The sequence below is a fragment of the Achromobacter sp. NPDC008082 genome (assembly GCF_042957345.1).
GTDB lineage: Bacteria > Pseudomonadota > Gammaproteobacteria > Burkholderiales > Burkholderiaceae_B > Achromobacter > Achromobacter kerstersii_A.
This window is the reverse complement of sequence record NZ_JBIBIB010000001.1, coordinates 1,306,344-1,530,748: the sequence shown is the minus strand read 5'-3', so window position 1 is coordinate 1,530,748 and position 224,405 is coordinate 1,306,344. Positions and strand designations below refer to the sequence as shown.

Genomic DNA, 224,405 nt, shown 5'->3' with positions numbered 1-224,405 from the left:
CTCGTCAGTGGACCTGCCTGTGGTGGCCAAGGTGTCTGTCGCCAGCCCCACCCTGCCGTACCTGGGCCTGCGGCTGGACCTGAACCCCGAAGAAATCGCTGAACTGATCAGCGACGAAAACCTGCCGCCGCTGGTGCCGGCCGAGGCGTCGCGGGCGCTGTGCGTGAATCCGCTGGGCGGCTGCCTGCTGGATGTGGTGCTGCGTCTGCTGCGCTTGCTGGACACGCCGCGCGACATCCCCATCCTGGCGCCCATGGTGAAGCGCGAGCTGCTGTACCGCCTGCTGATGAACGGCCAGGGCGTGGTGCTGCGCCAGTCGGTGCTGCAAGACAGCCAGTTGAACCGCGTGGCCAAGGCCATTCGCATCCTCCGCGACAACTACGCGCAGCCCTTGCGCGTGGAAGAGATTGCGCGTGACGTGCACATGAGCGTGTCGTCGCTGCATCACCATTTCAAGCAGGCTACCGCCATGAGCCCGCTGCAATACCAGAAGCATCTGCGGCTTCAGGAAGCGCGCCGGCTGATGCTGAGCGATGACGCGGGCGTGGCGCTGGCCGCGCACGCGGTGGGCTACGAGAGTTCGTCGCAATTCAGCCGCGAATACAGCCGCTTGTTCGGCACCCCGCCGCTACGCGACAAGCAGCGCTGGAAAGAAGAATCGGCCGGCGTGGCGGCCTAGGCCCGTTCGGCCCCACTCCCGTTCGGCCTCCGCTCCCGTTCGGCCCCGCTCCCGTTCGCTCCCCACTCCCCCCCTCGCCTTCCGCCCGAAGACTCGGGGGCGTTATATGCTCCCCGCTACGTCTTAATTCGGAAAACGCGGGAAGCCCATGCACGACTTGAATGATCTCTACTACTTTGTCCAGGTCGTGAAACATGGGGGGTTCGCCCCCGCCGGCCGCGCGCTGGATATTCCGAAATCCCGACTCAGCCGCCGCATCGCCTTGCTGGAAGAACGCCTGGGCGTGCGCCTGATTCAGCGCAGCACCCGCACCTTTGCCGTGACCGAGTTGGGGCAGGACTACTTCGACCAGTGCCTGTCGATGCTGGCAGGCGCCGAAGCCGCGCAGGATGTCATCGACCGCACGCACGCCGAACCCCAAGGCACCATCCGCATGAGCGCCCCGCCCGCGCTGATCTATTACTTTCTGGGTGACGTGGTGGCGCGCTTCATGGAAAAGTGCCCGAAGGTGCACGTGTATCTGAAGAGTTTTTCGCGCTCGGTCGATGTGCTGCGCGAAGGGTTCGACCTGGCCGTGCGCGTGCGTTTTGGGCCCATCGAAAGCAGCGATCTGGTGATGAAGCATCTGGGCATGAGCTGCCAGAGCCTGGTCGCCAGCCCGGCTCTGGCGCGCACCTTGCCCCCCAACGCCGACCCCGTGCAGATCAGCCAATTGCCAACGCTGGCGCTCGGCACCGAGCAGCGCGAATGCCAGTGGCGGCTGGATGGCCCGGACGGCCAGCGGCAGAACGTGCCGTTCACGCCCCGGCTTGTCACCGACGACATGCTGGCGCTGAAGCAGGCCACGCTGCGGGGCGTGGGGGCGGCGGCCTTGCCCTTGATGATGATCCATGAAGAACTGGACGCCGGCACGCTCGTGCCCGTGGGCGCGCCCTGGCACCCCGAACCTGGCGCCGTCCATGCCGTGTTCCCGTCGCGGCGGGGTTTGCTGCCTGCGGTGCGCGAACTGCTGGACTTCATGAGCACGGAGTATCGTGAAACGGCCCGGCGCGAAATGCAGACGCAACAGCGCCACGGCATATCAGCCCCCAAGGGAGTGGCCCCATCGTCCGATTTATAGAACGCTGAGACGCAAATTTCCCGTCTACCGGGGTCATTGGCTTGTATTTAGAATTCTGTTCATGCACTCACCGCGCAACACCGCGCACCAAAACCTGAAGACATAACGGAGCAAACCATGACCAAGCCCTACGTGAAACTGGACAAGAACGAAGCCGCCGTCCTGCTGGTTGACCACCAAGCCGGCCTGCTTTCCCTGGTGCGTGATTTCCAACCGGACCAATTCAAGAACAACGTGCTGGCGCTGGCCGATCTGGCCGAATACTTCAAGCTGCCCACCATCCTGACCACCAGCTTCGAAAACGGCCCCAACGGCCCGCTGGTTCAAGAACTGAAAGACAAATTTCCTGACGCCCCCTACATCGCCCGCCCCGGCAACATCAATGCCTGGGACAACGAAGACTTCGTGAAGGCCGTCAAGGCCACCGGCAAGAAGCAGCTGATCATTGCCGGCGTGGTCACCGAAGTGTGCGTCGCCTTCCCCGCCCTGTCGGCCCTGGAAGAAGGCTTTGACGTGTTCGTCGTGACGGATGCCTCGGGCACGTTCAACGAAGTCACCCGCAACGCCGCCTGGAGCCGCATGGAACAAGCCGGCGCCCAGCTGATGTCGTGGTTCGGCGTGGCGTGCGAACTGCATCGCGACTGGCGCAACGACGTGGAAGGCCTGGGCACGCTGTTCGCCAACCACATCCCCGACTACCGCAACCTGATGGCGTCGTACTCGGCCAAGGCTGCGAAGTAAGCGGTCTCCCCCTCCCCCTGCAGGCCGGATGCAAAAATATTTGCATCCGGCCTGCATCCGTTTCGGCCTCCCGCGTGTAGTACCTGTACCGGCGCGCATCGTGCGCGTCGTCTACAGACCTTTCACGTCGCTGGAGACCGCTCATGAAGACCCAACGTTCGAATCGCCTTCCCACCGTTGCCGGCCTGTTCGCCGTGTCGCTCCTGGCCGCTTGCGGCACGATGAGCTCGAAGTCCATGGCCTATTCGCAGGCCAGCCTGCCCGCCAGCGTCCAGGTGCCTGCCGGCAACAAGGTCGCCTGGGAAACCGTCGGCGTGGGCGAGATCACCTACGAATGCCGCGCCAAGGCCGACATGAAGAGCCAGACGGAATGGGTCTTTGCCGGCCCCAAGGCCGTGCTGAATGACCGCCAGGGCAAGCAAGTGGGCACGTACTACGGCCCGCCCGCCACGTGGGAGGCCATGGACGGCTCCAAGCTGACCGGCACGCAAGTGGCCGTGGCCCCGGCCGGCGACGGCAACCTGCCCTATCAATTGGTGAAGGCCAACCCCGCCATGGGCGCGGGCGCGCTGACGGGCGTGACCTACATCCAGCGCGTGGCGCTCAAGGGCGGCGTGGCGCCGAAAACGCCCTGCACGCCGGCGACTGTCGGCCAGAAAAGCCAGGTGCAGTACCAGGCCGACTACATTTTCTGGAAGGCGAACTAAGGCGGGGCTGCGCACGCAGATGTCTCAAGCCACCGGCCAGCCGATCACATCGGAGGGCCGGTGGCGGGAAAGAGTCCGGTAAGATGGCGCGATTCCTTGCCGTGCGTGCATTATGCGCGCGGCCGCCTCCTACTGACCTTTCTCTTGCTATCGCATGCCGAATCGCCAGACCCAGGATTTTGATTACGACGCGGCTATCAAGGCATGCGCGGCCGGCCATCGGCCCGCACTGGAAACCTTGTACCGGCAAGAAGGCCCGCGCCTATTGGGCGTGGCCCAACGACTGCTGCGCGATCGCGCTTGGGCAGAGGACATCGTGCATGACGCCTTCGTCAAGATCTGGAACCAGGCAGGCAGCTTCGACGCCGCGCGCGGCTCGGGGCGCGGCTGGCTCTACAGCATCACCCGCAACCTGGCGCTGAACGCGCTGCGCGACACCGCGCGTGAAACCGATGTCGACGACGACACCGCCGCGGCGCTAGACGCCCGCCACGCCATCGACGCCTGGCAAGACACCCGCGACGCCTTCGACTGGCGCGCCAGCGCCGGCCAGATCGGCCCGTGCCTGGAACAACTGGAACCCGTGCGCCGCAATTGCGTGCTGCACGCGTACGTAGAGGGGCTGTCGCATAGCGAAATCGCGCAGCGCCTGGGCGCGCCGCTAGGCACCGTCAAGGCCTGGATCAAGCGCAGTCTGCAAGCGCTCAAGGAGTGTCTGGCATGAGCGCCCCGCAAGATTTTCAAGACGACCGCGACGAACTCGCGGGTGAGTACGTGCTGGGCACCTTGTCCGCCGCGCAGCGCCGCGACGTGCAAGCCCGTCTGATGCACGACGCCGCGTTGCGCGAGGCCGTCGCCCGTTGGGAAGACAGGCTGCTGCCCTTGACCAACTTGTCCGAATCCGTTGAGCCTTCCCGCAGCTTATGGCCGCGCATCGTTCGTACCCTGGACGCGTCCCAAGCCGCAGCGCGCCCTGCCGCGCCCCGCGCGGCGGGGCTATGGAACAGCCTGAACTTTTGGCGCAGCCTGGCGGCCGGGGGACTTGCCGCCGTCTTGGTTCTGGGCAGCAGCTTGGCCTTGCGCCCCGCCGCCACGCCCGGCGCCCCGCAATATGTGGTGGTGCTGGTTGCGCCGCAATCGCAAGCGCCCGGTTGGGTGGTGCAAGCGCAAGCTGGCCAGAGCGCCGTGCAGCTGGTGCCGATCGCGGCAACCGAGGTGCCGCCTGATCGTGCGCTGGAATTCTGGACCAAGGCAGACGGCTGGGCCGGCCCCGTGTCGCTTGGCCTGATCAAGCCGGGTGAACCGGTCATCATCCCGCTGGATAAGCTGCCGCCGCTGGAACCCAACCAGCTTTTCGAGCTGACGCTTGAGCCCAAGACCGGTTCGCCCATCGGCAAGCCGACGGGTCCGATTCAGTTCATCGGACGCGCGGTGAAGATGTTGTAAGGGCTTAGGGGGCGCTACTTCCTGCGCGCGAACGGATACGCCTGTTGCGCCAGGAACGTGCCCGGCATGTCGTTATCCAGAATGCCGTAGTTCTCGGGCAAGCGCTTGCCCACACCACGCACGGCGGTGCCGAAGGCGTAGTCGATGAACGAGAAATGCGCGGCGTAGTTCTTGTCGATGGCTTCAGTGTCCGACGAGTGATGCCAGTGATGGAAGTCCGGCGTCACGATGATGTAGCGCAGCCAGCCCCACGGCAGTTTCACGTTCGAGTGAATCAGCACCGCCTGGAAGCCGACGATGATGATGTAGGCGTCCAGCACCGCTTTCGAAAAGCCCAGCACGAACAGCACGCCCAGCACGGCCACGCGCGTGATCAGCAATTCAACGATATGCAGGCGCGAACCCGCCAGCCAGTCCAGCGTGCGCGTGCTGTGATGCACGGCATGAAAGCGCCACATGAACGGCACCTCGTGATAAATCCGATGCGCCGCGTACTGCGCCAGGTCCGCCACCAGCACGGCGACGAACAGTTCCAACAAGTACGGCATCGACTGAATCGCGGCTTGCAGCGGTTCGTAAGCCGCCCACGAAAACAGCCGGTGAATGAAGAAGTTGATGCACAGCAGCACCGCCCCCACCGACAGGTGGTTGAACAGGAAGTGCTTCATGTCTACTTGCCACTCGCCCCGGAACACCGGTTGCCCCGGATACAGCGGCGTCAGCTTTTCAAAGATGATGAAGACCGTGCTGGACGCCAGCAAGTCCAGGATGAACCAGTCCAGGCCCAGGTAAGGATGGTTGCCCGTATTCGACGTGGTCACCACCACCTGGCTGCCGCCCGCCGCAACCGCGCAGCAGACCAGCAAGAAGGCCGTAATGTTCAGCCAGCGCTGGCGGCCCAGAATGGTATTGGCCAGCGCGATGGAACCAGACACCAGCAGCGCGGAAAACAGCAGTGTGCGCATCGCCTCGACGGAATAGAAGCTGCGCAATTCCGGCGTGGTCAGGTAGGCCGGGAAGTGAAACGCCAATACGCCCAGCACGGAAAGAATCGCCAGAAACAGCGCAATCACGCCGCTCATCATGCCGGTGCCAGCGTGAATACGCCCGTCTTGCCTGAAAAGTTCAAAGACCTGCCGATGAATAGGCGCGCGCTGTTTCATGTCACTTCTATGGCTAACCACGGGGAAGCGAGTGTATCGCCAGGAAAATTTGGCCTTGTAATGAAACGTGAGAATAAGAGACAGAGTTGCCGACGACGCGCGCGCCCTTGCGCGGCGTCAATTTCTGTCACGTGACGCGCCCGGCGCTTGGTTGACAACGCGCAGTCGTTGGCGTGTCATGGAATTGACGCTGACGCGTGCGCTACCCGACGCGCCGTCGGTCCCGTCAATCAGTTCACTTAAGAGAGGCCCCAATGTTCCCTGAATATCGCCAACTCATTACTCAACTGAAATCCGAGAACGCGCATTTTTCCGCGCTGTTCCAACGGCATAACGATCTGGACCAGGAAATTCAAAATATGGAAGACGGCACCGTGCCGACTTCGGGTGTGAACATTGAAGTGCTGAAGAAAGAAAAGCTGCACTTGAAAGACAAGCTATATGGCTTGCTGAAAGCGGCGGACCAGAACGGAGGCTGACCCGCCCCGCGCGGTTTACATCAGCTCCAGCCCCGCGCCTTTGACGACCGCCGCGTACTTCGCCATTTCGGAACGGAAGTACGCCACTGTCTGATCCGGTGGCATCAGCAGAATCTTGTTGTTCTGCGTGGCCATCGCCTGCTTGACCTCTGGCGTGTTGAAAGCCCGCCCCAGTGCATCGTAGATGCGGCGCACTTCGGCGGGCGGCAACTTCGCCGGCCCGGCCGCCGCAAACCATCCCCCAATCTCGTAGTCCGCCAACCCCTGCTCACGCACCGTGGGCAGATCCGGCAGCGCCGCCATGCGCTCGCCGCCACAGGCGCCCAGCGCCTTGAGCGCGCCGCTTTTCAATTGCGGCAATACCGACGGCAGCGACAGCACCCCAAAATCCACCTGCCCGCCGATCAGGTCCGCCATCATCGGACCCACGCCCTTGTAAGGAATATGCCGCGCCTTCACGCCTGCCTGCTGCACATACATTTCAGCGGCCAGATGCAGAATCGTGCCATTGCCTGACGATGCGTAGTTGTAGCGGCCCGGCTGCGCGGCCAGCAACGCGGTCAACGCGTTGATGTCGTCGGCGGGAATGTTCTTCGGGTTCGCCACCAGCAGGAACGGCGTCATGCCCACCATGCTGATCGGCGTGATGTCATTTAACGGATCGAACGGCAACGACTTGTACACGCTGGGAAAGATCACGTGATTGTTCGACAGCATGCTAAGCGTGTAGCCGTCTGGCGGGGAACGCACCAGCGCCGAGGTGCCGACGATGCCGCCCGCCCCGGGCTGATTTTCAACCACGACCGTATGCCCCAGCGCGCTAGACAATGCCGGCCCCGCCGCGCGGGTAATCGTGTCCACGCCCGACCCGACGCCCACGGGCAGAATGAATTTCACCGGGCGTTCGCCCTGCGCCCGCGTCATGGCGGGCGCGGCCAGCATCGCCGCGCCTAGCGCTCCCAACATCTGACGGCGGCTCCAGCCCGCGCGTTGATCGTTCATGTTTGTCTCCTATCGGTTTTTGTATCGGCCGACTGGCGCGGCCGTTTCAATACAGCAACTTCAATCTTGCATCGCGCGCACGACGGCAACCCCGCGCATCGGGCTACCTGCCTTATGCCGCGGCGCCCTGCTCGCGCATCGCCGCAATCTGGCCAGCGTCATAGCCCAAGCCCGACAAGACGGCATCGGTATCGGCGCCCAGCGTGGGCGGGTGCTGTCTGACGCCCAGGCGCTCGCCGTCCATCATCAGCGGAAACAGCGCCGCGCCCGCCATCTGGCCCGCGCGCTCGCCGTCCGGCAAACGGATGTCGGCTAGGCCACCCGTCGCGCGCAGATGGGGATCGTCATACAGGTCTTCGGGTTTGACGATGGGCGCAAACGGCAGCCCGATGCATTCGAACACCTGCGCCAATTCCGCCGCCCGATAAGCGCCCAGGCGCTGGCGCAGATCCGCCAGCAAGGTGTGGCGCACACGCACGCGATCGTTGTTGGTGGCCAAGGCGGGATCGCGCTTTAAGTCATCAAAGCCGAAGGCGTCGCAGAACGTGATCCACTGCGCATCGCTGACCGCCGCCAGGAAAATCTGCTCGCCGTCTTTCACGGTAAACACGTCGTACAGCGCCCAGGCGGAGACGCGGTCGGGCATCGGCGCAGACGGCTGGCCGGTGATGGCGTACTGCAACATGTGCTGGCCCACCAGGAACACATTGTTCTCGAACAAGGCCGACTGCACCTCTTGGCCGCGCCCGGTGATACCGCGCTGGATCAGCGCCGCCATCGCACCGATGGCGCCGAACATGCCGCCCATGATGTCGTTCACGCTGGTGCCCGCGCGCACCGGGTCACCCGGGCGGCCCGTCATGTAGGCCAGCCCGCCCATCATCTGCACCACCTCGTCCAGCGCGGTGCGCATGGCGTAAGGCCCGGGCAGAAAGCCCTTGTGGCTGACGTAGATGAGGCGCGGGTTCTCCTTTGCCAGCGACGCGTAGTCCAGCCCGTACTTCGCCATGGTTCCAGGCCGGAAGTTCTCGGCCACCACGTCGGCGCTGGCCGCCAGCTTGCGCGCCGCCGCCGCACCCGCCGTGCTCTGGATGTCCAATGCGATGCTCTTCTTGTTGCGGTTGAACATGGGGAAAAAGCCCGCCCCCACGCCCAGCAGATGGCGCGTGCGATCGCCTTGCACAGGTTCGACCTTGATGACCTCGGCGCCCAGGTCCGCCAGCACCATGCCGCACGTTGGCCCCATCACCATGTGCGTGAATTCCACGACGCGCAAACCAGCCAGCGGCAACGCGCGAGCGGGAGGGGAAACGGGGGTGTTTTCAATGGCGTTTGACATGAAGCAACTCAAAGTGGCGGGGCGCGTTCAAGCCGCACCCGCGTAGGAAGGAAATGTCTTGGGCAGGCCGGCGCGCCATAGCGCGCCATGCAGCGGCTGATCCGGCAACCAGCGGCTGGCGGCCTCGCGCAGGGCGAGTAAACGGCCGATGTCCACGCCGGTTGCGATGCCCATGCTTTCCAGCATGAACACCAGGTCTTCCGTGCTGACGTTACCGCTGGCGCCCGGCGCATGCGGGCAACCGCCAATACCCGCCAGACAGGCATCGAAACGCGACACGCCGGTCTCAAGCGCGGCCAGCACATTGGCCAGCCCCAGCCCGCGCGTGTCATGAAAATGCGCGCAACACAGGCGGTCGCCGGCAATACGGCGCGCCTGTTCGAACAGGCGCCGCACCGACGCCGGGTCCGCATAGCCGACGGTATCGGCCAGGCTGACGCGATCCGCGCCCGCATCCAGCAGCGCCTGCATCAGCCGCAAGACCTCGTCCGCCCGGACTTCGCCCTGCAACGTGCAACCAAACGCCGTGCCTACGCCGCCTTCAATCAGCATCGCCGACCCCGCGGCATCGCGCGCCGCGCGGATTTCGCCGACCATGGCCACCACGTCTTCGGGCGTCTTGCGTAAGTTGGCCAGGCTGTGCGCATGGCTGGCCGACAGCGGCACCAGCATCAGGTCGGCCCCGCTGGCGATCGCGCGCTCCGCGCCTTTCAAGTTAGGCACCAGCACCGAGACGAACAGGTCCGGCTGCTGCTTGGCATAGGACACCAGCGCATCGGTATCCGCCAACTGAGGCAATAGCTTGGCCGGCACGAACGAGCCCACCTCGATTTCACGCTGACCGGCGGCATACGCGGCGTCGATCCATTCGAATTTGGTCTGCGTGGGCAGCACCACCGGCAGGCTTTGCAGCCCATCGCGCAGGCCCACTTCACGCACGGTTGCGGCGGCCGGAAGACGGGAGGACGGGGTAAGGGTCGTCATCGCAACGGGAATCAGGTCTAGGAGCTGTCAGTTTAGATATTCTGGTTTCGCTCACCAGCGCTATTTAGGAACGTCTAATATTCCATATCGGAACTTCATCAAGCAGAGCGCGATGCGTGACCTGGACATCACCACCTTGAGGCTCTTCATCTCGGTCTGCGAGACGGGCAACATCGCGCGCGCCGGCCAGCACGCCAACATCGTGGGCTCGGCCATCAGCAAACGGCTGGCGCAATTGGAAGACACCGTCGGCGCCAAGCTGTTGACGCGCAAGCGGCGGGGCGTTGAACCCACCGAAGCGGGCGAGACGCTGCTGGAACACGCGCGCGCCATTCTGGCGAGCTCGGAGCGCATCGAACGCGATATGTCGGCCTATGCCAGCGGCGTCAAAGGCCAGGTCCGCATTCTGGCCACGGCGTCGGTGCTGGCCGAGTCGCTTGCCGAAGACATCGCCGCCTTTCTTCAGGCCGCCCCCCATCGCAACATTCGCGTCGACATGGAAGAGCGCGTCAGCCAGGACGTCGTGCGCGACGTCAAAGGCGGCATCGCCAGCCTGGGCATCTGTTGGGACGCCGCCGATTTCCACGGCTTGGCCACCCGCCCTTACCGCGGCGACCGGCTGGCCGTCGTCACCGCGCCCGGCCACCCGCTGGCGCAGCGAGACACCGTCTGGTTTGAAGAAGCGTTGGCGTACGAACACGTCAACATGCCTGCGGCCGGCGCCGTATTGCGCATGCTGCAAACTGCCGCCAGCCATAGTGGCAAGGTCTTGCGGCACCGGGTGACGGTCAGCAACTTCGACTCGGCCTTTCGGGTCGTGCTGGCCGGCCTGGCGATCAGCGTGGCGCCCATTGAAGTGGCCACGCCTTACGCCATGGCCCATGGCCTGCGGGTGCTGCCGCTGAACGACGCCTGGAGCCATCGCCGCTTCGCCATCTGCATGCGCGACGAAAACGCCTTGTCCGCCGCAGCCAGTTTGTTGCTGGATCATCTGGTGCAGGCCGGGCGACAAGGGGGCTGAAATGCGGGGCGGACGCTCATGCTGACGCGCTCGCCCGTTGCTTACATTTTGCTGAACAACTAGAATCGCCACCGCCCGGAACCTTGTCCGGATGAACACCATAGGCGTCAACATGTTGGACAGAGATTTCAAGGAAGGCGAACCGGTGTTACCGGTCACGGGATGGGCGATGATGCCCATCGCGGAATACGATTCCTTGCTGGTTCGGCTGGATTTCATTACCGAGGCCACGCAAACGCCCGACGAAGCCAGGCGCGGCCGCGTCTACGCGCTGACGTCAGAGCAAATCCAGATGCTGCTGCAATCGCTGCAACAGCAGCTGCAAAACCTGAGCGCCACGCCGCCAGCCAAGCAACAGCATTGAACGCCGCACATTCGGCAAATTCCCTTTATTTAGGAAAACTAAACAAGCTTTAGGCTATTTAGTTTTTCTAACGACGAAACAACGGCTAGTCTGTCGCCCTTTCCATTCAGGGTTCGCCATGACGACCGCCTTCATTCCCGGCTTTCTGCTCAGCCTTGGCCTGATCCTGGCAATCGGCGCGCAAAACGCATTTGTCTTGCGCCAGGGCCTGCGCCAGGAATACGTGTTCGCCGTCTGCCTGACATGTGCGCTGTCCGACGCCATTCTGATCGCCGCAGGCGTGGCCGGCTTCGGATTCGCCGCCGACACCCTCCCCTGGCTGGAACCCGCCATGCGATATGGCGGCGCGCTGTTCCTGTTCCTCTACGCCGCGCGCAGCCTGCGTTCGGCCCTGCGCACCCAACACGACAGCCTGGCGCCGTCGGCCAAACAAACCGCCGGCCTTACCGCGACGCTCGCGGCCTGCCTGGCGTTCACGTGGCTCAACCCGCACGTGTATCTGGACACCGTCGTGTTGCTGGGGTCGATCTCCAGCCAGTACGAAGGGCAAAAGGTGGCCTTTGCGCTGGGTGCAATGACGGCGTCATTCGTGTTTTTCTTCACGTTGGGATTTGGCGCGCGGCTATTGCGCCCCTGGTTCGCCAGCCCCAAGGCGTGGCGCGTGCTTGACGCGTGCGTGGCCGTTGCAATGTTCGCCATCGGGCTGAAGCTGGTGCTGTAACGCGGGCCGCTGCCCGCCGCTTGCGGGTGCCCGCAGTCATCTACAATCCGATGGCATCGGCCACCCGCCCCCCTACCCGGCGCCGGCCCGCAACACACAGGCAGCATGACGCGCGCGAAGAAATCAGCACCCACCAAGAGACGCCCCGCCAGCCGGGCCAACACAAAAACCGCAAGCCGCGGCTTGCGCTTTCTTAGAGCGCTACTGCTGTCGTCGCTCGCCAGCTTTGGCGCCGCCACCTACGTCCTCCAGCCCAAGTGGCCCGTGCAGTTTTCCCCCGACGCCATCCTGGCGCGGTTGGGATGGCCGGCCCAAGAAACGTACGCGCCGGCCGCCGTTCCCAACGGATCGCAGACCCACACGCGCTTCGCGGAATGCCCGCAGTTCTTCCCCAAGGGCAACATGCCCGTCGTGCCGGCCAAGCAGGCGCTGCGCGAGCTATGTTTCACGGGCTTCGCCATCTTGCACAACGGCCAGACGAAGACGCCCGTGTTCGTGGCGGAACGGTTGAACCGAAAGCTGCTGACCCAGGCCCAAGGCTTGCAGCGCACCGACAAGTTCTATGCCGAAGCGCGCCTGCCCAGCGGTGAACGCGCCGCGCTGGATGACTACAAGGGCTCGGGATACTCGCGCGGCCACATGGCGCCCGCTGGCGACATGTATTCCAAAGAGACGATGGCGCAAAGCTTCTCGCTGGCCAACATGGTGCCGCAGGACCAGACGCATAACGCAGGCCCCTGGAGCCGCATCGAACAAGACACCCGCAAATACGTGATGCGCGCGGCAGGCGATGTGTACGTATACACGGGGCCTTATTACGACGACAAACCCAGGTCCATCGGCTTCGGCGTCGCCGTGCCCAGCCACATATTCAAAGTGGTCTACGACGCCACAACCGGACGCTCTTGGGTGCACTGGCAGGCCAACAGCGCCAGCACGAAAGAAAGCGCGCCGATCAGCTATGACGAGTTCGTGAGAAGGACGGGGATGCAGTTGCTGCCGGCGGGCGTTGGTTGATCCGCTACGTTAATCAGGGAGCCGCGTCGGCCTTGAACATCAGCGTCTGACGGTCCAGGCTTTCCTTCCATTGCTCCCCCGGCTGAAACGCAAGCACCGCCGCGTCGCGCCCCGACGCGGCCAGGAAGGCCGGGTCTTGCAGCGTGTCTTGAAGCGCCTGCTCCAGCTTTTTGCGGATTGGGTCGGGCAGATTCGCCGGCCCGCCCATGCCGCGCTCTGACGAGTATCGCAACGCAATGCCGGCCTCGGCCGCGGTGGGGATGGTTGCGTTGTGGCGCTTGTCACTGGTGATGGCGATGGCCGCGAAGGGGCCGTTCGGCTCGTTCAGCTCCGGCACCTCGCTGACCGTGATCAGGCCGTAGTCGATGTGATTGCCCAGCACGCCCAAGCGGATGTCGCCGCCGCCCTTGAACGGCACGCTGTTGCCTCGCACGCCCTGACTGCGCTCCAGGTCCATCAGCGCCAGGTGCCCCGTCGTGCCGTCGCCGCTGTGCCCGAAGGACAGCGATTCGGGCGATTGCTTCAGCTTTTGCACCAAGCCCGGCAGATCGTCTGGCGCACCTGAACCGCGCCGCTTGATGAACAGCAGCGGATCGTCGACCAGGCGGGCGATGAGGCGGATATCTTCGGGCTTGTACTTCGCACCCTTGCGCAGGGGCAGGTACACGAAGCCCGGCGCGTTGATCATGCCGAGCGTGTAGCCGTCCGGCTTTGCCGCCGCTACGTAGCGCACCGCGATCTCCCCGCCTGCGCCGGGCTTGTTGATGACGATGATCCGCGCGTTGGGGCTCAGGCGCTTCTCCAAGTGCTGCGCCACCAGCCGGGCCATGACGTCCGTGCCCCCGCCCGGCGCAAACCCTACCACCAGCTCGATCGGGCGATCATCCGGCCAGGCGGCGCAGGCGGCGTTGGCAACCAACGCCAGCGCACCGGCCGCGAAAAACCGCTTCAAGGTATGTGGCTTCAAGGTATGTGCTTTCATGCTGTCTCCCCGAACGGCTGCTGTGAGCCATTGCTCTGCCGCAATTGCGCACCCATCGCGATCAACCGTTGCGCATAGTCGGGATCGGACATCACGGCGTTCAGCGCGCCGCTTAGCTTGTCCACGATCGGGGCGGGCGTGCCTGCGGGCGCCGCCAAGCCGAACCACGTCGTCTGCTGCATGCTTGTCTCCTTGTTGGACCCTCCCTCTTGCTCAGTGGCGTATCGGGGAGGTGTAGGCAAGAGCCGCGGTCAATCTGTGCGAGCGTTGGCGGGCTCCTGTCGGGAGGCCCCAGATTAATCTGTTATGAAAATGCTGAATAAATAGAATTTCGTGATGGATATGATCACGCCGGCAGATGGCGCAGCGGCTGGCTATTTGGCGAGCCATCGCGCGGAAGGCCAGCGATCCTGCCGGACCGCATCGCGCGCGCACTGGATCAGTTCGTTCATGACGCAGTGCACAGAATTCGCCACTGCGCGCGTGGCGGGCTGCGCCAGCACGATGCGACGTACCAGAAGCGGGTCGACGACCGGAGCCGCCGCCAGGATTCCCCGATCCACATCGTCCGCCACCGCAATCGAAGGCAGGATGGTGTAGCCGTGGCCATCCAGCACCAGACGCTTCTGCACGCTCATCGCGTTAGTTTCCGCCACGATATGCAGATCCGTTTCCTGTGCGCGCGCGGCCTGCTCGACCAGCGAGCGCAGACCATGCGGCGCGCTGGGCAGCACCAGCGCACGCCCGATGATGTCGGCCATGCGCACGGGGTTGCGCTTGTCCAGCCCGCTTGCCGGGGGGCCCACGAACCACAGGCTTTCTTCCAGCAATGGCCGGAACTTCAAGGCAGGGTTCGGCTTGGAGTCGTACAGCAGCGCAAAGTCCGCGTCGCCAGTTTCCAGCCAGGATTGCAGGTGCCCGGCATAGCCCGCCGTCAGCCGCAGACGAATGCCCGGGTAGTGGGCCGTCACCGCGCTGAGCAACGCACTGGACAGCATGTCCGCAGTGCTGGGAAGCAGGCCGACGGTAACGATGCCGCCCACGGTCCCGCTGGACGGCCGGATCTCGGCCCGCGCCCGATCCAGCTCGTTCAAGGCGCGGCGGGCGTAGTCCTCGAGCGTCTTGCCGGCATCCGTCAGCTCCATCCCAAGCCGGCCGCGAGTAAAAAGCGGCGCGCCGATGTCGTCTTCCAGCAGCTTCAACTGGCGCGAGACCGCCGGCTGCACGATGTTCAGCAGACGCGCGGCGCTGGTCACGCTGCCGGTCTCCGCCACCGTCACGAACGCCTTCAATTGCTTCAGATCCATCGATGCCTCCGGGGTATGCAGATGGGTGATGACACCCATCAAATAATTCTATTTAGTTGGCAATTCTATAGCGATATAAGATGGATCGAACGACTCAGCCACTGGGAATAGAACCATGACTTCGACCACTACCGAGGCGCCGGCTTGGCAGCAAGCCGTGTTTGACGCCTTGAAATCCGGCGGCATCCGCCAGATCGCTTATGTGCCGGACGCCGGCCATGCCTACGCCATCCGGCAGGCTCAGCTGGACCCGGACATCAACGATGTCGTTCTGACGACGGAAGAAGAAGGCGTGGCGGTGGTCAGCGGCGCGTGGCTGGGCGGCCAGCGCGCCGCGTTGCTGATGCAAAGCAGCGGCGTCGGCAATTGCGTGAACATGTTTTCGTTGCTGCGCAGCTGCAACTTTCCCTTCTTGACGCTGGTGACCATGCGCGGTGAGTACGCCGAGTTCAATCCGTGGCAGGGCCCAATGGGCAAGACGACCCAGCAGGCGCTGGAATTGATGGGCATCACCGTGCTCAGGGCTTCGAATCCCGAAGAGGTCGGCGAGATCGTCAGCGCCGCGCTCGATTCCGCCTTCCTGGCGGGAGAACAGGTGGCCGTACTGCTGTCGCAGACCTTGATCGGACGCAAGAAATGGGAGCGCAACTGATGCCGACCAACGTGAACTTATCCGGCGCCGTCGAGCGCCGCGCCTTCGTGTCGCAACTGATCGCCGCGGCTCCTGATGCGTTGGTCATTTCCGGCCTGGGGTCGCCGTCCTATGACGTCTTTGCCGCTGGCGACCGGGACCACAACTTCTATCTCTGGGGCGCCATGGGCGGCGCCGCGGCAATGGGACTAGGGCTGGCGCTGGCGCAGCCCGAGCGCTCGGTCGTCGTGATAACGGGGGATGGCGAACAATTGATGGGTATCGGCACCCTGGGCACCATCGGCGCCAAACAACCAAAGAACCTGACGATCGTCGTCCTGGACAACGGCCACTTCGGCGAAACCGGCATGCAGCGCAGCCACACCAGCCTGGGCACCGACCTGGTGGCGGTGGCGCGGGGATTCGGTATCGAAGACGCTTTCAGCATCCGCGAAACGAATCGGGCAAGCGAGGTCGCAGAACGGGTGAAGGCCCGGCGCGGCGTAGCGTTCGCGCAGGTGTTCATCCGGCCCGACGAGCCCCCGCGCGCGCTTCCTCCGCGCGATGGCGTCCACGTCAAGAACCGGTTGCGGGCCGCCCTGGACTTGCCGACATTCTGAGCCACGACGGCATGGCGAAGGTATCTATAGCGGTACCCATGGCGGCGCAGAAATGAACAAGGGCTTACGCGGTCGCCTTCGCCAGCGCCGGCGCCGACTTGCAGAATGAAATCAAGCAGGCGCGCGAATTCAGCCTGGCCGACCGCGCAATCGAGCCGCAGAACTCAGTACGAGCGGATCTCGCCGTCAAAGCACGTCACGCACTGGCCGCCAACCGAGACTTCTCCCGTCGGGTCAATCGATATCATGACTTTTCCCGAGCGTCGGCGATGCCCCCGTTCCCACTGCCGCAAACCGGATCTTCGTCCACACCAAGCAGGGGGAAGAATGCGCGAGCCTCAATCGCGGCATCGCCGCCGCTCGGGTAGGCTCCGGCACGCGTCATTTCAGCTCCTGAAAATACTGGGCATTGGGTCGATCAATTCAAACGGGCACTGTTGCATCAGTCAGGACCTTGGATGCGGCACAACACACTACCGAGCGATCCATAATCCACCGCCACGACATCGCCCGCGCTGATGTCCATCGGCGCAAGGCACGTCCCCGTTGTCACCACCTGATCCGCGCCTAGCGTCACGCCAAGCCGTGACAGTTCGTTCGCCAGCCAGGTCAGTGCAATGCGCGGGTCTCCCAGCACGTTCTCGCCAATACCTTCTCGCGTGAAACGATTGCCCACGCGCCCTAAAACGCGATGGCGCGACAGGTCAAGCTTGCGCCACATCGTTGGCGCCTCGGGGCCAAGCACGAAGCGGTGCGCGCAGGCATTGTCGGCAATCAGTTGCGGGCCGCCGATGCTGGCAAAGTCCTCGTAGCGGGAATCAGGGATCTCGATAGCCAGATGCAGCGCCGATACTGCGTCCATCACTTCCGGCATATCGTAGGGGCGCGCTCGTGGCTCAAGACTGCGCCCCATGCGAAACGCGAACTCGGCTTCCGCAACGCGCATGCGATTGGCGCCGATAGGCACGGCATCTCCATCGCCGTAGACCATCTCGCTGAGCAAACGCCCCGCTATCGGGCCGTCAATGCCAATGTGGCGTTGCCCCGCCACGCTTGTGCCCGCAATTTTCCAACCAAACAAGGGCTTCGCGCTGATGGCTTCAATTTGCACCTGAATCAGATAGCCGCCTTCGGCGGACGTCGGCCGCAGCGACGTTGGCAGGCAATCCAATACCGTGCCCGCTTGCCAGTGCTGCACAAGCATCGCGGAAGCGGCTTTGGCGATATCAATGTCCATGACAACGTCCTGTCAAAAGCCCGCGAGCGTTATCTTCCCGACCGTGTGGCCCTCTTCAAGCGCCGCGTGCGCCCTGCGCAGGTTTGCGGCGTTGATCGTCCCGTAGGACGTGACATGCGGCGCAACCAAAGTATTGTTGTCGATCAAGTCCGCCACGGTGTTCAGGATGTCGTGCTGCCGCTGCATGTCGGCCGTGGCATGCATGGGTCGTGTGAACATCGCCTCCCAATGCATCGACACGCTCTTGAACTTCATCAGGCGCAGGTCCAATGGCTCGGGGTCGTCGATTAGCCCGAGGCGGCCCTGCGGCGCGATGACCTGTGCCATCTCGGCCCAATTCTTCGGCGTAGTGTGGGTAGAGAAGATCCGGGTAACCGGAGCAAGGGCTTCGATAGCCTCAAGCTGCGCGGGCAAGGGGTGAAAGTGGTTGATGACTTGGTGGGCACCCATCGTGCGCACCCAGGCTTCGCTCTCGGGCCGGGACGCCGTGGCAATAACCGTGACGTGCGTGAGCTGGCGCGCGATCTGAATGGCCATCGTCGGCACGCCGCCCGCTCCGCCAATCACGAGAAGGCTTTCGCCGGCGCCGCCGCCGGGAGGCAAGGACAGGCGGTCGAACAACATTTCCCAGGCGGTCAGCGAGGTCAGGGGAAGCGCGGCGGCGGTAGCGTGTTCAAGTGTGGTGGGTTTTCTGCCGACTATCCGCTCATCCACCCATTGCAGTTCAGCATTGGCGCCTTGGCGATTCAGGACGCCCGCGTAATAGACCTCGTCGCCCGGCTTGAAGAGGCTTGCCTCTGGCCCAACGGCCTCAACGACGCCCGAGGCGTCGTAGCCCAGCACCACCGGAGCGCCGTTTGACGGGTCCATGCTCATGCGGCTTTTGACGTCGCGCGGATTGACGCTCACAGCATGCACCCGTACCAGCAGATCGCGGCCTTTCGGATGCGCAGGGTCGGCCAATTGCAAATCTTCAAGCGAGCGCTCATCGCAGCTTGGCAAGCCTTTCGTCCAAAAACCCACTGCTTTCATCTGCATTCCTTTTTGTACGCCACGCGGGCGCTACGTTAATTTGATGGCCGCAATGCCATTCAAGGCTGCGCCATCAGCCGGGCATTGCCAGAAACGCGGATGCCTTCGCCGCTTGCCGCACCGATGTCGGCACGGATACGGCAGGGCACACCCATGTCGTCGCCTTGATCAATACGGATGTTTGCCCCATGAGGCCAGCCGATATCACGCAAATAGCCACCCAGCGCGGCGGCGGCGGCGCCGGTGGCGGGGTCTTCGAACACGCCGCCCAGCGGGAACGGATTGCGCACATGAAAATGTTGATCTTGTTCGGCGTAGACCAGGCAAAACGTAGTCAGGTTTTCACCGCTGGCTAAGGCTTGGCCTTGCGCGATGTCGTAGTTCATACGCCTTAGCGCGTCGCGTGACCCCAAAGCCAGAACAAGATGGTTGGCTCCGGCATGGGCCAGCGCGGGCGGTATCCGTGGATCAAGGTCGGTTTGATGCAGATTGAAGAGCGTCAGAGCCTCTTGAAGCAACGCCTGCGGGACGCCACCGCTTCGCGTGGAAGGCGACCGAAACGATGCGCTCCACTCCGTCTGCGAGTGGTGTCCGTCAACGGTAATTTCCGCCTGGTTGAGTTGAAGCGCGAAGGTGCCAGAACCCTGTCGTTTCGCCAACGCGGCGCCCAGCGCAATGGTGGCGTGACCACAAAAATCCACCTCGACCAGCGGCGAGAAGTAGCGCACCCGCCACCCGTCTTTCAGCGGCGCCGCAAAGACGGTTTCCGAATAGCCGACCTGCTGGGCGACGCGCTGCATTTCATCCGCTGGGGGCAGTGTTTCGCAAATAACAACCCCAGCGGGATTGCCGCCGGACGACGCGTCCGAGAATGCCGCAATGTGCTCAACGTCCATGTGTTTCCTTTGTGTCATCGCTTCCTTTATCGAGATGCGGTGAATAAAGGAATTTTCACGCGAATGGCCTGCCCGACGCCATAGCTCCTGGTTGCAGGTCATTGCTGCACGGGATGCAGCAATAACGCCACGCGACGCTAGGTTTGCGCATTGCCGGACCAGGGAACGTGACGAAACACCTCTGCAATCCATTCGGCAAACGCCTCCGTCCTTGCCGGCGCATAGCGCCGCGTGGGGCGGACCAGATAAATGCCCCCTTCCCGGTCGAACGTCCACGCCGGAAGCACCCGCACCAAGGTGCCGGCCGCCAGGTCGCGGGCGACCAACCACTCTCCGGCACCGATCACTCCGACGCCCGCCCGCGCGGCTTCAAGCAGCGCGACGGGGTCGTTGGTGCGCAGCGTGCCGTTTGCACGGATGGTTTCCACTCGCCGCCCATCTGAAAGCCGCCACATCGGAAACGAGTTCAGGCTGGGGTTACCCAGGCAGTTTTGCTTTTGCAGGTCGGAAGGTTTCCTGGGCATACCATGGCGCTCAATGAATTCAGGCGAGGCGGCAAGAATGCGTTCATGGCTTGCCAGCTTTCGGGCGACGAGCTGGCTGTCGGGCAGATGCCCGATCCGGATAGCCGCATCGAATCCGCCCTCGATTAAATCGATGACGGCGTCGCTGTATTGCGCGTCCAGCACCAGCTTCGGGTGCAAGTTCATGAAGGATGGCAGGCGCGGCGCAAGCCACTGGCGTCCCATCGTCGCCGGCAACGCGATTCTTAGCGTGCCGTGCAATTCACGAGCCTGCTCGGCCGCTTCCAACTGCGCCTCGTCCAGTAGGTCCATGGCAACCTTGAGTTTGTCGGCCAGCCTTTTCCCGGCCTCGGTCAGTTGCACTTGCCGGGTCGTTCGTTCCACCAACCTGACGCCAAGGCGAACTTCCAGCGACGCGATTCGTTTGGAGATGATGGTTGGATGGCGGCCAAGCGACCGGCCCGCCGAGGCAAAGGACCGCTCGGCGGCCACCGCCAGCAAGGCCGCGATTTCGTCGATGTGGCGACTTTCGATGTCAGTCATGCTGAAAGCTTTAAATGGGGAAAAATCAGGAATGTGCGATAGCTTATTGTCCGTCGTTAAGCAGCCCGTCGGAAGTAACGCGGGTGCGGACATCTATTGCATGGGGGGCGGCCGATTCGACTGGCGTGGCCTGAGTCGCCTCGCCCAATGATGCCTGCCCGGGGGGCAAGACGGCGTCCAGCTGCATTCCTGGGGCCCGCCTCGAAGGAGGGCCAAAGAAAAAGGGTTAGCTCAATGTCATTGAGCTAACCCTTTGATTTTTTTGGTCGGGGCGGTGGGATTCGAACTCACGACCCTCTGCTCCCAAAGCAGATGCGCTACCAGGCTGCGCTACGCCCCGAAGGGTGCAGACTATACCAGAATCCCACCCGCTGCGGGAACGGTGCTGGCGGCGATGCGGCGCGCTTTTTGCATTAATGCAGGCAAATCAGCCGAAACGGCCCGTGATGTAGTCTTCCGTTTCCTTGCGCGACGGCTTCACGAAAATCTGGTCGGTTTGACCGAATTCCATGAGTTCGCCCAGGTACATGTAGGCGGTGTAGTCCGAGCAGCGCGCGGCTTGCTGCATGTTGTGCGTCACGATCACGACCGTGTAGTCGTTCTTCAGTTCGGCGATCAGCTCTTCGATCTTGGCGGTGGAAATCGGGTCCAGCGCCGAGCAGGGTTCGTCCAGCAGCAGCACTTCCGGCTTGATGGCCACGCCTCGTGCAATGCACAGACGCTGTTGCTGGCCGCCCGACAGGCTGTTGCCGCTTTGGTGCAGCTTGTCTTTCACTTCGTTCCACAGCGCGGCCTTGCTCAGGGCCCATTCCACGCGCTCGTCCATCTCGCCTTTGGACAGGCGTTCGAACAGGCGCACGCCAAACGCGATGTTGTCGTAGATGCTCATCGGGAACGGCGTCGGCTTCTGGAACACCATGCCGACTTTCGCGCGGATCAGCGAAATATCGGTCTTGGCCGTCAGCAGGTTCTCACCGTCCAGGATGATTTCGCCTTCGGCGCGCTGGCCCGGATACAGCTCAAACATGCGGTTGAACGTGCGCAACAAGGTCGACTTGCCGCAGCCCGAGGGGCCGATGAAGGCGGTGACCTTCTTCTCCTGGATCGACATGTTCACATTGCGGATCGCATGGAACTTGCCGTAGTAGAAGTTCAGGTTCTTGACCTCGATCTTGTTCTTGACGGCGGTAGCGGTGTTTTCCATTTCTTTTCCCTTGGCTCCGGCGCGCCATGCGCGCCGGCAAAGCGATCTTTACTTGCGGAACATGTTGCGGGCAATGATGTTGATGCCCAGCACCAGCAACGTAATCAGCGTGGCCCCGGCCCAGGCCAGGTCGTTCCAGTCCTTGAAGGGGCTGGCGGCGTATTGGTAGATAACCACCGGCAGGTTGGCCATCGGCGCATTCATGTTGAATGACATGAACTGGTTGGACAGTGCGGTGAACAGCAGCGGCGCGGTCTCGCCCGAGATCCGGGCAATGGCCAGCAGCACGCCGGTGATGATGCCGGTCTTGGCGGCGCGATAGCACACCAGCGTGATCATGCGCCACTTGGGGCAACCCAGCGCAGCAGCCGCTTCACGCAAGCTGTTGGGCACCAGCAGCAGCATGTTGTCGGTTGTGCGCACCACCACCGGAATCACCAGAATGGACAGCGCCAGTGCGCCCGCCCAGCCAGAGTAATGGCCCACCTGCGCCACGTACACGGCGTAGATGAACAGGCCGATGATGATGGACGGTGCGGACAGCAGCACATCGTTCAAAAAGCGCGTGGCCGGCGCCAGCCAGCCGCGCTGGCCATATTCGGCCAGGTAGGTGCCAGCCAGAATACCGACCGGCGTGCCGATCAGCGTGCCCACGCCCGCCATCACCACGCTGCCGAAAATTGCATTGATCAGGCCGCCGGTTTGACCCGGGGGCGGCGTGATCTCGGTGAACAGCGTGTAGGACAGCGCGGGGGCGCCCTTGGTCAGCAGGGTCAGGATGATCCAGAACAGCCAGAACAAACCGAACACCAGCGTGCCAAGCGACACCGTCAGCATGATGCGGTTAAGGATGCGGCGGCGGCGGTAAACGCCATTCTGCATATTGAGTACGGAGACAGCCATGATCTTTTCCTTGTGCTCGCGCCGCGTCAGGTCTTCTTGCCTTCGCCAGCAGACAGGCGAACCAGCAGCACTTTGGCAAGCGCCAGCACGATCGTCGTGATCAGGAACAGGATCAGGCCCAGCTCCAGCAATGCCGACTTCTGAATGCCGCCCGCTTCATTGAATTCGTTGGCCAGCGCCGAGGCGATCGAGTTGCCCGGCGAGAACAGCGAGCCGGACCACTTGAACGCGTTGCCGATCACGAAGGTGACCGCCATCGTCTCGCCCAAAGCGCGCCCCAGGCCCAGCATGATGCCGCCGATGACGCCCGACTTGGTAAACGGCAGCACCACGCGCCACATCACTTCCCAGGTCGTGCTGCCCAGGCCGTAGGCCGATTCCTTCAGCATCGCCGGCACCAGTTCGAACACGTCGCGCATCACCGCGGCGATGAACGGAATGATCATGATCGAGAGGATCAGGCCGGCGGTGAAGATGCCGATGCCAAACGGCGGGCCGGCAAACATGCCGCCAATAACAGGCACGTTGCCCAAGGTGGCGATCAGGAACGGCTGCACATATTGTTGGAACACCGGCACGAAGACGAACAAGCCCCACATGCCGTAGATGATGGACGGAATGGCGGCCAGCATTTCAACGGCCGTGCCTAACGGGCGGCGCAGCCAGGTTGGCGACAATTCAGTCAGGAAGATCGCGATGCCGAACGAGACCGGCACCGCGATGATGAGGGCGATGGCGGACGTCAGCAGAGTGCCGATAATGGGCACCACCGCGCCGTAGTTCTGATTGACCGGGTCCCAGTCGTTCAGCCACAAAAACGACAGGCCGTATTTGGCCAGCGACTCGCGGCTGCCGTAGATCAGGGATACCAGAATCGCCGCCAGCAAAATGAACACCAGGAAGGCGAACAGGCGGGTCAGATTCTTGAATAGCGCATCCATCAGCGCGTTTTTATTTTGCTTCATAGGCGAAGGCGTGCCGGTAGTCACGGAGTCCGCCACGCTGGGCGAAAGCGGCACACTATTATCCATTACCGCGCTCATGGATGGACTTTCCTTAGAGAACCTGGGGGAAAACATCGAAGGTGTTGCTGCAAGCCGCCCTTGCCCTTCCATTCAGGAATTCAAGGAGCGGCTGCTTGATGCGTTGCGCGCGGGAAGGACTGCGTTCTTGCCAGCCTCCCCGCGCGCTACATCCATTTACTTCCAGACAGCCTTGCCGTCGGCAGCCTTCACTTCGCCCCAAGCAGCGCGAATTTCCTTGGTGACGGCTTCCGGCAGCGGCACGTAGTCCATCGTTTCAGCCGACTTGGCGCCGTTCTTGAACGCCCAGTCGAAGAATTCCAGCACGGCCTTGCCCTGAGCCGGCTTGTCTTGCGACTTGTGGATCAGGATGAAGGTGGCGGCGGTGACGGGCCACGAATCGGCGCCCGGCTCGTCGGTCAGAACCACGCCCATGCCCGGCGCGCTCTTCCAGTCGGCGTTGGCGGCGGCGGCAGCGAAGGCCTTTTGTTCCGGCTGAACAAACTTGCCTTCCTTGTTCTGCAGCTGCGTCCAAGCCAGTTTGTTCTGCTTGGCGTAGGCGTATTCCACGTAGCCGATCGAGTTCTTCAGCTGGCCGACGTAGGCGGCGACGCCTTCGTTGCCCTTGCCGCCTTGACCCACGGGCCACTTGACGGCCTTGCCTTCACCGACTTGCGACTTCCAGTCAGCCGACACCTTGGACAGGTAGTTGGTCCAGCCGAAGGTGGTGCCCGAGCCATCCGAACGGTGCACGACGATGATGTCGGCGGACGGCAGCTTGACGTCGGGGTTCAGCGCCTTGATGGCGTTGTCGTCCCACTTCTTGATCTTGCCCAGGAAGATGTCGGCCAGCACGGCGCCCGACAGCTTCAGCTTGCCGGGTTCGACGCCGTCGATGTTCACGACGGCAACGGTGCCACCGATAACAGCCGGGAATTGCAGCAGACCGTTCTTTTCCAGGTCAGCGGCCTTCATGGGATCGTCCGAGGCGCCGAAATCGACGGTCTTGGCGATGATTTGTTGCTGGCCGCCGCCCGAACCGATCGACTGGTAGTTGACCGCGTTGTTGGTGGCTGCCTTGTAGTCCGACGCCCACTTGGCGTAGATCGGGTACGGGAACGATGCGCCGGCGCCGGTCACATCGGCGGCCTGGACAGCAAACACGGCGGCGCTCAGCGCGACGCCCAGGGAAACTTGTTTGAAGACACGTTTGAACATCAGGGTTCCTTCTGTGCTCGTTGGAGGAGTCTAGTCAGGCTTTTTCTAGTGCCTGTCTTTCAGCGACCCTCGCATCTTAGAAGCCCAACGTGACAAGATAGTGACAGTCACATACGCTTCATACGACACCGTTTCCGCCCTGCGCTCCCCCTGAAAACACCGCGGCCGCCCTGGAAAACCCGGGCGGCCGCGAAATTCAGGGACGCGTCGTTCTGTGACAGTCCACGTGTCCCCCCTGCCGTTACACGCCCAGCTTCTCCATCAGGTACTGATGCACGTTGAACGGCTCGCGGCGGCTCTTGACCCGGGCGTAGTCGCCATCGGGCTGTTGCTGCCATGCCAGTTGGTTATCACGCAGGGCGTAGGTGAACGCCTCGTCGATGACACGCTTTTTCAACGTCTTGTCGTAGATGGGGAAGGCGATTTCCACGCGGCGGAAGAAGTTGCGGTCCATCCAGTCAGCCGACGACAAGTACACCGTTTCCTCGCCCTCGGCGAAGAAATAGAAGACGCGCGAATGCTCCAGGAAGCGGCCCACGATGGAGCGCACCCGGATGTTTTCGGACAGACCCGGCACGCCCGCGCGCAATGCGCACACGCCGCGCACGATCAGGTCGATCTTCACGCCCGCCTGGCTGGCTTTGTAGAGCTCTTCGATGATCTGCTCTTCCAGCAGCGAATTCATCTTGGCCATGATGCGCGAGCGCTTGCCCGCCTTGGCCGCGCGCGCTTCGGCGCGGATCAGCGCCACCATGCCGTCATGCATGGTAAAAGGCGACTGCATCAACGCCTTCAGCGAGCGGCGCGCGCCCAGCCCGGTCAGCTGCGCGAACACCTTGTCCATGTCTTCACACAGTTTCGGATCAGCCGTGAGCAGGCCGAAGTCGGTGTACAGCCGCGCGGTACGCGGGTGGTAGTTGCCCGTGCCCAAGTGGGCATAGCGGCGCAGACGGCCCTTTTCCCGGCGCAGCACCACCGCCATCTTGGCGTGCGTCTTGTGCGCCACGACGCCGTACACCACATGCGCGCCCACCTCTTCCAGCTTGGATGCCCAGTTGATGTTGGTCTGCTCGTCAAAGCGCGCCATCAGCTCCACCACCACCGTCACTTCCTTGCCGGCGCGCGCTGCGGCCAGCAGAATCTTCATCAGCTCGGAATCTTCGCCGGTGCGGTAGATGGTCTGCTTGATGGCCATTACGTCGGGGTCGAGCGCGGCCGCGGTCAGGAAATCGATGACGGGCTGAAACGACTGGTACGGATGGTGCAGCAAACGGTCTTGCTGGGCGACGGCCTCGAACAATTCATGCGGCTTGTCGCCGATGCGGTCAAACGGCGCCGGCACGGGCGCGCGATAGTCGGGGAACAGCAGGTCGGGCCGCAAATCGGAATTGCACAGCTGCATCAGGCGCGACAGGTTCACCGGCCCCGGCACGCGGTAGGTGTCCTCGGCCTTCAGCGAAAACTCGCGCTGCAAGAAGGTTTCCAGTTCGACGGGCGTGAGCTTGTCGATCTCCAGCCGCACCGCCGCGCCGAAATTGCGTTGCGACAACTCGCCTTGCAGCGCGTGGCGCAGATTGGTGACTTCTTCCTCGTCCACGAACAGATCGCTGTTGCGCGTGACCCGCCACTGGTAGCACCCCAGCATCTCCAGCCCCGGGAACAGCTCGCCCACAAAGGCGCGCAAGAGCGAGGTCAGCAAGATGAAGCCTTCGGGATGGCCGGACAGTTCCGGCGGCATCTTGATCAGGCGCGGCAAGGCGCGCGGCGCCTGCACCACGGCAATCGATGCCTGCCGGCCAAAGGCGTCGGCCCCAGCCAGCGACACGATGAAATTCAGGCTCTTGTTGTAGACCCGGGGAAACGGGTGCGCCGGGTCCAGCCCGATGGGCGTCAACAGCGGCATCACGTCGCGGTTGAAGACTTCACGCGCCCACTCTTGCTGCTCGGCGTTCCATTCGGACGCGTGATGCAGGGTGATGCCCTCGGTCTGCATGGCGGGCAGAATTTCGTCATTCAGCAGGTTGTACTGGCGGGCAACCAGCGCGTGGACGGCCTGCTGGACGTTGTCGAACGCCTGGTCCGGCGTCATGCCGTCGGGGCCGACCAGGTTGGGCGACTGGCGCTGCTGCTCTTTCAGGCTGGAGATCCGGATCTCAAAGAACTCATCCAGGTTCGAGCTCACGATGCACACGTAACGCAGCCGCTCCAGCAGGGGCGTCTTCGGATTTTCCGCCATCGCCAGCACACGATCGTTGAACTTAAGCAGCGACAACTCGCGATTCATGAGCAAGGGCTCGCCAGGCGGGCGTGTGGGCATACCGGATTCCATACGTAAGGAGGGAGCGTGGAGTTTTACTGCAAAAGAGTGACGGTTCTATGACACCGCGGCAAAACCATAGCGTACGCCTAAATCGGGACATATGGCGCACCCGCGATATGCCGCCAAGCCCCTGTTCCATAAGCGAAAACCCGTAGCGCAGGGCACTGTCATATGGGGTCTCTATAATCAGGCCACCTCTAAGCCAATATTACGAGCCGCATGGATCAACTTCTGGCCGCGGTGGACCTCGGGTCCAACAGCTTCCGCCTCTCCATCGGACGCATCGTTCAACAGGACGGTACGCCCCAGATTTATCAGATTGATCGTCTCAAGGAAACCGTCCGGCTTGCCGCCGGCCTGGACGCCGAGAAACGTCTTGGCGACGACGCCATCGAGCGCGCCATCGCCGTCCTGGAGCGCTTTGGCGACCGCCTGCGCAGCTTCCATCCCAACCGGGTTCGCGCGGTCGCCACCAACACGTTCCGGGTCGCCCGCAACACCAAAGACTTTCTGCCCCGCGCCGAAGCCGCGCTGGGCTTTCCCATTGAAGTCATCGCAGGCCGCGAAGAAGCCCGCCTGATCTTCTCGGGCGTGGTCCATACCCTGCCCCCGTCGCCCAACAAGCGGCTGGTCATCGACATCGGCGGCGGGTCCACCGAAGTCATCATCGGCAAGGGACACGAGCCCGGGCTGATGTCGTCGCTGTACATGGGTTGCGTCAGCTACAGCCGCCAGTTCTTCGCTGATGGCGTGGTCGATGCGCACCAGATGAAGCAGGCCGAACTGGCCGCGCGCCGCGAAATCGAAGTCATCGCCAAGCAGTACCGCAAGATGGGCTGGAAGGAAGCCTACGGCTCGTCTGGCACCGCCAAGGCGCTGTTTGCGATCCTGACCGAAAGCCGTTTCTCGGACCGCGGCATCACGCGCGCCGGCCTGGCCAAGCTGAAAGACCGCATCGTGCGTTCAGGCCGCGTCATTCCGTCCGAGCTGCCCGGCATCAAGATCGAACGCTCCGATGTGCTGCCCGGCGGGCTGGCCATCATGAGCGCGTTGTTCGATGAGTTGGGCATTGAAGTCATGCACACCGGCGACGGCGCATTGCGTCTGGGCGTGCTGTACGACCTGCTGGGCCGCGACGACGAGCACGACAAGCGCGACGAATCGGTACGCCAGTTCATGAAGCGCTATCACGTCGACCTGAACCAGGCCCGCCGCGTGCGCCACGCCGCGCTGACGCTGTTTGACGCCATGTTCCCCGAAGGCCCCGAACGCGCCGAACTCCGCCCCGCGCTGGGCTGGGCTGCCGACCTGCACGAAGTGGGCCTGTCGATTGCGCACAATGCGTATCACAAGCACACCGCCTACGTGCTGGAAAACGCCGACATGCCGGGCTTCTCGCGGGCCGACCAGCAACTGCTGGCGCTGTTGGCGCTGGGCCACCAGGGCAAGCTGACCAAGCTGGAACCGCTGATCCGCACGCGTCCGCAATGGAAGGCCATCCTTAGCCTGCGCCTGGCGGTGCTGCTGTTCCGCCGCCGCGGTGAAATCGAGCCGCTGCCGTTGACGGCATCCGTGCGCGATAACTCCATCGTCGTGCGCGTCAACCGCGAATGGCTGGCGCAACATCCGCTTAGCGACTTCACGCTGCGCGCGGAAGAAGCGGAATGGAACAAGGTGGGTTTCTCGTTCGAACTGCTTGAATTCTGACGCTTGCGCGCGCATGCCGCGCGCGGACGAAAAAACGGGCGATGGCGGCAATGCCATCGCCCGTTTTACTGTGCAAGCAGAATCAACTTAGAACGGCGACAAATCTGTCTGGCGATGGAGCTGCTTGAGCTCCATGCGCAAGGGCCGCGTGGCCCGCCGTATCAATCTGATTTTCATACGGCGGATCAGGCGGCGCATGATGATCAGCGCTGGCCGTTGATGGCCGTGGGTTGGGCCAGCGGTTGGGCCATCGTTTGGGCCGCCGGCTGGTCCAGGCCGAAGTGGCGGCGGTAGCGTTCGTCCATGCGCTCCATCTTCAACAGCACCGGGAAGTCGGCGGCGTTGAAATCCGGGTCCCAGGCGGGTTCGCCACACACCTTGGCGCCCAGCTTCAGGTAACCCTTGATCAGCGGCGGCACGCGAGCCGGCAGCGTGCTGTTCAGCTTTTCCACCGGATAGCGATGCAGCGGTTTGACTTGCGGCTCGCCGTCTTGCGGCAGCTGCTTGGAGATCGTGCGCCAGACTTCCGCGGCAGTGACGCCGTCGTCGCGCAGGCTCACGCTGGCGCAGCCCAGCACGTATTCGTAGCCGCCGCGGCGCAGGTATTCCGCCAGGCCGGACCACAGCAACATGATGACGGCGCCGTTGCGGTAGTCGCTGTGCGTACAAGAGCGGCCGACTTCGACGAGCTCATCGCGAATCGAACCCAGACCGGAAAGATCGAATTCAGATTGCGAGTAATAGCCGCCGGCTTCGCGCGCCTTTTCGGGGGTCAGGATGCGGTAGGTGCCGACGATGCGGCCGGTATCCACTTCGCGAACCATCAGATGTTCGCAGAAGGGATCGAAGCGATCGTGTTCGATTCCATCTTGGGCGTCGGGAAAGACCACGCCCATATCTTCAGTGAAGACGTCGTAGCGCAGACGTTGAATCTGCTCGATTTCTTCCGCCGTGCGCGCCAGGCCGACCGCCAGCACCTTCGGGGCGGCGCCCGGCCATGGTTCAGCGGGATTACGACTGGGATTAATGCGTGCTAGTTCCAGCATTGCGCGAAGCTCCTAGAGAGTCCAGTCAGTGTGGACGCCCTGTATGTCAAAGACTTGACCGATATGTTACGTGACTATGAAGTTTAGTTCGGCGGAGATAGATCAACTTTAGGCAAATCTCGACAAAACTTTACAATTCAATACTGCATCCCAATGCAGAAAAGCCACCCACCGCAACGCGGTGAGTGGCTTTCAATTCAAAGGGCCTGGGGTGCTTACGCCAAGCTGGCGGCAAGCTTCTCGGCGCTGGAAACGGCAAGGGCTTCATCTTCCGCTTCGACCATCAGGCGCAGCTTCGGTTCCGTGCCCGAGGCGCGGATCAGAATGCGGCCACGGCCGTTAAGCTCGGCTTCAACGGCCTTGCGCGCGGCGGTCAAACCGGCGTGGGTTTTCCAGTCCTGACCCGGGGTCAGCGGCACGTTGATCATCTTCTGCGGGTACATGCGCAGGTCGCTGACCCACTCCGCCATCGTCGTGCCGTTGCGGCGCAGGGCCGTCAGCACCTGGAGGGCGGCGATGATGCCGTCGCCCGTGGAGTGACAATCCAGGCACAGCAGGTGGCCGGAGCTTTCGCCGCCATACTGCCAGCCGCGCGATTGCATTTGCTCGAGCACGTAGCGGTCGCCCACGTTGGCGCGCTCAAAGCCGACGCCCAAGCGGGTCATTTCGCGTTCGAAACCGAAGTTGGTCATCAGCGTGCCGACCACCCCGTCCACCGTGCCGCGCTGCATGCGCTCGCGCACGATGGCGTAGAGCAGTTCGTCGCCGTTGTAGATACGGCCGTCGCCATCCACCACTTGCAAGCGGTCGGCGTCGCCGTCCAATGCGATGCCCAACTGCGCGCCGCGCGCCTTCACTTCCTTGGCCAACATCTCGGGGTGCAACGCGCCCACACCCTTGTTGATGTTGAAGCCGTCGGGGTGCACGCCGATGGCATGCACTTCGGCGCCCAGCTCACGGAACACATGCGGGGCGATGTTGTAGGCCGCGCCGTGCGCCGCATCCACCACGATCGTCATCCCGTTCAGGTCCAGATCGTTGGGGAACGTGCTCTTGCAGAATTCGATGTAGCGGCCTTGCGAGTCCGACATGCGGCGCGCGCGACCCAGGCCTTCAGAGCTGACGCAGCCCAGCGGCTCGTCCAGCGCGGCCTCGATGTCGGCTTCGATCTCGTCAGGCAGCTTCATGCCCTGCGCCGAGAAGAACTTGATGCCGTTGTCCTGATAAGGATTGTGCGAGGCGCTGATGACGATGCCCGCCACCAGACGCAATGCGCGCGTCAGATAGGCGACGGCCGGCGTCGGGATGGGGCCGGCCAGCAACACATCAATACCCGCCGCCGACAAGCCGGCTTCCAAGGCGGATTCCAGCATATAGCCCGAGATGCGGGTGTCTTTGCCGATGACGACTTGAGGGCGGCTGCCACCGCGCGCGGCGTGCTCACGCGCCAGGACGCGGCCCGCCGCATAGCCCAGGCGCAAGGCGAATTCGGCGTTGATCACCGGACCGCCCACTTCGCCACGTACGCCATCGGTACCAAAATACTTGCGTCGAATCATGAACTGATTGCTCCTTGTTCAGCCGCATGCCATACCTTAAGCGCATCCACGGTGGCGGCAACATCGTGCACACGCACGATGGAAGCCCCACGAGACACACAGGCAAGCGCCGCGGCAATGCTGCCGGGCAGCCTGTCGCCAACCGGCCGGCCGGTGGCCTGGCCAATCATGTTCTTGCGCGACAGGCCGATCAGCAATGGATAACCTGTGCTGCGCAGGCTGGACAGCCGGCGCAGTAATTGAAAGTTCTGGTCCGCCGTCTTGCCAAAGCCGAAGCCCGGGTCCAGCACGATACGGCGGGGGTCGACCCAGGCGGCGCGCAACTTCTGCGCACGCGAGCCCAGGAAGAGTCCGATTTCACCGAGCAGGTCGGTGTATTCGGGCGGGGCGGCCTGCATGGTGCGAGGCTCGCCCTTCATGTGCATCACGCACAGCCCGCAACGCGACTGCGCCACTGCCTCAATAGCGCCGGGCTGACGGAAGCCATAAATGTCGTTGATCATGTCCGCGCCCGCATCAAGCGTAGCGCGCATCACTTCGGGTTTGAAGGTATCAATGGACAGCGGCACGCCGCAATCGCGCAGCGCTTCGATCACGGGCAACAGCCGGTCGAGCTCATCGGCCACCGACACCGGATCAGCACCGGGGCGCGTGGACTCGCCGCCCAGATCCAGGATCTGAGCGCCTTCTTCGATCAACTGGCGCGCATGCGCCACCGCGGAATCCGTATCGTCGTGCTGGCCGCCGTCGGAAAAAGAATCCGGCGTGACATTGACGATACCCATGACAAGCGGGCGCTCGAGATCAAACTCGAAGCGCCCGCAAAGAAAGTTATTTGCCATAACTCAGGACAAAGAACCTCAGACTGCTGCAGCCGTGCTGCCGCCAGCCGCCAGACCCGTGCTGGGCGGCGTGTCCGTCGAATCCGACGGACCTTGTGGCGTTTTCGGGGGACGCGGAGGACGGCCCTCGATGATGTCGTTGATCTGGTCTGCGTCGATGGTTTCCCATTCCAGCAGCGCCGAGGTCATCACTTCGACCTTGTCACGGTTGTCTTCCAGGATCTTGCGCGCGACGCTGTACTGCTCGTCGATGATGCGGCGGATCTCGGTGTCCACCTTCTGCATGGTGGCTTCCGACATGTGAGTCGTCTTGGTGACGCTGCGGCCCAGGAACACTTCGCCTTCGTTCTCGGCGTAGACCATCGGACCCAGCTCGTCGGTCATGCCGTAGCGCGTGACGATGTCGCGGGCGATGGCGGTGGCGCGTTCGAAGTCATTCGAGGCGCCCGTCGTCATCTGGTCCATGAACAGTTCTTCGGCGATACGGCCACCGAACAGCACGGCGATGGTGGACAGCAAGCGGCCCTTGTCCATGCTGTAGCGATCGGTTTCAGGCAACTGCATCGTCACGCCCAGCGCACGGCCGCGCGGGATGATGGTGACCTTGTGAACCGGGTCGGTCTTGGGCAGCATGCGGGCAACGATGGCGTGGCCGGACTCGTGGTACGCGGTGTTCTTGCGTTCCTCTTCGGGCATGACGATCGAGCGGCGCTCGGCGCCCATGATGATCTTGTCCTTGGCCTTTTCGAAGTCGGACATATCCACCGTGCGGCCATTACGGCGAGCGGCGAACAGTGCGGCCTCGTTGACGAGGTTGGCCAGGTCGGCGCCGGAGAAGCCCGGGCAACCGCGCGCCAGGATGGTCGCGTCGACGTTAGGCGACAACGGAACCTTGCGCATATGGACCTTCAGGATCTGCTCGCGGCCACGGATATCGGGCAGCGGCACAACCACTTGGCGGTCGAAACGGCCGGGACGCAGCAGCGCCGGGTCCAGCACGTCGGGGCGGTTGGTTGCGGCGATGACGATAACGCCCTGGCCGGATTCGAAACCGTCCATCTCAACCAGCATCTGGTTCAGCGTTTGTTCGCGTTCGTCGTTGCCGCCACCCAGGCCGGCGCCACGCTGACGGCCCACCGCATCGATTTCGTCGATGAAGATGATGCAGGGAGCGTGCTTTTTGGCGTTTTCGAACATGTCGCGAACGCGGGCCGCGCCCACGCCGACGAACATTTCAACGAAGTCCGAACCGGAAATGCTGAAGAAGGGAACCTTGGCTTCGCCTGCGATCGCCTTGGCCAGCAGCGTTTTACCGGTACCGGGCGAGCCCACCATCAGCACGCCACGGGGAATGCGGCCGCCGAGCTTCTGGAACTTGCTGGGGTCGCGCAGGAAATCGACCAGTTCCTGGACGTCTTCCTTGGCTTCATCGCAGCCGGCAACGTCAGCGAACGTGATCTGATTGGTGTTTTCGTCGAGCATGCGGGCGCGAGATTTGCCGAAGCTGAACGCCCCGCCTCTGCCACCGCCCTGCATCTGTCGCATGAAGAATACCCAGACGCCGATCAACAGCAGCATGGGGAACCACGACACGAAGATGCTCATCAGCAGCGATTGCTCTTCGCGCGGCTTGCCCGACACCTGGACGCCGTACTTCAGCAGATCGGAGACCATCCAGAGGTCGCCAGGCGAAGTCAGCGTGTAGGCGCGGCCCGCGTCCGGGGTGACGTAAAGCACATCGCCCTGAACGTCGACCTTGCGGATACGTCCCGCCTTGGCGTCGTCCATGAACTGCGTGTAGGTCACGCCGTCCTGGGTCTGAGCGCGTCCGTCGAACTGTTTGAAGACGGTGAACAGCACTAGGGCTATCACCATCCAGACAGCGACTTTCGAAAATGAATTATTCAAGGTCGATCTCCTGCTTTCGATTCCGACCGGCAACCGCGCACCCGCATATGGCACAGTCACAAGTATGTCAATAGCCCATTCTACCCTGTTGGACCCGATTGCGTCCTGGGGCCCCTGGGGTCCGTGGTGTTACGTCTGATTCTTCGTTGTGGTGGTCGTTGTCTCGGCAAGCAGGTAAGTTCTTCGGGATTCCGGAGCCACATGCCCCGGCCCGGGGTTACTTGAGATCGCGGGCAACCAGAAAGGTTTCAGAGGACTTGGCCCTTGATGCCTTCGGCTTGCGCTCGACCACCCGCTTGAAGTGCTGCTTGAAGCTTTGCACGATCTGCGAAAAACCGCTGCCGTGAAAAGCCTTGACGATCAGCACGCCGTCGGGCTTGAGGTGAGCGCGGGAAAATTCCATCGCCAGGTCACACACATGCTGGATGCGCGCGGCGTCGGCAATACCCACGCCTGACAAGTTGGGGGCCATGTCTGAAATAACAAGGTCCACGGCATGCGATCCAACCATGTCTTCCAATTGTTTCAGAACTTCGTCTTCGCGGAAATCGCCCTGGATGAATTCCACGCCCGCAATGGGTTCCATGGGAAGCATGTCCAACGCAATAATACGTCCGTCCACGATGCCGCCCGGCCCCGTCAGGCGCTCTCGCACCACTTGGGACCAACTGCCGGGCGACGAACCCAGATCGACGACCAGGTCTCCCCGGCGGAGCAACTTTTCGTTGTCCAGAAGCTCGATCAGCTTGAAAGCGCCCCGGGCCCGATAGCCCTTCTGTTGCGCCAGCTTCACATAGGGATCGTTGATGTGCTGGTGAATCCAGTCTTTAGAGAATTTATTCTTGGCCATTACCGTACAATTCCACGCATGCCTATATTAGAACTTACCTCTCGTGAGCGCAGCGACCTTCGCTCCGCCGCTCACCCTCTGCGCCCCGTCGTCCTGATTGGCGACAATGGCCTGACCGAAGCCGTGCTTAAGGAAATTGACCTGGCACTGACTTCGCACGGCCTGATCAAGGTACGCGCCGGCGGCGATGACCGCGAGGCCCGCGAGACCATGTTGTCGACGATTTGCGACACTTTGTCCTGCGCCGCGGTGCATCACCTGGGCAAGACCCTGATTCTTTTCCGCCCGCTGGCCGGCAACGTCAAGCCCGCCGCACTGGCCGCCATGGAGCCCGAAGCGCCTGCAAAGCGCCGCGCCTCCGAGCCGTACACGCCCAAGAAGCTGGCCGCCGAAGGCAAGACTTTGGGCAAGCGTCCGCGCCGCAGCGAAACCGAAGAGCCCAAAGCCGCCAAAACGCGCTTCGTGCCCCAGGACCAGCTGAACAAGAACGGCAAGCCCATGCGCCCCAGCAACAAACGCGCTACCGTCAGCGGCCACGGCATTCCGCGCCGCGCGGGCAGTGCGCTGAGCTTGCGCGCCGGTGCTCGCAGCGGCACCAGCCGCAAGACGACGAAAAGGTAAGGCCGGGCACAAAAACGGGCGCTCTGCGCGCCCGGTCCACCATAGCGATCCGCGAATGTACCGCGGAAATCAAACGAACGCAGGGTTCGGGCTATGGCGTTTTGACAATTTACCGCTTGGGCGGATGCGTCAGATGTAACGCACGCCCAGAACTTCATACTCGCGAACGCCTGCCGGGGCCTTGACCTCGACAACATCGCCTTCGCTCTTGCCGATCAGTGCGCGCGCCACAGGGCTGGACACCGAGATCAGGTTGGACTTGATGTCGGCTTCAACGTCGCCAACGATCTGGTAAGTCACGCGGTCGCCGGAATCCAGGTCTTCGATGTCGACGGTGGCGCCAAACACGGCGCGACCTTCGGCGTCGAGCGACGTCGGGTCGATCAGGTGAGCATTGGAAAGCGTGCCTTCAAGTTCGGCAATCCGGCCTTCGATAAAGCCTTGGCGCTCGCGAGCGGCGTCATATTCGGCGTTTTCCGACAGATCACCCTGCGCACGCGCCTCAGCAATGGCGTTAATCACGGCAGGACGTTCCACGGTTTTCAGCCGTTGGAGCTCTTCTTGCAAGCGCTCGGCCCCGCGCACGGTCAAAGGAATGGCAGACATGTCGTTTCCCAAACAAAAGTAGAAAAACGCCCCGACGGAGCGTTCTCGGTGAAGGTCGTTACCCTGGCGCGCGCATGGCGTCTGGGGCTTTTTTGAAGCAAGACGAGCGGCGCGGACGACCAAAACAAAACCCCGGCTCGGGTCGGAACCGGGGCAATCAAAGTCATATTGTGGGCAAAGTCCACCGGAATTGCAAGCCGCTGGAAAAAACGCGGTTTTCGGCGCAATTCACCGCTGTAACCCGCTAAAACCGGGCATTTCCTCAACAATCCTTAAATTGGCGGGCGATGGCGACCCAACCGCCCCAGCGCGCGTTGCACAAAAGATACTTAAGGATAGTTTTTCGCCGTTGATGGCGAAATTTAAAAAGTTTGGGCGCAGGAAAATCAACAAAAACGGTATAACCGAAAACAAGCAGGATTAATAACAATTAGATACCAGCCTGTAGTCACCGGCGTATCTCCAGATTTCAAGTGCGGGCATCGCGGCAGAAGCCGCCGCGATATCGATTGTGCGTGATGTGCATGTTCAGACGAACGCATCGCTGCCATCCGGTCCGACGTTCGTCGCTGCGCGCCGCGTGGCGGGGCCGCCCCTGTCACCGCGTGCAGAGCCGCGTTCTAGACTGAGGAGCTCTCATGCTGGAAAAAATGAAAGTCCGTACAGGCATGCTGCTGGTGCTGGCCTGCTTCGTCGTCGCGCTGGGGCTGGCTTGCGGGTTGAGCTGGCTGAATGCGGAGCACAGCGTGCGCGAAATCGAAGATCTGAACACGGTGGCCGTCCACCAGGTCGACCCGCTATATGAGGCCAATGGCGCCCTGCTGCGTACCCGGCTGGCGCTGGACGACGCGCTGGCGGGCATGCTGGCCGGAAACGCCGAACAGACCCGCACGGCCGAGCAGGAAGCCGCCGCCGAACTGGCGCAGGCGCGTGAACGATTCGCCCGCTACATGGAGGTGCCCAAAAGCGAACGCGGCCAGGCGCTGGCGCTGACGCTGCAAGGCCGCTTCACGGAATACGCCACCCTGCTGGACACGCTAAGCGCCGCCATCAAGGAACGCTCCGCCGCGAAGTATCAGCAGGATGTCGGACGCACGCGCCAGGCGGATGTGAACTTCGTGCGGGACATGAAAACGTTCCTGGCCCGGGTGCAGGAACGCAGCGACGGGGTGCTGGCCAGCTCGCAAGCCACGTATTCGAATGCGCGGATTTCTTCCGCCGCCCTGCTGACCGCCGCCCTGCTATTGACCGCCCTGTGCTGGACCTTCATCCGCCGTGGCGTGCTGCTGCCTTTGCAAGAGGCTGGCCGCCACTTTGATCGTATCGCCGCAGGCGACCTGACCCAACGGGTCGACAGCCGCTCCAACAATGAGATCGGCGCGCTGTTTGCTTCACTTAAGCGGATGCAGGAAGGCCTGACCCGCACGGTGACCACCGTGCGCCAGGGGGTAGAAGAGATCAACGTGGGCGCGGCTGAAATTGCCGCAGGCAACGCCAACCTGTCCACCCGCACCGAGCAGCAGGCCGCCGCCCTGGAAGAAACCGCCGCCACGATGGAGGAGCTTGCCGCCACGGTCAAGCAGAACGCCGAAAATGCCGCACAAGCGAATCAGATGGCCGCCATCAGCATGGACGTCGCGCAGCGCGGCGGGCATAACGTGGGCCAGGTCGTGTCGACCATGCAAGGCATTTCGGACAGCTCCCGCAAGATCGCCGACATTGTCTCGGTGATTGATGGCATTGCCTTTCAGACCAATATCCTGGCGTTGAACGCCGCCGTGGAAGCGGCCCGCGCGGGGGAACAGGGCAAGGGATTCGCGGTGGTTGCGGGTGAAGTGCGCAACCTGGCGCAGCGCGCCGCGCAGGCCGCCAAAGAGATCAAGACCCTGATTGAAGCGTCGGTGGATACGGTGCAGGCCGGGTCGGCCCAGGTGGCGGCCGCCGGGCAGACCATGCAGGAAATTGTGGCGTCCGTGCAGCGGGTGACGGACATCATGGGCGAGATCTCGGCCGCTTCGGCCCAACAGGCCAGCGGCATCGATCAGGTCAGCCTGGCGGTCTCGCAAATGGATGAGGTAACGCAGCAGAACGCGGCGTTGGTGGAAGAGGCGTCAGCCGCCGCTTCCGCCATGGAGGAGCAGGCGCGCCGCTTGTCCGAGACGACTGCCGTCTTCAAGACGCAGTCGGGGCAAGTGATTGACGCCACGCCAGTGGTGGCCTCCCCGCTTGCCCACGCCAAGTCGTCGGCGCGTTTGTCGCGGTCTTGATCGGGCGCCAGCCTACGCGGGCCGCAAGACCCTGCGCAGGCTAACCCGATCAGACGACAGCCGGCGCGCGGCGGCGCAGCAAAGCGTACAGAATGATGGCGCCGAAAGTGGCGGTGCCGATGCCGCCCAGCATGAAATCGCCCAGCTTGATCGTGAAGTCGCCCGCGCCCAGCACCAGGGTCACGGCGGCCACGATCAGGTTGCGGTTGTCGCTGAAGTCCACCTGGTTGACCACCCAGATGCGGGCGCCGGCGATCGCGATCAGGCCGAACACCACGACTGACATCCCGCCCAGAACCGGGCCGGGAATCGTCTGGATCAGCGCGCCGAACTTGGGCGAGAAGCCCAGCACGATGGCGATCAGCGCGGCCACCACGAAGACCAGCGTGGAATAAATGCGGGTAACCGCCATCACGCCGATGTTCTCGGCGTAGGTCGTGACGCCGGTGCCGCCCACCGCGCCCGAGACCATCGTCGCCACGCCGTCGCCGACGAAAGCACGGCCGAGGTAACGGTCCAGATCCTGCCCGGTCATGGCGCTGACCGCCTTCACGTGGCCCAGGTTTTCGGCGACCAGGATGATCGCAACCGGCACGATCAGGCCCATGGCTTCGGCCTTGAAGACGGGCGCCGCAAAATGCGGCAGCCCGATCCAGGCGGCCGCCGCCACGCCGGAGAAGTCGATCGGCTTGCCCAGCCCCATGCCATTGGCCAGCACGGCGTAGATCACGCAGGCCAGAATCAGGCCGACCAGGATCAGCAGCCGCTGAACCATGCCCTTCGTATAGACGGCGATGCCGCCCACGCAGACGATGGTGACCAGCGCCATGAAGGTATCGAAGCCCGACGCGCCCATCGCGCCCTTGGCCGCAATCGGCGCCAGATTCAGGCCGATCACCGCGACAACCGCGCCCGTCACCACGGGCGGCATCAGCGTGTCGATCCAGTTGGCCCCGCCGCCCGAGCGCGCATTCACGATCCAGACGATGACGCCGATCAGCGTGTAGGCCAGGCCGCAGGCGATGATGGCGCCCAGCGCCACCCCGATGTTCGCGTTGGCCCCGCCCCCAGCGTACCCGGTCACGGCAATGACGCCGCCGATGAAGGCAAAGCTGGAACCCAGATAGCTGGGCACGCGGCCGCCCACGAACAGGAAGAAGATCAGCGTGCCGATCCCCGACATCAGGATGGCGACGTTGGGGTCAAAGCCCATCAGCAGGGGCGCCAGCACGGTCGAGCCGAACATCGCCACCACGTGTTGCGCGCCCATGGCGACGTTCTTGGGCCAGGACAGCCGTTCATCGGGCGCAATGATGACGCCGGGCTCGGCGTCGTCCGCCAGGCGCCAACGCGGGAAATAGGAATTGGACATGGGAATCCCAAAGAAGGTGTTGGGGTGAGCGGGCGCCAGTGTAAAGGGGGCCGCGAAAACGGGGCAATGCTTAAGTTCGCAGCAAAAATGCCGTAGCTAGGGAAAGCCCCAAGATCAATAACCAAACGGAGCCTTCATGGCGACCAATCCCATCAGCGGCGTCTCCCGAATCAACTCGTTGGCCGACCTGTGGGCCGAACGTATCCAGGCCAATAAAGAAGCCAAGTCGGCTGCCGGCGGCGAAGCCGTGTCGGTCAGCGACGAAGGCAAGATCCGCGTCAACGCGCCGGGCGCCTCGAAAGTGAATGCCGCCAAGGCCAGCGAGGAAACCGACAACGACGACGTATACACCCGTCAGATCAAGGCCTTGCAAAAGCAGCTCAAGCTGATCATGGAGCAGATCGCCAGGATCAAGGCCAGCGGCATGTCGGACGAAATGAAGGCGCAGCAGCTGGTGGCGCTGAACGCCCAAGCCGTGCAGATCCAGAACCAGATTTCCCAGGTGCTGGCGCAGCAGGCGCGCGACGCGCAACGCAACGGCGTCTCGGCAACGGCCTAAGGCCCCCGTGATGTCGCGGGCGCCCGGCAGCGGGCGCCCCCGATGATGATGCGCATCAAAATTTCTGATTGGACGCGTAGCAGACCAGACATTACTGTCTCCGAACAAATTAAAACTACGGAGACAAACCATGCATGCAATGCGCACAGCACTTGCAGGAGCGCTGCTGGCCGTCTGCTCGGCCCCTGCCCTGGCCGGCACCGTCACGGTGATCACGTCGTTCCCCAAAGACCTGACCCAGGCCTACAAAAGCGCCTTCGAGAAGGCTAACCCTGGCATCACGCTGGAAATCCTGAACAAGAACACGGTGTCGGGCATCGCCTACGTGCGCGAAACGCCCGCGGGCCAGCGCCCCGAAGTGTTCTGGGCAAGCGCCCCTGACGCCTTCGAAGTGCTGGGCCGCGACAAGCTGCTGGCCAAGTCGTCCGACGTGGCGAACAAAGATGTGCCAGACAAGATCGGCCACTACCCCATCAATGACCCCTCGGGCATGTACCTGGGGCAGGCGCTGGCCGGCTACGGCATTGTCTACAACACGCGCTATATCGCAGCGCACAAGATTCCCGCACCCGTCGAATGGAAAGACCTGCTGTCGCCGAAATGGTTTGGCCACGTGGGCATCACGTCTCCGTCGCGCTCAGGCACGATGCACCTGACCGTGGAAACCATTCTGCAAGGCGAAGGCTGGGATGACGGCTGGAACACGTTGCTGCGCATGTCGGGCAACAGCAGCGCCGTGACCGAGCGTTCGTTCGGCGTACCCGACGGCGTGAACAACGGCCAGTTCGGCGCAGGCCCCGTCATCGACTTCTTCGGCCTGTCCAGCAAGTACTCCAAGTTCCCGGTGGAATTCGTCTACCCGTCCGAAACCGCCATCGTGCCGGCCAACATTGCGTTGATCAACGGCGCGAAGAACACCGAAGAAGGCAAGAAGTTCATCGCCTTCACGCTGAGCCAGGCGGGCCAGGAATTGCTGCTGGAACCGAAGATCTCGCGTCTGCCGGTGCTGCCCTACACGGCGCTGGCCGGCAAGATTCCGCCGGGCTACCCCGACCCGGCTGACATCGCCAAACGCAGCAAGGTTCAATTCGATGCCGACCTGTCGCAGACGCGTTACTACGTCGTGCAATCGCTGTACGACCAGACGGTCACCTTCCGCCTGAAGGAATTGCAGGCCGCCACCAAGGCCATCTACGACGCCGAAGCCAAGCTGGGCGACAAGGCCAAGAGCGGCAAAGCTGCCGAGCTGCTGGCCCAGGCGCGCAAGCTCGCGTGGGCGCCGCTGGTCGATGGCAAGAAGGCGGCTGACCCCGCGTTCCTGGCGATCTTCGCCGGCAACAAGAAGGACGCCGCCGTCAACCAGCAGATCACGCAGCTGGAAGGCGAATGGAATGGCAAGTCCAAGGCGAACTACGAAGAAGCCGTGAAGCTGGCCAAGCAGGCCGCGGCGCTCTAAGCCGCTACACCGCGACCGGCGCGACGGCGGACGGGCACTTCAGCCCGCCCGCCGCCGCCCTCCCCTGGCAACGATTTCGGGAATCTCGATGAATTCTTCGGGCCACTCACGCCTGCCCGCCGGCCCCGTCATGGTGGCGCTGCTGGTGTTCGGCTTTCTGCTGCTTTTCCTGGCTGTGCCTGTGGGCACGGTCTTCTACAGCGCCTTCGTGAACGCCGACGGCAGTTTCACGATGGGCCACTTCGGCGCGTTCTTCAACCAGCCGCTGATGCAGGAAGCGTTTTTCAACAGCCTGTATGTGGCGGGCTGGTCGGCGCTACTGGCGTCTTTGATCGCCGTGCCGCTGGCGTATTTCACCGTGCGCTTTGACTTTCGCGGCGCGCTGATCATCCAGACGCTGGGCGTGCTGCCGCTGATCATGCCGCCATTCGTGGGCGCGGTGGCGATGCAGCTGATCTTCGGCCGGTCGGGCAGCGTCAACCTGCTGCTGAACGACTGGTTCGGCTTCACGATTCCCTTCATGGAAGGCCTGAACGGCGTCATCTTTGTGGAAGCGCTGCACTACTTCCCGTTCATCCTGATGAACCTGGTCGTGGCGCTGCGCAACATCGACGGGGCCATGGAAGAGGCCGCGTTCAACCTGGGTTCGCGCGGGTTCCGGCTGTTTCGCCGCGTGATCTTTCCGCTGGCGCTGCCGGGCTATGTGGCGGGCGCATCGCTGGTGTTCGTCAAGGTGTTTGACGACCTGGGCACGCCCCTGGTGCTGGGCACCACCAACATGCTGGCGCCGCAAGCGTACCTGCGCATCACGCAGGTGGGCCTGGAAGATCCGCTGGGTTATGTGATCAGCGTGATCATGATTGCGTTCTCGATTCTGGCGCTGTGGCTGTCGGCGCGCGTGCTCAAGGGCCGCGACTATTCCACGTTGCAAAAGGGCGGCAATTCCATCCAGAAGCGCAAGCTGGGGCCGATGGAAAGCGTGCTGGCCTATGGCTGGATCATCCTGGTGCTGCTGCTGGTGCTGTCGCCGCACATGGGCGTGCTGCTGCTGTCCCTGGCCAGCGTCTGGAGCTTTGCGCCATTGCCTGACGGCTACACGCTGGCGCACTACTCGGCGGTGTTCTCCGAATCGCAGGGCATGATTGCCAACACGCTGCTCTATTGCGGCCTGGCCGCGGGTGTGGACGTGATCATCGGCACGGCGATTGCCTATCTGATGCTGCGCACCCGGCTGCCGGCGCGCCAGTGGCTGGACTTCATGGCGTCGGCCGCGCTGGCGATTCCGGGCATCGTGCTGGCGATCGGCTTTCTGCGCACGTTCCGGGGAATCGAGCTTCCCGGCACCGGCACGCTGCTGACGTCGTCGTGGATCATCATCATGATTGCGTATTCCGTCAGGCGGCTGCCGTACGCGCTGCGGTCATGCGTGGCGTCGTTGCAGCAGATCAACGTTTCGCTGGAAGAAGCCGCGCAATCGCTTGGCGCCACGCGCATGAGCACGATACGCCGCGTGGTGGTGCCCTTGATGGCGGGCGGCATGCTGGCCGGCTTTGTGACCAGCTTCGTGACGGCGGCGGTAGAGCTGTCGGCCACCATCATGCTGGTCACGAAAGACAGCCAGGCGCCCATGAGCTACGGCATCTATCTGTATATGCAAAGCGCGGCGGGCCGGGGGCCTGGCGCCGCGCTGGGTGTGCTGGCGGTGGCCGCGGTGGCTATCGGCACGTATGTATCGCACTTGCTGGTGGAGCGCGCGCAGTCGCGCCAGCGTCCGGCACGCACTGAAGGGGAATCCGCATGAAGAAAGTCAGCGTCGAGTGCCGCAACATCCGCTTGTCTTACGGCAAGACGGAAGTGCTGAAGGACGTCAACATCCATATTGAACCGGGTGAGTTCTTTGCGCTGCTGGGGCCATCGGGCTCCGGCAAGTCCACGCTGCTGCGGCTGATTGCGGGCTTTAACCGCCACAGCGCGGGGCAGTTGCTGGTGGACGGCAAAGACATCACCGGCACCCCGCCCTGGGATCGCAACATCGGCATGGTGTTCCAGAATTACGCGCTGTGGCCGCACATGACGGTGTGGGACAACGTGGCGTTTGGCCTGGTCGAACGCAAGCTGCCCAAAGCGGAAATCCGCGCCAAGGTGGAAGCCGCGCTGGAACTGGTGGGGCTGTCGCAATACGGCAAGCGACGCCCGAATCAGTTGTCGGGCGGGCAGCAGCAGCGCGTGGCGCTGGCCCGCACCATCGTCATCGAACCGCAGGTGCTGTTGCTGGATGAGCCTTTGTCGAACCTGGACAAGAAGCTGCGCGTGCAGATGCGCCAAGACTTGCTCAGCCTGCAACGGCGGCTGGGCATCACCACCATCTTCGTCACGCACGACCAGGAAGAAGCCATGACCACGGCCGACCGCATGGCCGTGCTGGACCACGGCGTGGTGCAGCAGATTGGCGCGCCCAGCACCTTGTTCGACTATCCGGTCAACCGCTTCGTCGCCAACTTCGTGGGCACGATGAACGTGCTGGAAGGCAATGTGCGCGAACGCACCAGCGGCAGCGTCGTGCTGGCGGTGGAAGGCGTGGGCGACTTGCATTTGCCGCTGACGGCCGAGGCGCCGGCCGCCACGCGGCTGGCGGCCAGCTTCCGGCCGCACACGGTGCAAATCGAAATGGCCGATGGCCTGGGCGATGCGCGCTATGTGTGGCTGCCGGGCATTGTGGAAAGCAGCGAGTTCCTGGGCGAGTTCACGCGCTATCAGGTATTGATTGGCGAGCAGCGGCTGACGGCGGATCAGTCGCACCTGGCGGGCCTGTCGCCCTTCCCGCCCGGCGCGCCCGTGTCCATCGGACTGGAACCCACCCAAGTACGGCTGCTCGCGGCCTAAACTTGCGGCCATGGAAATCTATCAGATCCGCGCTTTCGTCACGGTCGCCCGGCTGGGCAACCTGACGAAGGCGGCCGAAGCGCTGTCGCTGACGCAGCCCGCTGTCACCGCGCAGATCAAGGCGCTGGAACAGAGCCTGGGCGTCGCGTTGTTCGACCGCAGTGGCGGCCGCCTGGCGCTGGCCAAGGCGGGGGAAGTGCTGTTGCCCACGGCCGAATCGTTGCTGGTGCTGGGCGCGCAACTGAAGTCCGAAGCGCAGCAGTTGCAGGGCAGCCTGCATGGCGTGGTGGAACTTGGCGTGCCGAGCGAAAAGCCAGACTTCCTGCGCCTGGGCGAATTGGCATCGGCCGTCACGCAGCGCCTGCCGCTGGTGGAATTGAAGACGCAGACGCTGCCCACGGCCACGCTGGCCGAACAGGTCAGCACCGGCCGCCTCCCCGCGGCGCTGACCATCGCGGCCAATCCGCCGCGCGGCGTGCTGTGGCTGCCCTTGCGCAGCGTGCGTTACCGCATCGCCATGCCCCGCGAACACGCCGCCGTGCTCAAGCGCGGCGGCTGGCGGGAAGTGGCGCAACTGCCTTGGCTTGACGGCCCGTCGGGCAGCCACACGCATCTGCTGCTGCGCGACATGTTCGAACGCCACGGTTTGTCGCCGCGCATCGTGATGCAGAACGACGACCAGGCGAACCTGGATGCGCTGGTGCGCGCGGGGGCCGGTTGCGCCTTGCTGCGCGAAGAGACCGCGCTGGCGGGTGCCGCATCGAACGATTTCATCGTGTGGGGCCAGGCACGCGTTGACGCCATGCTAGGCTTCATCCTGCCCTATGAGCGCGCTAGCGAGCCCGCGCTGGTCGCGTTAAGCTCGATCATTCAAACCATCTGGAAGCCGCGCGCGGCCATCACGCCGGCCCAGCTTCAAGCCTACCCCGCATCAAGCCTCTAATGACTGAAATCTGGTTCATCCGCCATGGCGAAACCGACTGGAACCGCCAGCGCCGCCTGCAAGGCTGGAAAGACATTCCCCTGAACGAATTTGGCGTCAACCAAGCCAGCCTGCTGGCCGCGCGCCTGCGCGAAGAGGCCCGCCACACGCCGATTCACGCCATCTACAGCAGCGATCTGCAACGCGCTCACGCCACCGCCGTGCCGGTATCCGAACAACTGGGCCTGCGCGTACGTGTAGAACCCGGCATCCGCGAACGCGGCTTTGGTGTGCTGGAAGGGCTGGATCACGAACGTATCGACGTGCTGGCGCCGGAAGCGGCAGCCGCCTGGAAAAGCCGCGACCCGCTGCGCCCGCTGGACGGCGGCGAAACGCTGGGCCAGTTCCAGTCGCGCGTGGTGTCTACCGTGGACGACATCGCCAGCCGCCACGACGGCGAACGCATCCTGCTGTTTACGCACGGCGGTGTGCTGGACATCATCTGGCGCCATGCGTCGGGCGTGCCGCTGAATGCGCCGCGTGATGCGGCGCTGCTGAACGTCAGCATCAACCGTGTCAGCATCGAAGGCCGCAAATGGGAAGTGCTGGACTGGGGCGATGTGGGCCACGTGGCCGATGAGGTCGGCGACGACGTCGTGCCGTAAGACGCTAGCGCTGCCACGCGCGGCAGGTTGAGTCTGCCGCGTGTTCGCGCATCATCCGCTTTTACGTGGCTTGCGCGGCGCGTCGCGCGCCAGCTTGTCGTACACCGCGTTGGGCAGCAGGCGCATCAGCTTGGCCACCACACCCATCTGCCACGGAATCACCGTGTACGACGTGCCGCGAGTAATCGCCGCAAGGGCGCGCTGTGCAAAGGCGTCCGCCTCCATCAGAAACGGCATCGAGTACGGGTTCTTCGCCGTCATGGCGGTCTTGATGTAGCCCGGCGCAATCGTCACCACCCTGATACCGTCAGCCGCCAGCTCCAGCCGCAGGCTTTCGCAATAGGTCACCACGGCGGATTTCGACGCGCTGTACGCGCCCGCGCCGGGCAAGCCGCGCACGCCCGCCACGCTGGCGATGCCCACCAGCCTGCCCGAGCCCGCGGCGCGCATGGCGCCGACAAAGGGTTCGAAGGTGGCCACGGTGGCCAGCAAGTTGGTGTCGACGATGGCTTTGAAGACGTCGTAGTCCTCACCGTGTTCGGTCAAGGTGCCGGCGCTGATGCCCGCGCTGGCGATGACCACATCCACCCTGCCCTGGCAAAACGCAATGAAGTCCGCCGCGGCTGCATGCAGCGCGGCGCGGTCGCGCACGTCGACCGCGTAGCAGCGATGCTGGCCGGGCAAGCTGTCGGCCAGTTCGCGCAGCGCGTCTTCGCGCCGGCCCAAGAGGCCCAGCGTGGCGCCCGATGCGGCGTACTGCTGCGCGAGCGCGCGGCCCAAACCACTGCTGGCGCCGGTAATGAAGACTCTGTTCATGGATGGCCGTAGGCGTAGAGGAATCGCAAGAATGTAAAAAGGGCGGCCCCTTTTCAAGGGCCGCCCCGGCATCCTACCTCAAGCCCGTAGGCTTGGCGCGATGGCGTTAGCCTTGAGCGCTGAGCGATGCGTGCAGATCCTGCAACGGGTAGACCTGAAGGCCCAGACCCTGGCGCAGATACTGCATGCCCTCGACCGCGGCGCGGGCGCCAGCGATGGTGGTGAAGAACGTGACGCGAGCGGCCAGCGACTGCGTGCGGATGGTGCGCGAGTCAACGATGGCGTTGCGACGTTCTTCGACGGTGTTGATGACCAGCGCGATTTCGCCGTTCTTCACCATGTCGACGATGTGCGGACGGCCTTCCGTGACCTTGTTCACCACTTGCACGGGGATGCCGGCAGCTTCGATCTCGGCGGCGGTGCCGCGCGTGGCGACCAGCTTGAAGCCCAGGGCATGCAGGCCGCGCGCCACTTCCACGGCGCGGGGCTTGTCCTGGTTCTTCACGCTGATGAACACCGTGCCGGAATCCGGCAGGCGCACGCCAGCCGCCAGCTGCGACTTCACGAAGGCTTCGCCAAAGCTCATGCCCACGCCCATCACTTCGCCGGTCGACTTCATTTCCGGGCCCAGGATGGTGTCTACGCCCGGGAACTTCACGAACGGGAACACGGCTTCCTTGACCGAGAAGTACGGCGGCACGACTTCCTTCGTGATGCCTTGGGCCGCCAGCGTCTGGCCGGCCATGGCGCGCGCGGCGATCTTGGCCAATTGCAGGCCGGTGGCCTTCGACACGTAAGGCACCGTACGCGAGGCGCGCGGGTTTACTTCCAGCACGTAGACGTCGCCGCCCTGGATGGCGAACTGCACGTTCATCAGGCCGCTGACGTTCAAGGCCTTGGCCATCATCGTGGTCTGGCGCTTGATCTCGGCGATGACGTCCGCCGACAGCGAGTACGGGGGCAGGCTGCACGCCGAGTCGCCCGAGTGCACGCCGGCCTGTTCGATGTGTTCCATGACGCCGCCGATGAAGACGGTTTCGCCATCGGCCAGGCAGTCCACGTCGACTTCGGTGGCGTTGTTCAGGAAGCGGTCCAGCAGCACGGGCGAGTCATTGCTGACCTTCACGGCCTCGCGCATGTAGCGCTCGAGGTCTTGCTGCTCGTGCACGATTTCCATGGCGCGGCCGCCCAGCACGTAGCTGGGGCGAACCACCAGCGGGTAGCCGATTTCGGTGGCGTGGGCCAAAGCCTCGCCTTCGGTGCGCGCGGTGCGGTTGGGCGGCTGACGCAGACCCAGCTTGTTCAGCAGCTTCTGGAAGCGTTCGCGGTCTTCGGCGACGTCAATGGATTCCGGGCTGGTGCCGATGATCGGCACGCCGTTGGCTTCCAGCGCGCGCGCCAGCTTCAACGGGGTCTGGCCGCCGTACTGGACGATCATGCCGACCGGGTTTTCCTTGTGGACGATTTCCAGCACGTCTTCCAAGGTCAGCGGTTCGAAGTACAGGCGATCCGACGTGTCGTAGTCGGTGGACACGGTTTCCGGGTTGCAGTTGACCATGATGGTCTCGTACCCGTCTTCGCGCAGCGCCAGCGCGGCGTGCACGCAGCAGTAGTCAAACTCGATGCCCTGGCCGATACGGTTCGGGCCACCGCCCAGCACCACGATCTTCTTGCGATCGGTGGGGGCGGCTTCGCACTCTTCCTCGTACGTGGAGTACATGTAGGCGGTGCGGGTGGCGAATTCGGCGGCGCAGGTGTCCACGCGCTTGTAGACCGGGCGCACGTTCAGCTGGTGACGCAGCTTGCGGACTTCGGATTCCGCCGAGTCCAGCAGGAACGCCAGGCGGCGGTCAGAGAAACCGCGGCGCTTCAGTTCCCACAGCGTGGCGTAGTCCAGATCGGCCAGCGTCTTTTGTTCCAGCGCCAGTTCGATGTCGACGATTTCCTTGATCTGCGACAGGAACCACGGGTCGATGTGCGTGATGTTGTGCACTTCGTCCAGCGTGAAGCCTTGCGCAAAGGCATCGCCCACGTACCAGATGCGTTCCGGACCGGGCTCGCCCAGTTCGACTTGCAGCTTTTCGCGGTCGGTGGTTTTCTGGTTCAGGCCGTCGACGCCCACTTCCAGACCCCGCAGCGCCTTCTGGAACGATTCCTGGAAGGTACGGCCGATGGCCATGACTTCACCCACGGACTTCATCTGGGTGGTCAGGCGCGCGTCGGCGGTGGGGAATTTTTCGAATGCGAAACGCGGCACCTTGGTGACGACGTAGTCGATCGACGGTTCGAACGAGGCGGGCGTGGCGCCGCCAGTGATTTCGTTCTTGAGCTCGTCCAGCGTGTAGCCCACGGCCAGGCGCGCGGCGACCTTGGCGATGGGGAAGCCGGTGGCCTTGGATGCCAACGCCGACGAACGCGACACGCGCGGGTTCATCTCGATGACGATCATGCGGCCGTTCTTCGGATTGACGGCGAACTGCACGTTCGAACCGCCCGTATCCACACCGATCTCGCGCAACACCGCGATCGATGCGTTACGCATGATCTGGTATTCCTTGTCGGTCAGCGTCTGGGCCGGCGCCACGGTGATCGAGTCACCGGTGTGCACGCCCATGGGGTCAAGGTTTTCGATCGAGCAGACGATGATGCAGTTGTCCGCCTTGTCGCGGACCACTTCCATCTCGAATTCCTTCCAGCCCAACAGCGACTCTTCGATCAGCAGCTCGTTGGTCGGCGAGGCTTCCAGGCCGCGGCGGCAGATGGTTTCGAATTCTTCGGCGTTGTAGGCGATACCACCGCCCGAGCCGCCCATCGTGAAGCTGGGGCGGATGACGGCCGGGAAACCCGAGGTGCCGACTTCCACCGCGATGCGGCGCTGCACTTCCCAGGCTTCTTCCATGCTGTGGGCAACGCCCGACTTCGCCGATTCCAGGCCGATGTCGGTCATGGCCTGCTTGAACTTCTGGCGGTCTTCCGCTTTTTCGATGGCGTGCTCGTTGGCGCCGATCAGTTCCACGTTGTGCTTTTTCAGCACGCCGTGGTGGGCCAGGTCCAGTGCGCAGTTCAGCGCGGTCTGGCCGCCCATGGTGGGCAGCAGCGCATCGGGCTTTTCGCGCTCGATGATCTTTTCAACGGCTTGCCAGGTGATGGGCTCGATGTAGGTGACGTCGGCCGTTTCCGGGTCCGTCATGATCGTGGCCGGGTTGCTGTTCACCAGAATGGTGCGGTAACCCTCGGCCTTGAGCGCCTTGCACGCCTGTGCGCCGGAATAGTCGAATTCGCAAGCCTGCCCGATGATGATGGGGCCGGCGCCGATGATGAGAATACTTTTTAGGTCTGTACGCTTGGGCATGATGCAATCTTTACTTTTGGCCGGACATCAGGGCGATGAACTTGTCGAACAGTTCAAGGATGTCGTGCGGACCCGGGCTGGCTTCGGGGTGACCCTGGAAGCAGAAGGCCGGGCGGTCGGTGAGCTCGAAGCCCTGCAAGGTGCCATCGAACAGCGACACGTGCGTCACGCGCGCATTGGCCGGCAGGCTGGCCGCGTCAACCGCGAAGCCGTGGTTCTGGCTCGTGATGAACACGCGCTTGGACTGAAGGTCCTGCACGGGGTGGTTCGCGCCATGGTGGCCGGTCTTCATCTTGAGCGTCTTGCCGCCCACGGCCAGGCCCATGATCTGGTGGCCCAGGCAGATGCCGAATACCGGCAGCTTCTTGTCCAGGAACACGCGCGTGGCGTCGATGGCGTAGTCGCAGGGCTCGGGGTCGCCGGGGCCGTTGGACAGGAATACGCCGTCGGGATTGAGCTTGAGCACGTCTTCAGCGCTGGTTTGCGCCGGCACCAAAGTCAGGCGGCAACCGCGGTCAGCCAACAAGCGCAGGATGTTGGTCTTGATGCCGAAGTCGTAAGCGACGACGTGGAACTTGGACTGGTCGGGCTTGGAAAAGCCTTCGCCCAGCTGCCAGGTGCCTTCGGTCCATTCAGAGCTGCTCTTGACCGAGACAACCTTGGCCAGATCCTGGCCGGCCATGCCGGCAAAACCTTGAGCCAGTTCAACGGCACGTTCGGCGTCGGTGCCAACGAAGATGCAGGCGCCTTGAGCGCCTTTTTCACGCAGGATGCGCGTGAGCTTGCGGGTGTCGATGCCAGAAATGGCGACGATGCCCTGCGCGGCCAGATAGTCGGGCAGGGATTGCGTGGAACGGAAGTTCGACACGCGGGCGGGACAGTCGCGGACCACAAGTCCGGCGGCATAGACGCGATTGGCTTCCACGTCTTCGGCGTTGACGCCGGTGTTGCCAATATGCGGATACGTCAGCGTGACGATCTGTCCGCTATAGCTGGGATCGGTGAGAATTTCCTGGTACCCGGTCATCGCGGTGTTGAACACCACTTCGGCAACGGTATGGCCAGGCGCACCGATCGACACGCCTCGAAAAATGGTACCGTCCGCCAGAGCCAGAATTGCAGGAGGGAAGCGGTTGATCCCCTCGGGAAAAAGTTGCGGCAGCACAGTAAACCCCGGTTTTAGAATCGATAATCAAACCTTCGGATTATACCTCGACCGGCCGAATTTCCCGGCGAACCGCGCCAAATAAGGCCCGGACGGGCGATTCCCCCCTTTTCGGCGCATGCACGCGGCCTCCTGCTTGTGGGCGGCGGCGGGCAAGCAGCGGCAGTGATACGCTTACAGCACCTTCAACCCTTGCCGTTGTGAGCCGTAACTGCCCATGTCCAGCCAACTTGACGCCCTGCGCAATCACACCACCGTTGTCGCCGACACGGGGGATTTTGAAGCGATGAAGGCGCTGCGTCCCACCGACGCCACGACCAACCCGTCCCTGATTCTGAAAGCCGTGCAGCAGGATGCGTACCGCCCGCTGCTGGAAAAAGTCGCGCGCGATCACGGCGGCGCGTCCACGCCCGAACTGGTTGACCGGCTGCTGGTGTCGTTTGGCCGCGCCATTTTGAACATTGTGCCGGGCCGCGTATCGACGGAAGTCGACGCCCGCCTGTCCTTTGACACCCGCGCCACCATCGAACGCGCACGCGGCCTGATCGCGCTGTATGAAGCCGCCGGCGTGCCGCGCGAGCGCGTGCTGATCAAAATCGCGTCCACATGGGAAGGCATCCAGGCCGCCCGGGTGCTGCAAGCCGAAGGCGTGCGCTGCAACCTGACGCTGCTGTTCTCGCTGCCGCAGGCCGTGGCCTGCGCCGATGCCCGCGTGCAGCTGATTTCGCCTTTTGTTGGCCGCATCTATGACTGGTACAAGAAATCCGCTGGCGCCGCCTGGGTCGAAGCCGACAATGCGGGCGCGCGCGATCCGGGGGTGCTGTCCGTGACGCGTATTTACCGTTATTACAAACAGAATGGAATTCCTACCGAAATCATGGGCGCCAGCTTCCGCAACGCCGGCCAGATTCTGGCGCTTTCGGGCTGCGACCTGCTGACGATCAGCCCTGATCTGCTCAAGCAGCTGTCCAGCACCGAAGGTGACGCCCCGGCGCAATTGCGTGCAGACGACACCGGTGAAGCCATTGCCCCTATCGGCGCCGACGAAATCACGTTCCGCACCCTGCTCAATGACGACGCCATGGCCTCCGAAAAGCTGTCGGAAGGCATCCGCCTGTTCGTGGCGGACGCGGTCAAGCTGGATGCGCTGATCGAGGCGCAGCGCGGATAAACGCGCCACACCGGCCCTTCTATCCGCGCTCGCCGAGTTTTGGGCACGGCGCTTGCTGATAGAGGGCCGGCAGGTTTACCGGTGATCGTGCGAATGCACCTGCAACGCTTCCAGGAAGCGCGACACCATGTTGTACGCCGCCACCGTCGCAGTCAGTTCAACGATTAATTTTTCCGAACCCATTGCGGCGCGCGCGGCTTGAAAGACTGGTTCCGGCACTTGAACGTGGCGCGTCATGGCGTCGGTATAGGCCAGCACCGCTTTTTCGCGTTCACTGAATAAGCTTGAGCTTTCCCAGGTATCCAATGCATCCAGTTGCGCCTGCGTGACGCCTTCTTTCAGGGCGATCGGCGCGTGCTGGTCGGCTTCGTAAGGCGCGCCGTTAATGGCCGCCACTCGCATGATGACCAGTTCGCGCAGGTCACCCGGCAAGGAGCTGAGCTGCCGGATAGCAGTCAGATAGTTCAGCCAGCCGCCCGCCACGGCGGGGCTATGCAGCAGCATTTGGTACAGGTGCAAGACACTGCCGCGTTCCGCGACGATGCGCTCCACAAGGGGCCGTGCTTCGGGATGAGTCAGATCGGCGTAGGGTAGACGGGCCATGGATTCTCCATATAGACGACAGGGCTGCAACTGCAAACATTCGTACAAAATCTTTGACATAATGACAGCATATTGCGCGCCCTAGGACCCCCCCGCCCAGAATGAATGCGCCTCCCCAATCCCATCCGCCAGTCACGCTCGCCAACTGCGATAGCGAACCGATCCATGTACCGGGCGCCATCCAGCCGCTGGGCGTGCTGCTTGCGTTTGATGCCGACGGAATGCTGCAATTCGCCAGCGAAAATGCGCCCGACGTGCTGGGCGCGCCGCTCACGCTGGGACAAGTCTGCACAGCAGGCACGCTGCCGCCTAGCCTGGCGCATTATCTGTCGGTCTGGCTGGGTAGCGCAGACCCCATCTTCGACCCGCTGACCATCACGCTCAACGATGCCACGTTCGACGTGATCGGGCATCGGAACGTGGACGGCCTGACCATCATCGAATTAGAGCGCCGCCCCGAGGATGTCGGCATCGCCGACCCTGCGCATATTTATCGCAGCATCGAACGCGTGCGCCGCCAGCCGGACGTGGCCGGACTGCTCGACAGCGCGGTGCGCGAAGTACATCGCGCGACCGGTTTCGATCGCGTCATGGCCTACCGCTTCCACCCCGACGACAGTGGCGAAATCGTCACCGAACGCCACCACGAATCGTTGGATGACTGGGTGGGCAGGCGCTATCCCGCAGGCGACATCCCGGCCCAGGCGCGGCGCTTGTACACCGTCAACACGCTGCGTCAGATTGCGGATGCGCGCTACACGCCTGTGCGCGTGCTGGGTGCGCCCAGCGCCGGGCTGAAGCCGCTGGATATGAGCTTTTCATCACTACGCAGCGTGTCGCCCATTCACCTGGAGTACATGGCCAACATGGGCGTCGAGGCGTCGATGAGCCTGTCGATTGTGATTGGCGGGCGGCTCTGGGGCATGATCGCCTGCCACCACCATTCGCCGCGCCCCATCCCCTACCCCGCCCGCCTGGCTTGCGAAGCGCTGGCGCAAGTGCTGTCCGCCGCGCTGGCCAACATTGAAGGGGCGGCACGCGCGGCGCAATCACGACGCAGTGCGGCGCTGGTCAGCGAACTGACCGAACGTGCATCCGCCTCGGAAAACCTGCACCTGGCCTTGTCGGGCGGCGCAGAAACCCCGGCCGCGCTGGTTCCGAATGACGCCGCATTGTGTTTGTGGGGCAATAGCGTCACGGTCTTCGGCGGCATCGCGCCGCGCGGCGAACTCGTCGGCATTCTGTGCGCGCTGGACCAAAGCGGCCAGCGCCTGGTGCACACCGACAACATCGCGCGCGACTATCCTGGCCTGCAAACGGACCTTGTGCCGTACGCCGGCCTGCTCGCCTGCAAGTTCGACCCCATGAACAACGGCTGGCTGATCTGGCTGCGCAAAGAGCAGATCGAAACGCTGGTGTGGGGCGGCAAGCCCGAAAAGCAATATGCCGTGGGCAGCCAAGGCCCGCGCCTGACGCCGCGAGGTTCATTCGAAGCCTGGCGCGAAGTGGTGCGTGGCACAAGCACGCCATGGCTGGCGACCGAACTGGAAGCGGCCGACAACCTGCGCGATGAGCTGTCCCATATTGCCACCAGCCGCACCGCGGATGTCGACCGCGCACGCACCGCGCTGCTGGCCATGCTGGGCCACGACTTGCGCGACCCGCTGCAATCCATTTCCATGGCGGCCACGCTGTTGTCGAAAACGGATTCCGGCGCGCGCATGGGCGAGCGCATCCGCTATTCCAGCGGCCGCATGCAACGCCTGATCTCGCAGGTGCTGGACCTGTCGCGGCTGCAAGGCGGCATGGGCCTGGGCATTCAGAAGCGGCTGTGCAACCTGACTGAATTGGTCAATGGGCTGATCGCGGAAAAGCGTCAGGCGTACCCCGGTTTGCTGATCGAACCGGACGTGGCGCCTGATCTTGAGCTGATGGCGGACACCGACCGCATCGCCCAGGTCATCACCAACCTGATGAGCAACGCGCGCCAGCACGGCGCCCCGCGCCAGCCCATCCTGGTTCAGGCGCATCAGGTGGACGACGATATTGAATTGCGCGTCATCAACCATGGCGCGCCCATTGCGCAAGACGTGCTGACGCACTTGTTTTCGCCTTTCAAACCCGAGTCGCTGGGCCATTCGCGCAATCGCAATGGCTTGGGGCTGGGCCTGTACATTGCTGACCAGGTCGTGCGCGATCACGAGGGCGAGATCTCGGTGGCGTGCCGTGACGGCCTGGTCATATTCACGGTGACGTTGCCGCGCGGAGCGTGCGGCGCAAGCACCTCTTGATAAATTTGGAGACCTCTTTTGGATGAAGTACGCGCGGTTCGCGTCCTGCTGGTTGACGACAATGAAATGGGCTCGGAGCTGCTGGCCGAATTCCTGACGCTCTCGGGCCTGGAAGCGCGTTGCGCGGCCACGGGCGAAGCGGCATTGGAAATGGTTGACAGCTTTGTCCCTGAAGCCGTTCTGGTTGACATCCTGCTGCCCGATATGGACGGCTACGAACTGGCCACGCGCCTGCGCGCCCGCAAGACGCCGGCGCGCATTTATGCGCTGAGCGGCCTGGCGCGCCATGAACGCCGCAACGACGCCGACGACATGTTCAATGGCTGGATCGAAAAACCCGCCGACCCGGACGCGCTGCTTGCCGTGCTGCGCCAAGCCGAATGACGCCGCCTGCCGTGCCGATCAGCCCGTCGCTGCTTGCCCTGGTGGCGCATGGCGTGCGCCTGAAGGTGTTGGCGCAGATATTTCCGGTGCTGCGCCACGATGTGGTGGGCCCGTTATCCAACGCGTCGCTGGCGGCGGCAATGCTGCGCCAGACGCCCGAAGGCGCCGACGCCAACGCCTTGCAGCAACGCTGCCAGCGTCTGGCCGGCGACCTGACGGTCATGCTGGACGATGGCGTAACCATCGTCCGGGAACTGGACCAATGGCTGGCCGACAACGGCGCGCGCACGAACACGGCGACGCTGCTGGCCGAATGCCGCAAGCTGATGTTCTCGCAACTGCTGTTGTCGCGGCAAAGCGTGGTCTGGCCCGAAGACGTCGCCGAGGTCGAACTGCCGCAATTCACCTCGCGGTATCTGCTGCTGGCCTGGCTGCTTAGCCTGTTGCAAGGGATGCCCGCAGACGTCGTTTTGACGCTGGACCTGTCGCAGCCCCACGCGTGGCATGCCCATTTCTCCACCCACTTCTCCGCCCCGTTCGACGCCGACCCTGCCGCGTCAACGGAAACGATTGATCCGCAACAGGTGGAGCTGCTTGCGGCCGCCTCGGGCTGGCGTCTGGAGCGGCAAGCGCAAGGCTGGTCGCTGCACCTGCCCGCCCCCACCCCCGACAAGTGAGCGGCCCCCATGATTTCACCCGTCCATCAGGTCCTTAGAGAAGGCACGCGCGAGCGGCACGAAACGCTGGACCAGGGCCTGGCCCTGACCGGCGGCGACATTGATCGCGGTGACTATCTGAACTACCTGCGCGCGCTGCTCGGCTGGCTGGAACCGCTGGAACAACAGCTCTGGCGGCTGGACTGGCCCGGCAGCCTGCAAGCGCCGGTGCGCGCAGGAAAAAGCGATTGGCTGCGCGCCGACCTGGCCGCTGCGGGCGACACCGCCCCCGTGCCGCAATGCGCGGATGCGCCGCAGTTGCACACGGCCGACGCGTACGCGCTGGGCGTGGCCTATGTGGTTGAAGGATCGCAATTGGGTGGCCGCTTTCTGGCCAAGCATCTGGCGGACGTCACTCCCGCATTGCCGCTGCGCTACTTGCGCGGTTACGGCGAACAGGTCGGGCCGATGTGGAAGGCGTTTCTACAATTCCTGGACAGCGAAGCCGGCGCCCAGGGACGCGAAGCGCACGCGCTGCAAGGCGCGCGCGACGCGTTCGACAGCCTGACGATCTGGCTGCGCAGCCAGCGCGCGTTACGGGCCTGAAGGCCCGTAACCCGAAACGCGTAGCGCGTAACGCGGCGGCGTTGCCGTGTCGTGCTCTTGCGTGACGCGCGCTACAGCTTTTCGGTTTCGCCTGACTTGGGCTGCCACTTCATCAGGCGCTTTTCACCAATGCCGACGATGTAGTCCAACACCAGCGCAAACGCCGTCAGCACGACGATGCCCGCGAACACCGTGTTCACGTCGAACGTGCCTTCCGCTTGCAGGATCAGGTAGCCCACCCCGCTTGCCGACCCCAGGTATTCACCCACCACCGCGCCCACGAAGGCCAGGCCCACGGACGTGTGCAGGCTGGAAAACACCCAGCTGGTGGCCGACGGCAAGTACACGTGGCGCAGCAGTTGACGCTTGCGCGCGCCCAGCATGCGGGCGTTGTCCAGCAAGGTCGGGCTGACTTCGCGCACGCCCTGGTAGACGTTGAAGAACACGATGAAGAACACCAGCGTGACCGCCAGCGCCACCTTCGACCAGATCCCCAAGCCGAACCACATGCCGAAAATGGGCGCGAGAATCACGCGCGGCATTGAGTTGGCGGCCTTGATATAGGGGTCGAGAATAGCGCTTGCGCGCGGCGACAAGCCCAGCCACAAGCCGAAGCCCAGGCCGGCGATGGTGCCGATGAAGAACGCCAGCACGGTCTCGGTCAGCGTCACCCACAAGTGCGTGTAGATGTCGGCGTTGGTGACGAACCAGGCCCAGATGCGGCCCCAGACCTTCAGCGGCTCACCGAAGAAGAACGCCACTTTGGAGTCGCGCGATGCGAAATGCCAGACGCCCAGGATGACAACCAAGAGCAGCAGTTGCCAGAAGCGCAGGCTGGCGGAACCGGATTTGAATGACTTCGACATACCTCAGGCTCGCTTCTGTTGGGCATAGCCCTTGAGCACTTCTTCGCGCAGCACGGCCCAGATGGCGGAGTGCAGTTCGACGAAACGCGGATGGGCGCGCACTTCGGCCACGTCGCGCGGACGCGGCAGGTCGATCGTGAATTCGCCGATCGGATGCGTGCCAGGCCCGGCCGACAGCACGATCACGCGGTCGCTCATGGCGATGGCTTCGTCCAGGTCGTGCGTGATGAAGAGCACGGCCTTGCGTTTGGCCATCCACAATTCCAGGACCTCGTTTTCCATCAGCTGGCGCGTCTGGATGTCGAGCGCCGAAAACGGCTCGTCCATCAGGATGATGTCAGGGTCGCGGATCAGCGTCTGCGCCAGCATGGCGCGCTTGCGCATGCCGCCAGACATCTGGTGCGGATAACGTTGCTCGAAGCCGCCCAGGCCAACGCGACGCATCCACTCGCGGCCACGCTCAAGCGCTTCCGGCCGCGCCACGCCTGCGAACTCCAGGCCGGCCACCACGTTGTCCAGCGCGCTGCGCCAGGGCAAGAGCGCCTCGCCCTGGAACATGTAACCCGCGCGGGAATTGATGCCGGACAGCGGTTGCCCGAACACCTTCACCTGGCCCGAAGACGGCGCCAGCAAACCAGCGCCTACGTTAAGCAATGTGGACTTGCCGCAACCGGTCGGGCCCACCACCGACACGAACTCCCCTGGCGCAATGGCCAGGGTCGTGTCGCTGACAGCGGTGTAGCGCTGCGACCGGTCGTCACGCGAAACAAAGGTGCAACTGATATTTTCCAGCGACAGTGCGGCTTCAGCCATTGGCATACTTCTCGTTGGCGCGGCGCGCGAAATCATTGGTCCACACCTTGGACGGGTCAATCTTCGAACCGTCGAAGTCCGCCTGGTAGGCAGCCAGCGCCTTCAGCGCGGTGGCGGCGCCGTCTTCGGGAATCATGCCGTCGGGCGACAGGCCTTCCAGGCTCTTGGCGATGGCGGCCTTGTACACGGCCGGGTCGCCCAGCAGATAGGTTTCCGGCACGATCTTGGCGATCTCGTCGGGGCCGGCCTTCTGAATCCACTTGTCGGCGCGCACCAGCGCGTTGGTCAGCGCCTGGGTGGTGTTGGGATTGGCGTCGATGAAGGCTTGCGGCGCGTACAGGCAGCCGGCGGGCATGTTGCCGCCGAAGATGTCCTGCGTGTCTTTCAGCGTGCGCGTGTCGACGATGATCTGGATGTCGCCCGGCATTTCCAACATCGACACCACGGGGTCGGTGTTGGAGATGGCGTCGATCTGGCCGCTGCGCAATGCCGTGACGGCGCCTGCGCCCGCGCCCACGCCGATGATGGACACGTCCGACGCCTTCAGGCCGTGCTTGGCCAGGAAGAAGCTGACCACCATGTTGGTGGACGAGCCCGGCGCGGTCACGCCGATCTTCTTGCCCTTGAGGTCGGTTGGGCCCTTGTAGTTGGGCAGGTTCTTCTTGGACACGCCCACGCCGATCATCGGCGCGCGGCCTTGCAACACAAAGGCGCGGTAGGCCTGGCCCTTGGACTGCATCGACAGCGTGTGTTCGAACGCGCCCGAGACCACGTCGGCGCTGCCACCCACGACCGCCTGCAACGCCTTGGAACCGCCAGCAAAGTCAGCGATGCTGACTTCCAGGCCTTCGTCCTTGAAGTAGCCGCGGGCTTCCGCAATGGACAGCGGAAGATAGTAGATCAGGGGCTTGCCGCCCACGGCGATCTGGACCTTGGTCTTTTCAAGTTTCTGTGCGCGCACAATGGCGGGCGCCATGCCCATGACGCCGGCAGCGCCAGCCATCTTGAGCAAGTCACGGCGAGTAACTGACATGTGGTTGTCTCCTAATTGTCGGGTTTACCGATAGCGCCGGTCTTCGCCAGCTCATCAATAGCCGCTGAATCATACCCCAGCGATTTCAGGACTTCCTCGGTATGTTCCCCTAAAGCCGGCCCCACCCAACGCGTCTGGCCAGGGGTCTCGGACAGCTTCGGAACCACGCCTGGAAGCTTGACCGGACGGCCATCGGCGAAGTGGTGTTGTTCGATCATGCGGCGCGCCAGGAACTGCGGATCGCTGAACATATCGGCCACGCTGTAGATCTTGCCGACCGGCACATCCGCCGCCTTCAGCACGCCCAACGCGTCCTCAATGCCACGGCCATCGCACCATTGCTGGATGGCGCCGTCGATCTCTTCGACCCGGCGGGCGCGGCCATCGTTACGCACCAGCTCCGGGTCTTCGGCCAGATCGTCGCGGCCGATGGCGCGCATCAGGCGGTGGAAGATGGCGTCGCCATTGCCGGCGATGACGATGTTCTGGCCGTCGCGGGTGGTGTATGTGTTGGAGGGCACGATGCCCGGCAGCGCGCCGCCCGTGCGTTCGCGCACCACGCCGGCCACGTCGTATTCGGGCACCAGACTTTCCATCATATTGAACACGGCTTCGTACAGCGCCACGTCCACCATCTGGCCTTGGCCGGCCGTGCATTCGGCGCCCGTCTTGCCATTCCAGCGGCCGCCCGTGGCGTCGCGGTGGCGCAGCGCCATCATCGCGCCGATCACGCCGTGCAGCGCGGCAATGGAATCGCCAATGGAGATGCCGACCCGCAGCGGCGGCCGGTCGGGGTGACCCGACACATACCGCAGGCCGCCCATCGATTCACCGATGGCGCCAAAGCCCGGCTGGTCTTTCATGGGGCCGGTCTGGCCGTAGCCCGACAGCCGCACCATGATCAGCGCGGGGTTGATGGCGCGCAGTTGCTCATAGCCCAAGCCCCACTTTTCGAGCACGCCGGGCCGGTAGTTCTCAACCACGACATCGGCGTCCAGCGCCAGCTTGCGGGCGATTTCCTGCGCGCGCGGGTCTTTCAGGTTGAGGGCGATGGATTGCTTGTTGCGCGCCTGCACCGTCCACCAGAGCGAATTGCCCTCGTGCAGATGGCGCCAGCTGCGGATGGGGTCACCGCCGCCCGTGCCATCCGGGCCGTGCGGGGTTTCCACTTTGATGACATCGGCGCCGAATTCGCCGAAGATGCGCGCGGCGAACGGGCCGGCGATGAGCGTGCCGAGTTCCAGGACCTTGAGTCCGGTCAGCGCTGACATGGTTTGTCTACCTCACAGGTTTGCCGCCCCGGTACGTTGCCGGTGGGCTTTTTGATGTTGCGAGCCCTGCCCTGACTACGTCGTCTTACGCTCCATCAGCGCCCAGGCGATCGTGCCGGCGTCCACGTATTCGAGCTCGCTGCCGGCCGGCACGCCGCGCGCCAGACGCGTGACGCGCAAGCCGCGCTCGCCCAGGGCTTCGCCCAGGAAGTGAGCCGTGGTTTCGCCTTCCGCCGTGAAGTTGGTGGCCAGGATGACTTCCTGAACCACGCCGTCAGTGGCGCGCTTGATGACGCGATCGAAATCCAGCTCGCGCGGGCCGATGCCTTCAAGCGGCGCGACCCGGCCCATCAGCACGTAGTACAGGCCACGGTAGCCGTGGCTGGACTCGATCATGTTCTGATCGGCGGGCGTTTCAACGATGCACAAGAGCGAGGGGTCGCGCTTGGTATTGGCGCAGGTTCCGCAGACTTCGTCTTCCGAAAAGCTGTTGCAGCGGGCGCAGTGCTTCAGATCGCGCACGGCGCCGGCCAACGCCTGCCCCAGCATGTCCGCGCCTTGCGGGTCATGCTGCAACAGGTGATAGGCCATGCGCCTGGCGGATCGAACGCCCACGCCGGGCAGGCGCCGCAGCGCCTCGATCAGCGACACCAGCGGTTCGGGTTCAGGCAGTAAGGGGTCCATTGCGGCCTAGGGCGGCGTCGATCAGAACGGCAGCTTCATGCCCGGGGGCAGCGGCATGCCGGCGGTGACGCCCGCCATCTTTTCCTGCGACGTGGTTTCGGCCTTGCGCAGCGCGTCGTTGAACGCAGCGGCGACCAGGTCTTCCAGCATGTCTTTGTCATCGCCCAGCAGCGACGGGTCGATCACGACGCGCTTGACGTCGTGGCGGCAGGTCATGGTGACCTTGACCAGGCCGCCGCCCGAGGCGCCTTCGACCAGGATTTCAGCCAGCGCGTCTTGCGCCTTCTTCATGTTTTCCTGCATCTGCTGCGCCTGGCGCATCAGGCCGGCCAGTTGTCCTTTCATCATGATGGATGTTCCTTGAACGAGGGGAATAAGAGGGGCCGCCGCCTCAGGCAGCGGCCGGGGGATCAACGTGGCGGATGGAGTCGGGGACGACATGGCCCCCGAAATCGGCCAGCAACGCTTGCACAAAAGGATCAACGGCCACCGCATCTTCGGCGGCCTGCTGGCGCGCAGCGCGTTCGGCTTTCGCCACGGCATGCGCCGTGTCGTCGCCGGTGACGCCGACTCGCACGTCCAGCCGGATGCCCTGACCGAAATGTTCGCACAAGACGGTTTGCAGGCGAACCCGGCTTTCGCTTTCGGCCAGTGTTTTTACGGCCACGCGCAGGATGACCGCGTCACCTTGCACGCCCGCCCATTCGCTTTGCCGCGCGAGTTCAGCGGCCAGGCCGGTGACGGGCAGCGTCGCGGCCAACTCGGGCCAGCCGGCTTGCGTCATGTCTGTGACACGGGCGCGCGCGCCGCGCTTGCGCGACGGGGCGGCGCCTTCGCGGCGGACGGGGGCGACAGCCGGCGCGGCTGATGGCGCGCTGGCCAGCGTTTCAAAATCATCGTCGTCCGGGTCGGACGTGAAGCCGCTTTCAGGAACGAAACCGCCTTCGGCTTCGAATGGGATTTCTTCGTCGACCCAGGAAGGCGGGCCATCGCCGTCGGCGTCCGCCGGCGCTGTCGCCAACACCGCCGCCACGGCGGGCGTGACCGCCAGCGCGGCGGAGCCAGCGGCTTTGGCGGTGGCGGCGTCAGGCGTTGCCGGGGATGCGGGGGCTGCGGGGGCCGCGTTGGCGGCAGCCGGCGTTGCCGCGGGCAGGTCTTCCCACGGCGGCACGCTATCCGCGGAAGCGATGGACGGGGGCGCAGTGACGGCGGGTTCGGGCTGAACATCGGGCGCCGGCGCGGCAGGCGCGAGGGCCGGCGCGGCTGCGACGCTGACGGGCGCGGCCGCCACGTTGACGGGCTCGGCCGCGGACACGTCAAACGCGTCAGGCACGGTGGGCGCCGGCTGAGCAGCCGGAGCCGCCGCGGTCGCAACGGCGGGTGCCTGGGCAGCAGTTGCTGCGTTGACAGGAACCTCGACAGACGCGACGGGAGGCGCGTGGGGAGACGCGACGGCGGCAGCTGCTACAGGGGCTGCCGTGGGGGATGCCGTGGGGGCCGCCGTAGGGGATGCCACCGGGGCTACACCAGGGGCACCCCCGGCAGCCACCGCGACCGCCGGAGCCGCCACGGCCACCGCTGGTTCCGCCGTCTGGCGGGCGGGTGTGGCGGGCGCTTCCAGCGCGGTCTGCGGGCCGGCGTCGCCATTGAGCGACAACATGCGCAGGCAGGCCATGATGAAGCCCGCGTACTCGTCGGGCGCCAACGTCAATTCGCTGCGGCTATGCACCGCCACGGAATAGAACAGTTGCACGGCGTCGGGGTGCAGGCTCAGCGCCAAGCGCGCAATGTCGGCAGCCAGCGGGTCTTCTGCCGGCGTGACGCCCGTGACGCGCTGTTCGATCGCCACGCGCGACAGCAGCACGGCCAGATCGGCCAGCGCCCCCGCGTAGGACAACCCGCGCGTGGACAATTCGTCGGCCACGGCCAGCACGCTTTTCGCGTCGCCCGCGGACAAGGCATCCAAGAGCCGCACCAGATGGCGCTGGTCGATCGTGCCGAGCATGCCGCGCACGGCGTCCTCGGTCATGTTGCCCGCGCTATAGGCGATGGCCTGGTCGGTCAGGGACAGCGCATCGCGCATGGACCCTTGAGCCGCCTGGCCGATCAGGCGCAGCGCCGGCACTTCAAACGGGACGGCTTCCTGGCCCAGCACCGCCTGCAGGTGGCCAACGATGGAGTCGGCCGGCATCTGCTTCAGATTGAATTGCAGGCAGCGCGACAACACCGTCACCGGAATCTTTTGCGGATCGGTGGTGGCCAGGATGAATTTGACATGGGGGGGCGGTTCTTCCAGCGTCTTCAACATGGCGTTGAAGGCGTGGCCGGTCAGCATGTGCACTTCGTCGATCATGTAGACCTTGAAGCGCCCCGCGCCGGGCGCGTACACCGCTTGTTCGAGCAGCTGCGTCATTTCTTCGACGCCGCGGTTCGAGGCCGCATCCAGTTCCAGGTAGTCGACAAAGCGCCCGGCGTCGATTTCCGTACAAGCGCGGCAGACGCCGCAAGGCTTGGACGTGATGCCGGTTTCACAGTTGAGCGACTTGGCCAGGATGCGGGATAGCGTGGTCTTGCCCACGCCCCGGGTGCCGGTGAACAACCAGGCATGGTGCAGGCGTTGGGTGTCGAGCGCGTGAGTCAGCGCGCGCACCACGTGATCCTGTCCCACAAGGGTATCGAACGATCTCGGCCGCCACTTGCGGGCCAGTACCAGATAAGTCATGGCTGGATTGTAGAGCCTGTTTCGCGTGCTGGCTGAAATGCAAAGGGGACGGGCTTATTCCCGCGGAACGAATCCCTGGAAAATAACCCCGTCCCCCTTGAAAGCGAAGGGCCATGAACTGAATTCATGACCCTTTGCTTTGAAGAATCCGGTTGGCGAGCCTTACTCCGGCACTGACCCTAAACGACTATGGCTGCTTCGTTCCCGACCTGACCAGGTTCACCGTCGAACCATGCGAAGGGGCCCGCCAGCCGGAATTCTAGCAGAGCTGCGCGATGCTTGCTTGCTAGCCTTCCGGCAGGCGGGCCCCTAGGGGCGGTATGTTGCCCCCTCCCCGGCCCTCCCCCCGAGGGGGAGGGGGTGATGGCTTTGCTTCGCTTGCCATTTTTGGCTCGCTTCGCTTTGCCTTGCTTGCTTTGCCTTGCTTGCTTTGGCTTGCTTCGCTTTGCCTCGCTCTCTTGTTCTCTTGGATTGCTCTCTTTGGCTTGCTCTCTGTCTTGCGTTCTCTGTCTTGGGTTCTCTGCCTTGCTTCTTTGCCTTGGGCGCTTAACCCTGACCTACTTTCTTTACCCTTCCCTCCTGGGGGTTATGGCTGAAGGTCGATCCATGCTTTGGCTCGGGGGAAATAGAGGGCGGCTTTGGCTTTGCGGCCGTCTAGCGATGTCACTTGCGTGCAGTACCGCAGCAACTGGTCACCGTGACGTTGGCGCATTCGGGTGGCGAATGCCGGTGGGGTTTCGCCTGGGTGCGGGCGGCCGGTTTTGTAGTCGACGATCAGCCAGCCGTCTTCGGTGCTCAGCGCCAAGTCGATGACGGACACCTTGCCGGCGGCGTCGATCAGGGGCCATTCGCGGCGGGCGCCGGATTGGGATAGCAGCCATAGGCCGCGGTCATCCGCCAATGTGGCTTGCAGGGTTTCCAGCACGGCTTCCGCGGCGGCGTCGGCTTGGCTGGCGGGGATGCCGGCGCGGGTCAGTTGGCGGCGCATGGCGGGCAGGCGTTCGGCCAGGGCGTCGGCGGGCCAGGTGTGGACGCCGTCTTGGCCGATGCGGGCCAGCCAGGCGTGGGCCAGCGTGCCGATGGCGGCGTCGTAGCCGGCTTCGAGTTGCCAGGCGGGATGTTCGCCGCCATCGCCCCACGCGCCGCGTTCGGCGGCGCCGAAACCGGGGCTGACGGTGACGGTCGACAGGCGCGCCAATTGCGCGAGGCCGTCGCTGGCCACGCGCCGCAAGGGTTCGCCTTGCCATTCGGGGCCGTCAATGGCGTCGGGTTCGGCCTCGCCTTCCAATGCGGGCGGCACGGGCGTGATCAGGCATGGCCACAAGCGACCCAGCAGGCTGGCCGATGGTGGCGTCTTGACCTGACCGCTGGCCTCGTCAACCGACACGTGGCCCACCAGATGCAGGCGTTTGCGCGCGCGGGTGGCCGCCACGTACAGCAGGCGGTCAATTTCGTACGACGCCCGGCGCGCTTCCCGCGCGCCCAGATAGCGCGAGACCGGATCAGCTTCGGTTTCCGCACGCGGCTTGACCGGGCCGAAAAGCACGCGGCCGCCGCTTTGCTCGAAACGCACCAGCGGCGCCTGGTCACCCCGGGGCGCGCGATGCAAGCCATACAAGATGACCGTTTCAAATTGCAGGCCCTTGGACTTGTGCATGGTCATGATTTCGACCGCGCCTTCGTCTTCGTCCGCCGCATCGGGTGACGCGAACAGGCGCGAGATACCCGCGTCCAGCGCGGCGGGGTCGATGCCGCCGTGCGGCGCCAGACGCTCAACCAGCTGGAACAGGCTTTCGGCATCGTTCGCCACCGACAGGCCGGCATACAACGCTGGCCCGCCCAAGCGCCGCCATAGCGATTCCACCCAGGCCGCGAAGGGCATCGCGCCCGAGGCGTTGCGCTTGTCCAGCAAAATGGCCGCGACGTGGCGCAGGCGTTCGAACTCGTCGGCGCTCAAGAGCGCTTGTGCAGAGGGCGAATCGGCTGCGGCCGGCGCGGCATCGTCAAACAAGGAACCTTGCGGCGCGGTGTTGACGGCGACCGGGGCGGTGGGCGGCACGATGCGCAGCGCGCGTTCGAGCAGCACCGGCACGGGCGTGATGTGGTCATCACCGAACAGGCGCTGTAACGACGTCAGCGTCAGCCCGCAATACGGCGCGCGCAAGACCGACAGCCACGCCATCCGGTCGGCCGGATGCGACAGCGCCCGCACCAGTTGCACCAGGTCCGCCACCACCGGACGCAGCGCCAAGGGCACCAAGTCCACGGCACGGCAACGGATGCCTTCTTGCGCCAGCCTGCGCGTCAGATTGCCCAGGTGGCTGCGCGCGCGCACCAGCACCGCGACCGGATGCTTCGCGCCCTTGTGATCGATCAGCGCCTGGCGCACCAAACCCACGGCGATATCTTCGGCCTGTTCTTCAGCGGGCGCCGCGCCCGCGCGTGACCACGCGGGGTGAAAGCGCACGGCGGGGTCCGGCAGCGCGTCGTGAAAGGCGGTGGACGGGCTGTACGCGATGGCGCCCGCGGCGGCATCGCTGCGTTTGGGCAGCAGCCCCGCAAACGATTGGTTCACCCATTCCACGATGCCCGCCTGCGAGCGGAAGTTGTCGGTCAGGTTTAGGAAGTCGGGCGTCAATTCACCCACGCCGATATCGGCCACTTCCAGGAACAGCCCCACCTCGGCCTTGCGGAAGCGGTAGATGGATTGCATCGGGTCGCCCACCAGGAACAGGCTGCGGCCATCGCCCGCCTGCCAGCCCGAGGTCAGCGTGCGCAGCAAGTCCAGCTGCGTCTGGCTGGTGTCCTGGAATTCGTCGATCAGCAGATGGCGGATAGAGGCGTCCAGCTTCAGCAGCAGTTCGCCCGGGTCATCGGCGCTGCCCAATGCGGCCGCCGCGCGCTGCGCGATTTCAATGAAGTCGACCTCGCCGGTGTCGGCAAAGCGCAGGCGCAGCTGCGCCACGGCCAGCGCCAAGGTCATCAGCTGCGCGCCCAGCACTTCCCATTGCGCATCGGTGAAATGCGGCTCGGGGATATCGCGCACGGCGTTCAGGCGGCGCACCCATGGCGCCTGCGCGTCGGCCGCTTCCAGCCACGCCACAAAGGGTTCCTTGTGCGCGCACTTGGCCGGAAAGCCCAGGTTCTTGTTGACCGTCTTGCGCAAGGTGCCCGTGCCGGTCAGCAGCAGATGCGCCACGGCGCGCCATTGGTCCAGCACGTCGGCGTCAGGCGGCAGTTCGTCGGTCCAGTCCAGCAGCGCCAAGAGTTTGTTGTCGTCTTCGCCGTCCTGCAATTGCGCCGCGGCAAGACGGGCCGGGCCGCACAGCGATTCGGCCCAGCCATACGGCATGGCTTCGCAAAGCGCGTCCAGGTCTTCGCCGATGGCTTCAGCCAGCATGGCTTCCATGCCGGCGCGGTCGGAACCGTGGCGCAGCAGCGGCAGCCATTGGTCGCGCTGGCCGAGCATGTCGGCGATGGCGTCCTTGGCGGCCTGCACATCTACATCCAGATGCTGGAGCAGGATGCGCACGGCCTCGTAGTCATCCGCCAGATCCAGCGTGGCGCGCGCGGCGGCCTCATAGTGCGCGCGCGCATCGTCGGTGATCTCGGGCATGCCGCCCAATTCAGACAGCCAGGGCATGCTGCGCACCAGCCCCGCGCAGAACGAGTCGATGGTGCGTATCGCCAAACGCGCTGGGTGGTCCAGCAGGTGCCAGCCCTGCGCCTCGTTGCGCGCCAGCGCAGCGCGCGCAAGTTCCCAGCTGCGGCGTTCGTGCATGGCGTCAGGCGGCGCATCCAGCCCGCGGCGCAGTTTGCTCAGCACGCGCGCATGCATTTCGGACGCAGCCTTGCGGGTGAACGTGATGGCGACGATTTCTTCGGGCCGGTTCACGGTGGCCAGCAGCGCCAGGATGCGGTCGGTCAGCAGCTCGGTCTTGCCGGAGCCGGCTGGCGCTTGCACGAGAAACGAGCGGGTCGGGTCCAGCGCGTCGGTGCGTGCGGCGTGGTCCTGTGGCAGGCGTTCAATGTCGGCCATGGCTTAGGCGTCCTCGTCGTCAAGATGCAAACGCAAGAACGGCAATGCATCGCAGTATTTCAAATCATCGCGGCGGTAGGCCACGTTGGCCGCCACCCCCGCCACGTACTCATCGGCCAGGGCCTCGATGGCCACGCGCCAGCGTCGCCGGATGTCAGGCCAGGACAGCCCATCGAAATACTTGCTGTCGCTAGCGAGGGTGACGCCGGGCACGCCCAAGTCTTCGTCGGCCAGACCTTGCGCGGCGACTTGCCGCGCGTGAATCTGCGCCAGCACCAGGCCGGCCACTTCGCCGCCCGCGGCGTCCGCCAGCACCGACGCATAGAACGGCAGCTGCACGTTCACCGGACGGCTGCGCGACCAATCAGGTTCGGGCTTGGCGGCGGCCACGCCCGTTTTGTAGTCGACGATGACGTTGCGCCCGTCAGCCAGGCTATCGATCCGGTCAAGCCGCAGCTTCAGGTTCAGCGCGCCGCGCTGCCACTGATGATTCTTTTCGACCTGGGCAACCGCGAACGGCAGGCGCTGCGCCTCCATGTCGAGCCACGACGCGAGCACGGCGCGCGCCCGTTGGCATTCCAGCGCCCTCAAGGCCGGCGCGTAGTCCTTGAGTTCTTCGTCCGCGGCCTGCGCCACGGCCTGCTCCAGCAAGGCGGGCAAGCGGCCCGTGGCCATGACGTCATGCAGCGTTTCTTGGTCAGGCATCATGCCCCACACCAGCTCCAACGCTTTATGCAGGAACTGACCGCGCACGTTCACGGTGGCGCTGTCTGCATACGGTGCAAGCTCGCGTCCGCCCAACCGGTGCCGCACGAAGGCCCACAAGGGATTGCGCGCCTGCGTGTCCAGCACGTCCAGGCCGCCGCCCCCGCGGTTGCCCGGCGCAAGCGGCGGGCCCTGATTGTCTTCCAATGATTCCTGCGGCAAGGCGGCGGCAAGCTCGGTTGCGGCCGGCGTGAAATCCGTCAGTGCAGCAGCCGCGATCAACGGTGATGGGCGCAGTTCGCGCTCGCCATCCATATGGGCATGGCTGACGATGATGTCGGGCGCGCAACGGCACAGCGCGGCATACATGCCTTCGGCCCATTCGCGTTCGCGTTCGGGCGTGGCGCGCGGGGCCTTGGCCAGACGCAGCACCGCCAGCGGCAACAGCGGATTCGGCTTAGGCGACGCGGGCAAGACGTCGTCTGTCAGGCCCAGCATCCACACGCCATCCCAGGAGCCGCCTTCGGCTTCCAGCAGACCAAGCACGTCCAGCCGCGCCAAGGGATCGCGTTGCGGCTGGAACGACGCCGACCGCGCCACGCTTTGCAGCAGGTTCACCGCGGCCACCCCACCCAAGCGGCCAGCCGCAGGCGCCAGCGCCGAAAAGCTGCCCAGCGCATCGCCCAACGCGCCCATGACTTGATAGCCCACGCTGTCCAGCACGCCTTCGCCCGGGAAACCCAGCGCCATCAACGCGGCCTTCATGCGCAACATCCAGACGTCGCAGGTGGCTTGGCGGCCGCCTTGCGTCCAGATTTCCATGGCCTGGTTCCAGGCTTGCGCCAACGCTGGTGTGTCAGCGAGCAGCTTCTTCCATGCTTGGAGGCCGACATGCTGCACCGCCTGGCGGCGCCAGCGCGCGTCGATCGCAGCCAAGCGCGCACGGTCGTGCACATCGCTTGCGCAATGACCCGCCAGCAGCGCCGCACCCAGCACGTCCACGCCGCAGCCCTTGCCATCGGCGCATTCGGCCAGCGCCCGCAGCCACGCCAACGCGGCACGCGCCATGGGCCATTCATTCAGCGGGCGGCCCACGGCCACGTTGAAGGCATACGCCGGCGCGCCGTCGCGGCCCGCCAGCGCCTGGCTCAACACGCGCCGCGCGAAGGGTGATTCGGCTTCCAGCTGCGGCGACACAATCGCGTAACGGCCATGCGGATGCGCCTTCAATTGACTGGCCGCCCATGCCGCCGCGGCGCGCCATTCCGCGCCCTGGTCCGCAGCCTCGAATCGCCGCGCCACGGTTTCCACCCGCTGGGCATCGCGCCATTGCGCAACCGCCGTGCCTTGCGCTTCAAAGGCGCGCAGCAAGCGTTGAAAGCGCGGCGACACATCCGTGAAGCCGGCCAGCACCAGCTGCGCGGGCGTGGCCAGCCGGCCATCTTCCAGCGCGCGCAACACGCGCGCATAGCCCTGGTTCGCATCTTCGGCGTCAATGCTGGCCAGCGTTTCGCGATAGCGTTCGCGCCAGCGGGCAAAGCCGCGGTATTCGTCGGTGTCCGCGCCAGACGGCACGTGCAAATCCCATTCGTCCATCAGCAGGTCGGCGTCCATGGACAGCCGCGCCGCCTGGCTGGCGTCCAACAGCACGCGTTCGGCTTCTTCGGCGCGGATGGCTTGCGTCCACACCAATTGCGTGGCGAAACTGTCCAGCCGGTAGGCTGGCACGTCGTCGTCGGTTTCAAACGCCAGTTCGTTGGCGGACTCGGCCAGCCACGCCGACAGCGGCAGAATGCGCGGCAGTTCGCTGACCTGGCGTTCCTGGCGCAGCAAGCCCGCCAGTTCCAGCGTGAGCCGGCGCGACAGGCGGTTGTTCACCGTCAGCACCAGCGTGTCCGCGGCGGGCATGGCGCCGATGTCGGGCAACGACAAAGAGGAATAGGAAAACGATGCGTCCTGCATGGGCATCCAAAAATCGCGTGCGGGTGGCGGGCGTTGAAAATGAAAAACGACGGAGAAAACTCCGTCGTAGGATACCGCGAGCCGAGGCGGGATAAAACGCTGAAAAACCGGCTAGAAGCCGCAGAGCGCCGCCAGGTTTTCCCAATGGATCTGCATCTGCGGCGTGGTGTAGCCCCAGAACGCCAGGCCCAGCACGGCGGCCAGCGCCAACACGCCCAAGGCGCGCCAGCCGCGATGGCGTCGCATAGTGGGCTGGGGCGCTGACATTATTGATCGCTCTCCGTGTGACATTTTTGGCGCATTTAAAGTCTGATTCAAATCAAGGCAAGGCTGGGGCCGGGGCCGGGGCCGGGGTCGGGGCCGGATTCAGAACAGCATCAAGCCAAACCTTCCCCCCTATCAAGCCGACGCCGGCCGCGGTTCCACCGGCGTCACCGGCTGTTCGCGCACCGGCAGGCACAGCAGCGCAGCGATGACGGCAAGCGCCACGCCCAGCCACCAGACCATATCGTAATTGCCCGTCTTGGCGTAGGCATAGCCGCCCAGCCAGACGCCGATGAAGCTGCCCAGTTGATGGCCCAGGAACACAATGCCCGACAGCGTGGCCGCGTAGCGCAGGCCGTAGATCTGCCCGATCAGGCCTTGCGTGAGCGGCACCGTGCCTAGCCAGAACAGCCCCATCCACGCCGCAAACGCGTACAGCACCCAGGCCGACAACGGCATCGCCAGCAAGAGCAAGATGCCAAATGCGCGCATGAAATACACCAGCGCCAACAGCCGCTTCTTGCTGTGCTTGCCGCCCAGCTTGCCCGCGTAGAACGACCCCACCACGTTGAACAGGCCGATCAGCGCCACGGCGGTTGCGCCCTGCCCCGGCGTCAGGCCGCCATCGGTGACATAGGCCGGCAAGTGCAAGGTGATGAAGGCGGTATGAAAGCCACAGACGAAGTAGCTCCAGAACAGAAAGTGGAACGACGGGTGGCGCACCGCTTGCCGCACGGCGGACGCCAGCGACTGCTGCGGCCCCGACTGCGCTTGCGGACGGCCGCGCAGGAAATACGCCAGCGGCGCGGCGCAGGCCACGAACAGCGACAGCACCCACAACGCGCCCGGCCAGTCCATGCCGGTGATCAGCGCTTGCCCGGTTGGCACCACGGCGAACTGGCCCAGCGATCCGCCCGCGCTGGCGATGCCCATTGCGGTGCTGCGGTAGGCCGGCGGCACCGCGCGCGCCACCACCGGCAAGATCACCGGGAACGTGGTGCCCGCCTGCCCCAGCCCGACCAGCACGCCCGCGCTCAGGTACAGCGTGGTTTCGTCGGTGGCGAAGCGCGTGCCGATCATGCCCAGCATGTACAGCACCGCGCCCAGCGCGATCGTGCGGCCCGAGCCGTAGCGGTCGGCCAGGATGCCCATGAAGATACAGGCCACGCCCCAGACCAGGTTCTGCAAGGCGAACGCCATGGAAAAGACGTCGCGGCCCCAGCCATGCGCCAAGCCCATCGGCTGCATGAAAAGACCAAAAGTGGCGCGCACGCCCATGGCAAGCAGCACCACCAGAGTGCCCAGGATGAGGGTGCGCGTGGAAATCGAATCGGTTTGGCTAGACATGAAACCCGTGTCTCGTTGTTGTGTGGGTCTGTGTCCCCTCCTCGGGACAGCTTTCGACATCTTATACAAATCGCCCCGGGCGAACCGGCAATAGCCATGCTGGCGCATCGCACATTTCGGGAGGCGTTTGGCGGCCATCCCTAGGGCGTACCCCTACGACTAAGGTCGTGTGTCGGGCAAAGCGATGCGTCTCTATATTGGGCAGAGGCCCGCCCGGCATCACCGCGCGGGCCGCCCCGGACTGGCATGCCGTCCGGCAATAACAACAAGGAGACCCCACATGCCCTCCCAACAACCTCAGGTTGCCGCCGTCCTCCGGCATCCCAAATATCAGGAATTACTGCGCCGCCGCAGCCGCACCAGCCTGCTGTTCTTCGCCATCGCCAGCGTGATCTACGCGGGCTTCATCCTGACTCTTGCGTTCGACCCGGTCTTCTTCGCGCGCCCCCTGCCGGGCATGACGATGAGCATCGGCGTCCTGACCGGCACGCTCGTCGTGTGCAGCGCCGTGGTGCTGATCTCGGCCTACGTCCATATCTCCAATACCGTCTTCGACCCTCTGCTTGCCGCCATCATCAAGGACGTGTCATGAAAAACAAGAAACTGGGCGCCGCATTGATCGTCGTGCTGGGCTGCGCGCTGGCAGGCGCCGCGCGCGCCGCCACGACCGCGCAAACCAGCACCTCCGCCATCGTCATGTTCCTGGTGTTCATTGCAGGCACCATGGGCATCACCTACTGGGCGGCCAAGCGCACGCACACCACCTCTGACTTCTACACAGCGGGCGGCGGCTTGTCGGGCTTTCAAAACGGCTTGGCCATTGCGGGCGACTATCTTTCCGCGGCCTCGTTCCTGGGCATCGCGGGCATGGTCTACGTCAGCGGCTTTGACGGCATGATCTACGCCATCGGCTTTCTGTTCGGCTGGCCGGTCGTGATGTTCCTGATCGCCGAACGGCTGCGCAACCTGGGCCGCTACAACTTCGCGGACGTGACGTCGTTCCGGCTGGCGCAGACGCCGATGCGCGTGCTGGCCGCCAGCGCGTCCTTGCTGATCATCGCGCTGTACCTGATCGCGCAGATGGTGGGCGCGGGCAAGCTGATCGTGCTGCTGTTCGGGCTGGACTACAACATCGCCGTGCTGATCGTGGGCTCGCTGATGATGATCTACGTGGCCTTCGGCGGCATGACGGCCACGACCTGGGTGCAGATCATCAAGGCCGTGCTGATGTTGTTTGGCGCCACGCTGATGACGGTGCTGGTGATGGCGGCCTTTGAATACAGCCCCGACGCGCTGCTGGCCGAAGCGACGCGCGTGCATCCGTCGGGTATGGAACTGTTGGCGCCGGGCGCCGAAGTCAGCAGCAATCCGCTCAATGCCTTGTCGCTGGGCATCGCGCTGGCGTTCGGCACCGCCGGGCTGCCGCACATCCTGATGCGCTTTTTCACCGTGTCCAACGCCAAGGAAGCGCGCAAGTCGGTCATCTACGCCAGCTCCTTCATTGGCTACTTCTACCTGCTCACCTTCATCATTGGCTTCGGCGCCGTGGCATTGCTGCTGCGGCATCCCGAGTATTACGTGACGGGCGCGGACGGCAGCTTCGACATGATGAAAAGCCTGATCGGCGGCACCAACATGGTGGCCGTGCATCTGGCCAACGCCGTGGGCGGCAACCTGTTGCTGGGCTTCCTGGCGGCCGTCACCTTCGCCACCATCGTCGCGGTGGTGGCGGGGCTGGCGCTGGCGGGCGCGGCGGCCATCTCGCATGACTTGTACGCCAACGTCATCGCCCGTGGCCGCGCCACCGAGCGCCAGCAGATGCGCATCTCGCGCTTGTCCACCATTGCGCTGGGCATCATGGCCATTCTGCTGGGCATCGTGTTCGAAAACCAGAACGTGGCCTTCATGGTGGGACTGGCCTTCGCCATTGCCGCCAGCGCCAATTTCCCCGTGCTGGTGCTGTCGATTTCATGGCGCGGCTGCACCACGCGCGGGGCCACCATCGGCGGCTTTCTGGGGTTGGCCTCGGCCACGGTCTGGGTCGTGCTGAGCAAGACTGTATGGGTGGATGTGTTCGGCTTCGCCACCCCCATCACCCCGTTTCCCAACCCGGGCATCTTGTCCATCCCGCTTGCCTTCCTCTCGATCTGGCTGTTCTCCAAGCTGGACCACAGCCCGCGCGCCCAGCAGGAAGCCGCGGCGTTTGACGCCTTGACCGTCCGCAGCCAGACGGGCATAGGCGCCAGCACCGCCGTCGCCCACTAACCCCCACTAACCCCACACCGGAGCCACCATGGAACCCATCCGCGATCTCTATCCCGTGCCGCAGGGCTTTGCCGGGCCGGACACGGTGACGCAGGATCAATACCAGGCGAACTATGCCGAGTCGCTTGCCGATCCAGAAGGCTTCTGGGCAACCGCGGCGCAGCGGGTGCAGTGGTATCGCAACCCCACGCAAATCCGCGACGTCAACCTGGATGCCGATGACTTCCGCATCCGCTGGTATGCCGATGGCGAATTGAATGTCAGCGTGAATTGCCTGGACCGGCATCTGGAAAAACGCGGCGACAAGGCCGCGCTGATCTGGGAATCTGACGACCCTGACGAGCCCGCCCAACGCATCACGTACCGCGCGCTGCACGCCAAGGTCTGCAAGATGGGCAACGCGCTGCGCCGGCAGGGCATCGGCCGGGGCGACCGCGTCACGATCTACCTGCCGATGATTGTCGAGACCGTTGCCGCGATGCTGGCTTGCGCGCGCATCGGGGCCGTGCATAACGTGGTGTTCGGCGGATTCGCGCCGGCATCCATTGCCGACCGCGTGCGCAACTGCGGCGCCAAGGCCATCATCACCGCCGACGAAGGCCGCCGCGCCGGCCGCCCCATTCCCTTGAAGGCCAACGTGGACGCCGCGCTCGACATGCCGGGCATGGAAGGCGTGCGCACGGTGCTGGTGGTGAAGCACACGGGCGTATCCGTCCCGATGAAGGCCGAACGCGATTACTGGCTTGACCGCCTGATGGACCGCGAGGCGGACGAGTGCATTCCCGAACGCATGAACGCCGAAGACCCGCTCTTCATCCTGTACACCTCAGGCAGCACCGGCAAACCCAAAGGCATGCTGCACACGACGGGCGGCTATCTGGTGTATGCGTCTTACACCCACGCCGCCATCTTCGACATCCGCGACAGCGATGTGTTCTGGTGCACGGCCGACGTGGGCTGGATCACCGGCCACAGCTATCTGGTGTACGGGCCGCTCGCCAACGGCGCAACGTCGTTAATGTTCGAAGGCGTGCCCAGCTACCCGGACGCCTCGCGCTTCTGGCAAGTGGTCGACAAACATCAGGTCACCATCTTCTACACGGCCCCCACCGCCATCCGCGCGCTGATGCGCGAAGGCGCCGAACCCGTGCGGCGCACGTCGCGGCAATCGTTGCGCTTGCTGGGCAGCGTGGGCGAACCCATCAACCCCGAAGCGTGGCGCTGGTATCACGATGTGGTGGGCGACGGCCGCTGCCCTATCGTCGATACGTGGTGGCAGACAGAAACGGGCGGCATCCTGATTGCACCGTTGCCGGGCGCCAAGGCGTGCAAGCCCGGCGCGGCCAGCATGCCGTTCTTCGGCATCCAGCCCGAGTTGGTCGATGTGAAAACCGGCACGGTGATTCAAGGGCCGGGCGAAGGCAACCTGTTCATCCGCGGTTCGTGGCCGGGGCAAGCACGCACGGTGTATGGCGACGAGCAGCGCTACATCCAGGGCTGCTTCAAGGACTACCCCGGCATGTACTTCACCGGCGACAGCTGCCGCCGCGATGAAGACGGCGATTACTGGATTACCGGCCGCGTGGACGACGTGCTTAACGTCAGCGGCCACCGCATCGGTACGGCTGAACTGGAAAGCGCGCTGGTGTCGCATCCGAAGGTGGCCGAAGCGGCAGTCGTGGGCTTCGCGCACGACATCAAGGGCCAGGGCATCTACGTGTATGTCACGTTGAAAACCGGCACATCGCAGTCGGACAGCTTGCGCCAGGAACTGGTGGCGCACGTGCGCCGCGAGATCGGGCCCATCGCCACGCCCGACCATCTGCAATGGGCGCCCAGCCTGCCCAAGACGCGCTCGGGCAAGATCATGCGGCGCATTCTGCGCAAGATCGCCGAGAACACCATCGATGACTTGGGCGACATCACCACGCTTGCCGATCCGTCCGTTGTGCAAGCGCTGGTGCGCGAACGGCGTGTGGCATGATCGCCCGATGCCTGTTCTGCTTATTGCCGACGATCACCCGCTGTTCCGCGACGCCCTGCGAGGGGTGATCGATCGGGTGATGCCCGGCGCCGTTATTCATGAAGCCGACCAGATCAGCGCGCTTTACGATCTGGTCGACTCCTGCCCCGATGCCGACCTGCTGCTGCTGGATCTGGACATGCCTGGGTCGTCCGGCCTGGGTCCGCTGATTCATCTGCGCGGCCAGCAGCCGCAACTGCCGATCGTCATCGTGTCGGCGCATGAAGATCCGCTCTTGATACGCCGGGCGCTGGCGCATGGCGTGATGGGCTTCATCCCCAAATCGTCCGATGCCGAAACCTTGGGCGCCGCGCTGTTGCATGTGCTGGAGGGCGGCACCTGGCAGCCCGAGGCCGGCTACGGCGCCACCGGGCCAGCCCGCGCAACGGCCGCGCCGTCGCCGGAAAAGTCATTGGCGGCCAGCGTACGCGAACTGACGCCGCAGCAATTCCGCGTGCTGCAAATGGTGGGTGCGGGCCTGTTGAACAAGCAGATCGCCCATGAGCTGCGCGTGTCCGAAGCCACCATCAAAGCGCACATGACTTCCATCATGCGCAAGCTCGGTGTCACCAACCGCACGCAAGCGGTCTTGATTGCGGGCCGGCTGGGCTTGAACACCTGGCGCTATGGCGCCAAGTTCTGATTGCGCAACTGCGCGGATAAAAACGCGCGCAGCGAGGCGGGTTTGACTGGTTTGGCCAACACCCGGTAGCCGCGCAGTCGCGCCGCGTGCTTCAGGGCGTCGCCGCCGTCGGTCGACAACAATGCGCCGCGCACGCCAGGCGTAGCCGCGCGCAACACGTCCAGGCTGTTGAGGCCGTCCAGCCGATCACAGAGGTGATAGTCGACCAGCAGCACATCGGGTTGATGGCGCATCAGCGCCAACGCGTCGTTCAGGCGGGTTGCACACAGCACGCTGGCCTGCCAACGTTCCAGCAAAGCCTGCAAGCCGCTTAAATGATGGGGGTCATTGTCCAGGCACAACACACGCAGACCTTGCAAGGACGCGGGCGGCAAAGGCGCAAGCGGCATCGTTGCCCCGCCCGACCAGGGCGCAGCCACGCGCGGCACGCGAATCGTGAACACACTGCCGCGATGCAGTTCAGACCGGACATCCAGCGTATGCGCAAGCAGCATCGCAAAGCGCCGGCAGATGGACAGGCCCAGCCCAAAGCCCTGTCCGCCGCGGCTCAAGGGCTGCTCATAGCGGTGGAACTCGTCGTAGATCCAGCGCAGCTGATGCGCCGGAATGCCCGGCCCCGTGTCCCACACTTGCAGCGCGACCTCACCGCCACGAGGCCGCGCGCACAGCAGGATGCGGCCGCTGTGGGTGTAGCGCAGCGCATTGGCCAGCAGGTTCTGCAACATGCGCCACAACAGGCGCGGATCGCTGCGTATAAAAATTGGGCCACGGGCATGCAGGCGCAATTGCAGGCCGGCGCGCAGCGCCAGTTCGCCGTACTGGTCGGCCAGTTGGAGCAACAACGGTTGCACGTCGAAGTCGCTTAACGCCGGTTTGAGCGCGCCGGCATGCAGACGGGAAATATCCAGCAGGCCGTCCAACAGTTCTTCCGCCGCACGCAGTGACGTATTGATTCGCTCGGCCAGATGACGTTGCGCTTCGGGTTTGTCCTCGTCGTGCAAGGCCGAGGCGAACAGGCGCGCGGCGTTGATGGGTTGCAGCACGTCATGGCTCACCGCCATCAGGAACTGGGTGCGCGAGCGTTGCGCAAGCTCGGCCTCGCGCTCGGTGCGTTTGAAATCCGTGATGTCGCTGTAACTGGTGACATAACCGCCACGCGGCAAGGGCCGGCCGTGCCACTCCAGCACCCGGCCCGAGCGCAGCGTGCGCTGGTTGCGATAGGCCGACCCCGCCTGCATGAAAGCGATCCGCCTGCGAACCAGTCTTTCAATGTCCAACCCCGGCCCCGCGCCGAATTTGCCGCGCCGCGCATTGAAGCGGATGACATCGGCCACCGGGCGTCCCACCCGCAGCAGCCCCTCGGGGTAATCGAAGAAGCGCTGGTATTGCCGGTTCCATGCCACCAGCCGCATCTTCGCATCGACCACGCTGACGCCTTGCTCCAGATTTTCCAGCGCGGCGCGCACATCGGGCGCCCGGCCGCCTGCGCGCAGGCTGGGCGCCAGCCGGACAGCGGCCAGCCCCAGCGCGGCGAAGCTCAACAAGGCAAGCGCAAGCCAGCCCAGCATCATGGCGCGTGTCTCCTGCGTTCAGGGAGGGTGCCGCGGGCGGTTCGTTTTTCTGATCGTGGGCCGGCGGCGTTGCGGGCATTATGCCGCCGGCACGGCCACGCGGACGGCCTTCGCCCAATTTTCAGACTGGTCCTAAATTTGACGCAGGAATCGCGCCCTGATTTGGGGCTTGCTGCGGCTGCTGATAGACTTGCGTCCTGCTCGGACTGCCGCGCCCGCAGTGATAAACTCTGGCCCGGAAGATTCTCTGCAATATCAAAACGTTAGTGTCGTTTTGACTGTCTCGCCGTAGTTAAATGGATATAACCGGCCCCTCCTAAGGGTCAATTGGTGGTTCGATTCCACCCGGCGAGGCCATCCTCCGGCCTCGATCCCGACGCCTGCCCCCCAAAAATTTTCCGCACGTTCAGCCAGATGAGGGTTAATCCGGGCTACGCTCACGCGCCTTGCGCCGTTAGCTTCTCATGTCGCGCCTTGTGACGAATTGAAGCGACGTCAATACGTCACCGATATTTTTTTCAGTCATCATTGCGAATCGCCTTGCGTACAACTTAATGTGCTGTTTAAATTCGACGCGTAAGCCCCTAATTCATCTGGACTTTTCCTGAACCGACGTCCCGCCGGCTTAAGAAATACTTCTTCACAGACTGACAAGCCTGCTCAAACCATGGCATTTTCCTGGAAACGTGCAATTGCGAACGCGGTAGCGCCGGCGGCGCTGGCGCTGTGCGCGCTCCTGCCCCCTGCCGCGCAAGCCGCAAAGAATTCCGACCCTTGCAAGACGAACGCCAAATCGGCGGCCTGCAAGGCGCAACAAGCCAAGAAAGCTCCTGCTCCGAAAGCCGCCTCTGGCAAGAGCTCGGCCGGCAAACAAGCCGCCCCTGCCGCCAAGAAAGCCGCGCCCCCCAAGTCTTCCTCCACCGCCAAGAAGGCGGCCCCGCCCAAGGGCGGCAAGCAAGCAGCCGGCAAGGCCACGCCGCCCAAGAAGACGGCCGCCGCCTCGGGCAAGAACGGCAAACCGAACAAACCCGCCGCCACCCGTGGCCGCTCGGCAGCCGCCGCGTCTGCCGCCATGCCGCCGCCCGCGGCATCCGTGCGCGCCGAAGCCGCCGCGCTGCGTTCCAGCACCGCCTATGTGCAAGACCTGGAAACGTCGACCGTCCTGTTCGCCAAGAATGAAAACGTGGTGCGCCCCATCGCGTCGATCTCGAAGCTGATGACGGCGGTGGTGGTGGTTGACGCCAATCTGCCGATGGATGAAATGCTTGAAATCACCGACGACGATGTCGATGGTCTGAAGCACACCACCTCACGGCTGCGCGTGGGCACCAAGCTGTCGCGCGGCGACATGCTGCATCTGGCGCTGATGTCGTCCGAGAACCGCGCCGCCAACGCGCTGGGCCGCCACTACCCGGGCGGCTTGCCTGCTTTTGTCGCGGCGATGAACGCCAAGGCGCAAGCGCTGGGCATGACCAGCACGCACTTCATTGAGCCGACTGGCCTGTCGAGCAATAACGTGTCGTCGCCGCATGATCTGGCCCGCTTGCTGCGCGCCGCGTCGCAGCGTCCGCTGATCCATCGCTACTCGACCGACACCGAGTACGACGTCGAGATCAACAACCGCACGCAGACCTTCCGCAACACCAACCTGCTGGTGCGCAAGCCCGACTGGGACATCAAGGTCTCCAAGACGGGCTACATCAACGAAGCGGGCGAATGCCTGGTGATGCTGGCCCGCATCAATGGCCGCGATCTGGCCATCGTGCTGCTGGACTCGCAAGGCAAGCTGTCGCGCATCGGGGATGCCGTGCGCATCCGCCGCATTGTGCAAAGCGAAGTCGCGCTGGCGTCGATTCAGCCGGGCGGTTGAACCGGGCGGTTGAACGAGCGGTTGCCTTGGCGCTATCCGCAAAAAAAGGCCCGATATGCATTGGGCCTTTTTTCATGGGCGCGCGGGCGGACGCGGACTACGCCGCCACCGGCCGCTTGCTGCGCAAGGGTTTGGCGTCATACATCGAGGCCGGCAGCCCTTCCAGCACGGCTTGCGCGTTTAACGACCGGATCGGCACCGCCGCATCCGGCGGAATGCGGCCATCGGCCTGCAACAGCTGATAGCGCAGGCAACATACGCGCAGGAAAGAGGTGAAGTTGGCGGCCTCGCCGCGGTACTCGATGAGTTCGTCGTACAGGCGTTCGATCAACTGCGTGACGCGCATGCCGTCACGCCCCGCAATTTCTTCCAGCACCTGCCAGAACAACTGCTCCAGCCGCAAGCTGGTCGCGACGCCATGCAGGCGCAGCGAACGGGTTTCGGGCGCGTAGGACTGCTCGCTCGCGCGGATGAAGATTTCACACATGAGAGCTCCTGAAGCGGGCCGGCGCCGCACGTAAGCGGCGCGTCGTCGGTGGATCACTGTACGACGTTTGCCGCGCGGCCTGCAAGACGCGGCGCGCCCTAGGCCTTTCGGGGCCGAACCCCGCCATTCTGCAACGACACGTTTCCTGACAGCCATCCATCCCGACTCGGTTGATATAAATCATGGACTCGAAAGTGTGAGCGTTCGAGCATAGTGAAACTGATCAGACTTCGGAGGCAGAGATGGACAAGACCATGAAGGCCGCAGTGGCACGCGCATTTGGCAAACCCCTGGTAATCGAAGAAGTCGCCGTACCCCGACCCGGTCCGGGTGAACTGCTGGTGAAGATCGAAGCCTGCGGCGTGTGCCATACCGACTTGCACGCCGTCGAAGGCGACTGGCCCGTCAAGCCCAATCCCCCTTTCATTCCCGGCCACGAAGGCGTGGGCCACGTTGTGGCGGTGGGCGCGGGGGTCACGCACGTCAAGGAAGGCGACCGCGTGGGCATCCCGTGGCTGTACTCCGCCTGCGGCCATTGCGAACACTGCCTGGGCGGCTGGGAAACCCTGTGTGAACAGCAACAAAACGCCGGCTACTCGGTCAACGGCGGCTTTGCCGAATATGCGCTGGCCGCCGCCGATTACGTGGGGCTGCTGCCGAAAAACGTAGGCTTCGTCGACATCGCCCCCGTGCTGTGCGCGGGCGTCACCGTCTACAAGGGCCTGAAGATGACAGACACCCGCCCGGGCAACTGGGTGGTGATTTCGGGCATTGGCGGGCTGGGCCATATGGCGGTGCAATACGCCAAAGCCATGGGCCTGAACGTAGCCGCTGTCGATATCGACGACGCAAAGCTGGACCTGGCGCGGCGCCTGGGCGCGGAAGTCACCGTGAACGCCAAGACCACCGACCCCGCCGCGTACCTGAAGCGCGAAATCGGTGGCGCGCATGGGGCGCTGATTACGGCCGTATCGCCCAAGGCCTTCGAGCAGGCGATGGGCATGGTGCGACGCGGCGGCACCGTGGCGCTCAATGGCTTGCCGCCGGGCGACTTCCCGCTGTCGATCTTCGACATGGTGTTGAACGGCGTTACCGTGCGCGGCTCCATCGTGGGCTCGCGGCTGGATTTGCAGGAGTCGCTGCAATTCGCCGAGGAAGGCAAGGTGCACGCCACCGTCGCCACGGAACGCCTGGAGAACATCAACAGCGTGTTCGACCGCATGAAAGCTGGCCAGATCGAAGGGCGCATCGTGCTTGATTTCGCGTGATGGCGGGCGCGGCCACCGCGCCGCGCCGCCCGCCACGCACAAGGGCCTGGGGCGGCAACCGCCCCAGGCCCTTGTTTCTATTCACACCCAGCAATCAGTGCGAGATCTTCGTGCCCAGCACCGCCAGGAACTGCGCCAACCAGGCCGGGTGCGCGGGCCATGCAGGCGCCGTCACCAGGTTGCCATCGGTGTACGCCTGATCGATGCCGATTTCGGCATAGGTGCCGCCGGCCAGACGCACTTCGGGTGCGCAAGCCGGGTACGCCGAGCACGTGCGGCCTTTCAGGATGCCGGCGGCGGCAAGCAGTTGCGCGCCGTGGCAAACCGCCGCGATAGGTTTACCGGCCTGATCGAAATAACGCACGATATCCAGCACCTTTTCGTTCAAGCGCAGGTATTCCGGTGCACGGCCGCCCGGAATCACCAAGCCGTCGTAGGACGCGGGCTCGACGCGAGCGAAATCAAAATTCAGCGCAAAGTTATGACCGCGCTTTTCGCTGTAGGTCTGGTCGCCTTCGAAATCGTGAATGGCGGTGGCGATGGTGTCGCCCGCTTTCTTGTCCGGGCACACGGCATGCACCGTATGCCCCACGGCCAGCAGCGTCTGGAACGGCACCATGGTTTCGTAGTCTTCGGCGTAATCGCCGACCAGCATCAACAGTCTTTTGCTCATGAATGTCTCCTTGGGATGGGGGATGGCGGCCGGTTACGCGCCCAGCGGGGTGGGACCCGGTTCTTGATGTTCTAGCGGCCATTGTGCCCCCGTCCGGAAGACGGATGGTGGTAATGGGATACCACGGGGGGATACCGTGGGGGCGATGCCGCGGGCTCCCATTCCAGGCCGCACGTTCAGCGCGGCAGTGATGCGCCGCCGCAGATGGCGATGTCCTGGCCGGTGATGGCCGCCGCCTGTTGCGACAGCAGAAAGTGCACCAATGCCGCGATTTCCCCGGGTTGGATCAACCTGCCGATCGGCGGCATGCGCGGTGCGCTGGCCACGCGCGCCGGGTCTTGCAGCATGGCCGTTTGCGTGGCGGCTGGCGACACCACATTCACCGTCACTCCATCGGGCGCCAATTCAGCGGCCCAGCTGCGCGCCAGCGCCACCAGCGCGGCCTTGGACGCGGCGTACTGACTGCGCCCGGGCATACCCTGCGCCACGCGGCTGCCGATCAGCACCACGCGGCCGTCGCCGCGCGCGGCCATCTCGGGCGTCAACAACTGCGACAGCCGGACGGCGACATCGACGTGCAACTTCCACATGCGTTCGCCGTCGGCGGGGTTCATCTGCGCCAGGGGTCCCACCCGTAATACGCCCGCGGCATGGACCAGGGCGCGCGCATCCTTCAGCGGTTCCAACGCCTGCCGCGTGGCCGGCTCGTCGCACAGGTCGACAGTAATGTGGCGATACGCGGCGTGCTGCGCCACGGCGGGTCCGATGTCCAGGCCGGCCACCTCCCATCCCGCGTTCAGCAGATGCTGCACGATGGCCAGGCCGATACCGCCCGTGGCCCCGGTCACCACGGCCAGACCCGCATTGGGCTTACTCGACATGGATGCGCCCCTCGTCCACGATTTTGCGCGAGCGCGCCATGTCGTCCTTTTGAAATCGGGCGAACTCGGCGGCCGAGCCCGGCGTCAACGTCACGCCAAGCGCCTCGTATTTGGCCGTCATGCCCGAAGCCAGGGCCTTGTTGACCTCGGCATTCAGTTTCTCGACCACGGACGTGGGCGTGCCGGCTGGCGCCCAAAGCCCGTACCAGCTATAGAACTGATAGCCGGGCAGGACTTCGCTGACGGTGGGTACGTCGGGCAGATTGGGCAAGCGCGATTCGGACGTCACGGCCAGAATCTTCAGCATGCCGCTCTTGTAGTACGACACCGCGCCCAGCACGGGGTCGATGAAACCATCGATGCGCCCGCCCACCAAGTCTTGCAGCGCGGGCGAAGTGCCGCGATACGGAATCACCGTGTAGTCGAGCCCGCCCTGCCGCTTGAGCAGCTCCGTGGCCAAATGGCCGGCCGACCCGATGGAGCCCACCGCAAAGGTGAGCCGGCCGGGGTTCTGTTTGGCGTAGGTCAGCAAGCCGGCCAGATCGGTCACCGGCAGATCTTTTTTCACGGACAGCGACAACGGCGCCTTGCCCGCCAAGGCTACCGGCACAAAGTTTTTGTCGACATCGAACGGCACCGACTTCATCGTCATCGGCGCGGTCGTGAAGGTAGAGGCGTTGAACAGCAAGGTGTAGCCATCGGCCGATGATTTGGCCACGACGTCGGCGCCGATGATGCCATTGCCCCCCGACCGGTTCTCTACGATGAAAGTCTGCCCGGTCTGCTCGCTGAGTTTCTGCGCCAGATCGCGGCCCAGCATGTCCAGCGTGCCGCCTGGCGGAAAGGGAATCACGAACCGAACCTGGCGCGAGGGATAGCCGTCCTGCGCATGGACCTGCGCTTGCATCAGGCCGCCGGCCAGGCCGGCGCACAGCGCAACGACGGCGCGCAACGCGATTCTTCTTTGCATGATTTGTCTCCTCTTATTGATTGTCGGTTGCGGCATCGTGCGGGGGTATGGCGCCAGGCCATCCGCCGCTTGCGTGCCGCCCCGCGTGCGGACGGCGTTAGCGCGCCAGCAGATTCGCTTGGGACAGCGCCGCGCGCAAGGCCTGCATGTCGGCATCGCCGGGCGCTTCGGTGGGCGGACGCACGGTCGCGTTATCCAGCACACCCGCCAGGTACATGCCAGCCTTCATGCGCGCATGCGCTTCGCCGGTGGGCTCGCCGCCGCCGTACACCGCGTCCTTTAGCGGCGTGATCAGCGCCTGCACGCGCTGGGCGCGCTTCAGGTCGCCCGCCTTGACGGCTTCCCAGAGATCAATGATCAGTTGCGGAATGAAGGTGGCAAAACCAACCAGAGCGCCGTCCACGCCCTGCACCATCGACGCCAGCAGGTATTCATCGTGGCAGGTCAGGATGGCCTTGGACGCATCCGCATCCCGCAGCGCCTGGATGTCCCGCGCATATTTGTTCATGTCGCGCTGCCCCACCTTGAACGCCTGCACATAAGGCAAGCGGGCCAGATCCGCCAGCAGTTGCGACGAATACGACGCGCGCGTCCAGGCCGGATACACGTGGCAGACCAGGTCCAGGTCGGGCGCGGCGTCGTGAATGGCGCGGAAATAATCCAGGGCATGGCCGGGCGTGAAACCAAAGCGCAGCCAATGATGGGGCGGCATGACGTCCAGCGCGGCGGCCCCCGCTTCACGCGCGGCGCGGGCGTGTTCCGCGGCCTCGGCAATGCCTTCGCAGACGATTGACGAAATCACCGGCAACTTGCCGCGCAGCTCGTCGGCCACAATGCGCGTGACCTGCGTGCGTTCGGCCGGCGTCAGCGAAAACACTTCGCCCGTGTGGCCGTTGGTCATGACGGCTACCACGCCGTCATGCTCGGCCAGCCACGATGCCAGGCGGCGCAGCGCGGGCTCATCGATGCGGTGGTCGGCGGTGAAGGGGCAGGAAATTGCCGGGATAATGCCGCGGTAATTCGAGATGGAAGGCATGCTTTTGTCTCCGTATCTTGTGCGTGTGGGAATGGCTTTATGATCGCGGTAGCCCCTTGCGGCCGTCCAATACTCGAAATGCATAGAATTATTTTTGCTGCGGCGCACACACCTCATGGGACCCGGAAACCGACCTTTGGACATGAACTGGCTGGAAGACTTTTGCGCTCTGGCCGAGACCGGAAGTTTTTCACGCGCGGCCGAAGCCCGCGCCATCGCGCAACCGGCATTCAGCCGGCACATTCGCGCGCTGGAAGAATGGGTGGGCGCCGATCTTTTCGACCGCAGCACGCACCCCACTGAGCTGACCGCGGCGGGCCACAAATTCCTGCCGCTGCTCAAACAAGTGATGGCCGACCTGGAGGCCGCGCGCATCAAGGCGATGGCCGCGCACGCCCAACACGGCGCCAGCCTGCGCTTTGCCGCGACGCATTTGCTGGCGTTGACGTTTTTTCCCAAATGGCTGACACGGCTGGAAGCCCATATGGAAGTCGGCGCTATCCAGATGATGTCCGACAGCTTCCAGGCCTGCGAAGACCTGATGGCGCAACGCCGCGTGCAATTCCTGCTGTGCCACCGTCATCCGCAAGTGGCCAGCCGGCTGGACGAGATCGCTTATCCGAAGGTATGCCTGGGCGCCGACGTGCTGGTGCCCGTCAGCGCGCCTGCCGCCCACGCGCAGGGCGAACCGGCGCATCGCCTGGAAGGCGGCGATGCGGTGCCGTTCCTGGCCTATGGGTCGACATCGGGGCTGGGCCGCATCGTGGCCAGCCAATTGCGGCACAAGCCAATGCCCGCCGAACGCATTCAGACGACGTTTGTGGGGCCGCACGCCACGCTGCTGCGGTCCATGGCGATACAGGGCCGTGGCATTGCGTGGCTGCCCGACATGCTGGTGCATGACGATTTGCAGCAAGGCAAGCTGGTTCGCGCCGGTGGACCGGAATGGGATATCCCGCTGGAGATCTGCCTGTTCCGGCAACCCACCGACATGGCCCCGGTGGCTGAAAACTTGTGGGCGCTGGTGAACGCATAATCCGCACGCCCGGCCGCCCACCTTTATTCCAGCGCCACCGACACGGGCTTTGCCCCCAGCACGGTGACCAGCACGTTCGGGTCGATGCCGATCAGGTAACCGCGCCGCCCGCCGTTGATATATACAACGGGGTACTCCAGCACCTCGGCTTCCACCCAGACCGGCATTTTCTTGCGCGTGCCAAACGGCGACGTGCCGCCCACCTGATACCCAGAATGCCGCTGCGCGACTTCAGGCTTGCAGGGCTCGACTTTCTTCAGGCCCGCCTGACGCGCCAGATTCTTGGTGGAGACCTCGCGGTCACCATGCATGACCACGATCAGCGGCTTGGCGGATTCGTCTTCCATCACCAGCGTCTTCACCACCGCATGCGGGTCCAGGCCCAGCTGGCGCGCGGCCTCGCCCGCGCCGCCGTGATCCACATAGTCATAGGTGTGTTCCGTGTAGGCCACCTTGTTCTGCTTCAGCATTTGGGTGGCGGGCGTTTCGGAGACGTGGCGGGCTTTGCTCATGAGTAGGCCGGATGAAAAAAAGAAAAGTGTAAGACAGCGTGAACGATGACGATGCGCAGATCAATGCGCGCATCAGCCGCGCGGGTGGTGCGCCGCATGCAGCGCCTTCAGGCGTTCGCGGGCAACGTGCGTGTAGATCTGGGTCGTGGAAATATCCGCGTGGCCCAGCAGCATCTGCACGACCCGCAGGTCGGCGCCGTGGTTCAGCAAGTGCGTCGCGAACGCATGGCGCAACACGTGCGGCGACAGCGGCGCATGGATGCCCCCCAGCAGCGCGTACTTCTTCACCAACTGCCAGAAAGCTTGGCGCGACATGGCTTCGGCGCGGCCCGTGATGAAGAGCGCATCGCTTTGGCGCCCCGCCGCCAGCTCGGGCCGGGCGGTCTTCAGGTATTGCTCGATCCAGTGCGCGGCCTCGGCGCCCAGCGGCACCAGGCGGTCCTTGCCGCCCTTGCCCAGCACCACGCGCACCACGCCTTCATTCAGGCTGACGTCCAGCGCGCGCACGCCCACCAGTTCAGACACGCGCAAGCCGGTGGCGTACAAGGTTTCCAGCATGGCGCGGTCGCGCAGCCCGCGCGGCTGGGTGAGGTCGGGCGCGCGCAGCAAGGTGTCCACTTGCGACTCCGACAGCGTCTTGGGCAGGCGCGGCGGCTGCTTGGCGGCGATCAAAGTCAGGCAAGGGTCGCGTTCGGCGCGGTGTTCGCGCAAGGCCCAGGCATAGAAGCGGCGCAGCGCGGCCAGTCGGCGGTTGGCGGTGGTGGCGCGCGTTTCTTCGTGGCGGAAGGCGAACCAGGCTTCGATGTCGGCTTTGCCGGCGTCGCACAGCGTCTTGGCGGGGCCGGCGGGCAACGCATGCGCCGAGGCGGCGTCGCCGTAGCGGTCGGCCATTTCGCGGGCATAGGCTTCGGGGTCTTCCAGCCAGCGGGCAAAGCCGGTCAGGTCGCGGCGGTAGGCGGCCAGCGTGTTGGCGGACAGGCCGTCTTCCAGCCAGACGGCGTCGATGAAGGCGTCGATGTCGGCTTGGGAAGCCAGCGGTGCTTTCAGGGTGGACATATTGCGGGTTACCTCTCGCCCACGCCGGCGGCTGCCGACTTCAGCCAGGTTTCAAACAACTTGAGCGCGTCAGACCGTTCGCTGCGCTGCGGGTAGCCGAAGTAATAGCCCTGGGTGACGGTCAGCGATTGCGGCACCGGCATCGTCAGCGTGCCTTGGTCGAGCGCCGGCTGCGCCAGGAAACGCGGCATCAGGCCCACGCCCAGCCCCGCCTGCACAGCGGCCATCACCATGGTGAAGAGCTCATAGCGCGGGCCGCCCGCCGCCTGCGGGCCGTACAGATGGTTGTTGGCGGCATACCACTGGCGCCACGCGTCGGGCCGCGACGCCAGATGCAGGTGCGTCATGCCGGCCAGGGCGCTCACGCCCGCGTCCGTCTGCTGCGCCACGCGCGCCGCCAGTTGCGGCGCGCATACCGGCACCAATTCGCGTTCGGGGAACAGCAGCACGCCCTGCGTGCCGGGCCACAGGCCGTCGCCATGGTAAAGCGCGCCGTCAAAGGGCTGGTCCTTGAACTGGAACGGCAAGGTGCGCACCGACAGGCTGACGGTGATGTCGGCATGTTCCGCTTGAAAATCCGCCAGACGCGGAATCAGCCAGGTGGTGGCCAGCGTGGGCACAACCGCAATGTGGATGCTGCGGCCCATGCCCGTGCGGCTGACGAGGCCAAAGGTGTCTTTTTCGATCTGGTCCAAATGGTGACGAATCCGCCCGGCGTATTCCGCCCCGTGGTCCGTCAGCACGATGCGGCGCCGTACCCGGGTGAACAACTGCACGCCCAGCCGCGACTCCAGGCTGGCCACTTGCCGGTAAACGGCGCTGTGCGTCAGGGACAGTTCCTCGGCCGCGCGGGAAAAACTGCCCAACCGGGCCGATGCTTCGAACGCCTGGAGCGCGCTCAGATTGGGAATGCCGTTTCTCATGGAGCGGAATATTTGCCTGAAATCGGCCTGAAATCGGCCTGAGCCCCGTTAAAACCGGTCGTAGCGCAACGAGGCACTACGTGCCGGGGGATCACTAGATTGTGCAATTTTATCAATTGCGTTGTGCACTCAACGCACATATCCTCAAGAGTCTTATCCTCGGCTACCCACGACACCCCACCATGTCTAAGCAAGATTCCCGCCTTGGCGGTCACATTCTGGTCGACCAACTGGTCGCCCAGGGCGTCAAACACGTTTTCTGCGTTCCCGGCGAGAGCTATCTGGCGGTGCTGGACGGCCTGCACGATGCGGATATCAAGGTTACCGTCTGCCGCCAGGAAGGCGGCGCGGCGATGATGGCCGACGCCCACGGCAAACTGACCGGCGAACCCGGCATCTGCATGGTGACCCGTGGCCCGGGCGCGTCCAACGCGCTGGCCGGCGTGCACATCGCCAAGCAGGACTCCACCCCGCTGATCCTGTTCGTGGGCCAGATCGAACGCGGCATGCGCGAGCGTGAAGCCTTCCAGGAAATGGACTACCGCGCCGTGTTCGGCACGCAGGCCAAGTGGGTCACCGAGATCGACCAGGTCGAACGCATTCCCGAACTGATCTCGCGCGCTTTCCACATTGCCACGTCCGGCCGTCCCGGCCCCGTCGTGATCGCGCTGCCGGAAGACATGCTGGTCGAAGCCGCCAAGGTGGCCGACGCCCCGCGCTACGAATTGATCGACTCCGCCCCCACGGCCGGCCAGCTGGCCGACCTGGAAAAGCTGCTAGCCGACGCCAAGAACCCCGTCGCCATCCTGGGCGGCACGCGCTGGGATGCCCGCGCCGTGCAACAGTTTGCCGACTTCGCGCAGCGCCACGCGCTGCCCACGGCCGTGTCGTTCCGCCGCCAGATGCTGTTCCCCGCTGACCACCCCTGCTTCATCGGTGACGTGGGCCTGGGCATCAACCCCGCCCTGCTCAAGCGCGTGGCCGACGCCGACCTGATTCTGCTGGTGGGCGGCCGCATGTCCGAGAACCCCAGCCAGGCCTACACGCTGCTGGACATTCCGGTTCCGAAACAAAAGCTGGTGCACGTGCACCCCGACACCGCCGAACTCGGCCGCGTCTACCGCGCAACGCTGGCCATCAACACATCGCCGGCCGCGTTTGCGGAATCGCTGGCGGGCCTGAAGGCGCCTGCCAAGCCCGTGTGGGCCGAAGGCACCCAGGCCATGCGCGAGTCGTACCTGAAGTGGAGCGACCCGGAAACCATCACCACCCCGGGCGCGCTGCAAATGGGCCAGGTGATGGCCTACTTGGAAAAGTCGTTGCCGGCGGACGCCATCATGACCAACGGCGCGGGCAACTACGCCACCTGGCTGCACCGCTTCCACCGCTTCACGCGCTTTGGCACGCAGCTGGCGCCGACGTCCGGTTCCATGGGCTATGGCCTGCCGGCGGCCGTTGGCGCCAAGCGCGTCTGGCCTGACAAAACCGTTGTCTGCTTTGCGGGCGACGGCTGCTTCCTGATGCACGGCCAGGAGTTCGCCACCGCCGTTCAGTACGACCTGCCCATCATCGTGGTGCTGGTCGACAACGGCATGTACGGCACCATCCGCATGCACCAGGAAAAGCACTACCCCGGCCGCGTGTCTGCAACCGAGCTCAAGAACCCGGACTTCGCCGACTACGCGCGCGCCTTCGGCGGCCACGGCGAACGCGTCGAGACCACCGAGCAATTCGGCCCGGCCTTCGAACGCGCGCTGGCCAGCGGCAAGCCGGCCATCCTGCACTGCTTCATCGACCCCGAAACCATCACCCCGTCGACGACCTTGGAAAAGATCCGCGACGCGGCACTGAAAGCCCAGCACTGAATCCCGATCAGGCGGTAAGTTCCGGCGGCGCGCTCAGGCGCGCTGCCCGCGCAAACCCCAACTTGCCGCCCGAATTATTTTAGGTTTAAACTTTTAAAATTCCGAATACGGAAATCCATAGCGGAGACCCAGCATGTCCTCGAATCCTTCTTTTCAATGGCAAGATCCCCTGTTGCTGGACCAGCAACTGACCGAAGAAGAACGCATGGTGCGCGATGCCGCCTATGCCTATTCGCAGGACAAGCTTGCCCCCCGCGTGCTGAACGCCTTCCGCAACGAGAAGACCGATCCGGAAATCTTCTCGGAAATGGGCGAACTCGGCCTGCTCGGCGCCACCATTCCTGAAGAATACGGCGGCGCTGGCCTGAACTACGTCAGCTACGGCCTGATCGCCCGCGAAGTCGAACGCATCGACTCCGGCTACCGCTCGATGATGAGCGTGCAGTCGTCGCTGGTGATGGTGCCCATCAACGAATTCGGCAGCGAAGCGCAAAAGCAGAAGTACCTGCCCAAGCTGGCTCGCGGCGAATGGATCGGCTGCTTCGGCCTGACCGAACCCAACCACGGTTCCGACCCCGGTGGCATGGAAACCCGCGCCGTCAAGACGTCCGACGGCTACAAGATTTCCGGCAACAAGATGTGGATCACCAACTCGCCCATCGCTGATGTGTTCGTGGTGTGGGCCAAGTGCGTCGGCGGCGACTTCGACGGCAAGATCCGCGGCTTCATCCTGGACAAGGGCATGAAGGGCCTGTCGGCTCCGGCCATTCACGGCAAGGTCGGCCTGCGCGCCTCGATCACCGGCGAAATCGTCATGGACGAAGTCGAAGTGTCCGCAGACCAGATGATGCCCGGCGTGTCCGGCCTGAAGGGTCCGTTCACGTGCTTGAACTCCGCCCGCTACGGCATCGCCTGGGGTGCTGTTGGCGCCGCTGAAGCTTGCTGGCACACCGCCCGCCAGTACACGCTGGACCGCAAGCAATTTGGCCGCCCGCTGGCCGCCAACCAGCTGATCCAGAAGAAGCTGGCCGACATGCAAACCGAAATCACGCTGGCCCTGCAAGGCTGCCTGCGTTTGGGCCGCATGAAGGACGAAGGCACCGCCGCCGTCGAAATCACCTCGATCATGAAGCGCAATTCTTGCGGCAAGGCGCTGGACATTGCGCGTCTCGCGCGCGACATGCTCGGCGGTAACGGCATCTCTGACGAGTTCGGCGTGGCCCGCCACCTGGTGAACCTGGAAGTGGTCAACACCTACGAAGGCACCCACGACGTGCACGCCTTGATTCTGGGCCGTGCGCAAACGGGCATCCAGGCGTTCTATTGATCGCGGGTTTGCCTGCCATGGCTTGAATGAAAAAACCGCCTTCGATGAAGGCGGTTTTTCTTTGGTGCCTGGCATGTGATACGAAGCATGCGATACCTAGCATGTGATACCTAGCATGCGATACCAAGCAAGCGATACCTGGCATGCGATACCCAGCATGCGATGCGAAGCGCTTAGTTCTCGCCTGACAGATCAAACAAGCTCGTCGCATCCAGTTCCAGCACGCCCTCGTCGTGCTGGTTGATGACCGTCCACGCCCACGTGATGATGCCCAGGTCGGGGCGCGACGACGAGGTGCGCGCGCCTTGCACGCGCGCTTCCAGACGCAGCGTGTCGCCCGGCCGCACCGGCGTGCGCCAGCGCACTTCACCCAGCCCCGGGGACCCGAAAGATTCGGAGTCGTGCAGCGCGGCGTCTACCGCCATGCGCATGGCCAGCGCACACGTGTGCCAGCCGCTGGCAATCAATCCGCCCCAGCGCCCTTCCGCCGCGCGTTGCGGGTCGGTGTGAAACCACTGCGGGTCGAACTTGCGTGCAAATTCCACGATCTCGGCCTCGGTGATGGTGACCGGGCCTGCCTTGATCAACATGCCGTCTTTGAATTCGGCGAACTTCATATTTCCCCCCTGCAAACGCAAACGGCGCGCCATGGCGCGCCGTTTTTCACGTGTGTCACGCGTTGGTTTTAGGACCTAATACGTCTCGAAATGCAGCCGCCCCTCGCGACGCAGCACATCGTGCAGGATAGACCAATCCTGCCCCGATTGCATCGTCACATCGCGCAGTGCGTCCAGCACGCCGACTTCCATTCCCTTCAGCCCGCACACATAGATGCAGGTGTTGCGGTCCCCCAGCAACTCGCATACCTGCGCCGCCCGTTCGCGGATCAGGTCCTGCACATAGCGCTTGGGCTGGCCGGGTTCGCGCGACAGCGCCAGATTGATGTCGATGAAGTCGCGCGGCAGCTTCATCAGCGGCCCGAAGTACGGCAGCTCGCGTTCGGTGCGGGCGCCAAAGAACAGCATCAAGCGGCCGTTGTCGCCCGTGTCGATGCGGCGGCGGTAGCGCTCGGTCATCGCGCGCATGGGCGCGGAACCGGTCCCCGTGCAGATCATGATGAGGTTTGCGCGCGGGTGGTTGGGCATCAGGAAGGTATGGCCGAACGGGCCAATGACCTGCACCGTGTCATTCTTGGCCAGATCACACAGGTAGTTCGAACACACGCCATGCGCCGCCGCGCCGCCATGGTCTTCGGTGACGCGCTTCACCGTCAAAGACAGATTGTTGTAGCCCGCGCGTTCGCCGTCGCGCGGGCTGGCCAGCGAATACTGGCGCGCATGATGCGGCCGGCCTTGGGCGTCGACGCCGGGAGGCAAAATGCCGATGGACTGCCCTTCCAGCACGGGAAACGGCAGCTCGCCAAAGTCCAGCACGATGTGATGGATATCGCTTTCGGTGTCGGCGCCCGTCACGCGGTAATTGCCGACCACGGTGGCCGTCATCGGCGCTTTGTGCGTGTACAGATTGACGTAGGGATGCGCGGCCGACCAGGGCGGCACGGACGCGCCAGGCAGACTGAACGCGGGGGGCGCGGCATTCGGCGCCGCGCCAGAATCAAGGGCGGTAGCGTCGGCCGCAGCATCGGCTGCCGCATCCCCCTCCCCCACATCCGGCAACGCCTTTTCCTTCGGCAGTTCTTCCCAGCCGAACTGCTCCTGCACCGAGTACGCCTCGTTACGCAGCATCAGCCGCCAGTTGTCGATCGACCCCGTTGGGCAGGGCGGCACACAGGCCATGCAGCCGTTGCAGATGTCGGGGTCCACGACGTAGTTGTTGGCGTCGTGGGTGATCGCGTCGACCGGACAGGTTTCTTCGCACGTGTTGCAGCGGATGCAGATCTCGGGGTCGATCAGATGCTGCTTCAGCACTTCTACGGGTAAGGGGGCGTTCATCGCAGTCTTCCCAATGCGCTGGCGGGTCGGCGCACGCATGCGCGCCGCCCCTTCTCGCCTTAGTTGAAACGGACGTAGTCGAAATTCACCGGCTGGCGGTTGATGCCCATGACGGGCGGCGCAATCCAGTTGGCGAACTTGCCCGGTTCCGTCACGCGGCCCATCAGCGACGCGACAAACGCGCGGTCCTCAGGCGTGGGCAGCCACTTGTGGCTGTTGGCCTGCCATTGCGATTCCGACAGGATCTCGCCGTCAGGCGACATGCGTATGCCGGCCAGCGTGCCGATCTGGCGGTTGAACGCCTTGTGCGGCACGTGCAAGCGGAACGGGATGCCGCTCTTTTCAATGACCTTGTTCCAGCGCCCAATGCCCGCCACCGAATCGCGGATGAAGTCATCGCGCAGCACTTCGTTCAGCGCGTTCAGCATCGGCACTTCAATTTCGTTGAGCTTGCCGTTGTTCACGGTCAGCACGCGATAGGTGTCGTTCTTCAGTTGATGGTCGTCGGTGCGCTTGGATTCTTCGTAGCGCCCCTTCAGGCCCGAGCCATAGAAGATTGCGGCGTTGGAAGATTGATCGGCGCCGAACAGGTCGATGGTGACGCTGTAGTGGAAGTTCAGGTAGCGCTGGATGGTGGGCAGGTCGATGACGCCAGCGGCGCGCACGCTTTCCGGGTCGTCGGTCTTCAGCTGATTCATCACTTCGCAGGTGCGCTGGATCACGCGCGAAATGCCGGATTCGCCCACGAACATGTGGTGCGCTTCTTCGGTCAGCATGAACTTCGTGGTGCGCGCCAGCGGGTCGAAGCTGGACTCAGCCAACGCGCACAGCTGAAACTTGCCGTCGCGGTCGGTGAAGTACGTGAACATGTAGAAGGCCAGCCAGTCGGGCGTCTTCTCGTTGAACGCGCCCAGAATGCGCGGGTTGTCGGAATCGCCCGAGCTGCGTTGCAAGAGCGCATCGGCCTCTTCGCGGCCATCGCGGCCAAAGTAGCGATGCAGCAGATACACCATGGCCCACAAGTGGCGGCCTTCTTCAACGTTGATCTGGAACAGGTTGCGCAGGTCGTACTGCGACGGCGCGGTCAGGCCCAGATGGCGTTGCTGTTCGATCGACGCGGGTTCGGTGTCGCCCTGCGTGACGATGATGCGGCGCAGGTTGGCGCGGTGTTCGCCCGGCACGTCCTGCCAGACGTCACGCCCCATGTTTTCGCCGAAGTGGATCTTGCGCTGCCCGTCTTGCGGCGCCAGGAAAATGCCCCAGCGGTAGTCGGGCATGCGCACGTGGTTGAAGTTCGCCCAGCCATCGGGTTCCACGCTGACGGCGGTGCGCAGGTACACGTCAAAGCCGTGCGAACCGTCGGGGCCCATGTCCTGCCACCATTGCAGGTAATTGGGCTGCCAATGTTCCAGCGCGCGTTGCAACGTGCGGTCGCCAGACAAGTTGACGTTGTTGGGGATCTTATCGGTGTAATTGATTCCAGACATTGTCTCGCTCCTTGTTTTTTTCAGACCCGGTTCCAATCGAACGCGGCTTGCTCGCCCTTGCCGTACAGCTTCAGAGCGCCCTTGTCGCCGGCCGCATTCGGACGGTTGAAGATCCAGTTCTGCCACGCGGTCAGGCGGCCGAAGATGCGGGTTTCCATTGTTTCCTTGCCGCCAAAGCGCAGGTTGGCCTCCAGCCCGGTCAAGGCGTCGGGCGACAAGGCGCGGCGCTCTTCCAGCATCATGCGCACTTCGTCGTCCCAGTCGATGCTGTCGGGCGCGAAGGTCACCAGGCCCAGCTCCAGCGCATCGGCGGCAGACAACGCTTGCCCGGCGCGCGCGCGCACGGCTTCCAGCGGCGCGGTCTCTTCGTAGAAGCGGCGTTGCAACCGGCTCTGGCCATTCACCAGCGGATACGCGCCGAAGTTGCGTTCGCCCACGACGATCTGCGCGTGCGCGGCGGGGGCTTCCGCATCGCCGTCCGCCTCGTTATCCAGCATGTAGCTGCGGTCGGCCGCCAGCGCCAGTTCCAACAAGGTGCCCACAAAGCATGAACCCGGTTCGATCAGCGCGAACAGGCTGCGCGACGTCACATCCAGACGCGCCAGCGTACGGCGCAGCATGCCGGCGGTTTCGCGCACGAACCAGTGCTCGGCGTGCCGTTCCAGCGCGGCGTCGGCGGCCAGCACGGCGGCGGGGTCGCCTTCTGTCTTCAGCACCCAGGTGCCGATGTCGAGTTCGTTGGTGCGCATGGACAGAATGGCGTCGTCCAGTTCGCGCGCCATCCGCAAGGGCCACCAGTTGGCGCCCGCGGCAAGAATGTCGGCCAGTTCCGATTCGACCGGCCCTATCGGTGCGCGCACGGTCCAGGTGGCTTGACGCTTGTCGCGGTCGAGCTGGATGTCCACGTAGCGGTACGACAGGCTGTTGGCGCTTTCGGTGCGTTCGATGGGCGTGAGCGAAATGCCCGCTTCGTTCGCCTGGCGCGTGCTGCCTTCGGCCAGCGCCAGCGCGCGTTCGCGCACCGCCGCTTCAAAACGCGCGGGCTTGACCACGTCGTCCACCAGCCGCCAGTCCTTGGCCCGCTGGCCGCGCACGCCTTCGACCAGCGTGCAGAAGATGTCGGCGTGGTCGTGGCGCACGCGGCGCTTGTCGGTCACGCGCGTCAGGCCGCCAGTGCCGGGCAAGACGCCCAACAGCGGCACTTCGGGCAAGGCGACGGACGACGAGCGGTCGTCGATCAGCAGGATTTCGTCGCAAGCCAGCGCCAGCTCGTAGCCGCCGCCTGCGCACGCGCCATTCAGCGCGGCGATGAACTTCAAGCCGCTATGGCGGCTGGAGTCTTCGATGCCGTTGCGGGTTTCGTTGGTGAACTTGCAGAAGTTCACCTTCCAGGAGTGTGAGGACAAGCCCAGCATGAAGATGTTGGCGCCCGAACAGAAGATGCGGTCCTTCATGCTGGTGACCACCACGCTGCGCACTTCCGGATGTTCGAAGCGGATGCGTTGCAGGGCGTCGTGCAGTTCGATGTCTACGCCCAGGTCGTACGAATTCAGCTTGAGCTTATAGCCGGGGCGCAGGCCGCCGTCTTCGGCCACGTCCATGGCCAGCGTAGCGACGGGGCCGTCGAACGTCAGGCGCCAATGGCGGTACTGGTCGGGCTGGGTGCGGAAATCGACCCTGCTGTTAGCCCCATGGGCGTTGGCCCCATGGGTGTTGACCCCCTGGGTGTTGACCCCATTGATGGTGCTGCTCATCTTGTGTCTCCTCGTACGCCCTGCCTGGACAGGAAAAATACTGCATCACATGAATTATTGTGCAGATTAGTTCAGGCAAAAACGCACGTCAAGCGAGACATGCATCAAAGTGCAGCTTTACAGGGGCAGACCGCAGGCCTTGCGAACTTGGGTGCGCAGGCCGGCAAAGCTCTCCTGCACTTCCAGATTGCTGGTCACCCAGGTGAGATCCGCCTTGGCGTAGAAGGCTTCGCGCCCGGCCAGGATGCGTTTCAAGTCGGCCATGGCTTCGTTGTTGCCCGACATGGGGCGGAAATCGCCCTGCGCCATGACCCGGCCCATGTGCTCTTCGGGCGTGGCGCGCAGCCAGACCGTGTAGCAGTGCGCCAGCAACAGGTTCAGCGTGGCGGGTTCAGACACCAGCCCGCCCGGGGTGGCCAGCACCATTTCCGGATAGATCTGCACGGCCTCTTCCAGCGCGCGGCGCTCATAGCGGCGGTAGGCGTTGGGGCCATACAGGTTATGAATTTCCAGGATGCTGCACCCGGCCACGCGCTCGATTTCGCGGTTGAGCTCGACAAAGGGGTAGCCCAGATCATCAGCCAGCATCTGGCCCAACGTGGATTTACCCGCGCCGCGCAGCCCGATCAGCGCCACGCGCTGCGTGCGGTTGGGGCGTTGCGCGCCCGCCCCCACGCCGAACAGCTGGGTCAGGGCCTCGCGGGCGCGTTGCAGGTCAGATTCCGTGCGGCCGCTGAGCAGTTCGCGGATCAGCAGCCAATCGGGCGATTCGGTCGTGACGTCGCCCACCAGTTCGGCCAGCGCGCAGTTGAAGGCGCGGGCAATTTGCAGCAGCACCAGGATGGACGCGTTGCCCACCCCATGTTCCAAATTGGCCAGATGCCGCTCCGACACGCCCGTGACCTGAGATAGGCCCTTGCGCGTCATGCCGCGTATGGCTCGCAGGCGGCGTACGCGCTCGCCCAAGGCCACCAGGAAAGCTTCCCGCCTGGGTTCGGATGGCGCCGCATCTAGCGCTTGATTCATGTTTTGGCTGACTCCGCAAATACCCTGATACGCCTTGTTTTATGCACTATAGTGCTTGACCCAAACCATTGGAAGCACTATTTTTCCTTCCAAGCAGTCCAAAGCCGTCACGGTGCAAAAAAGCAGCATTCCAATTCATGCTGCATTGCAAGGCGCCGACAGTGTAAAGGAGGAGTCCCGGTGAGCACGCCAGATCAATTCCATGCCCTGATGCGCGAGGCCACGCGTCTGGTGTCCGGCCAGCCGTTCGATAGCGGCCTGCAAGCCCGCTTGAACCGCGAAGCCGGCCCCGGCAGCCCCCTGTACCAGAACATCTTCGCCGCCTGTAAGCAGGGCGTGGCCGACGGCTGGATGTGCAACCGCGAAGGCGGCGGCATCCGCTACGGCCGCGTCATCAAGCCCGCCGACGATCTGGCCGGCTGTTCGGTGGACGTCGTCGACATGAACGACCTGGCTGGCCCCCACCACGCCCATCCCAACGGCGAGATCGACCTGATCATGCCGCTGACTGATGACGCCCGCTTTGACGGACACGGCGCGGGCTGGCTCGTCTACGGCCCCGGCAGCGCCCACCGCCCCACGGTCACGCAAGGCCGCGCGCTGGTGCTGTACCTGCTGCCCGGCGGCGCTATCGACTTCACGCGGCCCAGCAGCTAGCCCCATGCCTTACGGCCAGGCGACAAAAAACACACAGCCATGGCCCGCCCCCACCAGGACATCAGGAGACAACCGTGAACACCTGCCCCGCCGAACTGAACTTCGCCAGTTATCTGGCCGCGCTGAACGCGCCGCGCGCCGCCAAGCCGGCCTATATCGACGACACGCGTCAGCTGAGCTATGGCGAACTGGCCGAGCGGGTGGCCCGCATGGCGGGCGCGCTGCGCCAATTGGGGCTGCGGCGCGAAGAACGCATTCTGCTGCTGATGCAAGACACGGTGGATTGGCCCATCGTGTTCCTGGGCGCGTTGCATGCGGGCGTGGTGCCGGTCGCCGTGAACACCTTGCTGACGGCCGACGACTACGCCTACATCGTGTCGCACAGCCGCGTGCGCGCGGCGTTCGTCTCGGGTGCGTTGCTGCCCGTCTTGCAGACCGCGCTGGCGCAAGCGCCCAGCGATGTCGAGCACGTGGTGGTGTCCCAGCCCCTGGCTTCTTCAGCCCTGGCTTCCCCGGGCCTGGCTTCACCGCCCTCTTCCGCGCCGCCCGTCCGCATCTACGAATTCGATGCCCTGCTGGCCGCCGCCCCCCTCGCGCCCGCCGTGCGCACGCTGGCCGATGAAATTGCGTTCTGGCTGTATTCATCGGGTTCCACCGGCAAGCCCAAGGGCGTCGTCCACACGCACGGCAACCTGTGGCACACGGCCGAACTCTATGCCAAGCCCGTGCTGGGCATCCGCGAAGACGACGTGGTGTTCTCGGCCGCCAAGCTGTTCTTTGCCTACGGCCTGGGCAATGGGCTGACCTTTCCGCTGTCGGTGGGCGCCACCGTCATCCTGATGGGCGAACGGCCCACGCCGCAGGCCGTGTTCCAGCGCCTGACCCGGCACCGCCCCACCGTGTTCTATGGCGTGCCAACGCTATACGCCAGCATGCTGGCTTCGCCCGAGCTGCCGCCGCGCGACCAAGTCGCCATGCGCGTGTGCACATCGGCGGGCGAAGCGTTGCCGCGCGATATCGGCGAACGCTTCACGCGGCATTTCGGCTGTGAAATCCTGGACGGCATCGGTTCCACCGAGATGCTGCACATCTTTATCTCGAACCAGACGGGCCAGCTGCGCTACGGTACCACCGGCAAGCCCGTGCCCGGCTACGAAGTGCAGCTACGCGATGACAACGGCGCCCCCGTCGCGGCCGGCGCCATCGGCGACCTCTACATCAAAGGCCCCAGCGCCGCGCTGATGTACTGGAACAACCGCGACAAAACCCGCCAGTGTTTTCTGGGCGACTGGTTAAAGAGCGGCGACAAATACACCTGTGACGCCGACGGCTACTACACCTATGCCGGCCGCAGCGACGACATGATCAAGGTCAGCGGGCAGTATGTGTCGCCGGTGGAAGTGGAGAACATTCTGGTGCAGCACGAAGCCGTACTGGAAGCCGCCGTGATCGGCGTGCCAGACCACGACGGCCTGGTGAAGACAAAGGCCTACGTCGTGCTGCGCCCGGGTTTTGAACCCGATGCGAATACCGGCGCGGCGCTGCAAAGCTATGTGAAGCAGCATCTGGCGCCGTTCAAGTATCCGCGCCAGATCAACTTCACCGAAGAACTCCCCAAGACCGCCACCGGCAAGATCCAGCGCTTTCGGCTGCGTCAGCTGGAAGAGTCGACGCTATGAGAGCGGCTGCGCAGATCGACGCTGCCGGGAATTGTCGGGACCGGGGCAACGCCAACGCCAACGCCAACGCCGACGCGGCCATCGAAAGCAAGGTCATTGCCTCCGTTGATGTGGCCGGCCAAACGCGCCGTCTGGAATGCCTGTGGATCGCGCCCGATCGCGCGCAGGCGCCGTTGCTCGTCTTCCTGCACGAAGGGCTGGGCTCGGTTGCCATGTGGAAGGACTTTCCGGCGCAAGTGTGCCAGGCCGCCGGCTGTCGGGGGCTGGTTGTGTCGCGCTATGGGTACGGGCAGTCCACGCCGCGCCCGCCGCAGGAAAAATGGACGGTGGACTTCATGCACGACGACGCGCGCGACGGGCTGCCCGCGCTGTTCACCGCGCTGGGCGTGGACGCGCGAGAAGACAAGCCCGTGCTGTTCGGCCACAGCGACGGCGGATCGATTGCGCTGCTGTACGCGGCCATGCACCCGGATGCCGTCGCCGGCATCGTCGTGGCGGCCCCGCACATCTTTGTTGAAGCGCAGACGGTAGCGAACATCGAGCTTGCGCGGCAGGCCTATCTGAACACCGACCTGCGCAGCCGCCTGGCGCGCTATCACGCCGACGTGGACTCCGCCTTCTGGGGCTGGAACGACATCTGGCTGAACCCCGATTTCCGCCACTGGAACATCGAAGATTATCTGCCCCGCATCACCTGCCCCGTGCTGGCGATGCAGGGCGTGGACGACGAGTACGGATCGCTTGCGCAGATACGCGGCATACGCCGCCATGCGCCGCAAACCGCACTGCTGGAAATTCCCGCCTGCCGCCATTCGCCGCACCGGGACCAGCCCGCCATTGTTATCCAGGCCGTTGCCGATTTCATCGGCGCGTTGGACAAACCCGGCTGAGCCAGGGCCTATCCGCCCAGACCAGCCCATAACAAGCACGGAGACAAACCATGAACCACGCCCTGACCCGGGCTGCGATTGCCGCAGCCCTGACGCTCGCCGCCAGCGGCGCGCAGGCCGCAGACAAAATCAAGGTCGGCTTCATGCTGCCCTACAGCGGCACCTTCGCCGCGCTTGGCACCGCCATTGAAAACGGCTTCAAGCTGTACGTGGCCGAACAAGGCGGCAAGCTGGGCGGGCGCGAGATCGAATACTTCAAGGTGGACGACGAATCCAACCCCGCCAAGGCCGCCGAAAACGCCAACCGCCTGATCAAGCGCGATCAGGTCGACGTGCTGATCGGCACCGTGCATTCGGGCGTGGCGATGGCGCTGGCCAAGGCCGCGAAAGACAGCGACACCACGCTCATCGTCACCAACGCGGGCGCCAATGCCATCACCGGCCCGCTGTGCGGCCCCGGCATCTTCCGCACGTCGTTCACCAACTGGCAGCCCGCATACGCCATGGGCCCCGTCGCCTACGCCAAGGGCCACAAAACCGCCGTCACCATCACGTGGAAATACGCGGCGGGCGACGAGGCCATCGGCGGCTTCAAGGAAGGCTTCGAGAAGGCGGGCGGCAAAGTCGTAAAGGAGCTGAGCCTGCCGTTTCCGAACGTGGAGTTTCAATCGCTGCTAACCGAGATCGCCGCCACCAAACCCGACATGGTGTTCACCTTCTTTGCCGGCGGCGGCGCGGTGAAATTCGTGCAGGACTATCACGCAGCCGGCCTGGACAAAACCATTCCGCTGTACGGCTCGGGCTTCCTCACCGACGGCACCTTGCAGGCGCAAGGCGCGTCCGCGCAAGGCTTGTTGACGACGCTGCATTACGCCGACGGCCTGAACACGCCGCGCGACAACGCCTTCCGCGCCGACTACGCCAAGAACTACAACGTGCAGCCTGACGTGTACGCGGTGCAAGGCTATGACGCGGCCCAGCTGATGCAGTCGGGCCTTACCGCCGTGAAGGGCGACTTCGCCAAGAAGGCCGACTTCCGCAGCGCCATGCGCGGCGCCACGGTGGACAGCCCGCGCGGCCCCTTCACGCTGTCGGCGGCGGGCAACCCGGTGCAAGACATCTACCTGCGCCGCGTCGACGGCCTGGAAAACAAAGTGGTGGAAGTCGCCGTGAAGAAGCTGGCCGACCCGGCCCGCGGCTGCAAGCTCTGACACCACGTCCGCCACGGGAGGCCCCATGGACATCAGCATCCTGCTTATACAAAGCCTGAACGCATTCCAGTACGGCTTGCTGCTGTTCCTGGTGGCCAGCGGCCTGACGCTGATCTTCGGCATCATGGGCATCATCAATCTGGCCCACGGCAGTTTCTACATGATCGGCGCCTACATGGCGTTTGCGCTGGGGCCGGTGGTTGACCGCTGGCTGGGCGGCGGCTTTATCGCCACGCTGGCCGTGTGCGTCGCGCTGGCGGCGGTGCTGGGCTACTTTCTTGAAGCCGCCTTCTTCAGCTATCTGTATCACCGCAACCACTTGCAGCAAGTGCTGATGACGTATGGGCTGATCCTGGTGTTTGAAGAACTGCGCAGCATCCTCGTCGGCAACGACGTGCACGGCGTGCCGCTGCCCGCGTGGCTGCAAGGCAGCATTTCGCTGGGCGGGGTGATGACGTATCCGGTGTATCGCTTGTTCATCTCGGCCGTGGGCATCGCGGTGGCCTTGCTGCTGTATTGGGTCATCACGCGCACGCGGCTGGGCATGATGCTGCGCGCGGGCGCCAGCAATCGCGAGATGACCGGGTCGCTGGGTATCGACGTCAACAAGCTGTACCGGCTGGTGTTTGCGGCCGGCGTGGCGCTGGCCGCGCTGGCGGGCACCATCGCCGCCCCCGTGTCGTCCGTCTACCCGGGCATGGGCAACGGCGTGCTGATCATCTGTTTCGTCGTGGTGGTGATAGGCGGCATCGGCTCGATTCGCGGCGCGTTCCTGGCCGCGATGCTGGTGGGCTTTGTGGAAACCTTCGGACAGGTGCTGTTCCCGTCCGCGGCAGGCGTGCTGGTGTACCTGCTGATGGCCTTCATTCTTCTTTGCAAGCCCGAAGGGCTGTTCAAACAGGGCTAGCCATGCAGAAACTTCTACCCGTCGTGACGCTGCTGGCGCTGGCCGCGTTTGCCTGGAGCGGCAGCGACTACTACACCGGGCTGGCGATCAAGGTCATGATCTACGCCATCTTCGCGCTCAGCCTGCAACTGCTGGTGGGCGGCGCGGGGCTGGTCAGCCTGGGACACGCCGCCTTCTTCGGCATAGGCGCGTATGTGGCCGCGTTGTTGTCGCCGGAATCCGAGGCGGCCAGCCTGTGGTGGCTGCTGCCCGCGGCGCTGCTGGCGGCCGCCGCCTATGCCGTGGTGACGGGTGCGCTGGCGCTGCGCACGCGCGGCGTGTATTTCATCATGGTCACGCTGGCCTTTGCGCAAATGGCGTACTACGTGTTCCACGACACCAAAGTCGGCGGCGGCAGCGACGGCATCTATCTGTACTTCCGGCCCGAGCTCGCCTTGGGCGGCTGGACGCCTTTCGATTTAAGCAACGCCACCACGTTCTACTTCTTTGTGCTGGCTTGCCTGGCGCTGACCTGGGGCTTTCTGGCGCTGCTGCGGCGTTCGCCCTTTGGGGCGGCGCTGGCGGGCATACGCATCAACGAACAGCGCATGCGGGCGGCAGGGTATTCGACGTATCCCTACAAGCTGACGGCCTACGTAGTGGGCGCCACGCTGGCCAGCTTGGCGGGCTTTCTGTTTGCGCTGAAAGACGGCTTTGTCACGCCGGAATTATTGGCGTGGGAGCAATCGGGCCTGGTGTTGCTGATGGTGATTCTGGGCGGCATGGCCAGCCTGGGCGGCGCGGTGATTGGCACGGTAACGCTGGTGCTGATGCAGGAGTTGTTCCAGTCGCAGGCGCTGTTTGGCGACTATGCGCGGCATTGGCATCTGCCCTTGGGGGTGGCCATCATTGCGCTGGTGGCGTTGTTGCCGAACGGCATCGCGGGCCTGCCGGCGCAATGGCGCCAGCGCCGTGCCGCGCGTGGCGCGGGCCTGCCTGCCGCGGCTGTCGCACCTGTCGCGCCTGTCGCGCCTGTCGCGCCTGTCGCGCCCGTCGCGCCTGTCGCATCTGCCGCATCTGCCGCATCTGCCGCGGCGGCCACTTCCGCCACGTCTGCCGCGCCCTCGACCCGGGCGCAAGCGCGCGCCACCGCCGCCCGCCTGCCCATTCAAGGAGAGCCCCATGTCTGACGTCTTGCTTGCCGCCGCCGATGTCACGCGGCGCTTCGGCGGCCTGACCGCCGTCAATGGCGTATCGCTGGGCTTGGCGCGCGGCCAGGTGCATGCCGTGATCGGCACCAATGGCGCGGGCAAGTCCACGCTGATCAACATCCTGTCGGGCGAACTCGCGCCCAGCAGCGGACACGTCATGCTGGGCGGGCGCGACATCACTACGTGGCGCCAGCCCGAACGCGCGCGCGCAGGGTTGGGCCGCAGCTATCAACGCTCTACCCTCTTTCCCGAACTTTCCGTGTTCGAAAACTGCCGGCTGGCGGCCCAGGCCGGACGGCAGCGCTTCTGGCATTGGTGGCGTTCGGCATCCGACTGCCGGCGCAGCGCCGAACTGGCCCGGCATGCGCTGGAACGCACGGGCCTTGCCGACGACGCCACGCGGCTGGCCGGCCTGCTGCCGCATGGCCGCAAGCGCCAATTGGAAATCGCCATGTGCCTGGCGGGCGAACCGCAGGTGCTGCTGCTGGACGAGCCGCTGGCCGGTATGGGCCCCGAAGAAACCGATCGTATTCTGGACCTGCTGCAAACCTTGAAGGCGGGCCACGCCATTCTGCTGGTGGAGCACGATATGGATGCGGTCTTTCGCATCGCCGAAACGATCACCGTGATGGTCAACGGCACCGCCATCGCCAGCGGCACGCCCGCAACCATCCGCGCCAATGCCGACGTGCGCACCGCCTACCTGGGCGAAGACACCGGCGCTGCCCACGAAGGAGCCGCAGCATGCACGCACTGATCGAAGCAGGCGGACTGCATGTGTACTACGGCGCAAGCCATGTGCTGCGTGGGGTGGACATGCACATCGCGCCCGGTGAATCGGTGGGTCTCGTCGGACGCAATGGCATGGGCAAGACGACGTTGATCCGCAGCCTGATGGGGCAAGTGAAAAGCGCGCAAGGGCAGGTGCGGGTCAGCGGCCGCGATTGCACGCGCGCGCAGCCGCACACGATTGCGCGCATGGGCTTGGCCTATGTGCCAGAGGGGCGCGGCATCTTTCCGAATCTGAATGTGCGCGAAAACCTGCAAGTGGCCGCGCGCCCCGGCGTGCGGGGCGGGCAGGACTGGACGTATGCGCGCGTGCTGGACACGTTTCCGCGCCTGCGTGAACGGCTGGGGCATGGCGGGCAACAGTTGTCGGGCGGTGAACAGCAAATGCTGGCCATCGGCCGCGCGCTGATGACCAACCCTGACCTGCTGATTCTTGACGAAGCCACCGAAGGGCTGGCCCCGCTGATCGTGGCCGAGATCTGGAAGATCATTCGGCAGATTCGCACCACGGGCATGTCCACGCTGATCGTGGACCGCAATTACCGCGCGGTGCTGGAACACACAGACCGCTGTCTGGTGATGGAAAAAGGCGTGATCGTGCAAGATGGCGACAGCGCGTCGCTGGCCCGGCAACCCGAGCAGCTGACACGCTATCTGGGCGTGTAGCGAACGCCGCGCGCAGCGCGGGCGGCTCGCCCCACGCGTCCGCATGCGGGCGCGGGGCGAACCCTGCCCGCCTTAGATCACCGCTTCGATCAGGAACGGGCCACGGCGCTTCAGGCCGTCGGCCAGCGCGCGTGCAAACCCTTCAACCGTATCCACGCTGACCGCTTCCACGCCCATGCCGCGCGCCAGATGCGTCCAATCCAGATAGGGTTCTTCCAGGTCGAGCATGCGGCGCGCGTTACGGCCCGGTTCTTTCACGCCCACGTTTTTCATTTCGCCGTGCAGCGTGGCGTAGGAACGGTTGGCCAGAATCACCGTCAGGCAATTCAGGTTTTCGCGGGCCTGCGTCCACAAAGCTTGCAGCGTGTACATGCCGCTGCCGTCCGCCTGCAAGGTGATGACCTTGCGGTCCGGGCACGCCACGGCGGCGCCGGTGGCCATCGGCAGGCCAATCCCGATGGCGCCGCCCGTCAGCATCAGCCAATCGTGCGGGGCGCTGCTGGCGCTGTAGATTGGGAATTCGCGGCCTTGCGTGATGGACTCATCGCACACGATGGCCTGTTCGGGCAAGGTGTGCGCGACCAGAATGTTCACGGCGGCGCCGGTCAGCTTGCCCGAGGACGGCACTTCATAAGCCGCGGCCGGCGTGGCCAGACGCGGCGCGTCGGCGGCGATGCCAAGCTCGTCCGCCAGCCATTCCAGCGCGTGGGCCAAGTCCTGTTCCGCAGACGCCAGCACCACTTGATTGCTGTCCGGCGGCGCCAGCAGGCTGGGCTTGCCGGGGTACGCGAAGAAGCCGACCGGCGCCTTCGCGCCCGCCAGCACCAGGTGCTTGACGTCTTTCAGCTTCGCCACGGCCATGTCGATGGGATACGGCAGGCGGTCAACCGGCGTACGCGCACCGCCGCGTTCGATGCGGCGGTTGGACGTTTCCGACATCAAACGCACGCCGGTAGCGCGGGCGATTCGGCCGGCGGCGTTCAACGCGCGCTCGCGCAGCGCCGCGCCGCCCAGCATCAGCACCGCAACTTCACCCGAGCGGATCGCGGCGGCGGCCGCGCGCACGGCCTCGGCCGAGGTCTGCGCCAGCGGCGCGTCTTGCACCTGCACGGGCGCGGGCGATGCGTCAGGCAGATCGGTCCAGGCGGTGTCGGCGGGCAGGATCAGCGTGGCGATGTTGCCGGGCGACTGGCGCGCCACCCCGATGGCTTCGGCGGCATCGGCGGAGACGGCGGCGGCCGTCATCGTGCGCTTGACCCAGTGCGACATCGGGCGCGCCACGCCTTCGACGTCGCTGGTCAGCGGGGCGTCGTATTGCACGTGGTACGTCGCGTGGTCGCCCACAATGTTGACCATGGGCGTGCGGGCGCGCTTGGCGTTGTGCAGGTTGGCCAGGCCATTGCCCAGGCCAGGCCCCAGATGCAGCAGGGTTGCGGCCGGCTTGTCGGCCATGCGCGCGTAGCCGTCGGCCGCGCCCGTCACCACGCCTTCGAACAGACCCAGCACGCAACGCATCTTGGGCTTGCGATCCAAGGCCGCGACAAAGTGCATTTCAGACGTGCCGGGGTTGGCAAAGCACACGTCCACATCGTTGGCCAGCAAGGTATCGCAAAGACTGTCAGCGCCGTTCATGATTTTCCCTAGTCGTTTTCAATGGCGATGCGGGCGCATGCGCGCCCGCCTGATATGCATGATAGGTAGCGTATCCGCATCGCGATAGAGCCATTTCAGCTTGCGGACATGGAACCATTCCCGCAGCGTTCCGTCTGCCGGAATCATGCAATAAAAACGGCCCGCGCGGGGCGGGCCGATGCGGCGGTCAGCGTGGACCGGTCAGCGAATCGGCCACGGATACATGGCGCCGCCCTTGTTCCACAGCGCGTTCGTGCCGCGTTGCAAGCCCAGCTTGCTGTCTTTGCCGACGTTGCGTTCGAACACTTCGCTGTAGTTGCCCACGGCCTTGATGGCGTTGTAGGCCCACTTTTCATCCAGGCCCATGTTCTTGCCCGCGCCCGGCGTCACGCCCAGGATGCGCAAGACGTTGGGGTTGTTGCTCTTTAGCATGTCGTCCACGTTCTTTTGCGTGATGCCGTATTCCTCGGCTTCCAGCAGCGCGAACAGCGTCCAGCGCACGATGCCCAGCCAGTTCTCGTCGCCCTGGCGCACCATGGGGCCCAGCGGTTCCTTCGAGAAGCGTTCGGGCAGAATTTCGAAGTCGTTCGGGTTGGCGACTTGGGTTGCGCGCACGGCGGCCAGTTGCGAGGCGTCGTCAGTGAAGGCGTCGCAGCGGCCCGACTCAAAGGCGCGGACCACTTCGGTCACCTTGTCGATCACAACGGGCTTGAATTCGATGTTGTTGGAACGGAACCAGTCGGCCAGATTCAGTTCGGTGGTGGTGCCCGGCTGCACGCAAACCGTGGCGCCATTCAATTCCTTGGCGCTTTTCACGCCCAGCTTCTTGTTCACCAGAATGCCCTGGCCGTCATAGAAACTGGCCGCAACGGCGGACAGGCCCAGCGAGGTATCGCGCGTCTGCGTCAGCGTTACGGTGCGCAGCAGCACATCGACTTCGCCCGATTGCAGCGCCGTGAAGCGTTGCTGGGTGGACAGCGCGGTGCCTTTGAATTTGCTTGCGTCACCGAAGACGGCGGCGGCCACGGCGCGGCAGATGTCCACGTCCATGCCTTCCCATTCGCCCTTGCTGTTGGTGGCCGAGAAACCGGAGACGCCGTCGGTCAGGCCGCACTGCACGAACCCTTTTTTCTTCACCGCATCCAGCGTGGGGCCGGCCACGGCGGCCTGGGACGCGCAAGCCAGCGCCAATGCGCCGGCTGCAAACAAGATAGACCGCTTCATTGCTGCTTCTCCTGAAAGGGATGGCCGGGAGGCTTGTAAGCCGGCGCCGGCTGAAAACCGGACCCTGTTTTGCTGGGCCGCTCGCCAGATTAAGCGATGTCCACGGCGTGAACAACGCGATGCGGCCTAGTGAAAACCCGAGGCGTGACAAGTTTGCAAGCGTTCCGGGTTTGTCCGGTGATCGAACTTAATCAGACTGATTCACCCCTTGGCGCGCCGCCCTGCGTGCCATACTTTTTTCGCGTCAATGTCCGATCTACGGCATTGCCGCGAACCCCGCGCGGCACCGCCGCAACATCTTAAAAACGCCGAGCGCGCCACAAAAAAAACCCGGGCGCGCATCGATAGTCGGCCGATTCATGGAGGAGACAAATCCATGGCACATGCAGTCACGTCGCAGCCTCGCCGCCACGCCGCCCCGCGCCGTCTGGCCCTGAAAACCGTGTTGTGGTCCGCGCTGGCGGCAGCCGGCATGCTTGCCGGCCCCACCGGCCCCGCCTATGCGGCCGATGACTGGCCTTCCAAACCCATCAAGATCATCGTGCCGTATACGCCGGGCGGGTCTACCGACATCGTGACCCGCATCGTGATGGAAAAGCTGGGGCCGCGCTTGAAGCAGACGATCATCGTTGAAAACAAACCCGGCGCGAACAGCAGCGTGGGCTCGGCAATGGCGGCCAAGTCGGACCCCGACGGCTACACCTTCCTGTCCATCCTGCCGGCCTACATCATCAACTTCCACCTGTACAAGCTCAACTATGCGCCGGCCGACCTGACGCCGGTGGTGCAGATGGCCGACCTGCCGCTGTTCCTGTTCGTGTCCGAAGACCTGCCCGTGAAAACGGTGGCTGATCTGGTGGCCTATGGCCGCAAGCACCCCGACAAGCTCACCTACGCCTCCAGCGGCAATGGCTCCAGCGCGCACCTGACCGGCGCCGACTTCGCCTTGCAGAACAAGCTCACGATGACGCACGTGGCCTACAAGGGCAGCGCGCCGATCCTGACTGACCTGCTGGGCGGACGCGTTTCCATGGTGTTCGACCCCATCCTGGTGCCCATGCAATACGTGAAGCAGAACCGGCTGAAGGCGCTGGCGTTCACCGGCAAGGAACGCTGGCCCACCGAACCCGGCATTCCCACCATGGAAGAGGCCGGCATGCCCGGCTTCGTGACGGGCTCGTGGGCCGGCCTGATGGCGCCGGCCGGCACGCCCAAGCCGATCATCGAACGCATGGCGCGCGAGATCAGCGAAATTGTGAAGGAGCCCGACGTGAAGCAGAAGTTCGTGGATGCCGGCTTCCTGCCAGTCAGCGGCACGACGGCGCAATTCGCAGAACTGATGAAGACCGACTCGGCGCGCTACGCCGAAATCATCAAGCAGGCGGGCATTACCGTGAATTGAACGCGCGGCGGGCGCTGACGCGGCTTGAACGCTGCGCTGGCGTCCGCCCCCTCGGAGTCATCATGATCAATAAATTCATCGACACGCCTGACGACGCCGTCGCAGATATACACGACGGCGCCACGGTGCTGATCAGCGGCTTTGGCGGCGCGGGCATGCCCACCGAACTCATCCACGCGCTGATCGCCCAGGGCGCGCGCGAACTCACGGTAGTCAGCAACAACGCCGGCAATCACGAAACGGGGCTGGCCGCGCTGATCAAGGCGGGACGCGTGCGCAAGGTGATCTGCTCGTTTCCCAAGGCGTCGCACTCCTGGGTGTTCGACGACTTATACCGCCGCGGCGGCATCGAACTGGAATGCGTGCCGCAAGGCACCATTGCCGAACGGCTGCGCGCGGCGGGCGCGGGGCTGGGCGGCTTTTTCACGCCCACCGCCTACGGCACGGAACTGGCGCAAGGCAAAGAAACCCGCATCATCAACGGGCGCGGCCACGTGTTTGAAACGCCGCTGCATGGTGATTTTGCGCTGGTCAAAGCCGACCAGGGCGACCGCTGGGGCAACCTGACTTATCACAAGAGCGCGCGCAACTTCGGCCCCATCATGTGCATGGCGGCCAAGACCAGCATCGTGCAGGTGCGCGCCAAAGCCGAGCTGGGCGAGCTTGCGCCCGAAGCCATCGTCACGCCGGGCATTTTCGTCAAACGCATCACCGAGGTGGCCCACGCCGCCTTCTCCAGCTGAAGGAATCCGCATGACGCTTTCCCCGACGCCTCGCCCGCAGCCCTCCGGCCCTTGCGCGTATCACCCCCTGACCCGCGACGCCATGGCGCGCCGCCTGGCCCGGGACATTCCCGATGGCAGCTACGTCAACCTGGGCATCGGCATGCCGGTGCTGGTGGCGGCCCATCTGCCCGATGACCGCGAGATCGTGCTGCACAGCGAAAACGGCATCCTGGGCATGGGCCCGCCGCCGTCCGACGACGCCATCAACCTGGATCTCATCAACGCCGGCAAGCAACCCGTGACGCTGCTGACCGGCGGTTCGTACTTTCACCACGCGGATTCGTTCGCGATGATGCGCGGCGGCCATCTGGACATCTGCGTCATGGGCGGCATGCAAGTCGCGGCCAATGGCGATCTGGCCAACTGGTCGCTCGCCAAACCCGGCGAAGCCCCGGCCGTGGGCGGCGCGATGGACCTGGCGGTGGGCGCGCGCAGCGTGTTCATCATGATGGAGCACAACAGCAAGAACGGCGATCCGAAGATCATTGAACGCTGCACCTATCCGCTGACGGGCGCAGGCGTGGTGGACCGCATCTACACGGACCTTGCCGTCATCGACGTCACGCCAGAAGGTCTGGTGGTTCGGGATATGATCGACGGCATGACGCTATCCGAACTGCAATCGCGCACGGGTGCACCGCTGCACGCACGCTGATGCTGCCCAACCTGCCTCCGCCTGGTTACGCCGCGCCGCTGGCCGCGGAGGATCACCCAGATCAGTTCCGTGGCGATCCCGATTACATGCTGACCTTGGCGCGCGGCCTGCATGTGATTCGCGCGTTCGGCACACGCCGCCATCCGCAAACCGCCGCCGAACTGAGCCGGCGCGCGGGGCTGCCGCGTGCGGTGGTGCAGCGTTGCCTGCATACGCTGGTGCTGTTGGGCATTGCCGAGCAACACGGCCGGCTGTTCGTGCTGACGCCTCGCATTCTAGGCCTGGGGTACGCGTACTTTTCCTCCACGCCATTCGTATCGCTGGCCCAGCCTGTGCTGGAAGAACTAAGCGCCACCGTCAACGAAACCTGCGCGCTGGCCATCATGGAAGGCCATGAAATGCTGTACCTGGCGCGTTCCGAAGTGAACCGCCTGCTGGCCACATCCATGGGGCTGGGCAGCCGATTGCCCGCCTACTGCACGTCGATTGGCCGCGTGCTGCTGGCGCAATTGCCCGAACCGGCGCTGGCGCGCTATTTCGCTGCGACCGATTTGCAGCCCTATACGGAATTCACGCTGATCACCGAAGCGAAACTGCGCGTGGAACTGGAACGTATCCGCGAGCAGGGCTACGCGGTTGTCGACCAGGAATTGGAATTGAATGTGCGGGCGATATCGGTGCCCGTGCGTTCCGCCAGCGGCAAGGCCTGCGGCGCGGTGAACGTCAGCGTCAAAGCGGCCAGGGTGCCGTTGACGAGATTGACGGACGAGTTCTTGCCGCCGTTGCGGCAAGCGGTGGAAAGGATCGGGGAATTCTTGGTGGCGTGAAGACGGATCACAAATCCGTCGTATCCAACGTGAACGCCGCCGCCGCGCGGCCGATGCGGTCATTGACCGCGTGCCACTCATCTGTTGCCGGTGGCGCTTGCACGATGATGCGCGCATAGCCCTGTTTATCCAGATCGCGCAGCAGGCCGTACAAGGCTTGCGCATAACGCGCCGGGTCCGCAAGAACAGGGTGCCATTGCAAGCGTGGGTCCAACGACGCAGGCTTGTCCCCATACGCCACCACGACCACCTTGCCTGCCGGCAAGTTCCGGCCCAGCGCCACGTCTTGCAGGCGCGCGTCGGAAGCCAACTCCAGCGGCGTGCGCGGCGCGTAGTGCGCTTTCAGCGTGCCGGATGCGCGCGGTGCGGCGGCGTCCGGCGCAAACACCTGCACGCCCAGCACCGCTTCGATTTGCGCCGCGCTGATGTGGCCCGGGCGCAGCAGCACGGGGCCGGCGCCGCGATCCAGGCGCGATAGATCCAGAATGGTGGATTCGATACCCACTTCCGATGCGCCGCCTTCCAGCACGGGCATGCCGGCCGCGACTTCGTCAGGGAATTCGGTCTTCACATGCTCGGCACGCGTGGGCGACACCTGGCCGAACTTGTTGGCCGATGGCGCAGCCACGCCGCCCTGCCCGTTCGGCTTGCCTGCCGCAAACGCCTTCAGCAGCGCCTGCGCCACCGGATGCGACGGGCAGCGGATGCCGATGCTGTCCTGCCCGCTGCTTACCGTGTCGACGATATGCGGCGCGCGCTTCAGGATCAGCGTCAACGGACCGGGCCAGAACGCGTCGATCAGCAGGCGCGCCTCGGGCGGCACTTGCGACGCCCAATACGACACATCGCCATCAGGCGCGATGTGCACGATGACGGGATGGTTCGACGGGCGGCCCTTGGCCGCGTAGATCTTCGCCACCGCCCGCGGGCTTTCCGCATCCGCGCCCAGGCCGTACACGGTCTCGGTGGGAAAGGCGGCCAGCTCGCCGTCCAGCAAACGTTGGGCGGCGCGGGCAATCTCCGCGGCGTTGGCGGAATCAGGCGGGGGCAAGGAAGACATCGGGATCGTCGCGGGTTACTCGGGGGCTTGCATGCCCAGCGCGGCGGCCACGCGGGCGGCATCGCTACGGGCTTGTTCCAGCGTGGGCGCCACGATGGTGATGTGGCCCATCTTGCGGCCACGGCGCGCGTCACGCTTGCCGTACAGATGCAGCTTGGCCGTGGGCACCGCCAGCGCGGCGGCCCAGTCGGGTTCGCGCTGCGTGGTGGCGGAGTCGGACGCATACCAGATGTCGCCCAGGATGTTCAGCATCACGGCCGGCGCCATCAACGCGGCGCTGCCCAGCGGCAAGCCGGCCATGGCGCGCGCCTGTTGTTCAAACTGGCTGGTGACGCAGGCGTTCATCGTGTAATGGCCGCTGTTGTGCGGGCGCGGCGCGATTTCATTGACGATCAGGCTGCCGTCCTTCAGTACGAAGAACTCCACGCACATCACGCCGTGGTAACCCAGGCCTTGCGCGATGGCTTTTGCTGCATCGGTGGCGCGGGCCTGCCGTTCGGCGTGCGCCGCATCCGATTCCACGGGCGCGGCGGTGGACACCGCCAGGATGCCATCGCGGTGCACGTTGCGCGCCACGGGGAACACCACGGTCGCGCCATCAAAACCGCGTGCAATGACCACCGAGATTTCGTAGTCCAGCGGCATCAGCGCTTCCAGCACGCACGCCACGCCGCCGAACTCGGCAAACGCCGCCAGCGCTTCGTCACGCGTGTTGATGCGGGCCTGGCCCTTGCCGTCATAACCCAGACGGGCCACTTTCAGAATGCCGGGAAACAGCGCGTCGGACGCGGCGCGCACATCGGCTTCGCTGCGGATGGCGGCGTGCGGCGCGACGGGAATGCCTTGCGAGGCGATGAAGGTTTTTTCAGCGATGCGGTCCTGCACGATGGCCACGGCGTCGGCGGCCGGGCTCACGCGGCAGCGCGTGGCCAGCGTGCGCAGGCTGTCGGCAGGCACGTTCTCGAATTCGGTGGTGACGGCTTGGCAGGTCTGCGCCAGCCGGGCCAGGCCGGCTTCGTCATCGTAGGCGGCCTGGATGTGCAGGTCGGCCACCATGCCGGCGGGACATTCGTCGGCCGGGTCCAGCACCGCAACCTTGTAGCCCAGGCTTTGCGCCGCGTGGCAAAACATGCGGCCCAGTTGGCCGCCGCCCAGCAAACCCAGCCAGCCGCCGGGAGCAATCATGAAAGAAGTCGATTGAGTCATACGGATCAGGCCTCGGGCGGAACCTTCATGTCGCGCGCGGCTTGCGTCTGGCGCGCGCGGAAGGCCACCAGCTTCTTGTGCAAACCGGCATCGGTGCCCGCCAGCGTGGCGATCAGGTGCAGCGCCGCGTTGGCCGCGCCCGCTTCGCCGATGGCGAAGGTGGCCACCGGCACGCCCTTGGGCATTTGCACGATGGACAAGAGCGAGTCTTCGCCGCGCAGGTACTTGGACGGCACCGGCACGCCGAACACCGGCACTTCGGTCAGCGCCGCCATCATGCCCGGCAAGTGGGCCGCGCCACCCGCGCCGGCGATGATGCCGCGCAAGCCACGGCCGTAGGCCGCGGCGCCGTACTCGGCCATATCCTGCGGCATGCGGTGCGCGGAAATCACGCGCGCCTCGTAGGCCACGCCGAAGTCCTCAAGCATGGTGACCGCGTGCTTCATGACCTCCCAATCGCTGGAAGATCCCATAATCACGCCCACCACGGGGGTGGCCTCTGCCGCTGCGGAAGTCTTGGCTGTCATAACCGGTGTCAAAGAGGTAAGACCGCGGAAACCCGCCCGCGGAATGTCAAAGGACCGCGGAACGTATCCGCGAAACCCGGTATTTTACCCGGCGCGCGCGACAGGCTACGGCGTGGCCGAAGAAGGCAGCCACAGATAGGTGGTGGGGTCGTCCGGGCAAGGCCCGAAACCGCACTCCAGCGTGGTGCTGCCGACGTTGGCCAGGGTCATGATGAAAAACAGGGCCATGACCACTACGCCCACCACCGGCACAGGCTTTTTCAGCATGCTGTCGCCCCATTTGCGGTCGGCGGTTTGCATCAGGATGCTGAAAACGATGATGGCGGCAAATGCGATGAACGCCCAGGTATAGAAGTGCATGCCCAGAAAGGGCGAGCCATAGCCCGGGTCGCCCGGCGCCATGTGCAGCAGGATCTGCCGGCCAGAGGCGACCATGCCGCCCAGCGACGCCGCGATGCTCATCGCGTAGTGCATGGGCGATGGGCCCAGGCGCAGGTTCAAGAGGAAGCCCACGCCGGCCAGGATGAGCGCGACGCGTTGCAAGAGGCATAGCGGGCAAGGCAGTTCGTCATAGAGAATTTGCCAGGCGAACGCCATGCCCAGAATGCCGGTCACGCCCAGCAGCGCCAGGCCGTTCAGCACGCGCGAGCCGCGCGCCGGGTTGCGGGAGAACATCATTGCCCGGCCCTTACAGCGACAGCGCCAGCGGGCTGGTCATGTGGTGCTGGCACCAGGCGGCGAAGATCACCAGCGTCAGCACCCAGAAGGTCACGCACGGGCGGCGTTTGCCCGCCACGCCAAACCACACTGCGACCAATCCGGTCAGAAAAGGCAACATCATGATCATGCGGAAGGCTCCTGTCGTCGGACGTCCTGCGAAGGCAGCCGACGAGTATAGCGTAACAATCCGACATATTTCCTATCGAAAACCCCCTGTTCCATAGGCCGGATCGGGCGGCCAGAACCGCCGGCCAGTGGCGAAAAAAAACCCGCTCAACCGATGAGCGGGTTTTCTACAGCGTGGAGCTTGCCGGGTCAGGCGACCAGGCGGTCCAGCGCTTCGCGGTACTTGGCGGCCGTCTTTTCCAGCACGTCCTGCGGCAGGCGCGGCGCGGGCGGCGTCTTGTCCCAGGTTTGGGTTTCGAGCCAGTCGCGCACGAATTGCTTGTCGAACGACGGGGGGCTGATGCCCACGCGGTAGCCGTCAGCCGGCCAGAAGCGCGAGGAATCCGGCGTCAGCACTTCGTCCATCAAGTGCAGCGTGCCGTTGTCGTCCAAACCGAATTCGAACTTGGTGTCGGCAATGATGATGCCCTTGGTGGCGGCGAACTTGGCGGCTTCGGCGTACAGCTTGAGCGTCACGTCGCGGATGCGCTCGGCCATTTCCTGGCCGACTTCCTTGACCACGTGCGCGAAGTCCACGTTCTCGTCGTGCATGCCGAATTCGGCTTTGGCGGCGGGCGTGAAGATGGGTTCGGGCAACTGGCTGGCCTGTTGCAGGCCGGCGGGCAGCTTGATGCCGCAGATGGCGCCGGTGGATTGGTAGTCTTTCCAGCCGGAACCGATCAGGTAGCCGCGGGCAACCGCTTCCACCAGAATCGGCTTCAAGCGCTTGACGACGACGGCGCGGCCGCGCACCTGGTCAACTTCGTCGGGAGCCACCACGTCTTCGGGCTTCACGCCCGTGGAGTGGTTCGGCAGGATGTGGGCCAGCTTCTGCAACCAGAAATCGGTCAGCTCGGTCAGCACCTGTCCCTTGCCGGGAATGGGATCGTCAAGAATCACGTCGAAGGCGGAGATACGATCCGACGCGACGATCAGCAACTTGTCGTCGCCCACCGCGTACATATCGCGCACCTTACCGCGGCCCAGCAGCGGCAAGGACTTGATGCTGGATTGATGCAAAGCAGAAGTCACGGGAATGGCCTATGGCAAAAATGAAGATTCCCGCCTCGGGCAGCGCCAGGGCGGGAAGTAGAACGAAATTGGAAACTGCGCAGCCGACCGGGCGCTGGAAAGCGGGTCGTGCAAAGCGCATAGATTACTGCAAATAAGCCCGTCTTGCCGGGCGGCGGGCAGCGGGTTAGTCTGGCTGCGTTCCAACATGCGCGCCGACCGCGACCCGCGTTACGGCGCCCCCCAATACCCCTGGAGGAGACAACGTCGTATGCAGGATGCATCCCAAAAACGCCCGTCCCACGCTGACGCGCAGGTTCATCTGACGGGGGGATGCCAGTGCGGCGCCGTCCGTTACGCCGTCACGGATGAGCCCATCACCGCGGCCACCTGCCATTGCCGCGACTGCCAGTATTCCAGCGGCGGCGCCCCGGCCCATGCATTGATCTTCCCCGCCGGCTCGGTCACGATGCTGCGCGGCCAGGCGAAGGAACACCGCTACAAGGGCGACTCCGGCCACACCGTCATGCGCAGCTTCTGCGCCGCCTGTGGCACGCCGCTGTTCGGCGGCTCGGAAGGCATGGGGTACGAAGTGGTGCGCGCGGGGTCGCTGGACGACCCGGAAGCCTTCCACGCCAAAGCCAGCCTGTGGACGAGCTCGGCGCCGTCCTGGCACCACGTGGACCGCAACGTGCCGCACTTTCCCAAGAACGCGCCGGCGGGCTGAGGCGCCCCACCCTGCCTGCCGTCAGAAAAAAGGGGCGAGTCCGTTACGGACCCGCCCCTTTTCACTGCCAGCGCGCCACCAGAAGACGACGCGCCGAGAGCGTGATTGGCTTATTGCACCACTTGCGACAGCTTGCCCGACGCGTATTGCGCGGCGATGTCGGTCAGCGGCAGCGCCTTGATCTTGCTGGCGTTGCCGGCGGTGCCGAATTCCGTGTAGCGAGCCACACAGATCGCGCGGGCGGCGGCGCGGGCGGGCTTCAGGTATTCGCGCGGGTCGAACTTTTCCGGGTTCTCGGCGAAGAAGCGGCGGATCGCGCCGGTCATGGCCAGACGGATATCGGTGTCGATATTGATCTTGCGCACGCCGTACTTGATGGCTTCCTGGATTTCCTCGACCGGCACGCCGTAGGTTTCCTTCATGTTGCCGCCGAATTCACGGATCTCGGCCAGCAGTTCCTGCGGCACGCTGGAGCTGCCGTGCATCACCAGGTGGGTGTTCGGCAGGCGGGCGTGGATTTCCTTAATGCGGGAGATCGACAGGATGTCGCCGGTGGGCTTGCGCGTGAACTTGTAGGCGCCGTGGCTGGTGCCGATGGCGATCGCCAGGGCGTCCAGCTGCGTGCGGCGCACGAAGTCGGCGGCTTGTTCCGGGTCGGTCAGCAGCTGGTCCATGGTCAGCTTGCCGTCGGCGCCGTGGCCGTCTTCCTTGTCGCCTTCCATGGTTTCCAGGGAACCCAGGCAGCCGAGTTCGCCTTCAACCGTCACGCCCAGCTTGTGGGCGATGTCCACGACTTTCTTGGTGACGTCGACGTTGTATTCGTAGTCGGCGATGGTCTTGCCGTCTTCTTTCAGCGAACCGTCCATCATCACGCTGGAGAATCCCAGGTCGATGGCGCCTTGGCAGACCTTGGGCGACTGGCCGTGATCCTGGTGCATCACGACGGGGATGTGCGGATAGGATTCCACTGCGGCCTGGATCAGGTGCTTCAGGAAGCCTTCGCCCGCGTACTTACGCGCGCCGGCCGACGCCTGCATGATCACCGGGCTGTCGGTCTCCGCAGCGGCTTCCATGATGGCCTGGACTTGTTCCAGGTTGTTGACGTTGAAAGCCGGAATGCCGTAGCCGTTCTCGGCGGCGTGGTCGAGCAACTGGCGCATGGAGACTAGGGCCATGAGTGGTCCTCCTAAGTACTGTCTATGGAAAGATGGTTGAAGTCCTGCTGAATGGGGTGATTTTACGGGGGAATCGCTGAAAGGTCTTGCAACCGGCCGTATCCGGTCCATTCAGACGATGGCGGCGCGCTGCAATGGCTCGCGCGCCTCCCCCGCACGAGGGATGGACAAGGCGGCGACGGCCCCGTTTGAACCATCGCCCGCCGTCACGGCCGGCCAGCGTGCGGCACGTCGACCCGGGTCATCAGAATCCGGCCTTCGGGTTTGGCGCGGCGGTTGGCTTCGATGAAATCCGGCGCCGCGGCCATGAACAAGGTGCAGCCATCGGGGCCGCCTAACGCCGCGGCGAAGATGCCGAGTTCGCCGGTGTCGATCTGCTCAAGAATCTGGCCGCCGCGCGCGACCCGCACGATCCGCTTGCCGATGGCGTCCGCCACCCACACCGCGCCTTCCGCATCCAGCGCGCCGCCATCGGGGCCGATGGCCGACGCCGCGATCAGCACCGACAAGTCATCGCTGTCGGGCAGCGCGCCGAAGTTGGCCCAGTCGCGCCGGGGGCCCAGCGCCCCGTTGGCCAGAATGTCGAACTCGGAAATGCGGTTGCCGAAGGTTTCGTTGACGATCATCGTCTTGCCGTCGGGGGTGATGAACGAACCGTTGGGAAAGCACAGGCAGTCGGCCACCACTTGCGCCACGCCGTCCGTGTCCACCTTCACGAGCGTGGTTGTTGCGACCGGCTCGCCCGCCATCAGGTCAAAACCGAAATTGCCCACATAGGCCCGGCCTTCGGCATCCACCACCATGTCATTGATGGGGCCGCCCGTCAGCGCCGACAAGTCGGCATGCACGGCCAGCGTGCCGTCCTTCTCGCGGCGCAGCACCTTGCGGTCTTTCATGGATGAGATCAGCAAGCGGCCATCGGGCAGCCAGCCCAGGCCCGAAGGCTGCTGCGGCACGCGGCAGATCTGCTCGATCTTGCCGGCCAGATCCACGGCGATCACCTGCTCGGTATAAAAATCCGACGCCCACAGCCGGTCTTCGTGCCACCGCAGCCCTTCCAGGTACGTGTACCCGGACGCCAGCACGGACAATTCACGTTTCGGCATTGTCTTGTCTCCTATTTATCGCCCCCGGTCGGGGCCGGTTCTTATCGGTGCGCCCCTGGCCGTGAGAAGGCGCCGGAGAGCGCGTCCATTCTGGCATGGGCGGCAAGGAATCGTCACCCGATCCGTCCCCAAGCTGACAACTAACTGTCAGGTTTGCGGCGTTAACATCGCGCCCCAAGGGAAAACCCGCGCTCTCGGGTCCCTGGCATATCCGTCTCACCGGACCCCGTCCTGCCTCGCCCCATGCCGGCGGGCCGCGCCCCGAATGCGGGCCGAGCGACAGGTCCCTCGTTTCCGTTTTGATCATGAATACAAAGAAGCTGACGCGTTACATCGGCATCGCCATGGTGTTGGGCGTCCTGGTGGGCTACCTCTGCAATAAGACGGCGCAAGACGCGAAACATGCCGCGGAAATTGCGTCGTACTTCAGCCTGATCACCGACATCTTCCTGCGCATGATCAAGATGATCATCGCCCCGCTGGTGTTCGCAACGTTGGTCTCTGGCCTGGCCAGCATGAGCGACGCCAACGCCGTGGGCCGCATCGGCCTGCGCGCCATGATCTGGTTTATCGCCGCATCGGCGATCTCGCTCTTGCTGGGGCTGATGCTGGTCAACATCTTCCAGCCCGGCGCGCACATGAACCTGGCCATTCCGGATGCGGGCATCACGTCGGGCCTGAAGACGGGCGACTTCACGCTCAAGGCCTTTATTGCGCACGTGTTCCCCAAGAGCATCGCTGAAGCGATGGCCAACAACGAGATCCTGCAAATCCTGGTGTTCTCGCTGTTCTTCGGCGCGGCGCTGTCGTTCATTCGCAGCAAGGGCCACAACACGATCTACAACATGATCGATGATCTGGCCAAGATCATGTTCCGCGTGACCGACTACGTGATGCGCTTTGCGCCGCTGGGCGTGTTCGCCGCCATGGCCGCCGCCATCACCACCGAAGGCCTGGGCGTGCTGGTCAGCTACGGCAAGCTGATCGGTGAGTTCTATCTGGGCCTGGCGCTGCTGTGGGCCATTCTGTTTGGTGTTGGCTACCTGTTCCTGGGCAAGTCCACGCGCCGCCTGGGCGGGCTGATCAAGGAACCGACCCTGCTCGCCTTCTCTACCGCCAGCAGCGAATCGGCCTACCCCAAGACCATCGAAGCGCTGGAACGCTTTGGCGTGTCCAAGCGCATTTCGGGCTTTGTGCTGCCGCTGGGTTACTCGTTCAACCTGGACGGCTCGATGATGTATCAGTCGTTCGCGGTGCTGTTCATCGCGCAGGCTTACAACATCGAGATGAGCTTCTCGCAACAGCTCACGCTGCTGCTGGTGCTGATGGTGACGAGCAAGGGCATGGCCGGTGTGGCGCGCGCGTCGCTCGTAGTCGTGGCCGCCACCCTGCCGATGTTCCACCTGCCGGAAGCCGGCCTGCTGCTGATCATGGGCATCGACCAGTTCTTCGACATGGGCCGCACCGCCACCAACGTGGTGGGCAACAGCCTGGCCACCGCCGTCATCGCCAAGCTGGAAGGTGACCAAGGCGATCAGGACGAGCCGGCCGCAGCGGCCAGCCCGGCCGCCACGCTGAGCGTGGCCGAGGCCCGCGACAACGCTTGACCGGCGCGCGGCGGCGGGAGCAACATAGGAATCCCTGTTGCCACCCGCCAGCGCGTCGCGCTCCCGCGCCACGCGCTACCCGCATGCCATGACACCCCACCCCCTGCGCGGCATACTCGCGGCCCTGGCCGTGATGGCCGCCGCACCTGCCGCCCACGCCTGGACGCGCATCTCCTGCGACTTGAGCGGCACCGCTTCCACGCCCGCCGTCCAGATGCGTCAATACCGCACCGATGGCACGGAACTGTCTCAAACCACGTTCAAGTTGAAGGTCAAGTCGGCCGACATTCCGGACGGCGCGCGCGCCGATACCGATTGCACCGAATTTGTGGACCGCGAGATTGATGTGTCGCTGGACAACACGCCGCCCGGCCAGATCCGCAAGGGCCGCCCGATTACGCTGCGTTATCGCTACGATGAGTCGCTGGGGCAAAGCCTGGCGACGAAATTCGAGCTGGTCCGTTAAGACCAGCTCGATGCCGCGTTGCGGCAGATTTGCTTAGTCGTTGACCGAGCAGGACACCGGTGCGCCGTCTTCGAATTCGACGTCGTAGGTGTGGACCGGGTCCCAGGGCAACGTGAACCACAGTTCGTAGCCGTCGCCGTCTTCGTCGAACAGCCACAACGCGCGCAGCACGGCTTTTTCAGCCATGGCGTCCGCCGTTTCTTCTTGCAGCAGCTGGTCGTCTTCGATGCCCAGCTTCTTGTAGTGCTCGTACGAATAGTTATCCAGCAGGAACTCGGCCGCTGCCAGGATGTGATCGTCCAGATTGTCGATGATGCCCTTGACCACCTTGGACGCGCCGCTATCGGGTTCTTCGCCATCCGTCTGGATCATGACGTGAATGGGAGGACGCCCCTCGCCGGCAGGCACGTTTTCGGCCGCCCACAGATCGGGTTCTTCGGGGTCTTGGGTGAAATTGAATCGTGCCATCGCGCGCTCCGGAAGATGGGATAGCGAGCCGTGAAAGAGTCGGCTGCGCCTTAGGCCGTTACGCCATTTCGCCATTTAACCAGATGCGCGGCGGCCCGTCTGTGACTGCTGGCGATGTTTTTGCCCCTATACGCGTTCCAGCGGCCAATGCGGCAGTGCGGGCAGCTCGGTGCGGATGCTGTCGCCCGGGCTGACCGCCCCGCCCTCGATCACGATGCCCATCACGCCCGCCCGGCGTTGCAGGCTGCCATCGGGGTTGCGGCCCAGCACCGCGGCCGTCAGACCTTTCTGATAATGGTCCAATTGCACGCAGGGGTTGCGCAGGCCGGTGATCTCGACCACGGCGTCCGCGCCAATGCGCAGCCGCGCCCCACGCGGCAGCGCCAGTAAATCAATACCCCGCGTGGTGATGTTTTCGCCCATCGTGCCTTCGGCCACATTGAACCCGGCCAGTTGCAACTCGTCATGCAACTCTGCCTGAATCAGATGCACCTGACGCAGGTTGGGCTGCGTCGGGTCCGCCCGCACCCGGGACCGGTGTTTGACGGTGACGCCCAGATGCGCGTCCCCCTCTACCCCCAAGCCTTTAATCAACATGATCGTCGGCACGATCGGCTTGCTGAACGTGTGCGTGGCGCTCAGCGCCACGGCGGTCACGATCGGATGCATCGCGGTTCTCCAGGTAGGACAGAACGTGCGCCAACGCGCATTCAGGCCGCCACGCGCTGCGGCTCGCGTATCGCTGCCACCGGCGTGCGCGCCGGCAGATAGTGCGTGGAGAATACCAGCCGGCCAGCCGACCAGGTATGACTGATCAACGGCAAGCCGCCCACTTGCGCCACCGCCACCAGGTCCGCCCGCTGGCCAACGGCGATGCGGCCCCGATCCGTCAAGCCGCAAGCGTCGGCGGGGTTTGCCGTGACCAGCGCAATCGCCTGCGGCCACGTCAAGTCCGTCTGCGCCGCCACCGCGAATGCTGCGGCAATCAGCGTGGACGGCTGGTAGTCGGAACACAGGCAGCTGGCCACGCCCGCGCGGATGGCGTCGATGGCGCGCATCGACCCGCTCTGGCTCTGCCCGCGCAACACATTGGGTGCGCCCAGAATCGTCGGCAGCCCGCAGGACACCGCGGCGCGCGCCGTATCCAGCGTGATGGGGAATTCGCTCATCGCTACGCCCAGATTGCGCATCGTGGCGATGCGGTGGATGGAATCGTCATCGTGGCTGGCCGTGGGGATGCCGTGCGACTGCGCATGCGACAGCAAGGTTTCCACCCGCGTCACCGCGCCGTCTTTTGCACGCGTCTTGGCATTGGCGGCTTCTTCAGCCTGCTCGCGGCTCATCGCGTGGTTGCCCATCATGTATTGCAGATAGGATTCCAGCGTCTTGAACTGCCCCTGCCCTGGCGAATGGTCCATGACCGACAACAGGTCCACCGCGCCCTCGTCCATCAAGGCGCAAAGCACGGCTACCGAGGTCTCGTCCGTGACTTCGTAGCGGCAATGCACGCGGTTATCCACCAGGCTGTGCTGGCGGAACGCGCGCACCGTGCGCACCACTTCGGCCGCCGTCTTGTTGTTGCGCACGCCCCATTCATTGTTCGCGAACGACAGCGCGTGATAGGGCGTAGTGATGCCGGCCGCGGCGTTGCGGCGGTCAACCTGGGCCACCGCAAAGTCCAGCGGAAACAGCACGCGCGAACGCGGCTCGGCTTCCTTTTCGATGGCGTCGCAATGCAGGTCGATCAAGCCGGGCATCAGGGTCTGGCCTTGCAGGTCGATCACGCGGTCAGCCTGCGCGCCGTCGGGGTCAATAGCGACGATGCAACCGTCGTCGATCAGCACCGCGCTGTTTTCCAGGACGCGGTCGGGCATCAACACACGGGCGTTCGTCAGATACGTGCTTTGCATGATCACTCCAGGTCGGCCGTGGCGGGCTGCGCGGGGCGCAGCGCCAGGGTTTGGGTCGCGACGGCGTCGCGCACTTCTGCGTCGTGGAAGATGCCCAGCAGGCAACGGCCCGCGGCCAGCGCTTCGTGTATCAGCTGGATCACCACGCGCCGGTTGTCGGCGTCCAGCGACGCCGTGGGTTCGTCCAGCAACAGAATCGGGTGGCGGGCGATGAAGCCGCGCGCGATATTCACGCGCTGCTGTTCGCCGCCCGAGAACGTGGCGGGCGCCAGCCCCCACAGCCGCGACGGCACATTCAAGCGCTGCAACAATGCGCCGGCCTGATGGCGGGCGTCTTCCGCGTCCACCCCCGCCACGCGCAGCGGTTCGGCCACCACATCCAGCGCCGACACGCGCGGAATCACCCGCAGGAACTGGCTGACATAACCGATCACGTCGCGGCGCAGCGCCAGGATGCGCTGCTCGGGCGCGCCCACCAGCTCGACCCACTCGCCGTGGGCGCGCACGCGGATGCTGCCTTCGGTAGCCAGATAGTTGCCATACAGGCAGCGCAGCAAGGTGCTCTTGCCCGTGCCAGACGGCCCGGCCAGCACCAGGCAATCGCCCGCCGCCGCGTCGAAGTCCACCGCGTCCAGCACGGGCAGGCGGATGCCGCCCTGGTTATGCAGCGTGAACATTTTTCCGAGGCCTCGCACCTCGATCATGGGAGTGCTTGCTTGCATGGTCAGCTCTGCAAAATGGAAGACACCAGCAACTGGGTGTAGGGGTGTTGGGGGTCGTCAAGAATCTGATCGGTCAGGCCGCTTTCAACCACCACGCCGCCCCGCATCACCAAGGTGCGATGCGCCAGCAGACGCGCCACCGCCAGGTCATGCGTGACGACAATCGCGGCCAGACCCAGGTCCGTCACCAGTTGGCGCAACAGGTCCAGCAGGCGCGCCTGCACCGAGACGTCGAGCGACGCAGTGGGCTCGTCCATGAACACCAGACGCGGATGCGTGACAAGGTTGCGGGCGATCTGCAAGCGCTGCTGCATGCCGCCAGAAAACGAGACCGGCGTATCGTCCAGCCGGCCCACGTCGATCTCCATCTTTTGCAGCCAGTTGCCGGCCACATCGCGCAGCTCGCCGTAGTGGCGCTCGCCCACGGCCATCAGGCGTTCCGCGATATTCGCGCCCGCGCTGACCTGCATGCGCAACCCATCCCGCGCGTTCTGGCGCACGAAGCCCCAATCGGTACGCGCCAGCAGCCGCAGCCGGGCGCCTTGCAGCGCGGCCAGGTCAATGAAGCCCTGGTCGCGGGTGTCGTACCAGACGCTGCCCGCGTCCGGCTGGGTTTGATACGACACGGCCGACAGCAAGGTGCTCTTGCCCGACCCGGACTCGCCCACCACGCACAGCACTTCACCGGGGTAAAGATCAAAGCTGACGTCGCGGCAACCATGCACGCCGTCCCACGTGCGCGTCATGTTGCGCACGGATAGCAAAGGGTGGGATGTCATGCTGCGGCCTCGGGGTGGGGTTGCGCTGTGGGGGCGGCGGGTTTGGCTGAATGGTTGGGTTCGGCTTGATGGCCGGGTTTGCCTTGATCGGCTTGGCGATCGTTGCAGTACTCCGTGTCCGAGCACACAAAGCGGCGCGTGCCCGCGTCGTCCAGAATGATTTCGTCCAGATAGCTGTCGCGCGAGCCGCACAGGTCGCAGCACTCGGACCAGGTTTCAACCGTGAAGGGGTGGTCTTCGAAGTCCAGGCTTTTCACCCGCGTATACGGCGGCACCGCATACACGCGCTTTTCGCGGCCCGCGCCAAACAGCATCAGCGCGGGGCTGCCGTCCAGCTTGGGGTTGTCGAACTTCGGAATCGGCGACGGCCGCATCATGTAGCGATCATTGACGATGACGGGGTAGTCATACGTCGTGGCGATGTGGCCATGCTGCGCAATGTCTTCGTACAGCTTCACATGCATGCCGCCATACTCGGCCAGCGCATGCATCGTGCGGGTTTCGGTTTCGCTGGGCTCCAGCCAGCGCAGCGGCTCAGGAATCGGCACCTGAAACACCATCACCTGCCCTTCGCGTAACGGCGTTTCGGGAATGCGGTGGCGCGTTTGCACGATGGTGGCGGCCGGCGTGGATTCCGTTGTAGCCACGCCCGTCACGCGGCCAAAGAAGCGGCGGATGTTGATGGCGTTGGTGGTGTCGTCAGACCCCTGGTCAATCACCTTCAACACATCGTTCTGCCCGATGATGGCCGCGGTGACCTGAATGCCGCCCGTGCCCCAGCCATAGGGCAGCGGCATTTCGCGGCTGCCGAATGGCACTTGATAGCCGGGAATCGCCACCGCTTTCAGCAGCGCGCGGCGCAGCATGCGCTTGGTGGATTCGTCCAGATACGCGAAGTTGTAGTGGTCGTCGCGTTCAACCGTTGCGTGGGGTGCGTTCATGAGGAAACCGCCTCGTCCATCAGATCGTTGATTGCGTCCTGCGGCGCGCGGCGGTCGGCGCGCAGGCGGCGCAGCAATTCCAGATTGGCCTGGAAGTCCACGTAATGCGGCAGCTTCAAGTGCTGCACAAAGCCCGAGGCCTCGACGTTGTCGCTGTGATACAGCACGAACTCGTGGTCGTTGGCGGGCGAGTCGGCGCGTTCGCCCAGGTCTTTGGCTTTCAGGGCGCGGTCTACCAGCGCCATCGACATGGCCTTGCGTTCACCGTAGCCAAACGTCAGGCCGTAGCCGCGCGTGAACTTCGGGCCTTCGGCGGCGTTGCCGGCAAACTGGCTGACCATCTGGCATTCGGTGATGTCGATTTCGCCCACGGTGACGGCGAAGCCAAGCTCTTCGATATGCATCTCGACTTCCAGCGCGCCGTAGCGGATTTCCGCCGCGAACGGGTGCGTGTTGCCGTAGCCGCGCTGCGTGGAATAGCCCATCGACAACAAGAAGCCTTCATCGGCGCGCGCCAGGTTTTGCAAGCGGGCGGCGCGGGATGCCGGAAAGTCCAGCGGCTGACGCGTCAGGTCGAAGGGTTCGGGGTCGCCTTCCGGCACGGGCTCGGCGTCGATCAGCTCATCGTGCGCCAGCAGGTCGGTCACGCGCGGCATGCTGCTGTCCAGCGCTTCGTCGCCCGCGGGCAAGGCGTCGGCCTCGCGTTGGGCTTGCAGCGTGAAGTCCAGCAGGCGCTGGGTGTAGTCATAGGTGGGGCCCAGAATCTGGCCGCCCGGCACATCCTTGAACGTGGACGAGATGCGGCGCTGCAAACGCATGGCGCCCGTATCGATGGGCTGTGTGTAGCCGTAGCGCGACAAGGTCGTGCGATAGGCGCGCAGCAAAAACACCGCTTCGATCACATCGCCCGCCGCCTGCTTCAACGCCAGCGACGCCAGTTGCGGATCGTAAAGCGAGCCCTCGGCCATCACGCGCGATACCGCCAGCGGCATCTGTTCACGAATCTGGTCCAAGGTCAGTTCGGGCACCTCGCGGTCGCCGCGCCGGTAGTCGTCCAGCATGCGGTAGGAATTCAGGATGGCGCGTTCGCCCCCTTTGACGGCTACATACATGTCAGTTCTCCACGCGCGTCGTGCGCGGCAATCCACACATCCGCCGGTCTTGCGTCAGGAACACGTCGACGCCCAGCGGAAACCGTTGATGATTCATGCGCCATTCGCGCCAGAAGCCGTCGGGCAAACCCGCCACCGACAGCGTCTGCCGTGTCTGGATGCCGGGGCCGGTAAGGCTGACCGCGTCGCCCGCCGACAGCGACGCCACCTCGATCAGCAGCGTCGTGGACAGGTCGGGATAGGCCGGGTCACCCGGATGGCAGGCCGACAAGGCCGGCGCTTCGCAGCCCGCCGGCACCGCCGCAAAGCGCGCCAGCGCGGGCGACGGCACGATGGGGCAGGCGCAATGAAAGCGCAGAAAGGCCAGCACATCGCTGTGCACGGTGCGCGGCAGCCACAGTGGGGTGTCCACATCCACCAGCGTCAACAACAGCGCCGTCATCGCAGGCGACAAGCCTGCCGGCACGCCGCTGTCAGCGGTAATTTCCTGGATGCGGCCCGGGTGCGCCAGCGCCTGCAAAGCGTTGCGAAACGTGGTCTGCGCATCGCGCACGGGGTCGGCAAACCCGGGCAAGAGGCCACGGCTGGCGGCCGGGGCAGTGAAAGCTTGTGCTTGCATGTCAGTCCTCGCCTCGCACCATCGTGAAGAACTCCACCTTGGTCTGCGCCGCCACACGCGCCTGGCGGTCAACCTTGTCCGCGTGTGCGCGGGCCAGCGGCTGTATCAGTTGCGCCTGCACCGTGTCGTGCCAGTCAGGCAGTTGCAGCAGCGCGTCGGCCACCGCCGCCTGCTCGGCGTGGCGCAGCGACCGCCCCTGCACATAAGCCACGCCCACCACGCCGCCATCCAGCGTGACGGCGCAACGTGTCACGGTCATTTCGCCCAGGTTGAAGCGCGCGCCGGTGCCGCCGCTGCGCGCCCGCACCATGGCCATGCCGGTTTGCGCGGGGCGCAACATCTGGTGGCCCGGCAGTTGCCCCAAGGCGCTGAACGCGCCTTCCAGCGCGGCCGGGCTGGCCAGCGACAACACGCGCATCCAGGCGGCGCGCTGGGCGTTGGCCGCTTCCTGTCCTGCTTGTGAGTGATCCATTAGTTCCTCTACACGTCTAGACGACTGGATGAAGTATGATCGCTGGCAATTCGAAGTTCAACAGGCTGGCGTGAATTTTTGATGACAGTTGCGGCATCCGGACACCGCCTATCCGGCGGGGGCCGCATGGTGCACAATCACAGCCATTCTTCATGAAGCTGTTGTGACAGCACGAGCGCACCCCTATGGTTGAACGAGGTTCCGGCATCGCCGTCTGGCGGCAAATTGGCGAGTCTTTGGCGGACGACATCCGCAACAAGCTCTACATGGCGGGCGAACAACTGCCATCCGAACCGGAGCTGGCCGCCAAGTTCTCGGTCAACCGCCACACCATCCGGCGCGCCATGGGCGAGCTGGAGCAAAGCGGCCTGGTCCGAATTGAACAGGGCCGCGGCACCTTCGTGCAGGAACACGCCATCGATTACGCCATCGGCAAGCGCACGCGCTTTTCCGAGAACCTGCGCAGCCAGGGCGTGTTGGGCCATCTGGAAGCGCTGGGCAGCCAGACCTTGCGCGCGGCTGATATCGCCAAGCATCTGGGGCTGGCGCGCACCGCGCCGCTGTTGCGCGTGCAGATCGTGGGCAAGGCCGAGAACCGGCCGATCAGCGCTTCAGAACATTTCTTTGACGAAAAACGCTTTCCGGATTTTGCCGACCGCCTGACCGCGTTGCGTTCGGTGTCAAAGGTCTACGCGCATTACGGCATTGGCGACTACACGCGCAAGTGGTCGCGCATTACCGCCACCCTGCCCTCGCCTGAAATCGCGCGTCTGCTGGGCCAGCCCAAGACGCGCCCGATTCTTCAGGTGGAAGCGCTGAACGTGGACCAGGAAGGCGCGCCGCTGCAATACAGCATCACCCGCTTCGTGGGCGATCTGGTGCAGTTGATGGTGGCGGACGACAGCTGAACACCACGGCCGCCGCCCGTGGCGCCACAGCGGCGGCGGCGGTGGCGGTGGCGGCTGAAATTGAAAATGAAAACAACACTACTCATCTAGACATCTGGTTGTCATGCAACGTCGATAACGTCACGCTATGAACTCACACGCCCCCTCGCCCCTGGCCGGTGTCACAGGCCAACGCATCCTGACGCCGCGCGGCGTCGAACAAGCCAGCCTGCGCTTTCAAGGCGGGCTGATCGCCGACGGCGGGCCCGCGCCCGCCCGGGGCGCGCCCTGGTTCGACGCGGGCAACCTGCTGGTCTTGCCCGGCATTGTGGACCTGCATGGCGACGCCTTCGAACGCGCCATCATGCCGCGTCCCAGTGTCACCTTTCCGTATGACAGCGCGCTATTCGACGTCGACCGCCAATTGCTCGCCAACGGCATCACTACCGAATTCCACGGTGTGACCTTGTCTTGGGAAGGCGGCTTGCGTGGCGAGGCCTATGCCGAACGCATGTTCGACGCGCTGGACCGCATGAAGCTCATGATGGGCGCGCGCCACTACGTGCATCTGCGCTTTGAAACGCACCACGTGGGCGGCGTGGACCTGGCCCAGCAATGGATACGCGATGGCCGCGTGCGCTTCCTAGCACTGAACGACCACCTGCCCAGCATGGCGCGCCGCCTGGGCGACGACCGCAAGCTGATGCAGTACGCCAACCGCGCCGAATGCGATCTGGACACCTTCCAGGACCGCATCCGCGCGGCCATGTCAGCCGCGGATTCCGTGGCCGACGCCATGCGCGAGTTGACCCTGTGCGCGCAAGCCGCCGGCTTGAAGGTGGCGTCACACGACGACCCCGACGCCGCCACGCGCCGTTACTACCATCAACTGGGCTGCGGCGTGGCGGAGTTTCCGCTGACCCGCGACGCCGCGTGCGTGGCGCGCGACCTGGGCAACTCGGTCGTGTTCGGCGCACCGAACGTCGTGCGCGGCGGCAGCCACACGGGCGCGCCCAGCGCCACCGAGATGGTGCGCGACGGCTTGTGCGACATCCTTACGTCCGACTACTACTACCCCGCCCCGCTGGCGGCCGTAATGCGGCTGGTGCAGGACGGCGTACTGCCGCTGGCGCAAGCGTGGAACCTGGTGTCGATGAACCCGGCGCGCGCCGCCGGCTTGAAAGACCGCGGCGCGCTGACGCCGGGGCTGATCGCCGACGCCATCGTCGTCGACGACCACATTGCCGGGCTGCCCCGTGTTGTGGCCGCAATCGTCGGCGGCGAACTGCGCTACGCCACGCGCGCGTTCGGCGACGACCACAGCCACCGCATGGCGGCCTGACCATGCCGCTTGCCCATCGCTACGCCCTGTACCTGGCGCCCACCGGCCCGTGGGGCGAACACGGCAGCCGCTGGCTCGGCCGCTGCGCCGACACCGGCCTTGCCCTTGCCCCATTGCCCGGGCAGCCGGACGCGCCGCCCGCCTGGACCCAAGCGCCGCGCCACTACGGCCTGCACGCCACCTTGAAGGCGCCCTTTCGCTTGCGTGCGGGCGCCACGCCACACGCGGTGGACGCCGCCGCACGTGAACTCGCCCGGTCGAACCAGGCGTTTGATGTCGCGCTGGAATGCGAAACGCTGCGCGGTTTTCTCGCGTGGTGCATCGCCGAAGACGACACCCACGGGCAGGCCCGCATCCAGGCGCTGGCCGATGCGGCCGTGCAGCAGCTGGATGCGTTGCGCGCCCCGCCCACGCCTGAGGAAACCGCGCGCCGCCAGCCGCAATTGTTATCGCCCGAACAGCAGGCCATGCTGGCGCGCTGGGGCTACCCGTATGTGTTCGACACCTACACGTTCCACATCACGCTCACGGGAAAACTGACTGGTGATGCACTAGAGCAGGCGCAACGCCACATCGCCGCTTTCGCGGACCCGTTACGCGGGCAGCGCATGGCCGTGCCAGGGGTCAGCGTTTTCGTGCAAGCCACGCCCGGCGCGGATTTCGTCGCCGCGCGTCATTACCATTTCGACGGCACGCACACTGACGCCATGGGCGCGGAGTATCTGCAAGGGCCGGCCACGCCATGACGACTCCTGCGCCATCCTCCGCCCTTTCGTGCTCTCCCTCGTCCGACCCGTCGCCGGCCCCTTCTCCAGCCCCTTCGACCTCTCCTTCATCCGCCCTTTCGTGCTCTCCCGTCACGCCGCCCGCCAACGGCGCGCGGCTGATCTACCTGATGGGCGCATCGGGCAGCGGCAAGGACACCTTGCTGCGTCTGTTGCGCGCGCATCTGACAGACGCCGAGCCGGTGCTGGTGGCGCATCGCTACATCACGCGCGATAGCGGCGGCACCGAAGATGCGCTGCGTTTGTCGCCCGAGGAATTCGCGCACCGCGCCGCGCTGGGATGCTTTGCCCTGCGCTGGGCGAGCCACGGTTTGCATTACGGCATCGGTATCGAGATCGACACCTGGCTCGCTTGCGGCGCGGCGGTCATCGTGAACGGCTCGCGTGAACACCTGGAACGGGCGCATGCGCGATACCCCGCGCTGACGGCCGTAGAAATCACAGTGGACCCCGCCAGGCTTGCCGAACGGCTGGCGGAGCGCGGACGGGAAAGCGCCGAGCAAATCGCACAACGCTTGTCGCGCGCCACGCAGGCGTTCGCCGTGCCGCAGGGCTGCGTGTTGAAACGGGTCAGCAATGACGCCAAGCCGGAGGCCGCGGCGGCGGCGCTGCTGGAGATTGCGCGGAGCATGCTGGCGCGCTAGGTCTGGCTCACTACGACTGGCTCACTACGACCGGCTCACTAAGACTGGCTTGCTAACCGCGCGGAGCCGCCACCGCGTTACTCGCTGCACTGGCCACCGCCCCCTCCGGCAGCGCGCCATCGCCACACAATTCCGAAAGAATCTCGGAGAAGCGTTCTTCCGCCGCCAGCACCTGGTCACGCTTGCGGCGGATCAGATTGATCGGCGGCAGCTCCCAGCCGAAATCCCAGGGCAGCATGCCCAGCTTGCCGCGCTGGCAAAGTTCACGCGCGATATCTTCGGGCACCACCGACATCAGCGATTCATTCATCGTCAGCATGCCTTCGATCACATCGGTGGAATAGGCCTCAAGCACCGGAGACGGCGCACGCAGCCCCGCGCGGATGAAGTGTTCGATGATCAATTGACGCGTAGGCGTATTCGCCGCCGGCAGCACCCAGTTCATTGCCGCCACCGCCGCCCAGTCGGGCTTGCGGCGCGCCAGCCGCTGCGCCAGCCGGCTATGCGCAATCAGCCGCGGCCGTTGGCGGTACAGCACGCGGTGAATCAGGTCGTCCAGCATGACCGTGGACGTTGCGCGGCTGATGACGCAATCCAGCTCGTGCCGGCGCAGCATGGGCACCAGATGGTCCGTGGTGGCGCGGTGCAGCGTCAGCGTGACGCCATAGCGCTGATGCAGCCGGCTGATGGCCGCCGTCAGCAACGCGCTGGACACATAAGGCACCACACCCACGTTCAGGTGCGCGGAATGGCCCGCGTGCAGCGCTTCGACTTCACGCGCCCACAAGTCCAGATCGCTTTGCATGTGCCGCGCGCGCACCAGCGCCAGATCGCCCAGCGGCGTGGGCAGCAGGCCGCGGCTGCTGCGCACGAAGAGCGGGCCGCCGAAGATGTCTTCCAGCTCGGCCAGCGCCTTGGTGACGGCGGGCTGGCTGATGCCGGTGGCGGCGGCCACACGGGTCAGCGAGCCATGCGTGGCAATGTTGATCAGCAGCGCCAGGTGGCGGTGCTTCAGGCGGTTGGCCAAACGGGCGGCATCCCAGCTCACGGCTTTCTCTATAACTATACGGTTATCCGATTATGCCAAGAAAGATGAATCCAGTTATTTCACGATCCTATACTTCAGGCATTCCTAACCGCTGGCGGCCCCGTCAACCATGAGCGCATCCGCACCTTCTCCCGCATCTCCGTCGTTCACGACCCGCCCTGAAATCCGCGGCACCTTCGGCGTGGTCTCGTCCACGCACTGGCTCGCCTCGCAAGTGGCGATGGGCGTGCTGGAGCGCGGCGGCAATGCGTACGACGCAGCCGTGGCGGGCGGCTTCACCCTGCAAATTGTGGAGCCGCACCTGAACGGCCCGGGCGGCGAAGTGCCCATCCTGTTCTGGAGCGAAAACGAAAAGCGCATGCGCGCGTTGTGCGGCCAAGGCCCCGCGCCCGCACTGGCCACGCCCGCTTATTTTCGTGGGCTGGGCGTGGAGCTGGTGCCAGGCATCGGGCTGCTGCCTGCAACCGTGCCGGGCGCGTTCGGCGCGTGGCTGACCTTGCTGCGCGATTACGGCACCTGGGAATTGGCCGACGTGCTGCGGCCCGCCATCGACTATGCGCAGAACGGCTTTCCGCTGGTGCCGCGCGTGTCGCAAGCCATTCTTGCCGTGCAGGCCTTGTTCCGCGACGAATGGACGAGCTCGCGCGATGTCTGGCTGCCCGATGGCCGCGTGCCCGCGCCCGACGCCATGTTCCGCACGCCCGCCATCGCCGCCACCTACGCCCGTATCCTGGACGAAGCGCATGCCGCCAGCAGCGACCGCGTGGGCCGCATCGACGCCGCACTGGCGTGCTGGTATCGCGGTTTTGTCGCCGACAAGATCGACGCCTTCTACACGCACGAAGCCGTGCGCGACACCACCGGGCAACGCAATCGCGGCCTGCTGCGCAAGTCAGACATGGCCGATTGGCGCGCCACGTATGACGAACCCGTCACCACGCAATACGGCCGCTACACGGTGGCCAAATGCGGCGTGTGGTCGCAAGGGCCGGTGCATTTGCAGCAGCTGGCCATGCTGCGGCATCTGGGTGTGGATGGCCTGGACCCGACCTCGCCGGAATTCGTGCACCGCATCGCCGAAGCCGCCAAGCTGGCGTTCGCCGATCGCGCCGCCTGGTATGGCGACCCCGAGTTTGTGCAAGTGCCGCTGGCCGCCTTGCTAAGCGATGCCTACGCCAAGACGCGCGCCGCCAGCATTCTTGGCACCGCTTCCGCCACCTTGCAGCCGGGCAGCCCGGCAGGCGTGGCGCCGCGCATGCCCGACCTGGCCGCTGCCGACCGCACGCTGGCCGCCTCCGACACGCGCTTTGGCGTGGGCGAACCCACATTCGCCGCCTTGCCGCCCGTGGCCGAATGGGCTGCACGCGAAATCTTCGTCGGCGACACCTGCCAGATCGACGTCATCGACCGCGACGGCAACATGGTGGCCGCCACGCCGTCGGGCGGTTGGCTGTCGTCCAGCCCGGTCGTGCCGGGGTTGGGCTTTCCACTGACGACCCGTTTGCAAATGACATGGCTGGACGACGGCGTCGCCGGCCAGCTGCAACCGGGCAAGCGCCCGTGCACGACCTTGTCGCCGGGCCTGGTGCTGCGCGACGGCCAGCCTTATATGGCGTTTGGCACGCCGGGCGGGGATCAGCAGGATCAATGGACGGTTGCTTTCTTCCTGCGCCACGCCATGGGCATGAATCTGCAAGAGGCCATCGATGCGCCGTCCTGGCATATCGACCACTTTCCCGGTTCGTTCTGGCCGCGCACGCAAACGCTGAACCGCCTGACGGTGGAATCACGATTGCCCGAGGCCACCATCCAAGCACTGCGCGCCGCCGGCCACGACGTCAAGGTCGGACCCGCGTGGTCCGAAGGACGCATCAGCGCCTGCACGCGCGAACCAGGGTTGGGCGGCGGCTTGCTGCTGCGCGCCGGCGCCAACCCGCGCGGCATGCAGGGCTACGCCGTTGGCCGATAGATACACACACACTTTGCACGCATCCATTTCTTTCCAGCCGGCGTCCAGACCGGCACCACACAAGGGGTAAACATCATGAAAGTGCACTTCAAACGACTGCTGAGCGCGTGCGCGCTGGGCCTGGCCCTGGCCGCGCCTGCGGTATCGCAGGCCGCGTGGCCTGAAAAACCCATCACGCTGATCGTGCCGTGGGCGGCGGACGGCTCCACCGACATCCTGGCGCGCGTACTCTCCGAAGGCCTGACGCAATCGCTCGGCCAGCCCGTCATCGTGGAAAACCGTTCGGGCGCGTCCGGCAACATCGGCACCACCTTCGTCGCGCGCGCCAAACCCGATGGCTACACGCTGCTGGTCGGCTCGATGAGCACGCACACGATGAACCAGGCGCTGTATTCCAACATGCCGTTTGACGGCGTGAAAGACTTCACGCCGATTGCCGAATTGGCGCTCGTCACCAACACGATGGTGGTGCATCCGTCGGTGCCGGCCACCAATCTGAAAGAATTCATCGACTACGTGAAAGCGCGCCCGGACACCGTCGCGTACGCGTCGGCCGGCCAGGGTTCGACCAACCACCTGAGCGCCGCGCTGTTCGAAAAAGCCGCTGGCGTGAAGATGATGCACATCCCGTATCGCGGCGGCGCGCCCGCGGTGCTGGACACGGTGGCGGGCCGCACGCAAGTGCTGTTCAGCGCTGGCACGCAAACACTGCCGCACGTGCAGACGGGCAAGCTGAAGCTGCTGGCCGTCACCGAAGAAAAGCGCTCGCCGCTGTTGCCCGACGCGCCGACGGTAGCCGAAACGCTGCCCGGCTACGAGCTGTCCGTCTGGTACGGCGCGTTCGGCCCCGCCGGCATGCCGCCTGAACTGACCGCCCGCCTGAACCGCGAAATCAATCTGATCCTGAAGCGTCCCGACGTCATCAAGAAAATGGGCGACATGGGCGTGCTGCTGACGGAAACCACGCCGGAACAATTCGGCCAGATCCTGACGCGCGACGCCGACAAGTACGGCAAGCTGATCAAGGAACTGGGAATTACCGCCGAATGACATCGCAACCGACATCCGTCACGCCGGCGCTGGCCGGCGTGGACGCGGTCGCACGGGCATACGCCGCCGCAGACGCCACCGCGGCGTTTGCGGCGGTGGACGCCTACGCCCGCGCCTCGCTCGAACACACGCTGTGCACCGTCAACCGCTACGACGCCGACGCCATGCGCGTCGTGCGCCTGTACAGCTCCAACCCCGAAGCCTACCCGCCCGGCGGCAGCAAGGATAAAAACGGCACCCCCTGGGGCCGCCATGTGCTGCTGGAGCAACGCGTGTTCGTGGGCGAAGGCGTGGCCGCCATCCGCGAATTCTTCAACGACCACGACGCCATCCGCGAGCTTGGGTTGCAATCGGTGATCAACGTGCCGGTCGTCTACGGCGACACCTGCCTGGGCACGGTGAATTTCCTGATGACGCGCGCGCAGGTGTCAAAGGCTGACGTTGAGCACGCAAGACTGGCGGCGCTGCTGGCGCTGCCGGCGTTTCTGGTGTTGCGGGCGGCGTAGATTTGGCGGGACGGCCTGTGCAGGCAGGCCCATTTCCTCCCCCCTAAATCAACGCCCGACGAATCCTTGACGACAGCATGTCGATCACAATCACGAACGCGACGATGATGATCATCACTGCGCAGGTTTCGGCGTAGCGGAAGCTGCGGATGATTTCCCACAGGACGGTGCCGATGCCGCCCGCGCCCACGATGCCGACGACGGACGCTGAGCGCACGTTGGATTCAAAGCGGTACAGCGAATACGAGATCCACAGCGGCAGCACTTGCGGGATGACGCCGTAGACGATTTCTTCCAGGGCGTTAGCGCCAGTTGCGCGCACGCCTTCGACCGGACGCGGGTCGATGGCTTCGACCGCTTCGGAAAACAGTTTGGCCAGCACGCCTGTCGTGTGTACCCACAAGGCCAGCACGCCGGCGAACGGCCCCAGGCCAACGGCCACGATGAACAGCATCGCGAACACCATTTCGTTGATGGCGCGGCACGCGTCCATCAGGCGGCGCATGGGCTGGTAGACCCACGCGGGCACCATGTTCGACGAGCACAGCAGCCCCAGCGGCACCGCCACGACGATGGCCAGGAACGTGCCCCACACCGCGATCTGCACCGTCACGATCATCTCGTCCAGGTACATGCGCCAGTCGCGGAAATTGGGTGGGAAGAAGTCGGCGGCGAATTGGGCCATGTTGCCCGAGTCGCGCAACAGGTCCATCGGCCGCATGTCCGCGCCCCGCCATGACATGACCAGCAGCGCAAGGACGACGGCCCAGACAAGCAGGACCGGCAGCGACGAACGCGGCGCGGCAGGCAGGCGGGAAGAATGGGTGGCTAGGTTCATGGCGTCAGGCGGTCCGCGTGATGGCGTTCAACAAGGGCAAGGCCGGCGCACCGGATGGCGCGCCGCCTGCCCGTCTTAATGCTTGGCCAATTGCTTGGCCAATTGCTGGCTTACTACTTGGCCAATTGCTTGGCTACGACGTGGCGAATCGCTTGGCTTACTGCTTGGCCACGGCGGGCTGGCCCAGGCTGGCCAGCTTGCTATCGATGTCCGCCAGTTGCTTTTGCTTGTCGGCTTGGCCCAGCGTGCTATCGGCTTCGACCTTGGCCTTTTCACGCGCCAGTTCGATCTGGCGGATCGGCACCAGTTGCTGGTTGTCGGACGGGCGGAAGCCCTGGTAGGTCAGCGCCTTCAGGTTGGCCATTTCACGCTCGGCGTCCTTGCCCTTGCCGTAGTTGACGAAGAAGTCGCGGATGCGGCCCTTCAGGTCGGCCGGCAGGTCGCTGCGCATGACGAGCGGGTCGGCCGGAATCAGCGGCGACTTCCACAGCACGCGCACGCTGTCATTGGCGTCTTTACCGGTGCTCAGGCGGTAGCGCTCCAGCGCTTCGGTATTGTTCACCGCCACGTCCACCTGCTTGTTGATGACGGACAGCAGGTTGGCTTCGTGGTTGCTCGCGCGCACCGTCTTGAAGAAGGTCTTGGGTTCGATCTTGTTGGCGGCCCACAGGTAGTAGCCAGGCACGGCGGTGCCGGACGTGGAGTTCGGATCGCCCGCGCCGTAGCTCAGCTTGCCGCCGCTTTTCAATACGTCGTCCAGCGTCTTCAAGTTGCTGTCCTTGTTGACGATCAACAGCGACCAGTAGCCCGGGTTGCCGTCCTTGTCGATGACCGAGGCGAACACTTCGCCCTTGGCGCGGTCCACGGCTTCGATGGCCGACTTGTTGCCGAACCAGCCCATCTGCACCTTGTTGAAACGCATGCCTTCGATGATGCCGGCATAGTCGGAGGCGAAGAACGGTTTGACCGGCACGCCGATGGCGCGGCTCAGGTCATCAATGACGGGCTGCCAGACGGACTTCAGATTGGTCGACGACTCGGTCGAGATGATGCCGAAGTTCAACGTCTTGGCGTCTTGCGCGTAAGCCTGCGTGGACAACGCGGCGGCGGCGATCAGGGTGACGAAAGTTCTGCGTAGCATGGATGGCTCCGGGGGAAATGGCCAAAAGTGACTGGGGCGAAGGTGACTGGGGTAGAGAGGCGACATATCAAGCCGCATCTCAGGCGGCTTGCGCCAGCTGGGACAACGGCGCGAGGCCCGGCATGGCCGGCGCCTGTTGCGTGTATTCGGGCAGCAGCTCGCTGAGTTCCGAGCCGTACAGGTTGCGCAGCATCTCGGGCGTAAGGTCGGCGGCGCGGCCGTCGTAGACGACCTTGCCGTGGCGCAGCGCGACCACGCGCGGGCAATAGCGCAGCGCCACGTCCACCTGATGCAGCGACACCACCACGGCCACCTTGCGGCTGCGGTTGATCTGCGCCAGCGTGTCCATCACGCGGCGCGATGATTCCGGGTCCAGCGACGCGATGGGTTCGTCCGCCAGGATCACGCGGGCGTTTTGCACCAGCGTGCGCGCAATCGCGGCGCGCTGCTGCTGGCCGCCCGACAAGGTGGACGCACGCTGAAATGCGTAGTCGTCTATACCAACCTGGGCAAGCGCATCCAGGCCCTGGCGGACTTCGGCGCGCAGGAACCAGCGCGTCAGGCTGCGCCACAACGGCACACGCGGCAACAAGCCGGTCAGCACATTGGTGATGACCGGCAAGCGGCCCACCAAATTGAATTGCTGAAACACGAAGCCGATGCTGGCGCGCGCACGGCGCACGTTGCGGCTCAAGCGGCCATTCTGTTGAATGAGCTGGCCATTGACCGTGACGCTGCCCTGGCCCGCGTCGCCAGCGACAAAGCCGGCCAGATGACGCAGCAAGGTGGATTTGCCCGAGCCCGATGCGCCGAGCAAGGCCACCATTTCGCCGTCGGCGATTTGCAGGCTGACGTTGTCCAGCGCTTTGGCGCCGGCATGGAACGTCTTGCTCAAGGCCTGTACTTCGATGGCGTAAGTCATCGCTTGATCCCCTTGTATGTGGTCATTGCGGCATTCTGTTTTGAGCGCATGACAGCGAGATGACCCAGGGATCGAATCATTTGCCAGAAAATACGGGGTCAGCAACCAACTGAAAGACCTGCGTCATAAATGGCCCGATCGGCCTGTCGCGGGGTGTGATCGGCGCGGGTATATTCGAACTGTTTCCCCACTTGCCCGGTGGTCATCATGATCAAAGGTTCCTGCCTCTGCGGCCGCGTTGCATACGAAATCGACGGCCCTCTCACCAACGCCCTGAATTGCCATTGCGTGATGTGCCGCAAGTCGCATGGCGCAGCCTTTCGCAGCCGCGCGTCGGTGCAAGTCACCGACTTCAAATGGACCAAGGGCGAAAACCACGTCACCTGGTATGCCTCGTCGCCGGGCAATTACCGCGGCTTTTGCGAAGCCTGCGGCACGCCGTTGCTCAGCCGCTTCGACCAGACGCCGGACACCTATGGTTTGCCATTGGGCGCGCTGGACGATGATCCCGGCATCAAACCTGCCGCGCACTGCCATGTGGCCAGCAAAGCGCCGTGGTTCGACATCACGGACGACCTGCCGCAACACCCGGGCGCCATCGAAGACGCGCACGAACCCGCCGCGCAGGCGGTTACATAAATTCTCAACCTGATGGTTGAACAACCGTAGCGGCCGATTTATATTCAACCGTATGGTTGAACTTATCCCCTCCCCCGCTCTGGATGCCGTTTTTCGCGCGCTGGCCGATCCCACGCGCCGCGACATGTTGCGCACCCTGGCGCAAGGGGATCACACCATCGGAGAGCTGGCCGCGCCCTTGCGCATGAGTTTTGCTGGCGCCTCCAAACATGTGCAGGCCTTGGAACGCGCGGGTCTCATCCGGCGCACCATCCATGGCCGCACGCACGTGTGCAGCCTGAATCCCGAACCCATGGCCGAAGCCATGCAGTGGCTGCGCTTTTATGAACAGTTCTGGGCGGGCAAGCTGGATGCGCTGGAGTCGGCGATTGCCGCCAGCGCCGCCCCGCCCCCTTCCCATGGAGAGCAACATGAGTGAACACGGCGTCGTCCTGGACCCCACTTCCCTGCGCTTTACCCGCACGCTTGCCGCCAGCGTGGAAACCGTCTGGGCGTTTCTGACCGAATCCGACAAACGCGGCCGCTGGCTGGCCACGGGCGACATGGAGCTGCGCGAGGGCGGCGGCGTCACGTTGCGCTTTGTGCATGCGGACCTGTCATCGGTAAAGGAACCCACGCCCGAGCCCTACCTGGCTTATGAGAACGGCGTGACGACGCATGGCGTGATCACCCGGTGCGAGCCGCCGCGGCTGCTGGCCTTCACCTGGGGAGGATCGCAGGGCATTCCGTCCGAGGTCACGTTTGAATTGATGCCGCAAGGTGAAAACACGCTGCTGGTGCTGACGCACCGCAAACTGAATTCGCGCAACGACATGGTCGACGTGGCGGGCGGATGGCACACGCATCTGGCCGTGTTGTCGGCCCGGATCGAGGGGCGCGAACCCGGCCCGTTCTGGTCGGCGCATCGCCGTTGGGAAGCCGACTACCAGACGCGCATCCCGGGGGCATAGAGTCGTTCAGCAACAACTATCACGGCGCAACGGCAGATAAAAACTGGCTAATCGTTGCGCTTTGCTGTAACATCAGTCCGTGATTTTTCCGCAAAAACCGGGCTTCGGTCACTCTGCGTACCCAACCTGTACTCCTTCGGGTCACTCCCCTAGATACCCAGGCAGTTCCCGGTTTGGGAATGGATTTGGGAACAAATCGCACCTCTGCCAATTGCGCCGCGTAACCCCAGCACGACCCCCGCGCCGCCCGGCATTGCAGCAAACGATCCAACCCGCTTCTTCCGGCGCTGTGCGCTTGCACGGTGCCGCGACCAAGCCGCGCACTGCGCGCACATTGCCCACGCTGCGCGAGTATCCGTCATATCAGACATCCCCTTGTGATGCCGTGGCCCTTACCCGCGCTTGCCCGAACGTTTTACGTTCAAACCGCTGGACCTGGTTATCTGTGTCCAACGCGCTTGCCGCTACACGCGGCGCGTCATGCCGCCGGCCTGGCTGCGCGTATTGATCAAGGAGTAGAGAATGGCTAAAGAAGAACTCATCGAATTGGATGGCATTGTTGACGAAGTGCTGCCCGATAGCCGCTACCGCGTCAAACTGGACAACGGCATCGAAGTCGGCGCCTACGCCTCCGGCCGTATCCGCAAGCACCGCATCCGCATCCTGGCGGGCGACCGCGTCACCCTGGAAATGTCGCCTTATGACCTGACCAAGGGCCGCATCAACTTCCGCCACAAAGACGAACGCGCTCCCGCGCCGCATCGTCCCCAGCAATACCGCCGTTAAGCCAGGGCCTCAGGGCCGGCCCTGGGCCGGCTCCCTGACCCTGCTGCGCGCGGGCCTCGGGCCAACACTGGCCTTAAGCCCTAGCCGCGACATGCCGTAATGCGTGGGACGTCCATTCGTGAAAGAATGGCCCCCAAGTCAGGCGCAATGTCTGGCGGGATACGCATGAAGCAAGATGGATCTCACACAAGAATTGCAAGCCGCTGCTGACCAGCTTTCCCTGGCACGACGTAGGTTCGTGAAAGGGGAAGAAGGCCTGCGCCTGCTCAATCAGTCGCGCGAGGCGTTCATCAACAGCCTGCGCAACACCGGCCTGACCTACGCCGAAGCCAAGATCAAGTACGACAACTGCCTGGATGACCAGGAAGCCGAGCAGCGCCACGTGCGCCAGCAGATGGAGTATGCCGAGCGCATGCACCAGTTCGTGCTGAACAAGATCGCGCAACAGACCGCCACGGCCTGACGCGCTTAGGGCTTGAACGCCCCGATGAAAATAGCCGGGTCCACCCGCGCATCGTTCAGGCTGACGTTCCAGTGCAGATGCGGCCCGGTCGCCCGGCCCGTCGCCCCCACCTTGCCCACCACGCCGCCACGCGGCACCTCGTCGCCCACCTTCACATCGATGGCCGACATGTGGCAGAACATGCTGACGAAGCCCTGGCCATGATCCAGGAACACCGTCTTGCCGTTGAAAAAATAATCCCCCACCAGCACCACGATGCCCGCCGCGGGCGCCTTGATCGGCGTGCCAGCCGGCACGGCGAAGTCCAGCCCGGAATGCGGGTTGCGTTCCTGGCCGTTGAAAAAGCGCCGCAAGCCAAACGGGCTGGACAGGCGCCCGCCGTTGACCGGGCGGTCCAGCAACAGATTGCTGGGCGTGACGCCTGCGCGATACGTCCGATTGGCCGCGCTTTGCTCGGCCATTTCGCGTTCGATGCGCTTCATGTCGTCGGGGTTGGGGTCCACCTGCCGCGGATTCTTCAGCGTGATGTGCTGCGCCACATATTCCTTGGCGCCCACCTTGAACGGCAGCTTGCGCTGGCCGCGCGCATCATTGACCACCGCCTGCTGCTCGCCCGGCTTCACGCTGAGCGGAATGCCGATGATGGCGATCCACTGCTTGCCCTCTTCGCGCACGACCAGCACGCGGCGGTCAAGGAACGTGACTTCGGGCGCGCGCTCGGCGTCACCCAGCGGCAACACGGCGACGCCGCCCGGCACGGGCGCATTGAGCTTGCGGGTGATGAAGCCCTGCTGCGCCTGCGCGCGGGCCGGCAGCCCCAGGCTGAGGGCGGCGGCGGCAAGACCCAACCGCAGGATGTCGCGGCGTTGAAAGGCAAGGTTTGCTGGCATCGGGGCGCTTACAGGCACAGGTTCGCCGGTTCGATGATGCTTTGATCACGGCGCGCGATGCGGGTCGACAGGCGCGTTTCGGTCTTGCCCTTCCAGGTGGTGGTCGTCAGCACGGCCTCGACGCCCAGGCTGTCTTCCTGGACCAGTTCAAAGCCGTTGCGCACGGCGTTCTGCTTGAAATTGACGCCCATGTTCCTCCAGGCGTCGGCCACGCAGGTCGTGTAGTCCTCGGCCGTACGCTGGGTCGCGCCGTAAAAGATGGGGTCGCGCTTGCGCACGTCTTTGACGTTGGCGCAGGCCGACAGGACAGCCAGGACGGTAAGGGACAGGGCGATGCGAACCTTCATACGGGCAGACTCTCAAGCAGAAAATGGTGGACGAAAGCGGGGAGGACAAAAGCGGCCAAAACTATAACGCAGCGGTCAATCAGGCCTTGGGCGCGCGGCGGGCCGATTTGGGGCGGAAGGCGTCGATGACCTGCGCATGCGTTTCCGCGTAAGGGCCGCCGATCAAGTCGATGCAATACGGAATGGCGGCGAAGATGCCGGGCACGAGCACCGTGCCGTCGTCACCCTTCAGCCCTTCCAAGGTCTCGCGTATGGACTTCGGCTGGCCGGGAAGGTTCACGATCAACGCCGCATGCGACGGCGTTTCGCGAATAACGGCGACCTGGCGCGACAAGATCGCCGTGGGCACAAAGCGCAGGCTGATCTGGCGCATCTGTTCGCCAAAGCCCGGCATTTCCTTGGTGCCGACCGCCAGCGTGGCCTCGGGTGTGACGTCGCGCCGAGCCGGCCCGGTGCCGCCGGTCGTCAGCACCAGGTCGCACCCGCAGATGTCGACCAGTTCAATCAGCGTTTCGGAAATGCGGGCCGGTTCATCGGGAATCAGCCGGTCCACCGCCTGCCACGGCGACGCGAGCGCCGAGCCCAGCCATTCGCGCAGCGCGGGCAGCCCTTGATCCTGGTAGGTGCCGGACGAGGCGCGGTCAGAGACGGACACCAGGCCGATGATCAGGTCGTCGGGATGGCGGCGGGCGATACGGGGGATGGCGGTCATGGGCGGCGGATGAGGGTAAGTAGATAGGGAAAGACGGCGCGGCGCGGTCAATACTGGGAAATCCTGAACGCGCGCCCCGATGTCGATGCTATCGCATTCTTTCCCACGAAGAAGGGCTGCCCCCTGCGGGACTAGCGCCCGCGCCCTGTGGCAAAAATGCGAATCCCCGCCGCTTCGGGTTTCCCGCGCTTGTTTCGGTCATAGGGGGTGGATAACATCCGCTAACAATCTAATCCGAGTTTCCAGCGCGCCCGCTTCATCCCATGTTCAAACGCACTCTCCGGCAGCACGCGCTGGCCGCGGCGCTGGCCCTGTCCGCCGCCGCCGTTGCCGGCTGGGTCGCCTGGCACCCGCTGGCCTTGAAGACCGAGCCGGTCCCCGCCGCCGCACCCGGCATCTACATCCCCAACCTGGGCAACACCCTGAACGAGCAGACGCGCAATCTGTCGCGGCTGAGCCAGGCGCTGCGCACGGGCGACCGGCTGGTGATTCTGGGGTCGTCCGAACTCACCAGCACCGACCTGCGTTTCGTGCCGTATCGCTATCTGGCCGACGAATTGCAGATGCCCGTGCTGGCGTACGGCCATTCGGGCTTCCAGTCTCTGGGCATGCAGTTTGTGCTGGCCGCGCTGGCCGATGACCTGTCGCCCGCGTCCCGGGTGGTGATCATGCTGTCGCCCGGCTGGTTCGACGGCGACGGCGGACTGAGCGCGGACGAATTCAACGAACACGCCAACCCGCTCTTGCCGCGCCTGCTCAAGCAGCCCGAGGGCCGGGCGGAGCTTGCCCGCTGGCTGCAAGACAAGGGCGACGCCCGCGTGGCTTGGTCGATGATGGCCGAACAGGCCTACGTGTTGCGCCAGCGCCTGCTGGACCTGTGGGCGCCCGCGTACGCCGCATCCGCCCCCGTGCAGGAAGCGGAAGGCCCGGCGGCGGCTGCGCGCGTCGTCGACTGGGACGCGTTGGCCCAAGAAGCCCAAAGCGCCGAACAGCGCCTCATGGCCGGCAACCGCTATGCCGTGCGCGATGACTTCTTCAACAAGTACCTGCGCACGATTCCCGAAGGCGGCAAGACCGCCTATCAACCGCAACCCCTGACCGGCCGCGACGAGCTGCGCGAACTGACCGCGCTGATGGCGCTGCTGCGCCAGCACAACGTGAACGCGCTGTTTGTGATGCAGCCGCTGCACCCCATGGTGTTCAAGGATCTGAACCGCTTTGAACCCGTGCAACGCGAAGTGGCCTCGCTGTGCCAGCGCTACGCCATGACGTGCATGGACATGTACGGCGCGCCCTTTGAAGTCGGGATGCTGCGCGACGTGCAGCACCTGGGCGAGCTGGGCTGGCTGCGCGTGAACCAGAAAATTGCCGAGACCTTCCGGCCATGACGGGCGCCCCACGATGAAACGAACCCTTTGGCTGTGCCTGCTGTACCTGGGCGTGCTGGCCGTGCTGCTGATTCAGGCTGACACGGCGGCTAACCTGGGCAAACCGATGGAAATCGAGTTCCAGTATTCCAAGTTCTGACGCGTCTGACGGGGACGGACCAACCTTTTGGTTTTCCAACGCAACCAGGGTCAGGTCACAAATCTGCAATAATCGGCTCCTCTCGCCGGAACCTCGCCCCCCGCCTCCATGTTCGACCTCTTCCATGGCCTAGATCTCTGGGTCGGCCTCAGTCTTGTGCTGGCCCTGACATTCGTCCTGGCCTTCGAATTCATCAATGGCTTTCACGACACGGCAAACGCCGTGGCCACGGTCATTTACACCAAGGCCATGCCGCCGCATCTGGCGGTTGTGCTATCCGGCATTTTCAACTTTCTGGGCGTGCTGCTGGGCGGCGTGGGGGTGGCCTACGCCATCGTGCACCTGCTGCCGGTAGAACTGCTGATCAATGTGGATACGGGACGCGGGCTGGCCATGGTGTTCGCCATGCTGGCCGCGGCCATCGCCTGGAACCTGGGCACCTGGTACTTCGGCATCCCGGCTTCCAGCTCGCACACGCTGATCGGTTCGATTTTGGGCGTGGGCCTGGCCAACGCCTTGATCACCGACCTGCCGCTGGCCGATGGCGTCAACTGGGGCAAGGCGATCGATATCGGCCTGTCGCTGGTGGCTTCGCCCATCGCCGGCTTTGTAGTGGCGGGCGGCTTGTTGCTGCTGCTTAAGCGCTGGCTGCCGCTGTCGAAGATGCACAAGACGCCTGACCAGCGCCGCGCCATCGACAACAAGAAGCACCCGCCCTTCTGGAACCGCCTGGTGCTGGTGCTGTCCGCCATGGGCGTGAGCTTTGTGCACGGCTCCAATGACGGGCAAAAGGGTATTGGCCTGATCATGCTGGTGCTGATCGGCATCGTGCCCGCCAACTTCGTGCTGGACACCACCAGCACCACCTACCAGATCGAACGCACCCGCGACGCGGCGAACCATCTGAACGTGTTCTATCAGCGCAATGAAGCGATGCTGGGCGACTTCCTGGCGCTCAAGCGTGCGGATGCCACCACCGAACTGCCGCGCAATTTCCGCTGCGACCCCGAACTGACCGTGCCGACGATTGCCGCGCTGCAAACCGACCTGGCGGGCGTCAGCCACTACGCCGACCTGTCGGCAGAAAAGCGCATCGACGTCCGCCGCTATCTGCTGTGCCTGGACGATACCGCCAAGAAGGTGTCGCGCATTGAAGGGCTGCCCGCCCGCGAACGCGCCGACTTGCAACGCCTGCGCGCCGACCTGACCGCCACCACCGAATACGCCCCCTTCTGGGTGATCGTGGCGGTGGCCCTGGCGCTGGGCGCGGGCACCATGGTGGGCTGGCGCCGCGTGGTGCTGACCGTGGGCGAGAAGATCGGCAAGCAAGGCATGACGTACGCGCAAGGCATGTCGGCGCAGGTGACGGCGGTGGCCGCCATCGGACTTGCCAACGTGTTCAGCCTGCCCGTGTCCACCACCCACGTGCTGTCCTCGGGCGTGGCAGGCACGATGATCGCCAACAAGACCGGCCTGCAAGGCAACACGGTGCGCAACATCCTGCTGGCCTGGGTGCTGACCCTGCCCGCGTCGATGGCGCTGGCGGCTGGCCTGTTCTGGATCGGCGTGCAGATCGCGGGTTAATGGCTGGCTGATGGCTGGCTGATGACCGGCTGGTAGCTGGCTGATGTCTGGCTAATGCTGGCTGATAGCAAGACGGCCGTGCGGGCAATCCGTACGGCCGATGCAACACTCTGGCAACCGCGTCAGGCTGTTTTTTGGAAAGGCCCGCGTCTACCATGGCGCCATGGCTACCTCGACCCCCACCTTGCATTACATTTTTGATCCGCTTTGCGGCTGGTGCTATGGCGCCGCGCCGCTCGTGGACGCCGCCCGCCGCGTCGCCGGCCTGCAAATCACGCCCCATGGCGGCGGCATGATGACCGGCGGCAACCGCCAACCCGTCTCCGACGCCTTGCGGCGCTACGTCATGCCGCACGATGAACGCATCGCGGGCCTGACGGGCCAACCCTTCGGCAAAGACTACTTCGACGGTTTGCTGCGCGACACGGGCGCCGTATTCGATTCCGAACCGCCCACCACCGCCATCCTGGCGGCGCAGACGCTAGCCGGCCGCGGGCTGGACCTGCTCAAGCGCTTGCAAGTGGCGCACTACGTGGAAGGCAAACGCATTGCCGACCCGAAGGTTCTGAAGTGGCTGGCTCGCGACATTGGCCTGGACGGCGATGCATTCGATGCCGCCTACGCAACGGCCGAAGGCGCGGACACGGCGGCCCACATCGCGGCCAGCCGCAAGCTGCTGGCACAAGTCGGCGGCACGGGCTTTCCCACCTTGGCGTTGGAGCACAACGGCGTGTACACAATGCTGGAACCGGCCAGGTATCTGGGCCGTCCCGAACAATGGCAAGCGGATTTACAGGCGCGCGTGGCAGGCAAGAAGGCGTAAAGCGAGCGGGCGGCGTCCAGCCCGCTACGTTCAATACGCCGCACGCTGGGTGCAGGACTCCGCATTCACGCCGCCGAGTTCAGCCCGCCGCATTCACGCCGCCGGGTTCACCCCGCCGCATTCACCCCGCCAACGCCAGCAATACGCCATACCCCGCCATGCCTAACAACACGGCGACACCTGTATTGGCGACCAGGCGCGCGGCGACACCCGTGACGACCAAGCCGCCCACATAAGGCGCGATGCGGGCGGCGTCCGCGCCTGCATCCATCAAGTCAGGCACGATCACCGCCGCCGCGATGCCCGCCAGCAGGCTGGGTCCCAGCGCGGCCAGCGCCGAGCCCTCGCGCGACAAATGGCGCAACAGCCGGCTGCGTTCAGACAGCATGAAAGGCAGCGCGCGCGTCAGATACGTAATCACGGCCATCGCAATCACCGCGCCCCAAAACCCCAAGCCTTCGGCGTTCATGCTGACCTCTTCAAACGGTAGGCCGCGCAGCCCACAATGGCGCCGACCAGAATCGCCAGCGTCGTATGCCCCATGGCGGCCACGGCGCCAGCCCCCGCCACCGCGGCGATAACGGGCCAGCCCATGCCGCGCTTGGCGCTCTGGCACACCAGCGCCATGAATAAGGCGGGCAAGGCGAAACGCATCACTTGCGAGAGCATCGGGAAATGACGTTCCAGCCCGTCGCCCGCGTAGACGCCCACGGCCGTGCCGGCGATCCAGGTCAGCCAGGCGCCAAGCCCCAGCGCAATCATCCACCCCTGACGCCGCGCGGGCGGCACGGTTTGCAGGCGATTGAACGCTGTGGCGAAGACCTCATCGGTAAGCAGAAACGCGACCTTCAGGCGGTCACGCAGCGCCGCCGGCAGAAAGCGCGACAGCAGCGGGCCATACAGCAGATGGCGCGCATTCAACAACGAACACAGCGCCACCACCCATAGCCAGGGCGTGCCGGCTTTGATCGAGGCCAGCAACAGAAATTGGCTGGCCCCGGCGTAGACGAATACGGAAATCAGGATGACTTGCAGCGGGGTCAGCCCCGCCGCCATGCCCGCAATGCCGAACGTCACGGCCACCGGGAAGTAGCCGATCATGACGGGCAGGCAGGATTTCAGGCCATCCAGGCACGCGCTGGCCGCCAGGGCCGGCGCGGAAGGGGAAGACGTCTCCAAGATGCGTTTCGCTTGTTTGTTGTGGCAAAGCAAGCGCGTAGTTTACCGGGCCGGGCCAACCGAATGCCGGTCCCATCGCTGCCTCATTGCTGGATCATTGCTGGATCATTGCTGGATCATTGCTGCCTCATTGGTGCCCCATTGCTGGATCATTGCTGGCCCCATGCAACGTGATCAGTTGTCAGTGCCTTCCAGCGCCCGCAGATGCGCCTTCAGGCGGCGCACTTCCTGGCTCAAGTCCAGAATCAGCGCCACCGCGTCCAGGCTGGCGCCGAAATCATGTTCAAGCCGGCGGGCATGCAGCGCGCGCTGCAAGTCGACGCTATAGAAGCACCACTCCGCCTGCCGGCCGCTGGCGTTGACGATACCCACTTCTACCAGCTGGGCCACCCATTCCACTTCCGCGCCGCACGCGCGGGCCAGATCGTCCGCGCTGAGCGGCTGTGATTTGCCCACGACGGTCGCGCTGGTGATGACAACTTTATTCATAATCAAACCCCCATGTGGCGTCGTGGGTTGAAGGGCACGTCTTGCTGGAGCTTGCGGTAGGCCGCCTTGGCCGCCTCGCTATCGGCAGGCGGCAACACCAGGTCCAGCACCAGATACAGATCGCCCGGCGGATCACCCGGTATGCCGCGCCCGCGCAGACGCAGCTTGCGCCCATTGCCCGAGCCCGCCGGAATCGACACTTCAACGGTGCCGCCCGGCGTGGGCGTGTTCACCTTCGCACCCAGCGCCGCTTCCCAGGGGGCGACCGGCAGCGTCATGTAAAGGTCACGCCCTTCCGCCCGGTATTGCGGATGCGGTTTGAAGCGCACTTCCAGATAAAGGTCGCCATTTTCTCCACCGCCGTAGCCGGGCATGCCCTGGCCGGACAGCCGGATGTACTGGCCTTCACGCACGCCCGCCGGAATGCGCACGCTGAGCGTGCGCGTTTTCATGTGGGGGCGGCCCTGGTCGTCCATTTCCATCGCCCGCAGGCTGATGTCGCGGGTCGCGCCTTTGAGCGCGTCTTCCAGGTCGACCTCGATGGCGGCGTGATGGTCGTCGCCACGCGCACGGAATTCCTGCTGGCGCGCGCCGCCACGCTGGCCGCGGCCGCCAAACAGTGACGAAAAGAACTCGCTGAATTGCGCTTCGTCGCCGGGCGCTGCACCGCGGTGAAATTCGAAGCCTTCGTCCCAGCCCGGCGGCGGCTGGAAACCGCCATCAGGCGACACGCCCGCCGCAAGATTGTCATAGGCCAGCCGCTTTTCTTTGTCGCGCAAGACGTCATAGGCCTCGTTGACGTCGCGCATGCGGACCTCGGCGTCGCTTTCCTTGCTGACGTCCGGATGGTATTTACGGGCGAGTTTGCGGTATGCGCGGCGGATGTCGTCTTCCGACGCCCCGCGCTCCACCCCGAGAATGCTGTAGTAGTCCTTGAACTCCATGTTCCAGCCCACCTTAACGGTTTCGGCCGCGCGCGGCGGCGCCGCATCCGGCCTTGAATATCAAGAAGATAGGGGTTGCGGACCGATTTTTCAATGTGATTCGCCAAGCCGGCTGGCCGCGTTTGGAAGCATTTGAGCCGTAAGCGTCAGTGACTTGTCGCATCAGTGGCGTAGTATCTGATTTTTACCGGTCGGCCCTGCCCTTTGACTGTCCGCCCGGATCACCCCGCAGGATTCACGATGAAGATGAGCAACATCCCCTTCGGCACCACCGATTGGTCCGAAGTCGAACGCACCGAACACGCTGGCGACACCGGCATGGCGTACTGGCGCACCCGCCAGTTTGGCGACCTGCGCGTGCGCATGGTCGAATACACGGCCGGTTACCTGGCCGACCACTGGTGCAGCAAAGGCCACATCCTGTTCTGTCTGGAAGGCGAGCTGCACACGGAACTGGAAGACGGCCGCCAATTCGTGCTGACCCCGGGCATGAGCTACCAGGTGGCCGATCAGGCCGAACCGCATCGCTCGTCCACCGCCACGGGCGCCAAGCTCTTCATCGTTGACTGACGCGCCGGCGCGACACGCGGCATTGCAATTGCGTTACGCTTTGCAAACCACACGGCCCCTTGCCGCGTGTCGATTCCGTACCGCTGTTGCACACCCCGCCTGACCGGAGACATGATTTGGGCGCCCCGATTACGCTATACGTCGATTCCCAGTTCCTTAGCCCCTACGCCATGTCGGTGTATGTGGCGCTGACCGAAAAGCAATTGCCTTTCGAAGTGCGCCCCATTGACCTGGGGGCGGGCGAGCAACGCATGCAGCCCTATCAATGCCGCGCGCTGACCGCCCGCGTGCCCGCGCTCACGCATGACGACTTCAACCTGACCGAGTCGAGCGTCATCGAGGAATACCTGGAAGAGGTCTTCCCCGCGCCCAAGCACGCGGCGTTGTATCCCCAAGGCATCCGCGAACGCGCCCGCGCCCGCCAATTGCAGGCGTGGCTGCGCAGCGACCTGGGCGCGCTGCGCCAGGAACGCCCCACTGAAACCGTGTTCTATGGCCAGGCGGGCCAGCCCCTGTCCGACGCCGCGCACGCGGCGTCGGCCAAGCTTATCCAGGTGGCCAGCTACCTGATTGGCGTGGGCCAGACCGCGCTGTTCGACGACTGGTGTATTGCCGACCTGGACCTGGCGGTGATGCTCAAGCGCCTGGCTCTGGATGACCTGCCCGACCCCTTGCGCGCCTACGCCGATGCCCAATGGCAGCGGCCTTCTGTCCAGAAATGGCTGGAGCACAACGCCGCCGCACGAGACTGACCCCGCACGCGTAGCAAGCCAGGGTCCGACGGCGGGGCGCAACGCCGACGCCGAGTGCTGACTTCAATTAAGCAGGGACACATAGCGCGCATTTTTTGACCGGGATCAACCCGCTTAATGTTGCAGCGCAGCATCCGTTGCGGTGTAATGGGGAAGTCAACTCGGCCGGTTCCACTCGGGAATCGGCCCGGCGGCCTTTCGCCGCCGGGAGCAACTTACAGGAGATCGCCATGGCCGGTTCCGGCAACGATCGCGTCCCCACCCCGTCCTTCAACCCCTGGACGGCCGCCTACGAATACGCTGTGGATGCCTGGCAGCGCGGCGTGCTCTACGCCGATGTGCTGCGCCAGCGCGGCAACCAATACCACGAACACATGGCCAAGCGCGCGCCCAACGTGCTGAGCATGGAGTTTGAGCTGGTGCTGGATGGCCGCGAATTGCCGCGCCCCGTCAACTACGGGCTGTTGCGCATCAAGCCGCCCGCCGACGTGGAAACGGACCCGATCAAACGCCCCTTCCTGGTCGTGGACCCCCGCGCCGGGCATGGCCCCGGCATTGGCGGCTTCAAGCCGGAAAGCGAAATCGGCGTGGCGGTGCGCGCCGGCCACCCCTGCTACTTCGCGACCTTCCTGCCCCAGCCCATGCCGGAGCAGACCGTCGAAGACGTGATGATGGCGGAAGCGCGATTCCTGGAAGAGATCATCGCGCTGCACCCCGACGCGGAAGGCAAGCCCGTTGTGGTCGCCAACTGCCAGGCCGGCTGGCAGATCATGATGACGGCGGCGATACGCCCGGAACTGTTCGGCCCCATCATCGTGGCTGGTGCGCCGCTGTCCTACTGGGCAGGCTGGCGCGGCATGAACCCCATGCGCTATTCCGGCGGCTTGCTGGGCGGCAGTTGGCTGACGGCGATGACCAGCGATCTGGGCAACGGCAAATTCGACGGCGCCTGGCTGGTGCAGAACTTCGAAAACCTGAATCCGGCCAATACGCTGTGGTCCAAACAGTACAACCTGTACTCCAAGGTGGACACCGAGGCCGACCGCTACCTGAGCTTTGAAAAATGGTGGGGCGGCCACGTCTTTTTGAACGGCCCGGAAATCCAGTACATCGTCGACAACCTGTTTGTCGGCAACCGCCTGGCCACGGCCGGTCTGGTGACGTCGGACGGCATCCGCATCGACCTGCGCAACATCCAATCGCCCATCGTGGTGTTCTGCTCCAAGGGCGACAACATCACGCCCCCGCCGCAGGCGCTGGGCTGGATTCCCGACCTTTATCAAAACGAAGCCGAAGTGCTGGCGCACGGCCAAACCATCGTCTACGCCGTGCATGAAAGCATCGGACACCTGGGCATCTTCGTGTCAGGCAGCGTGGCCCGCAAAGAACACCAGGAATTCACGTCGAACATCGACATGATCGACGTGCTGCCGCCCGGCATCTATGAAGCCGAGATCGTCGACAAAACCCCCGACACGCCCAACGCCGACCTGGCATTCGGCAACTATGTGCTGTCGTTCGAACAGCGCAAGCTGGACGACGTGCGCGCCATCGTTGACCGCAACGAAGAAGACGACCGCCGCTTTGCCGCGGTTGCTCGCATTTCGGACATCAACCTGGGCATGTACCGCAGCTTCATGCAGCCGTGGCTGCGCGCCATGGTCACGCCGCAATCGGCCGAATGGAGCCAACGCCTGCATCCGCTGCGCCTGCCCTACGAGCTGATTTCCGACCGCAACCCGATGATTGCGCCGATCGCCAAAGTGGCCGAGCAGGTGCGCGAGCATCGCCAGGAGGTGTCGCCGTCCAACCCCTTCCTGATAGCGCAGGAGATGTTCTCCAACCTGGTCGAGACCAGCCTGAACATCTGGCAGGAAATGCGTGACTCCGCCGACGAGCGCACGTTCATGAGCGTGTATGGTTCGCCGCTGGTGCAGGACCTGGCCGGCCTGGGCGCGAAGTCCGGACCGCCGCGCAAGCACCCGGGCGTGTCGCCCGAACACCGCCGCTTCATGGAAGAGCGCACCGCCGAACTGCGTTCGCTGGTGCAGGAAGGCGGCTTGCGCGTCGCCGCCATTCGCATGCTCTTGTATGTGTCTGGCGCCGAAGGCGGCCTGGACGAACGCAGCTTCGCCCTCATCCGCAAGATGCGCGCCGAGTCCGACAACGCGATGACCTTGCAGGAATTCAAGGACGTGACCCGCGATCAGGCCTTGATCCTGACACTGGATTCGGACGCCGCCATCCAGGCCATGCCGCGACTGCTTGAAAATTCGTCCGCCGCCGCCATCCGCGGCACGCTGCGCAGCATGAAGCATGTGCTGGAAGCCGCCGAACCGCTGAACCCCGCCGCACGCGAAAGCCTGGCGGAGATGGAGCGCATCTTCGAAACGGCCGAGCGCCGCGCGCTCAAGCGCGAACAGGGCAATGTGACCAAGCTGCCAGAACCGTCCGCCCCGATCATGACGCTGGTCGAAGCGGCGGCAAGCGTGCCCGCCAAAAAGGCAGTGCCGCACCCCGAGGCGGCAAAATCCGCAGCGGCCGAACTCGAGGCGAAAACGCCGGCGAAGCGCGCGGCCAAGGTAGCGACTAAGACAGCGACTAAGACGGCGGCTAAGACAGCCACTAAGACGGCGGCGAAGGCAGCAGGCAAGACCGCCGCCAAGACCGCCACGACGGCGGCGGCCAAGGCAGCGCTTAAGTCGGCCACGTCGTCGGCCACGTCGTCACCCACCAAGACCGCAACGCCCGCCAAGCGCGCCGCCAAGCCTGCCGCCCGTCAACCCGCCAAGGTGAAATCCGCATGACTTTGCCCACCTCGACGCACTACGACAAGCTCATCGCGCGCGCGCAGACGCTGGAACCGGCCTACTGCGCCATCGCCCATCCTTGCGACGAACCGTCGCTGTCCGCGGCGCTGGAAGCACGCGATCTGGGCTTGTTGCACCCGATTCTGGTGGGTCCGGAACAGAAAATCCGCGACACGGCCGCGCAGTTCAATCTGAACCTGGGCGACGCCCGCATTGTTGACGTGCCGCACAGCCACGCGGCCGCCGAAACGGCCGTGGCGCTGGTGCGCAATGGCGAGGCCACTTTGCTGATGAAGGGCAGCCTGCACACCGACGAGCTCATGCATGAAGTGGTGGCGCGCACGACTGGCCTGCGCAGCGGCCGCCGCATCAGCCATGTGTTCATCATGGAAGTGCCGACCTACGCCGAGCCGCTCTTCATCACCGATGCGGCCATCAACATCTTCCCCGACCTGGAAACCAAGGCCGACATCATCCGCAACGTGATCGACCTGCACCAGGGGCTGGGGCTGGGCGAACCGCGCGTGGCGATTTTGTCGGCGGTGGAACAAGTCACGCCCAACATTCCCAGCACCATCGAAGCCGCCGCGCTGTGCAAGATGGCTGACCGTGGCCAGATCACGGGCGGCTTGCTGGACGGCCCGCTGGCGCTGGACAACGCCATCAGCCCGGACGCCGCGCGCATCAAGGGCATCCGCTCGCCGGTGGCGGGCGTGGCGCAAGTGCTGGTCGTGCCTGACCTGGAAGCCGGCAACATGCTGGCCAAGAACCTGACGTTCCTGGCCAACGCCGAAGCCGCCGGCATCGTGCTGGGCGCGCGCGTGCCTATCATCCTGACCAGCCGGGCCGATAGCCCGCGTTCGCGCCTGGCCTCGTGCGCGGTGGCGGCGATCTACGCGCATCACCTGAGCCAGCAAGCGGCCCGGCCGTTGGCCTGACACGTTGGGCTGGCACGTCGGCTGACACGTTGAGCTGGCACGTCTTGCTGACACGCTGGCCTGACACGTTGGTCTGAAACGCGGGGTTGATCTCCGCCCCATTGCTACCGGATTCCAGAGCCATGAGCGACACCATTCTCGTCATCAACGCCGGCAGTTCCAGCATCAAGTTCTACCTGTACGACATCGACGACAAGCAAGCACTCGCGCCGCGCCTGGGCGGGCAGCTGGAAGGCATCGGCACCTTGCATCCGCGCTTGCGCGTGCGTGACGCCGGGGGCCAGACGCTGGTCGAACGTGACATCGCGCCCGCCCACGCCGCCGACGTGCCTAACGGCCAGGAAGTGGTCGGCACGTGGTTAAGCGGCCACCTGGGCGGCGCGCCGCTGGCGGTGGGCCACCGCGTGGTGCATGGTGGCCCGGATCTGTCTGAACCCGTTCTGATCGACGACGCCGTCCTGGCCAAGCTCGACACCTTCACCCCGCTTGCGCCGCTGCATCAGCCCAACAATCTGGCGCCCATTCGCGTCATCCGCGAACGCCGCCCGTGGATTCCGCAGGTGGCGTGTTTCGACACCGCCTTTCACCGCAGCCATTCCGATGTGGCCGACCGCTACGCGCTGCCGGAATCGCTGTATCAGGAAGGCGTGCGCCGCTACGGGTTTCATGGCCTGTCTTACGAGTACATCGCGCAGCGCTTGCGTCAGGCCTTGCCTGACTTGGCGATGGGCAAGATCATTGCCGCGCACCTGGGCTCGGGCGTGTCGGCCTGCGCCATGTTCGAAGGCAAGAGCGTGGACAGCACGATGGGCTTCACCGCGCTGGAAGGCCTGCCCATGGGCACGCGCCCCGGCCGGCTGGACCCGGGCGTGGTGCTGTGGATGATGGAACGCGGCATGGACCACGACCAGATCGAGCACCTGCTCTATCACGACTGCGGCATGAAAGGCCTGTCGGGCATCAGCAACGACATGCGCGAACTGCTGGCCAGCGATGCGCCCGCCGCGCAATTGGCGCTGAAGTATTTCGCGTGGCGCGTCGCCGAAGGCATGATCGGCCTGGGCTGCGCCATGAATGGTATCGACGGCATCGTCTTCACCGCCGGCGTGGGCGAAAATTCGGCCGATATCCGCCAGATGATCGCCGACCATTGGGGCTGGCTGGGCATCAAGCTGGACCCCGAACGCAACGCCCATCACGGGCCGCGCATCTCTACCGACGACAGCCGCATCGGCGTGTACGTGGTTCGCACGAACGAAGAACTGATCATCGCGCAGCACACGCTGGCGCTGGTGCGTCAACGATGAACGCGCCCTCCCTCAATCCGGCGCTGCCATTGGCCGGCAAACGCGGACTGGTCACCGGCATCGCCAACGCGGATTCCATCGCCTGGGGCTGCGCCAAAGCGTTTCGTGCGATGGGCGCGGAGCTGGCCGTGACCTATCTGAACGATAAGGCGCTGCCGCATGTGGAGCCGCTTGCGCGCCAGGTGGATGCGTCATTGCTGATGCCGCTGAACCTGTTGAACGCGGGCGAACTGGAAGCCGTGTTCGACCGCGTCACCGCCGAATGGGGGCAGCTGGACTTCGTGCTGCACTCCATCGCATTCGCGCCGCGCGCCGACCTGCACGGCCGCGTCACCGACTGTTCGCGCGAAGGCTTTCTGCAAGCGATGGACGTGTCGTGCTGGTCGTTCATCCGCATGGCCAAACTTGCCGAACCGCTGATGACCCGGGGCGGCGCCCTCTTCTGCATGAGCTATTACGGCTCGCAGATGGTGGTGGAGCACTACAACATGATGGGCCCGATCAAAGCCGCGCTGGAATCCGCCACGCGCTATCTGGCCGCCGAACTCGGCCCGCAAGGCATCCGCGTGCATGCGATATCACCGGGGCCGCTGAAAACGCGCGCCGCCTCGGGCATTGCGGAGTTCGACGCCTTGCTGGACCGCGCCCAGTCCAAGGCGCCGGCGCGCAGCCTGGTGTCGATTGATGACGTGGGCGAAGCCACCGCGTGGCTCGCCACCGACGCGGCGCGTTTGATGACGGGGCAGACGCTGTATATTGACGGCGGCTATCACATCATCGATTAGGGGCGCGTCACCGCTCTGGCCGACATCGGGCCGACATTGGGCCGATCTCGGCCCACCCTCGGCTCCAACCTCAAGCCAACGCCAAGCCACAGTCAAGCCAACATCAAGCCACGGTCAGGCCAACGTCTCTGGCGCCGGCTGACGCCAGCGCTCGATCGCTTCCACCGCTTGCTCAGGGCTGCCGAAGATCTTGTCGCGGCCGATCTTCTTGACCAGCCCCGAGCGTTCCAGCGCCAGGCGGAACTGGCCGTGGCCGCCCGCCACCAGCAAGGTGATGTGGCGGTCGTCGAGTTCGCGCTTCAGTTCATACAAGGCCTCCACCGCGTCGGCATCGGCCTGCGTCATGGCCTCGGCGTCCAGCACGAACCATTGCACATCGCCGGCTTGATCCATGACTTCGCGCGCGCGGCGGCGGAACGTGTCGGCGTTGAAGAACCACACCGACGATTCAAACAGCCAGATCACGGCGCCCGGCACCGGATGCGCGTCGGGATTCAAGTGCAGCTTGCCCAGCACGGATTCGCCGGGCAGCCGGCCCAGCAGCGCGTCACGCGGGTTGCCCGACACGTACATCGCGTACAGCAAGGTCGCGCCCACCGACACGGCCACGCCTTGCAGCACGCCGAATCCCACCACGCCTACCGCCGCCAAGATGCCGAACGCCAGTTCGATACGGGAAATTCGCGCCAGCCGCATGAAGGCCTTGGCGTCGAACAAGCTGACCGCGGCCAGCAGCAAGATGGCCGACAGCACGGCTTGCGGCAGCCAGTACAACGGCTCACTCAACAGACCCACCACGATCGCCAGCGCCATCGCCGCGCTGATGCTGACCAAGGGCGACGACCCGCCCGCCACCAGCCCTACCGCCGTGCGCGAATCGGCGCCCGTCACGACGAAACCCTGGAACAGGCCGGCCGCGACGTTGGCCGCGCCGAAGCCCACGAGCTCGCGGTTGGGGTCGACGTGCTCGCCCGTGCGCGCGGCAAAGCTGCGCGCGGTGACGATGCCGCTGGAAAAGCTGACTACCAGCACGCCCGCCGCGCCCAGCAAGATGCTGTCCACGCCTTCAAGCCGAACGGGCAGGCTGATGCCGGGCAAGCCGGCAGGCACTTCGCCCACCACTGCAATGCCCAGCTCGGGAAAGTTGAATAGCCACGACAGCAGGCAGCCGCCCACCACCAGCAGAATCGGCCCCGGCCATGCCGGACGCCAGCGCTTGACGGCGATCAGCAGCAGGCACGACGCCAGGCCCAGACAAAGCGTTGGAATCTGAATTTCTTGAATGCGGCGCGACAACTCCAGAAACGGGTGCACCAGCCCGCTATTGCGCAAGCCCACACCCGTCAGCCCGCTCAGTTGCGACATCGCCAGCGTGATAGCCACGCCCGCCATGTACCCGATCAGCACGGGGCGCGACAGCAGGTTGGCCAGGACGCCCAGCCGCAACACGCGCGCGATCAAGCAGCCCACGCCCACGGTCAGCGCAATGCCCGTGGCGGCAACCAGGCGGTCTTCGGGCGACGTCAGCGCCATGCCCGTCAAGGTGGCGGCGATCAGCGTGCAGGTAGCGGTGTCCGGCCCCACAATCAGCGTGCGCGATGAGCCGAACAACGCGTAACCCAGCATGCCCGCAATGGCCGCCCACAAGCCGGCAACCGGCGGCACGCCCATCATTGCGGCATACGCCAGCCCTACCGGCAAGGCCACGGCCGCCACGCTCAAGCCGGCCATGACGTCGCGCCGCGCCGAGTCCCGCGTGATGCCACGGAAGTTCTTCAGGCCGGGAAAGAAACGTAGATTCATGGTGCTGCAAACGACCTGATGATTGAGATGACGCAAGGCGCGTGGGGTTCGCCAGCCTACACCAAGGGCAGGCGCTCCAAACCGTTTTAGATCAAACGATGGCCGCATGCCATCCCTGCCATCCATTCCTGCAATTCGGCCCTGCAATCCATCACTGCCATCCCTTCCCGTATTTCATTTCCGTATTTCATTTCCGTATTTCATTCCCGTACTTCATTCCCGTACTTCATTCCCGTGTTCCACTCCCGTGCTCCATTCCCTTATGGAATAAAGTTTGTTGATTATTTATCCCTTTTGTATGAGGGGTGGATTGCGTAGAGTCCCACGCATAAGAAAAGCGGCGACACGCCGCGTCATTGCACACCGACACGGCCCGCCGCCTCGCCCACCCGATGCGGACACAACGGCCGGCACATCAGGAGACTCCATGTCCTACGCCTTCCTGCGGCGCGCCAGCCGCGCGCTCGCTGTCGCCGGGCTTGCCGCGGCTGCCGCTGGCATCGCCCCCGCCGCCTACGCCCAAAACTACCCCGAACGCCCCATCAAGCTCGTCGTGCCATGGCCCCCGGGCGGCGCAACCGATTCGCTGGCGCGCCTGCTGGCGCAACGCTTGACGGAGCGCCTGGGCCAGACGGTAATCGTGGACAACAAGGCGGGCGCAGGCGGCAATATCGGCACGGCGTCGTTCGTCCGCGAAAAGGCGGACGGCTACACGCTGCTGATGGCCACCAGCTCCACCAACGCCGCGAACCCGCATCTGTATTCGCGCCTGGGATTTGATGCGTCCAAGGACTTCGCGCCCGTCGCTTTCGTGGCCGAGATCCCGAACATTCTGGAAGTGCCCAAGCAGTCACCCTTCAAGTCGGTGGCGGACCTGGTGGCCGCCGCCAAGGCGGAACCGGGCAAGCTGAATTACGGCTCGGGCGGCGTGGGCTCGTCGCAGCATCTGGCGGGCGCCATGTTCAAACATCTGACGGGCGCCGACGTGCTGCACATTCCCTACAAGGGCAGCGGCCCCGCGGTGTCGGACCTGCTGGCCGGACAAGTCGACATGATGCTGGACACGGGCTCGTTGGCCCAGGTTCAAGCCGGCGCGTTGCGCGCGCTGGCGGTGGCGTCGCACCAGCGTTTGCCGGCGCTGCCGGACGTGCCCACGTTTGACGAAGCCGGCGTGCCGAAGATGTATGCATCGGCCTGGTACGGCATCGTCGCCCCCGCTGGCACGCCGGCTGATGTGGTGCAGCGCTTGAACAAGGAAGTGAACGCGGTCACGGCCACGCCGGAAGTGAAACAGCGCATGGAAAGCATGGGCGCGCTGGTGCCGGCCGGACAAACGCCGGAGCAGTTCAGCGCGTTTATTCAGTCTGAAATTGCGCGGTATGCAGAGATCGTAAAGATTTCGGGCGCGAAGATGGAATAGCCATGGGCAACCGGTGCTGGCGCCGGGACCGGCACCAGCACGGATGGCTGGTGACCGGCAACCTGCAACCTGCAATCGGCAACCGGCAACGAGCAACCAGCAACCTGCAACCGTGGACAAAAAAAACGCCCCGAAAGGGGCGTTTTTGCATGGCGCGCGGACACGTTGCGAACGTGCCCGCCCCGCCGTTTACTTCGCCGCGCGGGCTTCCAGCACGGCCACGGCCGGCAGGGTCTTGCCTTCCAGGAATTCCAGGAATGCGCCGCCGCCCGTCGAGATGTAGCCGACTTGCTCGCTGATGCCGTACTTGGCGATGGCGGCCAGCGTGTCACCGCCGCCCGCAATCGAAAAGCCGTCCGATTCGGCGATGGCGCGCGCCACCACTTCGGTGCCGTTGGCGAACTGGTCGAATTCAAACACGCCCACCGGGCCGTTCCAGACGATGGTGCCGGCCTTCTTCAGGATCTCGGCCAACTGCGCCGCGGTCTTGGGGCCGATGTCCAGGATCATGTCGTCGTCGGCCACATCGGTGGCGGCTTTCACAGTGGCTTCGGCATCCGCGCCGAACGACTTGGCGCACACCACATCAACCGGAATCGGCACGGCCGCGCCGCGCTGCTTCATCAGTTCGATCACGGCGCGCGCCTGATCCACCTGGTCGGGTTCCGCCAGCGACTTGCCAATGGGCAGGCCCGCGGCCAGCAGGAAGGTGTTGGCGATGCCGCCGCCCACCACCAGCTGGTCAACCTTGTCGGCCAGCGATTGCAGGATGGACAGCTTGGTCGACACCTTGGAGCCGCCCACGATGGCGACCAGCGGGCGCTTGGGTTCGTGCAGCGCACGGCCCAGCGCGTCGAGCTCGGCTTCCAGCAAGGGGCCGGCGCAGGCCACGGGCGCAAAGCGCGCGATGCCGTGCGTCGTGGCTTCGGCGCGGTGGGCGGTGCCGAACGCGTCGTTGACGTAGACGTCGCACAACGCGGCCATCTTCTTGGCCAGCGCTTCGTCGTCTTTCTTTTCGCCAACGTTCACGCGGCAGTTTTCCAGCAGCACGACCTGGCCGTGATCCACCTGGACGCCATCGACCCAGTCACGCACCAGCTGCACCGGCATGCCCAGCAGTTCGGACAGGCGCTGGCCCACCTTGGCGAGCGAGTCGGCTTCGGTCAGCACGCCTTCTTTCGGGCGGCCCAAGTGAGACGTGACCATCACGGCGGCGCCAGCGTCCAGCGCCAGGCGAATGCCAGGCACCGACGCACGGATGCGGGTGTCTTCGGAAATGCGGCCGGCATCATCGAACGGCACGTTCAAGTCGGCACGAATGAACACGCGCTTGCCGGACAGGGCGCCGGCCTTGGCCAGCGCGGACAGAGTATTGACCTTGGACATATTTGAATTCCTACGATGGGCGAACAAAGGGGACGAACCCATTTTCCGCAATGGCGGAAAATAAATCCGTCCCCTCTGGACTGACCGTGTTGCTTACTTGGCCGACATCAGCGCGACGGTGGTGTCGAGCATGCGGTTCGAGAAGCCCCACTCGTTGTCGTACCAGGACGAGACCTTGACCAGACGGCCCGAAACCTTGGTCAGCGACGCGTCAACGGTGCTGGAGGCCGGGTTGTGGTTGTAGTCCACCGAAACCAGGGGCTCGGTGTTGTAGTCCAGGATGCCCTTGAGCTCGCCTTCCGACGCAGCCTTCAGGATGCTGTTCACTTCTTCGGCGGTCGTGTCGCGGCTGGCCACGAACGACAGGTCAACCAGCGACACGTTGATGGTCGGAACGCGGATGGCGTAGCCGTCCAGCTTGCCGTTCAGTTCCGGCAGCACCAGGCCCACGGCGGCGGCGGCGCCGGTCTTCGTGGGGATCATGCTCATCGTGGCCGAACGCGCGCGGCGCAGGTCTTCGTGGTAGACGTCGGTCAGGACCTGGTCGTTGGTGTAGGCGTGAACGGTCGTCATCAGGCCGTTTTCCAGACCCAGCTTGTCGTTCAGCGGCTTGACCAGCGGGGCCAGGCAGTTGGTGGTGCACGAAGCGTTCGAGATGACGGTGTCCGTCGACTTCAGCACGCCGTGGTTGACGCCGAAGACGATGGTGGCGTCCACATCCTTGCCGCCCGGGGCCGAGATGATGACTTTCTTGGCGCCGCCCTTGATGTGCGCGCCGGCCTTTTCCTTCGTCGTGAAGAAGCCCGTGCACTCCAGGACCACGTCAACCTTCAGCTCGCCCCAGGGCAGTTCAGCCGGGTTGCGGTTGGCCAGCACGCGGATCTTGTCGCCGTTGACGACCATGAAGTCGCCGTCGACTTCGACGGTGCCCGGGAACTTGCCGTGGGCGGTGTCGTAACGCGTCAGGTGCGCGTTGGTCTTGGGGTCGCCCAAGTCGTTGATGGCGACGATTTCGATATCGTGCTTCTTGCCACCTTCGTAGTGGGCACGCAGGATGTTGCGGCCGATGCGACCGTAACCGTTGATGGCGACGCGAATAGTCATACTAAGCTCCTTTTTTACAAAACCTGTTTGACGGTCTCGGCCACCTTGTCGGCGGTCAGCCCGAAGAACTTGAACAGTGCGCCGGCCGGAGCGGACTCACCGTAGCGGTCGATGCCGACCACGGCGCCTTCAAGGCCCACGTACTTGTGCCAGAAGGCGGTAACGCCGGCTTCAACCGCCACGCGCGGCAGGCCCTTGGGCAGCACGGATTGTTTCCAGGCGGCGTCCTGGCGGTCGAACACGTCGGTGCTGGGCATGGAGACCACGCGTACCGCAACGCCTTCCTTGGCCAGTTGCGCCTGCGCGTCCAGCGCGATGGCCACTTCGGAACCGGTGGCGATGATGACGGCGCGGGCGCCTTCGGCATCACGCAGCACGTAGCCGCCGCGCGCAATGGCGTCAACGGTGGCGGCATCGCGCGGCACGAACGGCAGGTTCTGGCGCGACAGCAACAGCGCCGTCGGGCCGCCGTCATGGACGTCCATGCCGATGCTGGTCGGGCGCGTCACGGCGGCATTCCAGGCAACGGCGGTTTCAGCCGTATCGCAAGGACGCCAGAGCGACAGGTTGGGAATCAAGCGCAGGCTGGCGGCGTGTTCGATGGATTGGTGGGTCGGGCCGTCTTCGCCCAGGCCGATCGAATCGTGCGTGAACACGTGCACCACGCGCTGCTTCATCAGCGCGGCCATGCGGATGGCGTTGCGCGAGTAGTCGGAGAACGTCAGGAACGTGCCGCCAAAGGGCAGGTAACCGCCGTGCAGGGCCACGCCGTTCATGATGGCGGCCATGCCGAATTCGCGCACGCCGTAGTTGATGTGGCGGCCGAACTGGATGCCCTTGTCACCGGCGCGAACGGCGGCAACGCCCTTCCAGTCGGTGAAGTTGGAACCGGTCAGGTCAGCGGAGCCGCCCAGCATCTCCGGCAGCACCGGGGCCAGCGCGCCGATGGCGAATTGCGAGGCCTTGCGGGTGGCCACGGTTTCGGCCTTTTCCAGCGTGGCGTTCAGGAATGCCTTGAACTGTTCGTTGTAGCCTTCGGGCAATTCACCCTTCATGCGGCGCGTGAATTCAGCGGCTTCGGCGGGGAATTCGGCGGCGTAGGCGTCAAACGCCGATTGCCATTCGGCTTGGGCGGCGGCGCCCTGCTTGCGGCCATCCCAGCCGTCGTACACGGCTTGCGGAATCTGGAACGGTTCCGACGACCAGCCCAGCGCAGCGCGCGTGGCGGCGATTTCGTCCTTGCCCAGCGGCGCGCCGTGCACGTTGTGCGTGCCGGCCATGTTGGGCGAACCCTTGCCGATCACGGTGCGGCAGATCACCAGCGTGGGCTTTTCCGATTGCGAACGCGCGGCCTTGATGGCGGCGTCCACGGCGGCGACGTCATGGCCGTCCACGCCACGGATCACGTTCCAGCCGTAGCCTTCGAAACGCTTGGCGGTGTCGTCGGCGAACCAGTGTTCAACGTGGCCGTCAATCGAGATGCCGTTGTCGTCGTACAGCACGACCAGCTTGGACAGCTTCAGCGTGCCGGCCAGCGAGCACACTTCGTGCGAGATGCCTTCCATCAGGCAGCCGTCGCCCGTGAAGGCGTAGGTGTGGTGGTCGACGATGGTGTGGCCGGGCTTGTTGAATTCAGCAGCCAGCAGCGCTTCAGCCAGCGCCATGCCCACGGCATTGCCCAGGCCCTGGCCCAGCGGGCCGGTGGTCGTTTCCACGCCCGGGGTGATGCCCACTTCGGGGTGGCCCGGCGTCTTGGAATGCAGCTGGCGGAAGTTCTTCAGTTCTTCGATCGGCAGATCGTAGCCCGTCAGGTGCAGCAGGGCGTAGATCAGCATCGAGCCGTGGCCGTTGGACAGCACGAAGCGGTCGCGGTTGGCCCAGGCGGGATCTTTGGGGTTGTGGCGCAGGTTGCCCGTCCACAAGGCTTGGGCGATTTCCGCCATGCCCATGGGTGCACCCGGATGCCCGGAGTTCGCTTGTTGCACGGCATCCATCGCGAGGGCGCGGATGGCATCCGCCAAGGCAAGTTTAGGGGCGGTCGGATTGCTCATTCGGAAGGCTCTTTGAAGCTGACCCGGCTACAGGGAATATAGGGGCCAGTTGAGTGGGTTGCGAAGCAGACGATTTTAGCATCAGGGGATTTCCCTCACGCCATCCCCCTTAAGCTCGATGTAATCAGCCGTTTCCGCGAGGGGAAGTACTAGCGTACATCCCACAATTGCGGGAATGTGGTCTGACATTCAGGATGCAGCCATGTACCTCTCTGACGGAGCCGCCTAACATGGGCCTCATGCTGAATCTCACCATTCCTGTCGAAGGCATCATGGCATTGCGCACGGCCCTGGGCGAAGAGCGCGCCATTGCGGTGGCGCGCGCCCTTGAGCACGCCCACCTTCGTGGAATGGGGGGTCAAGATGGTAGGCTACGCGCTCAAATAATCTGATCGCCCGCCCCTTCTTCGCCAGAACCCCATGTCCGCCCCCCGCTTCTTTTGCGACATCCCCCTTTCCGCCGGCAACCGCATCGCCTTGCCCGAAGCGCTGGCGCACCACGCGCTGCGCGTGCTGCGCTTAAAAGCCGGTGAAACCGTCGTGCTGTTCAATGGCCAGGGTGGCGAGTACCCCGCCGTGCTGGACGTCGAAGGCAAGGCCGGCTTTGCTCAACTGGGTGATTTCACCGCTCGCGAAGCTGAATTGGGCGGACGCATCACCCTCGTGCAAGGCCTGCCTTCGGGCGACAAGATGGACTGGGTGGTGGAAAAAGCCGTGGAACTGGGCGCCGCGCGCGTCAGCCCCATCGCCGCGCAACGCAGCGTGCTGCAATTGTCTGGCCCCCGGCTGGATAAGCGCGTGGCGCACTGGCAGCGCATTGCGCAATCCGCCGCCGAGCAATGCGGCCGCAATCGTTTGATGGCGGTGGATGCGCCGCAGTCGCTGGCCGACTGGCTTGCGCTGCCTGCCGATGGCCCGCGGCTGTTGTGCCACCCCGAGGCCACCGACGACCTGGCCGGCGCCCTGCGCGCCACGCCCGGCTTGCAGGCGCTGACCTTGCTGGTGGGGCCTGAAGGGGGCTGGTCCGACAAGGAATTGGAACTTGCCCGTCAAGCGGGTGTGCAGGCCGTGCGATTCGGCCCGCGTGTGCTGCGGACCGAAACGGCCGGGCTGGCGCTGGTAGCGGCTGTCAGCGCCTTGCTGGGCTGGTAGCGGGCGGACGAGTAGCCGTTGGGCTGGTAGCGCTTGGGCTAGCAGCCGTTGGGCTGGTAGCGGTCAGTCGTTTTCGCCGTAAGGCGCGGCCGCAATGCCGGGCTCCGGGTCAGGATGCTTGCCTGCGTGTTCAATGACAAACGCAAAGATGCGCCCATTCTCGCGAGCGAAATCCGCTGCGTCCGAACACACCGTCTCAATGCGGGCGGCGTCTTCTTCCAAGATCGGGTCGCCGGAATGCAGCCGGTACAGCCACAGCACGACGCCAATCTTGTGATCCAGCACGGTGTCGCACAGGCAGTCATAGAGCGCATCGAGATTGCCGCCGAAGTATTCGGGGAAGTCCACCGCCTTGACGATGGCGCGCAGCACCGCAGAACGGCTTCTGGCCGGATCGCAATTGGCAACGAACAAGGACAGGCCCAGTTCGTGGGAGGCATCGACCACGGCCTTCTTGTCCAGCCCTTCATGAGGAAGCGCTCCGCCGCGCAGAAGCTGCTTCTGCAACGTAGATTGGCCATTGCGCGTCATGCCTGAGCCTCCTTGAAAAAGGCGATCACTTCGTCGTTACGCTGCATCGTATCGGCATAACCCAGATCGATCAATCGCTTGGTGTAGCTGGATTCGAACAAGAGATAGGACATCAAGGCCCCGCCTCCTGGACGGCGTGGATCGGACGATACACCGAGTACGCGAAAAAGAGCACGGGCTTGTGCAGGCATGTCGTGCAAGTGTTCCAGCGCCATCGTGTCCAGCGACCGGCTGGGGGTGATTGTCAGCACCTGGATGCGCCGCACGTTCACGGTCGCGCCATCCGGCGCGGCGTGGTCCATCAGGTAATTGATGCGCTCCAGGCGCTCAACGTCTACCGACAAGCCATCCAGGAAAATGCTGGACAGCGCATGCCCGCCCACTTGGGCCAAAGAGGGATACGGCGGGGAGTCCGCCCGGTGTTCAGGATGGGTGTCGTCACGGAAACCGGTGCCAATCACCATTACCCGATGCGCCCCCAGGTGGATGGCCGGGCTGATCGGGGCCAGCTGGCGCATGGACCCATCACCGCACCACTCGCCCTTGCCATGCACCTGCACCTGACGGGCGGGAAACACGAAGGGAATCGACGACGACGCCATCAGGTGATCAATGCTGATCGGCGTGGGAATGGCCAGCCGCAGATAACGGTGCCACGGTTCGATGGGCGTGTGCGCCTGGTAGAACGTCAGATGCTCGCCGCTGGTGTAGCCCGACGCGGTAATCGCCAGCGCCGACAGCGAACCGCGTTCAAGATTGGACCGCAAGTTGCCAAAGTCCAGCACCCGCCCCAGCAGGGCTTCCATGGGGCTGTTGTCCAGCAGCGATTGCGGGCGCTTGCGCGTCAGCCCCGAATACATCCACCCCAGCGCCAGCAGGCCCAGCCAGCGCACGCCGGTGCGGATCAGGCCGGGCGCGTCGGCGCGGTAAATCATGTCGGTGTTCAGCGACGACCATAGCCGGCGGATGCGGCGCACGCCCAGGTGCGGGCGGTCGGCGCGGCATGCCAGCGCGGCGGCGTTGATTGCGCCGGCGGAGGTGCCGCAAATGATGTCGAAGGGATTCTGGAATCGGGAATGCCAGTCGGGGTCCAGCAGCTCCATGATGGCGCTGAGCACGCCGACCTGATAGGCGGCTCGCGCGCCGCCGCCCGTCAGGACCAGACCGGTCGGCGTGCGTGGGCACGCCGGGCCGGCGGGACTGACTTCAACGTGGCGTGTTGACATCGACCACAGTCATCGCGGTCATGTTGACGATGCGGCGCACGGTCGAGCTGGAGGTCAGGATGTGCACCGGCGCATTGCAGCCCAGCAGGAACGGGCCCACCGCCACGTTGCCGCCCGCTGCCGTCTTGAGCAGGTTGTAGGCGATGTTGCCGGAGTCCACGTTCGGGCACACCAGCAGATTCGCTTCGCCCTTCAACGTGGACGACGGCAGGATGCGCATGCGCAGCGCTTCGTCCAGCGCGCAGTCGCCGTGCATTTCGCCATCGATTTCAAGTTCGGGCGCTTTTTCACGCACGATTTCCAGCGCGCGGCGCATCTTGGCGCCAGAGGCCGAGCTGCCCGAACCGAAGTTCGACCGCGACAGCAACGCCACCTTGGGCGCCAGGTACATGCGGCGCATTTCGTTGGCGGCCGCGATCGTGAATTCGGCGATCTGCTCGGCCGACGGTTCATCATTCACGTGCGTGTCCACCAGCACCACCGTGCGCTCGTTGAGCAGCAGGATGTTCATCGCGGCGTACACGTTGTGGCCGGGGCGGCGGCCGATCACTTCGTCCACAAAACGCAGGTGGTCGTGATACGCGCCCACTGACCCGCAGACCATGCCATCGGCATCGCCCAGGTGCACCATCATCGCGCCAATCAAGGTCATGCGGCGGCGCATTTCCACGCGCGCCATTTCCTTGGTGATGCCGCGGCGGCACATGCGTTCCCAGTACGTCGTCCAGTATTGATGGAAGCGTTCGTCGTATTCCGGGTTGGTCACTTCAACGTCTTCACCCAGGCGCAGACGCAAGCCCAGCTTTTCGATGCGGGTCAGCAGCACCGACGGGCGGCCCACCAGGATGGGGCGCGCCAGGCCTTCGTCCACCACCACCTGCACGGCGCGCAGCACGCGTTCGTCTTCACCTTCCGCGAACACGATGCGGGCCGGGCCACCCTCGCGCACGATGCGCTTGGCGGCTGAGAACAACGGCTTCATGAACGCGCCCGAGTGGTACACGAACTGCTGCAACTGTTCTTCGTAGGCCTCCAGGTCCGCCAGCGGGCGCGTGGCCACGCCACCGTCCATCGCGGCCTTGGCCACGGCAGGGGCGATACGCACGATCAGGCGCGGGTCGAACGGTTTGGGGATCAGGTATTCGGGGCCGAACGAAATATCGAACGTGCCGTAGGCCGCGGCGACGACTTCGTTCTGCTCTTCCTGCGCGAGCTGGGCAATGGCGTACACCGCCGCCTTTTCCATTTCACGCGTGATAGTGGTGGCGCCCACATCCAGCGCGCCACGGAAGATGTACGGGAAGCACAGCACGTTATTGACCTGGTTCGGGTAGTCCGAACGGCCCGTGGCCATGACTACATCGTCACGTACCGAGTGCGCCAGCTCCGGCAGGATTTCCGGCGTCGGGTTGGCCAGCGCCAGGATCAGCGGGCGCGTGCCCATCGCGGCAACCATCTCGGGTTTCAGCACGCCGCCTGCCGACAGGCCCAGGAACACGTCGGCGTCCTGGATCACTTCGGCCAGCTTGCGGGCATCCGTCTTTTGCGCAAAGCGCGCTTTGTCCGGGTCCATCAGCACGGTGCGGCCTTCATAGACCACGCCTTCGATGTCCGTCACCCAGATGTTTTCCAGCGGCAGGCCCAAGTCCACCATCAGGTCCAGGCAAGCCAAGGCGGCAGCGCCCGCGCCGGACGTCACCACCTTGACCTTCTTGATGTCTTTACCCACGACCTTCAGGCCGTTGATGAAGGCCGCCGACACACAGATCGCGGTGCCATGCTGGTCGTCGTGGAAAACCGGGATCTTCATGCGTTCACGAAGCTTGCGCTCAACGGTGAAGCATTCCGGGGCCTTGATGTCTTCCAGGTTGATGCCGCCGAAGGTGGCTTCCAGGCCGGCGATGATCTCGACCAGCTTGTCCGGGTCGGTTTCGTTGATTTCGATGTCAAAAACATCCAGGCCGGCGAACTTCTTGAACAGCACCGCCTTGCCTTCCATCACCGGCTTGGACGCCAGCGCGCCGATATTGCCCAGGCCCAGCACGGCCGTGCCATTGGTGATCACGCCCACCAGGTTGCCGCGCGCCGTGTAGCGGAACACGTTGGCCGGATCGGCCACGATTTCCTCACAGGCCGCCGCCACGCCGGGCGAATACGCCAACGCCAGATCGCGCTGGTTCGTCAGTTGCTTGGTCGGCGTGACCGAGATTTTGCCGGGGCGCCCATGCTCGTGATATTCAAGGGCGGCTTTGCGAAGGTTGGCATCCATAGGGGCGGCTACTAGCTAATAAGTGAGACACGGAGAGGGAGGAATTCTATTCCCATGACGGCCGGCGCGATACGTCCGCGGCGAACTGCCCTCTTAATTGGGGACGAGCGGCGAAATCTTACAGCAAGCTGAATTTCTATTCGGTTTCACGAGGCAGGAATAAGGGAAAACGACCATCGGGGTCGAACAGCGCCTTCACCCGCCCATCCAGCCGCACGGTCGCCAACCCCGGGGTTTCGGGCGCGGGGCCAGTCTCGTTCCAGGCCGGCGCATCCGTCAATGTCACGCTTTGCACCCACGCCAGCGTGCCGCCATGCCCCAGCAACAGGTGCGCCAGGTTGACGGTGGCCGGGGCCAGGGGTTTCAGGGCATCCAGGCGGTAGCGGCCCAGCCAGTGATAGCCATCGTGCGTGGCGAAGGCGTCGCCGCCCGAGGCCAGCTGGAACAGCGCGGGCACCAGACTTTGCACGGTGGCCGAGCGCAGCGGCTGCACATCGGCCTCGCCAAAGGGGCCAAGCGTTTCTTCAATGCCATCCGCGAACATCACATCCACCGCCAGCACGCCCGAGGCCGCGCAGCGCCCGGCAGGCCAAGGCGCGGGCGCCGCCAGCCATTCGGCCAGCGTCATGGCGCCTGGGAAATCCGCGAATTGCCGCAGCCCGGCCTGGGCCAATGCGGCCAGCGGCACGCCGGGTTGGGCGCGCCAGCGCGGCGGCTCACCCGCCAAGCGGGCCAGCCCTGTCAATGCGGAAGGGTCGATGCGCAGCCGCGGGCGGGACGATGATGCGTAAGGCCCCGTCGCCCCCTCCAGCGTCATCACAATGCGGTACTCGGCGCACAGGGCGCGCGCGTGCGCGACATCGGCGTCGCGCGTCGGCGTCAAAATGGCTTGCGCCCCGCCGGGGCCGTTTTCGCCCAGGTCTTGAACCTGCCCGTGGCAAAGCAGCTTCAGACGCTGCATGAAGGCTGCCCACGGAGTCTGGGCAGGCCGCCGGCCTAGCAGGAAGGCGCGCCGGGATGGCTGCATGACTACAATTCCTTTTTCGCTACAAGACGCTTTCGAGAATCCAATGCCCCGCTTAGCTACTCGCACTCATGATTTTCTGACCTTTCACGCGGTCGAACTCTTCAAGCAGGCGCAAGCGCTGCAAGCGGCGGGCAAGGACATTATCAGCCTGGGCATTGGCGAACCGGACTTTACCGCGCCCCCTCAAGTGGTGGAAGCGCTGGAGCGCGCGGCGCGTGCCGGGCTTAGCGGCTACAGCCCGCCCGCGGGTCTTACGGCGCTGCGCGAAGCCATTGCGCAGTTCTACCACGACCAGTTCGGCGCCAAGATCAATCCGGCCCGCGTCATCGTCACCGCCGGCGCATCGGGCGCGCTGACGCTGGCCTGCGCGGCGCTGGTCAATAGCGGCGGCGAAGTCCTGATGCCGGACCCGGCCTACCCTGCCAACAGCAACTTCGTGCTGGCCGCAGGCGGCGCGCCGCGCCTGATTCCAAGTTCGGCCGAGAAGCGCTTCCAGCTGTCGGCCCAGGACGTGGCCCAGCACTGGACGCCTGCCACGCAAGGCGTGATGGTGGCCTCGCCCAGCAACCCCACTGGCACCAGCATCGCCCACGACGAGTTGGCCGAGCTGTTGGCGCACGTGCGCGCCCGCGACGGCTTCGCCATCGTCGACGAAATTTATCTGGGCCTGTCTTATGACGGCCAACCGCGCTCGGCGCTGACGCTGGACGATGACATCATCGTCATCAACAGCTTTTCGAAGTACTTCCATATGACGGGCTGGCGCCTGGGCTGGATGATCGTGCCTGAAGACATGGTGGCGCCGGTAGAAAAGATTGCCGCCAGCCTGGCCATCTGCGCGCCCACGCTGGCGCAGCACGCCGCGCTGGCGTGCTTTACCGAACAGGCCATGAAAACGTTTGAGCACCGCCGCGAAGCCTTCAAGCAGCGCCGCGATTACCTGCTGCCCGAATTCGAGCGCCTGGGCATCCAGGTGCCGGTCAAGCCCGACGGCGCGTTCTATATCTACGCCGACATCAGCAACCAGGGCATGGACAGCAACACGTTCTCGCAGCGCCTGCTGCTGGAAGCGGGCGTGGCGGCCGTGCCGGGCGTGGACTTCGGCCCCGCCCACGGCGCGCACACCATGCGCTTTTCGTACGCCACCGGGCTGGACCGGTTGGAAGAGGCGGTGGCGCGAATCGGGAAATTCCTGGCGCGTTGATGCCCTATGACGCGTTATTGCCCTATGACGCGTTAATGCCCTATGACGCGTTAATGCCCTAAAAAACAAGGCGCGCTCCACGGAGCGCGCCTTGAGGCGTTGCGGCATGCGGCCTAGCCACATGTGATCTTGCAGCAGCAGGGTTGACGCGTGACGGGGCCATGCGCCGGGATCGAGACTTAATCCCTGGCCAGCGCTATCCCGGATGCCAGCGCCAGGCGCCGGCGTTCAGCCTGCACCTTCGCGCCGTAGCCGTTGTCGTCCGGCCCGGTGGAACCCACGTAGCAGGCCAGGCCGCCATCGACAGACCCGCGCCGGCTGATGCAGTCGCGCAAGATCGTGGCTCCGACACCAATATTGGCGACCGGGTCCAGCGCAGTCTTGCCGACCGCGTCGAATTTCTCTTGGTGCACGCTGGTCATGACTTGCATGAGACCCTGCGCACCCACGTGGCTTTCAGCCAGCGGGTTGTAGCGGGACTCGATGGCGATCACGGCCAGCACCAGCAAGGGGTCCAGCTGCTTTTCGCGGCTGACCTTGTACACGGTGTTCAAGAGCGGACCGGTGGCGTCATAGGCCACCTTGTACTTGCGCGAGATATAGTTGCGCAATGCTTCGGCTTGCGGACCGGTGGCCACCAATGCGGGCTTCTTCGGTACGGGCGGCGCGACGCGAGCCGGCCCCAGCATGCCGGTGGCATTGCTGGCGGGAGCGGTTGGAACGGCCATGGCAATCGCCGACGCAGTGTCGGAACCCAACTCGGAGCCGACATCGGATTCGGTGCCGGATTGCATGGATGAAGGCGCTAGGGCGGTCAACAAGGCTTTGTGCACTTGCAATGCCTGATCGCGCAAACCAGGCAGGGCAAATCCCATGCTTACCGTCACAATCACCGCGATGCCCAGATAGACTGAGCAGATACGCAAGGACTCGGCAAGATATTCGTGCACTCCTTGGGCCATATTCCTGAACAGGTTGGCCACTGACGCATCGGGCATAAAAACCTCCTGCGTGAAAAAGAGGGAGTCAATGTTAACCTCTCTTTCTCCGCAAAATGTAACCAAATCGCTGGGATCTGTAGTGAAATACCGCGACCTTAGAGACTTCCTCGCCCAACTTGAACGCATGGGCGACCTCAAACGCATCGGCGCGCCGGTGTCCACCCGGCTGGAAATGACGGAAATTTCCGACCGTGTGCTGCGCGCCGAAGGCCCCGCCCTGCTGTTTGAAAAAGCCCAGCACGACGGCAAGCCCGCCGAGATGCCGGTGCTTACGAATCTGTTCGGCACGCCGTCGCGCGTGGCCCGCGGCATGGGCGCCGACAACGTCAGCGCGCTGCGCGACATCGGCGAGCTGCTGGCGTCGCTGCGTGAACCCGAAGCGCCCAAAGGCCTGCGCGATGCGCTGGCCAAGGTGTCGATGCTGAAGGCCGCGTTGTGGGACATGAGCCCCAAGAACGTGAAAAGCCCGGCCTGCCAGGAAGTGGTCTGGGAAGGCAAGGACGTGGACCTGACCCGCCTGCCGATTCAAACCTGCTGGCCCGGCGACGTGGCGCCGCTTCTGACCTGGGGCCTGGTGATCACGCGCGGCCCCAACGCCAAGCGCCAAAACCTGGGCATCTACCGCCAGCAATTGCTGGGGCCGAACAAGTTGATCATGCGCTGGCTGTCGCACCGCGGCGGCGCGCTGGACTTCCGTGACCACGCCCTGGCCAACCCCGGCACGCCGTTTCCCATCGCCGTGGCGCTGGGCGCCGACCCGGCCACTACCCTGGGCGCCGTCACCCCGGTGCCTGACAGCCTGTCCGAATATCAATTCGCCGGCCTGCTGCGCGGTTCGCGCACAGAAGTGGCGCAGGCGCTGGGCAGCAATCTGTCGGTGCCGGCCTGGGCCGAAATCGTGCTGGAAGGCCATCTGCTGCCGTCTTCCGACCCGCGCGCCATCAAGCCCGTGGTGCCGGATGGCGTAAACCCGCCGCCCAACAGCGACTACGAAATGGCGCTGGAAGGCCCCTACGGCGATCACACCGGCTACTACAACGAGCAGGATTGGTTTCCGGTCTTCACGGTCGAGCGGATCACGATGCGGCGCAACCCCATCTATCACTCCACCTACACCGGCAAACCGCCCGATGAACCCGCCGTGCTGGGCGTAGCGCTGAACGAAGTGTTCGTGCCGCTGCTGCGCCGCCAGTTGCCGGAAATCGTGGACTTCTACCTGCCGCCCGAAGGGTGCAGCTACCGCCTGGCGGTGGTGTCGATCCGCAAGCAGTACGCGGGGCACGCCAAGCGCGTCATGTTCGGCCTGTGGAGCATCCTGCGCCAGTTCATGTACACCAAGTTCATCGTGGTGGTGGACGAAGACATCAACCCGCGCGACTGGAAGGAAGTGGTGTGGGCGATGACCACCCGCATGGACCCGGTGCGCGACACGCTGCTGGTGGAAAACACGCCGATCGACTACCTGGACTTTGCATCCCCGGTCTCCGGCCTGGGCGGCAAGATGGGCCTGGACGCCACGAACAAATGGCCGGGTGAAACGAACCGGGAATGGGGTACCCCCATCACGATGGACGCCGACGTCAAAAAGCGCGTGGACGACATCTGGGGGCAGTTGGGTCTGTAATCAATATTGGCCAATATAGGCCCGCACCAGGAAAAACCCCGCCAGTCAGTTGAAGGGCGGGGTTTTTTATTGGCAGCGCTTGCGGCAAGACACGCGTTATTGCGTGTCGTCCCGCGAGCTTTGCCAGAGCTTGTACAACTGCCAGCCGACCAATGCGCCCCCGGCAATCTTGAGCACCTTGGACCGGTTGCCGCCACGCATGAACAACGTGGACAACGACGAGCTCACCAGCGGGTAACGGCGCGCCATCGTGATGGCCTGCAAGGCCCAGCGTGAAGCCCCACCCGAAGCCAGCCGAGGCAGCAAGCCCCGGATGATGGATGCGGGTTCCAGCTTGTGCCCCGTCATCACAATGTTCTGCGCCAGCGATTCGCGCTCGATGGCGGCGCGCGCGCGCAGCAATTCGATGCGCACGGCGCGATCAACGATAGGAGACCTTTTCGACATGGTTCAGTCCTCCTCGCGTCGGCGCGTGGGCGGGGGATCGTCGTCCTGGGCATCGCGGATGCGTTCCAGCAATTCGGCATCCCGGCCCAGCTCTTCCAGCGTGGCCGCAAAAGGCGGCGCGCCGTAGACCAGGCCTTGCCGCACCGCCACCAGCAAGCCCACGCCGACAATGCCGTAGAAGCCAGCCAACAGGCCCAGGGCCAGATAGCGGTCTTCGGTGGGCCAGAACAATACGGCGACGGTCACCGTGAACACCAGCACCGCCAACGTCAAGAACAGCAACGCCGCAAATGCCATGCCCAGCAGTTTAAGCAAGCGCGACTTTTCGTCGGCGGCTTCCAGCGCCAGCAACTCGAGGCGCGTGCGCACCAACCCGACCAGGCTGGACGCAACGCCGAAAACAGATTTTCGTAGACCCATGGCATGAAGGACACCGGGCGGGCAGCGCGGCAAGATGCCGGCGCGGCCCGCCCGGACGTCCAAGCCTTATCAGCGGCGGCTGATCAGCAAGCCGAGCAGCAGGCCGGTCACGCCTGCGATACCGATGGCTTGCCAGGGATTGTCGTGCACGTAGTCGTCGGTGGCGCGAGCGGCTTTGCGGCCACGCTCCAGCACGGCGTCTTGGGCTTCGTAGAGGGCTTCGCGCGTGCGCTTGAGCGAGGTCATGGCGCGGTCACGCAGTTCGTTTGCTTTGTCGCCGGTGGTGCCGGCCGCTTCGCGCAGCAGGTTTTCGGCGTCATTCAAACTGGTCTTGACACTGTCGATGAGTTTTTCTTTTGCGACTTCTTCGGATTTTCTCGTGGCCATTTTTTGAGCTCCTGTTGTGTGTCTATGACGAAATCATCATACCAGCCGCCATGCCCGCAGCATGGCGCGCTTGCTACTGTGTGCTACTTGATCTGCGTAATTTCAACGGCTGACTTTACACCGCCTTGATCTATGTCTTGCTTCATCACCAGATTTACCGCGGGGCAATACCAATCGGTGACGGTCGTGTTCATGCCGGGGATCGGAATGGTCAGACCTTGGAAGGTCGCCATGGTGGGGTCCGAGTTGCGCGTGTACGTGATGGGGTGGCACGACTGGTTGCCCAGCGCCGTATTCACCGCCTTCTTCTGGCCCACGGATTTTTCGCCGATGCGCACGGTGGTGCTGGGCTGCCCGCCCACGGGCGCTTCCTTGCCAATCTTCAAACGGAACGACGAGCCGGGCAGCTTTTGACCCGCGTTGAGTTTGCCGTCGTAGGCGAACAAACCCAGCATGCGCAAATCAAACTGGCCTTCGGAAGGTTGCGGCGCTTCGCCCGCATTCGCGTAGCGCAAAAAGGTGGCTTGGCCGCCCTTTACCGTCATCAAATAATCCAGCTTGGACTTGCCCGGCGGCAGGCCTGCATAGCTGAACGTGGCAACGCCTTGCACCCGTGCGCGGCAGTTGTCGCCATTGCTTTTTGTAACCTCGGCGAAGGTCAAGTCAGCGCCCAAGGACAGGTTGCCCGAGCCGGTCAGTTGCACCGCACCGCCGTCATGCATGAACTGCGCGTCGCAAACACCGGCCTGCGCCGACGCGGCCGCGCCCAACGCGCCCGCCGCCAAAATCAGGGATGCCATTTTTCGCATCGTCACAAGCCACTCCATATATCCGGAAAGCGCCGCCCGCCCGAGCGAACGGCGGTTTGATACTACACCGGTTAAACCGGGCGGCGTATGTCGGAACGTGTCCGAAACGCGCGTTCGCCGAGCCCCGCCGTCAAATAAGTTCTGGAAATATGGATTCGTGAAATCAAAAGTTGTGGGGATGTAAACCCGTCCCTATCATCGGGTGATATTTTGCCGGGGACACCCGAGGCGGCGATGAGATGAAGCTTTTCCCGATTTTTGCCGATCTGAAAAATCGGCAGGTGCTGGTCGTGGGCGGCGGCGCGGTGGCTGAGCGCAAGACGCTCGCCCTGCTGGAAGCCGCCGCAGAGGTCGCCGTAGGCGCGCCGGAACTTACGCCCGCCCTGACGGCGCTTGCCGCGGACGGACGTATCCGCCACTTGCCCGGCCGTTTCGACCCGGCCTGGCTGGACGACGTCTGGCTGGTGGTGGCGGCAACGGACGACCGCAGCGTCAACGCCACCGTGTCGGACGCGGCCAGCGCGCGCCGCATCTTCGCCAATGTGGTGGACGACCCGGAACTGTCGTCCTTTCAGGTGCCGTCCATTGTTGACCGCTCGCCCGTCATCGTGGCCATTTCGTCCTCGGGCGTGGCCCCTGTGCTGGCGCGCCGCGTCCGCGAACGCATCGAATCGCTGTTCGACCACACGCTGGGCCAATTGGCCGCGCTGGCCGCCACCTACCGCAAGCGCATTCGCGCAAGCCACCCGGATCTGGGCGCGCGCCGCCGCTTCTACGACTGGCTGCTGGACGGCCCCGTCGCCGGCTTTCTTCGCCAGCAGCAACCCGCACAGGCCGAAGCCGCATTGTCTGACGCGCTGGACACGCCCATCGCGCCTACCGACGGCAGCGTTGTGCTGGTCGGCGCCGGCCCGGGCGACCCCGGCCTGCTGACCCTGAAGGCATTGCGCGCGCTGAACGAAGCCGACGTCATTCTGTATGACCGCCTGGTCAGCGACGACATCATGTCGCTGGCGCGCCGCGATGCCGACCGCGTGCCGGTGGGCAAGCTGCCCGGAGAAAACCACCACGCCACGCAGGCCCGCATCCACGCGCTGCTGGTGGAACATGCGCAAGCCGGCCGACGCGTGGTGCGGCTGAAAGGCGGCGACGCGTTTATTTTTGGCCGGGGCGGCGAAGAACTGGAATATCTGCGCGCGCATGGCGTGCGTTATGAAGTGGTGCCGGGCATTACCGCCGCACTGGCCTGTGCGGCCTATGCGGGCATTCCGCTCACGCATCGCGAACACGCGCAATCGGTGCGCCTGATCACGGCGCATTGCCGGGAAGATGAAGACAATCTGGATTGGCCCGCGCTGGCGCGAGAAAAGCAGACGCTGGCGTTCTATATGGGTGTGGGCCAGTTGGACCTGCTGACGCGCAGGCTGCTGAGCCACGGCCGCGCCGCGCAGACGCCGTTCGCGTTGATCGAAAACGGCAGCCGGCCGGAACAGCGGGTGCTGTCCGGCACGCTCGAGGCGTTACCCCGGTTGGCGGCGGAACATGGGATTCATTCGCCCGCACTGCTGATCGTGGGCGAGGTTGCCGGTCTGGCGCCGAAACTCCAATGGTTTGGGCAGCATGTAGAAGGGCGTTGACCGGCTGATGAAAAGGCCGGGGAACGTAACGTCACCCCGGCCATGCCTTTCAATCCGTCTTTTGCGTGGTTCCGAAAATGCGGTCGCCCGCATCGCCCAGGCCGGGCATGATGTAGCCGTTTTCGTTCAAGCCGTCATCGATGGACGCCGTATAAATATGCACGTCCGGGTGCTTGGCCAGCACGGTGTCGATACCGACCGGCGCCGCCACCAGCACCAGCGCGCGGATTTCCTTGCAGCCGGCGCGCTTGAGCAAATCGATAGCGGCCACCATGGAGCCGCCGGTGGCCAGCATCGGGTCGACGATCAGCGCCAGGCGCTGGTCCAGTTCGCCCACCAGGCGTTCCAGGTACGTGTGCGCTTCCAGCGTTTCTTCATTGCGGGCCACGCCCACCACGCTGACCTTGGCGCCCGGAATCAGGCTGAGCACGCCGTCCAGCATGCCAATGCCCGCGCGCAAAATCGGCACGACCGTGACCTTTTTGCCCGCAATTTTCTCGACTTGAACCTGGCCGCACCAGCCTTCCACGGTGGTCGGCGCCAGCGGCAGATCCTTTGACGCCTCGTAAGTAAGCAGCGCGCCCACTTCCTGCGACAACTCACGGAAGCTCTTCGTGCTGAGGTCTGCACGACGCATGATCCCGAGCTTATGGCGGATCAGCGGGTGGCGGATTTCGTGCACAGGCATGTGCGTAACTCTCCAGAATATTGAAATACAGGGGTTATCGCCTCGGGGAACCGGACCGGTGCAACGCATTTGCGTCGCCCGTTTTCGAGCCACACCCGAGGATCGTAATCGGTTTAAGAAAGTTGTGGTCTATTGATCGGCAAGCCAGGCGATGAGCGCGTCATCGAACGCGCGGACGGCGCCCGCCTGCTCATGGTTGACGATGCTGACCACCACATAGCGCTTGCCACTGGCGCCCAGCACATACCCGGCGATCGAGCGCACGTCGCGCAGCGACCCAGTCTTCAGGTGGGCCATGCCCAGCGTGCCATCACCTTTCAGCCGGCGGCGCACCGTGCCGTCCACCCCGGCAATGGCGAAGGACGAAATGTACTCCGGCATGACCGGCGAATTCCAGGCCACCGTCAACATCGAGGCCAGACTGTCAGCCGACACGCGCGCGTCACGCGACAGACCCGCGCCGTTGTCGATGACGAGTTCCGGCATGTCCAGACCCTGCTTGACCAGCAACCCCTTGGCCACCGCCTCGCTGCTGCCCACGGTAGCGGGCCGGCGGCCGCGTTCGGCGCCCAGGGTCAGCAGCAGCGTGCGCGCCATGACGTTGTTGCTGCGCTTGTTGATCTGGCGGATCACCTCGGCCAGCGTCGGTGATTCATGCGAGGCCAGCACCACGGCGTCGGCCGGCACCATGCCCGCCCGGACCTGCCCCTTGAACGTGCCGCCCAGCTCTTTCCAGAGCATGCGGAAGATTTCGGTGGCGTAGTCGGGTTGCGACAACGCCAGCCGGTACAAACTGAATTCGCCGCAAGAGCCGGCCACTTTTCCGCCTACGCGGATCGTCACGCCTTGTTGGGTGATGAGCGGCTCGGTGGTGACTACCGGGGGGCCGGGGCAGCGGATGTCGCTCCATTCCACGCTGCCTTCGATCTTCAGTCCGGGTAGCGGCGGATCGATCAGCGGCACCCATTTATGAGCGGCGGCGTCTGGCGTGAACAGCAGGCGCAGCGCGCCAAAACCCACCATCAAGGCGTCAGGGCTGGCGTTGTAGGCTCGGTCCGGCGCGCCGTCGAAGGCACCGGGGTCGGTGGCGACCTGGCCGAAGATGCTGCGGTCGATCACCAGATCGTTGATCTGCTTGACCCCGCGCAGGCGCAGTTCGCGCAGCAGCGCCCACAGGTCCTGCATCAGAAATTGGGGGTCGCCGCCCGCCCGCAGATACAAGGGGCCCGCCAGCACGCCCTTGGCGTCGGGGCGCGCGCCCGGCGCCGTCATGAATTCCGTGCGCCAGACATAGTTGGGGCCAAGCTCGGACAGCGCAGCCCACGTCGTGACCAGTTTCATCACCGAGGCCGGGTTGCGCGCTTCCTTCGCGTTCAGCGCCACCAGACGCTGCCCGCCCAGCTCTTGCACAACAAGCGACAGCGCACTGTCGGGCAGCTTGGTGGCCTTCCAGGCGTTGACGACGTTGGGCGGCAAGCCCTGGACCTGCGCGCAGGCGGCCCCCGCGGACAGGGCCAGCAGCCCGCCGGCCAGCCACTGCTTCAGCCCGCCCACCCGCTTATTCGCTTGTCCCGTCATGCCTTGTCCACCCGGTTGCTAGTCCTGCAAACCCGAGAGCATACAAAACCTGAGACGGTTACGGGCGGCCAGGCCTGCTGGAAACCGCCCGCTTGTCCCGTTCCTGGCGGTTTACTGCAAGCGCCACTTGCCGGACGCCACGGTCGCCATGACCAGCGCCCGTTCGTCCAGCCCGTTGTGATCCGTGGGGCTCATGCTGACCACGCCCGTCGCCGTCGGCAGGTTCTTGACGTTTTCCAGGGCGTCGCGCAGCGCGGCACGGAACTCCGGCGTGCCGGGCTTGGCGGTTTTGAGCGCCACGGGAATCGCCTGTTGCAGCAGCAGGCCCACGTCCCAGGTGTAGGCGGCAAACAGCGACACGCTGCCTGCCCCGTTGGCGGCCTCGTACTTTTTCGCGAACGCCTGCGCCGTGGCCTTGACCGGGTTGTCGGCGGGCAGCAGGTCAGCCACCATCACCGGCCCCACCGGCACCCAGGCGCCCTCGCAGGCCGTGCCGCACACGCGCAGAAAATCGTTGTTGGCCACGCCATGGTTGAAGTAGATCTTGCCCTTGAAGCCGCGTTCGCGCAGCGCCCGGGCAGGCATGGCGGCTGGCGTGCCAGAGGCGCCCACCACCACGGCGTCGGGCGCCGCGCCGATCAGTTTCAAGGTCTGAGCCACGGCCGACGTGTCGGCCGGTGCGAAGCTTTCTCTGCCCACCACCTCGATCCCGTGCTTCTTGGCCGCCTTCTCGACTTCCACCCAGAAGGTCTCGCCCAGGGCGTTGTTGAATCCGATGAAGCCCAGCTTCTTCACCCCATTGGCGGCGGCGTGGCGGGCGATGCCTTCGGCCATCAGCGAATCCGAGTGTGGCGTTTTGAACACCCAGCGCCGCTTGTCGTCCACCGGGTCAATCAGCCGGGCCGACGAGGCCAGCGTGATCACCGGCGTGGCCCCGGTCGCCACCGTGTCCAGCATGGCCATCGTGTTGGGCGTGGTGGTGGAACCGATGATCAGGTCGACGTTGTTTTCGGAAATCAGCTTGTGGGAATTGCTGACGGCCCGGGTGGTGTCGGAAGCGTCATCCAGGACGACGTATTCAACCTTCATGCCCCCGATTTCCGTGGGCAGCAGGCTGATGGTGTTGCGTTCGGGAATGCCCAGCGACGCCTGCGGGCCGGTCGTGGACAGGGTGGCGCCGATCTTCACTTGCGCCAGCGCGGGCGAGCCGCCCGCCATCATCAAGGCCGCCAGGGCGGCGGCCATCAAGGTGCTACGAGGGGTCATGCGCGGTCTCCTTGGGTGCGCGGATGTCGTTGTAGGGACGGCGCCGATCCGCTACGGCGGTGAACGCAGTTATACGGCGGGAATGGCGCGGCGCACCCCCCTCGGAATCCCCTCTGTTCCGCCCCTATTAACCGTCCCCTTTACAATAGCCGGTTGCCCCGAGCTCGCCCGGCCGTTACCGCCTGCATTTTTGCGCCGCCGGCCCTTACTGACAGACAGATACCCGCGTGACCCAGTCCCTGACCGTTTCCGATTTCAATTACGAGCTGCCGCCCGAGCTGATCGCGCAGACGCCCGCCGCCGAACGCACGGGCAGCCGGCTGCTGCATCTGGACGCCGCAAGCCAGCTGCACGACCGCCAATTCGCCGACCTTGCCGGCCTGCTGCGCCCGGACGACCTGCTGGTTTTCAACGACACGCGCGTCATCAAGGCGCGCCTGGCCGGGCACAAGATCACCGGCGGCAAGATCGAAGTTCTGGTCGAACGCATCACCGAACCCGACCGTGTGCTGGCCCATGTGCGCGCCAGCAAGTCGCCCGGCCCCGGCATGGTGCTGCGGCTGGCCGACGCGTTTGACGCCACGGTGCTGGGCCGCGAAGGTGAGCTTTTCGACATCCGCTTCCCAGGCCCCGTGCTGGACTTGCTGGACGCCCATGGCGCGACGCCCCTGCCGCCCTACATCACGCACGCGGCCGACGCCGGCGACGATGACCGTTATCAGACGGTCTACGCCCGCGAGCCCGGCGCGGTGGCCGCGCCCACGGCCGGCCTGCACTTTGACCAGCCCACGCTCGACCGCCTGGCCAGCCTGGGCGTGGCGCGCGCCTTTGTCACGCTGCACGTGGGCGCCGGCACGTTCCAGCCGGTGCGGGTGGACAATCTGGCCGACCACATCATGCACGCCGAATGGTTCACGGTGCCGCAGGCTACCGTGGACGCCATCGCCGCCACCCGCGCCAAGGGCGGCCGCGTCATCGCCGTTGGCACGACCAGCGTGCGCGCCCTGGAATCCGCCGCCGCCCAGACCGAAGGCCGCACGGCCCCCGGCCTGCCGCTGGCAGCCGCCCAAGGCGACACCCGCTTGTTCATCACCCCCGGCTACACGTACCGGGTGGTGGACGCGCTGGTCACCAACTTCCACTTACCCCAGTCGACCTTGCTGATGCTGGTGTCGGCGCTGGCCGGCGTCGAGCCGATCCGCCGCGCCTACGCCCATGCCGTGGCCCAGCGCTACCGCTTCTTCAGCTATGGCGACGCCATGTTTATCGAGTCCCCCGCCCCATGACCGGTCTGAATTTCGAACTGCTCGCCACTGACGGCGGCGCCCGCCGCGGCCGCATCACGCTGAATCACGGCGTGGTCGAGACGCCCATCTTCATGCCGGTGGGCACCTATGGCAGCGTGAAGGCCATGATGCCGCACGAGCTGAAAGAGATCGGCTCGCAGATCGTGCTGGGCAACACGTTCCACCTGTGGCTGCGCCCTGGCACGGAAATCATGGAGAAGCACGGCGGCCTGCACGGCTTCATGCAATGGGACAAACCCATCCTGACCGACTCGGGCGGCTTCCAGGTGTTCAGCCTGCAAGGCATGCGCAAGATCACCGAGGAAGGCGTGAAGTTCGCCTCTCCGATCGACGGCGCGCGCCTGTTCCTGACGCCCGAAGAATCCATGCGCATCCAGCGTTCGCTGAATTCCGACATCGTCATGGTGTTCGACGAATGCACGCCGTACGAAATCGACGGCCGCCCGGCCACGGTGGAAGAAGCCGCGCGCTCGATGCGCATGTCCTTGCGCTGGGCGCGCCGCTCGCGCGACGAATTCGACCGCCTGGGCAACCCGAACGCGCTGTTTGGCATCGTCCAGGGCGGCATGTATGAATCGCTGCGCGATGAGTCGCTGGCCGGCCTGCAAGACATCGGTTTTCACGGGTACGCCATCGGCGGCCTGTCGGTGGGGGAACCCAAAGAAGACATGATGCGCATCCTGGCGCACGTGACGCCCAAGCTGCCGGAGCAAGCCCCGCGCTACCTGATGGGTGTGGGCACGCCGGAAGACCTGGTCGAAGGCGTGAGCCGCGGCGTGGACATGTTCGACTGCGTCATGCCCACCCGCAACGCGCGCAACGGCTGGCTGTTCACCCGCTTTGGCGACGTCAAGATCCGCAACGCCAAGTACCGCGACGACACCCGCCCGCTGGACCCCAGCTGCTCGTGCCACACCTGCGGGAATTTCTCGCGCGCGTATCTGCACCATTTGCAGCGGGCCAACGAGATCACCGGCGCGCGCCTGAACACGCTGCACAATCTGCATTTCTATCTGACTATCATGAAGGAAATGCGCGAAGCGATCGCCGCCGGTCGTTTCGACGCGTGGCGCGCGCAGTTCGCCGCCGACCGGGCGCGCGGCATCGAATAAACCGGCCTTTTTCCAGCGAGGGCCTTTTCTATCGGGATTTCGCCCCCATAGATTCGGTTCCCTCCCTAGTGAAAGGCCGGCAATAACATAGATACAATAGTCGGCTTGCCCTATCCATGGCTCGCGCGGGGATGGGCGCATAACAACACAGCTAAGAGGTTTGACGCTGACCCACGGTTACACAGAGAACCCGGGCATCGCCAGCCGTAGCAACAAACAACCCAAACAGACTTAAACGCAGGAGAAATCAATGTCCGTTATCGATACCGCAAGCCTCGTCGTGGCTCAAGCCGCCGCCCCTGAAGGTAATGCGTTGATGGGCATGTTGCCCATCGTCCTGATGTTCGTGATCCTCTATTTCCTGATGATCCGTCCCCAGATGAAGCGTCAGAAAGAGCACCGTAACCTGATCGCCGCCCTGGCCAAGGGTGACGAAGTGGTCACCGCCGGCGGCATGCTGGGCAAGGTCACCAAGGTCAACGACAGCTACGTGACCGTTGAAGTCTCCGAGCTGGCCGACAAGCCCGTCGAAGTGATCATGCAGAAGTCGTCGGTTTCGACCGTGCTTCCTAAAGGAACCATCAAGGCCCTTTAAGCGTCTAATGGAGCCCCATCGGGCTCTTAATTACGTTTGATGGGACCCACCGCCGCCCGCCGCGTTTACCGCCCGGGCGGCCCTTTTATCACCCTGACATGAAGTAGCCGGCAATGAACCGCTATCCCCTCTGGAAGTACATTACGGTCCTGATCGCGGTCATCATTGGCCTGCTGTACACGCTTCCGAATTTCTACGGCGAATCCCCTGCCGTCCAGGTGTCCAGCGCCAAAGCCACCATCAAGGTCGACGCGGCCATGCTGAGCCGGGTGGACCAGATCCTGACGGACGCCAAAATCCCCAACGAAGGGGTGTTCTACGAACAGAACGGCACGCTCGGCACCGTGCGCGCCCGCTTCACCTCGACCGACCTGCAATTGCAGGCGCGCGACCTCATCGACAAATCCCTGAATACCGTCGCAGGCGACCCGCATTACACCGTGGCGCTGAACCTGTTGCCCGCCTCGCCCGCCTGGATGCGCGCGATGGGCTGGTTCGCTCCCAAGCCCATGTATCTGGGCCTGGACTTGCGCGGTGGCGTGCACTTCCTGCTGCAAGTCGACATGCAGGGCGCGCTGACCGCCCGCTACGACTCGCTGTCGGCCGACGTGCGCTCGGTGCTGCGTGACCAGAAGGTCAACGTCGCCAGCGTCGAACGCTCGGGCATGGGTGTGGCCGCCACGTTCGCCAACAACGACGACCGCGACCGCGCCATCTCGACCCTGCGCACCCGCCTGCCTGACCTGGAATTCACCGAGCGCGAAGAAGGCGGCAAGCCGCTGCTGATGGGCGCCCTGAACCCGGCCGCCGTCCAGCGCGTGCAAGACTCGGCGCTGAAGCAGAACATCAACACCCTGCATAACCGAATCAACGAACTGGGCGTGGCCGAACCGGTCATCCAGCAACAAGGTTCGGACCGCATCGTGGTGCAACTGCCCGGCGTGCAAGACGTGGCCAAGGCCAAGGAATTGCTGGGCCGCACCGCCACGCTGGAAATCCGCATGGTTGACGACACCCCCGCCGCGCAAGCCGCGCTGATGGGCGGCACCGTGCCGTTCGGCCTGGAACGCTACAACGACCGCGACGGCCGCCCGATCCTGGTTCGCCGCCAGGTCGTGCTGACGGGTGAAAACCTGCAAGACGCCCAGCCCGGCCGCGATTCCCAAACTCAGCAAGCCGCCGTCCACCTGACGCTGGACTCCAAGGGCGCGCGCATCTTCCGCGACGTCACCCGCGACAACATCGGCAAGCGCATGGCCATCCTGCTGTTTGAAAACGGCAAGGGCGAAGTGGTCACGGCGCCGGTCATCCGCAGCGAAATCGCGGGCGGCCAAGTGCAGATCTCGGGCAGCATGAGCTCCGAAGAAGCCGCCGACACCGCGCTGCTGCTGCGCGCCGGCGCGCTGGCTGCGCCGATGTCCATCATCGAAGAACGCACCATCGGCCCGAGCCTGGGCGCCGACAACATCTCGAAGGGCTTCCATTCGACGCTGTACGGTTTCCTGGCCATCGCCGCCTTCATCATCCTGTACTACCACTTGTTCGGCGTGTTCTCCACCGTCGGCCTGACGCTGAACGTGCTGCTGCTGCTGGCGCTGTTGTCCATGCTGCAAGCCACGCTCACGCTGCCAGGCATCGCCGCTATCGCGCTGACGCTTGGTATGGCCATTGACTCGAACGTGCTGATCAACGAGCGGATACGGGAAGAATTGCGCGCGGGGGCCTCTCCGCAGCAGGCCATTCACCAAGGTTTCGAACGCGCCTGGGGCACCATTCTTGACTCCAACCTCACGACGCTCATTGTGGGTCTGGCGCTGTTGGCCTTCGGTTCAGGTCCGATCCGCGGCTTCGCGGTGGTGCACTGCCTGGGCATCCTGACCTCGATGTTCTCGTCGGTGGTGGGTGTGCGCGCGCTGGCCAATCTGTACTACGGCCGCAAGAAGAAGCTCACCACGATTTCCATCGGCGAAGTCTGGAAACCGAAGGCTAACTGACAATAAGGCGGGCGGCGCAAGCCGCCCTCCGCAGAAAAGAACCGAAGGCGAAAAATGGAATTTTTCCGTATTCACCGCACCATCCCGTTCATGCGCCACGCGTTGGTGCTGAACATCATCAGTCTCGTCACGTTCGTCCTGGCGGTCTTCTTCATCATCACGCGCGGCTTCCACCTGTCGATCGAATTCACCGGCGGCACGGTCATGGAAGTCAACTACGCCCAGACGGCGCAGTTGGAAAACGTGCGGGGCGTGGTGTCCAAGCTGGGCTACACCGACTTCCAGGTGCAGAACTTCGGCACCTCGCACGACGTCATGATCCGCCTGCCGCTGCAGGAAGGCCAAACGTCGGCGACCCAAAGCGAAACCGTCATGGCCGCATTGAAGACGGCCGACTCCGGCGTCGAACTGCGCCGCGTGGAATTCGTGGGCCCGCAAGTCGGCCAGGAGCTGCTGCACAACGGCTTGATGGCGCTGCTGGTCGTCGTCATCGGCATCATGGTGTACCTGGGCTTCCGCTTCGAATGGAAGTTCGCCGTCGCCGGCGTGATCGCCAACCTGCACGACGTGGTGATCATCCTGGGCTTCTTCGCCTTCTTCCAGTGGGAATTCTCGCTGTCGGTGCTGGCGGGCGTGCTGGCGGTGCTGGGTTACTCGGTGAACGAATCCGTGGTCATCATGGATCGTATCCGCGAGAACTTCCGCAAGTACCGCAAGGCGGACGTGCAAGAAGTCATCAACAGCGCCATCACGCAAACCATCTCGCGGACGATCATCACCCACGGTTCGACGCAGATGATGGTGCTGGCCATGCTGTTCTTCGGCGGCCCCACCCTGCACTACTTCGCCATGGCGCTTACCATCGGCATCTGGTTCGGTATCTATTCGTCGGTGTTCGTCGCCGCCGCGCTGGCCATGTGGATGGGCGTCAAGCGCGAAGACCTGATCAAGCCGGTCAAGAAGGAAGGCGAGGAAGGCGAAGTCGCCTGATCCTCCAGCCAACCTGGGCTTCAAAAAAAAACCCGTCGCTTGTGCGACGGGTTTTTTGTTTTCTGCTTCCTTTGATTCCATACCGCGCCCCGCGGTGGCTACGAACCGTGCCGGCTATTTGGCTCGGCGGCCATCACCGTCACGGCCTGATTTGTACTGTACCGACGGCTTCGCCGCAGGTGTACGGGTACGAACCCGCCAGCATTCGCTACCATAGACCACCATGAAACTCACCATTGATCATCTCGTCATCGCCGCGGCGGATCTTGCCAGCGGTACGGAATATGTCGCTGACCTGTTGGGGTTTGCGCCCCAAGGCGGTGGCGCGCACCCGCGCATGGGGACCCACAACCGCGTGCTGGGGATGGCGGACGGCGTGTATCTTGAGGTCATCGCCATTGATCCCGATGCGCCCGCCCCCGATCGGCCACGCTGGTTCGGGCTGGATCAGGGCGCCATGCGCGCGCGGCTGGAACAGGGGCCTTTCCTGGCGCATTGGGCCGCGCGGGTCGAAGCGCCACTGGATCTGACCCACATGCAGGCCGAGCACCCGGAGCGCATCGCGCCCGTCATTCCCATGACGCGCGGCGACCTGCGCTGGCGCTTGACGGTGCCAGAGGACGGCAGCCTGCCCGTCTGGCGCGAAGCGGGCCACACGGCCGGCGATGGCCTGCTGCCCACGCTGATTCAATGGGATGTGGACGCTTACCCCGGCGTCAGCTTGCCCCGCCAGCCCTTGAAACTGCTGCGGCTGACGGGTCACCACCCGCAGGCGGGCTTGCTGCGCCAAGGGCTGACCTGGATGGGCGCCGATACCCTGATCGACCTGGAACAAACTGACGGCCCGCCGCGCCTGACCGCGCTGATCGACACGCCACAAGGGCCAAAGACCCTGGCGTAAATCGTGGCCTCTCAAAAACAACCAACCGGAGACTCTGCATGACCGCCACCCGCAAACGCTTTGACGACGAGCCCTATCTGGACCAGTGCCAAGCCACCGTCATCGCCGTCAACCCCGAAGGCGTTGAGCTGGACGAGACCATCTGCTACGCCCGCAGCGGCGGCCAGGCTGGCGACAGCGGCACGCTGACCCTGGCCGACGGGCGCGTTCTGACGCTGGCAGATACCGTCTACGCCGACGACCGCCAGCGCATCCTGCATGTGCTGACGCTGGCGGACGGCGACACGCCTCCGCAGGTGGGCGACCGCGTCACCGTCGCCATTGACTGGGCACGCCGCCATCGTCTGATGCGCCTGCACACCTGTCTGCACTTGCTGGGGTCGCTGGTGCCCGCACCCGTGACGGGATGCAGCATTTCAGCCGACTCCGCCCGCATCGATTTCGACCTGCCCGAATCCACGCTGGAAAAGGGTGAACTGACCGAACGCCTGAATGCGCTGATCAGCCGTGACATCGACGTCACTGTCAATGGCATCACCCCAGAGGAACTGGCCGCGCAGCCCGACCTGGTGCGCACCGTGGGCGCGGCCCCGCCGGCAGGCACGGCCAAGATCCGCATCATTGAAATCCCGGGCGTAGACCGCCAGCCCTGTGGCGGCACGCATGTGCGCAATACCCGCGAAATTGGCCCGGTGGCGATTGCCAAGATCGAAAAGAAAAGCCGCACGAACCGCCGCGTGGTGGTTAATTTCGCCTGAAGCCCTAGCCCTGCCGCCAGCGCCAGGGCGCGCGCAGCGGCCACTGATACTTGCTGCACAACACACGCGGGGCCAGCACATGGCCAACCAGCACGGCGATGCCGGCCGCCGTCATCACATCCGACAGATAGTGGTCCAGGTTGACCAGGCGGCTCATCGCCACCAGCGTGGCCAGCAACAGAAACGCCACGCGCCAGCGCGGGGCCAGGATGCTCAGCACCACCGCCACGGCGAAGGCCGCGTACGTGTGGCTGGACGGAAAGGAATTGAACTGCTGCACGCGCGAAAAGGACTCGCCCAGGCCGTAGATGCCTTTCTCGAAAAACAATTCAGGGCGCGCGCGCGCCACCGAACGCTTGAGCACCAGCACAATCGGCCCGCCCACCGCCATGGTCGACAGCATCAGCAAGCTGCCGCGCGCCATGCTGGCGTAGCTCATGCGCAAAGGGTTGCGCCAGCCGCGCGCCAAGCCCACCAGCCCGATCACGTAGAACGCCAGCGCCACGCCAATGTACGGGCCGCTTTCGCCCATCTGCCCGACCCATTCAAACGACTCGTTCACGCCGTCGGATACCGACTGCTTGATCCAGATGGCCAGCGGCAAGTCCACCCAGCGCGCGCACGCGCCAGCCAGCAGCGCCAGGCCAGCGCCCAACAGCAGCCAGACGGCCAGCGAAAACGGGTTGCGAACCTCGTCCTGCACAGGCAGGCCAGGCGCGGCGGAGGCGGCGGGAGCGGCGACCGGAGGCGTGAGAGGGTTGGAGTTCATCGGTACCGCTCAAAGAGAATAAGAAATGTTACTGCGGGCTCAAATTCGGCCGGCTCGCTATCGTAACGGCGAGCGCGCGCCAGACCAAGAAACAATTTTCGCGCAAGGGTTAAAATCCCGCCTTTCCACCCCTTTCAGCCCCCGGGATCTACACCCGTCACGGCGACCATCATGCAAGCAACCTCCCTCAAGCGTGACAGCGCGCCCGCGCGCGACGGCGACACCGCCCCCTCCTCCGATGCACTGGCCGACGTTCTGGCCGCTACCGAAGCCGGTTCCCCCCGCAAGCTGTACATCCGCACCTTCGGCTGCCAGATGAACGAGTACGACTCGGACAAGATGGCCGACGTGCTGCGCGGCGACCAGGGCCTGGAACTGACCGACAACCCGGAAGAGGCCGACGTCATCCTGTTCAACACCTGTTCGGTGCGCGAAAAGGCGCAAGAAAAGGTGTTCTCGGACCTGGGCCGCGTGCAGCACCTGAAAAAGACCAATCCGAATCTGGTGATCGGTGTGGGCGGCTGTGTGGCCAGCCAGGAAGGCGAGGCCATCGTCAAGCGCGCGCCCTACGTCGACGTGGTGTTTGGCCCGCAGACGCTGCACCGCTTGCCCGACCTGATCGCACGCCGCCGCGCCGAAGGCCGCTCGCAAGTGGACATCAGCTTCCCGGAAATCGAAAAATTCGACAACATGCCGCCCCCGCGCGTGGATGGCGCGACCGCGTTTGTGTCGATCATGGAAGGCTGTAGCAAGTACTGCAGCTTCTGCGTCGTGCCGTACACGCGCGGCGAAGAAGTCTCGCGCCCGTTCGAAGACGTGCTCGTCGAAGTGGCTGACCTGGCCGACCAGGGCGTGAAGGAAGTGACGCTGCTGGGCCAGAACGTGAACGCCTATCGCGGCAAGATGGAAGGCACGGACGAGATCGCCGACTTCGCCCTGCTGCTGGAATACGTGCACGAAATTCCCGGCATCGAGCGCATCCGCTACACGACGTCGCACCCCAAGGAAATGACGCAGCGCATGGTGGACGCCTACGCCCGCCTGCCAAAGCTGGTGTCGTTCCTGCACCTGCCCGTGCAGGCCGGCAGCGACCGCGTGCTGGCCGGCATGAAGCGCGGCTACACCACGCTGGAATTCAAGTCGGTCGTGCGCCGCCTGCGCGCCGCCCGCCCGGACCTGACCCTGTCTTCCGACTTCATCGTGGGCTTTCCCGGCGAAACGGAAGAAGACTTCGAAAAGACGATGAAGCTGATCGAGGATGTCGGTTTCGACACGTCGTTCTCGTTCGTCTATTCCCGCCGCCCCGGCACACCCGCCGCCGACCTGACGGACGATACGCCGCAAGACGTGAAGCTGCGCCGCCTGCAACGGCTGCAAGCCCTGATCAACGAGCAGGCGGCCACCATCGCCCGCAACATGGTCGGCACGCGCCAGCGTCTGCTGGTGGAAGGCCCCTCGCGCCGTGATCCCAACGAACTGATGGGACGCACCGAGAACAACCGCATCGTGAATTTCGCCGCGCCCGCGCGGCTTATCGGACAAATGGTCGACGTCATCATCACCGAAGCGCACACGAATTCGTTGCGCGCCCGGGTGGCCGATGTGGACCGCGTTCCCCAAGAGGCCGAATGACCACTCCCCGCTCCCGCGCCCGTCGCAGCATGCCCGCCGTCGTCAATCTGGATGGCGACAACACCCACCTGGCCAATCTGTGCGGCCCGCTGGACGAAAATTTGCGGCAGCTTGCCGACGGCATGGGCGTCCAGCTCTCGCGCCGCGGCAGCCGCGTCACCATTGAAGGCGAACGGGCCGAGCTGGCCGGCCGCGTGCTGCGCCGGTTTCACGAACAAGCCGTGCACCGCGCCTTGTCGGTGGACGACATCCAGCTGGGCCTAGTGGAAATTGGCGTCGGAAGGCAGGAAGACAAGCAAGAGCCGGAACAGGCCCGCGAGGCCGATCCGCTGCCCGCGCTGGACGACGAAAGCGACAGCATCGCGCTGCGCACCAAGCGCAGCGACTTGCGTCCGCGCACGCCGCGCCAGCGCGACTACCTGAACAACATCCTGAAGCACGACATCACGTTTGGCGTCGGCCCGGCCGGCACCGGCAAGACCTGGCTGGCCGTGGCTTGCGCCATCGACGCGATGGAACGCGACACCGTGCAGCGCCTGGTGCTGACGCGCCCGGCGGTTGAAGCCGGCGAGCGCCTGGGCTTTCTGCCCGGCGATCTGGCCCAGAAGGTGGACCCGTATCTGCGCCCGCTGTATGACGCGCTGTACGACCTGATGGGGTTCGAAAAGGTGCAGCGCCTGTTCGAAAAGCAGACCATCGAAATCGCCCCGCTGGCCTACATGCGCGGCCGCACGCTGAACCACGCCTTTGTCATCCTGGACGAAGCGCAGAACACCACGCCGGAACAGATGAAGATGTTCCTGACGCGGATCGGCTTTGGCAGCAAGGCCGTCATCACCGGCGACCCGTCGCAGGTGGACCTGCCGCGCGGCCAGGACAGCGGCCTGGCCCATGCGGTCGAGGTGCTAGAAAACGTGCAGGGCATCGCCACCACCCGTTTCACCAGCCGCGATGTCGTGCGCCACCCGCTGGTCGCCCGCATCGTCGACGCCTATGACCGCGCCTCTGAACATGACGCCTGAGCTGTCCCTGTCCGTCCAGTACGGGGTTGAAGAAGCCCGCCTGCCCCGCTGGCGCCTGCGCCGGTGGGCGCAGCGCGCGCTGGCCGCCGCGGCCGAAGACGGCCTGGTCGATTTTTCGGCCGCCGAACTCAGCCTGCGCCTGGTCGGCGCGGCCGAGGGCCGCCGCCTGAACCGCGATTTCCGCGAACGCGACTACGCCACCAACGTGCTGACGTTCGAATACGGCGTCGACCCGCTGGGCGTTGCGCGCGGCGACATCGTGATGTGCGTGCCCGTGCTGGTGCGCGAGGCCCGCGAACAGCGCAAGGCCCTGCTCGACCACGCGGCCCACCTGACCATCCACGGCGTGTTGCATGCGCTGGGCTATGACCACATCAAAGCCCGTGACGCCAAGCGCATGGAGGCGCTGGAAACCGCCACGCTGGCGCAGATGGGCATCGCAGACCCGTACCTGATTACGGAATAACGGCGTTCGGGTCTACCCCTAGAAATTGCGAAAAATGGCGGCCTGCAAGGCGCAGATGCCGTCGTTTGGACCCATTTTCAGGGGCGCGGTTACAAACGGGAAGCCAGTTTCGGTTATGCTGGCCCCTCCATAACTTGTCCTCCCGGACGATGTCTGACCCTTACCCTGCTCCCGAAGCGACCTCTGCTCGCTCAGCCAAACCCGCCACCAAATCCCTTCTAGACCGCCTGCTTTCCCTTGTGCGCCGAGAGCCCGAGGACCGCGAAGGCATCAAGGCCATTCTGGAAGCCGCCCACGACCGCGACCTGCTGGACGCGGAGTCCTACAAGATGATCAAGGGCGCGCTGGCCGTGTCTGAAGGCACTGTTGGCGACATCATGGTCCCGCGCTCGCGCATGGATCTGCTGGACGTCACGCAGCCCATCCCATATCTGGTGGCCTCGGTGATCGAAACCGCGCACTCGCGGTTCCCGGTCTACGAAGGCGATCGCGACAACATTATCGGCATCCTGCTGGCCAAGGATCTGCTGCGCTGCATGCTGGAACCCGGCATTGAAGTGCGCACGCTGGTCCGCCCCGCCGTGTTCATCCCCGAATCCAAGCGCTTAAACGTGCTGCTGCACGAATTCCGCGCCAGCCGTAACCACCAGGCCATCGTCATCGATGAGCATGGCGGCATTTCGGGCCTGGTCACGATGGAAGACGTGCTGGAACAGATCGTCGGCGACATCGAAGACGAATTCGACGAAACCGAGGAAGACGAGATCTTCCCCGAAGGCGAGAACCAGTGGCGCGTCTTGGCCGCCACCGACATCTCGCACTTCAACGAGGTCTTCGGCTGCCAGTTGCCGGACGACGAATACGACAGCGTCGGCGGTTGGATGGGCGGCCAGTTGGGCCGCATCCCCCGCCGCGGCGACATCGCCGAATTCGACGGCCTGCGCATGGAAGTGGCTCGCGGCGACGCGCGCCGCGCCATCTGGCTGCGCGTCAAGCGCAACAACCCCACCCCCACCCCCCGCCCCAACGACGACGCATGAGCCGTACCCCGCGCAGCCGACTCCTGCGCGGCGCCGCCGGCCTGATGCTGGCGGGCGCCGTGCACGCCCTGACTTTCGCGCCCGGCCCCTTGCCGGATTGGGCGTTGGCCATCACGCAAATCCTGGCGCTGGCCATCGCCGCGCGGGTCACCTTGACCGCCCCGTCGGCCAAGCAGGCCTGGATGCGCGGCTGGCTGTTTGGCTTCACCACGTACGCGGTGGGCCTGTATTGGCTGTTCATCAGCATGCATCGCTACGGCGATCTTGCCGCGCCGCTGGCGGTCGCCGGCGTGCTGGCCTTGTCCGCCTTCCTGGCCTTGTTTCCCGCCACGGCCAGCGCGCTCACCCGCCGCTTTGCGCCGCTTGGCGCCGACGCCAAACCGTCCGGCATCCTGGCGTCGACCTTGACGTGGGCCGCCCTGTGGGCGGGTTTCGAATGGCTGCGCGCCGTGCTGCTCACGGGCTTTCCGTGGCTGAACATCGGCTACGCCCATGTGGACAGCCCCATCGCCGGCTGGGCGCCGGTGCTGGGCGTGCACGGCATGGCGTTTATGGCGGCGTTCGTCGCAGCCGCTATCGCCAGCCTGTGGCAACCGTCGCGCAAGAAGGCCATGGATTCGCGCCAGGCCATGGCGGCCGGCGTGGCGGTGGCGCTGGCGGCCGCGGGCTGGCCGCTGTCTCGTGTGGACTGGTCTACTCCCACCGGCGACCCGCTGAACGTGCGGCTGATTCAGGGCAACATCGAGCAATCACAAAAATTCGACCCGGCGCTGCTGGAGCAAAGCCTGGTGCGCCACCTGGAAATGACGGCCTTGCCGCCCGCCGCGGGCGTGCCGGCGCCGCAGTTGGTGATCCTGCCGGAAACGGTATTGCCGGTCTTTCAAGACCAGCTCGATCCGCGCATCTGGGACGCCTGGCGCGGCGTGGCGGCGCGCGGCAACATGACGATCGCCATGGGCGTGCCGCTGCACGACCGCATCAATGGCCGCGATCGCTACACCAACAGCGTGATCGGGTTTGATGGCAACACGCCGGTCGAACAGCTGGTGGGCGGCAGCACGGCCATGCGCTATGACAAGCGCCATCTGGTGCCGTGGGGCGAGTACGTGCCCCCGGGCTTTCACTGGTTCGTCGACATGCTGAACATTCCGCTGGGCGACTTCGATCGCGGCGGCGAACGCCAGACGCCGTTCGCGGTAGGCGGCCAGCACATCGCCTTCAACATCTGCTACGAAGACCTGTTCGGCCCCGATCTGCTGCCGGCGCTGCAACCCGGCGACAACGGCGAGCCGGGCGCGACCATCCTGGTCAACGTCAGCAACCTGGGGTGGTTCGGGGATTCCTGGGCCTTGCGCCAGCACTTGCAAATTGGCCGCCTGCGCACGATGGAAACCGCGCGCCCGATGCTGACCGCCACCAACACCGGCATCACCGCCGCCATCGACGCCAAGGGCCACGTCGCGGCCCAGCTCGCGCCGCTGCAAGCGGGTGTGCTGCCGGTGTCCGTGCAAGGCATGACCGGCTTGACGCCCTACGCACGCTTTGGCGACAAGCTGGCGTTGGCGCTGGTGGGCTTGGCGTTGATCGCGGCCATCGGCACGGGCCGGCGCGCTCGCCGGCCCTGACGCCGTCTCACGCGAACAGGTTGGCGGGCAGTTTGCCGCTGTCCTGCGGTGGGCGCAGCGGCCCGGACCCTGCGCCTGTCAGCTCAATCGCTTCGGCGATGCTGTCCAGATCGTCGCTATCCAACTCCAATTCCGCCGCCCCCAACAAGCCATTGACCTGCGCAGCGCTGCGAGCGCCCACGATGGCGCCCGTGACGCCGGGCCACGCCAGCGTCCACGCAGCCGCCACCGCGGCCACCGTGGCGCCATGCTGTTCAGCAATGGGCTTGAACGCGTCGGCCAGGGCCAGATTGCGCTCCAGATTCGGGGACGTAAATTCCGCGTTGCGTGAACGCCAGTCATCCGCTGGCAGCGCCCGCGCTCGCGACGCCGAGAAGCCGCCGGTCAACAAGCCGGACTGCATCGGGCTGTAGACGATGACGCCCACGTCGTGCTCCGCGCACCACGGAATCAAATCGGCGCCCGCGCCGCGCTGAATGGCCGAGAACGGCGGCTGCAACGAATCCACCTGCCCCAACGCACACGCATTCTGCAACTGCGCCAGGTTGTGGTTCGACAAGCCCACGGCCGCGACCTTGCCCTCCTGCTTCAAGTCGAGCAAGGTCTGCCAATAGGTTTCGATAGGCGTGTCGTCGCCGGCCGGCCAGTGCATTTGGTAGAGGTCGATGCGCTCGATGCCTAGCCGGCGCAGCGAGTCTTCGACTTCACGGCGAATGCTGGCGGGGGCTCCCGTGCGGCGAGGCATCGCCTGCGGATTTTCCGTGGACCACGTCAGCCCGCATTTCGTGAACACATAAGGCCGTTCCGCGGGCGCCATCTGCGCCAGCGCGCGGCGCACGATCTCTTCGGAATGCCCCAAGCCGTACACGGCCGCGGTATCGATCCAGTTGATGCCGCGATCTACCGCCAGACGTATCGCGGCAATCGAGTCGGCGTCGTCCTGCTGGCCCCAGCCGACTGCCCATCCATTGCCGCCGATTGCCCACGCGCCCAGCCCGATACGCGTAATGTCCATGCCACTGCGGCCCAGCGGCCGAGTGGGTAAAGAAGTGTTTGTGCGCATGCCGGATGTCTCAGGTTGGCGCGGCGTTATTTTTTTCGCTTGAAAGCCGCAAGATGAACAAAAAAATTTTCCCTCACGATATCACTGTCACAAGCCTTTGATTTTTCTGGATTCTGCATCAATCACGCGCCGCCTGACGCGCAAAATTCGCTCAAGAAATGCGCAAAAAATCGCACCCCGCCCCTATTTTTTTAGAAGTTTTATGTTTTTTGCGCCACATCGACTTGCACACCCGATTTTGTTCGTGCATAATCTCGTTTCTTCGCCAACGGCACTAAACAAAACCGGCAACGAACTACGAAAAACGCACCATAAAACGTGTGTTCAACTCGTAAAACGTAGCAGGGTGTGGTTAGAGAAACGGGGGTATAGCTCAGCTGGGAGAGCGCTTGCATGGCATGCAAGAGGTCAGCGGTTCGATCCCGCTTACCTCCACCAGTCAACAGCGAAGAATGCAGTACAGCAAGTCCAAGTCCCCTTCGTCTAGAGGCCTAGGACATCACCCTTTCACGGTGAGTACAGGGGTTCGAATCCCCTAGGGGACGCCAGTTTACTGGCAGCAGTAAAGCAGTAGATATGTGCAGTTGAAGTGACAAAGTAGTTGAGTAAGCCGCTGCGGAGCGGTAGTTCAGTTGGTTAGAATACCGGCCTGTCACGCCGGGGGTCGCGGGTTCGAGCCCCGTCCGCTCCGCCAAAAGCTCTCGCTCTGAGTCTTTCAAGAGCTCCGTCTTCGGGGCTTTTTGCTTTTATAGAGTGTGAGACCTTGTTGTCTGTAGTGTGAGACATCAAGTGCCCTGGGGGGTATAGCTCAGCTGGGAGAGCGCTTGCATGGCATGCAAGAGGTCAGCGGTTCGATCCCGCTTACCTCCACCAGTAAGCAGTACAGTAGTAAAGTTGTTTGCAGTTCTGTTAGTTCAGGTCCCCTTCGTCTAGAGGCCTAGGACATCACCCTTTCACGGTGAGTACAGGGGTTCGAATCCCCTAGGGGACGCCAGCTTTTCTGGCATGCAGTACCTAGTAATACCAAGCTGCCTTGACACCGCAGTGTAGTAATGAAGTTCAGTTAAGCCGCTGCGGAGCGGTAGTTCAGTTGGTTAGAATACCGGCCTGTCACGCCGGGGGTCGCGGGTTCGAGCCCCGTCCGCTCCGCCAAGCACTTTGTGCTTGTCAGCATCGCAGCATGCACAATGCAGTACCCGCCTAAAGCTCCGGATTCCGGAGCTTTTTGTTTTTCAGCGCCTGCACTTTTTAACGGCTGCACCGTTTCAGCGCCTGCACTTTTTTCGTGCACGCCGCGCATGTCATTCGATGCGCAAGCGTCGCGCTCTCTACCCTCCCCCCCGCCGCTAAGACTCGTTCGTTTTGCCCTCTGGACAGCATCGCCGTGCGCCTGCATTCTGTGGGCTCATGCCATGCGAACAGAAGAGGACTACGTGACCGCAAACGCCGCCGCACCCCACGCGCATCGCCAACACCTGCAAAGCATCATCGCGGGTTTGAACGAAGGCATCATCGTGCTTGAACCCGACGGCTCCATTGCCTGGGCCAATGACAGCGCACTTGAGTTGCACGGTGCGGACACTTTGGAAGCCTTGGGCGGCACACCCGCCGGCTATCGCAAGCACTTCACCCTGACCTATCGCAACCATCATCGCGTGCCTGCGCGCCAGTACCCGCTAGACCGCCTGGCCGCAGGTGAACCGTTCGATGACTTGCTGCTGGACCTGGGCCGCAAGGACGACGAAGAATTTCTGCGTAATGTGCGCGCGCGCGGTTTGAATCTGGAAGGCGACAGCGGCGCCGACTACCGCGTGCTGATCCTGCACGACCAGACCGAGCATATCAACGCCGAGCAGCGCTTTGAACGCACCTTCGCCGCGAACCCCGCGCCCGCGCTGATCTGCCGCTTGTCAGACCTGCGCTACGTCAAAGTGAACCAGGGCTTTCTGGAAATGACGGGCTACACGCGCGACGCCGTGCTGGGCAAGTCAGCCTACGAACTGGATGTGCTGGACGGCGGCGACGACAAAGAAGAGGCCGTCGCCAAATTGAATGAAGGCGAGACCATTCCGCAACGCGAAGGCGTGGTGAAGGTGGCCGATGGCGGCGCCAAATTCGTGATGGTGGCCGGCCAACCCATCGACATGCAGGACGAACCTTGCATGCTGTTCACCTTCATCGACCTGGAAGCGCGCAAGCGCACCGAGGTGGCGTTGCGGGAAAGCGAAGAGCGTTTCTCGAAAGCGTTCCTGCTTGCGCCTGTGCCGATGGCCGTGTGCGAAGGCGACACGCTGCGCGTGCTGGACATCAACGACGCGTTTGCGGCGGCGACCGGCGCATCGCCGGAAGCAAGCGTGGGCGAAGTGCTGACCGATGTCGGCTTGCAGCCCTACGAGGGCATGGCCGCGAGCCTGAAGCGCGGCGACAGCGCGCGCAACCGCGAAGCCACGCTACGCACGCAGGAAGGCGACACGCTGAACTGCCTGGTGTCTGCCGAACCCGTCATGATCGGCGGACAGCGCCGCCTGCTGATCGTGATGCAGGACATCACCGAACGCAAACGCTCTGAAACCGAACTGCTGACGGCGATTGAAGCGGTGATGCAGGACACGTCGTGGTTCAGCCGCGGCATCATCGAAAAGCTGGCCCAACTGCGCGAGCCCGCGCCCGCATCCCGCGACGTTGCCGAGCTGTCGCAACTAACGGCACGGGAACGCGAGGTGCTTGGCTTGCTATGCCAGGGCCACGACGATGATGGCATCGCCAAGAGCCTGAATTTGTCGCGCAATACCGTGCGCAACCATGTGGCCACCATCTACAGCAAGATTGGCGTGCATCGGCGCAGCGCGGCCATTGTTTGGGCGCGCGACCGTGGCATCACCGGGCACGAAGCCACGCGCGTGCGCGACAAACCCGCCAAAGACTGACCGACGCCCCCCGAATTTACAATTGGAATCAAAATATTCGGGGTCGTCGCGTCGGCGAAGATGGCATCGCGTTAGTTGACGCCACCCGCTTAAATCGCCTATTCCTTCCCAAACTGCTGGCAACCCGCCGGCATTTTCACGCCTGAGGCCTGCATTGCGCAAACCCTGCGCAGGTTCTTACGATCCGCCGATCCCGCCATTGCCCGTTCCGGACAAGCGCCGCGATTCCCGTAAGACCGACAGGAGCCCGTTCATGCAGACCGCCTATATCCCCGTCCCGACCCCGTCCAAGCACACGCCCGCTCCCGCCTGGAGCGCCGTGGACATCATGGCGCTTTACGAGCTGCCGTTCATGGACCTGGTGCATCGCGCCCAGCAAACGCACCGCGCGCATTTCGACCCGAACACGATTCAGTTGTCGAGCCTGCTGTCGATCAAAACCGGCGGCTGTCCCGAGGATTGCGCGTATTGCCCGCAGTCCTCGCATTACGACACCGGGCTGGACGCCGACAAGCTGATGCCGCTGGACGACGTCGTCGCCGCCGCCCGCGCGGCGCAAGCCGGTGGCGCGCAGCGCTTCTGCATGGGCGCCGCGTGGCGCAGCCCCAAGCCGCACCACCTGGAAGCCGTGGCCGAAATGGTCACCGCCGTGAAGGCGCTGGGCCTGGAGACCTGCGTCACGCTGGGCATGCTGCGCGACGGCCAGGCCGAACAGTTGAAGCAAGCCGGCCTGGACTACTACAACCACAACCTGGATACGTCGCCCGAGTTCTACGGCAAGATCATCTCCACCCGCACCTACCAAGACCGCCTGGACACGCTGGACCGCGTGCGCGACGCCGGCATCAACGTGTGCTGCGGCGGCATCGTCGGCATGGGCGAATCGCGCCGCGAACGCGCCGGGCTGATTGCGCAACTGGCCAGCATGGAGCCGTACCCCGAGTCGGTGCCAATCAACAATCTGGTGCAGGTGGAAGGCACGCCGCTGGCGAATGTGGACGCGCTGGACCCGTTCGAATTCGTCCGCACCATTGCCGTGGCGCGCATCACGATGCCGCGCGCCGCCGTGCGCTTGTCGGCTGGCCGCGAAACCATGGACGATGCCTTGCAGGCCTTGTGCTTCATGGCCGGCGCCAATTCCATGTTCTATGGCGACGCCCTGCTCACCACCGCCAACCCGCAGATGGAAGCCGACCAGCGCCTGCTGCAACGCCTGGGCATGCGGGTCGATGCGACGCAGCATCCGCAACCCCGCGAAGGCGTCACGTGCCGTTGACCCCGGGCGTGCTGTATCTGCTGGCCAGCGTGGGGTGCAGCGTCACCGTTGCGGTGCTGCTGAAGCTGGCGCGCCGCTATGACATCGATGTGCGGCAGGCCATTGCCGTCAACTACGCCGTGGCCGCCCTGCTCTGCTGGGCGGCGCTGCGTCCGGACACGGCCACGTTGATGACGCCGCGCACGCCGTGGGCCGTGCTGGCGGCGCTGGGAGTGCTGTTGCCCAGCGTATTTCTGGCGATGGCGGCGGCGGTGCGGCATGCGGGCCTCGTGCGCAGCGACGCAGCGCAGCGGCTGTCGTTGTTCATCCCGCTGTTGGCGGCTTTCCTGTTGTTCGGCGAACCCGTCAGCGGCCGCAAGCTGGCGGCGATTCTGCTGGCCTTCAGCGCACTGGCGTGCCTGCTGCGGCGCACGCGGCCTGGCTATTCGGCATCCGGCGGCGCGGCGGCTGGCCCAGCGGCGCCGGACGGCCGCAGCCTGTGGGTCTGGCCGCTCGCCGTGTGGGCCGGCTATGGCGTCATCGACATTCTGTTCAAACAGGTGGCGCGCGCCGGCACGGCGTTCGCGGGCGGTTTGTTGTTGGCGTTTGTGCTGGCGGGGCTGCTGATGCTGGCCTATCTTCTGGCCCGCCGGGTGCGATGGGAGCGCCGCCATCTGCTGGCTGGCGTGGCGCTTGGGCTCGCCAATTTCGGCAATATCCTGACCTACATCCGCGCGCACCAGTCGCTGCCGGAACATCCTGCGCTGGTGTTTGCATCGATGAACATGGGCGTGATTACGCTGGGCACGCTGGTGGGCGCGTTAGCGTTCCGCGAGCCGTTGACACGCGTCAATGCGCTGGGCATCGTGCTGGCGCTGGCCGCGATCGTAGTGATGGCGCCCTGGTAAGGGCGCAAGGTCAGGTGCCGGTGCGGCGCTCGGGTTCAGGAACGTCAGCCTCGGCTTCCGCTTCTGTCCTGGCGCCGATTGCCCGTGCGTCGACCGTCCCTGCTTCGGGCAGCCCGCCTGCAGGGGCTGCCCCAGCTTGGGCTGTCCCGGCATGGGCAGCACCAGCTTGGACTGCCCCAGCATGGGCCGCCCCAGCATCGGCTGCCGCGGCATGGGCCGCCCCAGCATGGGCTGCCCCAGCATCGGCTGCCGCAGCATCACCCGCCACATCCGTCACGGGCGGGGCGGGTGCGGCCGAGGGATCGGGTTGCACCATTTCCATCGCAATATCGTTTTCGGGATCAACGCGCGGGTCCAGCACCGCCGCGGCGGGCGAGCTTTGCAGCGTGTCGGGCATCGGCACGAAATGCGTTGGCGCTTCGTCGACCTGATGGGCGCCCGTCACGCGAGTCGGGCGCACTTGCCAGACCAGAATCAGCGCGCAAGCCGAGATAAACACGTAGTACATGCTGGGGCCGGCCAAGGACATCAGCAGACCCGCCACCATGGGGCCGATGCACGCGCCTACGCCGTAGGTCATGAGCAGCACGGCGGACAGGCTCACGCGGCGCTCGGATTCAACGTGGTCGTTCGCGAACGCGGCGCCCAACGGATACAGGGTGAATTGCAAGATGCCGAACACGCACGACAGCGCCACCAGCGCCCAATACGGCAAGGTCAGCCAGCCCCACATGACGGTAGGCAGCAGCACCAGCAGCAAGGCGTTGAAACGGATCAGGCCCGCGCGGTTGATGCGGTCAGACAGCCAGCCCATCGGCCATTGCGACAACAGGCCGGCGGTAACCGCAGCCGCGACAAAGATAGCCGCCTGCGACGTCGACAAACCATGCTTGGCGCCATAGACGGCCGCCAGGCCATAGAACGCGCCGGAAAGATTGCCCGCCACGAACAACACCGTCATCGACAGCGGCACGCGGCGCATGAAGAAGCGGATATCCAGCGGCGCAGGCAGCGGCGTGGGCGGGTGAGAACGCGCCGTAACGGCAATCGGCACCAGGCACAACACCAGGCACATCGCCACCAGCGTCAACGGGCGCAGGTCCAGCGTGGCGTAGGCGGTCAGCGCCAGTTGCCCCAACACCGTCCCCAGCCCGGACACCACCATGTAGACCGAGAACACCCGGCCGCGCTGATGGTTTTCCGTCTGCTCGTTCAGCCAGCTTTCGATAACCATGAATTCGGTCACCATCACCACGCCTGAAATCACGCGGAACACCAGCCACAGCGGCATGGAGTCGACCAGCGTCTGAGCCAGGATCATGCTGGTGGCGATGGCCGCACAGGCAACGAACGCGCGGATATGTCCCACGCGGATGATGAGCTTGTGCCCCAGCCGCGCCCCGCACACCAGGCCCAGGTAGTAGCCGGCGATCAGCGCGCCGATCCACACTTCGCTGACGGACTGTGACGTCAGCCGAAGCCCCATGTAGGTGTTGAACAGACCCGTGCCGATAAGCATCAGCAAGGTCGCGAAGTAGAGCGACGAGAAAGATGAGATGGTGGCGAGCATGGCGTTGGCAACCGCTGCTGGCAATAGCACGGCAGGCTGCAAAGGCAACCTGCCGCGTTGAGCGGTAAGACAGGAACTACGTTAGATCAGACTTGCGACAACATCGTGGCGGCGTCGCTGACTTCGAACTTGCCAGCGGCTTCCACGTTCAGTTGCTTGACCACGCCGTCGACGATCAGGGCCGAGTAGCGTTGCGAACGCACGCCCATGCCGCGCGCGATCAGGTCCAGTTCCAGACCCAGTTCCTTGGTCCACAGCGCCGAGCCATCGGCCAGCATGCGAACCTTGCCTTCGGTCTTCTGTTCACGGCCCCAGGCGCCCATGACGAAGGCGTCGTTGACGGACACGCACCAGATTTCATCCACGCCCTTGGCCTTCAAGGCGTCGGCTTGTTCCACGTAGCCAGGCAGATGCTTGGCGGAGCAGGTCGGGGTGAAAGCGCCCGGCACGGCGAACAGAGCGATGGTCTTGCCGCGGGTCAGGTCAGCGACCTGGAACGCGTTGGGGCCCAGCGAGCAGCCGGCGGTTTCGGTTTCGATGAATTCGGTCAGGGTGCCATCCGGCACGCGGTCGCCGACTTTGATCGTCATGTAAATCTCCAGGATGTAGGGGGGTGATGCATTGAGGCAGGAGCGCCTCACATCCGCCATCATAGTTCCTGTATGGCTCACTTGCTGCGCGAGGCCGCGCAAGGAAAGAAAGTCGCACAGTCTGAAACGACTCCATACCCTGGCTACATGGGGAGGAAACGGCTGCTTGCCATAATGATGTAGTAACCCACGCCCGCGGCGCTTGGGGTTCCCGTGTGTGTTCAGTGCTATTTCCAGCCCTGCGGGCATTGAGCGGAGATTCAATGATGCGAAAGATCTTGACCGGCTTGGCTTGGGTCCTGGCCACCGCAACGGCCCCGGCCTGGGCCGCCCCGGATGCGGCCGAACAGGCCCAATACGATTCCTTCGTTGTGGCGGCAGGCGCCTCCAATGGCGCGGCCCGCGCGTGTGGCGCATCGGAACCGGATTTGGCGCAGCATCAGGCGACGTCTAAGAAAAACCTGATGCAGTACGCGCAGGAATATGGATTTTCGTCGAAGGAATACGAGGGCTTGTTTCAGAAGGGCCTGGCAGACGGGAAGACGATGATGGACGATATGAAGCGGTCTGGCGTGGACGGATGCCGGGGCGTGCTGGGGAGTTTTCAGAATGAGCGGGTGATGGGATATGAGGAGATGAAGGGGGTGCTCGCAGAAGTTAGCGATGGGTTGCCGGGGGAGAAGGCGCAGTAGGCTTTTGTGTTTTGAGTTTTGGTTTTATTGATGCGGCGTTGTGGGTTCTTTTGACGTCCGATGGGCCGGCGCCCGGGGGTGGGCGGGTCAACGATTGCGGTCCGGAGCCTTCGCTCCGGACTGCCCCGTCGTCATCTTCGTTGCGGCCTGCGGCCGCTGCCTTCAGATTCCCTCGGGCTTATCGACTCCCCGCCCACCCCCGGGCACCGGCCCATCGGACTCGGCTGGCTGAATCTTCACGGCCCTAGGGGAGAACGGTGTGCTTGGGGTTCTGCTCCACCATGATGGGTGGTGGAAGATCTTGCGGGGCCCGCCCCCGGCCGGCCGCGCGGGCGGCCTTGGGGGGCTTACGCGCCGTGGTGCGTCGTGACGATGCTCGCTTCGCGTGTGGCTGCTGTGCGCGGGTAATTGTCGGCGTTTCGCAGCACGCGCCGCTTCATTGGCAGTCGCAAGATGCCCGCCGCTTGAACGCCGGTGCGTGGCGCGCAACGGGTTGGCATGCGCAAGACAGTGGGCGCTGCGCGCCACCCTTTACCCCCCAAAAAGCTGCGGCGGGACCATTAGAAAGCTATTCCCCGCATTCGCGAAAGCGACCACCGCCCAAACGCCCACAGATGCGTAAGCCGAGTAAGGCCGCCCGCGCGGCCGCCACTCGGCGGGCCCCGCAGCACTCGTCACTAAGGCACACCCTAGCAGCGCGCCGACCCAAGACAACGGCAGCCCGTCGTCGCGGTGGCCCTGACTGAGCGCAACCTCGATGCGCCCGAGGGAATCCGAAGGGAGCCGAAGGCGGACGAGGATGACGAAGGGGACGTCCGGAGCGAAGGCTCCGGACCGCAATCGTGGGCGCGCGCAGTCAGGGCCACTGCGCCGACGGGCGACCTACGAAGATCATCGTCAACCGCAGCACAAACACCCTTGACCGCCCCAAAAAAGACTCCCCCTAAACCCCAAGTCCGTTCTGCTTGAACCAATCCAGCATCCGCGTCCAAGCCTGCTCCGCCTCCGCCTTCCGATAAGACGGCCGGTAGTCCGCATGAAACGCATGCGGCGCATCGGGATAGACATCGATCCGGGAAGCCTTAGCCGCCGCCGGCCCCTTCGCCAATTCGATTCGCATCTTATCCACATCCGTCTGCGGAATGCCTGCGTCCTTGCCGCCGTATGCGCCCAGCACCGGCGCCTTCAGTTCGTTCACCAGGCTCAACACCGACTTCGGTTTCAGCTCGCTCGGTTCGCCCGCCAATTGGCCGTAGAACGCCGCGCCGGCTTTCAGTTTCGGGTTGTGCGCGGCGTACAGCCACACTTGGCGGCCGCCCCAGCAGAAGCCCACGATACCCAGCTTGTCAGCGTCGCCGCCATTCGCCGCCGCCCATTTCGCCGTGGCATCCAGGTCGCCCTGGACTTGAATGTCTGGCACCTTGCCGATGACCTCGGCTTGCAGCTTCGGAATCTCGGTGTACTTCGACGGATCGCCCTGGCGCGCGAACAGCTCCGGCGCAATCGCCAGATAACCCAGGTGCGCCAGACGGCGGCAGACGTCCTGGATGTATTCGTGCACCCCGAAAATCTCGGACACCACAATCACCGTTGGCAGATTTTTCTTTCCCTGTGGCGCGGCGCGATACGCGGGCATCTTGCCGTCCGTCGTGGGGATATCGATCTTGCCGGCCGTCAGCCCCTTGGCGTCCGTGGCGATGGCGGTCTGGGCCACGGCGGGGCCTGCCGCCAGCGAAAAGCCGGCGGCGACGGTGGTAGCGATGAAACCCCGGCGGTCCAGCCGCAAAGGCGGCAACAGGCTGTCGAAGTGCGCGTCTTGATCTTTCATCGAGAATCTCCTGGCAAAAGTTGGCCGGGGGACGCGATGCGCACCCCCGATTGAACGGCTGGTTTCACTTCAGGGAGAAGTCCACGCGCGAGGGTTGCCCCTCGTCCTTGATGCCGTCCGCGTCCAGCTGCGGCGCAACGATGAAGACACGGTCCGCGAGTCCTTCCTGGGCTTGCAACTTCTCATACACCGCTTGCGCGCGCGCATCCGCCAATTGGCGCAACTGCTCATCCCCCACCGGCGCCACGCTGCGCAACATCGCTTCCATCTGGTCTGGCGGTACTGACTTGGACATGCCGATGAAGTTGCGCGGCTTGTCCTTGATGTCGGTGTCGCCGTAAACCTCTTCCAGATACTTCGTGCGTTCCGCGGGCGACACCTTCACGCCCGCCACATTCGGCTTCTTGCCGCGCGGCGCTGTTTCGGCGGCCTTGGCGGCGCGGATCTGGTTGTCGACCCAAGCTTGGCGCAGGCCTTCCAGATCGGTCTTGGGATCGGCGCGGCCGCTGATGTCCATCTTCAGTGCGGGGCGATCCGTCAGCGCCTTGGTCAGCGTGTCCAGGCGCTGGAGGGTGTCTTCCGTCAGCACCGCGCTGCCGGGCGCGAACTCCACGTAAGACAGTTCTTCGCCGCCCCCGAAAGCAGAGGCCAGCAGGCTGAAGGGTGAGGTCACCGCTTTGACCACCAAATTCACCAGCACCCGCACCACGATGCCGCCCACCGAAAACTCGGGGTCGTCCAGCGAGCCCGAGATCGGCAGGTTGATATCGATATTGCCGCGCGAATCCTTCAACAGCGCCACGGCCAGCAGCACCGGCAGCTTGGTGGCGTCGGGGCTGTTGGTCTTGTCGCCGAACGTCAGCTGGTTCAGCACCACGTGGTTCGAGGCTTGCAGCGCGCGGTCCTTGATCTTGTATTCCAGGTCCACCGACAGCTTGCCGCGCTTGATCGGGTAGCCGACGTACTTGGCCGAATAGGTATTGAAGCGCGGCAAGTCCACCCCCTTGGCCGACGCCTTCAAGTCCAGCGTCAGGAACTTGGCGAAGGGCTGCACGATGCCGCTGATCGACAAGGGCGCCGTGGTGTAGACGCGGCCCGTCACCTTGACCTTGGCGGGCTGCGGATTGGTGGACGATACCGCCGTGATGGCGCCTTCGATGGCGGACAGTTCCGCCACATAATTCGGTTTGACGAAGCGGTCGGTAAACGTCATGCGGCCGCGCGTAAGCGTCACGCTGTTGACCGCAATGTCCGGCATGCCTGCGCTTGCACTGCCCGAGCTGCCCTTGGCGGCGGCGGCGGGCGCGGCGGCGGGCGGGGCCGCTTGCCGGCCGGGCGTTTGCGTATCTTGCGTGATCGAGCCGCCAGCCTGCCCGGGCGCGGCGATCAGGTCCATCACATTCAGCCGGCCCTGCGCGTTAAGCAGAATGCGGCCATAGAAGTCTTCCAGCGCGATGTCGCCCAGCTTGGCCGCGATTTTGTCACCCGCCACTGACACGTCCATGCCCACGAAACCCAGGCGCTTCCAGTTCAGGAAGTCGTCGTTGTTGACGCGGTCTTGCAAGTCGACGCCCGTGACTTCGACGCCGCCCTTCCAGTTGACCTTCATCGGCGCATTGCCGGCTGCGGCCGCGAAGTCGACGTTGCCTTTGGCGCCCAACGTAATGGCGCGCACCGTCGCATTCAGGCTGGATGCGGCATAAGGCGCGAACGCGGCCACGTTCAGCTCGGACAAGTCCACCGACGACTTCAGCGTCAACGGCTGCGGTGTAAACGCGCCCTTCAAGTCCAGCTTGCCGTTGCCCTGGATGCCGGCGGCGGCCAGCGTGAAGTTGCTTTGCCCCGGGCCCATGGCCAGGCGGTCGGCCGTGACGTGCAGCGTTTGCAGGGCGATATCCAGCGCGGGCTTGAGCGATTCATCGCGCGCCTTGAATTGCGTCAGATCGGCTTGCACTGCCGTGGCGGACGCATCAATCGCGCCGCCCTTCTCTTTGACATGGACCTGCGCCGAAGCGCCCAAGCGGCCATCTTGCAGCAGGACCGGCGCCACGCTGCGCACGGCGGGCGCAAGCGGCGCCAAGGCGATGTTGCCCATCCGCACGCCCAACTCCAGCGACAACGGCTTGAGCTCCAGCGGCCCCTTGGCGCGTATCCAGCCGCCATCGGTGCTGTTGTCCACAGTCAGCCACAGGTTGACGGGCTGGTCCTTGACCTCGGGAATCTGCACGCTTTCCACCGTGACGGCCATGCCGGTCATGACGTAATCCAGCTTGCTGATCGCGTCAGTGACGTAGAGCTCGCCTTCGTGCAGGTTGAAGGCGTCCAGCGTCACTTTCCATTCCGCCGGCGCGGCAGGCGGCGGCGTAGTGGCGGGCGCAGTGGCGGGCGCAGCGGGTGCGTCAGGCGTGCTTGGTGGCGTGGGTGCGCCGGGCTTGCTGGGCAAGGCGGCCGCATCAGGCGCGGCAGGGGTGGCCGCGGCGCCGGCCTCCGGGGTGACCTGGGCGTTCTTGTCGGCCCCGGCCTTCGCCGGCGCCGCTTTGGGCTCCACCTTCAGCCCGATATCCCGCTTGAGCTTGTCGGCAACTGGCGTTTCCGTCGGCGCCACGCCGCCCAGCTCCTTCAGCTTGGCGACGACGTCCTGCCAATTCAGATGTTCGTTCGTATAGCGGCGCACATGAATCTGCGGCGCCCACAGGCCGATTTCGCCGATATAAAGCTGGCGTGCAATGGGCTCCAGTTCCAGCCGCGTGACCGTCAGCGCGCTCCAGGCGGCCAGGCGGTCGCCCGCGGTGTCGTGCAGGTCAAAGCGGCGCAGGCCCAAATCACCCACCACGCGGATTTTCGGCGGCGCGTCCTTGGGCTGCTCGAACACGACTTGAAGATTGGAATCCAGCAGCGCGCTGTCCAGCTTGAACGGCAGCGGCATCGGCCACACATCCGCCCACTTTTCCAGTTGCAGGCCATGGAAGGCGACGCGCAGGGTTGATGACGGCACCTTGTCGAACGGACGGGCCACGCCCGTCAGGTCGAACGGGCTGCCGTTGATGCGCAAATGCAGCCGGGGCTGCACGTCGATGTCCGTCGCGTAGCCAAAGGTGGAAATGAACGGCACGCCCACGGCCAGCTCATCCACCACCTGCTTGCGGCCGGTGACCTTGTCGTCCAGCGTGATGGTGCCGCCTTCGATCACCATATTGTTCAGCGAGAAACGCGGCAGGCCTTCATCAGGTTTGGGCGGTTCGGCGGGCTTGGCGGCGGACAATTCCGCGACGCGTTGGGAAATATCAGAGAAGTTGAAACGCGTGACGTCTTCGCGCACGACGCTGATGGTAGGCTGGCGCAGCGTCAGACGATCAACAACGGGCGCAAACCAGAACAGCGAGCTCCAGGCGGCGCTGGCATCCAGTTCGGCCAGCGTCAGCAGCGGTGTCTGCGAACCCGGCTGGGCCACAGCCAGGTCGCGGGCGCGGAGGGTCAAGGTGAAGGGATTGAAGCTGATCTTGCCCACGGAGACATCGCGGCCGATCATCTTGGATACGTCGTCCGTCAGGACGTTGTGCAGGACTTTGGGCACTTGCCAGGCGGCAACGCCGAACAGGATCAGTACAAACGCCACGATGCCCAGTAGGATCTTGCCGGCGCGCCGGGTGAACCGAAGCTTTGGCATCCGCACGGGCATCGAGAGTCTCCTGATACGAGTTGAAGGCGATTATCGCGCCCTGGTTAACGCTCGTCTATCATAGGCGCAACAGCGGCCCGCCCGGCCTGCCGGGACCGCACTTTTCAAACATTAACAATTCTCGATCCCGATTCCCATGCCCCCGACCACCCCCACTTTGAGTCACCTGGATGAAGCCGGCCAGGTCCGCATGGTCGACGTCATCGCCAAGACGGATACCGAGCGCGTGGCCATCGCCACCGCCAGCGTCCGCATGAATGCCGTGGCCTATGGGCTGTTGACGCAGCCGGGCCAAGGCAAGGGCGAAGTGCTCAACACCGCGCGCGTGGCCGCCGTGCTGGCCGCCAAGCGCTGCGCCGAGCTGATCCCGCTGTGCCACAGCCTGCCGCTGGCGTTCGTCGGCGTGGACTTCGCGTTGGACGACGCCGCGCATCGCATCGACATCCTGGCCACGTGCCGCACCAGCTACAAGACGGGCGTGGAAATGGAAGCCATGATGGCGTGCAGCGTGGCCGCGCTGACCATCTACGACATGTGCAAGGCGGCCGACAAGGGCATCGTGGTTGAACAAGTTCGCCTTAAGTACAAGGCGGGAGGAAAAAGCGGTGAATGGCGCAACGATTAATCTCCTGTACTTCGCCCGCGTGGCGGAGCTGGTCGGCAAGCGCACGGAAAGCTGGCCGCTGGATGGCGAGTCCACGGGCGCGCAACTGCTGGCTGCGCTGGGCGCGCGTTATCCCCAGCTGGAACCCGCCAGCCGTTTGAAGCTGGCCATCAACCAGACCCATTCCAAACCGGCCGCCGCGATTCGCCCGGGCGATGAAGTCGCCGTGTTCGAACCCGTCACCGGAGGTTGAACGCCATGATCAGCGTCCAGGAAGCCGATTTCGACGGCGCCGCGCTGACGGCCGCGCTGCGTGACAGCGCCGGCCCCGGCGTGGGCGGCATCGTCACCTTCGTGGGCTATGTGCGCGATTACGCGCCCGATGCGCCCACCGACACGCTCTTTCTTGAACACTACCCCGGCATGTGCGAGCGCGAGCTTGAAGCCATTGCCGCCACCGCGCGCGAACGCTGGAAGCTGGCCGGCACCGTCATCGTGCACCGGGTGGGCGCGTTGCACCGCAATGCGCAGATCGTGTTCGTGGCGGCCGCCAGCGCTCATCGCGGCGACGCCTTTCGCGGCTGCGAATACATCATCGACGCGCTGAAGACGCGCGCCCCCTTCTGGAAGCGCGAGACGCTTGCGGGCGGCAGCAGCTTCTGGGTCGAACAACGCCAATCCGACCAGGACCGCACGGACGCCTGGGATGAAGACACCGCCCCCTCGAAGGAACGCCCATGAGCGAAGCCATTCCCGTCTCTCTGGCCTGCGCCGTACTGACCGTCAGCGATACCCGCAGCGCGGGTGACGACACGTCCGGCAACCTGCTGGCCCACAACCTGGCGCACGCGGGCCACCAATGCGTGCGCCGCGACATCGTGCGCGACGACATCTACCAGATCCGCCGCATCATCAGTGACTGGATCGCCGACCCCGAAGTGCAGGTCATCCTGACAACCGGCGGCACGGGTTTCTCGCATCGCGACCATACGCCGGCGGCCATCCTGCCGCTTCTGGACCGCGAGATTCCCGGCTTTGGTGAACTGTTCCGCCAGATTTCCTATGCCGAAATCGGCAGCTCCACCATCCAGTCGCGCGCGTTCGCCGGGTCGGCCAACCAGACGCTGATCTTCTGCCTGCCCGGGTCGAACAATGCCTGCGAAACCGCCTGGGCGCAAATCCTGCGCGACCAGTTCGACAGCAGCCACCGCCCGTGCAATTTCGCCTCGCACTTCAAGCCCACCGAAGAAGACCACTGACCCATGCTGGATTTTGATCAAGCCCAGACCCTGCTGGCCAATGCCGCAGGGCCGCTGCAACGCCGCGACGACATCCCCCTGAACGACGCCGCAGGCCGCGTGCTGGCAACCGACCTGGAAGCCACCGTGGATATCCCGCCCGCCGACAACAGCGCCATGGACGGCTATGCGCTGCGCGTGGCCGATTGGCAAGCCGGCGTCCGCCTGCCCATTCAGCAACGCTGCTATGCCGGCGACGTGCCTGAACCGCTCAAGCCCGGCCACGCTATCCGCCTGTTCACGGGCAGCCTGATTCCCGATGGCGCCGACACCGTCGTCATGCAGGAAGACACGGTCGAAGCCGACAACCAGGTCGAGATCACGCGCCAGCCCGCGCCCAACCAGCACATTCGCCGCCGCGGCGAAGACACGATGACCGGCGCGCCGTTGCTGGCCGCAGGCACGCTGCTGCAAGCGGCGCACGTGGCGCTGCTGGCCTCGCAAGGACTGGCCAGCGTGCCGGTTGTGGGCCAGCTGCGCGTTGGCATCCTGACCACCGGCGATGAGCTTGTGCCGCCCGGCGCGCCGCGCGCGCCGGAGCAGATCTACAACTCCAACGGCCCGATGCTCGCCGCGCTGGTGCGCGGCCTGGGCGCCCTGCCCGTGCACGTCTTGCATGCGCGCGACACGGAAGCGGATCTGCTGGCTGCCTTCAAGACCTTGCTGGCCGATTGCGATCTGGTGCTGAGCGTGGGCGGCGTGTCCGTCGGCGAGCGCGACCTGGTCAAGCCGGCGCTGGCCACGTTGGGCGGAGAACTGTCGCTGTGGAAGGTGCGCATGAAGCCTGGCAAACCGGTTGCGCTGGCGCAGATTGGCGGCACGCCCGTCGTCAGCCTGCCTGGTAATCCGGTGTCGGCCTATGCCGTGTTTGCGATGCTGGTGTCGCCGCTGGTGCGCCGCATGCAGGGCCGCGAAACCATCTTCCCGCCCGTCAGCCTGCTGCCTTTGCGCACCGAGCGTCCGCGTCAGGATGGCCGCGAAGAATTCCTGCGCGTCCAGTGCCGCACGGCCGAGAATGGCGGCAGTGAACTGATGCCTTACGGCCACCAGGGGTCAGGGATGATCAGCTCAATGCCGTGGGCGACGGGGCTGGCGCGTTTGCCCGCCGATGTGCTGGTCAACGATCAGGATCGTGTGCCGTACTACGACTTGCGCCACTGGTTGGCGTAGCGCGCTGACTGGGCGGCTGACTGGTCGGCTTACTTTACGGCTTACTTTACGGCTTACTTTACGGCTTACTTGATGGCTGACTTGGCGGCTGACTTGGCGCCTGCCGCAGCGGCGGTCGCGTGACGGGTGGCGTATTGCGCCGCCGCCGCCAATTCCTCCGCCGTGTTGACGTTCATGAAGGCGTCGGGCGTGTCGTCAAAGCGCGCCTCAACGCCGCCCATCCGCGCTTGCCACAAGCCCACCTTGCGGTCGCCTGCCCGCAGGTATGCAAGCAACGCCGGCAGCAGCGTCGTGCGTAAGGCCATGCAAGCGGAATGATGCTGGCCGCCAGCCACGGCGTGGGCCAGCGGGGCGTGGGCCGAAGTGGCCGCGGCGATCAGCCGCGCGGCCAGATCATCAGGCAGAAAAGGCGTATCGCACGGCGTCACCACCAACCAATCATCGTGTGCAGCGGCACTGGCAGCCAGCCCGGCCGCGATGCCCACCAACGGGCCTTGAAACGCGCCCAGCTCGGGCTCACCGTCGGCCACCACCTGACCGTATTGCGCGTAGCGGTCCAGATGCCGGTTGGCGCTGATGATCACGCGCCCCACCTGCGGGGCCAGACGACGCGCCACGTGCGCCACCATGGGCTCGCCGTTCAACTCGACCAGCCCCTTGTCTTGATGCTGCATGCGGGCCCCCTGCCCGCCCGCCAGGATCAGGCCGGCGATGCGCGTGTGCGGCGTTGCGGGGTCAGCCACCGATATAGCTCATTTCAACTTTGCGGCCGGGGTCGGGCGTGGGGCCGGCCATGTTGCGGCCGCGCAGTTCCGAATAATGGTCGTTGCGCCCTGACCAGATGCCTGCCAGGATGCCCGCCAATTCGGCGTCGCTTGCGCCGTCGCGCAACGGTGCCCGCAAGTCGTAGCCCTCGTGTGCGAACAGGCACAGAAAGAGCTTGCCTTCCGGCGACAGGCGCGCGCGCGTACAGCCGCCGCAGAACGCGTGCGTGACGCTGGAGATGACGCCGATTTCGCCGCCGCCATCCACATAGCGCCAGCGCTCGGCGACACGGCCCATTTCTGTGGTTTGGACGGGTTCCAGCGCATGAACGGCGCCGATGCGGTCCAGCACTTCCTGGCTGGGCACCACTTCGGCCAGGTTCCAGCCGTTGGTGTTGCCCACGTCCATGTATTCGATGAAGCGCAGGATGTGGCCGCTGTGACGGAAGCGTTCGGCCATCGGCAAGATTTGCGCGTCGTTCAACCCGCGCCGCACCACCATGTTGACCTTTACCGGCGCCAGCCCGGCTTCGGCGGCGGCGTCGATGCCGCGCAGCACGTCGTCAGGCGTGAAGCCGCTGTCGCTCATGTCCTGGAACATGGCGGCGTCCAGCGCGTCCAGGCTGACGGTGACCCGGGTCAGGCCCGCCGCTTTCAGCGCGGCCGCCTTGCGCGCCAGCACGCTGCCGTTGGTCGTCAGCGTCAAGTCCAGCGGATTGCCTTCCAGCGTGCGCAAGCTGGCCAGTTGGCCCACCAGGTTTTCGATGTGTTTGCGCAGCAAGGGCTCGCCGCCTGTCAGCCGGATTTTTTCCACGCCAAGCTGCGTGAAGATGCCGGCCAAGCGGCTGATCTCTTCAAACGACAGCAGGTCGGCATGCGGCATGAAGGTATAGCTGCTGTCGAACACTTCGCGCGGCATGCAGTACGTGCAGCGGAAGTTGCAGCGGTCCGTGACCGATATCCGCAAGTCGCGCAAGGGGCGCACGCGCGCATCCAACGCGGGCTGGCCTGCCGGGGGCAGTTCGCCGGGCGCGGGCCAGGCCGAGCGGTCGGACCGGCGGTCGGCAAGGAAAATCACTTTGCTCATGGGGTGATCATATCCCGGCATCACGTTGCACTGGCGCAAGGTCATCCTGAAGGCAGGGGCATCGCCCTTCAGGCAAAGGCCTCTTGCAGCGTTTGTAAGCGCCCGGTGTCCCGGGCGTCGTAGCCAACCAGTTGCCCCACGTACCCCACGTAATCGGCGCTGCGCATGATGCTCAGCAAATCCTGCATGGCCGGGGTTTCCAGCGACGATTTTCGGATGGCGAAAAAGTAGCGCTCGCGCACCAGCGGGATGAAGTCCAGCCCGAAACGGCAGGCCGCGGTTTCAACGCCCACGCCCGTGTCCGCCATGCCGCTGGCAATGTGCGCGGCAATCGCCATGTGGGTGAATTCGTTGGTTTCGTAGCCCTGGACTTCGCCGATGGATACGCCCGCGCGTTGCAGCATCAAGCCCACCAGGTAACGCGTGCTGGACCCGATCTGGCGGTTCACGAAGCGCACATCGGGGCGCGCCAGGTCGGCCATGCCGCGAATCTGCTTGGGGTTGCCCGCCGTGACGAAGAGGCCCGTGTTGCGCACGGCCAGGTGGATCAGCAGGTAATCGTCGGCGTGCAGCCACTGCGCGTAGCGTTCCATGATGGGCGATTCGAAATCCCCCTGCGGCACCTGAAACCCCGCCAAGTCGCATTCATGGCGCTCTAGCGAGGCCAGCGCCTCGATCGCCGTGCGATAGCGCAGTTCCAGCCCGGGCTTTCTGCCGCCCATGTGCTGCATCAGCGATTCCACCGCAAAACCGTGGCTGGCATGCAGCCGCAAGTGCGGACCGCTTTCGGGCAGCAGCCGTTCCAGCTCTTCCTGCAATTCCGACGCCATGCTGTCCAGCGTGGGCATCAACCGCGCTTCGATGCGGCGGTTGGCCCATAGCAACCGCTGCGCAAACGGCGCCAGCTGCGTGCCTTGGCGGCGATTGGTGATCAGCAATTGCGTGCCGAAGATGGTCTCGAAGCGGCGCAACACGCCCCACGCGTGCCGATACGACAACCCGCAGGCGCGGCACGCGCCCGTGATGTTGCCGGTGGCGTCGATGGCGGCCAGCAAGGCCAGCATGTCCTGCAATGGGACGGGGGCCGCATCGTCGTCTGTCCCCAATGTCCATTGCGGCCGCAGGCCGATTCGGAACTTATATGTCATTTATTTCTTATTGAAGGCGTTCAAGTACGTGGTTAGAGTACACAAATAACGCGGCGGACGGGTATTTATTATGTTTTTAAAAACATATTAAACACCACACATTCCGGCCCACAACAACACCCAGTTCATCTGGAGGAGACCACCGTGCATCAGCGCGAGGCAAAATCCGACCTGGCGTCCAGCGGGGGCGCCCGCGGCGGCCCACTGGCTCTGGACGCCGCTCAGCATTCCGCCACCCCCGCCATTGCGGCCACCGCCCGCATCGTGGCCAGCCTGAAAGACCTGCCCGGCCCCTTGCTGCCGGTGCTGCATCAGGTGCAACACGAATTGGGCTGTATTCCGGCCGAGGCGGTGCAAACCATCGCCGAGGCCCTGAACCTGTCCCGCGCCGAAGTTCACGGCGTTATCACGTTCTACCCCCATTTCCGCAGCCAGCCGGCCGCGCGCCATACGCTAGAAGTCTGCCGCGCGGAATCCTGTCAGGCCATGGGCGGCGACGCTTTGGCCGCGCATGCGCAGGCCAAACTGGGCTGCGGTTTCCATGCCAGCACGCCCGACGGCAATTTCACGCTGGAGCCCGTGTACTGCCTGGGGCTGTGCGCGCAGTCGCCCGCCGTGATGATCGATGGCCAGCCGCATGCCCGCGTCACGCCCGACAAGCTTGACCGCTTGCTGACCCGCACGCTGGAGACCACGTCATGAGCGCCCCCATCGTCATCTACGTGCCGCGCGACGCCGCGGCGCTGGCCATGGACGCCGACGCCGTGGCGCACGCCATTGAACGCATTGCCGACGAACGCGGCCTGTCGGTGCAGGTGGTGCGCAACGGCTCGCGCGGGCTGCTGTGGCTGGAACCGCTGGTGGAAATCGCCACGCCCGACGGCCGCATCGCCTACGGGCCGGTAGCGCCCGAAGACGTGGCTGGCTTGTTCGATGCGGGCTGGCTGAGCGGCGGCGCGCACGCGCTGCACTTGGGCCTGACCGAAGACATCCCCTATCTGAAGCAACAAGAACGCCTGACCTTCGCCCGCGTGGGCGTGATCGACCCGCTATCGATACAGGACTACGCCGCGCATGGCGGCCTGGCCGGGCTGAAGCGGGCGCTGGCGATGCAGCCGGCCGAGATCATCGACGACATGGTCACCTCGGGCTTACGCGGCCGCGGCGGCGCGGCGTTTCCGACAGGCATCAAATGGAAGACGGTAGCGGGTTCGCCCAGCGATCAGAAATACATCGTCTGCAACGCTGATGAAGGCGACTCCGGCACCTTCGCCGACCGCCTGCTGATGGAAGGCGACCCCTATGTGCTGATCGAAGGCATGACGATTGCCGGGCTGGCCGTGGGCGCCACCTACGGCTACATCTACGTGCGTTCCGAATACCCGCACGCCATCCAGACCCTGGAAGCCGCCATCGCGCGCGCCCGCAGCGTGGGCTGGCTGGGCCACGATGTGCACGGCAGCGGCCGCCAGTTCGACCTGGAAGTGCGCAAGGGCGCGGGCGCCTACATCTGCGGCGAAGAAACCTCCCTGCTGGAAAGCCTGGAAGGCAAGCGCGGCGTGGTGCGCGCCAAGCCGCCGCTGCCCGCAATATCGGGCCTGTTCGGCAAGCCCACCGTAATCAACAACGTGATCTCGCTGGCGACGGTGCCGATCATCCTGGCCAAGGGCGCGGCGTACTACCGCGACTACGGTGTGGGCCGCTCGCACGGCACGCTGCCGTTTCAGCTGGCGGGCAATTTGAAGCAAGGCGGCCTGGTGGAAAAGGCCTTCGGCCTGAGCCTGCGCGATCTGCTCTACACGTTTGGCGGTGGCAGCGCATCGGGGCGGCCCCTGCGCGCCGTGCAGGTGGGCGGCCCCTTGGGCGCGTATCTGCCGGAATCGCAATGGGACGTGCCGCTGGACTACGAGGCCTACATCCATATCTCGGCCATGATCGGCCACGGCGGGCTGGTGGCGTTTGACGACACCGTCGACATGGCTCGCATGGCGCGTTACGCGATGGAGTTCTGCGCCATCGAATCCTGTGGCAAATGCACGCCGTGCCGCATCGGCTCCACGCGCGGCGTCGAAACCATCGACAAGATCGCGGCAGACGGGGCCGACACCAAGCAGCGCGAACAGCAGGTGCATCTGCTGCGCGACTTGTGCGACACGATGATGGGCGGTTCGCTCTGCGCATTGGGGGGCATGGCGCCCTACCCCGTACTGTCGGCGCTGAACCACTTTCCGCAGGACTTCGGCATCGAGTCCCCGCAGTCTGCCGCGCACGCGGCCTGAACCCGAGAGACCACCATGCTAGAAACCGTCATCAAGCGCGACCGCGACATGGGCACGCCGGCGCGCGTCTCTGAAAAAACCATCACCCTGACCATCGACGGCCAGGAAATCCAAGTGGCCGAAGGCACATCGCTGATGCGCGCCGCAGCCGAAGCGGGCATCAACATCCCGAAGCTGTGCGCGACAGACAGCCTGGAACCTTTTGGCTCGTGCCGGCTGTGCCTGGTGCAGATCGAAGGCCGGCGCGGCTACCCAGCGTCGTGCACCACGCCCGCTGAAAACGGCATGGTGGTCTTTACCGAAACGCCCAAGCTGCACGAACTGCGCCGCGGCGTGATGGAGCTGTACATCTCGGACCACCCGCTGGACTGCCTGACCTGCCCCGCTAACGGCGATTGCGAATTGCAGGACATGGCGGGCGTCGTGGGCCTGCGCAACGTGCGCTACGGCTACGACGGCGCCAACCACCTGGACGCCAAGACCGACGACTCCAACCCCTACTTCAGCTACGACGCGTCCAAGTGCATCGTGTGCAACCGCTGCGTGCGCGCCTGCGAAGAAACGCAAGGCACGTTCGCGCTGACGATCTCGGGCAAGGGCTTCGAATCGCGCGTATCGCCGGGGCAGGACCAGCCTTTCCTGGACAGCGAATGCGTGTCCTGTGGCGCCTGCGTGCAAGCCTGTCCGACCTCTACGCTGCAAGAAAAAACCGTCATCATGATGGGCCAGGCCGAACATTCTGTCGTGACCACCTGCGCGTATTGCGGCGTGGGCTGCGGCTTCAAGGCCGAGATGAAGGGCCAGGAAGTCGTGCGCATGGTGCCGTGGAAAGACGGCCAGGCCAACCGCGGGCATTCATGCGTGAAGGGCCGCTTTGCGTGGGGCTATACCACGCACAAGGAACGCGTGCTGAAGCCCATGATCCGCAAGCACATCACCGACTCCTGGAAGGAAGTGTCCTGGGACGAAGCCATCAACTATGCGGCGTCCGAATTCCGCCGCATCCAAAGCCAGTACGGCCGCGACGCCGTGGGCGGCATCACGTCGTCACGCTGCACCAATGAAGAAACGTGGCTGGTGCAAAAGCTGGTGCGTGCGGCGTTCGGCACCAATAACGTCGACACCTGCGCCCGTGTCTGCCATTCGCCCACGGGCTACGGCTTGAAGCAAACGCTGGGTGAATCCGCCGGCACGCAGACCTTCGATTCGGTCATGCATACCGACGTGGTCATCGTAATGGGCGCCAACCCCAGCAGCGGCCACCCGGTATTTGCGTCGCGCTTGAAGCGCCGGCTGCGGCAAGGCGCAAGGCTGATCGTGATTGACCCGCGCCGCATCGAACTGGTGAGCTCACCGCACATCAAGGCCGACTTCCACTTGCAGGTGCGGCCCGGCACCAACACGGCGCTGCTGTCGTCGATGGCGCATGTGATCGCCACCGAAGGCCTGATCGCCGAAGACTACGTGGCCGAACGCTGCGACACCAAGGCCTTCAACGAATGGCGCGA

The 224,405-nt window shown here is 64.6% G+C and carries 210 protein-coding genes, 8 tRNA genes, 1 other RNA gene and 1 pseudogene (2 of these 220 cut by a window edge); 110 read left to right on the top strand and 110 right to left on the bottom strand.

Annotated features, from left to right (window positions below; translation table 11 throughout):
* The 6 genes from ACFZAI_RS06905 to ACFZAI_RS06880 form a co-directional block, all read left to right on the top strand.
* Nucleotides 1–679, top strand: partial view of an AraC family transcriptional regulator N-terminal domain-containing protein gene (locus tag ACFZAI_RS06905; RefSeq protein WP_391566200.1) — the 3' portion only. The gene continues 287 nt to the left of window position 1, outside the view; 679 of the gene's 966 nt are visible here — the last part of the coding sequence; its start codon lies beyond the left edge, outside the window; its stop codon occupies nt 677–679.
* Between the two features lie 148 nt (nt 680–827).
* A complete protein-coding gene (locus ACFZAI_RS06900) occupies nt 828–1,799 on the top strand; it encodes a LysR substrate-binding domain-containing protein (RefSeq protein ID WP_391566199.1) in 972 nt (323 codons plus the stop codon).
* Between the two features lie 117 nt (nt 1,800–1,916).
* Nucleotides 1,917–2,540, top strand: a complete 624-nt coding sequence (gene ycaC / locus ACFZAI_RS06895) for an isochorismate family cysteine hydrolase YcaC (RefSeq protein WP_391566198.1) — start codon at nt 1,917–1,919, stop codon at nt 2,538–2,540.
* A gap of 143 nt (nt 2,541–2,683) precedes the next feature.
* On the top strand, nt 2,684–3,247 hold the full coding sequence (locus ACFZAI_RS06890; protein WP_391566197.1) for a DUF3455 domain-containing protein: 564 nt from the start codon (nt 2,684–2,686) through the stop codon (nt 3,245–3,247).
* Nucleotides 3,248–3,401: 154 nt separating this feature from the next.
* Nucleotides 3,402–3,971: a sigma-70 family RNA polymerase sigma factor gene (locus ACFZAI_RS06885; protein ID WP_391566196.1), complete on the top strand. Its 570-nt coding sequence runs from the start codon at nt 3,402–3,404 to the stop codon at nt 3,969–3,971.
* A complete protein-coding gene (locus ACFZAI_RS06880; RefSeq protein WP_391566195.1) occupies nt 3,968–4,693 on the top strand; it encodes an anti-sigma factor domain-containing protein in 726 nt (241 codons plus the stop codon). Before ACFZAI_RS06885 ends, ACFZAI_RS06880 begins: the two co-directional genes overlap by 4 nt.
* A gap of 14 nt (nt 4,694–4,707) precedes the next feature.
* Here ACFZAI_RS06880 and ACFZAI_RS06875 read toward each other — a convergent pair whose 3' ends face one another.
* Nucleotides 4,708–5,856, bottom strand: a complete 1,149-nt coding sequence (locus ACFZAI_RS06875; RefSeq protein WP_391566194.1) for a sterol desaturase family protein — start codon at nt 5,854–5,856, stop codon at nt 4,708–4,710.
* A gap of 254 nt (nt 5,857–6,110) precedes the next feature.
* On the opposite strand from ACFZAI_RS06875, the gene ACFZAI_RS06870 reads away from it, so the two are divergent.
* Complete coding sequence (locus tag ACFZAI_RS06870; RefSeq protein ID WP_391566193.1) at nt 6,111–6,335, top strand: YdcH family protein; 225 nt, start codon at nt 6,111–6,113, stop codon at nt 6,333–6,335.
* A gap of 15 nt (nt 6,336–6,350) precedes the next feature.
* On the opposite strand, the gene ACFZAI_RS06865 is transcribed toward ACFZAI_RS06870, so the two are convergent.
* The 3 genes from ACFZAI_RS06865 to ACFZAI_RS06855 form a co-directional block, all read right to left on the bottom strand.
* Nucleotides 6,351–7,337, bottom strand: a complete 987-nt coding sequence (locus ACFZAI_RS06865) for a tripartite tricarboxylate transporter substrate binding protein (RefSeq protein ID WP_391566192.1) — start codon at nt 7,335–7,337, stop codon at nt 6,351–6,353.
* A gap of 112 nt (nt 7,338–7,449) precedes the next feature.
* On the bottom strand, nt 7,450–8,676 hold the full coding sequence (locus ACFZAI_RS06860) for a CaiB/BaiF CoA transferase family protein (protein ID WP_391566191.1): 1,227 nt from the start codon (nt 8,674–8,676) through the stop codon (nt 7,450–7,452).
* Between the two features lie 27 nt (nt 8,677–8,703).
* Nucleotides 8,704–9,660, bottom strand: a complete 957-nt coding sequence (locus ACFZAI_RS06855) for a hydroxymethylglutaryl-CoA lyase (RefSeq protein WP_391566190.1) — start codon at nt 9,658–9,660, stop codon at nt 8,704–8,706.
* Between the two features lie 112 nt (nt 9,661–9,772).
* Here ACFZAI_RS06855 and ACFZAI_RS06850 point away from each other — a divergent pair, with 112 nt between their 5' ends.
* The 4 genes from ACFZAI_RS06850 (at nt 9,773) to ACFZAI_RS06835 (ending at nt 12,783) form a co-directional block, all read left to right on the top strand.
* Entirely contained in the window at nt 9,773–10,681 is a 909-nt protein-coding gene (locus ACFZAI_RS06850) for a LysR family transcriptional regulator (RefSeq protein ID WP_391566189.1), read from the top strand.
* A 112-nt stretch (nt 10,682–10,793) separates the two neighbouring features.
* Complete coding sequence (locus ACFZAI_RS06845; RefSeq protein ID WP_391566188.1) at nt 10,794–11,045, top strand: hypothetical protein; 252 nt, start codon at nt 10,794–10,796, stop codon at nt 11,043–11,045.
* A gap of 118 nt (nt 11,046–11,163) precedes the next feature.
* Nucleotides 11,164–11,766 (top strand): LysE/ArgO family amino acid transporter, encoded by a 603-nt coding sequence (locus ACFZAI_RS06840; protein WP_391566187.1) that lies wholly within the window; start codon nt 11,164–11,166, stop codon nt 11,764–11,766.
* 105 nt (nt 11,767–11,871) lie between these two features.
* Complete coding sequence (locus ACFZAI_RS06835; RefSeq protein WP_391566186.1) at nt 11,872–12,783, top strand: DNA/RNA non-specific endonuclease; 912 nt, start codon at nt 11,872–11,874, stop codon at nt 12,781–12,783.
* Between the two features lie 13 nt (nt 12,784–12,796).
* Here the strand turns inward: ACFZAI_RS06835 and ACFZAI_RS06830 are convergent, their stop codons facing one another.
* The 3 genes from ACFZAI_RS06830 to ACFZAI_RS06820 form a co-directional block, all read right to left on the bottom strand.
* Complete coding sequence (locus tag ACFZAI_RS06830) at nt 12,797–13,765, bottom strand: tripartite tricarboxylate transporter substrate binding protein (protein WP_391566185.1); 969 nt, start codon at nt 13,763–13,765, stop codon at nt 12,797–12,799.
* Entirely contained in the window at nt 13,762–13,947 is a 186-nt protein-coding gene (locus ACFZAI_RS06825) for a tripartite tricarboxylate transporter substrate-binding protein (protein WP_391566184.1), read from the bottom strand. The genes ACFZAI_RS06830 and ACFZAI_RS06825 overlap by 4 nt, the downstream gene beginning before the upstream one ends.
* A gap of 192 nt (nt 13,948–14,139) precedes the next feature.
* Nucleotides 14,140–15,072, bottom strand: a complete 933-nt coding sequence (locus tag ACFZAI_RS06820; RefSeq protein WP_391566183.1) for a LysR substrate-binding domain-containing protein — start codon at nt 15,070–15,072, stop codon at nt 14,140–14,142.
* Nucleotides 15,073–15,187: 115 nt separating this feature from the next.
* On the opposite strand from ACFZAI_RS06820, the gene ACFZAI_RS06815 reads away from it, so the two are divergent.
* Together ACFZAI_RS06815 and ACFZAI_RS06810 are read left to right on the top strand one after the other, a co-directional pair.
* Nucleotides 15,188–15,724: a phosphonopyruvate decarboxylase gene (locus ACFZAI_RS06815; protein WP_061306307.1), complete on the top strand. Its 537-nt coding sequence runs from the start codon at nt 15,188–15,190 to the stop codon at nt 15,722–15,724.
* Nucleotides 15,724–16,323 carry a thiamine pyrophosphate-dependent enzyme gene (locus ACFZAI_RS06810; RefSeq protein WP_391566182.1) on the top strand — a complete coding sequence of 200 codons (600 nt, stop codon included), beginning with the start codon at nt 15,724–15,726 and terminating at the stop codon, nt 16,321–16,323. The genes ACFZAI_RS06815 and ACFZAI_RS06810 overlap by 1 nt, the downstream gene beginning before the upstream one ends.
* A gap of 244 nt (nt 16,324–16,567) precedes the next feature.
* Here ACFZAI_RS06810 and ACFZAI_RS06805 read toward each other — a convergent pair whose 3' ends face one another.
* The 11 genes from ACFZAI_RS06805 to ppk1 all read right to left on the bottom strand — a co-directional run bounded on the left by ACFZAI_RS06805 (nt 16,568) and on the right by ppk1 (nt 27,219).
* Entirely contained in the window at nt 16,568–16,708 is a 141-nt protein-coding gene (locus tag ACFZAI_RS06805) for a PhzF family phenazine biosynthesis protein (RefSeq protein WP_391566181.1), read from the bottom strand.
* A 57-nt stretch (nt 16,709–16,765) separates the two neighbouring features.
* On the bottom strand, nt 16,766–17,560 hold the full coding sequence (locus tag ACFZAI_RS06800) for a 2-keto-4-pentenoate hydratase (RefSeq protein ID WP_391566180.1): 795 nt from the start codon (nt 17,558–17,560) through the stop codon (nt 16,766–16,768).
* Nucleotides 17,561–17,572: 12 nt separating this feature from the next.
* Complete coding sequence (locus ACFZAI_RS06795) at nt 17,573–18,592, bottom strand: zinc-binding alcohol dehydrogenase family protein (RefSeq protein ID WP_391566179.1); 1,020 nt, start codon at nt 18,590–18,592, stop codon at nt 17,573–17,575.
* 59 nt (nt 18,593–18,651) lie between these two features.
* Complete coding sequence (locus ACFZAI_RS06790) at nt 18,652–19,488, bottom strand: PhzF family phenazine biosynthesis protein (RefSeq protein WP_391566288.1); 837 nt, start codon at nt 19,486–19,488, stop codon at nt 18,652–18,654.
* A 137-nt stretch (nt 19,489–19,625) separates the two neighbouring features.
* Nucleotides 19,626–20,555 carry a LysR family transcriptional regulator gene (locus tag ACFZAI_RS06785; protein WP_391566178.1) on the bottom strand — a complete coding sequence of 310 codons (930 nt, stop codon included), beginning with the start codon at nt 20,553–20,555 and terminating at the stop codon, nt 19,626–19,628.
* A 263-nt stretch (nt 20,556–20,818) separates the two neighbouring features.
* Nucleotides 20,819–20,895, bottom strand: a tRNA-Pro gene (locus tag ACFZAI_RS06780).
* A gap of 87 nt (nt 20,896–20,982) precedes the next feature.
* On the bottom strand, nt 20,983–21,759 hold the full coding sequence (gene pstB / locus ACFZAI_RS06775) for a phosphate ABC transporter ATP-binding protein PstB (protein WP_006221056.1): 777 nt from the start codon (nt 21,757–21,759) through the stop codon (nt 20,983–20,985).
* 48 nt (nt 21,760–21,807) lie between these two features.
* A complete protein-coding gene (gene pstA, locus ACFZAI_RS06770) occupies nt 21,808–22,662 on the bottom strand; it encodes a phosphate ABC transporter permease PstA (RefSeq protein ID WP_082134619.1) in 855 nt (284 codons plus the stop codon).
* Nucleotides 22,663–22,688: 26 nt separating this feature from the next.
* A complete protein-coding gene (gene pstC, locus ACFZAI_RS06765; protein ID WP_391566177.1) occupies nt 22,689–23,705 on the bottom strand; it encodes a phosphate ABC transporter permease subunit PstC in 1,017 nt (338 codons plus the stop codon).
* Nucleotides 23,706–23,861: 156 nt separating this feature from the next.
* Entirely contained in the window at nt 23,862–24,902 is a 1,041-nt protein-coding gene (gene pstS / locus ACFZAI_RS06760; RefSeq protein WP_391566176.1) for a phosphate ABC transporter substrate-binding protein PstS, read from the bottom strand.
* A 241-nt stretch (nt 24,903–25,143) separates the two neighbouring features.
* Nucleotides 25,144–27,219: a polyphosphate kinase 1 gene (gene ppk1 / locus ACFZAI_RS06755; protein ID WP_391566175.1), complete on the bottom strand. Its 2,076-nt coding sequence runs from the start codon at nt 27,217–27,219 to the stop codon at nt 25,144–25,146.
* 222 nt (nt 27,220–27,441) lie between these two features.
* Here ppk1 and ppx point away from each other — a divergent pair, with 222 nt between their 5' ends.
* Nucleotides 27,442–28,929 (top strand): exopolyphosphatase, encoded by a 1,488-nt coding sequence (gene ppx, locus ACFZAI_RS06750; RefSeq protein WP_391566174.1) that lies wholly within the window; start codon nt 27,442–27,444, stop codon nt 28,927–28,929.
* 203 nt (nt 28,930–29,132) lie between these two features.
* Here ppx and ACFZAI_RS06745 read toward each other — a convergent pair whose 3' ends face one another.
* From ACFZAI_RS06745 to ACFZAI_RS06725, 5 genes are all read right to left on the bottom strand, one after another.
* Nucleotides 29,133–29,975: a GNAT family N-acetyltransferase gene (locus tag ACFZAI_RS06745; protein ID WP_391566173.1), complete on the bottom strand. Its 843-nt coding sequence runs from the start codon at nt 29,973–29,975 to the stop codon at nt 29,133–29,135.
* Between the two features lie 215 nt (nt 29,976–30,190).
* On the bottom strand, nt 30,191–31,534 hold the full coding sequence (glmM, locus tag ACFZAI_RS06740; RefSeq protein ID WP_391566172.1) for a phosphoglucosamine mutase: 1,344 nt from the start codon (nt 31,532–31,534) through the stop codon (nt 30,191–30,193).
* Nucleotides 31,531–32,376 carry a dihydropteroate synthase gene (gene folP / locus ACFZAI_RS06735; RefSeq protein ID WP_391566171.1) on the bottom strand — a complete coding sequence of 282 codons (846 nt, stop codon included), beginning with the start codon at nt 32,374–32,376 and terminating at the stop codon, nt 31,531–31,533. Before folP ends, glmM begins: the two co-directional genes overlap by 4 nt.
* A gap of 18 nt (nt 32,377–32,394) precedes the next feature.
* Entirely contained in the window at nt 32,395–34,284 is a 1,890-nt protein-coding gene (gene ftsH, locus ACFZAI_RS06730; protein ID WP_391566170.1) for an ATP-dependent zinc metalloprotease FtsH, read from the bottom strand.
* Between the two features lie 217 nt (nt 34,285–34,501).
* Nucleotides 34,502–35,134 (bottom strand): RlmE family RNA methyltransferase, encoded by a 633-nt coding sequence (locus tag ACFZAI_RS06725; protein WP_006222881.1) that lies wholly within the window; start codon nt 35,132–35,134, stop codon nt 34,502–34,504.
* An 18-nt stretch (nt 35,135–35,152) separates the two neighbouring features.
* On the opposite strand from ACFZAI_RS06725, the gene ACFZAI_RS06720 reads away from it, so the two are divergent.
* Entirely contained in the window at nt 35,153–35,755 is a 603-nt protein-coding gene (locus ACFZAI_RS06720; RefSeq protein ID WP_391566169.1) for a YhbY family RNA-binding protein, read from the top strand.
* Between the two features lie 129 nt (nt 35,756–35,884).
* Here the strand turns inward: ACFZAI_RS06720 and greA are convergent, their stop codons facing one another.
* Nucleotides 35,885–36,361, bottom strand: coding sequence for a transcription elongation factor GreA (gene greA / locus ACFZAI_RS06715; RefSeq protein WP_054427942.1), 477 nt, complete (start codon nt 36,359–36,361; stop codon nt 35,885–35,887).
* Between the two features lie 638 nt (nt 36,362–36,999).
* Between greA and ACFZAI_RS06710 the strand changes: the two genes are divergently transcribed.
* Nucleotides 37,000–38,628 carry a methyl-accepting chemotaxis protein gene (locus ACFZAI_RS06710; protein ID WP_391566168.1) on the top strand — a complete coding sequence of 543 codons (1,629 nt, stop codon included), beginning with the start codon at nt 37,000–37,002 and terminating at the stop codon, nt 38,626–38,628.
* A 49-nt stretch (nt 38,629–38,677) separates the two neighbouring features.
* Here the strand turns inward: ACFZAI_RS06710 and ACFZAI_RS06705 are convergent, their stop codons facing one another.
* Nucleotides 38,678–40,000: a solute carrier family 23 protein gene (locus ACFZAI_RS06705; RefSeq protein WP_391566167.1), complete on the bottom strand. Its 1,323-nt coding sequence runs from the start codon at nt 39,998–40,000 to the stop codon at nt 38,678–38,680.
* A gap of 136 nt (nt 40,001–40,136) precedes the next feature.
* On the opposite strand from ACFZAI_RS06705, the gene ACFZAI_RS06700 reads away from it, so the two are divergent.
* The 6 genes from ACFZAI_RS06700 (at nt 40,137) to ACFZAI_RS06675 (ending at nt 46,485) form a co-directional block, all read left to right on the top strand.
* Nucleotides 40,137–40,559: a FlxA-like family protein gene (locus ACFZAI_RS06700; protein WP_391566166.1), complete on the top strand. Its 423-nt coding sequence runs from the start codon at nt 40,137–40,139 to the stop codon at nt 40,557–40,559.
* 130 nt (nt 40,560–40,689) lie between these two features.
* Nucleotides 40,690–42,015: an ABC transporter substrate-binding protein gene (locus ACFZAI_RS06695; protein ID WP_391566165.1), complete on the top strand. Its 1,326-nt coding sequence runs from the start codon at nt 40,690–40,692 to the stop codon at nt 42,013–42,015.
* Between the two features lie 88 nt (nt 42,016–42,103).
* Nucleotides 42,104–43,816, top strand: coding sequence for an ABC transporter permease (locus ACFZAI_RS06690; protein ID WP_391566164.1), 1,713 nt, complete (start codon nt 42,104–42,106; stop codon nt 43,814–43,816).
* Nucleotides 43,813–44,898: an ABC transporter ATP-binding protein gene (locus ACFZAI_RS06685; protein WP_054427948.1), complete on the top strand. Its 1,086-nt coding sequence runs from the start codon at nt 43,813–43,815 to the stop codon at nt 44,896–44,898. The genes ACFZAI_RS06690 and ACFZAI_RS06685 overlap by 4 nt, the downstream gene beginning before the upstream one ends.
* 10 nt (nt 44,899–44,908) lie before the next feature.
* On the top strand, nt 44,909–45,841 hold the full coding sequence (locus tag ACFZAI_RS06680; protein WP_391566163.1) for a LysR family transcriptional regulator: 933 nt from the start codon (nt 44,909–44,911) through the stop codon (nt 45,839–45,841).
* On the top strand, nt 45,841–46,485 hold the full coding sequence (locus tag ACFZAI_RS06675) for a histidine phosphatase family protein (protein WP_391566162.1): 645 nt from the start codon (nt 45,841–45,843) through the stop codon (nt 46,483–46,485). Before ACFZAI_RS06680 ends, ACFZAI_RS06675 begins: the two co-directional genes overlap by 1 nt.
* Before the next feature lie 51 nt (nt 46,486–46,536).
* On the opposite strand, the gene ACFZAI_RS06670 is transcribed toward ACFZAI_RS06675, so the two are convergent.
* From ACFZAI_RS06670 to carA, 3 genes are all read right to left on the bottom strand, one after another.
* Entirely contained in the window at nt 46,537–47,301 is a 765-nt protein-coding gene (locus ACFZAI_RS06670; protein ID WP_391566161.1) for an SDR family oxidoreductase, read from the bottom strand.
* A 106-nt stretch (nt 47,302–47,407) separates the two neighbouring features.
* The gene (gene carB, locus ACFZAI_RS06665) at nt 47,408–50,653 is read right to left on the bottom strand and encodes a carbamoyl-phosphate synthase large subunit (protein ID WP_391566160.1); all 3,246 of its coding nucleotides are present in this window, start codon (nt 50,651–50,653) and stop codon (nt 47,408–47,410) included.
* Between the two features lie 10 nt (nt 50,654–50,663).
* The gene (carA, locus tag ACFZAI_RS06660; protein WP_391566159.1) at nt 50,664–51,818 is read right to left on the bottom strand and encodes a glutamine-hydrolyzing carbamoyl-phosphate synthase small subunit; all 1,155 of its coding nucleotides are present in this window, start codon (nt 51,816–51,818) and stop codon (nt 50,664–50,666) included.
* A 217-nt stretch (nt 51,819–52,035) separates the two neighbouring features.
* Between carA and tal the strand changes: the two genes are divergently transcribed.
* Entirely contained in the window at nt 52,036–52,989 is a 954-nt protein-coding gene (tal, locus tag ACFZAI_RS06655) for a transaldolase (protein ID WP_391566158.1), read from the top strand.
* Nucleotides 52,990–53,064: 75 nt separating this feature from the next.
* Here the strand turns inward: tal and ACFZAI_RS06650 are convergent, their stop codons facing one another.
* Nucleotides 53,065–53,592: a carboxymuconolactone decarboxylase family protein gene (locus ACFZAI_RS06650; RefSeq protein WP_391566157.1), complete on the bottom strand. Its 528-nt coding sequence runs from the start codon at nt 53,590–53,592 to the stop codon at nt 53,065–53,067.
* A gap of 101 nt (nt 53,593–53,693) precedes the next feature.
* Between ACFZAI_RS06650 and ACFZAI_RS06645 the strand changes: the two genes are divergently transcribed.
* From ACFZAI_RS06645 to ACFZAI_RS06630, 4 genes are read left to right on the top strand one after another with little or no spacing between them, the layout of a single operon-like run.
* Nucleotides 53,694–55,883: an ATP-binding protein gene (locus ACFZAI_RS06645; protein ID WP_391566156.1), complete on the top strand. Its 2,190-nt coding sequence runs from the start codon at nt 53,694–53,696 to the stop codon at nt 55,881–55,883.
* An 18-nt stretch (nt 55,884–55,901) separates the two neighbouring features.
* Complete coding sequence (locus ACFZAI_RS06640) at nt 55,902–56,267, top strand: response regulator (protein ID WP_391566155.1); 366 nt, start codon at nt 55,902–55,904, stop codon at nt 56,265–56,267.
* Nucleotides 56,264–56,944, top strand: coding sequence for a hypothetical protein (locus tag ACFZAI_RS06635; RefSeq protein ID WP_391566154.1), 681 nt, complete (start codon nt 56,264–56,266; stop codon nt 56,942–56,944). The genes ACFZAI_RS06640 and ACFZAI_RS06635 overlap by 4 nt, the downstream gene beginning before the upstream one ends.
* A 9-nt stretch (nt 56,945–56,953) precedes the next feature.
* Nucleotides 56,954–57,529: a biliverdin-producing heme oxygenase gene (locus ACFZAI_RS06630; RefSeq protein ID WP_391566153.1), complete on the top strand. Its 576-nt coding sequence runs from the start codon at nt 56,954–56,956 to the stop codon at nt 57,527–57,529.
* A gap of 71 nt (nt 57,530–57,600) precedes the next feature.
* On the opposite strand, the gene ACFZAI_RS06625 is transcribed toward ACFZAI_RS06630, so the two are convergent.
* The 12 genes from ACFZAI_RS06625 to ACFZAI_RS06570 all read right to left on the bottom strand — a co-directional run bounded on the left by ACFZAI_RS06625 (nt 57,601) and on the right by ACFZAI_RS06570 (nt 73,235).
* Nucleotides 57,601–58,395, bottom strand: a complete 795-nt coding sequence (locus ACFZAI_RS06625) for an ABC transporter permease (RefSeq protein ID WP_006222859.1) — start codon at nt 58,393–58,395, stop codon at nt 57,601–57,603.
* Between the two features lie 3 nt (nt 58,396–58,398).
* On the bottom strand, nt 58,399–59,208 hold the full coding sequence (locus ACFZAI_RS06620) for an ABC transporter ATP-binding protein (RefSeq protein ID WP_054427960.1): 810 nt from the start codon (nt 59,206–59,208) through the stop codon (nt 58,399–58,401).
* Nucleotides 59,201–60,241: an ABC transporter substrate-binding protein gene (locus tag ACFZAI_RS06615; RefSeq protein ID WP_391566152.1), complete on the bottom strand. Its 1,041-nt coding sequence runs from the start codon at nt 60,239–60,241 to the stop codon at nt 59,201–59,203. The genes ACFZAI_RS06620 and ACFZAI_RS06615 overlap by 8 nt, the downstream gene beginning before the upstream one ends.
* A gap of 11 nt (nt 60,242–60,252) precedes the next feature.
* A complete protein-coding gene (locus ACFZAI_RS06610; protein ID WP_391566151.1) occupies nt 60,253–61,512 on the bottom strand; it encodes a CaiB/BaiF CoA transferase family protein in 1,260 nt (419 codons plus the stop codon).
* Nucleotides 61,513–61,587: 75 nt separating this feature from the next.
* Complete coding sequence (recR, locus tag ACFZAI_RS06605; RefSeq protein ID WP_054427963.1) at nt 61,588–62,196, bottom strand: recombination mediator RecR; 609 nt, start codon at nt 62,194–62,196, stop codon at nt 61,588–61,590.
* 21 nt (nt 62,197–62,217) lie between these two features.
* The gene (locus tag ACFZAI_RS06600; RefSeq protein ID WP_006221090.1) at nt 62,218–62,544 is read right to left on the bottom strand and encodes a YbaB/EbfC family nucleoid-associated protein; all 327 of its coding nucleotides are present in this window, start codon (nt 62,542–62,544) and stop codon (nt 62,218–62,220) included.
* Between the two features lie 43 nt (nt 62,545–62,587).
* Complete coding sequence (locus ACFZAI_RS06595; protein ID WP_391566150.1) at nt 62,588–64,918, bottom strand: DNA polymerase III subunit gamma/tau; 2,331 nt, start codon at nt 64,916–64,918, stop codon at nt 62,588–62,590.
* A 151-nt stretch (nt 64,919–65,069) separates the two neighbouring features.
* Nucleotides 65,070–65,167: signal recognition particle sRNA small type (gene ffs / locus ACFZAI_RS06590), an RNA gene on the bottom strand.
* Between the two features lie 337 nt (nt 65,168–65,504).
* A complete protein-coding gene (locus tag ACFZAI_RS06585) occupies nt 65,505–68,957 on the bottom strand; it encodes a UvrD-helicase domain-containing protein (RefSeq protein ID WP_391566149.1) in 3,453 nt (1,150 codons plus the stop codon).
* 3 nt (nt 68,958–68,960) lie between these two features.
* Entirely contained in the window at nt 68,961–71,630 is a 2,670-nt protein-coding gene (locus tag ACFZAI_RS06580; RefSeq protein WP_391566148.1) for a PD-(D/E)XK nuclease family protein, read from the bottom strand.
* A gap of 105 nt (nt 71,631–71,735) precedes the next feature.
* Nucleotides 71,736–71,870 carry a hypothetical protein gene (locus ACFZAI_RS06575; protein ID WP_391566147.1) on the bottom strand — a complete coding sequence of 45 codons (135 nt, stop codon included), beginning with the start codon at nt 71,868–71,870 and terminating at the stop codon, nt 71,736–71,738.
* Nucleotides 71,871–72,023: 153 nt separating this feature from the next.
* Nucleotides 72,024–73,235, bottom strand: coding sequence for an MFS transporter (locus ACFZAI_RS06570; protein WP_391566146.1), 1,212 nt, complete (start codon nt 73,233–73,235; stop codon nt 72,024–72,026).
* Between the two features lie 280 nt (nt 73,236–73,515).
* Between ACFZAI_RS06570 and ACFZAI_RS06565 the strand changes: the two genes are divergently transcribed.
* The 4 genes from ACFZAI_RS06565 to ACFZAI_RS06550 are packed head-to-tail and all read left to right on the top strand — an operon-like array spanning nt 73,516 to nt 78,166.
* A complete protein-coding gene (locus tag ACFZAI_RS06565) occupies nt 73,516–73,827 on the top strand; it encodes a DUF485 domain-containing protein (protein ID WP_391566145.1) in 312 nt (103 codons plus the stop codon).
* Complete coding sequence (actP, locus tag ACFZAI_RS06560) at nt 73,824–75,500, top strand: cation/acetate symporter ActP (protein ID WP_391566144.1); 1,677 nt, start codon at nt 73,824–73,826, stop codon at nt 75,498–75,500. The genes ACFZAI_RS06565 and actP overlap by 4 nt, the downstream gene beginning before the upstream one ends.
* A 28-nt stretch (nt 75,501–75,528) precedes the next feature.
* Nucleotides 75,529–77,484: an acetate--CoA ligase gene (gene acs / locus ACFZAI_RS06555; protein ID WP_391566143.1), complete on the top strand. Its 1,956-nt coding sequence runs from the start codon at nt 75,529–75,531 to the stop codon at nt 77,482–77,484.
* Between the two features lie 7 nt (nt 77,485–77,491).
* Nucleotides 77,492–78,166, top strand: a complete 675-nt coding sequence (locus ACFZAI_RS06550) for a response regulator (protein WP_391566142.1) — start codon at nt 77,492–77,494, stop codon at nt 78,164–78,166.
* On the opposite strand, the gene ACFZAI_RS06545 is transcribed toward ACFZAI_RS06550, so the two are convergent.
* Nucleotides 78,148–79,737, bottom strand: a complete 1,590-nt coding sequence (locus ACFZAI_RS06545) for a PAS-domain containing protein (RefSeq protein ID WP_391566141.1) — start codon at nt 79,735–79,737, stop codon at nt 78,148–78,150. The two genes, ACFZAI_RS06550 and ACFZAI_RS06545, sit on opposite strands and share 19 nt — an antisense overlap.
* Before the next feature lie 282 nt (nt 79,738–80,019).
* On the opposite strand from ACFZAI_RS06545, the gene ACFZAI_RS06540 reads away from it, so the two are divergent.
* A tRNA-Arg gene (locus tag ACFZAI_RS06540) sits at nt 80,020–80,094 on the top strand.
* Nucleotides 80,095–80,404: 310 nt separating this feature from the next.
* The gene (gene pbpG / locus ACFZAI_RS06535; protein ID WP_391566140.1) at nt 80,405–81,607 is read left to right on the top strand and encodes a D-alanyl-D-alanine endopeptidase; all 1,203 of its coding nucleotides are present in this window, start codon (nt 80,405–80,407) and stop codon (nt 81,605–81,607) included.
* 97 nt (nt 81,608–81,704) lie between these two features.
* On the opposite strand, the gene ACFZAI_RS06530 is transcribed toward pbpG, so the two are convergent.
* Nucleotides 81,705–82,094 carry a ribbon-helix-helix domain-containing protein gene (locus ACFZAI_RS06530; RefSeq protein ID WP_391566139.1) on the bottom strand — a complete coding sequence of 130 codons (390 nt, stop codon included), beginning with the start codon at nt 82,092–82,094 and terminating at the stop codon, nt 81,705–81,707.
* 242 nt (nt 82,095–82,336) lie between these two features.
* On the opposite strand from ACFZAI_RS06530, the gene adhP reads away from it, so the two are divergent.
* Nucleotides 82,337–83,362 carry an alcohol dehydrogenase AdhP gene (adhP, locus tag ACFZAI_RS06525; RefSeq protein ID WP_391566138.1) on the top strand — a complete coding sequence of 342 codons (1,026 nt, stop codon included), beginning with the start codon at nt 82,337–82,339 and terminating at the stop codon, nt 83,360–83,362.
* 94 nt (nt 83,363–83,456) lie between these two features.
* On the opposite strand, the gene ACFZAI_RS06520 is transcribed toward adhP, so the two are convergent.
* From ACFZAI_RS06520 to ACFZAI_RS06505, 4 genes are all read right to left on the bottom strand, one after another.
* The gene (locus tag ACFZAI_RS06520; protein WP_391566137.1) at nt 83,457–84,035 is read right to left on the bottom strand and encodes a DJ-1/PfpI family protein; all 579 of its coding nucleotides are present in this window, start codon (nt 84,033–84,035) and stop codon (nt 83,457–83,459) included.
* Nucleotides 84,036–84,211: 176 nt separating this feature from the next.
* Entirely contained in the window at nt 84,212–84,916 is a 705-nt protein-coding gene (locus tag ACFZAI_RS06515; protein ID WP_391566136.1) for an SDR family NAD(P)-dependent oxidoreductase, read from the bottom strand.
* Nucleotides 84,906–85,886 (bottom strand): Bug family tripartite tricarboxylate transporter substrate binding protein, encoded by a 981-nt coding sequence (locus tag ACFZAI_RS06510; RefSeq protein WP_391566135.1) that lies wholly within the window; start codon nt 85,884–85,886, stop codon nt 84,906–84,908. Before ACFZAI_RS06510 ends, ACFZAI_RS06515 begins: the two co-directional genes overlap by 11 nt.
* Nucleotides 85,887–85,983: 97 nt before the next feature.
* Complete coding sequence (locus tag ACFZAI_RS06505) at nt 85,984–86,922, bottom strand: dihydrodipicolinate synthase family protein (protein ID WP_391566134.1); 939 nt, start codon at nt 86,920–86,922, stop codon at nt 85,984–85,986.
* 142 nt (nt 86,923–87,064) lie between these two features.
* On the opposite strand from ACFZAI_RS06505, the gene ACFZAI_RS06500 reads away from it, so the two are divergent.
* The gene (locus tag ACFZAI_RS06500; protein ID WP_391566287.1) at nt 87,065–87,958 is read left to right on the top strand and encodes a LysR family transcriptional regulator; all 894 of its coding nucleotides are present in this window, start codon (nt 87,065–87,067) and stop codon (nt 87,956–87,958) included.
* A gap of 23 nt (nt 87,959–87,981) precedes the next feature.
* Here the strand turns inward: ACFZAI_RS06500 and ybaK are convergent, their stop codons facing one another.
* The 3 genes from ybaK to ACFZAI_RS06485 all read right to left on the bottom strand — a co-directional run bounded on the left by ybaK (nt 87,982) and on the right by ACFZAI_RS06485 (nt 90,449).
* A complete protein-coding gene (gene ybaK, locus ACFZAI_RS06495) occupies nt 87,982–88,470 on the bottom strand; it encodes a Cys-tRNA(Pro) deacylase (protein ID WP_391566132.1) in 489 nt (162 codons plus the stop codon).
* Between the two features lie 72 nt (nt 88,471–88,542).
* Nucleotides 88,543–89,526 (bottom strand): site-specific tyrosine recombinase XerD, encoded by a 984-nt coding sequence (gene xerD, locus ACFZAI_RS06490; protein ID WP_391566131.1) that lies wholly within the window; start codon nt 89,524–89,526, stop codon nt 88,543–88,545.
* 8 nt (nt 89,527–89,534) lie between these two features.
* On the bottom strand, nt 89,535–90,449 hold the full coding sequence (locus ACFZAI_RS06485) for a LysR substrate-binding domain-containing protein (RefSeq protein WP_391566129.1): 915 nt from the start codon (nt 90,447–90,449) through the stop codon (nt 89,535–89,537).
* A gap of 182 nt (nt 90,450–90,631) precedes the next feature.
* On the opposite strand from ACFZAI_RS06485, the gene ACFZAI_RS06480 reads away from it, so the two are divergent.
* Together ACFZAI_RS06480 and ACFZAI_RS06475 are read left to right on the top strand one after the other, a co-directional pair.
* A complete protein-coding gene (locus ACFZAI_RS06480) occupies nt 90,632–92,314 on the top strand; it encodes a thiamine pyrophosphate-binding protein (RefSeq protein ID WP_391566128.1) in 1,683 nt (560 codons plus the stop codon).
* 133 nt (nt 92,315–92,447) lie between these two features.
* Entirely contained in the window at nt 92,448–93,641 is a 1,194-nt protein-coding gene (locus tag ACFZAI_RS06475) for an acyl-CoA dehydrogenase (RefSeq protein WP_054422482.1), read from the top strand.
* Between the two features lie 173 nt (nt 93,642–93,814).
* Here ACFZAI_RS06475 and ACFZAI_RS06470 read toward each other — a convergent pair whose 3' ends face one another.
* From ACFZAI_RS06470 to ACFZAI_RS06450, 5 genes are all read right to left on the bottom strand, one after another.
* Nucleotides 93,815–94,258: a MaoC family dehydratase gene (locus tag ACFZAI_RS06470; protein ID WP_391566127.1), complete on the bottom strand. Its 444-nt coding sequence runs from the start codon at nt 94,256–94,258 to the stop codon at nt 93,815–93,817.
* A gap of 75 nt (nt 94,259–94,333) precedes the next feature.
* Nucleotides 94,334–95,593 (bottom strand): benzoyl-CoA 2,3-epoxidase subunit BoxA, encoded by a 1,260-nt coding sequence (boxA, locus tag ACFZAI_RS06465; protein ID WP_391566126.1) that lies wholly within the window; start codon nt 95,591–95,593, stop codon nt 94,334–94,336.
* A 59-nt stretch (nt 95,594–95,652) separates the two neighbouring features.
* A complete protein-coding gene (boxB, locus tag ACFZAI_RS06460; RefSeq protein ID WP_391566125.1) occupies nt 95,653–97,080 on the bottom strand; it encodes a benzoyl-CoA 2,3-epoxidase subunit BoxB in 1,428 nt (475 codons plus the stop codon).
* Between the two features lie 20 nt (nt 97,081–97,100).
* Nucleotides 97,101–98,834 carry a 2,3-epoxybenzoyl-CoA dihydrolase gene (gene boxC, locus ACFZAI_RS06455; protein WP_391566124.1) on the bottom strand — a complete coding sequence of 578 codons (1,734 nt, stop codon included), beginning with the start codon at nt 98,832–98,834 and terminating at the stop codon, nt 97,101–97,103.
* A gap of 117 nt (nt 98,835–98,951) precedes the next feature.
* On the bottom strand, nt 98,952–99,860 hold the full coding sequence (locus ACFZAI_RS06450; RefSeq protein ID WP_013395643.1) for a helix-turn-helix transcriptional regulator: 909 nt from the start codon (nt 99,858–99,860) through the stop codon (nt 98,952–98,954).
* Nucleotides 99,861–100,040: 180 nt separating this feature from the next.
* On the opposite strand from ACFZAI_RS06450, the gene ACFZAI_RS06445 reads away from it, so the two are divergent.
* From ACFZAI_RS06445 to ACFZAI_RS06410, 8 genes are all read left to right on the top strand, one after another.
* The gene (locus tag ACFZAI_RS06445; RefSeq protein WP_391566123.1) at nt 100,041–100,517 is read left to right on the top strand and encodes a DUF4863 family protein; all 477 of its coding nucleotides are present in this window, start codon (nt 100,041–100,043) and stop codon (nt 100,515–100,517) included.
* 74 nt (nt 100,518–100,591) lie between these two features.
* Nucleotides 100,592–102,196 carry a benzoate-CoA ligase family protein gene (locus ACFZAI_RS06440; protein WP_391566122.1) on the top strand — a complete coding sequence of 535 codons (1,605 nt, stop codon included), beginning with the start codon at nt 100,592–100,594 and terminating at the stop codon, nt 102,194–102,196.
* Nucleotides 102,193–103,086, top strand: a complete 894-nt coding sequence (locus ACFZAI_RS06435; protein WP_391566121.1) for an alpha/beta fold hydrolase — start codon at nt 102,193–102,195, stop codon at nt 103,084–103,086. The genes ACFZAI_RS06440 and ACFZAI_RS06435 overlap by 4 nt, the downstream gene beginning before the upstream one ends.
* Nucleotides 103,087–103,136: 50 nt before the next feature.
* On the top strand, nt 103,137–104,297 hold the full coding sequence (locus ACFZAI_RS06430; RefSeq protein WP_391566120.1) for an ABC transporter substrate-binding protein: 1,161 nt from the start codon (nt 103,137–103,139) through the stop codon (nt 104,295–104,297).
* 25 nt (nt 104,298–104,322) lie between these two features.
* Nucleotides 104,323–105,204 (top strand): branched-chain amino acid ABC transporter permease, encoded by an 882-nt coding sequence (locus ACFZAI_RS06425; RefSeq protein ID WP_054422489.1) that lies wholly within the window; start codon nt 104,323–104,325, stop codon nt 105,202–105,204.
* Between the two features lie 2 nt (nt 105,205–105,206).
* Nucleotides 105,207–106,373, top strand: a complete 1,167-nt coding sequence (locus ACFZAI_RS06420; protein ID WP_391566119.1) for a branched-chain amino acid ABC transporter permease — start codon at nt 105,207–105,209, stop codon at nt 106,371–106,373.
* The gene (locus tag ACFZAI_RS06415) at nt 106,366–107,151 is read left to right on the top strand and encodes an ABC transporter ATP-binding protein (protein WP_391566118.1); all 786 of its coding nucleotides are present in this window, start codon (nt 106,366–106,368) and stop codon (nt 107,149–107,151) included. The genes ACFZAI_RS06420 and ACFZAI_RS06415 overlap by 8 nt, the downstream gene beginning before the upstream one ends.
* Complete coding sequence (locus ACFZAI_RS06410) at nt 107,139–107,849, top strand: ABC transporter ATP-binding protein (RefSeq protein ID WP_054422492.1); 711 nt, start codon at nt 107,139–107,141, stop codon at nt 107,847–107,849. Before ACFZAI_RS06415 ends, ACFZAI_RS06410 begins: the two co-directional genes overlap by 13 nt.
* 72 nt (nt 107,850–107,921) lie before the next feature.
* Here the strand turns inward: ACFZAI_RS06410 and ACFZAI_RS06405 are convergent, their stop codons facing one another.
* Nucleotides 107,922–109,481, bottom strand: coding sequence for an acetolactate synthase large subunit (locus tag ACFZAI_RS06405; protein WP_391566117.1), 1,560 nt, complete (start codon nt 109,479–109,481; stop codon nt 107,922–107,924).
* Between the two features lie 201 nt (nt 109,482–109,682).
* Nucleotides 109,683–110,705: an amino acid ABC transporter substrate-binding protein gene (locus ACFZAI_RS06400; protein WP_391566115.1), complete on the bottom strand. Its 1,023-nt coding sequence runs from the start codon at nt 110,703–110,705 to the stop codon at nt 109,683–109,685.
* A gap of 376 nt (nt 110,706–111,081) precedes the next feature.
* Here ACFZAI_RS06400 and ACFZAI_RS06395 point away from each other — a divergent pair, with 376 nt between their 5' ends.
* From ACFZAI_RS06395 to ACFZAI_RS06380, 4 genes are all read left to right on the top strand, one after another.
* Nucleotides 111,082–112,107: a Bug family tripartite tricarboxylate transporter substrate binding protein gene (locus ACFZAI_RS06395; RefSeq protein WP_391566114.1), complete on the top strand. Its 1,026-nt coding sequence runs from the start codon at nt 111,082–111,084 to the stop codon at nt 112,105–112,107.
* A gap of 62 nt (nt 112,108–112,169) precedes the next feature.
* Nucleotides 112,170–112,850 (top strand): 3-oxoacid CoA-transferase subunit A, encoded by a 681-nt coding sequence (locus tag ACFZAI_RS06390; RefSeq protein WP_391566113.1) that lies wholly within the window; start codon nt 112,170–112,172, stop codon nt 112,848–112,850.
* Between the two features lie 10 nt (nt 112,851–112,860).
* On the top strand, nt 112,861–113,547 hold the full coding sequence (locus tag ACFZAI_RS06385) for a 3-oxoacid CoA-transferase subunit B (RefSeq protein WP_391566112.1): 687 nt from the start codon (nt 112,861–112,863) through the stop codon (nt 113,545–113,547).
* Nucleotides 113,547–114,374: an IclR family transcriptional regulator C-terminal domain-containing protein gene (locus ACFZAI_RS06380; protein ID WP_391566111.1), complete on the top strand. Its 828-nt coding sequence runs from the start codon at nt 113,547–113,549 to the stop codon at nt 114,372–114,374. The genes ACFZAI_RS06385 and ACFZAI_RS06380 overlap by 1 nt, the downstream gene beginning before the upstream one ends.
* Nucleotides 114,375–114,381: 7 nt before the next feature.
* Here the strand turns inward: ACFZAI_RS06380 and ACFZAI_RS06375 are convergent, their stop codons facing one another.
* The 6 genes from ACFZAI_RS06375 to ACFZAI_RS06350 all read right to left on the bottom strand — a co-directional run bounded on the left by ACFZAI_RS06375 (nt 114,382) and on the right by ACFZAI_RS06350 (nt 119,084).
* Entirely contained in the window at nt 114,382–115,434 is a 1,053-nt protein-coding gene (locus tag ACFZAI_RS06375; protein ID WP_391566110.1) for an L-threonylcarbamoyladenylate synthase, read from the bottom strand.
* Between the two features lie 15 nt (nt 115,435–115,449).
* Nucleotides 115,450–116,640 carry a 5-(carboxyamino)imidazole ribonucleotide synthase gene (locus ACFZAI_RS06370; RefSeq protein WP_391566109.1) on the bottom strand — a complete coding sequence of 397 codons (1,191 nt, stop codon included), beginning with the start codon at nt 116,638–116,640 and terminating at the stop codon, nt 115,450–115,452.
* A gap of 5 nt (nt 116,641–116,645) precedes the next feature.
* Nucleotides 116,646–117,167 (bottom strand): 5-(carboxyamino)imidazole ribonucleotide mutase, encoded by a 522-nt coding sequence (purE, locus tag ACFZAI_RS06365; RefSeq protein WP_391566108.1) that lies wholly within the window; start codon nt 117,165–117,167, stop codon nt 116,646–116,648.
* A gap of 105 nt (nt 117,168–117,272) precedes the next feature.
* The gene (locus ACFZAI_RS06360) at nt 117,273–117,845 is read right to left on the bottom strand and encodes a disulfide bond formation protein B (protein ID WP_391566107.1); all 573 of its coding nucleotides are present in this window, start codon (nt 117,843–117,845) and stop codon (nt 117,273–117,275) included.
* A gap of 10 nt (nt 117,846–117,855) precedes the next feature.
* Nucleotides 117,856–118,014 carry a DUF5993 family protein gene (locus tag ACFZAI_RS06355; RefSeq protein WP_175171445.1) on the bottom strand — a complete coding sequence of 53 codons (159 nt, stop codon included), beginning with the start codon at nt 118,012–118,014 and terminating at the stop codon, nt 117,856–117,858.
* Between the two features lie 188 nt (nt 118,015–118,202).
* Nucleotides 118,203–119,084, bottom strand: a complete 882-nt coding sequence (locus tag ACFZAI_RS06350; RefSeq protein WP_391566106.1) for a phosphoribosylaminoimidazolesuccinocarboxamide synthase — start codon at nt 119,082–119,084, stop codon at nt 118,203–118,205.
* A gap of 250 nt (nt 119,085–119,334) precedes the next feature.
* On the opposite strand from ACFZAI_RS06350, the gene ACFZAI_RS06345 reads away from it, so the two are divergent.
* Nucleotides 119,335–119,790 carry a GFA family protein gene (locus tag ACFZAI_RS06345; protein WP_342067024.1) on the top strand — a complete coding sequence of 152 codons (456 nt, stop codon included), beginning with the start codon at nt 119,335–119,337 and terminating at the stop codon, nt 119,788–119,790.
* 110 nt (nt 119,791–119,900) lie between these two features.
* Here ACFZAI_RS06345 and fba read toward each other — a convergent pair whose 3' ends face one another.
* Both fba and ACFZAI_RS06335 read right to left on the bottom strand, forming a co-directional pair.
* Nucleotides 119,901–120,965: a class II fructose-bisphosphate aldolase gene (fba, locus tag ACFZAI_RS06340; RefSeq protein WP_391566105.1), complete on the bottom strand. Its 1,065-nt coding sequence runs from the start codon at nt 120,963–120,965 to the stop codon at nt 119,901–119,903.
* 206 nt (nt 120,966–121,171) lie between these two features.
* Entirely contained in the window at nt 121,172–122,071 is a 900-nt protein-coding gene (locus tag ACFZAI_RS06335) for an SMP-30/gluconolactonase/LRE family protein (protein ID WP_391566104.1), read from the bottom strand.
* Between the two features lie 305 nt (nt 122,072–122,376).
* Here ACFZAI_RS06335 and ACFZAI_RS06330 point away from each other — a divergent pair, with 305 nt between their 5' ends.
* A complete protein-coding gene (locus ACFZAI_RS06330) occupies nt 122,377–123,678 on the top strand; it encodes a dicarboxylate/amino acid:cation symporter (RefSeq protein WP_391566103.1) in 1,302 nt (433 codons plus the stop codon).
* 88 nt (nt 123,679–123,766) lie between these two features.
* A complete protein-coding gene (locus ACFZAI_RS06325; protein ID WP_391566102.1) occupies nt 123,767–124,144 on the top strand; it encodes a hypothetical protein in 378 nt (125 codons plus the stop codon).
* Between the two features lie 33 nt (nt 124,145–124,177).
* Here ACFZAI_RS06325 and ACFZAI_RS06320 read toward each other — a convergent pair whose 3' ends face one another.
* The 9 genes from ACFZAI_RS06320 to phnG all read right to left on the bottom strand — a co-directional run bounded on the left by ACFZAI_RS06320 (nt 124,178) and on the right by phnG (nt 131,167).
* Nucleotides 124,178–124,612: a hypothetical protein gene (locus tag ACFZAI_RS06320; RefSeq protein WP_391566101.1), complete on the bottom strand. Its 435-nt coding sequence runs from the start codon at nt 124,610–124,612 to the stop codon at nt 124,178–124,180.
* A 126-nt stretch (nt 124,613–124,738) separates the two neighbouring features.
* Nucleotides 124,739–125,281: an MOSC domain-containing protein gene (locus ACFZAI_RS06315; RefSeq protein WP_391566100.1), complete on the bottom strand. Its 543-nt coding sequence runs from the start codon at nt 125,279–125,281 to the stop codon at nt 124,739–124,741.
* A 41-nt stretch (nt 125,282–125,322) separates the two neighbouring features.
* On the bottom strand, nt 125,323–126,522 hold the full coding sequence (locus ACFZAI_RS06310) for an alpha-D-ribose 1-methylphosphonate 5-triphosphate diphosphatase (protein WP_391566099.1): 1,200 nt from the start codon (nt 126,520–126,522) through the stop codon (nt 125,323–125,325).
* Nucleotides 126,523–126,524: 2 nt separating this feature from the next.
* On the bottom strand, nt 126,525–127,244 hold the full coding sequence (gene phnL, locus ACFZAI_RS06305) for a phosphonate C-P lyase system protein PhnL (protein ID WP_391566098.1): 720 nt from the start codon (nt 127,242–127,244) through the stop codon (nt 126,525–126,527).
* Nucleotides 127,245–127,246: 2 nt separating this feature from the next.
* Nucleotides 127,247–128,023, bottom strand: coding sequence for a phosphonate C-P lyase system protein PhnK (phnK, locus tag ACFZAI_RS06300; RefSeq protein ID WP_391566097.1), 777 nt, complete (start codon nt 128,021–128,023; stop codon nt 127,247–127,249).
* The gene (locus ACFZAI_RS06295) at nt 128,020–128,964 is read right to left on the bottom strand and encodes an alpha-D-ribose 1-methylphosphonate 5-phosphate C-P-lyase PhnJ (RefSeq protein WP_391566095.1); all 945 of its coding nucleotides are present in this window, start codon (nt 128,962–128,964) and stop codon (nt 128,020–128,022) included. Before ACFZAI_RS06295 ends, phnK begins: the two co-directional genes overlap by 4 nt.
* Entirely contained in the window at nt 128,961–130,076 is a 1,116-nt protein-coding gene (locus tag ACFZAI_RS06290; RefSeq protein WP_391566094.1) for a carbon-phosphorus lyase complex subunit PhnI, read from the bottom strand. Before ACFZAI_RS06290 ends, ACFZAI_RS06295 begins: the two co-directional genes overlap by 4 nt.
* A gap of 1 nt (nt 130,077) precedes the next feature.
* Complete coding sequence (gene phnH, locus ACFZAI_RS06285) at nt 130,078–130,695, bottom strand: phosphonate C-P lyase system protein PhnH (RefSeq protein ID WP_391566092.1); 618 nt, start codon at nt 130,693–130,695, stop codon at nt 130,078–130,080.
* 1 nt (nt 130,696) lies between these two features.
* On the bottom strand, nt 130,697–131,167 hold the full coding sequence (phnG, locus tag ACFZAI_RS06280; RefSeq protein WP_391566090.1) for a phosphonate C-P lyase system protein PhnG: 471 nt from the start codon (nt 131,165–131,167) through the stop codon (nt 130,697–130,699).
* Nucleotides 131,168–131,352: 185 nt separating this feature from the next.
* Between phnG and phnF the strand changes: the two genes are divergently transcribed.
* From phnF to phnN, 4 genes are all read left to right on the top strand, one after another.
* The gene (gene phnF, locus ACFZAI_RS06275) at nt 131,353–132,075 is read left to right on the top strand and encodes a phosphonate metabolism transcriptional regulator PhnF (protein ID WP_391566089.1); all 723 of its coding nucleotides are present in this window, start codon (nt 131,353–131,355) and stop codon (nt 132,073–132,075) included.
* A 127-nt stretch (nt 132,076–132,202) separates the two neighbouring features.
* Nucleotides 132,203–133,396, top strand: coding sequence for an alpha-D-ribose 1-methylphosphonate 5-triphosphate diphosphatase (locus ACFZAI_RS06270; RefSeq protein ID WP_391566088.1), 1,194 nt, complete (start codon nt 132,203–132,205; stop codon nt 133,394–133,396).
* A 2-nt stretch (nt 133,397–133,398) separates the two neighbouring features.
* Nucleotides 133,399–134,142: a DUF1045 domain-containing protein gene (locus tag ACFZAI_RS06265; RefSeq protein ID WP_391566087.1), complete on the top strand. Its 744-nt coding sequence runs from the start codon at nt 133,399–133,401 to the stop codon at nt 134,140–134,142.
* Nucleotides 134,143–134,279: 137 nt separating this feature from the next.
* Nucleotides 134,280–134,825, top strand: a complete 546-nt coding sequence (gene phnN / locus ACFZAI_RS06260; RefSeq protein ID WP_391566286.1) for a phosphonate metabolism protein/1,5-bisphosphokinase (PRPP-forming) PhnN — start codon at nt 134,280–134,282, stop codon at nt 134,823–134,825.
* A 52-nt stretch (nt 134,826–134,877) separates the two neighbouring features.
* Here the strand turns inward: phnN and ACFZAI_RS06255 are convergent, their stop codons facing one another.
* Nucleotides 134,878–135,873, bottom strand: a complete 996-nt coding sequence (locus tag ACFZAI_RS06255; RefSeq protein ID WP_391566086.1) for a LysR family transcriptional regulator — start codon at nt 135,871–135,873, stop codon at nt 134,878–134,880.
* 109 nt (nt 135,874–135,982) lie between these two features.
* Between ACFZAI_RS06255 and ACFZAI_RS06250 the strand changes: the two genes are divergently transcribed.
* From ACFZAI_RS06250 to ACFZAI_RS06240, 3 genes are all read left to right on the top strand, one after another.
* Nucleotides 135,983–137,842 (top strand): gamma-glutamyltransferase family protein, encoded by a 1,860-nt coding sequence (locus ACFZAI_RS06250; protein WP_391566085.1) that lies wholly within the window; start codon nt 135,983–135,985, stop codon nt 137,840–137,842.
* A gap of 75 nt (nt 137,843–137,917) precedes the next feature.
* Nucleotides 137,918–138,892 carry a Bug family tripartite tricarboxylate transporter substrate binding protein gene (locus ACFZAI_RS06245; protein ID WP_391566083.1) on the top strand — a complete coding sequence of 325 codons (975 nt, stop codon included), beginning with the start codon at nt 137,918–137,920 and terminating at the stop codon, nt 138,890–138,892.
* Nucleotides 138,889–139,398 (top strand): GAF domain-containing protein, encoded by a 510-nt coding sequence (locus tag ACFZAI_RS06240; protein WP_391566081.1) that lies wholly within the window; start codon nt 138,889–138,891, stop codon nt 139,396–139,398. Before ACFZAI_RS06245 ends, ACFZAI_RS06240 begins: the two co-directional genes overlap by 4 nt.
* A gap of 43 nt (nt 139,399–139,441) precedes the next feature.
* Here ACFZAI_RS06240 and phnE read toward each other — a convergent pair whose 3' ends face one another.
* The 3 genes from phnE to phnC all read right to left on the bottom strand — a co-directional run bounded on the left by phnE (nt 139,442) and on the right by phnC (nt 142,299).
* Nucleotides 139,442–140,236, bottom strand: a complete 795-nt coding sequence (gene phnE / locus ACFZAI_RS06235) for a phosphonate ABC transporter, permease protein PhnE (RefSeq protein ID WP_391566080.1) — start codon at nt 140,234–140,236, stop codon at nt 139,442–139,444.
* A 157-nt stretch (nt 140,237–140,393) separates the two neighbouring features.
* The gene (gene phnD, locus ACFZAI_RS06230; protein WP_391566079.1) at nt 140,394–141,377 is read right to left on the bottom strand and encodes a phosphonate ABC transporter substrate-binding protein; all 984 of its coding nucleotides are present in this window, start codon (nt 141,375–141,377) and stop codon (nt 140,394–140,396) included.
* 79 nt (nt 141,378–141,456) lie between these two features.
* On the bottom strand, nt 141,457–142,299 hold the full coding sequence (gene phnC / locus ACFZAI_RS06225; RefSeq protein WP_391566078.1) for a phosphonate ABC transporter ATP-binding protein: 843 nt from the start codon (nt 142,297–142,299) through the stop codon (nt 141,457–141,459).
* A gap of 207 nt (nt 142,300–142,506) precedes the next feature.
* On the opposite strand from phnC, the gene ACFZAI_RS06220 reads away from it, so the two are divergent.
* The 5 genes from ACFZAI_RS06220 to ACFZAI_RS06200 all read left to right on the top strand — a co-directional run bounded on the left by ACFZAI_RS06220 (nt 142,507) and on the right by ACFZAI_RS06200 (nt 145,137).
* Entirely contained in the window at nt 142,507–142,938 is a 432-nt protein-coding gene (locus tag ACFZAI_RS06220; protein WP_391566077.1) for a GFA family protein, read from the top strand.
* Nucleotides 142,939–142,990: 52 nt separating this feature from the next.
* On the top strand, nt 142,991–143,356 hold the full coding sequence (locus tag ACFZAI_RS06215) for an ArsR/SmtB family transcription factor (protein WP_391566076.1): 366 nt from the start codon (nt 142,991–142,993) through the stop codon (nt 143,354–143,356).
* Entirely contained in the window at nt 143,349–143,888 is a 540-nt protein-coding gene (locus ACFZAI_RS06210) for an SRPBCC family protein (protein WP_391566075.1), read from the top strand. The genes ACFZAI_RS06215 and ACFZAI_RS06210 overlap by 8 nt, the downstream gene beginning before the upstream one ends.
* A 522-nt stretch (nt 143,889–144,410) precedes the next feature.
* Nucleotides 144,411–144,674, top strand: coding sequence for a translation initiation factor IF-1 (infA, locus tag ACFZAI_RS06205; RefSeq protein ID WP_006221179.1), 264 nt, complete (start codon nt 144,411–144,413; stop codon nt 144,672–144,674).
* Nucleotides 144,675–144,849: 175 nt separating this feature from the next.
* The gene (locus ACFZAI_RS06200; RefSeq protein WP_391566074.1) at nt 144,850–145,137 is read left to right on the top strand and encodes a hypothetical protein; all 288 of its coding nucleotides are present in this window, start codon (nt 144,850–144,852) and stop codon (nt 145,135–145,137) included.
* A gap of 5 nt (nt 145,138–145,142) precedes the next feature.
* Here the strand turns inward: ACFZAI_RS06200 and ACFZAI_RS06195 are convergent, their stop codons facing one another.
* The 3 genes from ACFZAI_RS06195 to mog form a co-directional block, all read right to left on the bottom strand.
* Nucleotides 145,143–146,027: a peptidoglycan DD-metalloendopeptidase family protein gene (locus ACFZAI_RS06195; RefSeq protein ID WP_391566073.1), complete on the bottom strand. Its 885-nt coding sequence runs from the start codon at nt 146,025–146,027 to the stop codon at nt 145,143–145,145.
* 8 nt (nt 146,028–146,035) lie between these two features.
* The gene (locus tag ACFZAI_RS06190) at nt 146,036–146,374 is read right to left on the bottom strand and encodes a hypothetical protein (RefSeq protein ID WP_391566072.1); all 339 of its coding nucleotides are present in this window, start codon (nt 146,372–146,374) and stop codon (nt 146,036–146,038) included.
* A 79-nt stretch (nt 146,375–146,453) separates the two neighbouring features.
* The gene (mog, locus tag ACFZAI_RS06185) at nt 146,454–147,086 is read right to left on the bottom strand and encodes a molybdopterin adenylyltransferase (RefSeq protein WP_391566071.1); all 633 of its coding nucleotides are present in this window, start codon (nt 147,084–147,086) and stop codon (nt 146,454–146,456) included.
* 263 nt (nt 147,087–147,349) lie between these two features.
* On the opposite strand from mog, the gene ACFZAI_RS06180 reads away from it, so the two are divergent.
* From ACFZAI_RS06180 to ACFZAI_RS06165, 4 genes are all read left to right on the top strand, one after another.
* The gene (locus ACFZAI_RS06180; protein WP_391566070.1) at nt 147,350–148,474 is read left to right on the top strand and encodes a D-alanyl-lipoteichoic acid biosynthesis protein DltD; all 1,125 of its coding nucleotides are present in this window, start codon (nt 147,350–147,352) and stop codon (nt 148,472–148,474) included.
* A gap of 13 nt (nt 148,475–148,487) precedes the next feature.
* Nucleotides 148,488–148,613 (top strand): hypothetical protein, encoded by a 126-nt coding sequence (locus tag ACFZAI_RS06175; protein WP_255696068.1) that lies wholly within the window; start codon nt 148,488–148,490, stop codon nt 148,611–148,613.
* A gap of 108 nt (nt 148,614–148,721) precedes the next feature.
* Entirely contained in the window at nt 148,722–150,197 is a 1,476-nt protein-coding gene (locus ACFZAI_RS06170; RefSeq protein ID WP_391566069.1) for an inorganic phosphate transporter, read from the top strand.
* A 163-nt stretch (nt 150,198–150,360) separates the two neighbouring features.
* Nucleotides 150,361–151,020 (top strand): DsbA family protein, encoded by a 660-nt coding sequence (locus ACFZAI_RS06165; RefSeq protein ID WP_391566068.1) that lies wholly within the window; start codon nt 150,361–150,363, stop codon nt 151,018–151,020.
* 121 nt (nt 151,021–151,141) lie between these two features.
* On the opposite strand, the gene ACFZAI_RS06160 is transcribed toward ACFZAI_RS06165, so the two are convergent.
* The 4 genes from ACFZAI_RS06160 to ACFZAI_RS06145 form a co-directional block, all read right to left on the bottom strand.
* On the bottom strand, nt 151,142–151,489 hold the full coding sequence (locus ACFZAI_RS06160) for an AzlD domain-containing protein (RefSeq protein WP_175171422.1): 348 nt from the start codon (nt 151,487–151,489) through the stop codon (nt 151,142–151,144).
* Nucleotides 151,486–152,199, bottom strand: coding sequence for an AzlC family ABC transporter permease (locus tag ACFZAI_RS06155; RefSeq protein ID WP_391566067.1), 714 nt, complete (start codon nt 152,197–152,199; stop codon nt 151,486–151,488). The genes ACFZAI_RS06160 and ACFZAI_RS06155 overlap by 4 nt, the downstream gene beginning before the upstream one ends.
* Nucleotides 152,200–152,373: 174 nt before the next feature.
* Nucleotides 152,374–152,688, bottom strand: a complete 315-nt coding sequence (locus ACFZAI_RS06150) for a chaperone modulator CbpM (RefSeq protein ID WP_391566066.1) — start codon at nt 152,686–152,688, stop codon at nt 152,374–152,376.
* Between the two features lie 2 nt (nt 152,689–152,690).
* A complete protein-coding gene (locus tag ACFZAI_RS06145) occupies nt 152,691–153,632 on the bottom strand; it encodes a DnaJ C-terminal domain-containing protein (RefSeq protein WP_391566065.1) in 942 nt (313 codons plus the stop codon).
* 240 nt (nt 153,633–153,872) lie between these two features.
* Here ACFZAI_RS06145 and ACFZAI_RS06140 point away from each other — a divergent pair, with 240 nt between their 5' ends.
* The 6 genes from ACFZAI_RS06140 (at nt 153,873) to fabI (ending at nt 160,794) form a co-directional block, all read left to right on the top strand.
* Complete coding sequence (locus ACFZAI_RS06140; protein ID WP_006222750.1) at nt 153,873–154,202, top strand: DHCW motif cupin fold protein; 330 nt, start codon at nt 153,873–153,875, stop codon at nt 154,200–154,202.
* Nucleotides 154,203–154,318: 116 nt separating this feature from the next.
* A complete protein-coding gene (gene yfcF, locus ACFZAI_RS06135; RefSeq protein ID WP_391566064.1) occupies nt 154,319–154,954 on the top strand; it encodes a glutathione transferase in 636 nt (211 codons plus the stop codon).
* Nucleotides 154,955–155,184: 230 nt separating this feature from the next.
* Nucleotides 155,185–157,761 (top strand): DUF3141 domain-containing protein, encoded by a 2,577-nt coding sequence (locus tag ACFZAI_RS06130; RefSeq protein WP_391566063.1) that lies wholly within the window; start codon nt 155,185–155,187, stop codon nt 157,759–157,761.
* Nucleotides 157,758–158,702: a phosphate acetyltransferase gene (locus tag ACFZAI_RS06125; protein ID WP_391566062.1), complete on the top strand. Its 945-nt coding sequence runs from the start codon at nt 157,758–157,760 to the stop codon at nt 158,700–158,702. The genes ACFZAI_RS06130 and ACFZAI_RS06125 overlap by 4 nt, the downstream gene beginning before the upstream one ends.
* 122 nt (nt 158,703–158,824) lie before the next feature.
* On the top strand, nt 158,825–160,009 hold the full coding sequence (locus ACFZAI_RS06120) for an acetate/propionate family kinase (protein WP_391566061.1): 1,185 nt from the start codon (nt 158,825–158,827) through the stop codon (nt 160,007–160,009).
* Nucleotides 160,006–160,794, top strand: a complete 789-nt coding sequence (gene fabI, locus ACFZAI_RS06115; RefSeq protein ID WP_391566060.1) for an enoyl-ACP reductase FabI — start codon at nt 160,006–160,008, stop codon at nt 160,792–160,794. The genes ACFZAI_RS06120 and fabI overlap by 4 nt, the downstream gene beginning before the upstream one ends.
* A gap of 114 nt (nt 160,795–160,908) precedes the next feature.
* Here fabI and ACFZAI_RS06110 read toward each other — a convergent pair whose 3' ends face one another.
* On the bottom strand, nt 160,909–162,597 hold the full coding sequence (locus tag ACFZAI_RS06110) for a SulP family inorganic anion transporter (protein ID WP_391566059.1): 1,689 nt from the start codon (nt 162,595–162,597) through the stop codon (nt 160,909–160,911).
* Between the two features lie 427 nt (nt 162,598–163,024).
* Between ACFZAI_RS06110 and ACFZAI_RS06105 the strand changes: the two genes are divergently transcribed.
* Nucleotides 163,025–164,017 (top strand): Bug family tripartite tricarboxylate transporter substrate binding protein, encoded by a 993-nt coding sequence (locus tag ACFZAI_RS06105; protein WP_391566058.1) that lies wholly within the window; start codon nt 163,025–163,027, stop codon nt 164,015–164,017.
* A 189-nt stretch (nt 164,018–164,206) separates the two neighbouring features.
* On the opposite strand, the gene ACFZAI_RS06100 is transcribed toward ACFZAI_RS06105, so the two are convergent.
* The 3 genes from ACFZAI_RS06100 to tkt all read right to left on the bottom strand — a co-directional run bounded on the left by ACFZAI_RS06100 (nt 164,207) and on the right by tkt (nt 168,558).
* Complete coding sequence (locus ACFZAI_RS06100; RefSeq protein ID WP_391566057.1) at nt 164,207–165,403, bottom strand: phosphoglycerate kinase; 1,197 nt, start codon at nt 165,401–165,403, stop codon at nt 164,207–164,209.
* Nucleotides 165,404–165,496: 93 nt separating this feature from the next.
* A complete protein-coding gene (gene gap / locus ACFZAI_RS06095) occupies nt 165,497–166,507 on the bottom strand; it encodes a type I glyceraldehyde-3-phosphate dehydrogenase (RefSeq protein ID WP_006221200.1) in 1,011 nt (336 codons plus the stop codon).
* Nucleotides 166,508–166,521: 14 nt separating this feature from the next.
* Nucleotides 166,522–168,558, bottom strand: coding sequence for a transketolase (tkt, locus tag ACFZAI_RS06090; RefSeq protein WP_391566056.1), 2,037 nt, complete (start codon nt 168,556–168,558; stop codon nt 166,522–166,524).
* A gap of 420 nt (nt 168,559–168,978) precedes the next feature.
* Between tkt and ACFZAI_RS06085 the strand changes: the two genes are divergently transcribed.
* Nucleotides 168,979–169,710, top strand: coding sequence for a 16S rRNA (uracil(1498)-N(3))-methyltransferase (locus ACFZAI_RS06085; RefSeq protein ID WP_391566054.1), 732 nt, complete (start codon nt 168,979–168,981; stop codon nt 169,708–169,710).
* A gap of 63 nt (nt 169,711–169,773) precedes the next feature.
* Here ACFZAI_RS06085 and ACFZAI_RS06080 read toward each other — a convergent pair whose 3' ends face one another.
* From ACFZAI_RS06080 to ACFZAI_RS06065, 4 genes are all read right to left on the bottom strand, one after another.
* Nucleotides 169,774–170,241: a barstar family protein gene (locus ACFZAI_RS06080; RefSeq protein WP_391566053.1), complete on the bottom strand. Its 468-nt coding sequence runs from the start codon at nt 170,239–170,241 to the stop codon at nt 169,774–169,776.
* On the bottom strand, nt 170,238–171,467 hold the full coding sequence (locus ACFZAI_RS06075) for a patatin-like phospholipase family protein (protein ID WP_391566052.1): 1,230 nt from the start codon (nt 171,465–171,467) through the stop codon (nt 170,238–170,240). The genes ACFZAI_RS06080 and ACFZAI_RS06075 overlap by 4 nt, the downstream gene beginning before the upstream one ends.
* Entirely contained in the window at nt 171,448–173,736 is a 2,289-nt protein-coding gene (locus ACFZAI_RS06070) for an NADP-dependent malic enzyme (protein WP_391566051.1), read from the bottom strand. The genes ACFZAI_RS06075 and ACFZAI_RS06070 overlap by 20 nt, the downstream gene beginning before the upstream one ends.
* Before the next feature lie 136 nt (nt 173,737–173,872).
* Nucleotides 173,873–174,763: an FAD-binding protein gene (locus ACFZAI_RS06065; RefSeq protein ID WP_391566050.1), complete on the bottom strand. Its 891-nt coding sequence runs from the start codon at nt 174,761–174,763 to the stop codon at nt 173,873–173,875.
* A gap of 43 nt (nt 174,764–174,806) precedes the next feature.
* On the opposite strand from ACFZAI_RS06065, the gene ACFZAI_RS06060 reads away from it, so the two are divergent.
* Entirely contained in the window at nt 174,807–175,967 is a 1,161-nt protein-coding gene (locus ACFZAI_RS06060; RefSeq protein WP_391566049.1) for a pyridoxal phosphate-dependent aminotransferase, read from the top strand.
* A gap of 179 nt (nt 175,968–176,146) precedes the next feature.
* Here the strand turns inward: ACFZAI_RS06060 and ACFZAI_RS06055 are convergent, their stop codons facing one another.
* Entirely contained in the window at nt 176,147–176,965 is an 819-nt protein-coding gene (locus tag ACFZAI_RS06055; RefSeq protein WP_391566048.1) for a transglycosylase SLT domain-containing protein, read from the bottom strand.
* Between the two features lie 82 nt (nt 176,966–177,047).
* Between ACFZAI_RS06055 and ACFZAI_RS06050 the strand changes: the two genes are divergently transcribed.
* Nucleotides 177,048–178,592 carry a UbiD family decarboxylase gene (locus ACFZAI_RS06050; protein WP_391566047.1) on the top strand — a complete coding sequence of 515 codons (1,545 nt, stop codon included), beginning with the start codon at nt 177,048–177,050 and terminating at the stop codon, nt 178,590–178,592.
* 96 nt (nt 178,593–178,688) lie between these two features.
* Here ACFZAI_RS06050 and ACFZAI_RS06045 read toward each other — a convergent pair whose 3' ends face one another.
* The 4 genes from ACFZAI_RS06045 to ACFZAI_RS06030 all read right to left on the bottom strand — a co-directional run bounded on the left by ACFZAI_RS06045 (nt 178,689) and on the right by ACFZAI_RS06030 (nt 180,655).
* Nucleotides 178,689–179,039, bottom strand: coding sequence for a hypothetical protein (locus ACFZAI_RS06045; protein ID WP_391566046.1), 351 nt, complete (start codon nt 179,037–179,039; stop codon nt 178,689–178,691).
* A gap of 3 nt (nt 179,040–179,042) precedes the next feature.
* On the bottom strand, nt 179,043–179,459 hold the full coding sequence (locus tag ACFZAI_RS06040; protein WP_391566045.1) for a phage holin family protein: 417 nt from the start codon (nt 179,457–179,459) through the stop codon (nt 179,043–179,045).
* Nucleotides 179,460–179,528: 69 nt separating this feature from the next.
* Nucleotides 179,529–179,846, bottom strand: a complete 318-nt coding sequence (locus ACFZAI_RS06035; RefSeq protein ID WP_006222726.1) for a YqjD family protein — start codon at nt 179,844–179,846, stop codon at nt 179,529–179,531.
* Nucleotides 179,847–179,929: 83 nt separating this feature from the next.
* Entirely contained in the window at nt 179,930–180,655 is a 726-nt protein-coding gene (locus tag ACFZAI_RS06030; RefSeq protein ID WP_391566285.1) for a hypothetical protein, read from the bottom strand.
* A gap of 239 nt (nt 180,656–180,894) precedes the next feature.
* Here ACFZAI_RS06030 and cysG point away from each other — a divergent pair, with 239 nt between their 5' ends.
* Complete coding sequence (gene cysG / locus ACFZAI_RS06025) at nt 180,895–182,292, top strand: siroheme synthase CysG (protein WP_391566044.1); 1,398 nt, start codon at nt 180,895–180,897, stop codon at nt 182,290–182,292.
* A gap of 49 nt (nt 182,293–182,341) precedes the next feature.
* Here the strand turns inward: cysG and upp are convergent, their stop codons facing one another.
* The 3 genes from upp to ACFZAI_RS06010 all read right to left on the bottom strand — a co-directional run bounded on the left by upp (nt 182,342) and on the right by ACFZAI_RS06010 (nt 185,824).
* Entirely contained in the window at nt 182,342–182,980 is a 639-nt protein-coding gene (gene upp, locus ACFZAI_RS06020) for a uracil phosphoribosyltransferase (protein WP_391566043.1), read from the bottom strand.
* A gap of 129 nt (nt 182,981–183,109) precedes the next feature.
* Complete coding sequence (gene dacB, locus ACFZAI_RS06015) at nt 183,110–184,558, bottom strand: D-alanyl-D-alanine carboxypeptidase/D-alanyl-D-alanine-endopeptidase (RefSeq protein WP_391566042.1); 1,449 nt, start codon at nt 184,556–184,558, stop codon at nt 183,110–183,112.
* A gap of 111 nt (nt 184,559–184,669) precedes the next feature.
* Nucleotides 184,670–185,824, bottom strand: coding sequence for an ABC transporter substrate-binding protein (locus ACFZAI_RS06010; protein WP_391566041.1), 1,155 nt, complete (start codon nt 185,822–185,824; stop codon nt 184,670–184,672).
* 227 nt (nt 185,825–186,051) lie between these two features.
* Here ACFZAI_RS06010 and queA point away from each other — a divergent pair, with 227 nt between their 5' ends.
* From queA to ACFZAI_RS05975, 7 genes are all read left to right on the top strand, one after another.
* Nucleotides 186,052–187,110, top strand: a complete 1,059-nt coding sequence (gene queA, locus ACFZAI_RS06005; protein ID WP_391566040.1) for a tRNA preQ1(34) S-adenosylmethionine ribosyltransferase-isomerase QueA — start codon at nt 186,052–186,054, stop codon at nt 187,108–187,110.
* Nucleotides 187,107–188,243 carry a tRNA guanosine(34) transglycosylase Tgt gene (gene tgt / locus ACFZAI_RS06000; protein ID WP_054422560.1) on the top strand — a complete coding sequence of 379 codons (1,137 nt, stop codon included), beginning with the start codon at nt 187,107–187,109 and terminating at the stop codon, nt 188,241–188,243. The genes queA and tgt overlap by 4 nt, the downstream gene beginning before the upstream one ends.
* 250 nt (nt 188,244–188,493) lie before the next feature.
* The gene (gene yajC, locus ACFZAI_RS05995) at nt 188,494–188,838 is read left to right on the top strand and encodes a preprotein translocase subunit YajC (protein WP_006221220.1); all 345 of its coding nucleotides are present in this window, start codon (nt 188,494–188,496) and stop codon (nt 188,836–188,838) included.
* A gap of 113 nt (nt 188,839–188,951) precedes the next feature.
* Nucleotides 188,952–190,832 carry a protein translocase subunit SecD gene (gene secD, locus ACFZAI_RS05990; RefSeq protein WP_391566039.1) on the top strand — a complete coding sequence of 627 codons (1,881 nt, stop codon included), beginning with the start codon at nt 188,952–188,954 and terminating at the stop codon, nt 190,830–190,832.
* A gap of 54 nt (nt 190,833–190,886) precedes the next feature.
* Nucleotides 190,887–191,822 carry a protein translocase subunit SecF gene (gene secF / locus ACFZAI_RS05985; protein WP_391566038.1) on the top strand — a complete coding sequence of 312 codons (936 nt, stop codon included), beginning with the start codon at nt 190,887–190,889 and terminating at the stop codon, nt 191,820–191,822.
* A 223-nt stretch (nt 191,823–192,045) separates the two neighbouring features.
* The gene (locus tag ACFZAI_RS05980; protein WP_391566037.1) at nt 192,046–192,723 is read left to right on the top strand and encodes a VOC family protein; all 678 of its coding nucleotides are present in this window, start codon (nt 192,046–192,048) and stop codon (nt 192,721–192,723) included.
* Between the two features lie 38 nt (nt 192,724–192,761).
* Nucleotides 192,762–193,481 carry an alanyl-tRNA editing protein gene (locus tag ACFZAI_RS05975; protein ID WP_391566036.1) on the top strand — a complete coding sequence of 240 codons (720 nt, stop codon included), beginning with the start codon at nt 192,762–192,764 and terminating at the stop codon, nt 193,479–193,481.
* A 4-nt stretch (nt 193,482–193,485) separates the two neighbouring features.
* Here ACFZAI_RS05975 and ACFZAI_RS05970 read toward each other — a convergent pair whose 3' ends face one another.
* Entirely contained in the window at nt 193,486–194,250 is a 765-nt protein-coding gene (locus ACFZAI_RS05970) for a phosphatase PAP2 family protein (protein ID WP_391566035.1), read from the bottom strand.
* Nucleotides 194,251–194,421: 171 nt separating this feature from the next.
* On the opposite strand from ACFZAI_RS05970, the gene miaB reads away from it, so the two are divergent.
* The 5 genes from miaB to lnt all read left to right on the top strand — a co-directional run bounded on the left by miaB (nt 194,422) and on the right by lnt (nt 200,035).
* Entirely contained in the window at nt 194,422–195,882 is a 1,461-nt protein-coding gene (gene miaB, locus ACFZAI_RS05965; protein WP_391566034.1) for a tRNA (N6-isopentenyl adenosine(37)-C2)-methylthiotransferase MiaB, read from the top strand.
* Nucleotides 195,879–196,904: a PhoH family protein gene (locus ACFZAI_RS05960; protein ID WP_391566033.1), complete on the top strand. Its 1,026-nt coding sequence runs from the start codon at nt 195,879–195,881 to the stop codon at nt 196,902–196,904. Before miaB ends, ACFZAI_RS05960 begins: the two co-directional genes overlap by 4 nt.
* On the top strand, nt 196,894–197,370 hold the full coding sequence (gene ybeY, locus ACFZAI_RS05955) for an rRNA maturation RNase YbeY (RefSeq protein ID WP_391566284.1): 477 nt from the start codon (nt 196,894–196,896) through the stop codon (nt 197,368–197,370). The genes ACFZAI_RS05960 and ybeY overlap by 11 nt, the downstream gene beginning before the upstream one ends.
* A 149-nt stretch (nt 197,371–197,519) precedes the next feature.
* A complete protein-coding gene (locus ACFZAI_RS05950) occupies nt 197,520–198,410 on the top strand; it encodes an HlyC/CorC family transporter (protein ID WP_391566032.1) in 891 nt (296 codons plus the stop codon).
* Nucleotides 198,407–200,035: an apolipoprotein N-acyltransferase gene (gene lnt, locus ACFZAI_RS05945; RefSeq protein ID WP_391566031.1), complete on the top strand. Its 1,629-nt coding sequence runs from the start codon at nt 198,407–198,409 to the stop codon at nt 200,033–200,035. Before ACFZAI_RS05950 ends, lnt begins: the two co-directional genes overlap by 4 nt.
* 7 nt (nt 200,036–200,042) lie before the next feature.
* Here the strand turns inward: lnt and ACFZAI_RS05940 are convergent, their stop codons facing one another.
* Nucleotides 200,043–201,050: an aldo/keto reductase gene (locus tag ACFZAI_RS05940; RefSeq protein ID WP_391566030.1), complete on the bottom strand. Its 1,008-nt coding sequence runs from the start codon at nt 201,048–201,050 to the stop codon at nt 200,043–200,045.
* A 410-nt stretch (nt 201,051–201,460) separates the two neighbouring features.
* Between ACFZAI_RS05940 and ACFZAI_RS05935 the strand changes: the two genes are divergently transcribed.
* From ACFZAI_RS05935 to ACFZAI_RS05895, 9 genes are all read left to right on the top strand, one after another.
* Nucleotides 201,461–201,536 (top strand) — tRNA-Ala (locus tag ACFZAI_RS05935).
* Nucleotides 201,537–201,570: 34 nt separating this feature from the next.
* Nucleotides 201,571–201,646, top strand: a tRNA-Glu gene (locus ACFZAI_RS05930).
* 69 nt (nt 201,647–201,715) lie between these two features.
* Nucleotides 201,716–201,792: transfer RNA gene (locus ACFZAI_RS05925), tRNA-Asp, on the top strand.
* A 103-nt stretch (nt 201,793–201,895) separates the two neighbouring features.
* Nucleotides 201,896–201,971 (top strand) — tRNA-Ala (locus ACFZAI_RS05920).
* A 45-nt stretch (nt 201,972–202,016) separates the two neighbouring features.
* Nucleotides 202,017–202,092: transfer RNA gene (locus ACFZAI_RS05915), tRNA-Glu, on the top strand.
* A gap of 81 nt (nt 202,093–202,173) precedes the next feature.
* Nucleotides 202,174–202,250, top strand: a tRNA-Asp gene (locus tag ACFZAI_RS05910).
* A gap of 260 nt (nt 202,251–202,510) precedes the next feature.
* The gene (locus ACFZAI_RS05905) at nt 202,511–204,025 is read left to right on the top strand and encodes a PAS domain S-box protein (RefSeq protein ID WP_391566029.1); all 1,515 of its coding nucleotides are present in this window, start codon (nt 202,511–202,513) and stop codon (nt 204,023–204,025) included.
* Nucleotides 204,026–204,278: 253 nt separating this feature from the next.
* A complete protein-coding gene (bioB, locus tag ACFZAI_RS05900) occupies nt 204,279–205,301 on the top strand; it encodes a biotin synthase BioB (RefSeq protein ID WP_391566028.1) in 1,023 nt (340 codons plus the stop codon).
* Complete coding sequence (locus ACFZAI_RS05895; RefSeq protein WP_391566283.1) at nt 205,298–206,188, top strand: EamA/RhaT family transporter; 891 nt, start codon at nt 205,298–205,300, stop codon at nt 206,186–206,188. The genes bioB and ACFZAI_RS05895 overlap by 4 nt, the downstream gene beginning before the upstream one ends.
* A 10-nt stretch (nt 206,189–206,198) precedes the next feature.
* Here ACFZAI_RS05895 and ACFZAI_RS05890 read toward each other — a convergent pair whose 3' ends face one another.
* Both ACFZAI_RS05890 and ACFZAI_RS05885 read right to left on the bottom strand, forming a co-directional pair.
* Nucleotides 206,199–207,758 (bottom strand): MFS transporter, encoded by a 1,560-nt coding sequence (locus ACFZAI_RS05890; RefSeq protein ID WP_391566282.1) that lies wholly within the window; start codon nt 207,756–207,758, stop codon nt 206,199–206,201.
* An 86-nt stretch (nt 207,759–207,844) separates the two neighbouring features.
* Nucleotides 207,845–208,348, bottom strand: coding sequence for a peroxiredoxin (locus ACFZAI_RS05885; protein ID WP_054422572.1), 504 nt, complete (start codon nt 208,346–208,348; stop codon nt 207,845–207,847).
* A 266-nt stretch (nt 208,349–208,614) separates the two neighbouring features.
* On the opposite strand from ACFZAI_RS05885, the gene ACFZAI_RS05880 reads away from it, so the two are divergent.
* Nucleotides 208,615–209,040, top strand: coding sequence for a hypothetical protein (locus tag ACFZAI_RS05880; protein WP_391566281.1), 426 nt, complete (start codon nt 208,615–208,617; stop codon nt 209,038–209,040).
* Between the two features lie 943 nt (nt 209,041–209,983).
* On the opposite strand, the gene ACFZAI_RS05875 is transcribed toward ACFZAI_RS05880, so the two are convergent.
* Nucleotides 209,984–210,868, bottom strand: a complete 885-nt coding sequence (locus ACFZAI_RS05875; RefSeq protein WP_391566027.1) for a dienelactone hydrolase family protein — start codon at nt 210,866–210,868, stop codon at nt 209,984–209,986.
* 64 nt (nt 210,869–210,932) lie between these two features.
* On the bottom strand, nt 210,933–214,547 hold the full coding sequence (locus tag ACFZAI_RS05870) for a DUF748 domain-containing protein (RefSeq protein ID WP_391566026.1): 3,615 nt from the start codon (nt 214,545–214,547) through the stop codon (nt 210,933–210,935).
* A gap of 136 nt (nt 214,548–214,683) precedes the next feature.
* Here ACFZAI_RS05870 and moaC point away from each other — a divergent pair, with 136 nt between their 5' ends.
* From moaC to glp, 5 genes are read left to right on the top strand one after another with little or no spacing between them, the layout of a single operon-like run.
* Entirely contained in the window at nt 214,684–215,172 is a 489-nt protein-coding gene (gene moaC, locus ACFZAI_RS05865) for a cyclic pyranopterin monophosphate synthase MoaC (protein ID WP_391566025.1), read from the top strand.
* Nucleotides 215,153–215,404 carry a MoaD/ThiS family protein gene (locus tag ACFZAI_RS05860; RefSeq protein WP_391566024.1) on the top strand — a complete coding sequence of 84 codons (252 nt, stop codon included), beginning with the start codon at nt 215,153–215,155 and terminating at the stop codon, nt 215,402–215,404. The genes moaC and ACFZAI_RS05860 overlap by 20 nt, the downstream gene beginning before the upstream one ends.
* A gap of 5 nt (nt 215,405–215,409) precedes the next feature.
* Nucleotides 215,410–215,892 (top strand): molybdenum cofactor biosynthesis protein MoaE, encoded by a 483-nt coding sequence (locus ACFZAI_RS05855; RefSeq protein WP_391566023.1) that lies wholly within the window; start codon nt 215,410–215,412, stop codon nt 215,890–215,892.
* On the top strand, nt 215,889–216,410 hold the full coding sequence (gene moaB / locus ACFZAI_RS05850; RefSeq protein WP_391566022.1) for a molybdenum cofactor biosynthesis protein B: 522 nt from the start codon (nt 215,889–215,891) through the stop codon (nt 216,408–216,410). The genes ACFZAI_RS05855 and moaB overlap by 4 nt, the downstream gene beginning before the upstream one ends.
* A gap of 3 nt (nt 216,411–216,413) precedes the next feature.
* On the top strand, nt 216,414–217,619 hold the full coding sequence (gene glp / locus ACFZAI_RS05845) for a gephyrin-like molybdotransferase Glp (protein ID WP_391566021.1): 1,206 nt from the start codon (nt 216,414–216,416) through the stop codon (nt 217,617–217,619).
* Between the two features lie 65 nt (nt 217,620–217,684).
* Here glp and mobA read toward each other — a convergent pair whose 3' ends face one another.
* The 3 genes from mobA to ACFZAI_RS05830 form a co-directional block, all read right to left on the bottom strand.
* A complete protein-coding gene (gene mobA / locus ACFZAI_RS05840) occupies nt 217,685–218,362 on the bottom strand; it encodes a molybdenum cofactor guanylyltransferase MobA (protein WP_391566020.1) in 678 nt (225 codons plus the stop codon).
* Nucleotides 218,355–219,470, bottom strand: a complete 1,116-nt coding sequence (gene moaA / locus ACFZAI_RS05835) for a GTP 3',8-cyclase MoaA (protein ID WP_391566019.1) — start codon at nt 219,468–219,470, stop codon at nt 218,355–218,357. The genes mobA and moaA overlap by 8 nt, the downstream gene beginning before the upstream one ends.
* 68 nt (nt 219,471–219,538) lie before the next feature.
* A complete protein-coding gene (locus ACFZAI_RS05830) occupies nt 219,539–220,618 on the bottom strand; it encodes a substrate-binding domain-containing protein (RefSeq protein ID WP_391566018.1) in 1,080 nt (359 codons plus the stop codon).
* 144 nt (nt 220,619–220,762) lie between these two features.
* On the opposite strand from ACFZAI_RS05830, the gene ACFZAI_RS05825 reads away from it, so the two are divergent.
* From ACFZAI_RS05825 to fdhF, 4 genes and pseudogenes are all read left to right on the top strand, one after another.
* The gene (locus ACFZAI_RS05825; protein WP_391566017.1) at nt 220,763–221,320 is read left to right on the top strand and encodes a formate dehydrogenase subunit gamma; all 558 of its coding nucleotides are present in this window, start codon (nt 220,763–220,765) and stop codon (nt 221,318–221,320) included.
* Nucleotides 221,317–222,897: a formate dehydrogenase beta subunit gene (locus tag ACFZAI_RS05820; RefSeq protein ID WP_391566016.1), complete on the top strand. Its 1,581-nt coding sequence runs from the start codon at nt 221,317–221,319 to the stop codon at nt 222,895–222,897. The genes ACFZAI_RS05825 and ACFZAI_RS05820 overlap by 4 nt, the downstream gene beginning before the upstream one ends.
* A gap of 15 nt (nt 222,898–222,912) precedes the next feature.
* Nucleotides 222,913–223,329: pseudogene (locus ACFZAI_RS05815) on the top strand (2Fe-2S iron-sulfur cluster-binding protein); the annotation flags it as partial.
* 147 nt (nt 223,330–223,476) lie between these two features.
* Nucleotides 223,477–224,405, top strand: the 5' portion of a protein-coding gene (gene fdhF / locus ACFZAI_RS05810; RefSeq protein ID WP_391566280.1) for a formate dehydrogenase subunit alpha. 1,384 nt of this gene lie beyond the right edge of the window; 929 of the gene's 2,313 nt are visible here — the first part of the coding sequence; it begins with the start codon at nt 223,477–223,479; the stop codon falls past the right edge of the window.

Bases quoted from the DNA above. Each gene is read 5' to 3' on its own strand.
- ACFZAI_RS06900 (WP_391566199.1), top strand. From the start codon at position 828: ATGCACGACTTGAATGATCTCTACTACTTTGTCCAGGTCGTGAAACAT.
- ycaC (WP_391566198.1), top strand. From the start codon at position 1,917: ATGACCAAGCCCTACGTGAAACTGGACAAGAACGAAGCCGCCGTCCTG.
- ACFZAI_RS06890 (WP_391566197.1), top strand. From the start codon at position 2,684: ATGAAGACCCAACGTTCGAATCGCCTTCCCACCGTTGCCGGCCTGTTC.
- ACFZAI_RS06885 (WP_391566196.1), top strand. From the start codon at position 3,402: ATGCCGAATCGCCAGACCCAGGATTTTGATTACGACGCGGCTATCAAG.
- ACFZAI_RS06880 (WP_391566195.1), top strand. From the start codon at position 3,968: ATGAGCGCCCCGCAAGATTTTCAAGACGACCGCGACGAACTCGCGGGT.
- ACFZAI_RS06875 (WP_391566194.1), bottom strand. From the start codon at position 5,856: ATGAAACAGCGCGCGCCTATTCATCGGCAGGTCTTTGAACTTTTCAGG.
- ACFZAI_RS06870 (WP_391566193.1), top strand. From the start codon at position 6,111: ATGTTCCCTGAATATCGCCAACTCATTACTCAACTGAAATCCGAGAAC.
- ACFZAI_RS06865 (WP_391566192.1), bottom strand. From the start codon at position 7,337: ATGAACGATCAACGCGCGGGCTGGAGCCGCCGTCAGATGTTGGGAGCG.
- ACFZAI_RS06860 (WP_391566191.1), bottom strand. From the start codon at position 8,676: ATGTCAAACGCCATTGAAAACACCCCCGTTTCCCCTCCCGCTCGCGCG.
- ACFZAI_RS06855 (WP_391566190.1), bottom strand. From the start codon at position 9,660: ATGACGACCCTTACCCCGTCCTCCCGTCTTCCGGCCGCCGCAACCGTG.
- ACFZAI_RS06850 (WP_391566189.1), top strand. From the start codon at position 9,773: ATGCGTGACCTGGACATCACCACCTTGAGGCTCTTCATCTCGGTCTGC.
- ACFZAI_RS06845 (WP_391566188.1), top strand. From the start codon at position 10,794: ATGTTGGACAGAGATTTCAAGGAAGGCGAACCGGTGTTACCGGTCACG.
- ACFZAI_RS06840 (WP_391566187.1), top strand. From the start codon at position 11,164: ATGACGACCGCCTTCATTCCCGGCTTTCTGCTCAGCCTTGGCCTGATC.
- ACFZAI_RS06835 (WP_391566186.1), top strand. From the start codon at position 11,872: ATGACGCGCGCGAAGAAATCAGCACCCACCAAGAGACGCCCCGCCAGC.
- ACFZAI_RS06830 (WP_391566185.1), bottom strand. From the start codon at position 13,765: ATGAAAGCACATACCTTGAAGCCACATACCTTGAAGCGGTTTTTCGCG.
- ACFZAI_RS06825 (WP_391566184.1), bottom strand. From the start codon at position 13,947: ATGCAGCAGACGACGTGGTTCGGCTTGGCGGCGCCCGCAGGCACGCCC.
- ACFZAI_RS06820 (WP_391566183.1), bottom strand. From the start codon at position 15,072: ATGGATCTGAAGCAATTGAAGGCGTTCGTGACGGTGGCGGAGACCGGC.
- ACFZAI_RS06815 (WP_061306307.1), top strand. From the start codon at position 15,188: ATGACTTCGACCACTACCGAGGCGCCGGCTTGGCAGCAAGCCGTGTTT.
- ACFZAI_RS06810 (WP_391566182.1), top strand. From the start codon at position 15,724: ATGCCGACCAACGTGAACTTATCCGGCGCCGTCGAGCGCCGCGCCTTC.
- ACFZAI_RS06805 (WP_391566181.1), bottom strand. From the start codon at position 16,708: ATGACGCGTGCCGGAGCCTACCCGAGCGGCGGCGATGCCGCGATTGAG.
- ACFZAI_RS06800 (WP_391566180.1), bottom strand. From the start codon at position 17,560: ATGGACATTGATATCGCCAAAGCCGCTTCCGCGATGCTTGTGCAGCAC.
- ACFZAI_RS06795 (WP_391566179.1), bottom strand. From the start codon at position 18,592: ATGAAAGCAGTGGGTTTTTGGACGAAAGGCTTGCCAAGCTGCGATGAG.
- ACFZAI_RS06790 (WP_391566288.1), bottom strand. From the start codon at position 19,488: ATGGACGTTGAGCACATTGCGGCATTCTCGGACGCGTCGTCCGGCGGC.
- ACFZAI_RS06785 (WP_391566178.1), bottom strand. From the start codon at position 20,555: ATGACTGACATCGAAAGTCGCCACATCGACGAAATCGCGGCCTTGCTG.
- pstB (WP_006221056.1), bottom strand. From the start codon at position 21,759: ATGGAAAACACCGCTACCGCCGTCAAGAACAAGATCGAGGTCAAGAAC.
- pstA (WP_082134619.1), bottom strand. From the start codon at position 22,662: ATGGCTGTCTCCGTACTCAATATGCAGAATGGCGTTTACCGCCGCCGC.
- pstC (WP_391566177.1), bottom strand. From the start codon at position 23,705: ATGAGCGCGGTAATGGATAATAGTGTGCCGCTTTCGCCCAGCGTGGCG.
- pstS (WP_391566176.1), bottom strand. From the start codon at position 24,902: ATGTTCAAACGTGTCTTCAAACAAGTTTCCCTGGGCGTCGCGCTGAGC.
- ppk1 (WP_391566175.1), bottom strand. From the start codon at position 27,219: ATGCCCACACGCCCGCCTGGCGAGCCCTTGCTCATGAATCGCGAGTTG.
- ppx (WP_391566174.1), top strand. From the start codon at position 27,442: ATGGATCAACTTCTGGCCGCGGTGGACCTCGGGTCCAACAGCTTCCGC.
- ACFZAI_RS06745 (WP_391566173.1), bottom strand. From the start codon at position 29,975: ATGCTGGAACTAGCACGCATTAATCCCAGTCGTAATCCCGCTGAACCA.
- glmM (WP_391566172.1), bottom strand. From the start codon at position 31,534: ATGATTCGACGCAAGTATTTTGGTACCGATGGCGTACGTGGCGAAGTG.
- folP (WP_391566171.1), bottom strand. From the start codon at position 32,376: ATGGCAAATAACTTTCTTTGCGGGCGCTTCGAGTTTGATCTCGAGCGC.
- ACFZAI_RS06725 (WP_006222881.1), bottom strand. From the start codon at position 35,134: ATGGCCAAGAATAAATTCTCTAAAGACTGGATTCACCAGCACATCAAC.
- ACFZAI_RS06720 (WP_391566169.1), top strand. From the start codon at position 35,153: ATGCCTATATTAGAACTTACCTCTCGTGAGCGCAGCGACCTTCGCTCC.
- greA (WP_054427942.1), bottom strand. From the start codon at position 36,361: ATGTCTGCCATTCCTTTGACCGTGCGCGGGGCCGAGCGCTTGCAAGAA.
- ACFZAI_RS06710 (WP_391566168.1), top strand. From the start codon at position 37,000: ATGCTGGAAAAAATGAAAGTCCGTACAGGCATGCTGCTGGTGCTGGCC.
- ACFZAI_RS06705 (WP_391566167.1), bottom strand. From the start codon at position 40,000: ATGTCCAATTCCTATTTCCCGCGTTGGCGCCTGGCGGACGACGCCGAG.
- ACFZAI_RS06700 (WP_391566166.1), top strand. From the start codon at position 40,137: ATGGCGACCAATCCCATCAGCGGCGTCTCCCGAATCAACTCGTTGGCC.
- ACFZAI_RS06695 (WP_391566165.1), top strand. From the start codon at position 40,690: ATGCATGCAATGCGCACAGCACTTGCAGGAGCGCTGCTGGCCGTCTGC.
- ACFZAI_RS06690 (WP_391566164.1), top strand. From the start codon at position 42,104: ATGAATTCTTCGGGCCACTCACGCCTGCCCGCCGGCCCCGTCATGGTG.
- ACFZAI_RS06685 (WP_054427948.1), top strand. From the start codon at position 43,813: ATGAAGAAAGTCAGCGTCGAGTGCCGCAACATCCGCTTGTCTTACGGC.
- ACFZAI_RS06680 (WP_391566163.1), top strand. From the start codon at position 44,909: ATGGAAATCTATCAGATCCGCGCTTTCGTCACGGTCGCCCGGCTGGGC.
- ACFZAI_RS06675 (WP_391566162.1), top strand. From the start codon at position 45,841: ATGACTGAAATCTGGTTCATCCGCCATGGCGAAACCGACTGGAACCGC.
- ACFZAI_RS06670 (WP_391566161.1), bottom strand. From the start codon at position 47,301: ATGAACAGAGTCTTCATTACCGGCGCCAGCAGTGGTTTGGGCCGCGCG.
- carB (WP_391566160.1), bottom strand. From the start codon at position 50,653: ATGCCCAAGCGTACAGACCTAAAAAGTATTCTCATCATCGGCGCCGGC.
- tal (WP_391566158.1), top strand. From the start codon at position 52,036: ATGTCCAGCCAACTTGACGCCCTGCGCAATCACACCACCGTTGTCGCC.
- ACFZAI_RS06650 (WP_391566157.1), bottom strand. From the start codon at position 53,592: ATGGCCCGTCTACCCTACGCCGATCTGACTCATCCCGAAGCACGGCCC.
- ACFZAI_RS06645 (WP_391566156.1), top strand. From the start codon at position 53,694: ATGAATGCGCCTCCCCAATCCCATCCGCCAGTCACGCTCGCCAACTGC.
- ACFZAI_RS06635 (WP_391566154.1), top strand. From the start codon at position 56,264: ATGACGCCGCCTGCCGTGCCGATCAGCCCGTCGCTGCTTGCCCTGGTG.
- ACFZAI_RS06630 (WP_391566153.1), top strand. From the start codon at position 56,954: ATGATTTCACCCGTCCATCAGGTCCTTAGAGAAGGCACGCGCGAGCGG.
- ACFZAI_RS06625 (WP_006222859.1), bottom strand. From the start codon at position 58,395: ATGTCGAAGTCATTCAAATCCGGTTCCGCCAGCCTGCGCTTCTGGCAA.
- ACFZAI_RS06620 (WP_054427960.1), bottom strand. From the start codon at position 59,208: ATGGCTGAAGCCGCACTGTCGCTGGAAAATATCAGTTGCACCTTTGTT.
- ACFZAI_RS06615 (WP_391566152.1), bottom strand. From the start codon at position 60,241: ATGTCAGTTACTCGCCGTGACTTGCTCAAGATGGCTGGCGCTGCCGGC.
- ACFZAI_RS06610 (WP_391566151.1), bottom strand. From the start codon at position 61,512: ATGTCAGCGCTGACCGGACTCAAGGTCCTGGAACTCGGCACGCTCATC.
- recR (WP_054427963.1), bottom strand. From the start codon at position 62,196: ATGGACCCCTTACTGCCTGAACCCGAACCGCTGGTGTCGCTGATCGAG.
- ACFZAI_RS06600 (WP_006221090.1), bottom strand. From the start codon at position 62,544: ATGATGAAAGGACAACTGGCCGGCCTGATGCGCCAGGCGCAGCAGATG.
- ACFZAI_RS06595 (WP_391566150.1), bottom strand. From the start codon at position 64,918: ATGACTTATCTGGTACTGGCCCGCAAGTGGCGGCCGAGATCGTTCGAT.
- ACFZAI_RS06585 (WP_391566149.1), bottom strand. From the start codon at position 68,957: ATGGCCGACATTGAACGCCTGCCACAGGACCACGCCGCACGCACCGAC.
- ACFZAI_RS06580 (WP_391566148.1), bottom strand. From the start codon at position 71,630: ATGCCCATGCAGGACGCATCGTTTTCCTATTCCTCTTTGTCGTTGCCC.
- ACFZAI_RS06575 (WP_391566147.1), bottom strand. From the start codon at position 71,870: ATGCGACGCCATCGCGGCTGGCGCGCCTTGGGCGTGTTGGCGCTGGCC.
- ACFZAI_RS06570 (WP_391566146.1), bottom strand. From the start codon at position 73,235: ATGTCTAGCCAAACCGATTCGATTTCCACGCGCACCCTCATCCTGGGC.
- ACFZAI_RS06565 (WP_391566145.1), top strand. From the start codon at position 73,516: ATGCCCTCCCAACAACCTCAGGTTGCCGCCGTCCTCCGGCATCCCAAA.
- actP (WP_391566144.1), top strand. From the start codon at position 73,824: ATGAAAAACAAGAAACTGGGCGCCGCATTGATCGTCGTGCTGGGCTGC.
- acs (WP_391566143.1), top strand. From the start codon at position 75,529: ATGGAACCCATCCGCGATCTCTATCCCGTGCCGCAGGGCTTTGCCGGG.
- ACFZAI_RS06550 (WP_391566142.1), top strand. From the start codon at position 77,492: ATGCCTGTTCTGCTTATTGCCGACGATCACCCGCTGTTCCGCGACGCC.
- ACFZAI_RS06545 (WP_391566141.1), bottom strand. From the start codon at position 79,737: ATGATGCTGGGCTGGCTTGCGCTTGCCTTGTTGAGCTTCGCCGCGCTG.
- pbpG (WP_391566140.1), top strand. From the start codon at position 80,405: ATGGCATTTTCCTGGAAACGTGCAATTGCGAACGCGGTAGCGCCGGCG.
- ACFZAI_RS06530 (WP_391566139.1), bottom strand. From the start codon at position 82,094: ATGTGTGAAATCTTCATCCGCGCGAGCGAGCAGTCCTACGCGCCCGAA.
- adhP (WP_391566138.1), top strand. From the start codon at position 82,337: ATGGACAAGACCATGAAGGCCGCAGTGGCACGCGCATTTGGCAAACCC.
- ACFZAI_RS06520 (WP_391566137.1), bottom strand. From the start codon at position 84,035: ATGAGCAAAAGACTGTTGATGCTGGTCGGCGATTACGCCGAAGACTAC.
- ACFZAI_RS06515 (WP_391566136.1), bottom strand. From the start codon at position 84,916: ATGTCGAGTAAGCCCAATGCGGGTCTGGCCGTGGTGACCGGGGCCACG.
- ACFZAI_RS06510 (WP_391566135.1), bottom strand. From the start codon at position 85,886: ATGCAAAGAAGAATCGCGTTGCGCGCCGTCGTTGCGCTGTGCGCCGGC.
- ACFZAI_RS06505 (WP_391566134.1), bottom strand. From the start codon at position 86,922: ATGCCTTCCATCTCGAATTACCGCGGCATTATCCCGGCAATTTCCTGC.
- ACFZAI_RS06500 (WP_391566287.1), top strand. From the start codon at position 87,065: ATGAACTGGCTGGAAGACTTTTGCGCTCTGGCCGAGACCGGAAGTTTT.
- ybaK (WP_391566132.1), bottom strand. From the start codon at position 88,470: ATGAGCAAAGCCCGCCACGTCTCCGAAACGCCCGCCACCCAAATGCTG.
- xerD (WP_391566131.1), bottom strand. From the start codon at position 89,526: ATGTCCACCCTGAAAGCACCGCTGGCTTCCCAAGCCGACATCGACGCC.
- ACFZAI_RS06485 (WP_391566129.1), bottom strand. From the start codon at position 90,449: ATGAGAAACGGCATTCCCAATCTGAGCGCGCTCCAGGCGTTCGAAGCA.
- ACFZAI_RS06480 (WP_391566128.1), top strand. From the start codon at position 90,632: ATGTCTAAGCAAGATTCCCGCCTTGGCGGTCACATTCTGGTCGACCAA.
- ACFZAI_RS06475 (WP_054422482.1), top strand. From the start codon at position 92,448: ATGTCCTCGAATCCTTCTTTTCAATGGCAAGATCCCCTGTTGCTGGAC.
- ACFZAI_RS06470 (WP_391566127.1), bottom strand. From the start codon at position 94,258: ATGAAGTTCGCCGAATTCAAAGACGGCATGTTGATCAAGGCAGGCCCG.
- boxA (WP_391566126.1), bottom strand. From the start codon at position 95,593: ATGAACGCCCCCTTACCCGTAGAAGTGCTGAAGCAGCATCTGATCGAC.
- boxB (WP_391566125.1), bottom strand. From the start codon at position 97,080: ATGTCTGGAATCAATTACACCGATAAGATCCCCAACAACGTCAACTTG.
- boxC (WP_391566124.1), bottom strand. From the start codon at position 98,834: ATGAGCAGCACCATCAATGGGGTCAACACCCAGGGGGTCAACACCCAT.
- ACFZAI_RS06450 (WP_013395643.1), bottom strand. From the start codon at position 99,860: ATGAATCAAGCGCTAGATGCGGCGCCATCCGAACCCAGGCGGGAAGCT.
- ACFZAI_RS06435 (WP_391566121.1), top strand. From the start codon at position 102,193: ATGAGAGCGGCTGCGCAGATCGACGCTGCCGGGAATTGTCGGGACCGG.
- ACFZAI_RS06430 (WP_391566120.1), top strand. From the start codon at position 103,137: ATGAACCACGCCCTGACCCGGGCTGCGATTGCCGCAGCCCTGACGCTC.
- ACFZAI_RS06425 (WP_054422489.1), top strand. From the start codon at position 104,323: ATGGACATCAGCATCCTGCTTATACAAAGCCTGAACGCATTCCAGTAC.
- ACFZAI_RS06420 (WP_391566119.1), top strand. From the start codon at position 105,207: ATGCAGAAACTTCTACCCGTCGTGACGCTGCTGGCGCTGGCCGCGTTT.
- ACFZAI_RS06415 (WP_391566118.1), top strand. From the start codon at position 106,366: ATGTCTGACGTCTTGCTTGCCGCCGCCGATGTCACGCGGCGCTTCGGC.
- ACFZAI_RS06410 (WP_054422492.1), top strand. From the start codon at position 107,139: ATGCACGCACTGATCGAAGCAGGCGGACTGCATGTGTACTACGGCGCA.
- ACFZAI_RS06405 (WP_391566117.1), bottom strand. From the start codon at position 109,481: ATGAACGGCGCTGACAGTCTTTGCGATACCTTGCTGGCCAACGATGTG.
- ACFZAI_RS06400 (WP_391566115.1), bottom strand. From the start codon at position 110,705: ATGAAGCGGTCTATCTTGTTTGCAGCCGGCGCATTGGCGCTGGCTTGC.
- ACFZAI_RS06395 (WP_391566114.1), top strand. From the start codon at position 111,082: ATGGCACATGCAGTCACGTCGCAGCCTCGCCGCCACGCCGCCCCGCGC.
- ACFZAI_RS06390 (WP_391566113.1), top strand. From the start codon at position 112,170: ATGATCAATAAATTCATCGACACGCCTGACGACGCCGTCGCAGATATA.
- ACFZAI_RS06385 (WP_391566112.1), top strand. From the start codon at position 112,861: ATGACGCTTTCCCCGACGCCTCGCCCGCAGCCCTCCGGCCCTTGCGCG.
- ACFZAI_RS06380 (WP_391566111.1), top strand. From the start codon at position 113,547: ATGCTGCCCAACCTGCCTCCGCCTGGTTACGCCGCGCCGCTGGCCGCG.
- ACFZAI_RS06375 (WP_391566110.1), bottom strand. From the start codon at position 115,434: ATGTCTTCCTTGCCCCCGCCTGATTCCGCCAACGCCGCGGAGATTGCC.
- ACFZAI_RS06370 (WP_391566109.1), bottom strand. From the start codon at position 116,640: ATGACTCAATCGACTTCTTTCATGATTGCTCCCGGCGGCTGGCTGGGT.
- purE (WP_391566108.1), bottom strand. From the start codon at position 117,167: ATGACAGCCAAGACTTCCGCAGCGGCAGAGGCCACCCCCGTGGTGGGC.
- ACFZAI_RS06360 (WP_391566107.1), bottom strand. From the start codon at position 117,845: ATGATGTTCTCCCGCAACCCGGCGCGCGGCTCGCGCGTGCTGAACGGC.
- ACFZAI_RS06355 (WP_175171445.1), bottom strand. From the start codon at position 118,014: ATGATCATGATGTTGCCTTTTCTGACCGGATTGGTCGCAGTGTGGTTT.
- ACFZAI_RS06345 (WP_342067024.1), top strand. From the start codon at position 119,335: ATGCAGGATGCATCCCAAAAACGCCCGTCCCACGCTGACGCGCAGGTT.
- fba (WP_391566105.1), bottom strand. From the start codon at position 120,965: ATGGCCCTAGTCTCCATGCGCCAGTTGCTCGACCACGCCGCCGAGAAC.
- ACFZAI_RS06335 (WP_391566104.1), bottom strand. From the start codon at position 122,071: ATGCCGAAACGTGAATTGTCCGTGCTGGCGTCCGGGTACACGTACCTG.
- ACFZAI_RS06330 (WP_391566103.1), top strand. From the start codon at position 122,377: ATGAATACAAAGAAGCTGACGCGTTACATCGGCATCGCCATGGTGTTG.
- ACFZAI_RS06325 (WP_391566102.1), top strand. From the start codon at position 123,767: ATGACACCCCACCCCCTGCGCGGCATACTCGCGGCCCTGGCCGTGATG.
- ACFZAI_RS06320 (WP_391566101.1), bottom strand. From the start codon at position 124,612: ATGGCACGATTCAATTTCACCCAAGACCCCGAAGAACCCGATCTGTGG.
- ACFZAI_RS06315 (WP_391566100.1), bottom strand. From the start codon at position 125,281: ATGCATCCGATCGTGACCGCCGTGGCGCTGAGCGCCACGCACACGTTC.
- ACFZAI_RS06310 (WP_391566099.1), bottom strand. From the start codon at position 126,522: ATGCAAAGCACGTATCTGACGAACGCCCGTGTGTTGATGCCCGACCGC.
- phnL (WP_391566098.1), bottom strand. From the start codon at position 127,244: ATGCAAGCAAGCACTCCCATGATCGAGGTGCGAGGCCTCGGAAAAATG.
- phnK (WP_391566097.1), bottom strand. From the start codon at position 128,023: ATGACATCCCACCCTTTGCTATCCGTGCGCAACATGACGCGCACGTGG.
- ACFZAI_RS06295 (WP_391566095.1), bottom strand. From the start codon at position 128,964: ATGAACGCACCCCACGCAACGGTTGAACGCGACGACCACTACAACTTC.
- ACFZAI_RS06290 (WP_391566094.1), bottom strand. From the start codon at position 130,076: ATGTATGTAGCCGTCAAAGGGGGCGAACGCGCCATCCTGAATTCCTAC.
- phnH (WP_391566092.1), bottom strand. From the start codon at position 130,695: ATGCAAGCACAAGCTTTCACTGCCCCGGCCGCCAGCCGTGGCCTCTTG.
- phnG (WP_391566090.1), bottom strand. From the start codon at position 131,167: ATGGATCACTCACAAGCAGGACAGGAAGCGGCCAACGCCCAGCGCGCC.
- phnF (WP_391566089.1), top strand. From the start codon at position 131,353: ATGGTTGAACGAGGTTCCGGCATCGCCGTCTGGCGGCAAATTGGCGAG.
- ACFZAI_RS06270 (WP_391566088.1), top strand. From the start codon at position 132,203: ATGAACTCACACGCCCCCTCGCCCCTGGCCGGTGTCACAGGCCAACGC.
- ACFZAI_RS06265 (WP_391566087.1), top strand. From the start codon at position 133,399: ATGCCGCTTGCCCATCGCTACGCCCTGTACCTGGCGCCCACCGGCCCG.
- ACFZAI_RS06250 (WP_391566085.1), top strand. From the start codon at position 135,983: ATGAGCGCATCCGCACCTTCTCCCGCATCTCCGTCGTTCACGACCCGC.
- ACFZAI_RS06245 (WP_391566083.1), top strand. From the start codon at position 137,918: ATGAAAGTGCACTTCAAACGACTGCTGAGCGCGTGCGCGCTGGGCCTG.
- ACFZAI_RS06240 (WP_391566081.1), top strand. From the start codon at position 138,889: ATGACATCGCAACCGACATCCGTCACGCCGGCGCTGGCCGGCGTGGAC.
- phnE (WP_391566080.1), bottom strand. From the start codon at position 140,236: ATGAACCTAGCCACCCATTCTTCCCGCCTGCCTGCCGCGCCGCGTTCG.
- phnD (WP_391566079.1), bottom strand. From the start codon at position 141,377: ATGCTACGCAGAACTTTCGTCACCCTGATCGCCGCCGCCGCGTTGTCC.
- phnC (WP_391566078.1), bottom strand. From the start codon at position 142,299: ATGACTTACGCCATCGAAGTACAGGCCTTGAGCAAGACGTTCCATGCC.
- ACFZAI_RS06220 (WP_391566077.1), top strand. From the start codon at position 142,507: ATGATCAAAGGTTCCTGCCTCTGCGGCCGCGTTGCATACGAAATCGAC.
- ACFZAI_RS06215 (WP_391566076.1), top strand. From the start codon at position 142,991: ATGGTTGAACTTATCCCCTCCCCCGCTCTGGATGCCGTTTTTCGCGCG.
- ACFZAI_RS06210 (WP_391566075.1), top strand. From the start codon at position 143,349: ATGAGTGAACACGGCGTCGTCCTGGACCCCACTTCCCTGCGCTTTACC.
- infA (WP_006221179.1), top strand. From the start codon at position 144,411: ATGGCTAAAGAAGAACTCATCGAATTGGATGGCATTGTTGACGAAGTG.
- ACFZAI_RS06200 (WP_391566074.1), top strand. From the start codon at position 144,850: ATGGATCTCACACAAGAATTGCAAGCCGCTGCTGACCAGCTTTCCCTG.
- ACFZAI_RS06195 (WP_391566073.1), bottom strand. From the start codon at position 146,027: ATGCCAGCAAACCTTGCCTTTCAACGCCGCGACATCCTGCGGTTGGGT.
- ACFZAI_RS06190 (WP_391566072.1), bottom strand. From the start codon at position 146,374: ATGAAGGTTCGCATCGCCCTGTCCCTTACCGTCCTGGCTGTCCTGTCG.
- mog (WP_391566071.1), bottom strand. From the start codon at position 147,086: ATGACCGCCATCCCCCGTATCGCCCGCCGCCATCCCGACGACCTGATC.
- ACFZAI_RS06180 (WP_391566070.1), top strand. From the start codon at position 147,350: ATGTTCAAACGCACTCTCCGGCAGCACGCGCTGGCCGCGGCGCTGGCC.
- ACFZAI_RS06175 (WP_255696068.1), top strand. From the start codon at position 148,488: ATGAAACGAACCCTTTGGCTGTGCCTGCTGTACCTGGGCGTGCTGGCC.
- ACFZAI_RS06170 (WP_391566069.1), top strand. From the start codon at position 148,722: ATGTTCGACCTCTTCCATGGCCTAGATCTCTGGGTCGGCCTCAGTCTT.
- ACFZAI_RS06165 (WP_391566068.1), top strand. From the start codon at position 150,361: ATGGCTACCTCGACCCCCACCTTGCATTACATTTTTGATCCGCTTTGC.
- ACFZAI_RS06160 (WP_175171422.1), bottom strand. From the start codon at position 151,489: ATGAACGCCGAAGGCTTGGGGTTTTGGGGCGCGGTGATTGCGATGGCC.
- ACFZAI_RS06150 (WP_391566066.1), bottom strand. From the start codon at position 152,688: ATGAATAAAGTTGTCATCACCAGCGCGACCGTCGTGGGCAAATCACAG.
- ACFZAI_RS06145 (WP_391566065.1), bottom strand. From the start codon at position 153,632: ATGGAGTTCAAGGACTACTACAGCATTCTCGGGGTGGAGCGCGGGGCG.
- ACFZAI_RS06140 (WP_006222750.1), top strand. From the start codon at position 153,873: ATGAAGATGAGCAACATCCCCTTCGGCACCACCGATTGGTCCGAAGTC.
- ACFZAI_RS06130 (WP_391566063.1), top strand. From the start codon at position 155,185: ATGGCCGGTTCCGGCAACGATCGCGTCCCCACCCCGTCCTTCAACCCC.
- ACFZAI_RS06125 (WP_391566062.1), top strand. From the start codon at position 157,758: ATGACTTTGCCCACCTCGACGCACTACGACAAGCTCATCGCGCGCGCG.
- ACFZAI_RS06120 (WP_391566061.1), top strand. From the start codon at position 158,825: ATGAGCGACACCATTCTCGTCATCAACGCCGGCAGTTCCAGCATCAAG.
- fabI (WP_391566060.1), top strand. From the start codon at position 160,006: ATGAACGCGCCCTCCCTCAATCCGGCGCTGCCATTGGCCGGCAAACGC.
- ACFZAI_RS06110 (WP_391566059.1), bottom strand. From the start codon at position 162,597: ATGAATCTACGTTTCTTTCCCGGCCTGAAGAACTTCCGTGGCATCACG.
- ACFZAI_RS06105 (WP_391566058.1), top strand. From the start codon at position 163,025: ATGTCCTACGCCTTCCTGCGGCGCGCCAGCCGCGCGCTCGCTGTCGCC.
- ACFZAI_RS06100 (WP_391566057.1), bottom strand. From the start codon at position 165,403: ATGTCCAAGGTCAATACTCTGTCCGCGCTGGCCAAGGCCGGCGCCCTG.
- gap (WP_006221200.1), bottom strand. From the start codon at position 166,507: ATGACTATTCGCGTCGCCATCAACGGTTACGGTCGCATCGGCCGCAAC.
- tkt (WP_391566056.1), bottom strand. From the start codon at position 168,558: ATGAGCAATCCGACCGCCCCTAAACTTGCCTTGGCGGATGCCATCCGC.
- ACFZAI_RS06085 (WP_391566054.1), top strand. From the start codon at position 168,979: ATGTCCGCCCCCCGCTTCTTTTGCGACATCCCCCTTTCCGCCGGCAAC.
- ACFZAI_RS06080 (WP_391566053.1), bottom strand. From the start codon at position 170,241: ATGACGCGCAATGGCCAATCTACGTTGCAGAAGCAGCTTCTGCGCGGC.
- ACFZAI_RS06075 (WP_391566052.1), bottom strand. From the start codon at position 171,467: ATGTCAACACGCCACGTTGAAGTCAGTCCCGCCGGCCCGGCGTGCCCA.
- ACFZAI_RS06070 (WP_391566051.1), bottom strand. From the start codon at position 173,736: ATGGATGCCAACCTTCGCAAAGCCGCCCTTGAATATCACGAGCATGGG.
- ACFZAI_RS06065 (WP_391566050.1), bottom strand. From the start codon at position 174,763: ATGCAGCCATCCCGGCGCGCCTTCCTGCTAGGCCGGCGGCCTGCCCAG.
- ACFZAI_RS06060 (WP_391566049.1), top strand. From the start codon at position 174,807: ATGCCCCGCTTAGCTACTCGCACTCATGATTTTCTGACCTTTCACGCG.
- ACFZAI_RS06055 (WP_391566048.1), bottom strand. From the start codon at position 176,965: ATGCCCGATGCGTCAGTGGCCAACCTGTTCAGGAATATGGCCCAAGGA.
- ACFZAI_RS06045 (WP_391566046.1), bottom strand. From the start codon at position 179,039: ATGTCGAAAAGGTCTCCTATCGTTGATCGCGCCGTGCGCATCGAATTG.
- ACFZAI_RS06040 (WP_391566045.1), bottom strand. From the start codon at position 179,459: ATGGGTCTACGAAAATCTGTTTTCGGCGTTGCGTCCAGCCTGGTCGGG.
- ACFZAI_RS06035 (WP_006222726.1), bottom strand. From the start codon at position 179,846: ATGGCCACGAGAAAATCCGAAGAAGTCGCAAAAGAAAAACTCATCGAC.
- ACFZAI_RS06030 (WP_391566285.1), bottom strand. From the start codon at position 180,655: ATGCGAAAAATGGCATCCCTGATTTTGGCGGCGGGCGCGTTGGGCGCG.
- cysG (WP_391566044.1), top strand. From the start codon at position 180,895: ATGAAGCTTTTCCCGATTTTTGCCGATCTGAAAAATCGGCAGGTGCTG.
- upp (WP_391566043.1), bottom strand. From the start codon at position 182,980: ATGCCTGTGCACGAAATCCGCCACCCGCTGATCCGCCATAAGCTCGGG.
- dacB (WP_391566042.1), bottom strand. From the start codon at position 184,558: ATGACGGGACAAGCGAATAAGCGGGTGGGCGGGCTGAAGCAGTGGCTG.
- ACFZAI_RS06010 (WP_391566041.1), bottom strand. From the start codon at position 185,824: ATGACCCCTCGTAGCACCTTGATGGCCGCCGCCCTGGCGGCCTTGATG.
- tgt (WP_054422560.1), top strand. From the start codon at position 187,107: ATGACCGGTCTGAATTTCGAACTGCTCGCCACTGACGGCGGCGCCCGC.
- yajC (WP_006221220.1), top strand. From the start codon at position 188,494: ATGTCCGTTATCGATACCGCAAGCCTCGTCGTGGCTCAAGCCGCCGCC.
- secD (WP_391566039.1), top strand. From the start codon at position 188,952: ATGAACCGCTATCCCCTCTGGAAGTACATTACGGTCCTGATCGCGGTC.
- secF (WP_391566038.1), top strand. From the start codon at position 190,887: ATGGAATTTTTCCGTATTCACCGCACCATCCCGTTCATGCGCCACGCG.
- ACFZAI_RS05980 (WP_391566037.1), top strand. From the start codon at position 192,046: ATGAAACTCACCATTGATCATCTCGTCATCGCCGCGGCGGATCTTGCC.
- ACFZAI_RS05975 (WP_391566036.1), top strand. From the start codon at position 192,762: ATGACCGCCACCCGCAAACGCTTTGACGACGAGCCCTATCTGGACCAG.
- ACFZAI_RS05970 (WP_391566035.1), bottom strand. From the start codon at position 194,250: ATGAACTCCAACCCTCTCACGCCTCCGGTCGCCGCTCCCGCCGCCTCC.
- miaB (WP_391566034.1), top strand. From the start codon at position 194,422: ATGCAAGCAACCTCCCTCAAGCGTGACAGCGCGCCCGCGCGCGACGGC.
- ACFZAI_RS05960 (WP_391566033.1), top strand. From the start codon at position 195,879: ATGACCACTCCCCGCTCCCGCGCCCGTCGCAGCATGCCCGCCGTCGTC.
- ybeY (WP_391566284.1), top strand. From the start codon at position 196,894: ATGACGCCTGAGCTGTCCCTGTCCGTCCAGTACGGGGTTGAAGAAGCC.
- ACFZAI_RS05950 (WP_391566032.1), top strand. From the start codon at position 197,520: ATGTCTGACCCTTACCCTGCTCCCGAAGCGACCTCTGCTCGCTCAGCC.
- lnt (WP_391566031.1), top strand. From the start codon at position 198,407: ATGAGCCGTACCCCGCGCAGCCGACTCCTGCGCGGCGCCGCCGGCCTG.
- ACFZAI_RS05940 (WP_391566030.1), bottom strand. From the start codon at position 201,050: ATGGACATTACGCGTATCGGGCTGGGCGCGTGGGCAATCGGCGGCAAT.
- ACFZAI_RS05905 (WP_391566029.1), top strand. From the start codon at position 202,511: ATGCGAACAGAAGAGGACTACGTGACCGCAAACGCCGCCGCACCCCAC.
- bioB (WP_391566028.1), top strand. From the start codon at position 204,279: ATGCAGACCGCCTATATCCCCGTCCCGACCCCGTCCAAGCACACGCCC.
- ACFZAI_RS05890 (WP_391566282.1), bottom strand. From the start codon at position 207,758: ATGCTCGCCACCATCTCATCTTTCTCGTCGCTCTACTTCGCGACCTTG.
- ACFZAI_RS05885 (WP_054422572.1), bottom strand. From the start codon at position 208,348: ATGACGATCAAAGTCGGCGACCGCGTGCCGGATGGCACCCTGACCGAA.
- ACFZAI_RS05880 (WP_391566281.1), top strand. From the start codon at position 208,615: ATGCGAAAGATCTTGACCGGCTTGGCTTGGGTCCTGGCCACCGCAACG.
- ACFZAI_RS05875 (WP_391566027.1), bottom strand. From the start codon at position 210,868: ATGAAAGATCAAGACGCGCACTTCGACAGCCTGTTGCCGCCTTTGCGG.
- ACFZAI_RS05870 (WP_391566026.1), bottom strand. From the start codon at position 214,547: ATGCCCGTGCGGATGCCAAAGCTTCGGTTCACCCGGCGCGCCGGCAAG.
- moaC (WP_391566025.1), top strand. From the start codon at position 214,684: ATGCCCCCGACCACCCCCACTTTGAGTCACCTGGATGAAGCCGGCCAG.
- ACFZAI_RS05855 (WP_391566023.1), top strand. From the start codon at position 215,410: ATGATCAGCGTCCAGGAAGCCGATTTCGACGGCGCCGCGCTGACGGCC.
- moaB (WP_391566022.1), top strand. From the start codon at position 215,889: ATGAGCGAAGCCATTCCCGTCTCTCTGGCCTGCGCCGTACTGACCGTC.
- glp (WP_391566021.1), top strand. From the start codon at position 216,414: ATGCTGGATTTTGATCAAGCCCAGACCCTGCTGGCCAATGCCGCAGGG.
- moaA (WP_391566019.1), bottom strand. From the start codon at position 219,470: ATGAGCAAAGTGATTTTCCTTGCCGACCGCCGGTCCGACCGCTCGGCC.
- ACFZAI_RS05830 (WP_391566018.1), bottom strand. From the start codon at position 220,618: ATGACATATAAGTTCCGAATCGGCCTGCGGCCGCAATGGACATTGGGG.
- ACFZAI_RS05820 (WP_391566016.1), top strand. From the start codon at position 221,317: ATGAGCGCCCCCATCGTCATCTACGTGCCGCGCGACGCCGCGGCGCTG.